The sequence below is a fragment of the Salinivibrio sp. KP-1 genome (assembly GCF_000968645.1).
In the GTDB taxonomy this organism is placed as follows: Bacteria; Pseudomonadota; Gammaproteobacteria; order Enterobacterales; family Vibrionaceae; genus Salinivibrio; species Salinivibrio siamensis.
The window spans coordinates 230687-461372 of the sequence record NZ_LAQR01000001.1 but is presented as its reverse complement, the minus strand read 5'-3'; the positions used below and the strand labels follow the sequence as shown (position 1 = coordinate 461372).

The window sequence follows — 230686 nt, the reverse complement described above, 5'->3', positions numbered from 1 at the left end:
AATGGCCAACCAACGGGCTTGGCAGTCGCCCGATTATATTGTCGACGCGTTTTATCGTATTGCGTTTAAAAGTGAGTATGTGCAAGGTGAGCAAGGCGTCCGCAAGTGGGAAGGCCCGATCCGTTATCATGTGGCGCACCCAATCAACGAGAGCCAGCTGCATGATGATCTTGTCACATATCACGTTTCACACCTCGAAACGCTAACTGGCATCGACTTTATCCCCACCGACATTCCGCAGCGCGCCAACCTCACCATCATGTTTACTAATCACGACCGCTTTTTAGATGATGCGCGCAAGCAATTTGCCAATGCGGATGTCTCCCCGTTACAAGATGCCGTTTGTGCTGCCAATTTTAGAGTCAATAAGCATGGTGCGATTCGTTATGCAGCGGTCGTTATTCCCGTTGATTTGGCGCGATCCAAGGGGAAGCTCGTGGCCTGTGTGGTGGAAGAGTTGACCCAAGTGATGGGACTGCCTAATGACGATGACCGGGTTTTTCCATCGATTTTTAATGACCGCACGCCACAGCAGCTTTTGACTGGGCTGGATGGCTTACTGCTAAGATTGTTGTATCTCGACGAGATAGAAGCAGGGCAAGATTGGCAAACGGCGCAAGCTATCATTCGGCCTGTCGTTGAAAAGTGGGCTCGTGATGGCACCATCGAGAATGCACACCGAAGTGTAAAAACCGGTGAGCTTTATCGTTTACTCGGCTGGTAGCCCACCTATAGAGCGAGCTATTTATCCATTGGTTTGCTCAATAACACAAATTGTTTAAAGTGATTTAGACATTTCGCCAACTTCGACAACACTTAAAGTACTGGACAACAGATTGTCATGACGATTAAGGGAGGCGACATGGAGTCGATCACCGTTAAAGATTATATGAATAAACGCCCGGTAACCTTTTCACCGGATATGCCGCTTTCCAGTGCACTGGAAAAACTGCTCCGCAGTCAGCAGACCGGTGGACCTGTGGTGGATGCTAATAAGCGTTTGGTTGGTTTTATTTCTGAGCAAGATATGTTGCAACAGCTATTGCGCGACAGCTATCACTGTCAAGATTCACACGCCGTGGCTGATTGCATGACCAGTAATGCCTTAGCGGTTGAATCTGAGGATAGCATTATCAAACTGGCTGAAATGATGGCGCCGACCAAACCTAAACTGTACCCCGTGGTCGACGAGGGCAAGTTGGTGGGTATTATCACCCGGCGAGATGTCTTAAGAGCCATCAGTATGCAAATGGGTGAATGTCTTACCCATCCTGTTTGAGGTTTGTTTATTGCGCACCTTACAAACGAGGTAAGGTGCGCCCATTTTAGTATTGATACCCGCGTCGCTTCTCTTGCTCTCTCCTCCTACCTTACGACTATCTCGCCGCGCTTTATCGCTGCCCAAGTACAAAAATTGAACGAATTGTGGTTGTTTTTCATTCAGTCTTATGTGCTGGTAAGTCAATTTTAATCCTGCCTATTTAAGTAGTTACTTGCTATATGACGATATATAGTTCGATTTTTGGTGCTTGTTTTGCGTTTTTCTGCTATTGTGCCGCCCGTTGGTAGCGGGCAGTTATCGCGAGGTTGAGGCGTAAAAAAGCCCAAGCGCGGCAGCAAAACGATAAGCAGGATGCTGGAGTATCGTGAAGTGTGGCTAACCCGTATTGACGTTAATGTGAACGTAAATGAGGTAAAACAAAGGTCAAATTAAACAATCAGGGAGGATGAGGTGAGAGAAACAAAGAGGTTATATGTATCAACTCAATTCAATTGGTGCGCTAGAATCATTCCTGATTGCCATCGGTGTCCTTTTTTTAGGCCATTTTGTTAATTCAAAAATCCCCGCATTGCGCAAGTTTAATATCCCAGAGCCGATTGTGGGCGGGTTAATCATTGCGTGTGTTATATCTGTATTACATTACAACGGTATCGATTTTAAGTTTAGTCTGCCACTAAAAGATACGTTCATGTTGATGTTTTTTGCTACCGTTGGTCTGGCAGCAAATTATAAACAATTGGTAAAAGGTGGTTTAAAGGTATTTTGGTTTCTTGCCATCGCATCTGTGTACATCATTATACAAAACGCCATTGGTGTCAGTTTTGCGTCGATGCTTGGCTTGGATCCTCTGATGGGACTGGTCGCTGGCTCTATTACCCTGTCCGGCGGGCATGGTACTGGCGCGGCTTGGGCACAGATATTAACCGATGAGTATGGTATTCAAAGTACCCTCGAAATTGCCATGGCGTCGGCAACACTCGGCCTCGTGATTGGCGGTATCATTGGTAGCCCAGTTGCTCAGCGTTTGATTAATAAACATCAGCTTGAGTCTGAATATGGGCGTGGCACCACAACACACGAAAAATATCCCGAGCTTGTGACTTACAATGAAAATGAAGAAGATAAAGTGACAGCGAAGAAAGTCATTGAAGTCTTATTTATTTTACTACTTTGTATTACGGGGGCTCACCATTTATCTGAGTGGGTAAACGGGTTTAATATTGAATGGCTCATGGTGCCTGACTTTGTTTATGCTTTATTCTTGGGTGTGATTGTTACGAATACGCTAGAGGTCTTTAAACTTAGAAAGCTAGAGTCAGAAACCGTGGATATGGTAGGGACCGTCTCTCTATCTTTATTTTTAGCGATGGCGCTGATGACGCTCAAGCTGTGGAACATTCTCGACCTAGCGGTGCCATTTTTAATTATTTTGGCGATTCAATCGGTGGTTATCGGTTTATTCAGTTATTACGTCACGTTCAAGCTGATGGGGAGCAATTATACAGGGGCCGTTATTGCTGGCGGGCATTGTGGTTTTGGCCTTGGCGCCACCCCGACCGCGGTAATGAATATGGGCTCAATTGTGAATCGCTTCGGCCCCGCGCCCCAAGCCTTTATGGTGGTGCCGATTGTGGGGGCTTTCTTTATCGATATTGTTAACCTCCTAATATTACAGGGCTATATTTTTATTATCCAATAGGCGCATTGCGCTCAGCCATCATGGCTGGGCGCATCTCTTTCCTGCTGTTGTGCGGCGTTTGGCAAAACAAATGAGAGTTGTTTCGATAAGCGCTTGACTCTGGAGTGGGCTCCAACCCTTATACTGACCACAAGATAATGACACAACGACCAAAGAAGGAGTCGATTATGTGTAAGCATTGTGGACATCACCACTGTCATCAGCCACATCACCAAACGGTTTCTCAGTCTGCGCAGACGGTAACGAATAGCTGCCAAGCGTCGAGCTGCTGTGCAAGTCACCAAGACGGAGAGGGTAGTGCGGGCGATGACGATCCCGACAGGCCTCACACCTCGTGTAACGATACCTGCGAGAATGCATCTTCGGCGTCATCCCCGTCATGGTCCTCTGTAACCCATGAGTGGGGGGTGACCGGTATGGATTGTCCAAGCTGTGCTGGCAAACTTGAAAAGGCGATTCATGCCACGCCGGGTGTAGAGAGCGCACAAGTGCTGTTTGCGACTGAAAAGCTACGCGTCGCTTTGACTCACGAAGCGGCAACAACCGATACTCGCTCTGCGATTCAGCAAGCCGCGAAAAAAGCCGGTTTTCCGCTGGTTCCCTTGAATCAAACCTCCACTACGCCTTCTGGCTGGCTGAAATGGCGTGATGACGCTCTGCTGTTTGGCCTAATGGGCATTATGTTGGTGGCTTGGGGACTAGATTACTGGTCCGCTTCTTTATCCGATTGGTTGTTTACTGCTGCAACTGTAGTCGGACTGGCACCCATTGTGCTTAAAGCGGCTCGGCTTGCCCGCCAAGGATCGCCATTTTCGATAGAAACCTTAATGAGCATTGCAGCCATCGGGGCCCTGTATCTGGGAGAAACCACGGAAGCGGCGATGGTACTTGTGCTGTTTCTTATTGGCGAGCGGCTAGAGGGATATGCCTCTACACGTGCCCGTGATGGTATCCAGTCACTCATGGCGTTAGTGCCAGAAACCGTGACGCGGATTGATCGTCATGGTTCGCGTGAGACAGTCGCGGCCAGTGATCTAGAGCCGGGTGATCGGATTGAAATCAGTGCCGGTGAGCGGCTCCCCGCGGATGGGCAACTGATGGAAGGTGCCGCCAGTTTCGACCAAAGTGCGCTGACAGGTGAACCTATTCCCGTCGATATCGACGCGGGTGATACCGTGATGGCGGGCAGTTTGGCAACTGATAAAACCGTACAGCTGACCGTGACATCCGCACAGGGCGAAAATGCCATTGACCGTATTTTGCGTCTCATCGAGCAGGCCGAGTCGAAAAAAGCGCCGATTGAGCGATTTATCGACAAATTCAGTCGCTGGTACACGCCGGCAATGATTGGGCTCGCCGCGCTGGTTGTGGTGATCCCACCCCTGTTCTTTGCCGCCAGCTGGCAAGAATGGTTATACCGAGGGTTAGCACTATTGTTGATCGCGTGCCCATGTGCGCTCGTGATTTCGACACCTGCGGCGATTACTTCGGGGCTTGCCACCGCGGCACGCCGTGGTGCTTTGATCAAAGGTGGAGCAGCGTTAGAGACACTCGCCAGTATCAATGCTGTCTCATTGGATAAGACAGGTACCTTGACCGAAGGTAAACCCATGGTGACCGATGTGCGCGCATGGCACGGTGATAAGAGCGCTCTGCTTCAAGCAGCGACGGCGATAGAGCGTGGCAGCCACCACCCCTTGGCGAAATCCTTGGTGTTGTATAGCGCCGAGCGTGGTCTATCGGTACCGGATGCCTCGCATATTCAAGCGAATGCTGGCCGCGGCGTGCAAGGCATGGTCGAAGGACAATCAGTCAGGTTGGTTGCATTGGATAAAGTGGCAGAGTCGACGTTAAACCACGCGCAATATCAAGAGGCCCAATCGGTGGCCGAGCGCGGGGTGACGGTTGCGGTTGTGCTCATTGACGAGCAACCACAAGGGATGATCGGCTGGCGAGATACACTGCGACATGATGCGCGAGAAGCCATCGAGCAATTGCGCGCTATGGGTATCCAGCCTGTGATGTTGACCGGCGATAACCCGACCTCAGCCGCTGAAATTGCCCGCGAACTGGATATTGATTACCGCGCGGGGCTACTGCCGGAGAACAAGGTTGAGGCGGTAGAAGCGCTGGCGGAGCAATATCGTATCGCCATGGTTGGCGATGGCATTAATGACGCACCGGCCATGAAAGCGTCTCACGTGGGTGTTGCAATGGGAAGTGGTACCGATGTGGCTTTAGAAACGGCTGAGGCGGCATTGAGTCATAACCGGCTGGTCGAGTTACCAAGAGTACTGCAACTGGCGCGAGCGACCCAAGCGAATGTACGGCAAAACATCACGATCGCATTAGGGCTTAAAGGGGTGTTTTTGGTGACAAGTGTACTCGGTATCACAGGACTTTGGGTCGCGGTGCTGGCTGACAGCGGGGCCACGGCGTTAGTCACGCTGAATGCGCTACGCTTACTTCGTGACCCGCGCTAAAAACCAGGGCAAAGGCTGTCTGCTTTTGCCTTTATAAAGTGATAACGATCTCTAAATTCTGAAATCTGTAATATTCAATATGGTAATAGGTCGATGGTGGTCACACAAAAGGCGTAAAATTTGGGTATCCTAACCACATAACCAATAACGCGTTGATGCCTGCTCACGTAGGCATCACATTGATTCTAATGCGGATGATACCATCCAGCGAGGAGACGAATGATGTCTGATACCCCTGTATTTCACCTTGGCGTAACAAAAGCGGATCTTCAAGGCGCAACCACGGCGATTATTCCTGGCGACCCTGCGCGCGTAGAAAAAATTGCTAACTTGATGGAAAAACCCACGTTTCTCGCCTCACAGCGTGAGTATACCTTGTACCTCGGTTGGCTTGATGGCAAACCTGTGGTGGTTTGCTCAACGGGTATCGGTGGCCCATCGACCTCTATTGCGGTTGAGGAGTTGGCACAACTTGGCGTTGGCACCTTCTTGCGTGTGGGCACGACGGGGGCAATTCAGCCTGACATTAATGTCGGTGACATGATTGTGACCACCGGCTCTGTACGCCTTGACGGTGCAAGTACGCACTTTGCACCAATGGAGTTCCCTGCGGTGGCCGATTTTGACGTCGCCACGGCCATGAAAGCCGCCGTTGATGAAGATGGTGCGACGGTTCACACTGGCGTGACGGCATCCAGTGATACCTTCTACCCAGGTCAAGAGCGTTACGATACCTTTAGCGGCCGTGTTGTGCGTCGTTTCCAAGGTTCAATGCAAGAATGGCAGGACATGGGTGTGCTGAACTTTGAGATGGAATCAGCCACATTGCTGACCATGTGTGCGAGCTCCGGCCTGCGAGCGGGTTGCGTGGCGGGCGTGATTATCAACCGCACACAAAAAGAGACCCCAGATCATGCAACCTTGAAAGAGACGGAAGCGCGCTCGATTAAAGTCGTGGTAGAGGCTGCACGTAAGCTTCTGTCATAAGCGAGACTTCGTTATCCTACCCAAACGCGGTGCCCTCGGGCACCGCGTTTTTTTATTGCCGACCGTTTAGCGAACCTGTCCTATTGCTTCGCGCAAGCGTCTAGCTCGTTCTTACCTCAATCGTCCCGCCCGCTGCGATAAACCAGTCATAAAGATGAGTACGCAGGTTGGCCAGTTGATCAGGGCCAATCAAGGCTAAGCCTAAATCGGTGGCACGGGTAATATCGTGATGCCTTAATGGACGGAAGCTCACCAACATCGCGCGCGCCTGAAGCCCTCCGAGCAAATCACGCAAGGACTCCAGCTTGTATAGGGTATCGTCGCCGTCGCTCGACATGCCTTTGGTTTTGCATTCAATAATATGCAGCTTGTTATTCACCACCATGGCGACATCTAATTCATTGCGCACCTCGCGCTCACCAATTTGGCGATATACCTGTAAAGAGAGGGCACTGTCTTGGATGGTGGGAAGCTCCTGTTGGATGGACGTGACAGTGTGGTGCACGTAGCTTTCTAGCCACTCCCCGTTGGCAAAACGTCGCGCTTCTTCACAGCTAAATGTCAGCACCCCTTGCTCATAACTGGCTAAGCCGGCATCCGAGAGGTCATCGAGAAGAATACCAAGCTCGCGATAACCTTGCTGCTTCTCACTAAGCGCGACGTCTAAACGTTGCTCTTTACGACACGTGGTTGCGAGGTAGTTCAAAGTGGCTAGGCCTGGACCGAGCTCATAGGCATTGCTGGCCCACTTTTCTCCCAACCGGTAAATGTCATTGGTTAAACAACCTGAGACTTGGTCATCTTGATGCTCACAGCGCGCGCCGAAAACCGTTAAATACTCAGTGAGACTAATATGGTCTTCCACTTGTTGCTGGGGGAGGCCGTCAGGGTACAGCCAACAAAGCTCGTCGCTATAGGGCTCAATTACATAGCTGGGCCACTGATAGGTACGAAAGACTTCATAAGCGGAGAGTAATTGGTGGCGCAGGCCACAGCTCGCATTAAAAAGGATGTCTTCAGAAGCGTTGCTGAGCTGTTCTGCCAGTTGTTTCACTTGGCTTTTTACTTCACGAATATTGATATCGTCCGAGATTTCAAAAAACTCGGTTTCAATCCCCTTGGGTGCCAACACACGTGTTAAACGCTCAAACTCCAGATCTTGCTCCAGTGTGCCAATGAGTATCAGCTTACTCACAGGCAATTGCTGATGTAAAACAGGGGTGACGAGACGGACGGGGTCAGAGTCGATGATTCCTACATGAATAGCCATAATTGCTCCAGGCGGGCTACGAGGCGGCATTAGGCCGCTTAATTATCAGTATAGTTGCCAGCCTCAACAGGTGGCGTAACTATTAATATCCGGCCTCGCGGTCAGGCTTTCAACCATTCGCTGCGTAAATAAGTGTAATTTTACACAGCGCTGACGTGATATCCGTCCTGTTAACTCCGCAATAACCGTGCCTTTCACGTGACAGTGCCGAGCTAATCCTGTGTAACCGTTTTTCTTCCTTCTAGGCGCGACTTTGCTTAAGTGCTTGCTGGCGCAGTGTTTCTGTCAAACTATTGAGCTCAGGCAACATGCGTCGAATTAAGTGTAGCTGTTGCAGCACCATGCTTAGCGGCGCGTTATCAACAGGCGCATACGAAGGTGATTGCGATGCGGTGGTGTCATTGGCGTGGTGATCATCAATGCCCACAGGCTCGCCTGCGGGTGTCTTGGTGCCAGTGGATGGTACTTGGGTGGGTAACTCTGCTGGCAATGCTTGACCCAAACGCTCAGTCAGTGTGTTAAGTGATTGATGAATCTCACGATGGAGTTGCGCCATTTTTTGGTGATTAACTTCATCATCCATGCGACTACGGTGCGCGCCGAGGGCCGAAATATAGCTCAACATTGCGTTGTTTAAACACAAGAACCGGAAGGTCTCTTCTATATTGGTGCGATAGCGTCCAGGCTCCACCAGCATGTTACTGATAGCGGTGGTGAGCTCGGCATCGGCATTGTGGGCGTGACGTCGAGCGATACGATAAGCCAAGTTGTCGCGCTTACCGACGCGGTATTGCGCAATCACATGAGCAAGATAGTCTCGATTGGCTTGCAAGGCTTCGGTCATGATCCCGCGCAAACGGTGTGCTTGCCAGTCGGGTAACACGTAACGGACGGCCGCGACGGCAATCAAGCTGCCAATGACGGTATCGCCAAGGCGGGGAAGAATAACAGCGAAGCCTTGGCCGAATTGGCTAAAGCACATTAATACCAACAGCGTAATAAACAAGGTTGCGAGGGTGTATTGCACGGTGCGAAACGCGAAAAAGAGCACACCGGTGATCACCATCAACGCCAGTTGACTGCTGGGATCTGGAAAGAGATAGAGCGCCGGTACGCCCAAGAGTAGACCGGCGACGGTGCCCAATACTCTCTCTTTAAGCTTACTGCGGGTGGCTGAATAGTTGGTTTGGCACACGAACTGAATGGTCATCAAAATCCAAAAACCGTGCTCTAGCGAAAGCCCTTGGATCAGGGCGTAGCCGGTCAATAACGATAAAGACAGGCGAACAGCATGACGAAACCGCAATGATTTGACCGTGAGCTGTCGACGAATGCGGTAAGCCATTTCCCCCAACGAGTGTGCATCAGGGTCGGCCAGTTCACTTTCTTGCAGATTGTCCGTGCTAGCTAAGTGGCTCAAGCTGGCGAGTTGTTGTTCCACTGTCTCCAAGTTTTTGTAGAGAAAATCGAGTTGCTGCAGCAGTGCGAGGCGAGTGCTGTTTTGCTCCTCTTGTGCCGACAAATAGGCCATCGACTGTTTGATTGCCGTGAGCGCTTGCTGGCCTGTTTTCGGATGCTGGTAGTGTGTACCGATTGACATGGCTTGAGCGACATCCCGGCAGGCTTGAGCTTGCGCGTTTAATAAGGCTTCAAAGCGAAAGAGGATATCGGAATGGAAAAAATGCGCCGCCAGATCTTGGTAACGATAATGGGATGAACTGACACGCTCGTGAATATCTTGAGCAATGAAATAGGTTTGTAGCAAGGTTTGATGGCGCTGTGTGAGTCGGCCACGCCGCGCACGTGTCAGCAATGACGCTTTTGCTTGGTTTAGCGCCGCCACCACTTGGGCATTTTGGTTAGCGGCGGCGATACGCGTCGGCTGCGGAACCAGTTCAGCCACCGGATGAAATAATCGGGATTTGGTTTCCATGTACGTCGCCGTTTGACGAAAAACCGCCGCGAGCCGATGCTGCACAGGGCGGTGAGGCCAAATGAGGATCCATACTAGCGATAGCAGCCCATACCAGAGTGCGCCTGACAGCAGCATCATAGGTTGTAACCACATATCACTGCCTTGCTCCATCCCCAGCATGGTATAAACCGCGAGAAGCAAAGAGGCAAAGGCAATGGTGCCATAGCGCTCACCGATCGCACCCAGCATGATAAAACCGAAACTCGATAGTGTGAGACCAATGGCAAATAACCAAGGCGTGTCGTAAAGCAGTTCGACAGAAAAGGCGGCGACCGTGAAGCAAACGAGTGTGACGCCAAGTGCTCGTATCCGCCCCCAAAAGTGGTCATCCACTTCTGCCAACGCCGAGGCAATCACGCCCAACACCAGCGGTGTGACAATATCCGTACGGTCTGCATACCCCGCATAAAGCGCTACCCCCATTAGGGCAATAAGGACGCGAATGCTGTCATTAATACGATGGTTCGCCCAATACTCACGCACGGCGAGCGGCAGGAAAGGTAAACGTGGCAGAGAAAGAGACATAAATAACGGTGATCGGCCAACAATGCTGGCAAGATAGCAGAAACGGGACCAGAAACTAAGCCTCAATCGGGTATTTTGTCATGGATTAAGAAAATGGTTGCGGCAGGTCAATTTCGCGTTGTCAGCGCAGTGCGTAGGCAGTGGCATCTCGCTAGTGAATTGATTTATCAAGCCTTGAGAAGTAGCATGCCAAGCATCTTTTTAGGGCACAACGCGTGCGCTATTCGCTGAATAACGTTGAGATATGAAACTTACAGCCAATCGCTGGGCACAATGGCTTGTTTACGGCGATCATTATAGCTTGCAGCTTGAAGATGATGGCTTACTGCTCGAATCTCGTCATCATCGACAATACATTCCTTTCTCGGCATGGGATGGGCAGCTAACGGTATCGCGTGGGTTGCTGTGGGGGACGATTTCGCTGACCGGTTATACCGATGAGGGCGACCCACTGCCATTCGAGGTCTTTGGCTTGCCATGGGATCATGCCCAACAGGCGGGACAAACTATCTATCGCCACTATCAAGCCTATATCGCCCGTTATCAAAAACGGCTGGCAATGATACGCCCCAGTTTACTGGCAGAGCTTGATGCACTGGTGAATGCGCCAGGTTATGCACGTGTCACACAATTACGCACCGCGCAGCAAACGGTATTGAATAAGCTGGAAGGCGAGGGGATACCCGCCTCATTCTTAGCCAATTTGGACGAAAGCCTTGCCACCACGTTAGCGCCTGTGTTGCAGGCCGATTCAAGCTGGCTGAAAGCCCGCAATCAACAGTGGCAAGCGGCGATGCTTAACCAGTGGCAAACCTGGTTTGATCAAGTTGAGTCGTCGCCTTTGAATGCGGGACAGCGCGAGGCCGTGCTTACTGATGAATCTCATACCTTGGTGGTGGCTGGGCCCGGAAGCGGTAAAACCAGCGTGTTGGTAGCACGCGCCGCTTACTTGATTGAAAGCGGTCAAGCCAAGCCTGAGCAGCTTTTGTTGATTGCCTTTGGTCGAGATGCCGCCACCGAGCTCAAAACTCGGATTAAGACCAAAACGGGCCATGAAGTGAATGTAACCACCTTCCATGGTTTTGCTCGCCAGCAACTTGCTGAACATGAAGGGAAGGCGCCGATTATTTCTCCACTCGCCAGTGATGAGACGGCGAAATCGGCATGGCTGACCCAAACACTCGCCGAACACTGGCAACAGTCCTCTACCCGTAAAGCATGGGACAAATTACATCAGCAGCACGCACTACCACTTGATGATAATGCTGAGCTCAGCGCCTGTGCCCATGAAAACCGGTTGCACACCTGGATTTGGTCGCGTCTTTCTCGAGTGATCCAAGCCAATACCACCAAGCGCGCCCTGACCGATAGATTGGCGAGCTTTGATGAGCAGAGTGCGTTAAAAAATGAACTGGCGGTGATTTGGCCGTTGTACCAAGCCTACAAACAGGCGCTAAAGGCGGAGAGCGCTGTTGACTTTGACGGCTTGATTGCAAAAGCCACCAAGTTGTTTCAGCAGCGAAAATTCGTCACGCCGATTCAGTTTGTGATGGTCGATGAGTATCAAGACATCTCCCCAGCACGATTGGCGATGCTCGAGGCACTGTGTCACGGTAAAACGGAGAGTGAAACCCAATCACCACGCGCCTCCTTGTATGCCGTGGGGGATGATTGGCAAGCCATTTATCGCTTTGCCGGTGCCGACGTCAGTTTAACCACCGAGTTTGCACAGCGTTTCGGTGACAGTGAAATTTGCTGGCTGACCACCTGTTATCGCTACCCGTCTACCTTGGGAGGTGTGGCACAACAATTCATTGGCCAAAACCCCAAACAGCTGAGCAAACAGTTGGATTACGCGCGAGACAAGGCATCGGCGAAAACACCCAAATCGATCAAGGTGATCACTGACGATAAGCTAGAAAAGACACTGACAAGCTTAGAGAAAAAGCATGCTAAGGCGGCGCAAGCTGTGAGTGTGATGATGATTGGTCGCACGCATGCCATCCGTCCTGACGCACTAGAAAGCTGGCAGAATGCGTATCCTTCATTGGCGCTTCGCTATACCACCGCACACGCCAGCAAGGGCCAAGAAGCCCACTATGTGTTTATCCTCGGCATGGATGATGGCGTATTTCCCGCCAAACCACGCTCGCTTTCACTCGATGAGGCGTTACTGGGAAAAAATGAAGAGCTGATTGAGCACGCGGAAGAACGACGACTGTTTTATGTCGCCCTGACACGCGCACAAAAACAAGTGTGGCTAGTACACCAAAAAGGCCATGCCTCACCGTTTGTAGAGGAGTTGAAAGGGTACCTTTAAAAAACGGGAACCCACACTGTTGGCCATAGACGGCGTTAGTTACAGACGGACAGTGCGGGGTAAAAGATCACAAACGCTCGTCTAAGTACGCTTGATAATCAGGGATTTGAACATCCACCTCTTGGCCAAATAGCGGCGACGTGATCAGAAAGCGTGCGGTCGAGCGATTGGTGGCAACGGGAATGTTCCAAACCGTGCTGACACGCAGTAGTGCTTTGACATCTGGGTCGTGTGGCACGGCATTGAGCGGATCCCAAAAGAAAATCATCGCATCAATTTTTTGTTCAGAAATCATCGCACCGAGTTGCTGATCGCCACCCATGGGGCCGCTGATAAGCGGAGTGATTTTTAATCCGGTTTCTCGCGCAAGAATATGCCCCGTGGTGCCAGTAGCATAAAGCTCATGCTGACTCAGTATCTCTTTATTCTCTTGTACCCACTCGCTCAAGGCGTTTTTGTAGTGATCGTGCGCCACTAACGCCACGTGTTTACGCGCAAGCATGGTGCGAGACGTTTGCTTCATACCTATCATCCCTCGTTAACAAGGTGGTTGCTATCAAACTGCGTGAAGCAGCATTTACCGAAGCCTAAATCAATCCGGCGATGAAATATATCGTACAACGGTCAAACTCCGACGGTCACTTGTCAGAATTATCACATTATCAATAAAAAAATAGCCAAGCAGATGAAATAACATCTATTTTTTCACCCACTTGTTAATCAAGCACGCAAAAGTAGCGCGACAACCCGTCCAAGTAGCAACAAAAAGGCTACAGTTAGGTAATCAGGCAATGGAAGTGCCTATTCATGCAGGAGTGTTTATGAGCAAGGAGTACGCGTATGTGGGTGACACTGGATTTTGAAGCATCCGGTTTGTCGTTAGTGTCTTACCCGATTGAGGTCGGGTACGTGTTACCAAATGGCGACAGTGATAGTTTTTTGATTGACCCTTCCACCGCCAGTGGCCATTGGCAGCACTGGGACAAAGAAGCCGAAAGCCGAATTCATGGGATCTCCCGCGAACGCCTTTTTAGTGAAGGGATGAGTGTGTTAGAAGTATGCCAGCACCTTAACCAAACCCTTGCCCCCTTTGAGCATGTATTGTGCGACAGCCAGTGGGATCTGTTTTGGATGGGGCGGCTTTATAAAGCCTGTTATATGCGCCCCTCATTCACCTTAATGGAGGTAAACCAGTGGCTAAAAAAGCACAGCGATCTCGATCGGCGCGATTTTAGTCGCGAAATGGAGGCTTTGGGGCCGACACCGCATCGAGCAGAAGAAGATGCGCGGCAAATTCGTCGCGCCCTTGATAGCTTGTTAAAATAGGGGTTCTTTCAGCACATTATCGGGATGTCATGACAGCACCTTCAAGCCTTAGGTTGGCACAATTCAACCTGTCTCTAGCCGGACGTCAAGCCGGTGACATTAAAGCACAGATGTTAGCGCCCACCCCCAGCCGACAAATTAGAAATCTCGCCGCGACCCTACAACGAGTGCGTCCTGATGTGGCGGTGCTTTGCGAGTTTGATCATCCGGGCAGCGGTGGCGACGATGGTGCGCTCGCCGCATTTTGTGAGCGGCATTTGGCTCAATCGCAACACGGTGAAATGCCGATTGATTATCCGTATCGCTATTTGCCGGCCACCAATACGGGCTTAAAATTAACGGTGCCGGTCAGTGATCACCAACGCTTAAATCGTGCCCAGCAATGCCATGGCTTTGGCGACTATCATGGTCAATTTGGCTATGTGATTTTATCGCGTTACCCCATCGAAGATGCCGCAATTCGCACTTGGCAGCACTTTGCGTGGCATCAATTGCCTCGCCATCAGCTTCCTGCGAAGTATTACACCGAACAAGCACAACAGGCGCTGCGTCTCGCCTCAAAAAACTTGGTGTCAGTGCCGATACGGGTCGGCGAACATCGAATACAAGTGGTGGCCTGTCATCCCACACCGCCCGTGTTTGATGGACCGGAAAAGCGTAACTGGCGGCGCAACAGTGATGAAATTCACCAACTAATTGGCCTTTTAGACAACGCCGATTGGCTGGTGGACGACAAGGGCGTCCGCGGCGGACTTGCTTCCGAGACGCCGTTTGTGGTGATTGGCGATTTAAATGCGGATCCGAGCTACGGCGATGGAGATAAACAAGCCATTGGCGCTTTGCTCAATCATCCGCGTGTGCATCCAGAGGTCGCTGTCGGCGCACAGGTGCCAAAAAGTGAGGCGGCACTGTCTCACGCCTTTCGCTTTATCGATGGGAAAGGGCGGGCAATCGCCACCCACAACGGCGGGCTGCGCCTTGATTATGTCCTACCTTCGCGAGAGCTCGCGGTGCAAGCCTCCGGCGTATTTTGGCCTGCGCCTAATGATGCCGACTACCCACTGATTTGTGATAAAAACGGCCAAGAAAATGCGCGGGCTCACTCCGATCATCGTCTTGTTTGGGTCGATGTGGCGCTGAGTTAGCGAAGCTGCGTGTCCAGCGCCACGCCTTCACGCTGACACGCGACTTCTGCAAGGCGCTTAGCTTGTTCGTCAGGCTTTAAAAAGCAGCAGGTTGAGCAATAACTGTGATCATCGACGGTAAAGATCCGGCAGCAGCCGCCGCGTAGACGGAAGCTATGGGTTTGCAGCACGGTTTGGGTGTCATTCGGGTCGTAGACGGTGACATCGTGGAAACCACTGCGCTTGCTATAAAGTGGGGTGCCGCGTTGATGGACGATCGATAGAGCTGCTTCACGCGCGGCTTGCTCGCAATCACGATGTTTACCCACCATCAAAAAGGCAATACAGATTGAATCGGCAACCACTTTCCAAAGTGGTCCTTCACGCATGCCACTTTGCTCCGCCACCGCGTCGACGATGGGCGAAAAATGCCGTAATAAGGCGCCATGCAAAATAGCCTGCCAATCCTTTGCCGCAGGCTGTTCCCAACCAATCAAGGCATTGAGATAAAAATGCGGCTTGTGATAAACGAGCTCTTCGCCGTTCGGTTTAGTGACACGGGTAGGCTCGTATTTAACTTGCCAGTTATCTAAGTCCAGCGAGGGAAGCTGTCCAGCCTGTAGCCAGCTTGCCAGCACCGGAAGCAAAAACTCATAGGCATAGGCGCCGATAAAAAGTGTGCCCTGGGCGCGGTTATCTGCATCGCCATAGGTGGCGTTGACGGCGGAAAAACACTGCGTCAATCCGTGCTCAGTCGTGAGCTGTTCTTGAAGTGATGTGCCCTCTACATCATCTGGTATCACAGACAAGCCTAAAGCAGCGGGGAAAGGGGACAGTGCAACCGTGGCGGGCAGTGGTAACACATCAACGCTAGGATCGGCCGCGTTCATCAACACTCCTTTATGATAGGCGCCAAAAAAGCGAAATTTAGCATGTACGGCAATCAATTGTAAGAGTGATTCGTATTTAGGCATGCGAGTGGCGACGATGGCACGAATAACACGCCAGACGTAAGCGGATGGAGCCTGAGGGAAGAGAGGCGAAAACTCGCCTCTCAACACTCACCGCCATTATGCGGTTGAAGGAGGCTGGACTTGATAGCGTCCAGGCTTGTGGTTCATGGCCAGCACGAGATTGGTGGTAATCGCCGCGGCGACAGATAAGGCTATCAGCCATGGGTCAACGATCATCAGCGACAACACCACAATCGAGCAATCCAACGCCATTTGTACTTTCCCAGCGCGAATACCAAATCGTTGCTGTAAGAACAACGCCAAGGTGTTAAATCCGCCCAAGCTGCATTGATGGCGGAACATCACCAGCATGCCCATGCCAATTAAGCCGCCGCCAAACAGCGCCGCATACACAGGATGAATGCTGTTGATAGTTAATACGGCGCTTAGATGATCCGCACCGAATGAAACGATGCTGACCGCAACCAAGGTACTGATGGTGAAGCGTTTGCCCATTTGGGTGTAGGCGAGCCAATAAAAAGGCAGGTTGATCACGAAGAAAAGCTCACCAAAGCTGAAATCGGTGATCCGTTGTAAAAAGAGTGCTAGCCCAGCGGTACCGCCGGTCAGTAACCCCACTTGATTGAAAAAGAAGATGCCGAGTGACACCAAACTACTGCCAATCAGTAGCGCTAATGCGTTTTCACGCTTGGAATGATTTCTATCCATATTTGCGTTCTATCCCTATTAAAACGACCGCTACACCATACGCCGTTGTTCGGATAGGTCGAGTCAAACGCTCGTTTGATAACAAGTGAATAACAAATCAATGCGTACATTATCATTTACGTTGTGGCTTTGATCACGATAAAAGTCGGTGTCTACAGACCAAAGTCTAATCCACATTGTCTACAATATTGTTCTATTCTGGCTTTATTGAAGTTTTTAGGCGGTGTTTATGTCTTTATTGTCGACAAATGATCAATTTCTCGATCAGAGCGTGCAAGCGGCGCAGCTTGAGTCACGAGAGCCCACCAAGTCAGCCAGTCTGACCGAGCAACTTATCGAGGCGATTGTCACCGGCACTTATCCAGCGGGCACCAAGGTATCGGAAGCGGGGTTGGCTGCTGCATTTGGCGTCAGCCGAGGGCCACTGCGTGAAGCCATGATGCGGGTCGAAGCCTTGGGTTTGGTAGAGCGCGTCCCTCATGTTGGGGCAAGGGTAGTGACTCTCACGCATCGTCAACTGGCTGAGATTTATGCGGTGCGAGAAGCGTTAGAAGGTATGGCCGCAAGACTGGCTTGCGCACACATCACCGATGCGGAAATTGAGCAGTTAAGTGCAGTGCTCGACACCCACCATGCCTATATCGAACGGGTGGAGGGGGCGGCCTACTTTCACCAACAAGGCGATTTTGATTTTCATTATTGCATCATCAAAGCCAGTCATAACCAGAAACTGATCAACCTGTTGTGCGGTGAGTTGTACCACTTGCTGCGGATGTACCGCTTTCAATCGCCCCGGGCGCATTCTCGCCCCCAGCAAGCGTTACAAGAGCACATGCAGATTTTGGCGGCAATTCGAGAGCGCGATGCCGAGTTGGCCGAAATGCTGATGCGTCGTCATATTCAGCGCAGTCGCCAACTGATTGAACAGCAAATTACCGATTAACTAATCCGCTAAGCCATGAGTTCACAAGGAGAATGCTATGAGTGCAGGTGCACGTTTTCGCCAAGCGGTGCGCAACAATATTCCGCTGCAAGTCGTCGGCACAATCAACCCCTATTGCGCCATGATGGCAGAGCGAGTGGGGCATCAAGCCATTTACCTCTCTGGAGGTGGAATTGCCAATGCCTCTTATGGCTTACCGGATTTGGGGATCACGACTCTTAACGATGTGTTGGAAGATGTCCGCCGGATCACGGCAGCAACCGACGTGCCCTTACTGGTGGATATTGATACCGGCTTTGGCGGCGCGCTCAATATTGCTCGCACCATTCGCGAAATGGAGCGGGCCGGTGCAGGCGCGGTACATATGGAAGATCAAGTGGCGCAAAAGCGCTGCGGTCATCGCCCTAACAAAGAAATTGTCAGCCAAGCTGAAATGGTCGACCGCATTAAAGCCGCGGTGGATGCGCGCACCGATCCTGAGTTTGTGATCATGGCGCGCACCGACGCCTTGGCGGTGGAAGGTATGGACAGTGCTGTCGCCCGCGCCAGAGCTTACGTAGAAGCAGGGGCGGACATGATTTTCCCCGAAGCCATGCAAACACTCGAGCAGTACCAAGCCTTTGTCGAGCAAGTAAAGGTGCCGGTGCTGGCGAATATCACCGAGTTTGGTCAAACCCCACTGTTTACCAGCCAAGAGCTGGCGGGTGTGGGGGTCAGCATGGTGCTGTATCCGCTCTCTGCGTTTCGTGCCATGAACCAAGCCGCCCTCAATGTGTATCAACACTTGCTGGATGATGGCCACCAGAAAAACGTGGTCGACACCATGCAAACCCGTGATGCGCTCTATGACTTCTTGGGGTATCACGCCTACGAACAACAATTGGATCGCTTATTTGGAAAAGAGTGATCACGGACGCACACCCTCGGTGTGAAAACGTCGGTTAAGCCACACTGGAATTATCGCCACGTTCACGGATTCATGCAGCGGTTGAATCTGATGGCATCAAAGGAAAGGAGCCAATCATGACAAATGTCGCCGTCGCACCCAAAGACAAAGCCATCTCCGGCGCAGGCCTTCGTGGCCAAAGTGCCGGCACCACCGCCTTGTGTACGGTGGGACAAACCGGTACTGGATTAACCTATCGCGGTTACGACATTACCGATTTAGCCAATCACGCCCAATTTGAGGAAGTCGCTTACCTGCTACTCAAAGGCCAACTCCCCAATCGCCAAGCGCTGGCTGACTACACAGAAACCTTGTTCGGTAAGCGGGGGTTACCTGACGCCTTAAAAGCGGTGCTGGAGCGAATTCCTGCCAATGCGCACCCCATGGATGTGATGCGTACCGGCTGCTCGATGCTGGGTAATTTGGATCAAGAAACCGACTTTAGTGAGCAAGCGGATAAAACCGATACCCTGTTGGCGATGTTGCCGGCCATTATCTGCTATTGGTACCGCTATTCACATGATGGTGTGCGAGTCGATACCTATCAGCCGGAGGTGAAAAGCATTGGCGGTTACTTCCTCAAAATGCTCACTGATGAAACCCCGTCGCCACTGCATGAATCCGTGATGCATTGCTCGCTGGTGCTGTATGCCGAGCATGAGTTCAATGCCTCGACCTTTACTGCCCGTGTGTGCGCATCCACTTTGTCCGATTTGCACTCTTGTATTACCGCCGCCATCGGCAGCTTGCGCGGCCCATTGCATGGCGGTGCCAATGAAGCGGCGATGGCGATGCTCGAGCAGTGGCGGTCGCCTGACGAAGCCGAAGCCGGGCTAATGCAAATGCTCGCCAACAAAGACAAAGTGATGGGCTTTGGCCATGCGATTTACCGTGAATCAGACCCCCGCAATGCGCTTATTAAGCACTGGTCGAAACAGCTTGCCGAAAACGCACCGGACGCTTGGCTTTATGACGTGTCTGAGCGGGTTGAGCAGGTGATGAAGCGCGAAAAAGGCTTGTTCCCCAATGCCGATTTTTATCACGCATCGGCTTATCACTTTATGGGGATCCCGACCAAATTGTTTACCCCGATTTTTGTTATGAGCCGAGTGACGGGCTGGGCGGCGCATGTGTTTGAGCAGCGCGCTAATAACCGCATTATTCGCCCCAGTGCCGATTACGACGGCCCTGAGCACCAAGATTGGCTACCTATCGATCAGCGCCCCTAATCAGCGCGTATTCACCCGATTGAAATCACAGAAGGAATTGATCATGAGCAACAACGTAGAATTGAACCAGCGCCCCGACCCCGATGCCTTATTGGTGCAAATTGCTGATTATGTCGATAGCACGCCGATTGCCTCGGCAGAAGCCTACAACACCGCCCGTAACTGTTTGATGGATACCCTTGGCTGTGGCTTACTGGCGCTACGTTTCCCTGAATGTACCAAACACCTGGGTCCACTGGTGCCGGGGACGACTGTGCGCCATGGCGCGCGTGTGCCGGGCACCTCTCACGAGCTTGATCCGGTCACTGCCGCGTTTAACATCGGCTGTACTATTCGCTGGCTCGATTTTAACGATACTTGGCTCGCCGCCGAGTGGGGCCATCCGTCCGATAACTTAGGTGGAATTTTGGCCACCGCCGATTACTTAAGTCGTGTGGCCGTGGCCGAAGGCAAACCACCACTCACTATGCGCGATGTGTTGACCGCGATGATCAAAGCGCATGAGATCCAAGGCGTGCTCGCCCTTGAGAATAGCTTTAACCGCGTCGGGCTCGATCACGTTTTATTGGTGCGCGTGGCATCAACGGCTGTGGTCACTAAAATGCTGGGCGGTAATCGGGAGCAGATCATTGATGCCGTCTCACAAGCTTGGGTAGATGGCTGTGCGCTGCGCACTTATCGCCATGCGCCGAACGCTGGTTCACGCAAATCGTGGGCGGCGGGCGATGCCACCTCCCGCGCGGTGCGGTTGGCGATGATCACCATGAAAGGTGAAATGGGTTTGCCGTCGGTACTCAGCGCACCCAAGTGGGGCTATTACGATGTGCTGTTTAACGGTAATCCCTTTAGTGTCAAACAAGATTTTGCCAGCTACGTGATGGAAAACGTGTTGTTTAAGATTTCCTTCCCAGCAGAGTTTCATGCCCAAACAGCGGTGGAAGCGGCGGTGACCCTGCATTCACAGGTGAAAGACCGCGTGGATGAGATTGAACGTATTGAAATCACCACCCATGAATCGGCCATTCGCATCATTTCTAAAGAAGGGGAGTTGGCTAACCCGGCTGACCGTGACCACTGCCTGCAATACATGGTGGCAGTGCCGCTGCTATACGGCAATCTAGTGGCCGAGCACTACGAAGACGCCTTCCATCACGCCGACCCGCGTATTGATGCGCTACGGCAAAAAATGGTGATCAAAGAAGACCCACGCTACAGCGCGGAATACCTTGAAGCCGACAAGCGCTCGATTGCTAATGCGATCCAAATCTTCTTTACCGATGGCAGCAGTACTGAACAAGTCGCGGTGGAATACCCAATTGGTCACCGCCGTCGTCGCGAAGAAGGGATCCCTGTGCTGGAGCAAAAATTCCGCACTAACTTAGCGACCCGGTTCCCGCAAGCACAGAGCGAAAAAATCGCTGCCTTGTGTAGCGACCAGGCCGCGCTGGAGAAAACCCCGGTGCACGCGTTTATGTCGCTGTTTGTGATTAACTAAGCACGTTATTAAACACGTTGCTTGCTAACTCATCGCTCGCTCATGGCGGGCGATAAGGAGCCGCTTATGCAAGAAGCCAGTTATCAACACCATGCGGATTGGGCTAGCCGCGATCCCGAGGGGTTTTGGCAGGCGCAGGCCAAACAGCTTGATTGGTTTACCTTTCCACAAACCATTCTTAGCAAAGATGACAATGGCATTGAGCGCTGGTTTGCCGATGGCACTATGAACACCGCGTATATGGCGCTTGATGCTCATGTCGAGCAAGGTCGAGGCGAACAAACTGCACTTATTTACGACTCCCCGGTCACCGACAAAAAAACCACCTACACCTATGCGGCGCTGCGTGACTACGTGGCGAAAGTTGCGGGCATGCTGGCAGGGCTAGGGGTTGAAAAGGGGGATCGCGTGGTGATTTATATGCCCATGATCCCAGAAGCGACCGTGGCGATGCTCGCTTGCGCACGGCTTGGGGCGATTCACTCGGTAGTCTTTGGTGGCTTTGCCCCGAATGAGCTGGCGGTACGGATTGAAGACGCGGAGCCCAAAGTGGTGCTCACCGCCTCATGCGGCATCGAGGGCGCGAAAACCTTGGCTTATAAGCCGATGGTCGATCAAGCCATCATGGACAGTCGCTACAAACCCGACCATGTGGTGGTCTATCAGCGTGCCATGTGTCGCGCTAATTTAGACAATCCGCGTGATGCTGATTGGGCGGCGCTGTTAGCGGAAGCCACCCCTGCGCCGCCGGTGCCCGTTAATGCTACGGATCCTTTGTATATCCTTTATACCTCCGGCACCACGGGCAAACCCAAAGGCGTAGTGCGTGACAATGGCGGCCATGCGGTAGCGATGAAGTACAGCATGAGCGCGATTTACAACGTCAAACCCGGTGAAGTGTTTTGGGCCGCTTCGGATGTCGGCTGGGTAGTGGGGCACTCGTATATTGTCTATGCCCCCTTGCTACACGGCTGCACCACGGTGATGTTTGAAGGCAAACCCGTCGGCACACCGGATGCGGGCGCCTTTTGGCGCGTGTGTGATGAGTATAACGTCAGCATCTTGTTCTCGGCGCCTACCGCCTTTCGGGCGATTAAAAAGCAAGATCCAAACGGTGAGCACCTGGCGCGTTATCCGATGACATCGTTACGCACGGTGTTTATGGCCGGCGAGCGGCTTGACCCACCGACATTGGAATGGGTAGAAGAAAAGACCCAGCGACCCGTGGTGGATCACTGGTGGCAAACTGAAACCGGCTGGGCGATTGCAGGCAATCCATTAGGGTTAACCTGCTTTGCGACCAAGCCCGGCTCAGCAACCATGCCAAGCCCGGGGTATCAGGTGTGTATTCTCGATGAAATGGGCGACCCTGCGGCGCCAAACCAGCAAGGATATATTGCCGTGAAGCGTCCTCTGCCGCCCAGCTGCCTGCCCACGGTGTGGCGCAACCATGATCGCTTTGAAGCCGGCTATCTCAGCCAGTTCCCCGGGTACTATGTCTCTGGTGATGGGGGCTACATGGACGAAGATGGCTATGTGTTTGTGATGGGACGGATTGACGATGTGATTAACGTCGCGGGTCACCGCTTATCGACCGGAGAAATGGAAGAAGTGCTAGGCAGCCATGAAGCGGTCGCCGAATGTGCGGTGGTGGGCATGCACGATGAGCTCAAAGGCCAATTGCCGCTCGGCTTGGTGGTACTGAAAGATGGTTTTGTCTCTGTGAGTGGCGAGATAGAACAGGAGTTAGTTCAGCGTGTGCGGGATCAAATTGGCGCGATCGCTTGCTTTAAAAAAGCGGTTATCGTCGATAAGTTGCCCAAAACACGGTCAGGGAAAATATTACGTCGCATTATTCGCCAAATGGCGGATGGCGAGGCTTATCACGTTCCCTCGACGATTGATGATCCGAGTAGTTTGGAGACCATCGCCTCGGCGCTTTCACACTAGATACAAAGGCTGTGAGTACTATCGACAACACGTGGCACCTTTGTGTGCCACGTTTTTTATTCGTTTACACGTCTACACTGCTTAGGGCTCATCACCGTTGTGGGCTTTTTGACGCATTTTTTGTTGATACATCTTGGTATCCGCTTCATCCAACAAGTCATCTAAACCGCGGTGCGAGGTGGCTGAGCTGGTCGCAATGCCTTGGCTAAATGAGAGGGGATACGTGTGCCGGTTGATTTGATTAAATCGTTCAACCACTCCAGCAAAACGCTCGAGGGCATTCTCCGCTTCTTGACGACCCGCACCATAGAGAAACACCACAAACTCGTCCCCACCAAAGCGGGCGAACACATCCGATTCGCGCATATTGGCGCGCAGCAAGTTGGCTAAGTGAGATAACGCGATATCCCCTTCAGCATGGCCGTAGGTATCATTAATCGCTTTAAAGTTATTTAAGTCCAAAAAAGCTAATGAATAGGGAGCATTAATTGACTGGCAATGCTGTACCGCTCGGCTTGCCAGTTGCATAAAACCGCGTCGATTAGAAATGCCTGTAATGTCGTCAGTGTAAGCGGTATGTGCCGAGGACAACTCACTCTCCGCGAGTAGCGCCAGATCTTTTAAAAAGCGCACATCTTCTTGGCTAAAACGTCTTGGCTGGGTATCAATAACACAGAGTGTGCCGATATTGGTGCCATCACTAAGAGAAAGCGGGTGCCCGGCATAAAAGCGGATATGCGGGTCACCTGTCACCAAAGGGTTATCGGCAAAACGTGGATCGGCACTGGCGTCTTGAACCACAAACGGTTGACTACCCAAAATGGCATGGCCGCAAAAAGAAATATCGCGGGAAGTTTCGCGCACAGTCAGGCCAAAGCAGGATTTAAACCACTGACGATCGTTGTCGATTAAGCTAACGAGGGCGATCGGGACATCGAACAATCGCTTAGCGAGCCGGGTGATTCGGTCAAAGCGCTCTTCGTCTTCGCTATCGAGCAGACCCGTTTCTTGCAGTCTTTTTAAACGTTGCTCTTCATCTTGTGGCTTAATGGGACTGAGCATTCATACACTCCTGTTGCTAGCTCTCTAAATGCTGACTCTCTAAATACAGTAGAGGCGCTAGACAGAAGTGTCTAGGTCAGAAGACGACATAGGTCGCCTACTGACACAAAAGTGCGATACTGCTTGCGGCTTATTGCACCAGGCAAGCAAAACCTTTCAGATAGAACCCTTCTGGGTAGGCACTGTGAGTGGGATGATCCGCCGCTTGCGCAAAGCGTTCGATAAACTGCACGTTCTTACCGGCATCTAACGCCGCGTCCGCGAGGATCTTTTGGAACAGACCCGCATCCATCAAACCCGAGCACGAATAGCTGAGCAGTACACCGCCTGGATTAAGCAGCTGCATCGCCAGCATATTAATGTCTTTATAACCGCGGCACGCGCCATTAAGTTGTGACTTCGACTCGGCAAACTTAGGTGGGTCCATCACAATCACGTCAAAGCGTTCGCCTTGCTCACGGTAGGTGCGCAGCAGCTTGAACACATCGGCATTGACAAATTCCGCGCGGGTGAGATCAAAGCCGTTTCGCGCCGCATTGGCTTTCGCTTTGTCGAGCGCAGGCTGTGACACATCGACATTAGTGACGTGTTTAGCATTGCCTTTTTGCGCATACAAGCCAAAACCGCCAGTGTAACAAAAGCAGTTCAGGACGCGCTTGCCATCCATGTATTTCACCGCTTGTTCGCGGCTATCCCGTTGATCGAGGTAAAAACCGGTTTTATGGCCGTTGGTAATATCAACCTCAATCGCCACGCCATTTTCTTCGATGATGACGGAGGCAGGCGGCTCCTCACCGTGTAACACTCCCACGCGAGGCTTGAGGCCTTCTTTTTTACGAATTGCCACATCCGAGCGCTCGTAGATATGACAATTTGGGAACTCGGTACGCAGGGCGGTGACCAGGTTATCACGCTGAGCTTCCGCGCCAGCGCTGAGCAATTGGCACACCAAGTAGTTATCGTACTTATCCACGGTAATACCGGGCACACCGTCTGACTCAGCGGCCAAGAGACGATAACCGGTGAGTCCATCACGTTTAGCGAGCATGGTACGTAGCGATTTTGCCGCACGAATACGGGCAAGGAAAAAGTCACTGTTGATGGCGGTTTTCTCAAAGCACCACATGCGTACCCGGATTTGTGACTGCGGCGAAAAGGCACCAAGGCCTAGAAACTCACCTTGATGATCACAAACCGTGACAGTGTCACCTAAGCTGGGCTTCCCTTCAATACGGGCAATACCGCGTGAGAAGATCCAAGGGTGGCGGCGTTTGATCGATTTATCGCGGCCTTTGGCAAGATACACAGTGACAGTCATGGGGTGTCCTAACGATTAATGATGGATAGGCAAAGCAAAAAAGGGCGGGTATTGTCGAGCAAGGTGAGTAACATTGCAATAAAAACGCGCCCAGAGAAGGGCGCGTGATAACAAGTGTGAGAGAGCTAGGCCAAGGAGTTAGGTGCGAAGCCCTGCCACCAAGGTTTTTAACTGATGCGCTTGGGCACCCAACTCGCTCACTTCAGTGGCGGAATCACGCAGCATTTGTGCTACCTGCGTCGATTGGCTACGTACTTGTTCGACATCTTGCGAAATCGTACCTGCGACATTGCCTTGCTGCTCAGCAGCGGCGGCAATTTCGGTACTGCGATCAGCAATGGTGCCACTGCGCTCAGCGATTTGGCTGATTTCGGTATCAATTTCTTGCACCGCCGCCTCGCTGGCGGAGGCATTTTCAACCGTGCCTTCCATCACGCGGCGCAGATCCGCGGTATGCGTTTGCAGTGATTCAATCATCGACTGAATATCAACCGTGGACTCTTGGGTACGGCTCGCCAAGGTACGCACCTCATCCGCGACGACCGCAAAGCCGCGGCCTTGCTCACCGGCACGTGCCGCTTCGATTGCGGCGTTAAGAGCCAACAAGTTGGTTTGTTCACTGATGCCATTGATGGTGGTTACCACGCTGCCAATTTGCTCAGCGTTTTTGCTCAGCTCGCTAACTTTATCTGCCGCTTGGGCAATTTCGCTGGCAAGGCCGTTAATCGCGTTCATGGTTTGTTGAACTTGCTGACGCCCCTGGTTCGCCGCTTCGGTGGCCTCTTGCGTTTGGGTTGAGGTGTCCGTGGCATGGCTGGCCACTTCGCGAATCGAGCCTGCCATTTCTTCGGTGGCACTGGCCAGCGAATCAAGATACTGACGCTGACTCTCACCCAAGGCTTCACTTTCATCGCTACGCTGCTGCAGACTGGAGGACAGACCATCCATCATCTCCGCGCTTTGCTGAATGGCTTTCACCAGGTTTTGCTCGCGCTCGAGCACTTTATCGATAGTAACGGCAATTTGGCTAAACTCATCACGAACAGGAATAAAGTTCATTCGGTAACTCAGTTCACCATCTGCTAGCTTTAATAAAGCTTGGTTCATGGTGTACATCGCACCGCCAATAAAGGTCATGATGTAGTAAATCAGTACCGCAATCACCAGCACCATACCAAGGAGCAGGCTCCAGTCGGTGGCGCTCATATGGCTAAACAGTGAGCCGTCAAGTTGATAGACAAGCTCATTGCCATTAAAGGTAAAACCGGTTTGCTGGTTATTGAGCAGGGTTTGTACCTCGCCTTTCGGGAGGTCGTATTTTTCAACCATGGCTTGAATGGCTTGGCCTTCCGCTTCCATCTTGTGTGCCACACGGGTATCCGAGGCGGCATCCAAGGTAAGCGCAATCACAACCATTGCGAGCAAGGGGAGGAAAAAGATAAGGTAAAATTTTTCTTGTAGCCGAAGGTGGATAAAGTATTTATCAATCCATCGAAACGCAACTTCTTTCATGACGCCATCCTGTCAAACGACTTGTCTCATGTAGCGTTATACAGGTGTCGTTTTGCAATGGGAATACAGCAGAGGTGACAGATGTCTCAAAAATGTGTCAAAGCCTATGTCACAGGTCACGTTCAGGGGGTTGGCTTTCGTTATCACACCGCCCATGAGGCGTTAAAGCTCTCATTAACCGGATACGCGAAGAACCTGCCGGATGGTCGCGTTGAGGTATTGGCTTGTGGACGCGAAGAGTCAGTGGACTCGTTAATGGCCTGGTTAGATAAAGGGCCACCGACGGCGGGCGTCGACCAGGTTGATAAAGAAGAGGCGGAATGGCGTGCCGTTGATGGGTTCGCCATCTTATAGCGCCTTAATAACAGGCCTTAGTAACAGAGAACCCAGTGCCAATCGTTATATGCGCCGCCATGGTGTGGTGGCGCATGATCTGTCGGCCTCGGGACTTGTCAGCTTCGGTACTTGTCTGCCTCGGTGACTAGAGGCATTTAGCGGGCTTGGGTAAGCCTGCCAGCTTGGTGGCCTGTTTGGCTGGGCCTTTTGGGAATAGCTTGAACAAGTACTTGCTGTTGCCTTTTTCTGGGCCGTATTCTTTTTCCATCGACTTAACCAACAAACGCACCGCCGGTGAGGTGTTGTACTCTTGATAGAAATGGCGGACGAAGTGAATCACTTCCCAATGGGCTTCGGTCAGCGCAATGTTTTCTTGTTCGGCAAGCAGCGGCACCAAGGCTTCGTGCCAATCGTCCACATTTTTTAAATACCCTTGCGCATCCGTCGCAATGGTTTCACCTTCATACACCAGCATAGTCTTACCTTTGTTCGTCATCTGACCGGACGTTATCGCTTTGATTAAGGCTGCAAAGCATAGCGAGCAGGGAAGGCGAGTGCAACTGGCGTTCACCGTGCGGATGTGGCGCGCCGCACTGAGTGGGTGCGCTATCTAATCACCCGCTTTTAGGCATAAAAGGGTAGCCATAAAAAAAGCCGGCGCGTGCCGGCTCTTTGTGTTTGTGACTGACTAAACCTTGGGGTTAGTCGTCGTTCATAAAGCCAAGAATGCTTAGCATGTGAACGAAGATGTTGAAGATGTTCAAGTACAGCGACACGGTGGCGCGGATGTAGTTGGTCTCGCCGCCATTAATGATGTTGCTGGTGTCATACAGAATAAAAGCTGAGAAAATCAGTACCGCGATGGTGCTGATTGCCAAGCTCAGCGCTGGGATCTGCAAGAAGATGTTCGCGACCATTGCCACCAGAAGGGCAATCACACCGGCGACCAAGAAACCACCCATGAAAGAGAAGTCTTTCTTAGAGGTAATGGCATATGCCGACAGGCCTAGGAACACCATACCTGTGGTGGCGAGCGCCTGCATCACAATCCCTGGGCCGCTAGACAGGCTCAGGTAGTAGGTCAAGGTTGGACCGAGTGAGGCACCCAGTAAGCCGGTGAACACAAAGGTCCATACAATACCGGCGGAGGAGTTCATGGTGCGAGGTAGCACAAAGAACACGATCGCCAACGCACCTAGGGTCATACCTAGCGACATCATTGGGCCGATGCCGACAGCGATAGCGATAAAGGCTGCGATAGCACTGGTGATCAGTGTCATCGATAGCAGTGCATACGTATTACGTAGCACTTTGTTTGTAGATAACGCACTCTGCTGTGACTGGCTGTGCGAAACGATACGATCGTTCATAACGTTCTCCCGGTTGGGTTAACAATCCATTTCTATATACGACAGTTATGTGGGCAGTCGTTCACTTTTTCAAGCCGCCCACGTCCTTAACCTAAACCACGACTGGCTTTTATAAAGTCAATAATACCTTATCCACGCCCAACACCGTTGCTGAAGTTGTAAAAGGATGTTAACCCAGCCCTTTAAGCGCGAACAAGGTAAACTTTGTTACATCAACCACTTCCACCAGACGAAAACGGCCAAAAAGCCGAACAAATACACCAAGCCGGTGACTGCCAATGCACGCATCGCTTTGCTCATGGTCACTTCAGGCGGTAAGCGGTGCTTGGTCACCAAAATATAGTTGAGCAATGCGAAAAAGGGCGTGGTGACAAATGCCGCCACCATCGCGAAATCAAGCATGGTCAGCAGTGCGCCGGTCCAAAATGCCACAATCGCCAGTGCCAGCACCGAGATAAGCACCATCCAGCCTTGTGCGATACCCGAGTGCGCTTCGGCTTCTGTTTGTTCACGCAACAAGCGTTGCGATTCAGACACCACTCGCGCATACCCGTCGATCACAGTAATGGTGCTGCCGAAAATACAGAAAAAGGCGACCACCGCAATCAAATAGCGGGACCATTCACCAATGGTGGCGGCATACAGGCCCACTAACTGATGCGAAAAGCCAATACCTGATTGCTTTAGTTCAACCCCGCTGCCGTGCAGAAGCAAGGCACCGAGTGATAAGAACACAATCGCCAACAGCGCGGTACCAATGTAGCCAACGTTAAAATCAAACAGCGCCGCTTTGGCGTTGATCGGCTCAGATTGCGCTTTACGCTTGAGCCACACCGAGGTGATGCTAGATATTTCAATCGGGGCAGGCATCCACCCCATGGTCACCACGATAAAGCCGATAGCGGCGACAGACCAAATCGAGGGCGCATTGAAGTTGGGTTCAACCGCAACAGGGTTCCCCACGGCAACCGTCACCGCCACCAAGGTGGCACAGGTGAGCGTCGCCATGATCACTTTCGATAAGGTATCCAGCGCTTTGTAATGCCCCGCAATCAAGATGACTAAGCAGGTGGCCACAATAATGCTCGAGAGCACCGTCAGTGAGAGATCAAACGGCACAAAATAGCTGAGCAAGCTGGCACTAAATAAGGTCAAGGCCGCGGTGTTAATCACGCCAGAGACCGCACTTAAAGCGACAAACAGCCACAAGTAAGGGCGACCTAAACGTGCATAGCCCTCGACCAAGGTTTCACCGGTTCCTGCGGTGTATTGTACGCCTGCACGAAAAAAGGGGTATTTAAACAAGTTAACGAGCAGGATCAATGCCGCAAGCTGCCAGCCATAAATGGCTCCGGCTTTGGTTGAAGCAACAAGGTGAGAGCCGCCTACAGCTGCCGCGGCCATCATTATACCTGGCCCCAATGCGCGTAGACGTTGCATCATCGACAAGCTAGATCCTGCCTGATGCGAAGAGACGGTTTGCATGTGTGTTTCCTTTATTATGGTTGCGTTGTTGTGTTTGCTTTGTTTTATGTTTTTTAGCGCTATTGCTTTTGTTTTTTCCATTGAGGCTTATTTTTAACGCCTTGCCTTCAATAATTTTGTCAATAGCCACCCATGAATATCATATGAGCCAAACGTGTCAACCAATCTTGCCAAATTTGTTAAACGTAGGCGTGATGCTGGGTGTGAATGATAGACACCACCAAGGTGACACAAAAAGAGAGGGATAAACATCCGACCATTGTCTGAGAGACAAGACACAGCCAAAACGGCCGTTTGCAACGGCTAACAATCACTGAATAAGTGTGATCGAGCGTCAAATTCTTCTGGAAATGAGAGTTTAATCACAATAGAATGCTCGCCCAACATGTGCTCTTTGCACAGTGATAGCCAAAGAGTGACTGTGTCGCGATTCGCGGCTGAAGAAAAAGCGTCCAAGGTCGGGCCCACCTTCACCGAACCCGCGGTACGATGTAACGCATGATGGAACCTCTTGCCATCCTGGCAGCGTGTCGTACTCATCCGTACCGCAAGTGCAACACAACGGCAAGGTAATCTATTTATGCAACTTCTCTATAGTGCGGCAGGTCTGGTCGCTCTGTTTCTGTGCGCGTGCGCATTTTCCACCAACCGCAAAGCGATTAACTGGCGAACAGTGCTAGGCGCGTTTGGCCTGCAAGCTGGGTTTGCTGCCCTGGTACTCTATATTCCTTTTGGTCAAGCCATGCTAGGGGCAATGAGCAATGGCGCGGCGAAGCTGCTCTCATTTGCTAACGAAGGCATCGAATTTGTGTTTGGGCCACTGGCGAACGATGGGTTTATTTTCGCTGTTAAAGTACTGCCGTTAATCATTTTTATCAGTGCGCTGATTTCTCTCCTTTATCATCTCGGCATTATGCAGTGGGTTATAAAACTCCTCGGCGGTGGCATACAGCGATTACTCGGCACCAGCCGCGCAGAATCCTTGGTCGCGACCAGCAACATCTTTCTTTCTCAGGGCGAATCTCCTTTGGTAGTTCGCCCTTTTCTTAGCAAAATGACCCGCTCTGAACTCTTCGCCGTAATGGTCGGCGGCATGGCCTCGGTGGCCGGCAGTGTGCTTGGCGGATATGCCGCGATGGGCGTGGATTTAAAATACCTGATTGCCGCGAGCTTTATGGCCGCGCCCGGTGGATTATTGATGGCCAAAATCATTGTCCCTGAGACCGAAACACCCGCCGAGCAAAGCCAGGTAGAAATCAGCGATAGCGATCAAGCCAATGCGATTGACGCCCTCGCCAGCGGCGCGATGAATGGCATGAAAGTCGCGGTCGCCGTCGGTACCATGCTGGTGGCCTTTATCAGTGTGATTGCGATGCTAAACGCCGGGCTAGGAAGCATTGGCGAGCTGCTTGAACTAGACGGCTTGAGCTTAGAAAGCCTGTTCGGCTATTTATTCTCACCCTTGGCATTGCTTACTGGGGTGCCGGTGCATGAAGTGTTTGCCGTCGGCAACCTGTTAGGCCAGAAAATCGCACTCAATGAGTTTGTCGCCTTTTTATCGTTTGCCGATATCAAAGCGAACCTTTCTGTGCAAAGCCAGGTGATTGTGACTTTTGCCTTGTGTGGCTTTGCTAATATCGGCTCGATTGCCATTCAACTTGGCTCGATTGGTGCCATGGTGCCCGAACGCCGCAAAGATGTGGCAAGCTTAGGCGTGCGCGCAGTGATTGCCGCCACCTTTGCCAACCTAATGAGTGCGGCACTGGCGGGTATTTTTATCGCGCTATAAGTACTGCGCGGTAACGTGTCTCAGTTAAAAGCAGGGCGATTGGCGGCAAGCTAATCGCCTTTTGCTAGCAATATCGCCAACCTGATCACGGCTTGAGCGAACAGGCAAAAAGCGGTAAATAAAGGGTTTACAAGCCAAAGCGAACCCAATAATATACGCCGCGTTCCGGAGAGATGGCTGAGTGGTTGAAAGCACCGGTCTTGAAAACCGGCAAGGGTTAATAGCCCTTCTAGGGTTCAAATCCCTATCTCTCCGCCACATACCGAAAAGCCGCTGCCCAGTCAGCGGCTTTTTTGCGTTTATCCCCCCACACACTCCCAAACCCTGACCGCGCCAACATTTTAGACGCCTTTGCCTAAACACACTGCCCTGCGTTTGATAATCTAGCCCCCCTAAAATTTTCGCCCATGCATGGCCTTTTGGACGCCGCCAACCAGAGGGCGGTAGCGTGGGGGTAATGTGAATCTATTGGCTCTACGGTGCCTGGCCACCTCGTTCCCACGCTCCTGCGTGGTAACGCATTGTGGGTTAGTTGGTATCGTTTCGGGGTAATGTGAACGCCTGAACCGTGATAGGCGGTATGCACGCTTTCGCAGGCGAGATGATTGCTTTAATTGTTGAAAAATAACTTAATAACAGTAACTTAGGCGATAAAAGATGCGTATAACGGTTTTGAAAAATCGAGCACGCGCACTAATACAATCTTAGCCTCTTAAGGAATCTCACGTCTTGTACAGAATAATTAATTATTTGGCATTCATAGGCTGCATTGTTTGGCTTCTTATAGATCAAAGTCCAGAGCCTGTAGTCGTACTTCTGCTTACTATTGCAGGTTTCTTTCGAGATGACATTCATGGCGTCATAGGTAAAAACGTATTTACGCTAACTCCAAAGAACCAGCTTATTCGAGACCTAGATTCGGCCAAATATTCTTTTATCAATCCGGAATTTATCAAACCCCAAATATTGGATGATTTATCTGGTTGGCTTAGTGACACTGGCGATCAAATCGTATCTATCAATGTATCTGAATCGAATCGATCAAATCGATATCATGGTGATATTAAAGTTGAAGAAACAGATGGCTATCCTCTTGTTACATCCACTGTAGAAGAGGGGTGGGTTTCTTACCAGTATATCGGTAGATCCTTTAGCGGGGTTCATATTGTTAAAACTTGGAGTAACGGCGGTGGCTCTGGTGTTTTTACAAACATTCTGCTGGTCACCCTAAGCTCTGATTCATCGCTGGAGTCAAATGGGCTTGGTTACAGTAAAAAATCCAGATATGTAATTAAGCTCATTGGTTCATTGCCTCTTGGTGATAGGTACCAAGGGCAAGTGAAATACAGGTTCGGCATTCTTTCTATACCTCCATGCGTAGGTATAAAATCACTTAGAGAGTCTGGTGCAAGAATTGTTGTACTATAAGGCTAACCATTCGTTATACGTGCTTAACAGAGTGGTCGTAAAGCTGTTTATTTTACCGTGGTAATGTGTATGCTTCAGGTTAATCAATAGGAGCATAATGATGACAATAAAATTCGAAGAAAAATTACCTAGCCCAAAAGAATTCTGTGACATGCGTGTAAAAGCCGGTCTCTCTCCAAAATCTCTTAAAGCGGCCACAATTGCTTTACCAAATAGCTTATATGGCATTTCGATAAGAAATGGCGATGATCTCATCGCAATGGGGCGTGTCGTTGGCGATGGTGCATGTAATTTTGAGGTAGTGGACGTCGCAGTTGATCCAGCTTATCAAGGTCGAGGGCTTGGCCGGAAAATTATGGAGTATATAGACAGCTATTTATCATCAGTTGCTTTAGATGGTTCGTACGTATCAATGATTGCAGATGAGCCTGTATTTTATAAGAAGTTAGGTTACAAGCTAGTCTCTCCATCCAGCGAAGGTATGACAAAAAAGTTTAAACCGCACACATAAAGAACGAATATGTCGTCAATCGTTGAATTTTGGCGAATGCTTTGTAGTTACTCACTGCATAAAGAGAAAAGTAGTGTTTGGCGAGATCAACGCCAAAAAATTGAGTAGACATGGTTACCCCCGTAATTAAAGGCCGCACCTAAGTGTGGCAGATCTTCAAGAGGGGGAATCCATGTCATTCGTTAGTGGTTTTTCTGAACTACATCATAAAAAGGAAATTTTATGAACTTAAATGCCTTGAAAGAAATAGTCGACAACCAAGTAGAAATCTTAGAGTCATCTGCGCGAGATAATGGCGCTGATGAGAATACGATTGTTGGTATTGCCAAATACGCTATCGGTAATGGATACGATAAGCTATCCAGTAATCAAAAGTACCATTTTGATAATTCTATCCGTCATTTAATTGAGAACGTTCAATGCTCAGGTTATAACCACGAGTTTGTAGAAGTTCCAAGAGAGTGCCCCAATATCTTAGATGACGATGATCTAGTAGAGTACTATCAAGATGACGGAAAATACTGTGAAAGCTGTGAAGGGCAAGCTTCCGCAGATGCTCACTCCAAAGAGTCATTTTTTCGTGACTAAGGCTGCCACCAAAAAACAAAGGCAGTGGACGCCAAAAAGTGGCGCGCTGCTTTGGGCGATATTTTCGGAGATTCTGTGAAATTAGTTGATAGTGCAGGTATAGCAGCCCTGCTCACAGCTTATTTGTATTGCGTAAGTACAGCGTTTACCCATGGCTACTTCCATACGTTGGGCTTAGATAGCGACCTTCTTGATCGAAATTTTCATCAGATCATTTATTCAGGCTTGATACAAAGCTTAAACAGCTTTATATGGTTTGCTTTAGTAGTTTTCATCTTAGTGACAATTTATACCACATGGAGAGTCTCAATTAGCTACAACGTACGCAAGGGGTATAAAACTGCACGTAAAATAGTTAGACTTAAGAAACTGTGTAGAATTCCCACAAAGAAACCAACGAAACTAGAAGTTCGTTATCAACTTCACTTTAATTCCGCAGTTGGCCTTTTCATGGCGACACTAGGGTTTGTAGCTCTACTTCTTATACATGAGAGTGAAGGGGTCAAAAGAGCAAACTTAATAATTCAGTCAGTCCAAAATGAACCCGAAACAACCTTCAAAGCTGGGAACTATGAGAATGAGTTGGTGTTTTTGTATTGTGGTGTGCGAAATTGTGCGGGCTACGATCCCAAATTAGATCGGATTGTATATGTACCACAGCAGCAGTTATCAATTCAAAGTAAAAAATATAACAAATAAGAATAAGTGTCGCGCAGCCGACACTTTATTTGGGTGTTGAACAAGCCCGTTGCTTTATTAAGTAAATAGCTCGAATGCGCCTAGGTAGACGCTGTGTCTGGCATTTTTTTCAGCGCGAGCGCAGCCTAGAAACAAGTGGATACAAAGTGGTGCTTGGCGAATATTAACGCCACACTCAAGGCTGTTAGATCCTCAAGAGGGGAATCCATGTCATTCGTTATTTTTTCAACCATAATAAAAGGAGATGTTTAATGAATAGAAGAACCAAAGGAGTCTTATTGGGAGTGGCAGGAGTTATTTTTTGGTTCATGCCTTGGGTATATGTCAATATGAGTAATTTTATGGGCGGGAAGTTTTTGGGGATGGAGATGTACCAAGCAGGCCATCATGTTGGAGGGATTGCTTACTTATTACTCCTGAGCTCTGCAGCATATGCGTATAGTTCAAGCATCTCAAATAGACAGTTTTCAATTATTTCGTCATCAATTTCATCTGCAATTTCCATATTATTTTTGTTACAAGCCGGATCAAGTGTAGCATGGGGGCTTTTGTGTTTGATCGTCATTTCAGTTATCAGCCTCGCTATGGCATTAAAAATGGAAAAAGCGACTGAGGTATCAGGATAAAACGAAGTTAGTAGATTCTGGTTTTGGTGCGTGATGGAATCGAAAAACCACTATTGGAATAAGGTTAAAAGTAGTTAATTAAAAGGGAGTGATAAGATGTTTTGGGTGATTTTAATAATTATATTAATTTGTGTTGTTGCATCGACTGCAAATAACTCAAAGCGAGCTTTGGTTGAAGTAGAGCAGCGAAAGGTGAAAAAATTACGGTCGTGTCCAGTCTGCGCCGAAAAAGTACAAATAGAAGCTATTATATGTCGTTTTTGTCGAGAGGATCTGCCATTGCTGACCGATGCTGAAAGAGAGGAGGTTGAAGAAAATTATCTCGCTGAAATAGAGGCTTTAGATCCAGACAGAATAAGCCGGGGCTCGAGTTTTGCCAGAAAAGCAAAAAATAAAAGTGATTGGAGAAAGATCTAGTAATTTAAATGGGCGCTAACTGGAGTTGTACCGCTCTATTTGACGAGTGTTTAACTGTTTAGGCAGTGAGCGTTTTCTCAACTTACTGAAGTGTTCAAAAAATAAACTATATGTCAAAAGTCATTCTAGAAGGTTTTATTCTCGTGCCAGACGCTGATCTTCAGGCTGTGACGCGAGAGCTTGTTAATCATGAAAAGTTGACGTTGGAAGAGCCGGGCTGTTTGGTCTTTAAGGTTCAGCAACATTCGGACAACCCGCTGCGATTTGATGTTTATGAAGAGTTTACTGATCGCTCAGCTTTTGATAAGCACCAAGAGAGAGTTAAATCATCCTATTGGGGAGCGGTTACGCAAAATGTCACGCGTCACTACCAGATCAGCGAATAGAGCCTGGGCTGAATACCAGCGTTGTTTATCGCGTATAGCCGCTAAAGCGTAAGGGCACACCCATGCACCTGACTTTCCGTCCCATCAATCTTGAAAAAGATTTTGCTAATTGCGTGGCTGCACGTCGGGATGCTTTTGTCTGTAGCTTTGGCTCCGATGAGGGGATTGAAGACTTTCTAACGGGCTATTATGAACGGGTGAGTGAACGCATGAATCAGCCCGAGTGGTTTTATCGGCATATTTTTGTCGATGGAGAATGGGCTGGGCAGCTTGAATTTCGCAGCACGTCGCCCGAGCCTGAGACTGGTTATGTGCATCTCATCTACCTTGCACCTGCTTTTCGTGGTCGAGGGCTGGCCCCTTTACTGCAGCGCTATATCGAAACCACCTTAACAAATGCGGGGTGCCGCCGAGCGTTGCTATCTGTAAGCCGTGATAACCATCGTGCGTTAGCCTTTTATCGCCAGCACGGCTGGGAATTTGTTCGCGCCAATCCCAAACATGCGAAGACCGATTTTTATCAGTGTTGGTTGCCAGCGTAAATACTTATTCGCGTCAATATGCGATTATGGCGCGATAGAGTGTTTCAGTAGGCGAGTGGTTTATGACACTGATATGCCAATCAAAAAGGCTCAATATCCGACAGTTTCATCTCGACGATGCGCCGTTTATTGTGGAGCTGCTTAATGATGCGTCTTTTATACGCTATATCGCGGATAAAAAGGTGCGTACTGAGCAAGACGCGATCGAGTATCTCCGTCACGGACCGCTTGCGAGCTATCAAGCATATGGCTTTGGTTTAAATCTGGTAGAACGGCGGGAAGATGGTGAGCCCATCGGTATGTGCGGTGTGCTCAAGCGCGATGAATTGGCATATCCAGATTTAGGCTACGCGTTTTTATCGCGTTATACCGGGCAGGGATATGCCACAGAAGCCGCCGAGGCGGTGCTTGAAGCAACCCTGTTAGCGAGCGGACTGACTACGGTTCAGGCGGTGACCTTACCGGACAACCAACCCTCAAACCGCTTGCTTGAAAAGCTAGGGTTTCGGCTACAACACCCAATCATGCTTTATGGGCATAGCAACAATCTGTATGAATATACTCGCGCCTGAATGCCGTTAGGTGTTACTGACACGCTCACCCTGAACGGTAACGCGGTGCAACCGTCTCGGTGTGTCGCCATAATCGGTTACTGCGTAGTGTTGGGTGGCGCGATTGTCCCATATTGCCACCGAGTGTTTTTGCCAGCGAAAACGAACGTGATATTTCGATTGGCGTGCTTGACTAAACAGTGTCGCCAGCCGTTGTTGGCTATCAGCCTCTGGCCACTCGGCAATCGCGCGAGTAAATTGCTCGTTAATAAATAGCACTTCTTGGCCGGTTTCAGGGTGGGTCTGTACCATGGCACGGCGAATGGGTGGGTAGTCTTGAGCGCGCTTCGTTACCACACTCTGGCCGTCGGCGTCTTGATGATCGTAACGGCTACCTTCAAAGGCGTGCAGTGCGTGAATGGTGTCGAGCTGGCGTAGCTCGGTTTTTTCTTCCTCGGTTAGATCGGCCCATACTGCTGCCATGTCACACCAAATCGTATCCCCGCCATGTTCTGGTACATACTGCGCGTGTAAAACCGAGCACTTGGGCGGCACCGCTTGCCATGTCATGTCGGTGTGCCAATAGCTTTGGCTGGGTGGATTACCGCGGCTGGTTTCAATCACGACCACTTGGTCGTTGTCGGGTAGGTGCGGAAAAAACGGGTGAGGTGGCTCAAGCTCGCCGAAGCGTTTTGCCAGTGCGACATGGTCGTCGGTAGATAGAGGCTGCTCGCGAAAGAAAAGCACTTTGTAGCGTAAAAATGCTTGGTACAGCGCCGCAAACTCAGCCTCGGAAAGCTGGGATAAATCGACATTATCGACTTGTGCCCCTAATGTATCGCCTAAAGGGGTTATCTTCATTTGAACCATACCTTACCGCCAATAAATTTATAGGCTGGTGTGCCTCGCACCAGGGTGTCACGCGCAAAGGGCTGTTCGCACTGAGGGCAGTGACACGGCGTGGTGGTGGCATCCTCAACAATCCTTTCTTTAAAGCACTTCACCAAAGCACCTTTGCCGCCTTTGCGGTATTTAAACAGTGGCGCATTACAGCGTTTACAGAAAATATCGATGGTTTTGGTGGGGCCTTTTTTATTCGGTTTTGCCATTTTTACTGCTCGATCTTCACCACATGCCGAAAGCTTGATAGTGACGAGTCGAGCGTAGGCTGTCAATGTCATCACATGTTTGAGACTATTATGAAAAAACGCGCCTTGATGTTTTAAGCCATACCATCAGGCGCGTCAATAAGGAGTGATTGGTCGATTAGTTTTTAGACGCGAGATCTTCGAAATACTTGTCGATTAATTGATCGTAGGCGCCACTCTCTTTCATTTTCGCTACGGTATCGTTAACCCGTTTGACGTCTTGTTCACTCATTTGTCCTTTCTTAGAAAAGGCAATATAGCTTGGGGTCGACTCCAGCGGCGGAGTTTGAATGGATATATCAGATTGCACACCCATTTGAGCTGCCACATAGCGGGCACCAAATTCATTATTGACCCAAAAATCGACGCGATTGGCCTGCAGTAACTGGACACATTGTTCAGGCTCGCTAACACGCCTCACCCCTTTAAATCGATTCTGCTCCACCATACTGTCAAGCCAGCGGCCGTAACTGACGTTATTGATCAAACAAATTTTAAATTGACCAATGTTCTCTTTATTCCATGTAGCGTCGTTGCCTTGACTACCGATAGCAACGATATTTTGGTCAAACAAGACCTCGTCGATATAGTGAGCAAATGTCTCGCGCTCTTCGGTTTTGAAGGCGGTAAAGATGCCATCAGCCTCGCCAGTTTCAACGTATTTTATCGCGCGGCCCCAAGGCAATACTTGAATTGTGATGGGCTGTTCTATTTCCTCAAAAACGCGCTCTACCAATTCGACAGCGACGCCACCGACAACCTTGTCCTCATGCGTAATATACGGTGGATACTCTAAGGTCACTAACTTGACCTGAGCGGTAGCTGCGAATGATAGGGAGAGTAAAAAAGCGGTAATAAGTGATCTCATAGGCACCCCTTTATGAGTGTTGGGTTTAACAATGACAATGACGTTTCAGCATCACTTTGCAGTATAGGCAAGGTGTTGAGGTGCTGATGGGATTTTCAGCAATGATGAGACTTGGAGTCCGAGGTTAACTTTCGTATCGGTATTGGCTTAGGAGGGGGAGCATTCCCATACAGCGCATGGGAATGTGAAAAAGACCGTTTGGTGATTGTATCTATGCTTAGTTCGCCACTTTCACGCGGATTTTGCTTTTTGCAACGCTGGAGAGGTTTAAAGCGGCCATCGCGGCTTTGGCTTGTGTCTCGTCAGGCATGGTCACAAAAGCAAAGCCTTTGGATTCGCCAGTTTCTTGGTCCAGCACCAGATTGCATTCGGTGACGTCGCCGTGTTCAGAAAACAGCTGACGGAGTTGGTGTTCGGTGGTGGTGCGTGCAAGGTTGCGAGCTAATAGTTTCATTGTTGTCCGTTAATATCGAGGTAACAGCGCCGATTGTGTCAGTAAAGAGGGCCACGACCAAGCAATAGTTTGCCTTTGTTGCCGATGCGCCTTGCGCAGGTGCCGTTTTCCGGACGGTTATGCGTCACTTTCTCCTAAGTCGTGATTAATCATATCCAGCAGCGCAATCAGGTGCTGGGCTTGCTCATCATCAATGCTGGGAAACTTGCAGCGGATTTTCTCCGGAATAGCAGCGGCTTGGTGCTGCAGCTCAATGCCTTTGCCCGTCAATGTTACCCATCGCTTTCGCTTATCGTCTTCGTCTTTCACGATGGTGAGCAAGCCTTTATCGCTCATCTTTTTCAAAATCTGCGTCATCGCACCACCATCGATCCCCGTCTTCTCGACTAACGTGGCGATCGATAGTTTATTTTCTTCCCACAGCGCCATCATCACCACATATTGCGGATAGGTGAGATCAAGCTCGCTCAACCAGGTTCGGTAGGCGCGCGAAATCCCATTAGAGGCTTTATACAAGCGGTGGCAAATTTGGCTATTGAGCTGTAATTGGGGATAGGTCATGGCTTGTCATTGTCTGTGTGTCTAATGAGTATTTTATTTTGTGCGCAAAGTATTTGCAATGCTGGGTCATGCGATCTAGTATTTTGCATGCAAAATAAATAAACCTGATGTAAGCGGCTTGATCGCATCTGTTGAGTGCGAAGCAGTGAGCCGCAAGCGGATTGAAAAACAGGAGAGTGAAATGAAAGAGCTACAAAGTGTTGCCTATACAGCAAAAGCCACCGCGACAGGAGGCCGCGAAGGGTCTGCAAAATCCGATGATGGGCGTTTAGATGTGGCGCTTTCCACGCCTAAAGGCTTGGGCGGAAACGATGGTGAAGGCACCAACCCTGAGCAGCTTTTTGCTGCCGGCTATGCGGCGTGTTTTATTGGCGCGCTTCGTTTAGTGGCGGGTAAAGCAGGCGTCACCTTGCCCGAAGACACCCACATCAACTCAGAAGTGTCGATTGGCCCCATTGATGGCGGCTTTGGCATTGCCGTGAAGTTGGCAGTGTCTGTTGGCGATCTGGATAAAGAGACTGCGCAGTCATTGGTCGAGCAAGCCCACCAAGTATGCCCGTATTCCAATGCCACGCGTGGCAATATTAAGGTCGAATTGTCAGTGACTTAACCTAACTGGCACGCTATGATAGGGAGCGCTGTGTAGCAGGGCTCCCTTTTTTATGCCTGTCTTTTAACGGAGCAGCGCGTTGTTCGGTGCTCCCTGACCTCGGGTGCACAGCATTGACCACTAAGACTAGCGCACAAGCCCTATACCAATAACAAGGATGATGAGAACTGGTATGTCAGAAACCACCACTAGTCAGCTCACCAAGATAAGCGTCGCTCCACTGACTGATGCGGACATCGACGGTGTTCGTCACGTATCCCTACACGACCAACAAGTGAAATTTGCGGGCACCGCAGACGAATTTCTTACCGAGACCAGTGAGACCATTCACCGCCATGTGATCAAGCGAGCGGGCAAGATAGTAGGCTTTTTTAAACTCGATACCGACTATGCGTCTCAGTACGACTTTTGTCCGCCAAAGATGCTGGGTCTGCGCATGTTTGTAGTGGATGCGCGGTATCAAGGGCAGGGCCTAGGCACTGGTGCGGTTAAAGCCTTGCTTAAGTATTTGCCCGTGGATTATCGTGATTTCGACTGGGTGTATTTAACGGTGAACTGTCGAAACCCGGCTGCTAAAGCCTGTTATCAAAAAGGCGGCTTTACTGATACAGGCGAGCTGTATTGGGGCGGCGCGGCAGGGCCACAGCATATTATGTATGCTGCGATTGACGCCGATAATAAGGGTAAAGCGCAATGAGGAAGAGCAGAACCACAACGTTTGGTCATACGCGACAATGGCGTAGGGCAGGCTTAGACTTGCACACGATGTGCCAACAGACAGCTCGAATCATGAGTGTGTTGTTTGTCGGGGGGCTATCAACGGGAGCTTATGCGCAAGGGTTGGATTTTCGCGTTGAAACCGGCGGGGTGACGTTTAGCAAAAATGATGTCAGCATCCCCGGAGATACTGGCACTCGCTTTGATATGACCGATTTAACCGGCCGATCCGCTACGCCCTACTTGCGTTTGTATGGCACGTATCAGTTCAACCCCCAGCACGCGGTACGCCTAACTTTTGCGCCTCTATCTGTCGATGGTCGTGGCACGCTGTCAAAAAGCATCCAGTTTCAGGATCAGCGCTTTGCCGATGGGCAAGCGATTGACGCGGATTATCAATTCAATACCTATCGTGCGACATACCGCTGGACGTTTTACGATCATGGCCCTTGGCAGTGGGGCGTTGGTGCCGCCGCCTTGGTGAGAGATGCTGAAATCACCCTCGCGCAAGGTGAAACAAAAGCAACGAAATCCAACGTTGGTGTAGTGCCCTTGCTGCATGGCTATGGGCAATATCGCCTGTCCGATCGCGCGGCGTTGATCTTGGATGTGGAAGGCGCGTGGTCACCCATGGGACGTGCGGTTGATGCGGCGCTGATGTTGGAGTATCACCTTGGTGATGGCTGGTATGGCGCTCTGGGTTATCGCACCCTAGAAGGCGGGGCGGACAACGATGAAGTTTATAACTTTTCTTGGCTTCACTATGGCCTAGCCAGCCTCCGGTACCGGTTTTAAAGGTTCAAGCCTGATTGTGGGCACGAGTGGGCTATGTCTGGTAGTTTAATGATCATGATACTGACTGAAAAGTAAGCGTGAAGGTCAGCCCGCCTTGAGAGTTAGGGGCAACCCGTATTTTACCATTTATATCCCGCACGTTATTGGCGGTGATTGCTAACCCTAACCCAAGTCCCTCACCGATTTTCTTCGAGGTGACAAACGGCTCGAACATGGTCTCTAAAGCCTCTTCTGACGCCCCGCAGCCGTTGTCACTCACCGTTAGCTCGACTGCCTTTTTGGTGGGCGTGACCACAAACACCAAAGTCGGCGCCGCGGTATTTGCCATCGCATCGCACGCGTTGGACACCAAGTTTCCCAGGATTTGTAATAGCCTTTGTCCTTCACCGAGTATCATGGGGGTGTCGTGAGGCATACGCACCCGCACATCAATATCTGCCAGCTGAGCTTGATACACACGCAAGGTTTCGTTGAGGGCATCCGGTAAAGAAACGGCATGCAGGTGGTGCGGTTTGTTGTAGGCGAAGGTTTTGAGTTGGCTGGTCATATTAGTCATACGATCAATCAGCTTTTGCACCAGCTGGTTATTGGCTTTAACTTTTTCCGTCTCGCCACGTTCAGCGAGCAAGGTATTGGTGGTAAGTAAGGTGCGAAGGCCGGTGAGTGGCTGATTAAGCTCATGAGTAATAGCACTCGACATTCTCCCTAAGGCGGCCATTTTGCTGGTCTCAATCAGTTGCGCTTGTGCTTGTTGCAGCGCTTGGGTGCGTTCTTCCACGCGCTCGGTGAGTGCTTGGTTCATCTGCTGCAGTGACTGTTCGGCTTTTTTACGTTTGCTAATGTCAATCAACGTCGCCAGGTAGTATTGCTCATCATGCCAAGGGAAACGGGTGAGTGAGAAAAGCGCAGGAAAGACGCTACCGTCGCTGCGACGGGCTATGGTTTCAACCGCATTGAGCTCGGCCAGTTCATTGTGCTTATCGAGATTTTTCAGCAAGGTGAGTGTGGTAGAGTGTGGATTGCCGGTATCAAACAACTCCCAAGCAAAAATGCGGTAATGATCGTTTTCTGGCAAACCAAATAACCGCTTGGCCATCGGGTTAAGATCATACAGCGAGCCTTGTTCGTCAATGAGCAATAAACCGACTTGGGTTTTATCAATCATTTGTTTAAGTCGGCGCTGCGACTCTTGCAATAGGCTTTGAATTCGCTGCTGGTGACGGTGTTTCTGCTGCCGTTGTTGGCCGATGATCAACAATAGAATGACGACAAGTAAGACGGCTGCCACTCCCCATGCGAACAGGTTTGCGGTGTCTTTTATCGGTTTATAGGGGGTCAGGTAACTCACTGACCATTTAAGATCGTCCAATTTTACCGTGTGGCCCAAAAACGGGGTGGCATTGAAGCGCCATTGGCTGATGGCGGTGCTGTCGTAGAGGTAGCGTGTTTGTCTCTCCACTGTTTGTTTATTGTCTGGCGTTGGTGCTTGTGACCCGTTCAGTCGGGTTGCGTTCAGTCGGGCTGCGTTCAGCTGGGCTGCATTCAGCCAGTCTGCACTGTATTGGCTGCTGCTTGAGAGGAAAAACCGCTGTTGCCGATTTTGCAGCAGAATGAGGTCATCACTGGCGATGGGTTGTTCGGTAAGGAAGCTAAGGTCAATTTGTACCACCACAATGCCAGCGATGTTGAGGTCATCAAAAACAGGGGCAGAGAGGTAATAAAGCGGCCCATAGCCTTTGGTTTTATTCACCAATGACACGCCTTCACCTTGGCGCAGCACTTGCTCGACGATTGCCAACCGGTCGGGACGGCTAAAGCGTTCATCAATCAAGCTCGACGCCAGCACATCGCCTGATGTTGAGAGCAGTGTCCAGCCTTCGGTATTGGCCGCTTTATCGAGCTGTGTCAGTTTCACTTGAAATGCGGCGGTCTCGTGGCGCTCTCCTTTCACAATTGCCAGGGTATCAGGGTGGTTGGTCAGCAAATAAGGCAGATGATAAAAGCGCCTTAAGGCACGGCGAACGTCACCGATATAGTTTAAAAGCTTGTTCTGTACCTCGGCGTGTGTTTGCACACTTAATCCCTGATAGGCTGCTTCGCGGCTGATCCCATAAAAGAAAAGCACCAACACCCCAGCGAGCAACAGCATTGCCCAGGTTCTCTTGCTGTCTTGGTGGATGCGGTGATGATTCTGCATAGTGTGCTCTGCTCTGACTTCCGCTTTAGACTGCGGTGAATAGCAAAAATGTTAAAGCAGTGTGATGAGAAAGTGAGAGCTAGCTCCTTTTCTGCTGCGTGGCTTTTGCTACCGTAATGAGTCACTTATCACGGATGGTTTCCTCATGACGGTACAAACACTCCCGCGCATTGCCTTGATTGAAGATGACGATATTGTTCGTCACACCACCTGCCAGTGGTTAGAGTTGGCAGGCTTTGAGGTTGAGTCATTCAGCACGGGCCAAACAGGGCTACAAGCTGTATTACAGTATCCGTTTGATGCCGTGGTCAGTGACGTCAAGTTACCGGATGTTGACGGCTTGTCTATTCTTACCGAGCTAGACCAGCATCAGGTCGCGACACCTGTGCTGTTTATTACAGGACACGGCGACGTGGATATGGCCGTGGGGGCGCTGCAAAACGGGGCGTTTGATTTTATTGAAAAGCCTTTTGAGCCCGAACGTTTGTCTCAGCGCGTGACCGAGGCCGTCGACAGCTATCGCCAGCATGCCTCGACACAAGAGCGCCAAGCCTATTTATCGCGTATTAGCGGATTGGAGAAGGTGCTGATTGGCCAAAGCCGAGTGATGCAACAACTTCGTGAACAGGTGGCAAAGCTCGCGCGTATCGACACCAATGTGATCATCTATGGGGAAACGGGATGCGGCAAAGAGCTGGTGGCAACCAGTTTACACAATGAAAGTGCGCGACAAGGCCAGCGTTTTGTGCCGATAAACTGCGGTGCTATCCCGGAAAACTTATTCGAAAGTGAGTTGTTTGGTCATGAGTCAGGGGCGTTTACCGGTGCCAATCAGCGTCGTATTGGTAAGTTCGAATACGCACACAAAGGCACCTTGTTTTTTGACGAAGTCGAGAGCATGCCGGCAAGTATGCAGGTGAAAGTGTTGCGCGCGCTTCAAGAGCACACCATTGAAAGAGTGGGAGGGAACCAGTCGATAGCGATCGATACGCGGGTCATTGCGGCCGCTAAAGCCGATCTCAATGACCATGAAACCTTCCGACAAGATTTGTACTACCGTTTAAATGTGGCACAAATCCACCTTCCACCCTTAAGAGAGCGTGAAGATGATGCGTTGATCTTGTTTGAGCACTTTACCCGTCAGACCAATCCGGAGACACGCCTTGCCAGTGAGGCGGATCGGCACGCCATTTTGTCTTACTCATGGCCGGGTAATATTCGTGAGCTGCGTAACGTCGCAGTGCGGTTTGCCTTGGATGATGGTATTTCAGTGATGGAAATACTGTCCAATCGCCCTTCATCGACCATGGAAGCCGTTCAATCGGACGTTCCGCTTTTAATTCAGCTACATAACTTTGAGCGCAAGGTGCTACACGAATGCTTGGTGGCGCATCAAGGGCGTATTCATGAAGTGATGTTGGCGCTCGATTTACCTCGCCGTACCTTGAACCAAAAAATGAAGAAGTTTGGGCTCAATCGCGCAGATTACACTTAGTGCGTCGGCAAAAAATTGCTCAGTACTATTTCGCCAGCAAGCGTTCCGTGATCACACTTTGTTTACGTTTTGTGACGGTCAACTGCTTATTGAAGCGGCATCATGAGCAAGATTTTGCTTACTAGCTGAGCGGGAAATAAGAAAAATCTTGCTCATTATCGATGAACTCTCCTAACAATTCCATTATTAACAATAATTTAACTATTGGCACTCTCTTTGCTTTTCATGTGTTTCTGTTAACGAACCGTTTAATTTGTGTAAACCAATAACGCAGCCCTACATGGAGAGTAACAATGAAAATCAATAAGCTATTTAAAGCACTGACGTTTGCCGTGGCCTCATTTAGCGTCGTCTCGACCGCTGTCGCAGAAGACAGAAGCTACATCCTCGCAACGGCCTCTACCGGTGGCACCTACTATCCCGTTGGTGTCGCGCTGGCGACCCTGAGTAAGGTCAAGCTTGCGCCTAAGCACCATTTTTCGCTATCGGCAATCAGCTCTGCTGGCTCCGGTGAGAATGTGAAACTGCTCAATGAAGACGAAGCGCAATTTGCGATCTTGCAGGGCTTATACGGCGCATGGGCCTGGTCCGGCGAGGGACCGTATGCAGAAAGTGGCCGCCAAGATCAACTGCGCTCTGTGTCTATGCTTTGGCAGAATGTTGAGCACTTTATTGTGCGCAGCGAGCTGGCAGAAACCGGCACCGTGAGTGATTTAAACAACCTTGCGGGTGAGAAGTTTTCTATCGGCAAGAAAAACTCAGGTACCGAAAACTCAGGTCGTCAGATAATGAAGGGACTCGGCGTGGATCCGGAATCCTTTAATTTGGCTTACATGGGTTATGGCGGCAGTGCCAGTGCACTACAAAATGGCACCATTGATGGTATGAATACGCCAGCCGGTGTACCAGTTGGCGCGGTTACCCAAGCGTTCGCGGCGCTGGGAAATGACATTTCCATCTTGTCTTTTACTGACGAGCAAATCAAAGCGGCTAACGGTAAATATAACCTTTGGACCAAGTACGAAATTCCTGCCAACACGTACCCTGAGCTAGATAAGCCGGTCACCACTATTGCGCAACCTAACTTCTTGGCCGTGCGCAAAGATCTCTCCGATGAGGATGTGTATCAGCTCACCAAGGCTATTTATGAGAATCTGTCTTTCCTTCAGGGCATTCATAAAGCCACCAAAGCCATGGCGATTGAGAAAGCCATCGCCGGTTTGCCTGTGCCGCTCCATCCAGGTGCAGCACGCTATTACCAAGAAGTGGGTATCGATATCCCGTCTGAACTGGTAATGGAATAAGGCGATAGGCGCTCCGAGATAGCTCGGAGCGCCTATCGAGATCAAATACTGCATGGAAACGCGGATACTGCTTGGAGTAAAGGGATGAGCGAGCCAAGAGAGCACGAGCCTGTTGAGCAAGGGCCTGATGAAACAGCGCTGGAGAAATTTGAATTACCCACGCGCGATGATTTTCCGTGGGTGACCACCACCATCACTGTGCTGGGCGTGGTGTTGTCTGTATTGCATATTTGGTTTAACACCTTATCAACGCTTCCGGAGTTGTGGATTTCGGCGACCCACTTTGCGGGGTTTGCGGTGATTTGTGCACTTTGGTATCCAGCCCATATCTCTTTGAAGCGGAATAAAATAGCGCTGGCGGTCGATATTTTTATCGCGTTAGGTGCAGTGGCTTGTCTGTTGTATATCCCTTATGCCGAGGACGCGTTGTACGCGCGTGGGGTAAAATTTGTCACTGCCGATTGGGTGTTCGCCAGCTTAGCGATCATCATCGTGGTGGAGCTGATTCGTCGTACCATGGGATGGTTTATTCCCATTCTGATTATGGTGTGTTTGAGCTATGTCGTCCTGTGGGGCGAGTGGGCGTCAGGGATCTTTCACTTTCCCGGCTTGAGCCTAGAAACCCTGTTATATCGCAGTTACTACTCCTCGGAGGGGATGTTTGGCGCGATCACCCGAATTAGCTGGACGTTCGTGTTTATGTTCATCTTATTTGGCGCCTTTCTTGTTCGCTCTGGGGTTGGGGATTACATCATCAATGTGGCGCGTGCGGCCGCGGGTAAGATTATTGGTGGACCGGGCTTTATTGCGGTGATTGGCTCTGGGTTAATGGGGTCGGTGTCAGGCTCGAGCGTGGCGAATACCGTATCCACCGGGGTGATCAGTATTCCTTTAATGCAAAAAGCCGGTTTTCCGTCGCGCTTTGCTGCTGGGGTCGAGGCATCAGCTTCAACTGGGGGGCAATTAATGCCACCCGTAATGGGGGCGGGGGCGTTTATTATGGCCTCGTACACCCAAATTCCTTACGTGGATATTATTGCCGTATCACTAGTACCGGCATTGATTTACTTTCTTTCAGTGGGCTTTTTTGTGCGCATTGAAGCAAAGCGCAGTGGCGTGCAAAAGATTGTCACCACCGAAGACTCCTTATTGATGGTGCTTCTCCGCGGTTGGCATAATCTAATCCCGCTTGCGGTGCTTGTCACTTTACTGATTAAAGGTTTCACACCCACCTATGCCGCCGGCATTTCGATTATTTCTGTGATTTTCGCTTCTTGGTTTTCCAAAGAGCACCGGATGGGGCCGAAAGCGATCATCGAGGCCTTGGCGCAAGGGGCAAAAAATATGGCCACCACCGCCATCTTGCTCGTGGGCATTGGTTTGGTGGTGAATGTGATCAGCACCACGGGTATCGGTAATACTTTCTCGCTGATGATTGATGGTTGGGCGAACGGTGATCTGTTTATGATGCTGGTGCTAATTGCTATCGCCTCGTTAGTGTTAGGGATGGGATTACCGGTGACTGCGGCCTATATTGTACTGGGCACCTTGTCAGCTCCCGCACTGTATAAGCTTATCGCTGAAAACCAATTGTTGGAGCTTTTAGTATCAGGCCAGCTCCCTGAGCAAGCCAAGGCGATATTTATGTTAGCTGCCCCAGACAAACTCGATCTTTTAAATGCGCCCATGACCATGGAAACCGCCAAGCAAATGGTCGCCTTAGTGCCAGCTGACTTTATGGAAACCTTGTTAGAGCAAAGCTTAGGGTTGGAGGCCGTCAGTTTGGCCCTGCTCGCCGCCCACTTGATTATTTTTTGGTTATCGCAAGACAGTAACGTGACCCCGCCGTTTTGTTTGACGGCATTCGCGGCGGCCACTATTGCCAAAACGCCACCGATGCGCACCGGGCTGATGGCGTGGAAAATTGCCAAAGGCTTGTATCTCGTGCCTTTGCTGATTGCTTATACCAGCCTGGTTAGCTGGGATATCGCCTCGGTGTTAGAGGTTGGCTTTTTTGCCATTATTGGCACGTATGCCTTAATTGGCGCGATTGAAGGATATCTTGAAGGGCCGATTAACTGGCTAAGCCGCCTTTGCTTATTAATGATTGGTGTCTTGTTAGTGTGGCACGATATTCCGTTGTGGCTTCGCTTAGTGAGCGTCGTTGGGTTTGTGGGCTTATTTATATACAGTGGGCGCAAGTATCAGTTGCAACAATCTCAGCTGCCAGTGTCATGAGGCGTGTATGAAATCTGTTTATGATTATGTAGTTGTCGGTGGTGGTATTGTTGGCGCGTCCACGGCTTGGCAGTTAAAACAGCGTCGTCCCGATTGTTCTGTGCTGCTGGTGGAAAAAGAGGTAAGTGTTGCCCAGCACCAAACCGGGCATAACAGTGGCGTGATCCACGCGGGTGTCTATTATCCACCAGGCAGTTTAAAAGCCGACTTCTGTAAACGAGGGGCGGCACTGACCATTGAGTTTTGCGCCAAACATGATATTGCGGTCGAAAACTGCGGCAAGCTATTGGTCGCCACCAACGAGCAAGAGATGGCTCGGATGCAGGCGCTCTATGAACGTTGCTTAACTAATGATATCGACGTGCGCTGGCTGGATGCGGCGGAGCTTCATTCGCAAGAGCCGAATGTTAAAGGCTTAGGTGCCATAGCGGTTCGCGCGACCAGCATTGTTGACTATCGGCGGGTGACTGAGCAAATGGTGTGTGAGTTTGAAGCGCTCGGCGGTGTCACCCAACTCAGTACAGAAGTGATTGGAGCCAGCGAAGCGGCTGAACAAGTCACTCTTCATTGCCAAGCAAGCGGGGAGCGACTGACGATTCAATGTCAATTTGTGGTGACATGCAGTGGGTTGATGGCGGATAGAATGACCCAAATGATGGGGATCCCAACCGCGTTTCAAATTATCCCTTACCGCGGTGAATACTATCAACTTTCGAGCCAGTACCAAGGCTTTGTGAATCACCTTATCTATCCGATTCCCGATCCCGACTTACCTTTTTTAGGCGTCCATCTCACGCGGATGATAGACGGCTCCATTACGGTGGGACCTAACGCAGTGCAAGGCTGGAAGCGAGAAGGCTATGGCAAGGTCAATCTCAGTCTAAAAGATACCTGGCAAATGCTAACGTTTGCGGGTTTTTGGAAAGTGACCATCAATAACTTAAAGACTGGCTTGGTCGAGCTGAAAAATTCCTGGTGGAAACCAGGCTACGTCAAACAAGTAAATAAATACTGCCCGACAATCAAAGCTAAGGATTTGAAGCCTTATCCTGCGGGGATCCGTGCTCAAGCCGTGCTAAATGACGGCACCTTGGTCCATGACTTTCTGTTTGCCGAGAGTGCGCGGAGTTTACACGTGTGTAATGCGCCATCGCCAGCCGCGACCTCTGCGATGCCGATTGGTGAATACATTTGTGACAAGGTGAGGGAAAAACAGCAGTGGCTCAGTGATGATGCTGATTAGCGTTACATATTGGAAAGCAAAAGCCAGCGCCTATTCGTGGCCGCTGGCTCTTACTTTGATTATTGGTAACCCACGGTAAATGCTTGCTGCAGATGCTTAGGTGTTTCGGCTTCATCAAGCATAGCGACCGCGAAGTCTTCCATTGAAATGCGAGACTGTCCGTCACTATCTGTCACTAAGGTGTCTGTCCCCAATGTGTACTGACCGGTTCGAGTACCAGGTGCAATCATGGCGGCAGGTGAGAGGTAGCTCCAAATCACATCTTGGCTGGCTAAACATTGCTCATATTGCACTTGGCACGCGCGTGCTATCTCAACGGCTGAGGCGGGGAGAAAGCCCTCTGCGTTTAACACGGTTTCACCGTCAGTGCCGGGAATTATCAGTCGAGCGGCACCGCCAACAATCAGAACGCGCATTTGATGGTGCGCTGCGCCTTGGACGACGGCTTGGGTTAACACGGGTAGTTGTGCTTCTTCGCCTGTCGGTGGGCGTAACGCCGTAATGGCAAGATCATGACCAGCCATTACCGATGCCACCTTGTCCGCATCGTTCAAATTGACGGCGACAGGCGTTACGCCGTCGGGTAACTTCGCAAAAGCGGCCTCGTTACGTGTGACTGCCGTGACCTTATGCCCGCGTTGCAACGCTTCTGCCACAATTCGACTGCCAATATCGCCTGTGGCACCAAATACGATTATATTCATTGTGTTAGTTTCCATGTCATGACTCCTGTGTGTCCTTGTGCCGCGCGATAACCAGTAAAAGGATGCGGCTGTCATACGGTTGTGGTTAAACCATGCTGAACTGATTAAGTTATTATTAATTATCTATCTTGATATAAAGATAAACACCATTAATCTTTACGTCAAGATAAATGTGTGGCTTTTTTAATCTAGGAAAAAACTGGGGGATCCAATGGATATAGCGATCCAGCAAGGATGGCCGCTTGAGCAAGCACAAAACGTCGCTGAGCTCTATGAGCAGGCGTTTGGGATGAAGTTCGCACGGGCAATCCCTAATCAGGCAGCGCGCGTGGCGATACTATCCCGATATTTCGTCCCAGACTTTTCGTTTGCTGCTATGCAAAACGGCAAGGTGGTGGGGTTGGCCGGGTTTCAAACCCAAGCCGGCGCTTTGACACAGGGTATGGGCGCAAAACAACTGATCGATAGCTTGGGGCTCATCAAGGGTACTTGGGCCTGTGCAGTATTGGCGCTGTTTGAGCGTAAAGCGGCACCCAATGAATTGGTGATGGATGGCATTGCTGTTGATAGCGCGGTACGCGGGCAAGGGATTGGCTCCCAATTGTTGGATACCATTATGGATTATGCCCAATCGCATGGATTTGAAAGCGTTCGGTTGGATGTGATTGATAGTAACCCCAGAGCCCGCAAGCTTTATGAAACCAAAGGCTTTGTCGCCACTAAAGAAGAGCGCTTTCCGCACCTAAAATGGTTAGTCGGCTTTTCAGGCGCCACCACCATGGTCAAGGCGCTGAGCTAAAACAACAAGAGAGACAAGGATGTTTATGATTGAAACACGTCGACTAGTGCTGCGTGACATGCAGCCAAGCGATGAAGAGGCGTTTGTTCACTTAACGCAACACCAGAAGTACCAGCGTTTTTATAGCGAAACGGACTGCCAGCCAGAGACATACCGAGACTTACACGCGCGCTTTATCGAACAAGCCAACGCAAATCCACGCGTGGCTTATCAGTTGGCGGTTATCTGCAAGCAATCAGAAAAATGTATTGGCACTGTTGGTTTAAGGCTTGAGGACAACCATCAAGCATCCATCGGGTGCGGCTTAGCTGTGGAAGCGCAAGGCGCGGGGCTAATGAGGGAGGCGGCTGTCGCGCTGGCCAATTTCGGTTTTGAGTGTCTGGGCGTGCATCGGTTATACGCTGAGACCATTTACGATAATCTCGCTGCAACCAAGCTTTGTCGTTCACTTGGCATGCGACAAGAGGCCCATTTTCATCAGCATCGTTTCTTTAAAGAACGGTGGTGGGATACGGTGGTTTACGCCATATTACGACACGAATGGGAGCAAGGATGATGAAAAAAGCACTGCTTGGCGAACTGATCGTTACACTGCAAGCGTGTACCAGTACGCCCGTTGGTAATGAAACGACCGACGCGGCAGAATGTGTCGGTAGCACGGCGTTGCCAAGCGCATGGGCAGATAAGTTTGTAGCCGTGGACGATCCAGCGCTACTGGCGGCGTCGCTGGGTCAGCCATTGGAAGGGAAGCTTTGCCAAGGCAAGGTATATCAGGCGACTGAAGGGGTAACAGTGTATCGTGCGTGGAATAGCACCAACCCGCATAGTCAGTTTGGTCACTGGTGGGCGTTATCACAACCGTCTGGCTTGGTGGCGGATTATCGCCAAGACTATGAGATTTGTTATCAATGGTCGCCGCTCGATAAATTGGTACAGTGCACCTTGCAACCAGGCGCCAAGATTGTGGTGGGTAATGGTCAAAGCGCGAAATGTTCCGAGTATTTAACCTATCCAACCTCAAGTGCCCAGCAAGTTTATCTGCAAGAGGCGGAGCAAGCGGTTCAACATTGTCAAACGTTTGATGCGGTGATGCGTTGGCAGTGATGCGCGGCAATCAACCATTCAATCACTCCTGTGTGGCGAGCAGGGCGCGCTAAGGCGGCGGATGATAGGCGGCCAATAAGTGTTTATTTTTCAATATCAATGAGATAGCCTAGTTCTATTATAGGACTTGGAACAAGCACATGGAATTAGTCGTCCCCGCACTCAATCACCAAGCAGCCTTTACACGTTTTTATGATGATTTTGTTCAGTTTGACCCCGACAATGCCGATTACTATCGGTCGGGGAAAGACGATTTCCCCACTTACGTGACGCGGTTAACGGATGAGTCATTGGGTAAAAACCTTCGTAAAGGGTATGTGCCGTGTAGTCATTTTTGGCTGCTTGATGCTGAGCAACAAATCATTGGCGCGATTCGGATCCGTCATCACATCAATACGCCATTTCTAACCCAAGAAGCTGGACACATTGGCTACGACATTGCGCCATCATATCGTGGACGCGGATGTGGCAAGCAAATGTTAGCCTTAGCACTGCCCAAGGCGAGAGAGCTGGGGATCACTCGCGCTCTAATTACCGCGAATGAAGACAATATGGCATCGCGCCAAGTAATTGAAGCCAATGGCGGCACGTTGGAAAACATCATCAATGGTGAAGTGTTCAATGAATCATTGGCTCGGTACTGGGTGGATATTAATGGATGATTCCCCGCGCGTAGACCAACTGGATAGCGATCGTCTGTTGCTGGTGGCACCCAATATGACCCATCAGCCTTTCATTTTAGAAGCCGTGTTGGAAAGTCAGCACACCCTTGCGCCTTTTATGGATTGGCTTCCGCACGCGTTGACCGAATCGAGCTCGATTGAAAACACCCAACAAGCGATTGATGACTTCGACTTGTTTATCAATGAACTACGCTACTCGATTTTTGAAAAATCGACGGGGCAATTGGTGGGTGTGATCAGCTTAATCATCCGCAACATCGCGATTCCTTATTTTGAAATAGGCTATTGGCTGCGGAGCTCCAAAGAAGGCCTTGGCTATATGAGTGAAGCGGTGCGAACGCTAGAGCAATACGCGTTTAATGACCTTAATGCCAAGCGTGTCGAAATCAAAACTGCCTACGAAAATACACGTAGCCGTGCGGTAGCCGAGCGCTGTGGTTATCATCAAGAAGCGATACTTATCAATGACCGTATCCTGCCGAGCGGTGCGATTTCTAGCACTGTGGTTTATGCAAAAGTGGCGGCATTTGAAACAGAGGAGAAATAATGATCCCTGTGAATACTTCCGTGGTCTCGGGCGTAGCGCTCTCTCGTATTGACGGGGAGACAAAAATGCTACTGATGAAGCGAGTGAAAGGTGGCTTCTGGTGCCATGTTGCGGGCTCGATTGAAGCGGGTGAGACCGGAGTGGACGCCATCGTCCGTGAGTTTAGCGAAGAAACCCAGATTGCGGTGGCTGATTTATATAACGCGCAATTTTTGGAGCAGTTTTACGAAGCATCGGTGAATGTGATCGAGCTTATCCCTGTATTTGTGGTGATGTGTGATGATAATCAAGCCATCATGCTTAATGAGGAACACACCGAGTTTCGCTGGTGCTCACTTGATGAGGCAAAAGCCTTGGCGCCGTATCCAAATCAGCATGCCGTATATGATCATGTTTGGGCTTACTTTGTTGATCAGCCCGTTAACCCGTTATATCGCGTCAACTTGCCTAACCATCAGGAATGAACCATGAGAATGGAACGCTTTTTTACTCAAGATGACATCATATTGCACGGTGACACGGTTTCCTTGATACCAGCTAAACCTTGATTATAAGCTGGCGCGCTACCGTGGTTAAATTCGCGTTTTGCAATATCGTCACGTAAAGTAGCGCTTTTATTGACGAGCGCGTGCTCGAGTTGCTGAGAACCGTTATGGATACACAACCCAATAACCCGCTGCACGGGTTAACCCTACAAACCATTTTGACCCGTTTGGTTGAACACTATGGTTGGTCAGGCCTCTACCAACATATCAATGTGAACTGTTTTTCTAATGATCCTTCGATGAAATCATCGTTGAAATTTTTGCGTAAAACGCAGTGGGCGCGCGATAAAGTCGAAGCCTTGTATATTGATACCTTTTGCTAAGGGTAAAATACGCGGATTGGCTATCGGGCGGTGTTTATTTGTAAGTTATTGATTTTAAATAGCTGTCGTTAACATGTCGGGGTGCTGTCGTGGTAATGTCGCCCCCATTTTGCATAGTGTCGATAGGGAAGAGCACAAAGGAGCAAGGATGAACGTGAAAGCACTCAGAGTTCAAAAAGGGTGGTCGCAAGACCAATTAGCACAATTTAGTGGGCTAAGTGTTCGAACGATTCAACGTATCGAACGCGGCCACAAACCCGGATTGGAGTCGCTGAAATCGTTGGCTGCTGTGTTTGATATCGACATTAGTGATTTGCAAAAGGAGACAGACATGCAGGCAGATACTTCAATGAGTCCAGAAGAAAGAGCGATTGCCAATCGCGTCCGTGCCCTCGGCGGGTTTTATTCTCATTTGACGCGCTATGTGGTCGTGATGGCGATTTTGTTTATTATCAACTGGCAAACTAGCCCAGGCTATTATTGGGCTTGGTGGGCAGCAATGGGATGGGGGATTGCAGTGGTCAGCCACGGCGTCAGTGCTCTGGGCATTGTCGATCTCTTTGGTGATAAGTGGGAAAAACGTCAGATAGAGAAGCGACTGAATGCGCGGTCAAAGCGTTAGTCGCTACCTGATAACGCCGAGCGAATGTGCCTCGGCGTTTTTGTTTTTCACCAACTAACAGACATCTTTACTGAGATGCCGCTTGTCGCTGCTGGAAGCGCGTTGCGTGCTCGACTAGGCCCTTAAACAGCGCACGCTGACAGCGAAGATAAAGCAAGAATTCTGGATGCCACTGTACTCCCAGTGTATAAGGGCGGTTGGGCGACTCAATGGCTTGTACAATGCCATCTAAATCACGTGCGCTTACCGTCAAATCCTCGCCTAACGCGTTAATCGCTTGGTTGTGTAGGCTGTTTATTTTGCGTCTGCCTTGCCCCAACCGTTGCTGTATATGGCCGTTGACATCACGCAATATACACAAGGTTTTCATCGGGAACACTGTCCAGCGATGAGAGGTTTTTTTGCGTTGCTCGCGCAAGCTTTGGTGCAAGGTGCCGCCCAAACAGATGTTGAGAAGTTGCGCACCACGGCAAATGCCCAGCAAGGGCTTTTGGCTCGCCAATGCGCTTTTGATAACTTTGCTCTCTAGCGCATCGCGTTCAGAGTCGTAGTTGGGTTTCACTTCGGGCTCGGCGGCGTACAGCACAGGCTCGACATCGTGCCCGCCAGTAATCACCACGCCTTGATAGGCGTTTGGATCCAGCGCGGTGCCGGGGTGTAACTGTAACGGTTTGCCACCATAAAGTTTGACTGCCGCGGCGACAAAAAAACGTGGCAGCCTTGCGCCTTTGCTCGGGCCGGTTATTGCGATGACGGGTTTATCCATAAATTGTGCACCTTTTCCGCCCAATTATTAACGATACGCGCCAATGGGTCGTTGAGATAGCCCAAATAGGCTTTGCAGCATGTTTCCAGTCGTGCAGGATCGGCGGCGAGTTTTTCGACTTCCACCCAATCGTTCCATGCTTCGTGAATGCCCCAATGGGGTCGGCTGACTTTACTGTCCGGCAACCGATAATGAAACGTTGGCCGCGCTTGTGTGAGCCCATCATCAATCACTTTATTCACTCGCTCAGCATCAAGGTGAGTGAACAAGGGCAGTATATCTAGCGCACGGTTGCGTGTAGGATTATCAATCAGATAGTCGTCGATTAGGGTATTGAGATCCGGCCAATAATCAGCGGCTAGCACGCGTTCAATATATGCTTTCGGGAAAGGGTCGACATAGTTGGTTAGACGCCGCGATAAATCAATATCAGCACGCTTTAAAAGCCAGTCATACAAACATAAGAATGCTTTTAAATGAGCACAAATCGTTTTGGCGGTTAAATCAGGCAGCTCTGGGTTGAGCTGCATGCCAAACGCATAAACTGGGCTGTCCTCGGTTCCTTCGGCACCTTGTTGACGCAGATGAGCAATGAGTTGGTCAACCTCTTGCAGGCGGTCAAGTGGCAGAGGCGGGCCGACAATTTCCACGGGGACAAAGGCTTTTGCCGCCCATGCCAATAGATCTTCGGCGGATTGATCCAGTCGATTGGTCACGGTGTTTTCACTACGATCGCTTTGTCCCAAGCGCTTGAGCTTGGCATAGTCGAGTTCCACTACCCAGTCTCCGGCTTTGTCTCCGCTCAAGCGGCGATCATATCGACCCCCTCGCTTGATGTGTAGGGAGAAAAAATCCGCCACTAAACGCGTAATGGTATCCAGCTCTAAGCCACTGAGCTCTATCTCAACGCCTACGCGACGCGTTTTCCCCTCAGCGTTGGTGATCTGAGGCGGTGTTTTCAGTGATGAATCTGGCGCATCCATGGTTTTTTAAGCCTCATTTTTTATCAACGATAGATAAGAGGTGGGGATAAACCTTTGACACTTAAAGGCCTGAGGGAATAAATAATAAACACCTGTTCAGTGGTGTCGAGACCACTGAACAGGTTGATGCTTAGCCATTAACAACGGCATCTGTGCTGTTTTCTATGCGTTCTTGTGCCCAGCTTTCAAACGCCATGCGCTTGATTTCATTGAGAGCTTCGCTGGGTAGAGGACTCTTTATACCAACTTGAATCGTGTCATCATGGTACAGATATAGTCGAGATAAAAATTGCTCAAAGGGTAAGGAAGCTTCCCCGTATTGCTCTCCTTTCCCTTGCGTTGACACCACCACATCGTGTCCCCAATCTTGACCACTATCGTTATTGGGGTTGTAAAAATAAACCCGCATCACGCTGTCTTGGTCAAGGGCGATACGTATCAAGGTGATCGCGTGCCAGCCGACAAATCGGCCCTGGCTGCTGGTGACTGCGATCCCAACCGGCTGGGGATGTATAACGGGAATATTGCCGTTATAAAGCGGATGATAACTGCGATAGAAGCGCTCGATAAAACTATCAAACTCTTTCAGTTGTCCTGTTTTAACGTCAACGGCAATCATGAACTCACGCCCCACGTACCAACCATGAAATTCTGGATTGATCCACTTATGGGGGTCTTCCTCTCGGTTGACACAAAGCCGGCCCATTTCGATGTAAAGTTTATCCAAATGCGGCACCAGAACGACTGACACAGGGTCAGTATCGAATGGCAGTGCGGTACTCAGCCCCTGTAAGAGGGTGTGAGAGTCTAACGACTGTCCTTCAAAATGCATGCGTAGGCTCTGATTGCAAGCAATTTGAACGATACAGTTAAGTAAGTAATCAGGGTCATTATACGCCCACATGGATATTGCACGTGCCGATTGGCAAGTCGGGTTGTTGCCTTGAGCCACACCTAGCGGCTGGCCAAGCACTGACATGACACCCGCTAACAGATGAACGCGAGCGGGGAGTTGCTCACCAAAGGCCAAGGTCAGTGTATGGGCGACGTCTGGGTGTAGGTTGAGATGAATCTGACGCCACAGACTCGGGGCGACAGGCGCATCGAACAGAACACCCCTTTCAAGCATCATTGCCAAACCATACACAGCTTGCGCGGTTTGCGGATAAATGGCTTCCTGGATCAGTGTGTGCACCAGCTGACGATAGGTCACTAGGCAGTCTAAGCCAGTATTACTTAAACCTAGCGCGGTGGGGAGTGTGTCGCTTCCCTCATTGTCCAGTAACCATCGTAAAAATATGGCGTGGTAATCAGATGCTAAACCGACATCATGCATCGCACGTGCAAATCCCAACGCCTCTTGTTGTAAAGCATTGCTGTCCATTGCATTCAGACGCTCACAGTACGCGTCCACCCCCGGATCGTCATAGCAGCCCTGGGTTGGGCCGTATAACGCACTGACAAGACGATCGATGCCGAGCTTAGCTTCACCGAGGTTAATCTGCTCCTGCGACACCAAAATAGAGATCTGATTGATCATCGCCTTAATTGGATTGACCTGAATGGGGCGCTGCGCGAGTACACGCCAAACTTCATCAACCAGTTCACTGAGAATGGTTTCATAGCCCAAGTGGCTGAGAATAAAACGATATAAAGTACTAATAGCGGGCGCCGTTGCACCGAGTCGAATACGGCTCGACTCATCGGTAAGACCCATTAAGAGTGATAAATTGAGGCTTAATACTCTGGCAAGAAATTGATGTGCTTCTTGTTGGGAAAAAGGCGGGGAAGAGAGCTTCCCCTCGACGATAGCCAGCATTCGAAGCTGGCTGAGACAATCTAGCACCACGGTGGCTTTGTCGGCATGCGCGAGTGTATCTGGCACGAGATTCGGTACGAGATACTCGGGCTGCCCCCAATCTGTTCCCTCAAAAAGGCCTGCCTCAGTGAGAGTGACAATCCGTGAGTACAGTTGATTAATGCCGTCATCCTGTGCCAATACACGCCCACAAATATCAATCACGTGAAATTGGTGGCGTGCCTTGGCGATGGAGCTTACTTGACCAAGTTGTTCAACGGCATGATCAAGCTTATTGAGTAAGCTAGACATAGAAATCAAGGTCTTCCTGTGCTTTTAATAAGTCACGCATAACATGCGGGTCGTCACCATAAAAGTGTAGCAAACCCCAGTGTGTGCCAAATGCACTTCGTTTAGGCACTTTCCCCTCCATAGGCGACTGCAGCTCATGAAACTCAAAGTACTCGTGATTCTCGGTCTCTTCAGGTATGGCTAGCTGGCTTACCACTCGGCGTCTTGGATATACCCCAAAGGTACCGGCGACGCCTTTGGCATCTTTGATAGGCGTTGGGAAGAAAGCGTTGAGTTCTTCGTCAGTTGTTTTAGGGTCAAACGCTACCACCATCGCTTGATAGCAGTTAAAGTCATAAACACGTTCAATAATTTCAAAGCCTTGGAATCCGGGTGGGCGGTAGGCTACTTCACCGAAGTACATCTGGCCATCGTTAGTAACAAAGTACTCTGGATGGATAAAGCCGAAATCAATATCAAACGCTTCGATCAGCTTCTCGATTTCCTGGGTTACTTTTTCCCGATATTTTTCCAACTCGGGGGAGGCCGGGACGAAAACAGAGTAGCCGAGGGTGACGTACTCGGAGATGTTTAAAAACTGGATTTTACGGTTTTTAATAAATGCTTCGACAGCAAACTCCCAACCATCGAGGTGGCTTTCCATCAATAGCGGGAACTCTTCATCGGAAACACGATCGAGATCATCAGGCTCACGCACCATCCAGTGGCCTTCGCAGCCTGCTTTGTCAAAGGCTTTGAGATGGATCGGGTCATTTGGGTCGCCGTCAAGTTTCAGCAAGGCTTGGTTAACCCGGCGCAGGAAACGTACCACGTCGGATTTATCTTGCGCTTCTTCAAAGATCCCAACCCGAATACCGCCGATTTGTGCACGGCGTTTCATTAAGGATTTATCGCGGAACAGAAGAGACTGTCCCATCAGCTTAGGGTTTTTGAGCAGCACGGCGTTAATGGCGCCGGCCCACTCTACGGTTTCTTCGAACAGAGGAATCGCCACATCGACCCCCATTTCTTGCAGGGTGGTGGCAATTTCAAAGGAACGGTCATTGAGGCGCTCAAAGTCCCAAGGAAGGTAGGGGATATCATGCTCTTTGGCATACTCTTCTGCCCATGTTGGGGCAACAACGACATATTTACGATCGAAACGGCTAATCGCATCAATTGCATTGAGGCTCCATCCTAGAATGGCGACGAAGCCTTTGTTTGGATCATAGTCAGCCATATTGCTTCCTTTTACGTCGAATGTGTTTTGTCACTCTCACATAGCTAGGTCTAAATAGTAACCACTTGCCCCTGTTTCTCTGCTGGAAGTGTGCGCTAGCTAGCTGGAATCAGTAAGAACAATGAATTGTTTCATTGACAAAGACTTACTTGCTTGAGCTTGTCTGACAGGGGCGGGGATGGTCGAAAAAGTGTGAGATTGATTGTTAAATACCTCTACCTGCATTGGTTAAAAGCTTGTAACTTATGTGCAAAAAGCACACAACGGCATAATGACAAGCAAAGTACACTAAAAACATAATTTCAAGTTATTCAGGGAGTGAAGTATGGCAAAGCGGGTAGTGGTATTAGGTGCAGGCATGGTAGGTGTCTCTGTGGCATGGCACCTTTTAAAGCGCGGGTATGAGGTCATCGTGGTCGATAGGGTAAGCCCCGGACAAGAAACCTCATTTGGTAATGCCGGGATTATTCAGCGCGAGGCGGTTAGACCCTACGCATTTCCCCGCGACCTTGCCACCTTATTGCGCGTATTGCCGAATCGCTCGGTCGATATTCGTTACCGTCCTACGAGCGTTATCCGAGCCGCCCATCCGTTATTACAATACTGGCATTATTCCAGTGAGAGTAAATACAAACAATTGGTGCCAGAGTACGCGGCGTTAATTATGCAGTCGTTAGACACTCATGAGGAAATGATTGCCTCCGCGAACGCAGCGTCCTTGATTCGTAAGGAAGGTTACCTCAAGCTTTTCCGCACGCAAAAAGCCTTAGATGATGAATGCACGCGTGCCGCCGCAGATCGTGCCAACTATGGCGTTGACTATGAGGTGCTAAACGCAGCACAGATCGCGGTGATGGAGCCAAATTTAACGGCTTCACTGGCGGGCGCGATCCACTGGAAACAACCTTGGACAGTCACCGACCCAGGCGCTTTGGTCAAGGCCTATGCTGACGATGTGATTGATAAAGGCGGCGAGATTAAACGCGCGAACTTGCAGGCATTGAAACAAGCAGGCGAGCAGTGGGTTATCGAAACCGATGACGGTCAGTTACATGCTGACCAAGTCGTAATGGCAATGGGTCCTTGGTCCTCTTACTGGTTGCGTCAACAAGGTCTAGAGGTCCCTTTGTTTACCAAGCGTGGTTATCACATGCATTACCAATGCGATGAGAAAAAGCCACTTAATCACTGGATTATGGATGCGGAAGTGGGGTATTTGCTGGCACCTATGCGTGCAGGTATCCGCTTGACCACGGGCGCAGAGTTAACCGCCTTGGACGCCCCCACGGATCAAAGCCAGCTGCAAGCAGCAGAGCATGAAGCGAAGGCTTTATATCCTATTGGCGCGCGTATTGATGAAACGCCGTGGAAAGGCGGACGTCCGTGTATGCCGGACATGAAACCGGTGATAGGTGAGGCGCCGCAACGTAAAGGGTTATGGCTTGCCTTTGGTCACGGCCACCAAGGGTTTACGTTAGGGCCGGTCACCGGGAAATTATTAGGGCAAATGATGGATGGGGAGGCCACGGATGTGGATATGCAACCCTATCGTGTCACCCGATTCGGCGGGTAACCCTATGATGAGGCATGAGTCGCGCGCGATGAAAACGAGTCACCGCGCGACTCATGATGCACTCAGAGGCATAATAGCGACACCGCTAAGCAGAGCGTGCAACGCGCCATTGGCGTGGGTGAGGGAGGCGTGGCAGCAACAGCCCTGCGATCACAATGACAATGCCCACCACCTGAAGTTGGCTCACGGCTTGTCCCATCAAAAATGCGGTGAGTACCGCGAACACAGGCACAAAGTTAAAAAAGAGTGCTGCATTGGCAGAGCCGAGATGGCGCACGCCGTTGAGCCAGAGTAAGTAACCAGCGACGGTACCCAGCACACCGATATAAAGGAGTTCGGAGACGGCTAATGGGGTGGCTGCGAGCACTTCGCCAAACGGATGAACGTTTGGGGTAAGTGCACACATGATGCCAATCACAGTCGCACCACTGAGCATGCCTAAAAACGTGTAGGGGATCACCGGCATCCAGCGGCCAATGCCTTGGCTGAAGAAGGTGTACGCACTCCATGCAAACATGCCAGTGAAAATCATTTGATCACCTTGGTTAAAGTTTAATTGGCTGAGCATCTGCCACTGCCCATTGGTGATCACCACGAGCACGCCCGATAAACTCACCACCAAGCTGAAAACTTGTCCCTTACGCGGCAATGCGCGAATCGCGATACAGGCGATAAGTGAAGTCACCAACGGGCTGAGCGCCATGATTAATGACCCATTGGTCGCTTGGGTATACTCGAGTCCGGTGAACAAACAGAGGTTAAGGCCGCCAATCCCCACAGCGCTGACGGTGGTTGCCCACAGCCACTGCTTGGCGCTGAGTGTGGGAACGCGGGTACGGGTGAGCTTGAGATAAAAGCCTAGACAAATCGCGGCGACGGCAAAGCGCCAAAAGACCAAGGTGAGCGCATTCACTTCATTCAGCGCATCTTTACCAATAGGAAACGTGCTGCCCCAAAAAAAGGCACATAAAATGAGAAGGGCAACGGCTTTCCACAGTGAAGCAGTAGTTGTCATAGCAAGACCTGACTTGTTGAGTGATGGGCGCTAGTGTATAAGTTTCAAAATATGAATAAACCGACAATATCAGAACGGTAGATTCCAAATATGAAACCTAGCTATTCGTTAGACGATTTGCGCTGTTTTTGTACCGTGGCGCAGTTGGGGAGTTTTAAAGCCGCGGCGCAGCAGCTTGCTATGCCGCAATCCACCCTAAGCCGTCGAATTCGCCAGCTTGAGCAGGATCTTGCCCTGCGCTTACTCAATCGCGATGCACATCGTATCTCTCTGACCCAAATTGGCCATCGCTATTTTGAACGTGCCGCAGGGTTGTTCGATGAGTTGCAGACACTGAGCGATGATTTGGTGAGCGAGAAACATCACCCCCAAGGCAAAATTCGTATCAGCGCACCCATCAATGCTGGTAAGCAGTTTTTACGCCGCGTCTTTTTCGACTTTATGCGTGAGTACCCCGAGATTCAACTGGATCTTAACTTTTCCAATAGCTTGATAGATATTGAAGCGGAAGGCATGGATGTGGTGTTTCGAGTCGGGAACCCCGTGGTCGAAAATTGGATTGCACGGCCGCTCACCGATATTCACTTCATTTTGTGCGCCAGCCCTGACAGTGACTATCACGATGTTCGCTCTCCTAATGATCTGAGTGGTAAACCGGTGGTGATTTGTCATCCAATGACGGTTTGGGAACTCACACACCATCAAACGGGGGAGGCGTTTGATTATCAAGCCACCACGGGTATACGTGCAGAAGTGGATGAAATTCAGATGTTAACCCATGCGGTGGAGGCTGGATTTGGCATCGGCTATATTCCTGATTATTCCGCGCTACCTTTGATAGAAAAGGGTGAATTACAGCGCGTGTTACCGCAATGGTGCAGTCGAGCGCGCACGCTATTTTTACTCTATCGAGACCGAGAACAAGTGCCTTTGCGTGTTCGATTGCTGGTGGAATTTGTTCTCGCGCGTTTTATGTCCTCTTAGCGCGTAACCGGATATAAAAGGCTGTTGCCCGAGACAATAGGGGCCACGTTGCAGTGGCCCCAATGGGTGCGATTTTTCGATTAGTCGCTATGATGCGTCTGCGCTGGCGATAACTCGGTGGATGCCGGCGTGATGGTTTTGGCTAAGAACAGATACATCGCAGGCACCACGAACAGGGTGAACAAGGTGCCCAGTGTCATCCCACTAGCAATCACTAGCCCCATGGCAAAACGGGCGCCAGCACCGGCTCCTGAGGCAATCAAAAGCGGGATCATGGCGAGCACTGTCGCTGCCGTGGTCATCAAGATAGGGCGTAAACGGATGGCGGTCGCTTCTTCAATCGCCTCACGTTTGGTCCGTCCTTCTTGCTGGAGCTGATTGGCGAACTCGACGATCAATATCCCGTGTTTAGCAATCAGGCCAACGAGGGTGAGCAAGCCGACTTGGGTGTAAATGTTCAAGGTAGTCAACCCTAGGCTGATAAATATCAGCGCGCCACAGACACTCATTGGCACGGTGACCAAAATAATGATCGCGTTTTTAAACGACTCAAACTGCGCCGCTAAGATCAAGAAAATCACAATCAAAGCAAAGAAGAAGGTCACGACCAGTTGCTGGCCCTCGCTCATAAACTGGCGTGACTGTCCGGCATAATCAACACTAAAGCCTGCTGGCAATTCTGTTGCCGCAATCTCTTCGAGTACACCCAGCGCTTCCCCCAAAGGCACGCCAGGGCGGGGTACACCGGAAATTTTCACCGCATTCAGCTGCTGAAAACCGCGCAATGCTTGGGGCTGCACACTCTCTTCTAAGGTCACTAACGTTGACAGCTGAATCAATTCGCCGTCTTGGTTGCGAGTGTAAAACTGGCGCAATTGTTCTGGTGTGAGGCGTTCATTACGCGCCACTTGTGGGATCACTCGGTAAGAGCGGTTTTCCAGTGAAAAGCGCCCCGCATCCGCCCCAGATAACAGTGAGCCCATATCCGCGGCGAGCTGTTGCATGCTCACGCCCATCAAAGCGGCCTTTTCACGGTCGATGTTGACCGTTTGTTTGGGGCGGTCAATGCTCAGATCGGTATCGACAAAGATAAACCGCCCCGTTTGCATCGCTTTGCCCACGATATTGTTCGCCACTTCATTAATCGCCTCAAAGGGTTGTGTTGAGCCGATAATAAATTCAACCGGCGTCCCGCCGCCCGGAGACGGCAGTGAAGGGGGCACCAAGGCAAAGCTGCTTAAGCTCGGTTGGCTGTCCATAAAGGGCTGAATTTCGTTTTCCAAGATCGCTTGAGTGCTGCGCTCTCGCTCATCCCATGGCGCGAGTACAATACCGGCTATTGCGTTATTGGTGCCGCCAGAGCCATTGATAATAAAGACGTTGTCGATTTCTGGTACATCGTCAATCAGTCGATTTAATTCGTCGGTACTGGCAGACAACGCATCCAGCGTGGTTTGACTGTCGGCTTCGAGTATGGAGAACACAAACCCTTGGTCTTCGGCGGGCTCAAGCTCAGAAGGACTGGTGATAAACAAGAAATAGCAAGACACTAAAACAATCGCGCCAAACGTGAGGATCACCGCATTGGTATTCAACAAGCTATGGAGTGTGCGTTGGTAGCGATGATGCAATCGGTCAAACTGCTTATCCAGCCAATGCTCAAGGGAGCGCTCTTGGGTCGCTTTATCCGCGTGATAGGGCTTGAGCACATAGGCACACATCATGGGCGAGAGCGTAAGCGCCACCACGCCGGACAAGATCACCGACGCAGCGAGGGTAAAGGCAAATTCAACAAACAACACCCCGGTTAAGCCACCGACAAAGCCGATGGGCAGGAACACCGCGACCAAGGTGGTCGACATGGTGATAATCGGCCACGCCAGTTCGCGCGCGCCTTCCAGCGCGGCTTGTGTTCGGCTTTTACCTTCTTCGATATGGCGGTGCACGTTTTCAAGCATGATAATCGCATCATCAACCACCACACCAATCGCCAGCACCATGGCAAGCAGTGTCAGTAGGTTGATGGAAAATCCTAACAGCCACATTAAAAAGAAGGTGCCGATGAGCGATACGGGGATCGCGACCGCAGGAATGACCACCGAGCGTAACGACCCCAAAAAGCCATAAATCACAAAGACTACGATGGCTAAGGCGAGAATAATCGATATCACTACTTCATCAATGGCATTATCAATATACTCGGTTGAGTCATAGGCGATATACGCTGACAAGCCTTGAGGCAATTGGGTGGTAATGTCGGCATCCCACACCTGATTCACCGCCTCAATCACATCCAGCGCATTGGCATCTGGCGAGACTTCGATGCCGATAAAGGTGGCATCGAGCCCGTTAAAGTTGACCGATGTTTGGTAACTTTCCGCGCCGAGCTCAACGGTCGCCACATCACTCAAACGCACAACAGATTGGCCATCACTGCTGATCACCAGATCTTCAAATTGTTTCACGTCATGAATGTCGGTGGCGGCGTTTAAATCAATCGCTACGTCTTGGCCTTTGGTGCGCCCTAGCGTCGCAAGCACATTATTGCTGCGCAGGGCGGCAATCACATCCGTACCGGTGAGATCGTACGCGGCCATTTTGACCGAGTCGAGCCAGATTCGCATGGCAAAACTACTGGCACCCAACACATCAGCACGCTGCACGCCGGGAATCGTCGACAGCTGTGGCTCGACCACCCGGACCAAGTAATCGGTAATTTGATTATCAGTGAGGACGTCAGAATAAAACGCGAGGTACATCGCTGCGACCGTTTCCCCCACCTGCAGGGTGACGACGGGCTCACGGGCATCATCAGGGAGCTCTGAGCGCACCTTATTCACCTGTGCGGCAATCTGCGTGAGTGCTTCATTCGGATCGTAATCAAGGCGTAAATAGGCTTCGATGGTGCTCACACCGGCGGTTGATGTGGAGACTAAGTAATCAATCCCTTCTGAGGCAGCGATTTCACGCTCCAGCGGCGTGGTGATAAAGCCTTGGATCAGGTCGGCATCTGCACCGATATAAGTGGTAGAGACACTGACCACTGCATTTTTGATCTCGGGGAATTGACGCACATTCATGTCGGTGATGGCGCGTAAGCCGAGTAAGATAATGAATAGGCTCACCACGGAGGCCAAGACGGGTTTCTTGATAAAGACGTCGGTAAATCGCATCGAATCGCTCCTATTGATTCACAACGTTGGGATCAAGATCTTCGCTCGGCTGAACACGCTCATTGTCACTGATCTTGATGTTGCTGCCGTTACGGAGCTTGAGGAGGCCGGAGGTAACGATACGGTCACCGGATTGAAGGCCGTCTTTAATCACAATCATGTCACCGCGGCGCGCGCCCGTTTGCACAAAGCGCTGTTGTACCGTCAATGCATCGTCTTGCTCTTGGATCACGAAGACTGCGTTGCCATACGGGTTAAATTGAATCGCGCTTTGTGGTGCTAGCAAGACATTTTGCGTTTCTTCACCTTGATCAAGGCTCACGCGTGCGAACATACCTGACCGTAAAACGGCATCTGGGTTATCAAAGGTGGCTTGAATGTCGACACTGCGACTCGATGGCGTCACAACCGGTGAAATTGCCGTCACTGTGCCGGTAAAGACCTCGTCAGGCTGTGCGCTAATCGTGGCAGAAACGGTTTGACCATTTTTCAACGTGCTGAGTTGCTGTTCCGGCAAGGTAAAGTTGAGGTGAATCGGGGTCACTGACGTGAGTGTCGCAACCGCTGTCCCCGGGGACATTAATTGGCCAAGACTGACTTCTCGGATGCCAATGATGCCGTCGAAAGGCGCGGTTAACGACTTTTGCTCAATGCGCGCTTTTTGGCTGTCGACAGCGGCAATTGCTTGTTTGGCTTCGCTTTCTTTGCGCTTTAGCTCTGACTCGGAGATGTTTTTATCTCTAAATAGCCGCTGATAACGACGCAGTTCAAGTTGTGCCAGTTCTGCCACGGACTCGAGCCGACGTAATTCTGCCTCATCAACGCTGGCATCTAGCGTGAGGAGCAATTGTCCCTTTTTCACCGATGTCGCGTTATCGAACATAATATCGTTGACAATGCCGCTTGCCTCGGTGGTTAGCTGGGTTTCATTAATGGCCGCAAAACTGCCAATAGTGGTCTGTTGTTCACGCCAAGGGTGGGTTGAGACTGTGGTGGCCGTCACGGTGACCGTAGGGGCAGGCATGTTGTCAAAGAATTGGTTCATAAAATGGTTGCCTACCGCTTTGTAAGCAAAAATTCCCCCAAAAAGGAGACCACATGCGACTAACATAATAATCAAACGTTTTATCATAAAAATCCCTGAACAGAGTTGCTATCACCACCCTTGGCTAACAAGTACAGACGAAGGCGCAAAAGGTCGATTAAACCAATAACAAATATCGAATTGACCAATACAAACCTTATCACTGTTTGGTTCATTAATTGCGAGTAAATTGATGATCTTGTGGTATGACGCAGCTTAACGTTATCTGTCAGATGGAATAAGGAGAGAGCGGATGCTATTAAATGCAAACAGTACGGTGAACGAAGCGGCGCTGCGTGCCATGGCGCATATGCCAACGCGCAGTTTGCCGGTGCTGGTGGATAACAGCTTCAGCCAAAAACTAACGGATGCGGACTTGATGCGCATTGCGGTGCTGCTAGCCCAAAAAAGCGCTGAGGAAGGAGGATGCCCCATCGGCGCGGTGATTATTGACAATGAAACACGTCATATAGTGGGCAAAGGACACAACACCTTGGTGCAAGAAAACCATCCCTACAACCACGGTGAAACGGCCGCGATACGTGATGCCGGGCGAATCGACTTCAGCCAAACAACTTTGTTTACCAGTTTAAGCCCATGCGATGTGTGCGCGGCATTGATCGCCATACGCGGTTTCTCTCGAGTGGTGGTAGGGGATATCACCAGTGCGAGCGGTAACGAGACGGTGCTGCAAGAGAAAGGGGTGATGGTTGATGTGCTGGAAGATCCACAGGGCATTGCGCTGTATCAGCAATTTAGAGCCGAGCACCCCGAACAAGAGTTGGAAGATTGGCAAGGTGTGAGTGCCGTAAACGCTCGACAAGGATGAAGCGCCGCGCAAAGGCGGCGCTAGTTACTCGACAAAATAAGATTTAGCTATTGATCACGTGAAGAAAGTGCAGATGCTTTTCGTAGTGATCCAGCATATCTTCAATCACTTGCGCTTGATTGTAGCCCGCAATATTGTATTGCTGCCCGCCTTCCCGTAAGAATACCTCTGCACGATAATGGTGTGGCGTATCCAATGTCTCATTATCCGCTAAGGTTTTTAGGTTAAACGTGTGGCTGGCATAGGCGCGGGCTCGTACTCCGTAAATAAAATCAGGGTCATTGCCGTGGTGAACTCGCAGATAGCAGCGATCGTGTTCGCGGTTGATACTGACATCCAGCGCCTGCTTCTCAAGCTCTTCGGCGACCGCACGCATCGCGGGCTCAATGGTTTTATCCAACATTACAGCGATTTCCTGCCACTCAGGTGAAGCCACCAAGGTTTGTAGGCGATTTTGCCAGTTTTCTGCGTAATGTGGACTATGGCGCGTCACATTGCCCGGTATCGTCGCCAGATGTTGGAGACTATCGCGTTTGAGAGCCTCCATTTTTAACGCTTTAAGCAAACCAAAGCCAACCGCGAGTAAAATGACCGCAAAAGGCAGTGCCGAAGTCAGAGAGGCTGCTTGCAGTGCAGATAGTACATTGCTACCGCCAGCCACGACCAACGCTGAGGCGACTAAACCTTCGGCAAGCGCCCAGAAAATACGCAATTTTACCGGCGACTCGCCATCATCCTTGGACGTTAAGGTATCGATCACTAATGAGCCCGAATCGGATGAGGTGACAAAAAAGGTGATCACCAATAAAGTTGCAATCACGGAGGAGACACCTGCCAACGGGAAACTATCCAAAAAGTGGAATAACGATGTTGAACTGTTGGCAAATACTTGGTCTACCAAGTTTGGCATGGTGTTGGTAAGAATACCGTGTAGCGCGGTATCGCCAAACACAGTGAGCCAAATAAAGGTGACACCGACAGGGACAAAAATGACGCCAAGAATGAACTCGCGGATCGTCCGGCCGCGAGATATCCTTGCGATAAACATCCCTACAAACGGTGACCAAGCGATAAACCACGCCCAGTAAAAGAGTGTCCATCCCCCTAAAAAACCATCTGTACTTTCATCACCCGTATAGGCGTAGGCATTAAATGTCATATCAACCATTGATGACAAATAGGTGCCAATATTTTGTCCTAATGTTTCGAAAATAAAGAGGGTAGGACCTACCGCCACGACAAAGAGCAGTAAGGCAATCGCTAGCCAGAGATTTAAATCAGACAATCGACGGATGCCTCCATCGAGCCCTAGTACGACTGAGATGGTGGCGAGTCCCGTCACACAAGCAATCAGTATTAACTGCACGCTGGTTGTTGTCGGAATATCAAATAAATAGTTCAAGCCTGCGTTTATCTGCATCACGCCCAAGCCCAAAGAGGTAGCAATACCAAACATGGTGCCAAAAACAGCAAATACGTCGACGGTATAACCAATTGGGCCATGAATACGTTTACCAATTAGAGGATAAAGCGCTGAGCTAATGCGGAGTGGTAAACGATGGCGAAAACTAAAATAGGCGAGGGCAAGGGCGACAATGGCATAAACGCCCCATGCGTGTAACCCCCAATGGAAAAAGGTCATGCGCATTGCTGCTTTAGCCGCTTCTGCGGTATTGCCTTCGCCAACTACTGGGGTCGCATAGTGAAATACTGGTTCGGCGACCCCGTAAAAAATTAACCCGATCCCCATGCCAGCAGAAAAAAGCATCGCAAACCATGAGTGGTAGCTGAACTCGGGCTCACTGTGATCCGGGCCCAGCTTAAATTGGCCATAGCGGCTCAGTGCAAAAATCAAGGCCAGGCCAAGGTATAGCCCCATCGCGAGTAAGTAAAACCAGCCAAAGGTGTCGATGATCCAAGCTTGCGCGCTACCAAATAGCGCGCCGGCGGTATCTGGCACGCTAATGGTAAAAATAACAAAAGCCGCGATTAAAGCGGCGGCAGGATAAAATACCGGCGGGTTAATGCCCGCGCTTATTGATGAGTGTTCGTGACGCATAATGAGTTTATTTGCCTGTGAGTGAGAAATTATCGGGTTAACGTGTTCTTTTTTTCGAGCGACCGTTAATCCAAGCCATTGGTGGCATCGCAGGCATATACAGTGCGGGAAACGAATCTCGAGATGACTGATATTGAGGCGATTTTTTCTGATTCATCGCGTCTCTCCTTATCTCTGTTTTCAGTGAATGTGTTGGTGTACTTTGGCGAAAACGCTACAATCATGAAAACGAATTTTTATAATAGGGTCATCACAAATCATGATGCGTGAGTCAGGCGCCGTGCGAGAGCTCGATCTCGTGGTTCTTAAAACCTTTGTCGCCGTGGTAGAAAAGGGTAGCTTTACCCGAGCTGGAGAGAGCTTATACCTTGCGCAATCTACCGTGAGTGCACATATGAAACGACTCGAGGCACTATTTGAAAAACCGTTGCTGCAACGAGGGCAGACTGCTGTACTGCCTACTCCTGCAGGTGAGCGGTTATTGGCGCATGCCAGACAGCTACTTAGGCAAAATGCACTCGCTTGGCAAGAGATGACCGACCAACGGCTAGACGGCGTCGTTCGTTTAGGGATCCCTGATGATTACTTAATCTATCTTCCTGAGGCGCTCTCTATGTTTGAGGCTCGTTACCCAGGAGTAGAACTTGAGGTGAGCTGTGGTTTGAGTGTCGAACTGGTACAAGAAGTAAAAGCCGGTGCGCTAGATATCGCGATAACAACACGTCAGCCTAACAGCCCGGGTGGCGAAGTATTGCGCGCCGAGCCGATGACGTGGGTCACGGGTGTGGGGCACGATACGCATCAGCGCCAACCTCTACCTTTGGCGCTGTCTAAGCAAGGGGTGTGTATTTTCCGAGAGCGTGCACTGGCGGCCTTAACATCAGCCGGTATTACCCATCGAATTGCGTATTCGAGTGCAAGTTTGTCAGGGCTTTCGTCAGCCGTTCGTGCAGGGCTGGCGATTACGGTGTTAACGCCATCGATGATGGGGGAAGGGCTTAGAGTACTTGGTGAAGAGGAAGGGTTACCGAAACTCCCCAATACTGAAATTACGTTGCATCAGCGTCAAGGTGACTTATCGGGGGCTGCGATTGCACTCATACAACAGTTGCGTGACAGTGTCATTTTCAAACCACATCAAGATGCGCTCGTCAATAAATAGAAGAGCGTGTCTCGGTTTGATGGTTGAGGGTATGACGTATCGCAAACATGGACGCTTTACTGCGCTGACATGACAATACATTCGGTTATACTGATTACGAAGTAACCAACGTGAAATGCTGCTTAATGACCAACTGGGTACGAAGGCTAACCATCGTTTGGCTGACCATGCTTTCTTTTCAAGTTTGGTCGGCAACCTCTGAGCCGCTCAATGTTTGTGTGGGGGATGGGAGTCCTTGGCCACCTTACACTTATTGGCAGGGTGAGACGCGGCAGCAAAAAGCGGACACCTTGACGGGTTATGCGACCGATCTAGTGCTTTCCGCACTAGAGCGTAACGACATTACTTATCAACTGGTATTTATGCCTTGGGCGCGCGTGCAGCATGAACTGGCAAGAGAGTCTGGCCGTTGTGACCTTACTTGGGATGCGAGTTATAAACCTGAGCGTGCGCAGTACAGTCGACTGACAACGCCCTTGTATTCTATCTCTCTCGGATATCTATATATCGGTGATCCAGCGGCCAATGTGCGGCCAAGATTGCCCGTATCGGACTCAGTGTGTGGTGTGAATGGCTACAACTACGCCGGCTTTGGCGACAACCCTAAGCCGAGGTTTGAAGCCAATACTTTGCAGCAGGCTTTGCGTATGTTGGAAGCGGGGCGGTGCCGCTTTCTTGCCAGTGAAATAGAGCCTGTATTGGGTGGCATTCGCTTGGGGCTTTATCAATTTTCACGCGATCTTGCCTATATCTCTCTACCTAACCCTAAAGCCTTTCATGCTCAGGTCAGCCGCTATGCGCCGCAAGCGAATGACTTAGTGGCGCTAATAAACACGTATATAGCGTCCGCTGCGGAACGCGGCGAGATCGAAAAACTTCGTCAACATTATTTTCAAACAGGAGCGTTATGACGGGTAATCCTCCGCTATCTAGTCAACAGGCTGCGCTGTTTCAAAGCCTCAATGCGCACGGTATTTCAGTAAATATATACCGCCATCAGCCTGTCTATACGTGTGAACAAGCAGACGCGCTCGGTTTGCATACTGATGCAAATCCGACCAAGAATTTGCTGTTGAAAGACAGAAAAGGAAAACAGTTTTTCTTGGTGGTGTTACCGGGCAAAGCCACCGTCAATTTAGCCGGATTGAGTGAAGCCTTGGGCACGTCTCGCCTATCGTTTGCGTCGTCGCAGCAACTTGAAACCTATTTACAGGCACAATCAGGCGCCGTATCGGTATTTGATGTAATGAACGATCCTGAGCATCGGGTCAGTTTGGTGATCGCGAATGCGATATGGCAAGTCCAAGCGGTGGAATGCCAGCCTTTTTGTCACGATCAAACTTGGGTTATTGCCACCCACGATCTCGCCCGCTGGTTAAGCGCTATAGGCCGAGACTATCAAACGGTGGAGCATGTCGCTTAAACGATAGCGATGGCTGTTGGCAGCCATCGCTAACTAACTGCTACAGCAGGGCGAGAATCGCCTCGGCACTGGAGACTTCAAAGCTTTTTGGCGCTTCAACGTTCAAATGCGTGACGATGCCATTATCAATCACCATCGCATAACGCTGTGAGCGAATACCCCCAAACTTCCCTGAGTCCATTTCCAGGCCCAGCGCTTGGGTAAAGCTGCCATCGCCGTCGGCCAGCATATGAATCTGATTGGCGTTTTGTGCTTCGCCCCACGCCTGCATCACAAAGGCATCGTTGACGGAGACGCAAGCAATCATATCGACGCCTTTTGCTTTAATCTCATCCGCCTTCACCACAAAACCCGGTAAGTGGGACTCGGAACAGGTTGGGGTAAAGGCACCCGGCACTGCGAACAGCACAACCTTCTTGTTGGCGAAAAGGGCAGGAATGTCGTGGGTTTGCATGCCATCTTCGGTGAGTTCACTGAGCGTCGCGCTAGGTAAAGGTTGTCCTTGCTGAATCATGATGACTCCTTTAATCGTTGTATGATTGTTCATTCTCAGCATAACATGCGTATTCATAAGCAAACATATTCGTCCCCATCCGAGTCTCTTTATCGGTATCGTCTGTTTATCATTGTGTGCTTAGAGTAAACTATCGTTCACTTCATTCTGTTAATTTACATTGCGTTTATGTCATCTTCTTACTCTTTTCCCAATGTCCATCAGGCTTACCACGCCCATGTCTACTATGAGGCTGACACCGAAGCGCAGGCGGATATTATCTATCAAGCAGCCGCTGCATCGTCACTGCCTATCGACCTTGGCCGCTTTCATCGCAAATGCGTTGGCCCACACCCAAAGTGGAGTTTTCAGATCGCTTTTGACAAAGCCGCGTTCGATGAGGTGATGACATGGCTTGAGGCGCACCGGAGCGATTTAACCGTGTTCTTGCATGGCGTGACGGGCGACGACTACATAGATCATACTGACCATGTCGGTTGGATGGGTTCGCCTGTTGAACTCAATCTGGCCATGTTTAAGCCCAAGCAATGAATACGTTTCTTGAGTATCCGGCGCTCCTGATTTGGCATGGCGATGACGAACTCTCGTTTGCATCCGATCCGGCGTCGCTTAAGGCGCTGTGCGAAAACGTGATCACAGAAGACGACCGGCTGGTGGATAGCCAAGGCGTATGCTGGTTGAGCCAAGACGGCGGTCAGCACTGGCAGCCGAGTGGGCAAATCATGCCACTTGAGCAGCTCGTGGCACATGTCCAAGCGCATTATGCGCAATTGGGTCAGTGCTGTGTGGGAAAAATTCAATTCAAAGATAGGGCCGCCGCCATCAAGAGTGTGGCGACGGTCCCTGAGAATTAACGGCTGTCAGCAATGCGACGTGACACTTTTAACGAAAAGTGCGGACCAATACGCTTGATGTTCAAGCGCTGCTTGTGGCGCAATCGAATGTGGCAAAGCTCAAGTATCAAACCAAATGCCATCGCAACATACACATAGCCTTTGTTGATATGAATGCCAGCACCTTCGGCCATCAGCAGCACGCCGAGTAGCACTAAGAACAGCAAGGTCAAGGTTTTAAACCCAGGATAACGGCTGACCAGATTATTTACGGGTTCTGCCGCGATCATCATAATGATGGCGGCGGTAATAATGGCGGCGACCATCACGGGCACATCTTGGGTAAGACCCACCGCAGTGATCACTGAGTCCATTGAAAATACCGCATCTACCGCAACGATTTGCAGCAAAATCACTGCCATACCGGTGCGCACTTGTGTCGAGTGGGTAATGGGTTCGCCATGGCCCAACCATGCCCACAGCTCTTTGGTACTTTTTAGCAGCAAAAAGCCACCACCAAACAGCATGATAAGGTCTTTACCGGTAACCGGTTCCGTACCAATCGTAAACAGTGGCGCGGTCAACGACATGACCCAAGCGATGGAGAACAACAAGCCAATCCGGCTGATCACGGCAAGACCAATACCCAAGGTACGCGCGAAGCGGCGTTTCCCTTTGGGAAGACGCTCACACAATACGGAGATAAAGACTAAGTTATCGACACCCAACACCACTTCAAGGGTCAGAAGAGTAAAAAAGACCACCCAAGTTTGGGGTTCCATAAAGAGTGTTAACATACCATTGCCTCCTCATTAAAGGAAGCGGGGGAGGGCATAACACGACATCGGTCGCTGTCCATGGATTTTTGATTACCTCTGTGACTAAAGAGCGCTTATAAAAGCACTCACTTGACACCTTGGCAAGCAGACAAATAGCGAGTTGACCAAAAATTGACAAAGCATGTAAACGATCAAACCTGTTGCTGAGTAAAACTCATCGTGTTGGATTTAAAGAGGGAATAACAATGAAAAGAGGCTGGATGATTGGGTTATTGTCCTTAATATTGTCCGGATGCTTAGGCATGCCGAAACAAGTCACTCCCGTCAACGACTTTGAGCTTAACCGCTATTTAGGCACTTGGTATGAAGTCGCGCGACTGGATCACTCTTTTGAGCGGGGTTTATCGGATGTCACCGCAACATACAGCTTACGTGAAGACGGCGGCGTCAAAGTGATTAATCGTGGCTACAGCCGTGAAGAGGGTCAATGGCAAGAGGCAGAAGGCAAGGCGTACTTCGTTGAAAACGATAAGACGGGGTACCTAAAGGTATCGTTCTTTGGTCCTTTCTATGGCTCCTATGTGGTGTTTGATTTGGATGATGATTACCAATATGCCTTTATTTCGGGTCCTGACCACGATTACCTATGGCTGTTATCGCGCACGCCAACTGTCTCGGAGTCCGTGAAGGAGCAGTTTATTGCAGCGGCGAAACAGCGAGGCTTTGCCACCGAAGAGCTGATTTTTGTCGAGCACAGCCGCACGGACCCCAAACACAAGAAAACCCAGCAGTAGAAGAGAAGCATCATGCGAAAAACAGACAAGAAGTATGACAAAGCGATTCGAGAAGCACTGACTGACGTCTGTGAGTTGACAATGGAAAAGGTCGAGGGGTTTGAATGGCTCACGCATGAGGTGAATTATCAACGCTTTCCACAAAGCTTAACCGTGCGGCTGATGTTTAAAGACAGGCAAACGCTAGCTAGCTTTGAGCAGAGTGATGACTACCAGCCCGCACTGGATGATATGCAATCTCGCCTTGCAGCTGCAGGGGTCACACTGAAAAACATTACGCGCCATGTCCAGTTAGGCACTCTGTAAGGCTGTGATTGTTCGCACACTTAGCGGTTGGCTGACACGCTACAGTGTAAAGTCGGTCATTAGGAGAGTGCTGTGTATCAACTCGATACGTCAATTTGGATAGCTGATGGCGAGGCTGTTCCCTTTTTCACGCTGCCCTACACCACACGTATGGTGGTGGTGAGGCTTGCCGATCAGTCCCTATGGATTCACAGCCCGATAAAGCTCACTGGCGCACTGCGCAGTGAACTGGCGTCGTTAGGGGCCGTTCGCTATTTAATCGCCCCTAACCAGTTGCACCACCTCTACTTAGCCGAATGGGTTGAGGCCTTTCCCGAGGCGCAACTTATTGGCACCCAACAAGTGGCGAAAAAGCGAAAAGATTTACGATTTGATTATCATTTTGAAGATCTGCTTGAGCCCGCTTGGCAAGATGACATTGCCCAGTGTTTGGTTACAGGGTCTCCAGTGATGACAGAATGCGTGTTTTTTCATCGGCAAAGCCAAACGCTGATTGTCACTGATCTTATCGAAAATTTTCGTCCAGAGGCATTTCCACCTTTTAAACGCAAAATTGCCGAGTGGTCAGGTGTGACAGCCCCCAATGGTAAGACACCACTTGATTGGCGATTAAGCTTTTGGTTTCACAAAGACGAATTAGCAACACACATTCGCACCTTGATTCATTGGGCACCACAGCGTCTTGTCATGGCACATGGCGAAATCATTGATGAGGCGGTGCCCCATTTATTGCGCGCTTTTTCATGGTTAGGGAAAGACAAACTGACCGCCCCAACGGATTAAACCAAGGAGCAATGGTATGGAAGCACGAATTAGTATCATCACATTGGGGGTTGCAGATCTCTCTCACTCTTATGATTTCTATCGCCAGTTGGGATTCCCCACGCATAGTCATCCCGAAGAGGGGATTGTGTTTTTTAGTACGGCAGGCACACGCTTGGCGCTGTACCCCATTGATGCCTTGGCTGATGACATTAAACCTGGCACAGCTGTGGCGGAGACGGGTTTTGGTGGCATTACGTTGGCGCATAATACGCGGTCCAAAGAGGAAGTGGATGAGGTGTTGGCGTTGGCAGAGCGATGTGGCGGTCGTATTGTTAAACCCGCACAAGACGTTTTTTGGGGAGGCTACAGCGGCTACTTTGCCGATCCGGATAACTACCTTTGGGAAGTCGCTTATGGCGATTGTTGGCAGTTTGATGATAACGGCAGCCTTGTCTTGGACTAGTGACAGTCATAAAGGTGAACGCGTCGCCTACTTACATGATGACTTTCGATAAAGACATGGAGAGCGCAACAAGCTATGGAAAGCAAGAACCGTCAAACGGATACACATGTTGTTTTTAATCAACCAAAGCCGTTGGAAAATTATAATGCCTTCACTGCGGACCGTATTTTACAGTATTGGGTTACACAATTTGGCGGGCAATGGGGAAAAGACCGTTTAACGTCCTTTGGTGAACGTATTGGCGGCGACCTGTTAGAGGCGGGTATGGATGCGAATCAGTTTCTGCCCACTTTCCGGCCTGTTGACCGCTTTGGCTATCGAATTGATCAGGTTGATTATCATCCTGCGTATCATCAGCTCATGGCACATGCTATCGAGCATGGCCATTGCGCCATGCCTTGGTGTGAAAAAGCCTCGGGGCGTCATGTGGTTCGTGCTGCCATGGCATTTCTTCACACCCATGCGGATCCGGGCTCTGGCTGTCCGCTCACCATGACATTTGCCAGCGTACCCGCATTACAAGCTCAAGCAGATATCGCAGAAAAATGGCTGCCTAAAATCGTGAGTGGTCGCTACGATGGACGTAACATTCCTTGGTTTGAGAAAGCGGGTGTCACTATCGGAATGGCAATGACCGAAAAGCAAGGAGGATCGGATGTACGGGCTAATACAACCTATGCAACGCCTTGTGAAGCGCCCGGAGGAGGTAAACGTTATTCACTGGTGGGGCATAAATGGTTTTGTTCCGCCCCCATGAGTGATGCCTTTCTTGTTCTCGCACAAACTGACCACGGTTTGTCCTGCTTCCTGGTTCCACGTTGGCGAGAAGACGGGAGTAAAAACCCGATTCACATTCAGCGTCTGAAAGACAAGCTAGGAAACCAATCAAATGCCAGTTCGGAAATTGAGTTTCGTGATGCGCAGGGGTGGCTGTTAGGTGAGCCAGGAAAGGGTATTAAAACCATTATTCAAATGGTGGCATTAACGCGCTATGACTGCATGATAGGCTCTAGCGCTCTTATGGCACAAGCCACCAAAGAGGCCATTTGGCATACTGCAGATCGTGAGGTATTTGGTAAACCTTTGCACCATCAGCCATTAATGCAAAATGTTTTGGCTGATCTGGCCTTAGAGTCAGAAGCCGCGCTCGCGATCTCCATGCGATTGGCTCGGGCGCTTGAACAACTGGATAACCCACATGAAGCCGCCTTGGTTAGGATTGGCACGGCTATTGGTAAATATTGGATTTGTAAGCGTGCAGTACAACATACCTATGAAGCGATGGAGTGCTTGGGTGGGGTGGGTTATGTAAACGAAAATGTCGCCAGTCGGCTTTATCGTGAGGCACCTGTTAACGCCATTTGGGAAGGATCGGGTAATGTGCAATGTTTGGATTTAATCCGAGTGCTGACTCGAGAGCCGGATACTGTATCGGTCTTCATTGCAGAATTACGCTGTGCGACAGGGGCGAATGACGCTTTTGATAGAGCGGTAGATCTGCTGGAAGGACACCTAGGTAATGCTGAGATGTTAGCTTATCGTGCTCGCCAAGTGATAGAGAAAATGGCGATACTGTGGCAAGCTGCGACACTGTTGCGTTATGGAGAACCAGACATTGCCGAGTCCTTCGTGCAAGCGCGTGTCGAAACGTCAGAATATCATCAATATGGTACGCTCCCTTCGCAAATTGATATGACCGCGATCATCTCTCGCGCGATGCCGCAGTCCAGCGGATAAGCAAGAGGCCACTTAAAGGCGTCTGGAAAGACGCCTTTTTAGTCTCTAAACCCCGTTGCCTTACGCGGCTGCTAGCGTTTGAGCTTGACGGTTTGCATGCCAGACCAAGCCAAAGCCAATAATGACCACCGCGCAGGTTGATAGCATGACCGTGGTGACGGCGATCAAGCCGGAGGCTGCAAACGCAGACACCACCGCGCTCGCCACGAAGCAGACCATCATTTGCAAGAAGTTCAATAACCCCGCAGCGGTCGCGCTACAGGATTTGAAATCTTCCAAGGCGCGATTGACGACCAGTGGGTAGATGGCACCGTTCGCCGCTGCAAGGAAACAAAACGGACCTAAAATTGCCCAGATGTTGGTGACGTCGGTGCGCCAGCTGATCAAAAAGATAACCACGACACTGATGACAAACAGCTTAAGCAGCCAAGGCAAGATACTGTGATCTTTAAGCTTGTTGAGGGCATGACGACAGGCATAACCACCGACGACAAAAGCAATGGTTTGTGGAATATAGCTCAGACCAATATCCGCTTCGGTATAACCCATGGCGGACATCACGAACGGTGACCCTGTCAGATAGGCAAAAAATGCTGCGGAACAACCCGCGAAAATGAGCATATTACCGATGAATTTTTTTGATTTAAAAACTTGTTGGTAGTCACTTTTAAGTTTATCAATAATTTTAGTGTCTTGTACTGGCTTAGCTAAGCTTTCTTTTTCACGTAGAGTAAGTGCAACGAAAACAAGTCCTAGTGCAAATAAAACCACAAAAATACTGCGCCAATCAAAATGCTGGAGTAAGTAGGCACCTAATAATGGTGCTAGAGCTGGAGATAAGGCAACTAAAGGCATGATAGTGGCGAACACTTTCTGACCCAGTTTACCCTCATAGCGATCAATGACCACCGCTTGCCAAATCACAATCGCGCTACATGCGCCCAATGCTTGAACAAGACGTGCACCGAGTAGCAGATAAATATTACTCGCGAAAAGGCATACGACAGTCGCGACAATATAAAGAAGCAAGCCGATCAATAGCGCAGGCTTACGGCCAACGCGGTCGGACAGCGGACCATAAACCAGTTGACCGCAAGCCATACCAAGCAAAAATATACTTAAGGTCAACCCAATATTTGCGGACGATGTAGCAAAATCGACTTGCATGGCTTCAAAAGCGGGCAGATACATATCAGTGGCTAAAAAGCCCAGCATACTTAGCCCTGCTAGCCAGAACAGAGTGATAAACGGCACTTGTTTGTTCATTTTTTATCTCTTGATGTAAAGAATAGTGTAACAAGCAGTTTATGACTAACAATCTATGCTGTGAAACGCTATGATTTGAACATTGCTTTCAAAAAAATTGATTTGAATGTTTTCTTACCAAGATTTTCAAGTGATTGACGTGGTCGCACGGCGAGGAAGCTTTTCCGCGGCGGCCGACGAGTTGCACAAAGTGCCGAGTGCGGTGAGCTACACGGTGCGCCAGATTGAAGACAAACTGGCGGTTACCCTGTTTGAGCGGCTTCATCGTCAGGTTCGGTTGACGGCGGCGGGGGAGTTTTTTGTCTCTCAATCGCGTGAGATGATTAAGAACATGGAAACTATTCGCCAGCAAACACAACGTGTGGCCAATGGTTGGACACAAAGTGTCGCGTTAGCGCTGGACAACGTCGTGCGCGAAGATAGCGTCAATACGCTGGTGCGGGATTTCTACGATGCGTTTCCTGATGTCGAGCTGTTACTAACCATGGAAGTGTTTAACGGCGTATGGGATGCGTTGGCGGATGATAGAGCCGATATTGCGATTGGTGCCACGGCTGCCGTGCCAGTGAGCGGCGCGTTTCGCTATCGGGAAATGGGCACCCTGCGTTGGCGGTTTGTGGTGAGCCCCTCGCATCCACTCGTCCAGTGTGCCCAGCCACTGGCTAATGATCAGCTCGCGCCGTATCCGGCGATCTGTTTGGAAGACACCTCGCGCCGCTTACCGCGCCGTACCACTTGGCTATTGGATAATCAGCGCCGCCTCACGGTACCGAATTGGCACAGTGCCATGCAATGTTTTAAGGCAGGGTTAGGCATTGGTGTGATGCCTTCACACATGGCAGAAGATGCGATTGCGAGAGGAGAGCTGGTGGAGCTTGCGCTTGAAGAGCCGCTATTAAGCAGTCCGTGCTGCATTGCATGGCGCTCGGATAAAGAATCACCACCGGTGCGCTGGCTGCTCGATTACTTAGGCGATAAAGAGCAGCTGCAGCACCAGTGGCTATAAGCTAGGAGGAGGGCGTATCGAGCGTACGCAACGTTTGGTACCCCGCCCAGACTCGTGTTGCTGCGGTAATTAAACAGGCTGCGCCAAAGATGCCGGCAATCCACGCCATGTATGTTGGGAAAAGGCACATTAACACAAAACTCGCGATGGTCTCCGTTCCTTCGGTGATCCCGCCGATGTAATACATCGACTTATTGGCGTAAACCGGGTTATCAATCTGGTGTTTGCTGGCCATAATTGCAAACGCTAAAAAACTTGCGCCAGTCCCCATAAAGCAAAACAGCAAAAAACTGGCGGCGATGGCGTTATTGGCCGGATCGGCCAGCGCAAAGCCAAAAGGAATGGCAGCGTAGAAGATAAAATCGAGGGTAATATCTAAAAAGCCCCCCGCGTCCGTGAGCCCTTGCTCGCGGGCGAGGGCACCATCAAGGCCATCGAAAAGTCGGTTGATGATAATAAACACAAGCGCCAGCCAATAGATTTGTAGCGCGAGAGCGGGCACGGCCAGCAAGCCAATCAAAAAGCCTGAGAGCGTGACGGTATCGGGTTTTACCCTCCATTTTGTAAGCTGCACCGCTGCCTGCTTCAATGGCCAGCGGATTATCGCGATGGCGTAACGATCAAGCATTCTGCATCTCCTCGTGCGGTGCGGGGTCAGTCGGGCGAGCCGGCCAATTTAAACAGCGGCTCTGATCCGCAATATCCTCGGCATCATGCGTCACAATCAACGCAGGAATGTTTCGCTGCGCAATTTGCTCAAACACAAAGGCCCGAAAATCCCGTCGCAGCGGCTTATCCAGCTTACTAAAGGGTTCATCAAGCAAGATGGTATCGGGCGCGGCGAGTAATGCACGCAACACACTGATTCGCGCACGCTGTCCGCCCGAAAGCTGGCTGGGGGCATAATCCGCAAACTCCGCTAAATTGACAGACCCTAATGTTGCGATGGCCTGATCACGTTTTTGCGCTTTGCTCATCGATGAAGGCAGGGCAAAGGCTAAGTTTTGCCAGACGTTGAGATGCGGAAAGAGCAAATCATCTTGAAACAAAATCCCAATACGGCGCTGCTCCGGCGGTAAGTGATCAAAGGGCTCACCATTTAACGTCAGTTGACCGCTGTAATGCATCGGCGGTTGGATGTGCCCCGCCAATACACTCAGCAGACTCGATTTTCCGCAGCCACTGGGTCCCATCACGGTGAGTATTTCTCCCGGAGCGACCGAAAATGACAGCTCACGCACCAAACAGTGATCAGGCGCGTTTATGGTGAGTTGGTTGACACACAGTGTCATGGTGTTGAGCTCCTGAATAAGTTGGTGTTGATTTAGGTAAAAGGCGACGTTCAGCGAGGCGGCTCAGCACAGTGGCTAAGGCGAAAACGACAAGTGGAAGCATCGCTTGCATCAGCCCATACAGGCCACTGATACGGCGATCGAGGCCGCTCGATAAGCTAACTGCCTCTGTGGTCAGGGTATTAATGCGTCCCGCGCCCAGCAATTGTGTGGGGAGGTATTGCGCTAAGCTAACGCTTGCGCCGACCGCCCATGCCAAGATAATGGCGGGCAAAAGGAGTGGCAGTTTCACTCGCCACCATGCAAGCGTGGCGCTGACACCGAGGCTTCTGGCGGTTTGCATAAGACGCATATCAAATTGCTGCCACGGCCCATCGAGTGCGAGGTACACGTAAGGAAACGCGAAAAAAATGTGAGCCCAAAGGGTTGCCGGCACGTGCCACTGGCCGGGAAGGCTATACACCGCCACCTGAATACCGAACAAGATAGAGAGTTGAGGAACCAATAACGGAATGGCGATGATCGCTCTCGGCACTGAGCGTTGCTGATTGACTGACCGTTCCAGACATCCGATGGCAAATAGCAAGGCGACACTGGCGCTGATCACCGCCAGAACAATACTGTTCCCCGCCAATGACCACACATAGCTAAGCTCTTGCTCCCAAAACCGTAAGCTATATCGGCTGGGTAGCCAATCGGGAAATGACCAGCGCAGCGCGAATGACCACATCAGCAACACAGGCATAATTGCAAGGGGAGTGATAAACACCGGCCACCAGAGTGATTTGCCGGGTAACCATGCGTGGCGGCGGCCCGTGTATTGCCAGCGATTGAGACATTGGCAACCAAGCCACGCCAAAAAGCGAAATAGCAATAAGGCCAAGCCACACAGAGCAAACAACAGCAAGGCACCGGCTGAGGCTCTAGGCAATAGCGCTAAATCAGGGTCATTAAACCACTGCCATACCAATACCGCATAGGTGGGCGGCGTATTCGGCCCAAGGATCATCGCCACATCAACCACTGAAAGGCTGTAGGCGATGACGGCAAAAATCGGGAAACGCATTTTGGTCAGCCAAAGCGGAAGAATGACTTTTAACCAGGTTGCGGTGCGGTTGTACCCGAGGCTGGTTGATACCATCGTCAGCCGAGACACATCAATTTGACGCAGCACCGACAGACTCATCAATAGTAAAAACGGGGTTTCTTTTAGCGTCAGCGCCAAGGTGAGCCCAATAACATAAGGGTCTTGTACCAGCGCCCAAGTCACGGGTTGATCGCCGAGAAGGGGACTTAACAGGCGAAACAGCCAACCCGACGGGGATAGCAGCAAAACCAGACCAATCGCAAACGCGACGTGTGGTAATGCCAGTAACGCAGGCAAGCGTGCACTGATCTTTTGCCAAATAGGCGTGTGCCAAGTAGCCTGTAAAATCATAAAGCTAAGTGCCACCGCGAGCAGGCTACTGCCTAACCCCGAGATGAGCGTTAGCTGAATAGATTGTGATAGCCCCGGCCATGCCATGACAGCTTGCCAGCCGCTAAAGTTAGCCTCCGTCAGCCCTAGTGTGGGTAAGAATGCAAAGGCGGTCGCGAATAAGCCGCCCACCCCTGGCAACAAGGGTAGGCAGCACACCGTTAGGGTAATGGCAAACAGCAAACGTGCCATATCAACCTCTTTCTATTGGCCGTAGCGTTTCAGCCAAGCGCGCTCAAGCGCGGTTTGCCAGCTTGGGTGTGGCTCGGGTTGGGTGTTAAAGCGGCTGACTTCGGCGGTGTCAGGCAGCTTCACCACGGGTGGATCGCCCCATACTTGGGTATCGGCTTTGCGCAGCTGTGCCTTTTCGCTCATTAAGAAGTTGATGGCGACCATGGCGCCGGCTTTGGCATTGGCGTTGTATGGAATCGCCATAAAGTGAATGTTAGACAGCGCGCCTTGGTCAAAGGCAAACGCACGCGCTGATGGGGCAAGTTTTCCAGAGGCCACCGCCGCTTTTGCTGCATTGGGGTTAAACGCTATCGCGACGAGAAGCTCCCCATCGTCCAACAGTTGGATAGTTTCAGCACTACCCGATGGGAACTGCGCGCCTTCGCGCCAAGCGACTTGGTGCAGTTGGTCGAGATAGCGCCACAATGGGGCGGTCACGGTGTCAAAATCCACCTCATCAACCGGCAGGTACAGGGCTTCGGGCGAACCTGTCAGCTCAAGCAGCGCCGCTTTCAGAAAACTGGTGCCGTGGAACTCAGGGGGTTTGGGATAGCTGATACGGCCAGGGAAGGCTTTAGCTAGATCTAGCAGCTCGGCAAATGATCGAGGCGGATTAGCCAAGGTTTTCTGATCATGGATAAACACCAGCTGTCCCACCCCCCAAGGCGCTTCGAGGCCATCTGTTGGTTCAGTGAAGTCTTCTTCAACCGGTAAGCTTTTATCGACAATTTCCCAATTGGGGAGCGTGCTGACAAAAGGGCCGTACAGCAAATCATTTTCCTTCATCGATTTGAAGTTTTCGCCGTTAATCCAAACCATATCGACACTGCCGCCGCTATCCTTACCGGCGGTCTTTTCGGCAAGCAGGCGATTGACGGTTTCAGCGATATCCGCCACTTTGACATGTTTCAGGGTGACACCGTAATCGCGTTGTAACTCGCGGCTTGCCCAGCGCAGGTAAGCATTGATCTCTTGATTGCCGCCCCATGCGTTAAAGTAAACAGTTTGACCTTTGGCTTGTTGCTCAATTCTTTCCCAACTGTTGTTTTCCGCGCTTGCAGAGGCAGTAAAACTGGCAGTACTCGCAATTGCCAATGTTAACGCCGCTATCCAGTGTTTCATTGTCATCTTCCTTTTCAATTAGTGACGCATCCAACGATGATATTTTTCGACCCAGTTAAGCAGCTTCTCGGGTGCATGGGCTTGTTTCCACATCCCAGCGGTATACTTCACCGCTTCACTCATGGTCGGATACGGATGGACGGTGCCCAAAATTTTATTTAGTCCTAACCCATGCCGCATGGCGAGAGTAAATTCTGCGAGCAAGTCGCCCGCATGCTCGCCAACAATAGTCACACCCAGAATGGTATCTTTTCCTTTCGGTGTCAGCACCTTAATAAAACCGTGATCATTGCCATCAGCAATCGCGCGATCCAGATCATCAATGCCGTAATAGGTCACTTCCACTTCTTGCTGATTGGCTTTGGCTTCTTTTTCATTGATACCTACGCGTGCGACTTCTGGCGAGGTGTAAGTCGCCGCCGGCATCACTGAATAATCGGCTCGGAAGCGTTTGAATTGACCGAATAGTGCATTCACGGCGGCATACCACGCTTGGTGGGCACTGGCGTGGGTGAGCTGAAACGGCCCCGCTACGTCACCCACCGCATAAATATTGGGATAGGCGGTTTGCAGATACTCGTTGACTTGAATGGTGCCACGCTCGGTCACTGGAATATCGAGCTTTTCGAGACCAAATCCTTTGGTGTTGGCACTGCGCCCTAACGCGACCAGCACCGCATCAAATGCGACGGTTTTCTCACCGTCAGGCCCATCGAGTAAGGCGATTTGCTCATTATCACTGTGTTCAAATGCTTTGACTTTGTGCTGTGTTAAAATCGCGACACCGTCACCTTCTAACGCCTGTTCAATCAGTTTGGCGGCATCTTTATCCTCACGGCTGAGAAGTTGGTCAGCCATTTCTGCGAGCGTCACTTGGCTGCCTAAGCACGAAAAGCTTTGCGCCAATTCCGCGCCAATGGGACCACCGCCTAAAACCAACAACCGTGATGGCAGCTCAGTCAGAGACCAAATCGTATCTGAGGTGTAATGCGTGACCTCTGCCAAACCAGGAATGGGGGGCAGCATGGGGCGTGCGCCGGTCGCAATCACGATGTTGCGAGTGGTCAGTCGCTCGCCGTTCACCTCAACTTCCCATGGCGAAACGATGTGCGCTTCGCCTTGCACACACTCCACGCCGAGCTTGGTGTACCGCTCGACCGAATCGTGAGGCTCAATGTGGGTAATCACTTGTTTAACCCGTGCCATCACGGCCGAAAAATCAACAGCTGGCGTTTGGGTATGAATGCCAAACGTTTTGGCCTTGCCAATCTCTCGCATGGTTTTCGCCGCGCGTATTAGCGCTTTTGAGGGAACACATCCGGTGTTTAGGCAGTCACCTCCCATCGAACCTTTTTCAACCAGTGTGACTTTTGCTTTTACCACTGCAGCGATATAACTCGATACCAAGCCGCCTGCACCGGCACCGATCACCACCATATTGCGGTCAAACTGTTGAGGCTTGTTCCAACCTTGATAGCGTTTACGACGCGTGATCCAAGCCATGACCCACTTTGCCAGCAGTGGGAAGATACCCAGTAAGGCGAGTGAACCAAGCACCGACGGAGACACCACATCGCCGAGTGCGTCGATTTGGGCCAGTTGGGTCCCTGCATTCACGTAGACTGCGGTACCCGGCAACATACCGAGCTGACTGACCCAATAGAAGGTGCGGGTTTTGAACGAGGTTAGCCCCATCACCAAGTTAATCAGAAAAAACGGGAAAATAGGGATCAGGCGGAGGGTCAACAAATACAAGCTGCCGTCTTTCTCAATGCCACGATTAATGGTATCGAGCTTATTGCCAAATTTGGCTTGGACCCAGTCGCGTAACATAAAGCGACTCACCAAGAAGGCGAGGGTGGCGCCAATCGAGCTGGCAAAGGAGACCAACACCAATGCCCACCAAAAGCCAAAGAGTGCCGCGCCCAATAGACTGGCTACCGCCGCTCCCGGCAACGACAGGGCGGTCATCACCACATAGCCGGCGAAAAACACCAAGCTCGCGGTGGTCGCGTTTTCGATAATGTAATCGTTCAATGCCGCTTGTTGCGCCTTGGCGTTTTCCAGTGTCAGCCACTGGCTGAGATCAAAACTAAACCAGAGGGTAATAAGTGCAGCAATCGCAAAGCCAAGTAAGATCTTTTTTATTGGCATACGGTATCTCGTCAGGTAGCAAATAGGATCCAGTTATAACATTAGGTGCTGTAGATTAATTAACTGGCTGATTTTTCTGTTGCATTAAGAAACTGTGCTCTTAATCGTACCTAGAATCAGACCTGATCGATCGCAGGAGACTTTCACATGGAGTGTAAAAAAAGTGTGGTTGACGCTTTTTTGAGCGAAAAGAGAGAGGCGACACCGCCCTAAGGCGGTGTTGGACGCGAACATTGCTCACAGAATAAGTAGAGTCAGAGTAGAGAGTGTTATTGTGAGGTGTTATTTCTCTAGGTGTTGTAATAACTCTTGGCGGCGTTGGGGTGGGACAACTGACCAGTGCTTGCCAGTAATCGCGCCTTCTAGTGACCATAATAGCTCCAAGCTTAGGTCTTTATCATGTGCAGAGACGAGTGCTTTGTAGGCGTTGACTGCTCCCTGTTGATGAAGGGATTCAGGCGAGTCGATCCCTGCCTTTTTCAGCATTCTTTCGGTGGCTAGTCGAAGGTTTGGGAGATCTTTCAATCGCGACGGACTGGTTTCGGTTTTTAGCGAACGATCGCGAATGGCAACATCGAGTGCACTTTTAGCTTCACTGATGAGTTTTTGGTGATTGTCCCACCAAGCATCAGGAATGGCAAAGTACTTGGTGACCACCGGGAAACCACGTTTCTTGTATACATAGGGAGCGAGGCCCTGTTGTTTAAGTAAAGCTTCGTTTTCTTTGCCGGCGCGTAGGTGAAGGGTGTTATTGACGACAAGGGCGAACATGGTGTCTTCACAAAATAAGCCAAATCCGCCGAACATGGATCGGGATTTGATATTGCCAAAATCGGCAAATAAACGCATCGCGTCTTTTAAAGCTGGTTTATCCATTAATAACAATCTCGATGAATGCAAATGCCTAAAAATGATGTGTCAGTGTAACAAGGCAAACAGGCAGGATTGTCAAGAAGTTATCAAAATATCAATAATGATACCTCATATCGCATTGACGCCGTCTTCAGCTTTATAACAACGATGCTGGCAACCCCGCTACCGTGACTGACTGATACGATTGTTCAGCGTCCGTAGGCCGGTGGCTTTGCGTCCCATGCTTTCGCCATGGTTTGCCTTGTTCAAACAGAGATAAGCATATAATAATTAGACAGTGATGTCGCCCTCACTAACCACACAAAGTGTGATTTTGGTTCAAAAAGTTTGTAATTGACAAGTTAGAGTAAAGGTTCTTTTTGGCTCAAGAGAGGGGAAGAAGCCACCATGCCCAATGACATAGCAGCTTAAAAAGTTATTATAAAACACTAATTTATCGTTTTTACAGATTCCCGACTAATGAGCTCGAGATCCATTTCAAATACTTGCTGTTGCGTATCATTATCGTTAATGCGTGCAAGCAAGAGTTTAACAGCGGTCTTACCGAGTCGCCGCTTAGGTTGGTGGACGGTCGTCAGTGGTGGTGAGTAATACTCGGTCAGATCAATATTGTCATAACCAATCACAGAAATATCTTCAGGTACCTGCAACCCCGCTTGGTTAAAGGTGCTAATTGCGGCGAGCGCCATAATATCGTTGAAGCAAAACACGCCCGTGGGACGATGAGTCATATCAATGAACTGTTGCGCAGCGACTTTGGCCTGATCTGCCTCGAAATCAGCCTCTACGATCCAGTCAGGGTTCGCTGTTATATTGGCTTCATCCAGTGCACGGTAAAATCCTGCTAGTCGTTGTTTACAGGTATTTTTATCCATTTGACCGGAAATACAGCCTATTTGGGTATGGCCATTGTCAATAAAGTGTTTGGTTGCCAGGTATCCGCCTAACTCGGCATTGTCTTCGATGCGATCGGTGTTGATATGATGACTCCCCCAATCCATTACCACCATCGGGAGATCGCGTTTCTTCTCTAACAGCAGCATGAGATCTTCATTGAGATCCGAGCACACCACAATCAAACCATCGACACGTTTTTCTGACAACATGCGTAAATAGTCACGCTGTTTTTCTAGGTTACCCTCGGTATTACATAAGATCAGGGTATAACCTTGCTCATAGCAATAATCTTCTACACCGTGAACCAGTTCAGCGAAAAAAGGGTTGGTTGATTTGGTCACCAACATACCAAGCGTGCGCGTCGTATTACACTTTAAACTACGCGCGACCGCACTTGGCGCATAATTAAGGTCTTCAACGGCTTGCCAAACCTTCTCGGTTGTTTTCTCTGCGACAAAGCGGGTCTTATTGATAACGTGTGAAACCGTGGTGGTTGAAACGCCCGCGAGACGCGCGACATCTTTAATCGTTGCCATCTTAATTCTTCTATATTGTGAAGCCTTGGGATCGTTACTCGCGACCTTACAGAAAAACGCCGCTGTAACGCAGCGGCGTTGTCTTTCACAATCCCGGCTCATCAGAGGGTTGCGAAGGTAACGAATCCGATTTCATCCATTCTCATAGTTAATCGGTTGCGGTCTCAGTTTACTTAGGTTGCTGCTCAGTCGCAATTGGTCTGATGAGCAAGCCATCACCAACAGGTGGTTTTGTGACCCAGCTATGCTCTTGCAGCGTGATCTCATTTTCTTCACAGTCGGCAAAATTGTCATTACGTCACTATCAGTGGGCAAGCATGCGTTGGGTGTGTCATTACTGTCAGTGGGTGTTGATAAATCTCAGTCATCTGGTGGTGCGTAAAGCATTGCCAAGGCGTTCCCGAGAGAACCATTTCGCCTTGTTTCATAAAATAAAGATAATCAGCGTAGCGACTGGCAAGGTTAAGATCGTGCAGTACGATGATCACTGTCATTCCTTGATCAACCAGTGCCCGGCATTGCATGAGCGTTTGGTGTTGGTGACTAATATCAAGGGCAGATGTCGGCTCATCAAGCATCATCATTGCACGAGTCGGTTCAGTGTTCGCTAATTGCATGGAAATACGCGCCATATGCACACGCTGTTTTTCACCGCCCGACAGAGTGGGGTAGGCACGATGTGCAAGATGAGATACATGCCATTGATGTAGCTGCTCTTCGGCTAACGCTCGGATTTGTTTACGGTTTGCTTTTAATGGTGTGCCGCCCATTTCGACGACGTCTTTAACCGTAAACGCAAAGGTTAACCCGCTGGTTTGCGGCAAAAAGGCAACCTGTCTCGCGAATGTATCACGAGGCCATGTCGCTCTTGACGCTGACCAAAACAATACGTCGCCTTGTTGGTGTTGCTCACTCATCAGCTGTTTGAGCAAGGTACTTTTACCCGCTCCGTTCGGACCGAGTAAGACATGTAACTGTCCACTTTGAAACGCGACATTGATGTCGCGAAGCAGTGGGCGTTGGCCAAGGGTGTAATGAAGGTGTTGAACATGAAGCGCCGTACGAGACATTAGTGCACCATCGTTTGTCGTTGCTGAATAAGAAGCCAGATAAAAAAAGGTGCGCCCATCAAAGCGGTAATAATGCCTACGGGCAACTCCGCAGGTGCGACAATCACTCGAGCAATAATATCGGCAAGCGTGAGTAAAAGTGCCCCCAATACTGCAGATAAAGGGATGAGCATACGGTGGTCGGGCCCAACGATCAGGCGGCCAATATGCGGTACCACTAAGCCAATAAACCCAATCAATCCCGCAGCACTAACGGATACGCCCATCCCGGCAGCGGTTGCAATGATCAGCAAACGTTTTAGGCGGTGAATATCTATCCCTAAATACGCGGCTTCGTTTTCACCGAGCAATAAAGCATTCACCTGATGAGCACGACAACAAGCAAACACCGTGAGAGCGACAGCCGCCACCCCAGTTAAAACGATTTGCCCCCAACTGGCACCGGTCAGTGATCCCATAGACCACAATGCGATATCGCGTAGGGTTTGATTGTCGGCCACATAGTTGATCATTCCCAGCGCCGCGCCTGATAGCGCGCTGATAGCAATACCGGCCAATAGCATGACGGTAACGGACGTGCCCATCGCGGTGGTGCCGATTCGGTATACAAATAACGTTGCGAAAAGTGCACCAAAAAAAGCAAATAGAGGCACTGATAAGTGAAACGCCATGTTTGTACTGCCAAATGACAATAACAACAGCCCCAGTGCACCGCCTAGAGACGCCCCCCCTGAGACACCAATAATCCCAGGATCCGCGAGAGGGTTACGAAATAGTCCTTGCATTAATGCACCGGAAACGGCGAGTAAAGCGCCCACAAATAAGCAAAGCAGCGTTCGGGGCAGTCTGACTTGCTGCACGATGGCTAATACATGAGGCTCAAGCTGGTCTTGCCAAGGCGTTAGACTTTGTAGACTGACGAGCCAACCTAACTGCCATTGACCGACTGCAATCGAGGTCACCGATACGGCAAGCAACAAAATGATCAGCGCGGGAAAGAGTCGCTGATAAGGATGCTGTATCTGTAATGGCATCACTGGCTAAGCTCTATTAACTGTGATTGCACACGAAGCGCCTCATCTAAGCTTTTCAGGCTCAAACCGCCAACCAACACACTGCCATCGATCGCGAGGATCTTGTTTTGCTGAAAGGCTTGGGTGTTTTCTAGCAAGGGGACGGCATTGGCAAGTCCTGTCAAGCCACCCAATTGGTCCAAAGAACGTTGCATCACCAAAATAAAATCGGGATTAAAACCGAGCAGCGCCTCGGGTGAGAGGGGTTTATAGCTGGTAACCGTATTGGCAGCCGGATTAGTCGCGCCGATAAGCTCAATGAGCGTATTGGGTGTCGTGCTCGCGCCGGCAATACTCGCGGGACGACCTTGGTGAACAAGTAAGAAAACCCCCTGCTGTGTCGACGCTAGGGCGCGACGTTTCAGTTGCGTGAGTTTTCCATCGACCGCACGAAGCAGGGGTGCCGCTTTACTTTGCTTGTCTGTGAGGTTGGCAACTTGGGTTATGCGCTGTTTCAGTGCCGCCACCGTCGGTGCACTGGGTAGCGCAACCACCTTAACCCCGGCATTGTCGAGCTTTGTTAATACAGGTTTGGGACCCATTTCCTCAGAGCCTAACAAAAGCGTGGGTGACAATGAGAGTACCCCCTCTACTGATAACTGACGGTGATAACCGATATTGGGGACATCTTTATTATTAAGCTGGCTCGTGGCATCAATCCCCACAATTTGTTTTTCTGCCCCTAGATCAATCAGTAGGTCAGTAACACTTGCCCCCGCACTCACTATGCGTGGCGATGCGTGAATTGAAAATGAAACGAGTGTCATCATGAGGGCAATCAGTCGAACAGCAGCGGTTGCCATGCTTTATCCTTATTTTTCAGTGTCAGTAGTGTCGAGTGGTTTATATGCTGGTTAGGTCGCCACACCGTGCGACATGAACGCAGACAATATATTACCCAATACAAACAAGATCAATTATCGTTTGCATTCCTGTTCTCGATCAATAGAATCACCTTCAAATGATGATAAGTCGCATTTGCAGTAAGGCATAGAGAACCGTTATGAAAACCAGAAAGGATATTTGGACAGTAAAGCATAGCCACCGTGTCGCCTTGGCAGTCGGGGCCGTGCTGAGTACGATGACTGTTGCGCCTCAGGCCGTCGCTGAGAGCGCGAGTGCCGCCAGCCAGTCTAACGAGGCTAGCCCTGTAGAGACGCTCTCTGTCTACGGAAGTCGTATGGACACGCAAAAAGCGAACGCTGGCGTGGCGGTGAGTACAGTGTCATTGGAAGAGATAGAGAAACGCCAGGGAAGTAATGTCACGGATTTGATTCGTCATTTACCCAATGTCTCCGTACTCGGAGGAGGGCGTGATGCCGCTCAGTCTGTTAGCATTCGAGGCCTTAGCAGTGACAACGGCCGCGTCATCCAGCTTGTTGATGGTGCCCGTCAGAATTTCTCGGTCGGCCATCGTTCCAGTCTATTCATCGATCCTGAATTGCTCAGTTCAGTCGAAGTGGTCCGTGGCCCTTCCAGTACGCTGTGGGGGTCTGGTGCATTAGGCGGTGTATTCGCACAAAACACCAAATCAGCCAGTGACTTTCTCTCTGGCACAGAAACCTTGGGTGGCTATGTCAAACAAGGCTTCCACAGCAACGACAACGCCTCACGTACAAGCGGTGCGGTGTTTGGTCGCACGGAGACGGTTGATTGGCTAGTACAAAGCTACTATCACGATAGCGACGATAGCCAATTAGGCAATGGCAAGACCTTGTCGTATTCTGCGGATCGAGAAAAAGGCGGGTTTGCTAAACTGGTGTTTACGCCTTCTTTGGATCACCAGTGGTCATTCATCGCGCGTCAAGGTAAACGTGACGCCATGGTTCCCTCTAATCCGACGACAGAAGAGCCGTCAACCTCGTCGCCCCTCGTGTATCGCCAAGTCGAAGACCAAAGCCTGTCGCTCACGTACAACTATAACCCTAGCCAGTCATGGGTGGATTTAGACACTCGCCTGTATTGGAACGACACCGAGGTCAATGAGTATCGGGTTGATAAAGGTGAGTTTGATAATAATCAGATGCAAACGCTGGGTTTGTCTTTATCGAACCGCTCGACGTTTAAAGCACTCACATTAACCACTGGTCTGGATGCTTATCAAGATCGCTTTGAAACCGTCCGAGATAAAAGCAATACCTCTCGCCCAGACAACCAAGATGCCGAAGCACAAAGCGTCGGCGTATTTTCCCAAGTTGATGTACCGCTGGGACAAGCATGGCACTGGCAAGCGGGTGTCCGTTTTGATGCTTATGATGCGAAAGATAAGCGACCCGAATCGACTATTGGTAACCATGATAATACGGCGTGGTCGCCTTCAACTGCATTGACTTGGAATGCGACTGAACAGTTAGCATTGACTGCCAGCTATCGCGAAGCATTTCGAGCCCCGAGTTTAGAAGAAATGTATGCCAGTGGCACACATTTTGGGATGAACCAGTTTGTGCCCAACCCAGATTTGAAACCTGAGGAAAGTGCCAACAAAGAACTCAATATTACTTATACGTTTTCATCGAGTCAGTATATTGATCAAGGTTATATTGATGCCCGAGTCTTTCGCAATGACGTCGATAATTTTATAAATCAATCGGTTAAAGACGGCTCTTGGGGGGCGTATAATGGCACCACGGTGAAGACGAACCTTCCCGAAGCTAAACTTGAAGGCATCGAGATTAGCTTGCATCACCAACTTGGTGGGTTTACCAATAATCTGAGCTACAGCCAAACCGAAGGCAAGAATAAGCATGATGGCAGCTATTTAGATAATATTCCCGCTCATAAATGGGTTGCGGAAACCGACTACGCGCTGGCGACGTTACCAGTGAGTGTTGGTGGTCGCGTCTCTCATTATGCCGATCAAGACGACACGAATAATGCCAACACCTACGACGGCTATACCCTGTGGGATCTGTATGCAAGTTATAGCCCGAATGGCGCCTGGGATGGGGTGAAGTTTGATCTCGCGATCGATAATTTAACCGATGAACAATACACCCAAGCGTGGGCGCAAACCGCGTCACCCGGGCGTGATATTAAGTTTAATGTTCGGTACCAGTTTTAACCCAAAGATAAAGGGCAGGTGAACGCCTGCCCACTCAGAGACGACACACCACAATAAGAATAGGCTGGAGTGATCAATGACAACCACTTTGAACGAGCAGGTAAACGCACTATTGGCAGATAATGCCTCTATATTGCCTGCTGATATAGCGAAAACCCTAGGCGTGAGTGAAGGCGAGGCAGTACGTGCCATGCCGGCTGAGTATCAAACGTGGGTGGACGGGCAGCATGCGGAAACCGTTTTCACCCAGGTGGCCGAATGGGGTGGCCCAGTCACAGCGATTGTGCATTCCGGTGGCTCAATTTTTGAAGTAAAAGCCCCGTTTCCGAAAGGAAAGATCGCTTATGGCTACTACAACTTAATGGGAAAGCCGGGTGAAATGCATGGCCACCTAAAATTAGAGCGCATGACCGGCATTGCCTTCGTCAGCAAGCCTTTTCGCGGTAAAACAACCCACTATATCGGCTTTTTCACCGAACAGGGGGATTCAATCTTTAAGATTTACGTGGGAAGAGACGACAAACGTCAGCTTCTTGAACATCAGGTTGAAGCCTTTAATCAACTAAAAACGCAGTTAGCGACCTCAACACCAACAGACCCGGAGCAATAATCATGGATCAAGCGACAAAACAACAACGCCTACAAAACCGCCTTGGCCCAGAAATCGAAGCCTTTCGTGCTAACTGTCGGACTTTGCAGCTAGCAACCGTCGATGCCCAGGGAAAACCCAACGTGAGTTATGCGCCATTTGCACAGTTGGAAGACGGTTTTTATATTTTAATCAGTGAAATTGCTCGTCATGCTCGGAACCTACAACAAAACCCCCAGGTTTCGCTGATGATGATCGAAGACGAAAGCGGGGCAAAACAGATTTATGCGCGCCAGCGCCTTAGTTTTGATGCCAATGCTGAATTGGTGATGCGTGATACCACTGAGTGGCAAACGGGGATTTCGGCGCTGACCCATCGCTTTGGCGATATTATCGACAGCTTAAGCGGGTTAGCTGACTTCCATTTATTCCGTCTAAAGCCGGAAAATGGTCTGTATGTCAAAGGGTTTGGTCAGGCCTTTCAGGTTGGCAGTGATGATTTTGTCGATATGGTACACCTTGACCAAGGTCATCGAAAACTTGGCGACAGCCAAGATGTTCAATCGACCGATGAGATAGCGGTTAACGACTAACCGAGTTTGCTTTCCTCAAACGGCGATGTGTGAAGCATCGCCACTCTTGTGTCGCTTCAGTCCGGGTTTACTTAGTAACAACCCAGTGATGATTATGATAAAGTTGTCGGCATCATAGAGCGTATAACCTGATTAGCATGAATTATCTCCCGTTGTCTGAATATAAAAGAAAGTGGATCTTCACCCACCAGTCTTTGCCTATTCCCGAACAGGATCTCGCTGATATTAAACCCATGGCTGAGGCACGCGCGGCGCAGTTATGGCAAGAATTTATCAGTAAAGACAGCCCAACACCGGATCATTTTGGCAAGCAAGATTGGCCGACGCATCAAAGCGTTTGGACCCAGCGACTGGTTTGGCAACAAGCCTGGGACGACGATGATGATCTTCCCGTAGAGTTTCTCGCTAACTTTCCTTGGGAAGACAATATTACGGTCTATTTTTGCTACGACAAACATAATATTGTCGAAACCCAATGGGGCGTGTTTAAACGGTATTGGAAAAACTTTCTATTCTACGATGATAAGCCTATTTTGCTTGGGCGTCGCCGCAAGGAAGTCGCTATGTTTGAGCAATCAGGCGAAGTGGTGATTGGCAAGCGTGACTGACCTCAAGTTATGAGCGGTAGTGCCGTTACCAATGGTAGCCATGCGCTAATGTGACAGCCGGGCGTGGTGACGGCGCGATGCGTCTTGATAAGTGACCAGCCATAGAGAGACGCGTTGTATTCGGTGCACAGTGTAGGAAGAAGTGATGATTAAGATAATGGCCGCAGTGTGCTTGTCGATGTTATTGGTCGGATGCTCACTGCCAAAAATGTCGGACTTATGGCGCAATTACAGCACCATTGGTCTCAATGAAGCACTGCGTGGCGCGCAACAAGATCTTGTCCATTGCCGCTATGACAAAACACTTGATACGGCTCAGCGCTACACCGTGATTGGTACGGCGCGAGAGAAAACACGTGCGTTTGAGCTAATGGGCATTGTCTACAGCGAACAAGAGAACAGTGCAGAGTTTGATCACACGCTGCAGCGGTTTTTGTTTTCAGAACCGGGACGAACGATGACGGCATCTCAGGTACAGATGCAGTGGCGTCAAGCCCAAATTGATATCGAACATCAACGCGAGGCAGTACTGAGCCAAACACATTGCTTGCAATCAACGACGTCACCAAAAGCAGGGCCGCTGAAGTAGCCCGTTTGCTGCGCAGGTCATCATTTTTTAGCGCAATAGGGCAGCCACCGTAACGGGGCTGCCTTTTTATTGCTCGAACCGCACCGACTTAGGCTTTGAGAATACTGTCAGCCAGTGTCATCAGGCGTGGGTAGGCAAACTCACTTTCTTTGGCGATTTCACCCTGCTCCGCCAACACTTCTTGCAAAATATCAGCGGTGGTGAGGGGATTGGCCAGCACGACACGGAAAACCGTGGTGGTGCGACGTTGCCATTGCTCAGGCGTGAGACGTGTACGGGAGACAAAGGTTTTGCCCGATTCGCGCTGGCGCTTTTGAATGAACTTGGTTAGGTCGTTAAGCAAATCATGCATCAACTCAATTTGCTCCTCACTTGCCACAGCCAGCGCGGTTTGTACTTTTGCGGGCACAAAGCGATAGGTGAGTAGGCACAACTCGGGTTCCGATATCAGCTCAAAATCTGGATCTGTGGTTATCATGTCGGCAAACGTCGCCGCTTTATCAATACTTTGATCGATCAATAACTCATAACCGCGGCGAGAAATGATGTTCATACAAGCAAACACCAACATTGCCATACCGCTGCGAGAGCCTTCGAGTGTGTGACTCCCCAGATCTTTTGCTCCTTTACGCAGGATGTACTCCGCATGATGTTCGATCGACGCCACGAGCGACGGATCTTTAAATAACACCATACCAGCCCCCATAGGGACATAAAGCTGTTTGTGCGCATCAATCGTGACAGAATCGGCACGTTCAATCCCAGCCAGTTTGTGGCGCTGATTATTTGACATCAAGGTCGCGCCGCCCCACGCGGCATCAACGTGGAAGTGAATGCCCTCACGTTCCGCAATATCAGCCAGTGCATTGAGAGGATCAATGCTGCCTGTCTCTGTGGTGCCCGCCACCCCCACGATAGCTATCGGTTTAATATTGTCCCGGTTAAGTGTGGCAATGGTTTCTTCGAGTGCATCAATGCAAATACGATTTTGGCTATCTGCAGGAACCGAGATCAGTTGGTCGCGGCCAATGCCGAGTACATCAGCCGCCTTACCCAATGAATAGTGGCCTCGTTCTGACACCAAGATCGCGAGGTCGCGATAGCCATAGTGACGCATCGCGCCAAACAAGCCAGCCTTGTTGATGCCAGGAAACTCTCCGTCAGGTTTGAGCACGTTATTTCGCGCGACCCACAACGCGGTGATATTCGCCACCGTCCCACCTGAGCAGAAGGCCCCTAATGAATGGTTCGCGCTGTGCATCCAACTTTGATAGAAGGCGTCGTCTTGCTGATAAATCAGGTTGTGCAACATGCCAAGCACTTGCCGCTCAAGCGGTGTAAACGCCTTAGATGTTTCAATTTTGACCGTATTTTGGTTGAGGCCAATCATGATTTTAGAGAGCGGCATCAAAAAATAAGGCAGTGCAGAGGTCATGTGGCCGATAAATCGCGGTGAAGCGGTATGTACCGATTGAGCGACGAGCTTATCGAGCAGAAACTGCGTGTGATCAGAGACAAAAGTCGGGTCTTCAGGGATGGCCGGATCGCTAAAATCGCGCTCAATATCAGCGAGCGACCGTTCGGTGGCCGTAATATGGTTTTGTAAAAACCGGTTTAGATTCTGAGAGATCGCTTGCTCAATTTGACTGAGCGTTGAATCTGGGGCTTCGGGGACAGTGAAAATCCGGTGCAAGGTTTCCGGTGTGGCGTCCGCGGCTTTATTTTGTGTTGCCATGACGTTCTTCTTATATCTGCTTGGCTGTCCAAATAGTGACTCTCTCATGCGCATTGAGAGTAGGGTCACGATCACTGACTAAAATTAGGCCTCAACATAGCAAAAAAAAGCGAGAGCATCAGGCTTTTTTTACTGATAGATGACAGCTGAAACAGCACACGCGAAAGAGAGTCGATAAAAGAGCCAGCGGTTGCCGGCTCTCAAACAGCGGCCTGTTTACTGACACTGACGTTGGTTAATGCTGTTCATTTGGTCATTGTACTGGTTAAGTGCCTTATCAATCTCTTTTGGATGACTTAGCAGATCGGCAAGTGCACTGCGAAGGGCGTAGTTCCCGTCCATGGCTTCGCCTTGGCGGAAGTTAAACACTTTTTCGGCCAGCGCAGAGGGGGGCAACGAGCTTTGTGCGAGTGTTTTTACGTCTTCTTGGCCTAGTTTTAACCAAGATTCCACAGGCGCTTCCAAATTGAGCTTGGCGCTGTCATTTTCTAAATAATAATCAAACGCTTTTGCATTGAGGTTAAAGTGATTTTTACGGCCTTGCAAAAACCACTGTGCAACCTCATCGAGCGATGCGTCTTTTTTCACCGTCATATCGACCAACGCTTGGTACCAATTGATCGATGCATCTACATAATCATGATACTTGGCCGAATAGCAGTCTGCATTTTTGACAGGCGCAGCGTTTGACATTATCGGCAATAGTGCCGCGACCAGTGCAAGGGCATAGCGTTTCATAACATTATCCTAATCGTTATCGTGTTTGCGCTTTATGATTATACGCACCAACCATGTGCGGGGCGCAAACGTTGAGGTTTGGGCATCTTTGTGAATGATAAAACGAGGATATTGTAGAACGAGCCAGCGACAAAGTTAAATAACACATTGATATAAAAAGCCCTGTAGCAGAAAAGCTGTGACGCCACACTCAGTTAGCGCGTTGACATAGCTTATGGGTTCGACAGTACCGACAGCCAGTGGTGGGTAAATTCGGCAAAACCAAACCCTCCCGGCGCATCCGTGATCCAAGTTGGCGCGGTGGCCAATGCTGGAAGGTGAGGAGCAATATTCGCGACGCCGACGCTCAGAGGAAAGTGGGCAAACATTTCGCTGTCGTTCGGTGAATCGCCAATAAACGCTGCGCGTTGCTGAGTTTGCTTTCCTGTGACACTGTAATGATCTAACCATTCTTGCGCCGCGTGTCTTTTACTGTGGTTACCTAACCAGGCGTTAATATGAATCGAACTGGCCGTTGCATTGACGCCCTGCCCATGAAGCTCGTCGAGTAATGCATTGATCTCGTCTGCGGATGCGCGTGGCGTATGCTGGCCAATATCAATCGCCACTTCACAGAGACGATAAGACTGATCGGCAGCAAGTGCGCGAGCTGGATAGCGCTGAAGTAAGCGGTTTACCCAGTCAAGTAGCGCAGCTTGCTGTTGATGGGCGGCGTGATTGATTTTCGTGAAGCGCTGACCGTTTTCTTGCCATAGGATCACGCCACCGTTTTCGCTTATCACCGTATCGACAGGCCAGGCGTTAATCATATGATCGCCCCAGCCAGCGCACGCGCCAGTAACAGGGACAACGTGAATGCCGGCTTCACGGAGATCGGCCATTGCCTTCAGTGTTTGCCAAGGGAGCTCACCTTTCCATGTCAAGGTGTCATCTACGTCGGTAAACAGCCATTGCACGTTACGCCAGCGTATGGCGTGGTCATGCATTGACGATATGGGCAAACACTGATTCGGCATAGGTATTGCGATCCTCACTAATTAAATAGCTGCCACGTGGCGATGATTCATTTGACGCAGAGTGAGCGCCAGCCGTTTTCCCTGCTCATGGTCAAACACGTGGAGGTTCTCAGGAGCAATCGCCAAGGGTAGGTTATCTCCTTCTACGACCTTACTGTGCCCCTCTAAACGCAGTGTGATGAAACTGTCAGTATCGCTTATATGGCCATAGACCAGCAAATCAGCTCCCAAAGACTCGGTTAAGGTAACTGACAGTGTGAAACAGGCCTGATCGGCCGGTACCACTTTTAAGTGCTCGGGACGTAATCCGAAGGACACGGATTGTGTGTCAATGCCCTGACACTCAGCCAATACGTGTTGACCTATCGAGAGGACGTCATTGTCGATACGACCTTCAACGATATTCATCGCTGGTGAGCCGATAAAAGTGGCCACAAACAAGCTAGCCGGGGCATCGTAGACGTCTAAAGGCGTACCAATTTGTTCAACGTTACCACCATTTAATACCACGAGGCGATCCGCCAGGGTCATTGCTTCAACTTGATCGTGGGTGACATACACAGCAGTGGTATTCAGCTTTCTCTGCAAACTTTTGATTTCCAAGCGCATTTGCACACGCAGTTTGGCATCAAGGTTGGATAACGGCTCATCGAAGAGAAACACCTTGGGACGACGCACAATGGCTCGCCCCATGGCTACGCGTTGTCGCTGTCCGCCGGACAATTGATTGGGCCGTCTGTCGAGTAGATGCTCTAGCTCGAGCATGGTCGCGACCTCGGTGACAAGCTGTTGAATGGTCGCTTTTGGTGTCCCGCGATTTTTAAGGCCATAGGCCATGTTGTCGAATACACTCATGTGTGGGTAAAGCGCATAGTTTTGAAATACCATGGCAATATCGCGCTCGCCAGGTTCAAGATCATTCACTTTTTTATCGTCAATGACTAATTGTCCGCTGGAAATCGCCTCTAGGCCGGCAATCATGCGCAGTAAGGTTGATTTGCCACAACCACTGGGGCCCACCAATACAATCATTTCGCCATCTTTCACTGATAAGTCGACGCCGTGAATGGCTTTGAACCCATTAGGGTAGGTCTTTGCCATCTGTTCTAGGGTTACCGTTGCCATTTACTTCTCCGTTTCCACTAAGCCTTTTACAAAGAGTTTTTGCATGCCGAGCACCACGATCACCGGGGGTAGCATCGCCATTAGAGTTGTTGCCATTACGCGGTTCCATTGCACCTCACCATCACCAACAGAGAGCATGCGCTGAATACTCATCACAATGGTGTAGTACTCATCATCGGTGGTGATCAAAATCGGCCAAAGGTACTGGTTCCAACCATATATAAAGGTGATCACAAACAGTGCGGCGATATTGGTGCGCGAAAGAGGCAGCAGAATGTCTTTGAAAAACTTGAACGGGCCCGCGCCATCAATTCGCGCGGCTTCAAGCATTTCACCTGGGACCGTCATAAAAAACTGACGGAATAGAAAGGTCGCCGTAGCGCTGGCGATGAGTGGAATGGTCAATCCCGACATCGAGTTGAGCATGTTCAGGTCGGCAATGACCTGGAATGTTGGCATGATGCGCACCTCCACCGGTAGCATTAGGGTCATGAAAATCACCCAAAATGCCAACATTCGACCGGGAAAGCGAAAATACACCACGGCATAGGCTGAAAGAATGGAAATCGCGAGCTTGCCAATGGCGATGCCCATTGCCATTAAAAATGAATTCCACAGCATGCCGGCCACGGAAATGTTTAACTCGCGTGATGTGCCTTCGGTTAATACCTCCTCGAACACAGATAATCCTTTGTCACCAAACCATAACGGCGTGACACCACTTACAAAGGCGCTGCTGTCATGGGTGGCGGCGGTCAACGCAAGCCACACAGGGAGCGCCACCGAGGCGACGCCTAAAATCAACACCAAATGCGAGAACACAGTAAGCCAAGGGCGACGTTCAACCATTAGTAAGCCACCTTCTTTTCAACATATTTAAACTGAATCACGGTTAATGCGCCCACGAGGATCATCAACACGACGGATTGCGCGGCGGACGATCCCATATTGAGGCCGACAAAACCGTCTGCATACACTTTATAAACCAGCGTTGTGGTGGATTGACCGGGCCCACCTTGCGTCATGGCATGAATCACCCCAAAGGTTTCGAAAAAGGCGTAGACCAAGTTCACAACCAGCAGGAAAAAAGAGGTCGGAGAGAGCAGTGGAAAAATGATGGTCAAAAAGCGTTTTACTGGGCCTGCGCCGTCAATAGCTGCCGCTTCAACCAATGAACGTGGGATAGATTGCAGCCCGGCGAGGAAGAACAGAAAGTTGTAGCTAATCTGCTTCCATGTAGCGGCAATGATCACCATGGTCATGGCATCGCCAGAATGGATAAACGGATTCCAGTCTAAACCAATGGCTTTTAGCGCGTGGGCCAATACACCGACAGTGGGATTGAACATGAATAACCACAACACCCCTGCGACAGCGGGAGCGACCGCGTAGGGCCACACCAAGAGTGTTTTATAGCCTGTCGCCCCTTTAATGACACGGTCAGCCATCACCGCGAGCACAAGCGCCGATAGAAGCGCGATGCCTGCAACAGAAAAACTAAAGAATAAGGTGGTCAAAAAAGAGCGATAATAGCTGGTGTCTCCCAATAACTCGGTGAAGTTTTCGCCACCGACAAACTCGGTACTAAGACCGAAAGGGTCTTCCAACAAGGTGGATTGCCATACAGCCTGCGCCGCGGGCCAGATAAAAAAGATAAAGGTGATCAGCAATTGAGGCGCGAGCAATAAAATGGGAAACGCACAATGATTAAATGTGGGTTTATTGGACATAGGCTTTCTCAAAAAGTGGAGCGGCAGTCTATACCGCTCCGTCATACAACATGGTTTTTACTGAATGGAACTAAATCGCTTATTGATTGGCTTTAGCAAACTTTGAAAGCAAGCCATTGGCGCGCTCAACTGCTTCATCCAGCGCTTCTTGAGCCGATTGATCGCCGGACCATACGGTCTCAAGCTCTTCGTTAATCACATCACGGATTTGAACGAAATTACCTAAGCGGATCCCTTTAGAGGCAGGCGTTGGCTCGACCTCGGTCATTTGTTTAATCGCGACGTCTGTGCCTGGGTTTTGAGCATAAAAGCCTTGCTTCTTGCTTAGCTCATAGGCTTCGTGGGTAATGGGCAAGTAACCGGTGAACTGGTGCCAGTCCGCTTGGATTTCAGGTTGAGACAAGAAGGAGAAGAACTGGGCGACGCCCTTGTACTCTTCTGACTCGTGGCCTTGTAGAACCCAAAGCGTGGCCCCGCCGATGATGGTATTTCTTGGCTGCTCAACGGCTTTATCCCAGTAAGGCAGCTTGGCAACGCCAAACTCGAAATCTTTTACGCTTTCGCGCACACCAGCGTAAGACGCTGAAGAGTTCATGTACATGGCACATTCACCACTGTAAAACAGCGGCGCACTGTCAGAGCGGCGGCCTCCATATTCAAAAATGCCAGCCTGTTGCCAATCCGCCATTTTGGCAATGTGATCCACAAATGGAGACTGGTTAATTAGCATCTTGTTATCGACACTGCCAAAGCCATTGTCATTGGTGGCAATGGGCGCATTGTGGCGAGCACCGAGGTTTTCAATTTGTACCCAAGACTGCCAGCCAGTCGTGAAGCCGCACTGAGCGCCATTGGCAAGCAGTTTCTCAGACACTTGCTCAACTTCTTCCCAGGTTTTGGGAGGGTTAACGCCAGCTTTAGCAAACAGATCTTTGTTGTAATACAGCACGGGCGTTGAGCTATTAAATGGCATCGACAGCATATTCCCGTCTTCGTCTGAATAATAACCCGTCACAGAAGAGAGGTAGTCAGATTGGTCAAACGGGACGTTCGCGTTTTCCATTAGCTCATAAACCGGGTATACCGCCCCTTTTGCTGACATCATTGTCGCGGTGCCTACTTCAAACACCTGGACGATATGAGGTTGCTTGTTGGCGCGGAATGCCGACACAGCGCCTGTCATGGTTTCGGTGTAGTTACCCTTGTAGACGGGTTTGACGGAATAGTCATCCTGACTGGCATTAAACTTCTCAGCAATTTCATTCACTTTTTCGCCAAGGTTTCCGCCCATTGCGTGCCACCATTCAATTTCGGTTGTCGCGTTGGCAGAAAAAGAGGCCAGCAACAGGGCCGAAGAAAGCGCGGTTAAGCGTTGGGTTTTCATGCGTCACTCCTTTTGAGGATGGGGTAATGTTCATTCGGCAACTTAATGAACAAAAATGAACATAATATGAACCCAAACGAAAAGGGAGATGACAATTGTATGACTTTTGACCGCGGTCGCATGGTATGTGAAAAAATTGTTAATTAGAGCGTGTTTTGATGATGAAAATCCTGCAAGCGCAAAGATTTACTCGTAAACACTCTGTCATATTTACACGAGACAATGCGGCTCGCGCTGTCCTACAATACCCAAATAACTGATTGAGATGAGACTGTTCAAATGAAAATCGCGCCACAGCAATTATGTGGGCATCGAGGTGTCGCTGCTCATGCTCCTGAGAACACGTTAACGTCTATTGCAAAGGTGCGAGAGATGGGGTTAAGTTGGGTCGAGGTCGATGTGCAACTGACCCAAGACGGTGTTCCCGTGGTGTTTCATGACCATAGCTTACAACGGTGCACCAATGGTGCAGGGGCGTTAAAAGACACCGCCTTGGCCGATTTACAGCAGCTCGATGCAGGTGGGCACTTTTCGCCAAAGTTTGGGTATGAAAGGGTACCCACGCTCATGGCCGTTTTAGCCCAAGCGCACCGCGATGCGCTTCATATCAACCTTGAGATCAAAACTTACCCGGATAGCGATATACCTGCCTTGTGCCGCGCGATATTTGCTTGCTTGTCGGCAAGCCCTATCAGCACCGAGAAGGTATTAGTCTCATCTTTTTCTCTTGAGGCACTCGCGATTGTTCGTGATGAAATGCCTGAGTTAGCGCGGGCGATTCTATGGGAAACGATCCCTGATAATTGGCGTGATTTCCGGGACTTAGCCACGTTTAGCATTCACTGCAACTATCGCCACCTCACCCAAGAGAAAGCCAAAGCCGTTAAAGATTCAGGTTTAGCGCTTAAGTGTTATACCCCTAATAAGCCTGTTGAGGTCGAAGCCTTGTGGGGTTGGGGCGTAGACATGATGATCACCGACGACCCAAGTAAATACTTAGCACACCCTTACTGACACGGAGTCAACCGAATCGTTAGGTGAGCGGTCGATAATGTCATACAACAAGGAGCTTATGTGTCACAAGAGGCAGAGTTAAATTGGCGCCAGCGCGAAATATTAGCGCAATTAGCAAAAACAGAGCACCTAGAAACGGATGATTTGGCCACGCAGTTTTCGGTCACGACGCAGACTATTCGTCGTGATATTAATCAGCTTTGTGCGCTTGGCTTAGCTCGGCGTCACCATGGCGGCATTAATATGCCCTCTGCGCATGTCAATAGCGATTACCAACGTCGTTTGCAAAGGCACAGTGGCGTTAAAACGGCGATTGCACGCGCGGTGGCCGAGCACATTCCTGAGGGGGCGACCGTGATGCTCGGGATAGGGACCACGGTTTCTGCGATTGCTGAGCAGCTATTAACAAGACGCGACCTTCGCGTAATCACCAATAACGTTCAGATCGCGCATATTCTGGGGGCTAATCCCGACCTCGATATTTGGCTGGCAGGAGGGAAGCTGCGCGCCAATGACCAAGATATGGTTGGACACTCGGTGCTTCAGTTCCTGTCGCGTTTCCAACCGGATATCGCCATTATCGGCTGTGCGGCAGTCAATGAAGAGGGATGGGTGTGTGAGTTTTCCCCCGACGAAGCGGATGTCAGTGACACCATGCTTAGTGCAGCGAGTGCAAGATGGTTGGTGGCAGATGGGTCAAAGTGGCAGCGCAGTGCGCCGGTGAAAGTGACAACGTTAAGTCAGTTTGATTATGTGTTCACCAACGATGTATTGAGCAACTACTCGACGCTGCCGGCAGATATTGCTTTTATTCCTTGTGACTCGCGCGATCTCGGCTCCACGCAAGCGCCAACTGCCAACTGAGAAGGGTTGGCTAAGTTTGTGTGATGAAAAAGCCTGCATGACGACCGTCAAGCTTGCGCGGATAAAATAGCGCGATACAGTGCCTCGGTGGCTTCACGCGGCGTTTGCTCAGGGTTGTAGAAGAACTCATTAATCACGTCGAACACCGCGCTTTGTACATAACGTGTGGTGGAAAGGCCGTGTGACATGCTGGGGCTTAAGGTGCCATTCTCTTGCGCGTAGGTAAACGCATCACGTGATTGTTGTGCGCACCGGTCTCCCTTGGGGAGGGGCACATCAAATCGGATAGGTAACGAGCCTTTGTAACGGTTAAAGTCACGCTGGAACTGTGGTGTGAGGAGGTACGAGGCCATGTCTGTTTGGCTTTGTCGCTCACTTTGGCTATTGGGCTTGAAAAATACAAAGCTGTCGACATTGTAACTAAAGGCTTTTTTCGTCCCAGGGAAGGCGACACAGGTAAAGGCTTTGCCTTCTTGCTGGTTGGCGGCAAAAAACTCCCCTTTGGCCCAATCACCCATCACTTGCATCCCCGCCTGATTATCAATGAGTAGACGAGTGGTATCGCTCCAGTTGCGTCCTTGACCCGAGTCATCCACATATTGGCGCATCTTCGCCAGCAGGGTAAAGGCTTTGACCACATCGTCACTAAGGAGTGCTTGGCGATCAAAGTCTAAAAAGGCACGTTGGTAATCTTGTGGCCCCAGTACTGATAGCGCCAGACTGTCGAAAAGCGTCGCGACTTGCCATGGCTCTCCTCCCAACGCGAGTGGGATATAGCCTGCTTGCTGCAATTTATCGGCGGCAGCAAAAAAGCTATCAAAGTCGGTAGGGATGTCGGCATTGGCTGCTTCAAAGGCGCGTAAGTTGACCCACAGCCAATTTACGCGGTGAATATTGATGGGCGCCGCCACATAGTTACCTTGGTACTGCATGACATCACGTAACGGGGCGGGGATTTTATCTTCCCAGTTTTCCGCTTCAGCAATCTCATTGAGGTTGCGTAAAAAGCCTAAACGGGCCCATTCGGTGATCTCCGGCCCTTTGATTTGTGCCGCAAGGGGCGGGTTACCACTGATGGCACGGATCCTCAAGGTGTTCATCGCGCTTATCCCTGCGCGGCCACCGACCGCGAAGTCTTGCCATTGATGGCCTTGTTGCTCAATGCCTTCTCGCAAGACAGAGGCGGCTTTGGCTTCACCTGCTGATGTCCACCAGTGTAAAACTTCAACATCACTTGCGGACACTGCAAGGCTATAGGTGGCGAGCATGCCACCGATGATCCATTGAGAGAGGTATCTATTTAAGCGTGTTAAACGTGCCATTATTCTTCTACCCGAGGAAAACTGATATCAACTTGCAGGCCGCCTTCACTGCGGTTACTGAGCACCATATCCCCGCCATGCGCGTGGATGATATCGCGCGCAATCCCTAAACCGAGCCCCGAACCGTCGTTATCATCATGTAAGCGTACATAAGGGTCAAACACCGAGTCGAGCTCTTGCTCAGGAATACCTGGCCCCTCGTCAATCAGGGTAATATCTAACGTGTGTTTTGCGTCCATCACATAAATCGTCACTTTATCGCCGTATTTCACACCATTATCAATTAAATTGGATAAGCAGCGTTTGAAGGCGAGTGGCTTACACGTAAACGGAGGTACTGCGTCGCTTTCAATACTGACTCGAATACGGTTTTGGTTGTGTGGTTCGACAATCATCGCTAAGAAATCAATGACATCAATAGCCGCCATGTTCTCATGGATATCGGTGTCTCTGACCGTTTGTACGGCACCTTTAACCATAATTTCAAGATCATCTAAATCTTTATTGAGCTTCGCGGCTTGCAGGTCGTCATCAATTAATTCGGCCCGTAAACGTAAGCGGGTGATAGGCGTTTTTAAATCATGCGACATGGAGCGGAATAAGGTTTCGCGCTCACGTAGGTGACGTTGTAGGCGACGCTGCATACGGTTAAACGCCCGTGTCACAATGGCGATTTCTGCCGCGCCTTCCTCCTTCAGGGGAGGTTGCTCAATGTCGGTGCTAAACAAGTTCGCTGCTTTGGCCAGACGTTTTAAGGGGCGTGCTTGCTGACGAATCAAGGTGTAAGTAAAGAACAGTAATAGCGCAGTGATCACCACGATAAAGACCACTTGATCGGCGGTAATCAAGGTATCATCGAGCGTGACATAGGGCGCGGGTAACAATGCAGCGATATAGATCCACTCATCTTTTTTCAGCTCCATTTGTACCACCAAAATGGGGGGATTTAATGGCTCTAAACTTAACGTGTGATGTGCCCAAGATTTGGGCAAGTCTTGCAATAAAATGTCGTTGTTGAGCACGCGTAAGGTTTCAGGGCGCGAAAAGTCAACATCAATGGTATTCAATGACGGGAGCTGCTCGTGGAGAATGCCCGATACGGTACGGGTGGCGACCTTTTTCGCCTGTGTCTCTTCAATAGGCGTGATTTGGATTTTTTCTTTGTTAAAGGAGACAAAAAACCGTGTCCCGCCCATGTTACGTAATTGATTAAGCGCCACATGCCGATAAGCAACGGGCAACGATTGAAAGAAGGTGGTGGTTGAGGCAAACATGTTAGCTAAACTCGCCGACGCCGCCTCTAGCCCCGCAAGTTGGGTTCGTTTTGATTGGGTATACCAAATTGAGGTGGCAATGCCCTGCGCCAATACCACGGATAACAAGGTCAGCAGCAAGGTGCGTGATAGCAAAGAGCGAGGGATCAGCTTTTCTAGCCATTCATGATTCATATTGGATCTCAGCGACAAACATATAACCCGCACCTCGCACAGTTTTAATCAAGTTCGCTTTGCCTGTGTCACGTAAGCGCTGGCGCAAGCGGCTGACTTGTACATCGATGCCACGTTCTTGTGCCTGTGCATCGCGGCCGCGCGTCGCTTGGCTAATCGCATTACGATCGAGCAACTGGTGTGGGTGATCGATAAACAGCATCAGCAGGGCATAATCAGACGCCGACAACTCTATCTCCATGCCGGTGACAACCTGGTGCAATTGCTGGGTGGCAGGCTCTAGACGCCACTGGCCAAACCGAATCGCTTTGGGTCGGGACAGCGTGGTCTCCTGCAATTGCTGGGTGCGACGTAATAATGCACGAATACGGGCGATCAATTGGCGCGGACTAAAGGGCTTGGCGATATAATCATCGGCGCCTAGCTCTAGCCCAACAATTTGATCCGTTTCGTCTGATACAGCGGTGAGCATGATGATAGGCACGCTCGAATCTTTACGAATACTTTTGCATAGCGTAAAGCCATCATCCCCTGGGAGCATCACGTCGAGTAAAATTAAATCCGGGTATTGGACAGCCAGCTTAGTTTGCATCTCATGACCGTTTTGCGCGGTCATCACTTCGTAACCGGCTTTGGTGAGATAAGCTTGGAGAAGCTCACGGATTTCGACATCGTCGTCGACCACTAAGATGCGTTTGGCTGAAGCCATATCGCCATTGTCCTCGTTGCTAAAGTCAGTTCCTCCATTATCGGTGCTTTATCGTTGAGATGCTACAAACAAAGCCGCACTTTGTGTAATTAATCAGCGACTTGTTGATAACCGTTTTGGTGATGATGTCAGAGCAGACACCCAGGAGGGGGAAAGGTATAAAAAGGCAGATAGTTCATCGCTTGACGACGCGAGATCGTGAAAAAGACAAAGCCCTCCATTAAGAGGGCTTTGGTTGACATCACAGTGTGTTATGAACCGTGACGAGCTATTCGCTATTCGCTATTCGCTATTGCTGTGCATCGCTTTGCGAATACACAAGGCCGCGCCACCCCAAGTGACGGCAAAGCCGATAAGCATCATGATGATTGCGCCTGTTGTCATGCGTCTGTCTCCATATCGCGAGCAGGGGTCGTGGTGCTATTAACGATAATACCAACCACCAGCATGGCAGCGACCAAGCCCCAACCCAGGGTCAGTAATTCGAATTGTGCGTAACCGCCGTAGCCTTCGTTGAAGGTGTCAATCAGGTTTTTCACCAAGATCACCGCCAGCATAATGGGGCTGATAAAGCGGATACAAATTTCCATCCACTGACCCACGCTGAATTCAGAGACACGGTTAACATACTGACGGATGTCTGACAGTTTAACTAGCCAGCCGACCAGCAGCAGCTCAAGCAAACAGCTTGTGAGCAGTGCAACGTTGTTAACAAAGTAATCAACCAAGTCAAGCAGCAATAGACCGCCGTTGGTAGCGAACGCCATTGATACGACAAAGCCCACACCACATACGGCTGTCGCCGCTTTTTGACGAGTCACATTGAGCTTATCCATAATTGACGACGTCACGGCTTCAATGATGGAAATGTGCGAACTCAAGCCAGCAACAACCAATGCGAGGAAGAACAATGGACCAAGAATATAAGGGATAGGGAGCAAATTAATCGCGGCAGGTAGCGTGACGAACGCTAGGCCAACGCCCCCGCTGACGACATCGGTGATCCCCTTGCTTTGTTCCGCCGCCATATAGCCAAGAATCGAGAAGATCAGCACGCCGGCAACAATTGAGAAGCCACAGTTGATCAATACCGTCATCAAAGCATTGTTGTTGACGTCGGACTTTTCTGGCAAGTAGCTAGAATAAGCAAGCATGATGGCGAAGCCTACCGACAGCGTGAAGAAGATCTGCCCATAAGCGGCGGACCACACACTGGCATCGGCCAATTTGCTAAAGTCAGGCGAGAACAGATAGTTCAAACCATCCAGTGCCCCTGGCAACATCACCACACGGCCAATGAGTAACAACACCATGATAAACAGCAAAGGCATCATGATTTTGCTGGCTTTTTCGATGCCGCCTTTTACGCCACGGAAAACGGCTGCATAGGTGATGGCCCAAGCAATGATCATTGGAATCGCGATGTGCCACTGCCAATCACCCAAGCTGGTGGGAGAGTTTTCCCCCAATTTTAGGTAATCGGAGAAGAAGAAGGCGTTGGTGTCTGTGCCCCAATCTTGGCCAAACGAAAAGCCAAAGTATGAAATGGCCCAGCCAATAACGGCGACGTAATAAATCCCGATGGTTGCCGCGATTAAAACTTGAAACCACCCCAGCCATTCAAATTTGGTATTGAGCTTAGAAAACACCACGGGCGATGAGCCGCGCAGTTTTTTCCCTAGCCCAAATTCCATAATCATAAATGGAATACCCGCGGTGAGCATGGCGAAAAGGTATGGAATAAAAAAGGCACCGCCACCGTTCTCATAGGCCATGTAAGGGAAGCGCCAAATATTCCCTAGGCCGACTGCTGACCCCACGGCAGCCAGGATAAACCCAGCGCGTGAGCCCCATTGTTCTCTTTTCATATCTACTTACTCCTTTGCGAATCGCCTTTCTTTACGCCCATCCAAATATGCAGTGTTGTGAGGCTGCGTTTTTTGGCCGATATGAAAGAAATAGCACATTCCCGCAATATTGATTTTTAACTTCCTGTTGCCCGAATGTTGAATTTTTTATCTAAAGCGGGCAGTCATTGCACATTAAGCACAGCGTGAGGCTAAATCAATAGCCTTAAAACCAACAAGTTAGCAAAAAAATGGGGGTTAACCTGCTATTGGTAGAGTGAGGTAGATATAAATCATGTTTTGTTAACCTTATATAGTGATAAAAACTATCATAATTATCAATAAGTGGTGATTAATGGTTATTTTTGTTCGCTCGTCAATTGATGAAAAAAACAACGCCAAGACGTGTTGAGCGCGTGCCACAGCGCCAGAAAACATGATCTCATTAGCAGAATTTTAGACAACAAAGACGCACACTAAATGTGGTTTATACTTGTTATAGCAGCGTTATCACCTAGGAGGACATCATGAATACGACACTCACTTATGCACTGGTCACGACAGCCTGCGCACTCGGCCTTATTTTTACGTTTGCCGCCGTGGCGGTAATGGCATAGACAACACTTGGTTCGGTGGCTTCCGGTTTGATGACGATGCCACGGCACGGTAGCGCTAGCACAGTGTCACACGACGCGTTAAACTGTGGGACTTAGCTAATTAAAAATAGTCAATAAAACATAAGCATAACGCTAAATGTGATGGTAAGGGGCGAACGTGGTAGAAACCAATCAAGCCGTGCAGCCCACGGTGTTGACCGACAACGCGCTGACCGCTGGCGCACAGAGCGGGACTCACGCGCGGCCGCAGCGCATAGCCCTTGTGCTTCAAGGGGGCGGACAACGAGGTATTTTTACTGCAGGTGTGCTGGATGCGTTTTTAACCCACCGATTTGACCCCTTTGAGCTTTATTTTGGTACATCGGCGGGGGCGCTCAATATGAGTGCCTATGTCTGCCAACAGTACCAATATGGTTACCGCTTTATTACCCAACTCACCACGCAGGAGCGCTTCTTCCATTTAATGAAGTATGTTCGCCGGCAGCATTACATGGACTTGGATTGGGCGTTAGACACGGCGTTACCAGGTAAAGAAACGGCTCTGGATATGGAAGCGGCGCGGCACCATCTGCAAAACCGTTATGCTTATGCATGCGCGACTGACATAGATACGCTGCAACCAGCCTTCTTCTCACTGACAGAAGACACCTGGCCAGATGCCCTGAAAGCGACCTGTGCGATTCCGCTACTTTATCCGCATCCGGTGAACATCGGTGAGCACCGTTATGTGGACGGTGGGGTAACAGCGGCGATCCCGGCAAAAGAAGCGTTTGCGCGCGGGGCGGATATTATCGTCGTGGTTCGCACTGAGCCAGTGGTTGAACAAGATAAACGTGATGATGAGAACCGGCGCTTTCTTGAAACACTACGCGAACGCTTTGAGGCGAAGAGGCCGCAATTTAAGCTCTCCGATTATTTATCAAACTTTGAGTCCAAATATCGACTTGCACGCTTTGAAACCTTCCAGAAAGAGCTCAGTAAGCAAATCGGTGAACTGTCAGATCGCTATAAGTCCAGCCGCGAGCAATTGGTTAATCGTGTGCGCGACAGTATGAAAGAGAAAGCGATGCAAAATGGTGGTCGTTGGCTTTTTGGTGGCGACACGATTTATCGGCTCCAGTCTTTATCCGGCAAGCCGCTAAACACCGAAATGCTTAAGATGCTGACGACGCATTATCAAAGCTACCAAAGTGAACTGCAGTTTTTGGCGTCACCGCCTGCGCGTGCTCAGATAGTGCAAATTGCGCCGAGCGCTCCGTTGCAAAGTAGTGCCTTACTGAGTAAGCCGGAGGCATTGGAAGCCGATTATCAGCTAGGGGTCTCGCTGGGGAACCAATTCTTACGTGAATACGGTGACTCGCTGGTTTCTATGTCGACTGTAGATAACCCTAGCTTTGAGTCAACGTCAGTAAGAATGCCGCATCAAGGGTAGAGCTGATGACAGAATTTGAAAAAATGCAACGTGGCTTGCCTTATTGTCCCGCGGATGAAGAGCTGACTTTGTTTCGATATGCCGCGCGCCGACTTTGCCAACAGTTTAACCGGCTCGATCCTGAAGATGCGGCCAGTTTAGCGGTGGTAACCACCAAGCTATTCGCCCGTATTGGCGATAACGTTGAAATCGACGCGCCTTTCTTTTGCCATTATGGGATGAATATTCATCTTGGCAACAATGTTAGCGTCGGTCCAAATTGCACCATTTTAGACGGGGCGCATGTCAGTATTGGCGATAACGTGAGTATTGGCCCCAACGTTGGGATCTATACCACGCGTCATCGCGTATTACCGCTAGACATTGCCCGCGGTGAATGTGAGTCCTCTCAGGATGTCATCATCGGTAATAACGTTATCATCGAGGGAAATACCGTGATAAAAGCAGGCACGGCAATCGGTGAAGGGGTAGTGATTGAAGCCGGATCAGTGGTTGATACGGATATCGAACCTTTTTCTATTGTGGCTGGCAATCCGGCTGCGGTGGTACGGCGTTTGCAGTGATGAGGATAGAGACAAGGTGACAGATACCTCCCAATACGATTTTATCGCATCCTCCCGATAAATGTTATATTATAACATTTTTGAATTGGCATACTGATGTGGGTGTAGTAATGTTAGCGCCCTCAATCGGGTATCAGCAGTAAGAGATAGACGCAGAATGGTTAAAGTTAGGGCCCGAGTGCCGTTGAAAGTCGGGGTGGGAAGCCAGATCCCAGCAGAGATCCTTTCCTTCCATGGTTTAGAGTCTGAGCAAGAGCACGTCGCGCTAATTTTCCAACAAGCCGATAAGAAAGCCGATCCGCCTTTGGTTCGCATGCATTCCGAGTGTTTAACCGGTGATGTTTTCCATTCCTCTCGATGCGATTGTGGCGAGCAGCTTGAAGAGACCATCCAAAAGATGGGTGAAGATGGCGGTATTATTCTTTATTTGCGCCAAGAAGGGCGCGGGATAGGGCTGTATAACAAGCTGGATGCCTACAAGTTACAAAGCGAAGGGATGACGACGTATGAAGCGAACAACCATTTGGGATTTGCGGATGATTTGCGTGATTTTGCCGAAGCGGCGCAGATGCTAAAAGCGTTAGACGCTCACTGTATTCGCTTGATCACCAATAACCCCAAAAAGATTGAAGAGCTCCAAGCGGCAGGGGTTACCCTCAAAGAAGTGATTGGCACCAAAGCCCACCTTAAAGACGGCAACCGTAACTATCTTAAGGCAAAGATTGAGCATGGTAAGCACCGTCTCAATATTGAGCAAGATTAAACATTCGTCGCTAAAAATTGGCTAATTTGCCAGCTAGGCAGTGACAATCACTGTCTATATTCGCTACATTATTGCCATTATATCAGTCATTGCTCAAGGACGAGTCATGCGTGTGCAAACATGGCATTATCTCTTTCCCCCATTGCCTCCCGTGGCGATGCTCATTGCGATTGCAATTGGCTTATCACTGAGCCATTTCTTTCCTTTTTCGCTGGTGCTGGGTGCCCCGATGTGGGCTGCCTTGCCTCTGGGGTTAGCCGTGGGGTTATTAGCCGCCGCTAAATGGGCGTTTCATCGCCATCACACCACGCTTGATCCGCTGCAAATGCCCTCAGCGCTGGTGACGACTGGGATCTATCGCTATACCCGCAACCCTATGTATCTGGCGTTGGTACTCATTATCGCCGCAGCTGGGCTTTATTTTAATGCGCTATGGTGCTGGGGGATGATTCCCGCTTTTATGGCCTACCTATCCGCCACATTTATTCCTGCTGAAGAAGCCCGTTTATCACGCCAATGGCCAGATGATTTTGACGCTTATGTAGCTCGTGTCCGACGCTGGCTTTAGGATTAGAAAAACTAATCTTTAATATAATAAAGAATCGGGATCGTTATTCTCAACTCTGATTGCGACACTCTCTCTTAAAGCCTATCATTCGCCTGTCTATCATTAGGTGGCTAGGTGGGCTAGGCCTTTACCCTCAACCTCGATACCTATTTCTTACTTATTTTCGCATAATTATTTTTAGGAGTGCTGGTATGTCCTCGGCAATGCCTATGGGCAAGCTATTGCTATTGATCGTTCTATTGGCGGCGGTTGGGCAAATGACCCAAACCATGTATGTACCATCCATCGGTGTAATGGCAGACGACTTCGCTGTATCACCCGCTTGGTTACAAGCGGTGATGGCTTGTTATCTTATTCCTTATGGTTTATCGCAGTTTTTTTATGGCCCTGTCTCCGATCGCATCGGTCGTAAGCCGGTTATTTTGTTTGGGTTGGCATTGTTTTTAGTCGGGACGGCTATCACCTTGTTGGCCACCTCCTTTGCGATATTTTTACTGGGCAGTATGGTTCAAGGCGCGGGCATTGGCTGCGGCGGCGCCATGGCGCGCACCTTAACCCGAGATTGTTTTTCCGGGGCCAAACTGCACCGCGCCAATAGCCTAGTTAGTATGGGACTGATCTTTTCTCCCTTAGTGGCTCCGCTTCTAGGAGGAGGGTTAACCGAGGCCCTACATTGGCGTGCCAGCTACTTCTTTTTATTGTTACTCGGTGTCTTGGTTTATACAGTCATGGCTTGGCGGTTTAGCGAGACTTTGCCTGCCGATTTACGCCAACCTGGTCATTTTGGTGCGCGCTATCGTCATGTTATGCGATCACATCAATTTAAAGGGTATTTGCTGTGCCTAATTACCGTTTTTTCCGGTGTATCTTTATTCGAGGCGGCGGCAGGTGTGATCATGTCAGATGCGTTAGCGTTGTCTCCGAGTGTGATCAGTTTGCTGTTTGTTGTCCCTCTGCCGGCATACTTAGTCGGGTCAGGGTTGTCGAGCCGGCTTTCCGAAAGTATGGGGTATTATCCCACCCTGACATTGGGCAGTGTCTTAGCGTTGTTGGGGGCAGGCATCATAGGATTGCCCGGTATGCTCGGTGATGTTTCACTCTATGCGTTAGTGGGTGGCGGCTGTGTCTATTTTGCTGGTGCAGGTATTCTCTTTCCGGCAGCCAGTACAGGAGCGATTAGTCCTTTTCCTTACCATGCTGGCACGGCAGGGGCAATTCTTGGCGGCGCGCAAAATCTATTGGCAGGGCTGGTAACACTCGTTGCCAGTAGTTTCGGTGTGGCTAGCCAATTATCATTAGGGGTAATCATGCTGACATTGGCGACGCTGGCAAGCTTGGGACTGGTCATCAGTTATCGCGCTCACGCCCATGATGACGCGGACTCAGTGACCGTACTGTAATCATTCAACCGGTATTATCCTATGAAGTCAGCGCCAGTTCGCATCCACAACGGCAGCACCTATCGCTGCCGTTATTCTGTGGGGCAGGGCTAGTGGATCTGTGTTGGGCTGCGCTTCCACAATAAATGACAGAATTTATTATCTGGGTCTCGGCTGATGAGCATACGAACAAAGACTTCATCTAACACCTCAGCGCCAGCTATACCCATTTGCACCTCGGCACACTGAGATAAGTCAACATCTGCTCCCACATGCTCTGGCCAATCATTGTTTACTTCAACCACCACAGCGCCCCCTTCTTCTTCAAAGCGTGACTCATAGAGCATTAAATCGTCAAACTCCAAGTTGTCTGGGGCCGTTTCGGCAAAAATCTCGAACGCGATCTCTAGCACGGTCTCCAAGCTGAGTTGATTCTCTTGCGTCATGGTAAGCTCTCGTTGTCTGTATGTATGCGCACTATACCATGCTGTAAGGGGTATCTCAGCCGCACCGTATCGGTTGACCTGCACAAAGAGGTATCTAAAGTGTATCCGCGTTTGTCCTCTCAACCGACGGCTCTCATGGTCAAATAGACAACCTCTGGCTAAAATAAAAGCAGACCCACAGTTAGAGCGTTGATTTGTTTATGCAGATGACCAACAATAGCGCGCGTACTCAAACCTGTGTGAAAGTCGTGACTCAGTTGCAATCCAGAAACGCTTATTTACCGGAGCCCGACCGGCGTACCCCGTTTCAATCTGAATTTATCCCCGTGATGATTAAAGCGGTGAAGCAACTACGTGGCTTGCTCGGCAAGCGGCTTCACAGCGTTTACGTGAGTGGAGATATTGTTTGGCGGCGAGCCGTGGTGAGAGACAGCGTGCTATCGCTGACTGTGGTGTGCCAACACGCCCTGACGCTTGATCAATCGAACGCATTAAACACCTTGCTATGGCGATTAAAAACCAGTCATAGCAAGGTGATCAGTGATTGCCATATCGATATCGTGACCGTGTCACATGTTAGAGATCTCTCACAAGTCTTTCACTGGGGATTCTTTTTTAAACACAGAGCCATTTGCCTCTATGGCCAAGACTTATCGGTCAGTTTTGGTTTGTTTGAAGCCAGCTGGGAAGTGGCGAAGGCGATGAATCCAGATATCCCTGACAAACTCGCGCGTGCCAAACAAAAAATCACCGCCGCTACCACATGGAACACTCAGCTAAATACCGCACAAGCGATTGCAGACACACTGATACGCGGTGCGTTTGGTTTGGTACTTCATAAAGAAGCGCAGTGGAGTGAATCACTCAACGAGTGTGCGGATGCTTTTATTAAACACTACCCGGATAAAAAAATGGCGATTGAGCGACTTTTTATCCTGCTAGAGCGCAAACCGGTAAAAAAACGTGCTGTCATGACCCTCCTCAATGACTTTGGCGATTGGTTGATCAAAGAATATGCGCGCATTGACTTTAAAATTGGTTAACTAGCGTTTGGCAACGATGCTGGCGTTGGGCGCTTGAACATTAAGCGTATTCTGTGAGCTAACCCGCCTCATTCCCTACAAGTGAGTAACAGAATCTGATCTTGGTCAATAAAACGGTGTAACAAACTTTTCACAAAAGATGGTTTGTTGAACTATAAAACCACCAGTAGGCATGTGTAATCTGCTTTTAGGGTGTATTTATTCAGTATTTATGACTAAATAGTTATTTACATCCTGTGTATGATTCGATAATCTGCATGCCAGTTAGTCACAGTGAGTGAATAATTAATCAGCAAAGGCGTTGATGCTCGCGGTGAGATAAATAAAAATTCAGGATTCAGACGTATGCAAAAAACTGACACTCTCTCTACGAAGTCACCTTCGATGAGAAATATTCTGATGTTCGCAATCCCATCATTATTGGGGTTGTTCCTTTTTATGACGCCAGTCAGTTTCGGTGACAGCGTCACCATCCCGATTGCGGTAATGGCGAGCAGTGTCTTGGACTTACTAGGTAACAGTGCAACAGCGGTCGTCACTGCCTTAGTGGTGTTGAGTGCCGTCGTTTCAGTGTTGGTTACGCTGACCAAGCCTGCCGTTATCATGCGAAATGGCTTTCTTAATGGTTTGTTTAATGTCTCTCCGGTGTGGCTTGTCACCCGTGTTTTCGGTGCCGCCTTCATCGTAATGGCGTTTTATGGTTTTGGCTCGCCAGTCATCATGGGTGAAACAACGGGGGCCTTTGTGCTCAATGAGCTATTGCCTACCTTGTTATCCGTGTTTATTTTCGCTGGTCTATTACTGCCGCTACTGACAAGTTTCGGCTTGCTCGAGCTGCTTGGTGCTATTTTCACCAAGGTAATGCGTCCGTTATTCGGTCTGCCGGGGCGCTCTGCGGTCGACTGTGCCGCCTCTTGGTTGGGCGATGGCAGCGTCGGTATCTTGATGACCAGTAAACAATATGAGCAAGGTTTTTATACCCAGCGTGAAGCGGCAGTGGTTGGCACGACGTTCTCTGCGGTTTCAATCAGCTTTAGTTTGGTGGTGATAGCGCAAGTCGACTTGATGCACATGTTTGCTTGGTTCTATCTCACCGTCTGTTTAGCTGGGATTGCGGCGGCGATCATCGTTCCTCGTCTTCCTCCTCTGAGCTGGAAAAAAGATGCGCTTATCGATAACTCTGAGCGTGAAACCAATGATGAAGTCCTACCGGCTGGCCACAATACGCTGAGCTATGGACTGCACTGTGCACTGACACGTGCCGAGAAAATTCGCTCGGTAAGCAGTGTGCTAAAAGAAGGCGTACAAAACGCCGTCGATATGGTGTTAGGTGTGTTGCCAGTTGTGATGGCAATTGGTACGGCGGCGTTGATGGTCGCTGAGTACACCGATGTGTTTAGCATCCTAGGGGCGCCCTTTGTGCCACTGCTTGAACTATTGCATATCCCTGATGCGGTGAAAGCCTCTGAGACCATGGTGATTGGTTTTGCAGACATGTTTATTCCTGCCATTTTAGCCGCAGAAATCGACAGTGAAATGACCCGTTTTGTGATTGCTACGGTATCGGTGACCCAGCTGATTTATATCTCGGAAGTGGGTGCCTTATTACTGGGAAGCAAAATCCCAGTCAAGCTGTGGGAGCTGTTCGTGATCTTTATTTTACGTACGCTAGTCACTCTGCCTGTTATCGCAGGGATTGCTCACCTGATTTTCTAATTAGGCGCTACGCATAAGCCGCTATGCGCGTCCTCCTTACATCATCAACGCCTCACTTTTTGTGGGGCGTTTTTTTGTTAACGCGTCCTCGTTGTTGTGATGCAAGCCCTCGGTTGTATCAACCACCTATGGGCAGAAAGGGACATATATTGGTATGCTGAACGCAGCGGCTAATGGGAGGCGGGATGAAAATAGTCACTCTTCATGGGTTATACATGCACGGTGTTTTTTTGATTCCGCTGTGCGAGCGCTTAGAAAAACATGGGCACCAGGTGCTGAATGTTTCGTATAATACGCTCAATCCGGACCTAGAGGGTATCACCGCCAAAATCGATGCGTTTGTTGGCGACCAGCCAGCGATCTTGATTGGCCATTCGATGGGCGGACTCATTATTCGCCGTTACTTGGAACAGAGCACAAAGCGGTGTGATAGACCGCCTCTCGATGTTCGCGCGGTGATCACTTTGGGCACGCCGCATCAAGGCGCTAAGTTAGCAAGTATTTTTGGCGATCTGGGGTGGGGCGGCTGGTTGTTTCAACGTAGCGAAGGCATGCTTATCCCTGACAAGGTCAGGCCTTGGAAGAATCTTCCGCCGTTACATAGCCTTGCCGGCGATTGCCCCTGGGGACCCGCGGCGCTGTTGTTAAAAAACCAAGTCTGCGATGGCACCGTGCTGGTCGAAGAAACCAAAATCGAGGGCATGACCAGTCACGATCTGTACTCGGTGACCCACATTGCATTACTGTTTTCAAGGCGGGTCAGTGAGCGTGTGATTCAGTTAGTCGCTCAATATGAGCCGACGGCTGTGCCAGCCGCCGAGGGCTAAAGTGATGGTTTGATAAGGTCACTTTAGTTCGGATGATTCGTGTGTTCCCACCCAAGTATTAACAAACGTCCCATCGGGGTCATATTGCGCGGCTTGTTTGTCGAGGTTAAACCGGCGGCTGCCGCGCGGATCGGCACCAACGCCTGCTAAGTATTGCCAATTGCCATAATTAGCCGCTACATCAAAATCAATCAGTTGCTGCTCAAAGTATGCTGCGCCATAGCGCCAATCAACACCTAACTCATGGACTAAGCAGCTGGCCACCAATTGACGACTGCGATTCGAGAGCCATCCGGTTTGTTTAAGCTGGCGCATCGCCGCATTGACAATAGGAAAGGACGTCGTGCCTTCACGCCATGCCATAAAGGCTTCGGCATAAAAAGTGGTGAGTGGCCGTTTGTTGGCAATGCCTTTGAATGCAAAAAAGCGGGCACCATAGTGATACAGCATCCATTGGAAATATTCGCGCCACAACAGCTCAAAGTATAGCCAATAGGTTGACTCGTTTTTTTCAACATTGCGCTCATATCGATCGAGCTCTGCGGCGACCCAGCGTACGGACAAACTGCCGTTTGCGAGCCAAGCCGATAAGCGTGACGAGAAATCCCAACCATCAAGGCCGTTGCGCGTTTCTTTATAGCGCTGAATACGATGGGTATCCCATAAGTAATGATTCAGTTGCGCACGCCCGGCGATTTCACCGCCTTGATAAGGGGCTATTCGGCGATCAGATAGGGGCGCTGGGTCGGACTTAATCGCTGTGATGGGGGCTGGCAATGACTCAGGTACTGGTAACGGCAAGCGTGGTTTGATCCCGCGCTTTTCCACCGCTTTACGGAATTGAGTAAAGGTCGTCGGGATCTCAGGTAAGTCAAACGGCAGCTGATGCTGGGTAAACAAGGTGTGAGCATCCGAGACAACCACCCGCTGCGGAAAGCGCTCAACCAGCGTATCAACCTGGTGACGCTCACGTGTCCCTGGGTGGTCGGTGACGCCAATAAGGTCAAACTCATGATCCATACACAGATTTGCCACCACCTCTAGCGGCTTGCCGGTGCGAATAATCAATTTTTGCCCCATCGCATCCAGGGCGCGATGCAGTTCGGTTAGGCTTTGCCACAAAAACGCTTCCCGCGGGGCACCGAGGTGCTTACTTTGAAAGTGATCCGCACGATACCAGCTCGGGTCAATCACAAACACGCAGGTCAGCTGATCGCAGCTCGAGGCTAAATTGGCGAGTGCAGGGTTATCATGTATTCGAAGATCGTGGCGAAACCACATTAATCCGCGTTGCATACCTATCTCCTTTTTCCCTCCAATACGCTCACAGGCTGCGGGTGGATTGCTTGATTGGATCAACTGGGTGACTATTCGCCAACCACGAGCATGAATGCGGGCTCTCACATCCGCCTAAGTGCGCGCTGGGGGTGTGAATGAGTGTTATGGACGAAGACTAGATCTGTCGCTGGCGTTGCGCCCACATTCCAATAAAAACAAAGGTTGCGACCAAACCGGCAAAGAGCCAATGATCTGGCCATCCGCGCATTTGTCGCGCCAGCCACGGAGAGACGGTAATGATAAAAGCGCCGTAACCAAAGGCATTGATCGCCACAAATACCAGAGTGCGAACGATAAAATGATGACCGGTCAATAAACGGCGTAGCGTCCGATTAATATCATTGCCAAATACCACCAACAGTGACGCCACAATTGCCACTGCAATATCACTGAGCCATGGCGTTAACCACGCACCCGCCTGAGAAAACCAAGAGATTAAAATATTCATAACGATTTACACTGTGTAGAATGCGGCTAGAGTACTGATTTCTGCTGGCGACTTCCAGCGCGGACTTAGCCCGCGGGAGCGCACGATGTAAGGAGAAGGCATGAAAATCGCATCGATCGGGTTAGGGGACATTGCGCAAAAAGCCTACTTGCCATTGATGGTCAATTGGCCAGGGCTCGAATGGGTATTGTGCAGCCGTGATGACGCTAAGCTGGCGACGCTCGCCACGCAATACCGAGTGAGTGAGACCGCAAGTGATATTCAACAATGCTTAGCATTAGGGGTGGATGGAGTGATGATCCACAGCGCCACCGACTCGCATGCGGCCTTGATTCGTACCTGCTTGCAAGCAGGTGTGCCGGTGTTTGTCGATAAACCTGTCGCCCCATCAGGCGCGGAGGTTGAAGCCTTATTCAACTTGGCAGAACAACAGCAAACCCCCTTGTTTGCAGGCTTTAACCGGCGTTATTTGCCTTTGCTCAACACCCATCTCAATGGCCAGCGCCCCGAAGACGAACTGGGCACACCCCTTTTATCGCTGCGTTGGGAAAAACACCGTCATGCGCTGCCCGATGCACCGCGTCGTTTTATTTTTGATGATTTCATTCATCCACTCGACAGTATAAACGTTCATGGTGACATCAATATTGATGATTTGGACGTGTTTGCTCAATTTAGCGAAGGCTTGCTAGGCCGCTTAGACGTGCGTTGGCACCGCGACAATAGCTTGTTTGAGGCCAGCATGAACCGCCAGTATGGGGTCACCAAAGAAACCATTGCGGCGGCCTATCGTAACGAGTGCTATTTCTTTGATGGCTTTACCCGCGGTGCGCGCATGCAAGACAACGTCACCACACAGCTTACCTTGCCAGATTGGACGGGTATGCAAGCGAGCAAAGGTTTTGCGGCTATGCTCAGCCATTGGTTTGAGGTGGTCAGCGAAGGGCGGGTTGATGCTGCTCTCACCGCTCGTAATGTGGCGAGCCACTGGGCCGCGGAAGATTTGGTCGCCTATTGTGAAGCGCTGCGCGATAGCCCCTAGTCCCACGCGCAGCACGCTGTGGCTGTTTACGCTTCGACCGGATTATCCGTATGCGAGTGGATTAAATAGGGCAATAACAACTGGCGGACATTAAAGCTCACGTTTAACTTGGCCGCCAGCAAATATAACCCCGCAATTTTACGATGTAAAAACAGTGCATCCGCCGGTGGCGTGTGCCAATAGCCTTGTTCCATACTCAGCGCCATCCCACGGTTACGTAAACGCGTTGCCAAATCGGCGTCGCCAAAGTTAAATGGCGCATCCGTCGCAATCGGTTCACAAGCCGTGTTCACAAGCTCCAGCACACTGGCTTTTTGCTCTGGCAAGATGTGCTCGGCAAAAAAGCCAATTTGGGTTAGTGCCACCTCAATCCCTGCGTTGTCTTTTTCAATCGCCGCTAAAAATAGTTTGCGATAGCCATCGGTAAACGTCGGGGCATACTGACGGGTGGCGCCAAAATCGAGCAACACGACGCGTCCGGTATCGGGCTGATACAAATAGTTGGCAAAGTTAGGATCGGTTTGGACCTCGCCAAACACAAAGACTTCCTCAAACAGCAACTGGAATAAACGACTGATCACGCGGTGACGAATCGTCTCTGAAGCCTTGTTGAGTTGCTCAATCGGCTCTCCTGCCATATAGCTCATGGTGAGAATGCGATCTGAGGTAAGGGCTGAGTGAACCCTTGGCACCACCAAACCGTTGGCATTTTTCAAATGGTCGCCAAACCGAGTCAATGCTTGTGCCTCTTTGCCGTAATCGGCTTCATCATGTAGTTGTTGCTTGGCTTCATCGAGTAAGGCTTGGTAATTCGCTTCTTTGGGGATCAGGCCACTTAAGCGCAGTAGGGTGATCACATTATCCACATCGCTATCAATGCTGTCTTTGATGCGCGGGTATTGCACCTTTACCGCTACTTTTTCACCGGCATCGGTATAGGCCTCGTGCACTTGGCCTATCGACGCTGACGCGATGGGCGAAAAACGAAAGTGGGTGAACTCAGCCTGCCAATTGTCGCCCAGCTCTTCATTAAGCACCGCTTTGAGCTGCGCCGGTGGCATGGGAGTGGCATTATTACGCAAACGGGCGAGCAGATCGCTGAGCTCTGGCGGAATCAAATCCCCCGCATCCATTGACAACAATTGACCGACCTTCATCGCCGCTCCACGTAAGTCCGCCAGTTTGTCCGCCACGTGGGCAATATTGGCCGGCGACATCACCAAATCCTTACGACTCGGCCGATTGCCCTGGGCAAACTGTTTGGTACCTTCCCACGCCACATTCGACGCCACACGCCCCGCCAACGAAGCCAGTGCACCAAAGCGAGAAAACTTACCATGCGGCACTTTACGATTTTTCATAGCCACCTCCTGAATCCTCCTAAGAATACGCGACGAACAGCGGAATGGTTTGGTGGGACGAGTTGCTCGCGCTCACAAAGATGCGAGTTAACGAGCCAAATCCACACCACGATATGGCAAAGACCTTTCCATTTACATGACATTCCAACCCGGGTCACAGCCTCGGGGGTGAAATCGCGTTTAGATCAAATAAAACAGCAGTTTATATTTTTGACTGTCTAGTTAAGTAGTAGCATTTGCTTACAAAGTTAGTCTGTAGGGTAATTGCCAATGAAGCTGATGTTTAAAACGAAAATACTGCTACTTGCCATCGTGCCACTGATCGCCTCAATGCTGATTATGAGTGCGGTCACGGCCTATAACGAACAGGCGTTAATAGAAGAAAACATTGCCACGTTTCGGGAGAAGTTGGTCAACGAGCGTAAAAAACAACTCAAAGAAGTGACTCAGGTAGCGGAGAACATCGTTAAGCGTCTTAACCCAGGCACCAGTGAGGCTCGCTTGGCTGAGGTGAAAACGGCGCTTACTGATGTGCAGTTTGGCGAGACGGGTTACTTTTTTATTTACAACAAACAGGGGATCAATGTGTTTCACCCTGTTAAACCGGCGCTTGAAGGAAAAAACCTGATTGATTTTACCGATCCTAAAGGCAATAAGGTGATTCAAGGGTTACTCGAGGCGGCACAACGTGGCGATGGCTACTTTAATTTTATGTTTGATAAGCCGGGTACCGATGCGCTGATTGATAAAATCGGCTATGCGGTAATGGTGAATAATGGTCAATGGCTATTAGGCACTGGCGCCTACACCGATGACATTGAGCAAGAGGTTGCTGCCTATCGCACCGACGCAGAGCAAACCCTGGATGCACAAATTTTCCGTTTAACCCTGTTGGGGATAAGCACAGTGATTATCACGGTGTTGCTGGTGAGCTGGTTTGCGCAGCGTATTGGTGAGCCGGTGAAAAACATGCTTGATAAGCTTAATGATATTGCTAGCGGTGAGGGCGATCTCACTCAGCGTTTGCACGTACATGGCTATGATGAAATCGCCCAACTCGGTCATGCCTTTAATCGCTTTGTAGAGAAGCTGCAGCACACCATTCAGCGCGTCGCGCAAGTCACGGCGCAAGTAAACAGCACCGCCTGTGATATGGCTCAGCAAACATCCGCAGTGGCTGAAAAACTACAAACCCATGATAACGAGACCGAGCAAGTGGTCACCGCGGTGACAGAGATGAGCTCTGCTGCGCAAGAAGTGGCACAAAACACGACACAGGTGGCTGATGCCGCCACCTCTGCCACCCAAGATGCGCAAAATGCTCAGGCGCAAGTGCGTGAATCAGAGGCATCGGTCGAGAAGTTGGTAGCGAAAATGAGCGAGTCGAGCGGGCAGGTGGATCAACTTAAAGCTCAGTCGGATAAAATTACCTCGGTACTGTCCGTGATTGGTGAGATTGCTGAGCAAACCAATCTATTGGCGCTGAACGCGGCGATTGAAGCCGCTCGCGCGGGTGAGCAGGGGAGAGGCTTTGCGGTGGTGGCCGATGAAGTGCGCACCTTGGCCAGTCGCACTCAAACCAGTACCCATGAGATCCGTGACATGCTTGATGGTCTACACGTGCATGTGGATAGTGCCGTGAAAACCATTGCCGACAGCGATCAAGAGTGCCAAAGCATGGCAACGATTTCAGCGCAAATTGGCGAGCGAATCACCTCGGTGAGTGCGGCGTTTTCGCAAGTGAACGATATGACCTCGCAAATTGCCAGTGCGGCGTCAGAGCAAACCACGGTCACGGAAGATATTCATCGTAATCTGGTATCGATTCGTGACATTGTCGCTAGCTTATTGAACTCGAGTGAGGCATCGTCACACGCGGCGGAAGAGCTGAGCTCACTGGGTCAAGATCTCGATACCTTGGTGGGGCAATTTAAAGTCGCCTAAGCCAATAGCATGATCACTATTCTCGGCACATGGGATAAAAAGTCATAAAGGACGCTTACCGCAAGCGTCCTTTCGCTTTACAATAGCAATTTTAGCGGTATTATGCTGACGCAAACGTTTGCCTAGAACATATTGTGCGCTATTGAGAGGGTTTCATGCTGCCTGATGTCGAGATCTGTCGTAACACCACACTCGCCCCCATTTCCACCATAGCCAAGCAAGTTGGCCTCCTTGACTCAGAGTTTAAAACGCAAGGTAGCCATAAAGCCAAAATCTCTCTCGATTGCTTAAAGCGTCTTGCGCCCAACCCAACCGGAAAGTTAGTACTGGTCACCGCCATTACTCCCACGCCCTTGGGTGAAGGCAAAACCGTCACCACCATTGGTCTGGCGCAAGGCTTGGCCAAGCTGAATCATTCTGTAACGGCGTGTATTCGTCAGCCTTCGATGGGGCCCGTATTTGGTGTGAAAGGTGGCGCAGCTGGCGGTGGTTATTCGCAAGTGGCTCCGATGGAGGAGCTAAACCTCCACCTGACGGGAGATATTCATGCGGTGACCGCGGCGCACAACTTGGCTGCTGCGGCCATTGATGCGCGAATTTATCACGAGCAACGTCGAGGCTATGACGATTTTGAAGCGCGGAGTGGCTTAAAAGCGTTAAAAATTGACCCAAGTCGCGTGGTGTGGAAGCGGGTGATGGATCACAACGATCGCGCCTTGCGTATGGTGACTGTGGGTAAAAACGAGCCGGGTAAAACCATCAACGGCTACGAGCGTGAGGGCGGGTTTGATATCTCGGCGGCCTCTGAGCTAATGGCGATTCTGGCGTTGGCGAGCGATCTTCGCGATTTGCGTCAGCGCATCGGCCGCATAGTGTTGGCTTATAGCCATACCGGTGAGCCGATCACCACCGAAGATTTGCAAGTGGCCGGCGCGATGACGGTCAGTATGAAAGAAGCGATTGAACCCACCTTGATGCAAACCCTAGAAGGCGTGCCTACACTGATTCACGCTGGTCCGTTTGCCAATATTGCTCATGGCAATTCGTCGATTATCGCCGATAACATTGCGCTTAAGCTAGGCGATTATACCGTCACGGAAGGCGGTTTTGGCTCGGACATGGGGTTTGAAAAAGCCTGCAATATCAAAGCGCAAGCATCCGGTAAAACGCCAGACTGTGCGGTGATTGTGGCGACATTGCGCGGCTTAAAAGCCAACTCGGGTCACTACAACTTACAGCCCGGTCAGTCTATGCCCGACGCGCTCTTTGCGGATGATGATGAAGCATTGGTAGCAGGGTTTGAAAACCTCAAGTGGCATATCAATAACGTGACTCAATATGGTGTGCCGGCGGTAGTGGCGATTAACCGCTTTCCACAAGACAGTGATGCTGAGCTAGCGACACTCAAGGCGATGATTGAAGCGCTGCCCAACAAAGTAAGAGTAGCGATCAGTGAAGGCTTTGCCCAAGGTGGCGAGGGTACGCGTAAACTGGCGGAACAAGTGGTCGCGCAATGTGAAACCAATGCATCATTCTCGCCCTTGTATCATGCCCAGCAAAGCTTGGAAGAAAAACTGATGGCGGTTACAGAAGTTGGTTATGGCGCGGGAAGTGTGACGTTAAGTGAAACCGCGAAACAGCAGCTACAACAATTTAAAGCGCAAGGGTATGACGGTTTGGCGGTCTGTTTGGCGAAAACGCCGCTGTCTATTTCAACCGATGGTGCGATAAAAGGTGCTCCCAAAGGCTTTGATGTACCGATCCGCGAGTTAAAACTGTGCGCGGGTGCTGGGTTTATCTATGCCTTATGCGGCAACGTGATGACTATGCCCGGGCTACCGGAAAAACCGGCGTTTATGAACCTCGACCTCGATGGTGAGGGCAATATTGTTGGATTGAGTTAATGATACTAATCCTCGAGAGAGCCGCTGTTGTCAGTGGCTTTTTTGTTTGTGCTAGATGCGGCCACGCTCGTCATTGTCTTCACGGTCGCGTGATGTGGTATCCTCTTTGGCTTCAACTCTCCCACCGACTGTGAGCCTGACTTGAAAAAAATCGCGGTTTTTGTCGACGTTCAAAATATCTACTACACCACACGCCAAGCTTACGGGCGTCAGTTTAACTATCGCCAGTTGTGGCAAACCCTCAATGATATGGGTGAGGTGGTAACCGCGTATGCCTATGCCATTCGCCGCGATGACGATCAGCAAATCAAATTTCAAGATGCCCTGCGCCACATTGGCTTTACCGTCAAGCTAAAACCCTATATTCAACGCGCTGATGGTAGCACCAAAGGCGATTGGGATGTGGGGATTGCCATTGATGTGATGGAAACAGCCCCCGAGGTTGATACCGTGGTGCTGTTATCCGGTGACGGGGATTTTGACTTGCTGATGAACAAAATCCGCGCGCGCTATCACACTGAAGCGATAGTGCTTGGTGTGCCTTCCCTAACGGCTAATTCCTTGGTGAACAGTGTCGATCGCTTTATTGCGATTGAAGACGATATGTTGTTGTAGGCACGGCGTTTATTTTGCAGTTCTGGGACAGTTTCTGATTTTATTTTGATGTTGAAGTGAGTAAACGATGTACAAATTAATCGCCCTAGATATGGACGGCACCTTGTTAAACAGCGAGAAAGCAATATCTGCTGAGAATAAACAAGCCATTACCCGCGCGCGTGAGAAAGGCGTGACTGTGGTATTGGCGTCTGGTCGGCCGCTTGAGGGCATGCAGCCTAAGCTAGACGAACTGGGAATCGGCTCGGATAAAGACTTTGTGCTGTATTACAACGGCTCAATGGTAAAAAACCTAGGTACTGATGAAGTTATCTTGCAAAAAGGGCTTGACGGAAAAGCCGCCAAAGCGCTGGCTCAGCATGCCGAGGCACTGGGTGCTTATGTGCATGCATTTAGTACTGAGCACGGTTTGATTACACCAGCACAGAATCCGTATACCGAGATTGAAGGCAAGATCAACGGGCTGGATATTACCGTGATGGATTTCGAGACCCTAAGCGATGATCATCCGATTATCAAAGTGTTGATGGTGGCAGAGCCAAGCAAATTAAACGAAGTGATCAGTGCGTTACCATCCGCGCTACGCGAGGAATTTACGGTAGTGCAAAGTGCGCCTTTCTTCCTCGAGTTTTTAAACCCTGCGAGTAATAAAGGGGCGGGGGTAGCTGCCATTGCAGCGCATCTAGGCATTCAACCTGATGAAGTGATTTGCATGGGCGATGCTGAAAACGATCACGCAATGTTGGAATACGCAGGCCTTGGCATTGCGATGGCGAATGCGATGGAAGCAACCAAGCAAATCGCGGATTACACTACCGAGAGCAATGATGAGCACGGTGTGGCCAAAGCGATTGAAAAGTTTGTGTTAGCAGCGGATAGCGCCGTAGCCTAAAACGAACAAGCATGAACAAATGGGGTGGGTGTTTGTGCCTGCCTCGCTTTAAGGAACGAGTAGCGGTCTTTCTTTGCGTAAAACAAAAAAGCCTGCTTTTAAGCAGGCCCTCTGGAAATGGTGCGTCCGGGCAGACTCGAACTGCCGACCCCCGCCATGTCAAGGCGGTACTCTAACCAACTGAGCTACGGACGCAAATTTCAAAATGTGGTGCGTCTGAGTGGACTCGAACCACCGACTTCCACCATGTCAAGGTGACACTCTAACCAACTGAGTTACAGACGCATAATTTAGTGTTTCAAGCAAAGTGGTGCGTCCGAGTGGACTCGAACCACCGACCCCCGCCATGTCAAGGCGATACTCTAACCAGCTGAGCTACGGACGCACAGTGCTTGAAAGCGGGATGAATAGTAGCGAGTTCATCTTTGTCACGCAAGCGCTTAAGCGCATATTTTTGCGCAGAAACGACTGTTTGGCGATTTGATCGTCAATATGGCGGTATTTTCACTATTCATCTTGCTTATATCGCTAAGCGATTGCACTGACTTACTGATTTTTGGTGCTTTATTGCCCAAGCTTAACCTCACAGCGCTGGAACAATTGCTGCCAGACATCAGCATGATGCTTAATCGCCGCTTTATACGCCTGATACGCTTCTCCCTTCCAGTAGGCTTTTTTGTAATCGTTAAACGTATCAGGAGTGTTTAAGCTCGCGAGGCGCGAAAGCGCGGGGGCGAGATCACGATAAAGTCCGTCTACCCGAGCAAGGTATGGCTGCACATCACCCACATAAAACTTGTAAAAGACAGTCTGCAGGCGTTTTAAACGTGTGGTATCGAAATTACCGCCGCAACGCACTGTCTGTTGATGATTAGCGATCAGTTCACTGGTTTGGTTAAGCCACGCGGTGTGATAGCTCAAGCTCACAAACAAATCGCCTAAGATGGGTTGTTTCTCGATACTTTCTTGCCAAGTCGTAACAGGCTCGGTGGGCGCTTGGGTTGAGGGTATCAATTGGCTAAACTGCTCAATAGTGTTAACCGCATTACTGTGTGCCGGCAGTTCGATGGGAAGTGTAAAGGCGGGTAAGCTGAGTTGTTTGCGCCAGGCGTCACTATCAATCAACGTATTCCAGATCACTTTCTCCCGTTGCTGGCGTTTAAGTGTTAGTGCCTGTTTCAACTCAGCTTGAATGCTCGGATCCTTCACTTGCGGCAAACACTGCGCCGCGGTGTCGATGAATTTGAGCTCGTAGTCAAGTTGGCGAAAGCGATCCGCGACTTTACCCAAGGATGAGTTACGTTCTGCAATAAGGTTGAATAAGCCACACTGGCGAAGCTCATAGGCATCGAGCACCCCCATTCGCAGTTCATCAAGCGGCTGAACCAGATCGCGTTTACGTGGCAATGCTGGCAGTTCGGGGGAAGTGAAATCGGGGGTGGGTGCATCCAATACATTGCCAAGTCGCTGGTAATAGTCGGCCATCATATCCTTGGCCGGATCATCTGATTGGCAACCTGTTAATGCTGCTAACGATATCACGAGTATTGCGGTTTGTATTCGGCGCATGATGTCGTTTTTATCCTTTGGCTTTCGATACTCACTTTCTGATGTTACGCGAGCGATCTAACCCGCGATCGCTCTGCGTAATGTTAGTTTATCCGTATTGCTGGGGCTATGTGAGACGCTTACCGCTCTGCCATAGCCAGTTGGAACTCAGGAGATTGCTGGCGCATCCAGCGTAAGCGTAGGCCCAACAATACCGCGGCACTGGATAGACCGATAATAATGCCAACCCAAAAACCGTGCGCGCCCATGGCCGGTACCAGCCAGTCTGTCATGCCAAGCACATAGCCGAGAGGCAAGCCCAGCCCCCAGTAGGCGATCAGGGTGCGTTGGAAAATGGCGCGCATGTCTTTGTAGCCACGCAGAGCACCGGCAGCAACCACTTGAATCGCATCGGTGATCTGATAGACAGCTGCTAATAACATCAATGATGATGCCAGCGTGGCGACATCGGGATTATCAGAATACAGGGCGATAATTGGGTCGCGTAGCCACACGGTGAGTAAGGCGGTTACCACGGCGGTGCTGACACCCAGCCAAATACCGATTTTGGCGGAATTAGCCGCCCCTTCGGTGGTGCGTTTGCCCAATAGGTGGCCGACACGAATGCTGACCGCTACGCCAAGGCTCATCGGCAACATAAAGATCATGGTGGAGAAGTTGATCGCCACTTGGTGCGCGGCCACGGTGATCGGCCCAAGTGGGGCGATTAAAATAGCAATGGCCGCAAACAGCGTTACCTCGAAGAACAGTGAGGCCGCCACGGGGAAGCCGAGTTTAAATAAGCGGATTTGCTCTTTAATAATCGGCGTGTAGAGCGTTGCAAATAGGTGTAGGCCACTGAGCTTTTTGCTGATCATGACATACACGCCCATCAGTCCCGCCATTAACCAGTAAACCAGCGCGGTGGCAACGCCACATCCCACGCCGCCAAGTTCTGGCGCCCCTAGCTTACCGTAGACAAACATCCAGTTAAGCGGCACATTGGCGGCTAGGCCGATAAAGCCAATCACCATCGCTGGGACGGTCAACGACATCCCCTCGCATAGGTTGCGAATCGCCTGAAAAAGCAAAAAGGCTGGCACTGCCCAAATCACCGCATGCAAGTAACCAATGGTTTTAAGTGTGAGTGCCGCTTCGACATCCATCAAGTCAATAATAAAGCCGGCTTTATACAAGATGAGCCCAATCGGCACGCTTAATAGCAGTGCCATGTATACACCTTGCTGAAATTGAAAGGGGATCTGGTTTTCTTTGCCAGCCCCGTTGAGCTGGGCAATCACCGGGACCATCGCCATTAACAAGCCGATGCCAAATAAAATGGCGGGCATCCATATGCTTGAGGCAACCGCCACGGCAGCCATATCAGTGGCACTGTAGCCACCTGCCATTACGGTATCGACAAACCCCATTGAGGTTTGAGCTATTTGGGCAATAAAAACAGGCACACTGAGCCGAATAATGGCTCTTGCTTCATCATGGTATTGCTGCACGTCGGCCTCAATAGTTTGTGATTGAACGGAAGGGGAATGGAATCGCGCGCAATTATACGTGCTAGGGGAAGAGAAAGGAAAGCGAAAGCACTATCAATTTCGCACCCTCGGCGATGCAAAGTCCTTAGAACAGGCGCGTTGCGGCGGCATCGCGCTTAACGGTTAGAAAATTTGCTCATCATCCGCATCAATAAACAAATGAATGGTTCGATGAGATTCATCGATCTGCATATCGTAATGAATGGCATTGCAACAGTTTGGGCAGTCTTCATAAAACTCCTGGTTGCCACCACTTAGATCCAATGTGATATCAAAGCGATGACCACAGTGCGGGCAATTTACGATCCGGTCAGTCATATCATCCATGGTTACACACCTCTTTTTGATTCTCTGTACTCAAAATCAGTATAGATGAGGATGCTGAGGGGATAAACGTAGGGGATAATATGATCGATAAACTGGGCTATGCGTCGCGACAAATGGCATATCACCTTGATGCCGGTGAATGCCATTTATATTGCTATCATGATGTCGACGGCTAGAGCGATTCGAGATTATCTGCGCTAAATGCACGAAGGCTCGCAAGCTTTTGGTCGGCTATCACAAAGCGAGGATCCTCCCACTCATGGGCTGCTGGCACGACGATGGTTTTCATCGAGGCCGCTTTGGCAGCAAGTAGGCCAGTAAATGAATCTTCAAAAGCTACACAGTGATCGGGCTCCACACCCAAGGCATTGGCGGCGTTAAGATAGACCTCTGGGTGAGGTTTGCCGTGTTTAAGTGCACCGGCTGACTCCACGATGGCAAATTGATCACTGAGTCCCAATGCATCCAAAGTGGGATGGATAAGCGTGAGTGGCGATGACGATGCCAAGCCCACTTTTAGTCCTGCTTGATGGCAAATTGCTAACGCGTCTTTAACGCCTGGCATCATCGGCTTTTCGTCTTTCACTAACTCAACCACGCGGTCGACGATTCGCGCCTGCACATCCGCATTGGAGGGACCTTGCCAGGGCTGAGTGCGTGCGTAGTATTTGACTATCTCGTCAATTCGAACGCCTGTGGTGTCACGCGTATCTTGTAAACTGATGGAAACACCCAGCTCGCTTAAGACGTCAATTTGTGCACGTTGCCAAAACGGCTCTGAGTCAACCAACAGGCCGTCCATATCAAATATTGCGGCAGATAACATCGCCAACCTCATTCTCAGTTTGTGTGCACCGCATCCTACACCGTGAGTGTGAGTTTTGTCAGCAATTGTTCTGCTTGTGTGAGGTATGGCCCGCCGAATAAGTTGACATGGTTAAGCACGTGATAAAGGTTGTAAATGTCTTTTCGATTTTGATAACCCTCATCTAACGGCCACTCGGCTTGATAGCCGTTGTAAAAGCTTGATGGAAAACCACCAAAGAGCTCTGTCATCGCGATATCGGCTTCTCGATCGCCCCAATAACAGGCAGGGTCAAACACCACCGGACCATTGACCGACAGGCCCATATTGCCAGACCAAAGATCCCCATGCAGTAACGAAGGTTTGGGCGTGTGGCCGACAAGTTGGGCTTTAACATTCTCGATAATGGTATCGATGTCGCCAAAATGCAGCGAGCGCTCAGCCGCCAATTGCAATTGCCAACCAATGCGTTGTTCGGCAAAAAAACGACACCATTTGCGGTGCCAACAGTTTCTCTGCTCCGTGGTGCCGATGAAATTATCGTCATCGAAGCCGTACTCTGCTTGCTCTCCCCAGCGATGATGACGCGCTAAATGTTGCCCCAACAAATAAGCCTGCGTGTCATCTATCGGTTTGATGGGCAGGTAGTTGAGCACCAAGACAGCACTGTCTTTCACGGGGCCAATAAAATACACCCGAGGAACATGAATATGGCCGCTCATCGCGAGTTGACGCAACCCTTCCGCCTCGGCTTCAAAGGCGGGGAGTAGTGCACGCTCGTTTACCTTGACGAAAAAGCGCTGATCACCGCCATCGCTAATGCAATAGGCATCATGGATATCGCCACCACTGATAGCGTGTTTTTCGGTGATCTCGAAATCAATCCCGAGTTGTTCGGATAGGTGTACAGACAGGGCATGCCACATAAGCGACTCCGTTACATCGAGGTAAAGAGGGAAGTAACAGCAACTGGTTATATATTAGCCTATGATGTCGCCCAATATCTGTGGATATGACGACAGTTTAGATAAAAAACGGCTCATAAAGAGCCGTTTAACTGTCAAGTTTGGAACGCGTTACCGATGTTAGGAGACGGATGTCAAACTTGGCAAGATACCGTTTGGCATTAAGCGGTTATAGGTCCCGGTTTTGAGTAGTGCGTTGGCCTTTTCAATATCAGGGGCAAAGTAGCGGTCTTTATCATAAAACGGCACCACGCCACGCAATTCTGCTTTGGCTTGCTCCAGTCGTTCCGAGGTTTTATCGGGCGCGCGAAAGTCAATGCCTTGACTGGCCGACAGCAGTTCGACGGCTAAGATACCGCGTGTATTGCTGCTCATATCATGCAAGCGACGAGCGGCAAAGGTGGCCATGGAGACATGATCCTCTTGGTTTGCTGAGGTGGGTAGGCTGTCAATTGACGCTGGGTGAGCCAGGGTTTTGTTTTCACTTGCCAACGCGGCAGCAGTGACCTGTGCGATCATAAACCCAGAGTTAACGCCACCGTTGTTAACCAAAAACGCCGGGAGTTTGCTGAGGTTGCTATCGATGAGCAGTGCCATGCGGCGTTCCGATAAGCTGCCAATTTCTGCAATCGCCAATGCCAGGTTATCCGCGGCCATGGCAACGGGCTCGGCGTGGAAATTCCCCCCAGATATGATGTCGCCATCTTCTGGGAACACCAAGGGGTTATCCGACACTGCATTGGCTTCAGTGGTAAGCACGTCGGCTGCTTGGCGAATTTGCTGTAAGCAGGCGCCCATCACCTGTGGCTGGCAGCGCAGTGAGTAAGGGTCTTGCACTTTTTCACAGTTTTGGTGGCTGTCACCAATTTCACTGGATTCATTCAACAGATGCCGATAAGCGGCAGCGGCATCCATTTGGGTTTGGTGGCCGCGCACTGCGTGAATGCGTGGATCGAAGGGGCGGCGACTGCCGAGTGCCGCTTCCACTGATAATGCACCACAAACCGTGGCGGCGGCATACAAGTCTTCGGCCTCAAATAAGCCTTCGAGCGCAAAGGCCGTTGACGCCTGGGTGCCGTTAAGAAGCGCAAGCCCTTCTTTTGGCCCCAGCGTGATAGGAGACAGCCCCGCGATTTTTAACGCGGCTTCACCGGAGATCACTTCGCCTTTATAACGCGCTTGGCCTTCTCCCAGTAAAACCGTGCTCATATGAGCCAGCGGGGCAAGATCGCCTGAAGCGCCAACGGAGCCTTTTTTAGGAATACAGGGATACACCTCGCGGTTGACCAATTCTGCCAGTGCTTTGACAACCTCAAAGCGGATCCCTGAATAGCCTCGCGCTAAGCTCGCAATTTTGAGCACCATCATCAAGCGCACGGTGGCATCGTCCATAAACTCACCAATGCCCGCCGCGTGAGACAGTACAATCGAGCGCTGGAGCGTTTCGAGATCGTCAAGCTCAATGCGGGTATTGGCTAATAAGCCAAAGCCAGTATTGATTCCATACACCACCCGTCCTTGTTCAAGGATATCGGTGACGGTGTCGGTGCTGGTTTTCATGGTGGCTTCAATGCCGTCAGCAAACGCCAGTTGAACGGGCTCTCGGCTAACTTGTCGCAGTTGATCCAGGGTGAGCTCACCAGGTTGTAGCGTTAATGTGTACATCTTGCTCTCCTTAGCGCAGCGGTTGGTTAGGTAAGTCCAACAGCGGCAGATCGAGTTGTTCTTCTTTGGCACAATCAATGGCAATGTCATAGCCGGCATCGGCGTGGCGCATGACGCCGGTCGCGGGGTCGTTGCGCAGCACGCGTGCCACACGTTGGTGTGCATCGTCGGTACCGTCACACACTATGACAACGCCAGAGTGTTGTGAAAAGCCCATACCAACACCGCCACCGTGGTGCAAAGATACCCAGGTGGCCCCTGATGCTGTGTTTAGCATCGCGTTGAGCAATGGCCAATCTGACACCGCATCTGAGCCATCAAGCATGCCTTCGGTTTCACGGTTCGGGCTCGCCACTGAGCCTGAGTCTAAGTGGTCACGGCCAATCACAACGGGCGCTTTGAGTTCGCCATTCTTCACCATTTCGTTAAAGGCAAGGGCCAAGCGGGCACGGTCTTTGACACCCACCCAACAAATACGTGCCGGTAAGCCTTGGAATTGAATGCGCTCTTTGGCCATATCAAGCCAGTTGTGCAGGTGTGGGTCGTCCGGGATCAGCTCTTTGACTTTTTGGTCGGTTTTATAGATATCTTCCGGATCGCCCGACAGGGCCGCCCAGCGGAACGGACCAATTCCTTGGCAGAATAACGGACGAATATAGGCAGGGACAAATCCTGGGAAATCAAAGGCATTGTTAACCCCCACTTCGAGTGCCATTTGGCGAATGTTATTGCCGTAATCCAAGGTCGCCGCGCCGCGCGTTTGCAAATCAAGCATCGCTTTTACTTGTACGGCCATTGACGCTTTCGCCGCTTTCACGACCTCTGCTTCGCTTTCTTTGCGCTGAGCAGCGGCTTGTTCCATGGTCCAGCCCTGCGGTAGGTAACCGTTAAGGGGATCGTGGGCTGAGGTTTGGTCGGTGACCACATCAGGGGTGATATTGCGCTTCACCAGCTCTGGGAAAATATCAGCCGCATTGGCCAGTAACCCAATGGAAACGGGCTTACCAGCTTGATTAGCTTGCTCAATCATCTCCAGGGCTTCGTCAAGCGAGGTGGCTTTACGATCGACATAGCCGGTGCGCAAGCGATAATCGATGCGGCTTTCATCACACTCAACCGCAATCATTGAAAAGCCAGCCATGGTGGCTGCTAGCGGCTGTGCGCCACCCATGCCACCTAGACCACCGGTCAAGATCCAACGTCCCTTGGCTTCACCATCGAAATGCTTCTTAGCGACGGCAACAAAGGTTTCGTAAGTGCCTTGAACAATGCCCTGTGAGCCGATATAAATCCAGCTCCCCGCGGTCATTTGGCCATACATCATTAACCCTTGCTTATCGAGCTCATTGAAATGTTCCCAGTTTGCCCAGTGCGGCACCAAGTTTGAGTTGGCAATAAGCACACGGGGCGCATCTTTGTGGGTCGGGAATACCCCGACAGGCTTACCGGATTGCACCAACAAGGTTTGGTCGTCATCAAGACGTTTAAGCACCTCGACAATTTTATCGAAACATTGCCAATTACGGGCGGCCCGACCAATACCTCCATAGACAACTAAGCCATTAGGGTGTTCGGCCACGTCTGGATGTAGGTTATTCATTAGCATGCGAAGGGGGGCTTCGGTTAGCCAGCTTTTAGTATTTAGCTCTGGCCCGGTTGGGGCTTTAACCGTGCGTGAATCAAAACGTGGATCCGTCATGGTTACTCTCCTTGTTGGTGAATATGGTGCGACGCCGCGTGTAGCATGGTCCAAGCCATGCGAGCCGCTAATCGACTGGTTTGCTGGTCGCGATCGTAGTGAGGATTAACTTCAGTGATGTCGCACACGGGAACACGAACGCGCTGCCGGTCGGCTTCACTAAAAATGGATTGAATCAGTGGTTCAATGACTTGCACTGGGACGCCGATTGCCGCTGGTGCGCTCACACCTGGCGCGGCACTGGCGGGAAAAACATCCATATCGAGCGTGAGGTATAAGTAATCACATCCTTGGATGAATTCGCTTAATTTCGCTTTGAGTGCCGGTAGCGCAGCCACCTGCATGTCGATATCTTCTTCTACCCAGCACCCAAGTTGTGCGGCTTTATCAAAGAGTGCCTGGGTGTTGCTGGTTCGGCTTACGCCTAGGCAGGCATAGTGAAATGGCCAGCCTTTTTGCTGACAAAGCTGGGCGATCTGCGCAAAGGGTGTCCCTGAGCTACCGGCTTCGCTGATCCCTTGTGGCGTGCGCAAGTCAAAGTGCGCATCAAAATTAATGATACCGATTGTTGGTGCGTGTGTTGGTGACGTGTGGCGAGAAACATAACTGGATAAGCCTTGAAAGCTTGCCCACGCCGTTTCGTGCCCGCCCCCCAGCACCAAGACATTATGCTGTGATAGTGTTTGGTGAATGTGTTGACTTAGCCCTTGCTGTGCAAGGATGAGGTCGGTGTCATCACAGACAATGTTGCCGCCATCATAGAGGGCAGGGGCGTTGTGCCAAGCTAAATTCGCCAATGCCTGCCGGATTGTATTCGGTGCCAGAGCTGCCCCCTGACGACCTTTGTTACGAGCGACACCTTCATCACAAGCAAAGCCGTAGATCACCACGCCGCCTTGTTCACACGATGGCGTGTACGAGGTAACCGTTTGGTGCAAGCGCAGTCCGCGCTCGCCGTCCTCTGGGTCAACGCGCCCTTGCCACACACTCATGTCTGCAGGTAGATGTTTCATCCTCGTACCCCTTGATTGTCGTACCATGTTCCGCCAACGATGCGCCCGGCAAGTGGTGCGGTGCCCACCATGTAGCTAAGCTCAGCCGGTGAGTCGCAGTGCCAAACAGCAAAGTCCGCGTCAAAGCCAGGTGCTATTTGGCCTTTTTGGGTCAACCCCATCGCTTGCGCGGCATGGCGGGTTACGCCGTAAAGGTTCTCTTTGGGCGTCAAGCTAAAAAAGGTGGAGGCCATATTCATCATCAGGGTTAAAGACGCAAACGGTGATGTGCCCGGATTAAAATCGGTGGCGATCGCCATTGGCACATGATGATCACGAAGTGCTTGAATCGGTGGTTTCTGGGTTTCTCTCAAAAAGTAAAACGCGCCAGGAAGCAAGGTTGCAACCGTGCTGAACGCGGCCAAAAGCTGAGCATCAGCTTCTGACAAGTATTCAATATGATCAACGGACAAGGCGCCTGCCTTTGCGGCTGCCACACTGCCGCCAAGGTCACTGAGCTGCTCGGTGTGGGCTTTAATGTTTAAGCCATAGGCATTGGCCGCGGCATACACCTTTTCTGCTTGGTCGACGCTAAAGGCTATTTTTTCACAAAAGACGTCTACGGCGTCAGCCAGTTGCTGTTCTGCCGCGGCGGGGATCACCGAGTGACAAACATAATCAATATAATGGTCGGCATCGTGTTGATACTCAGGCGGTAATGCATGCGCCGCTAACAAAGTCGTTGAGATATTGATAGGCAAGTGCTGTTCAATGGCTCTTGCTACACGCAACATTTTGAGCTCGTCTTCGAGGGTAAGCCCATAGCCTGATTTGATTTCGATTGTTGTGACACCGTCACGCATTAACGCCTCTGCCCGAGGGAGAGCAAGCGCCAGTAATGTCTCTTCGCTGGCCGCACGGGTAGCATTCACGGTCGATAAAATCCCCCCACCTTGTTTTGCAATGGTTTGATAGGGCACACCGTTGAGGCGCTGCTCGAATTCACCGGCGCGGTTACCTGCAAACACGAGGTGGGTATGACTGTCGATCAGTCCCGGGGTGACGAGACACCCTTTTAACGACTGCGTAGGCCAATCGAGCTGCTTGGCTTGCTGTCCTACCGCAACAATTTTGCTGTTCTCGACGGCAATCGCTGTATTGGGTTGGCATTGGTAGCCAGTACTCTCACGAATATCGCTCGCCATACTGACCACATTTGCGTCGGTAAATACCTTCTTCATGGCGAATCCCTTGCTGCTTCATAAATGTCTATACAAATGTATATACAAATAAGGGCGCGAGCACAAGAGGGGTTGTAAAGGTTTTGTGATCGGCTCGATCGTTTTGGCGAGATTAGAGAGATTAATGGCGCGGAAAGCGAACCGCTAGTCGTAAGCGCCGTTTTCAAAATCCGTGATCAGTTCATCGTAGCGTCCGGATTGATGCAAGCGCTCTAGCCCTTGATTGAACGCGGAGATGTACTCATCCGTCTGTTCGATTTCTCGACTGATCAGTACATGCAATGAGGTGACACGAAAAGGGCGTGAATGACGAACGATGTTACCACGCGCTTGTTCGTCGAAATGCTTTCTGAGTATTCGCTCGGCAATGAGGCGGTTACTGATGACAATATCGACCCGGCCTCCAATGAGGGCACGAAAGTTTTGTAGTTCGGTGGTCGTGGCTTGATAGTTAATTTGCAATCCGCGTTTTTGCATTTGCTGCAGCATGTATTCGTCAAGGTAACCACGGTTAACACCAAGCTTTATACCTTCCAGATCCGCTTCTTCTTGCCAGTCAAATGCATAGTGCTTTCGGTGATAAAGGTAAACATGCTCAGGAAAGATGGGCGCCGAGTAGGCAAAGTATTTCTCACGTTCCTCTGTGTAGCCCCAAGCCACAGAGCCATCCCAGTAGCCACTTTTTGCCATCACATAGGCGCGTTTCCACGGGAAAAAACCATAGTGAACGCGATAACCACTTAGCGCCGCCGCTTCTTCAACAATATGACTGATAAGGCCTCTGTGTTTGATTTTCACTGACATTAGCGGGGCGAATTCACCGCTAGTAAGGCGGATGATTTTGTCTGTGGCGCCAGCGGTGGGAGTGATCAGCGTCAAAACGATCACGATGAATAGACAATGGCGGCTGAATAGCGTTAACACACGCGCAAACATCTCTTTACCCCGATACACGACCTTTCAACAAGCATAGCCTACCGACGCAGGTCGGCTATCTGTCTGTACGTGATGTTAGCTTATAACGTGAACCAGGATGGTAGAGTAATGCGGCGCTGACCAGCGTTTGCTGACTCCAGGTGCGGCGGTGGAGTAAAAGGCAGGGCTCATCAGACTTCATCGCCAATGCCTCTTTGACTGCTGCTGATGGATTAATCGCTTCGACACTATGCTCAATGGTGTTAACTGGGCACACTGAAGACAAGTACTCATTGGGGGTGGTCTGGTTGAAGTCTTGTTCCAGATAGGCAGGCGCAAGCGCCGGGTTCACCCAGCGCTGCTCGAGCTGGAGCGGTATCTCATCACCGTAGTGGACAATTTCGCTGTAGTAGACGTCGGTGCCTAACATCACACCCAAGCGCATTGCCACATCAACGGGCGCAGAGAGGCGTTTCAATGCATGGATGACGCTGTGATAGTGCTGACCGCGTGCAGTGACTTCATCGGCAATATTGCGAATGTCCATCAACGGTGATTCCGCTTTGGGTTCAGTAACAAACGTGCCTAGCCGCGGCGTGCGTTCGAGTAGCCCATCAGTCACCAAGTCACGAACCGCCTTATTGACCGTCATCCGGCTAACGTTGAATAGATCGCACAGCTCGTATTCGGTGGGGATACGCGTACCAACCGGCCAAACCCGTGTCTCAATTTTTTCTTCAATGTAGGCTTTGATTTGTTGATAACGAGGCGCGTTGGCCATACGGTTTCCTTGTCAAAATTGTGTATACAAATCAGGATTGATGAAGTCTCGCGTAAAATCAAGTGAATGATAGAAAACTTGATTGTTTATCACGCTGATTCTCGCGCAGAAATTATTGTTGGGATGACTTGCATCACAAATGCGGGATCTTCATAATCGTCATTCTACTCGCACTGTGCGGTTACTTACTAATCGCCAAAATACACTTCATGTGCCACTTGGTGTGTGGCACCACTGAGAAGGATTGTTATCAATGCCTCTAATTACTCTCCCTGACGGCAGTCAGCGTGCTTTTGACCATCCGGTTTCTACTTACGATGTCGCCAACGATATTGGTCCAGGCCTTGCTAAAGCTTGCATTGCCGGCCGTGTAAATGGTGAACGTGTTGACGCGTGTGATCTTATCGAGCAAGACGCCCAACTGGAAATCATCACTGCGAAAGACGAAGACGGGTTAGAAATCATTCGCCACTCATGTGCGCATCTTTTAGGTCATGCGATTAAGCAGCTTTTCCCTGACACTAAGATGGCGATTGGCCCAACCATCGACAACGGTTTCTATTACGACATAGACATGGATCGCTCGCTCACCCAGGATGACCTGGACGCCATTGAAAAGCGTATGAAAGAGTTGGCGAAAACTAAATATCAAGTCGTGAAGAAAAACGTGAGCTGGCAAGAGGCGCGCGACACGTTTGAAGCGCGTGGTGAGTCATACAAGATAGAAATCTTGGATGAGAATGTATCACGTGACGACCGTCCGGGCTTGTACCACCACGAAGAATACATTGATATGTGTCGTGGCCCACACGTGCCAAACATGAGCTTTTGTCAGAACTTCAAAGTCCTGAATGTGGCTGGCGCTTACTGGCGTGGGAATAGCGACAACAAAATGCTACAGCGTATCTACGGCACAGCATTTGCTGATAAAAAACAACTTAAAGCACACCTGGTGCGCTTGGAAGAGGCTGCCAAACGTGACCATCGTAAACTGGGTAAGCAACTTGACCTGTATCATATGCAGCAAGAAGCGCCGGGTATGGTCTTCTGGCATCACAACGGCTGGACGATTTTCCGTGAGCTAGAGCAGTTTATTCGTGACAAACTGGCTGAGTATGATTACCAGGAAGTCAAAGGGCCGCTCATTATGGATCGCGTGCTTTGGGAGCGCTCAGGCCATTGGGACAAGTATGCGGATTACATGTTCACGACGAATTCTGAGAACCGTGAATACGCACTCAAGCCAATGAACTGCCCCGGTCATGTCCAGATCTTTAACCAAGGCCTTAAGTCGTACCGTGACCTGCCGTTACGTATGGCTGAGTTCGGCAGTTGTCACCGTAACGAACCATCAGGCGCATTGCATGGTCTGATGCGTGTTCGTGGCTTTACCCAAGATGACGCGCACATTTTCTGTACCCCAGAACAGGTGCAGCAAGAAGTCAGTGCGTGTATCGAGATGGTCTATGAGACCTATCAGACCTTTGGCTTTAACAACATTGAAGTCAAGCTGTCGACACGCCCTGAAACACGTGTTGGCTCCGATGAAATGTGGGATAAAGCCGAGCAAGCCTTGAATGAAGCGTTAACGGCAATGGACATTCCGTTTGAAATTCAAGAAGGTGAGGGCGCATTCTACGGACCTAAGATTGAATTTACCTTGCATGATTGTCTCGATCGTGCATGGCAATGTGGTACAGTGCAGCTTGACTTTGCGTTGCCCGAGCGCCTAAGCGCGACCTATGTAGGGGAAGATAATGAGCGGCACACACCGGTCATGATCCACCGTGCTATCTTGGGCTCACTAGAACGTTTCATCGGTATTCTTATCGAAGAATACGCAGGACATTTCCCCGCGTGGTTATCACCACAACAAGCCGTTGTGATGAATATCACGGATAAACAAGCAGATTACGCGCAAGAGATTGCGAAAAAACTGCAAAAAGCTGGATTTAGAGCCTCTGCGGACTTGAGAAACGAGAAGATTGGCTTTAAAATCCGCGAACACACTTTGAAGCGTGTTCCGTATATGTTGGTTTGTGGTGACCAGGAAATGGAAGCTGGCGAAGTCGCAATACGGACCCGTAAAGGTAAAGATTTGGGTAAAATGAAGATTGATGACTTCTTAGCGCAGTTGCAGCAAGAAGTGCAAGATCGAACACTCAATATTGTGGAGGAATAAGGTATTAAAGGCGCAAGAAAAGCCCCGGCAAAGAAGAACGCTCATCGTCTAAACAACGAAATTCGTGGTGTTAAGGAAGTACGTCTGACTGACGCCGACGGTGAACAAGTGGGTATTGTCCCATTTGATGAAGCACTCGCCAAAGCAGAAGAGGCGACTCTTGACTTGGTAGAGATCAGTCCGAACGCTGAGCCGCCGGTTTGTCGTATTATGGATTACGGCAAATTCCTTTACGAGAAGAGTAAAGCTGCGAAAGAGCAGAAGAAAAAACAAAAGACTATTCAGGTTAAGGAAGTCAAATTCCGTCCTGGCACAGATGTAGGCGACTACCAGGTAAAACTACGCAACCTGGTTCGCTTCATTGAAGAGGGCAATAAGGTCAAGGTCACTATCCGATTCCGCGGTCGCGAAATGGCGCACCAAAGCATCGGTGTTGACGTGCTGAACCGCTTGAAAGAAGACACTGCTGAAATTGCTTCAGTAGAAAGCTTCCCTTCACGCATCGAAGGCCGTCAGATGATCATGGTTCTGGCCCCAAAGAAGAAGTAATTCTGGCTTCCAAGTAACATGCGGCTGCGCCCGTTGGGTGCAGCCGCTTTGTTCGCCAAATTGCTATGTTATTAATACAATGCGGAGTTATTCATCATGTCTAAGATGAAATCCAACAAAGGTGCTGCTAAGCGTTTCAAAAAAACAGCTGGTGGCTTCAAGTACAAGCGTGCAACCAAGCGTCATATCCTGACTAAACGTACTACTAAGAACAAGCGTCAGCTTCGTCCAAATGCGGTTCTTCCTGCGTGCGAAAACGCGCAAGTAGCTCGCATGCTGCCATACGCATAAGTTTTTAGTTTTATTATTTAGTTTAGGAGAGAGACAATGGCTCGCGTAAAACGTGGTGTACAAGCTCGTGCACGTCACAAGAGTGTAATGAAGCAAGCGAAAGGTTACTATGGTGCGCGTTCACGCGTATACCGCGTAGCTTTTCAGGCGGTAACGAAAGCTGGTCAATATGCTTACCGTGACCGTCGCAACAAGAAACGCCAATTCCGTCAACTGTGGATCGCACGTATCAACGCTGCGGCTCGCCAAAACGGTATGTCATACAGCCGTCTGATTAACGGTCTTAAAAAGGCATCTATCGAAATCGATCGTAAGATCCTTGCCGATATCGCGGTATATGACAAAGCAGCATTCTCTGTGCTGGTAGAAAAAGCGAAAGCTTCACTGTAATTTTTACAGTAAAGAATTGCTGAGAAAGGAGAGCTTCGGCTCTCCTTTTTTATTATTTATCACTGCCTAAGTAATTTAACTCTGAGCATGCAAAAGTATTCACTGCTAACGCCTACCCATTACTCGTATCATGATATAGTGTCTGAAAATACCATTAGGGGCATAACGATGAACCAATACGTCTTCTTTTGTCAGCCTAACCACTGTGACCAGTTTACTTACTTGGTCAAGGAAGCCCCCAGCTACCTTGTTGAAAAAGGCACATTGTTAGAGCAGGGAATGATCATTGAAGGGGATGTGATTGTTGCTGATTGTGCGGAGACCGCGATTGAAAAATTTCGCCAGATTAATCTCAATGCGATTGAAGATTACATTCAGCACGATCCTACCGTTGGCTTTACGACCTTTATTATGGAAATGTATCATTCGCTGCGTCGTCGTCTTGGAGCTAAATGATGATTGTCGATATCTATCAAGTTGATGCCTTTAGCGCGTCATTGTTTCAGGGAAACCCGGCAGGGGTGTGTATCTCGGCGTCCATGTTGGATGAAGCAACCATGTTGGCCATTGCCGAGGAAATGGCGGTCTCTGAAAACGCATTTCTTGCTTTAGATACCATGTCCTTACGCTGGTTTACACCGAAAGTTGAAGTCGCACTCTGCGGTCATGGCACACTCGCCACAGCTCATATTTTAGCTGAGCGTGGTGACGTCAAGATAGGTGACAATGTCACTTTTCATACGCAGTCTGGGCCTCTTGATGTGACGATTCAACGCGAGGGTATAGCCATGGCCTTTCCTGTTCCTGAGCTGACAGAAATAACGCCAAATCCACCGCGGCTAGAAGGTTTAGGTTTACGTGGCTCTGATATCCGCACGAGTTATTCTTTTGGCGAAAAAGAGCTATTGGTGGTTGATTCTGAAGACGATGTAAAAGCGCTGTCTCCGGATTTTGCCGCGTTAAATACGCACCCTGGACGTGGCGTGGTGGTGACTGCGGCAAGCTCTGATAATACGGTCGATATTGTCTCTCGCTACTTCGCTCCTTGGGTGGGGGTGAATGAAGATCCCGTGACGGGTTCGGCGCATTGCGCGCTGGCAGTGTATTGGTCACAAGCGTTGAGTAAAAAGCAGCTTATCGGTTATCAAGCATCCGCACGCGGTGGGTGTATCAAGATGACGCTTAGCGAAGACCATGTGTTGCTACAAGGCCAAGCAGTAACCGTATTTAGCGGAACGCTGGATTTAAGTAAGACCTAGCAATAATCAGCGCAACTAAAAAAAGAGGCCAAACGGCCTCTTTTTCAGTGGTGAAGTGGGCGTGTTAAGCCACTTGCACTTGTTGTTGTTCGATTTCTTCACTTGGTGTGGCGCCGGACTCAGCGCCATGCATCCAACGAATCAGCGTGCCGGATAGCGCGAGTAAGATCACACCGGAAATCGCAGCGGTTGCCGCGATACCGCCGAAGATGGCCATAGCGCCATAATCACCCACATGCGAGCCTATGATACCCGCCACATAGTTGGCAATCGCGTTAAAGCCGAACCAAGCACCCATCATCAATGAAGCCAAGCGTAGCGGCGCGAGCTTAGTGACCAAGGATAAACCGATAGGCGAGAGACAAAGTTCGCCTAACGTGTGGAAGAAGAACGCGCCCACCAGCCAAAACATTGACGTTTTCACTGTGGTATCGCCACCTTGCTCTAACACCGCGCCAATCATGCACACAAACCCCAGTGCCAACATAAATAGCGCCATCGCGAACTTCACGGGCGAACTGGGCTCTTTAGGGCCTAGGCGTACCCACAGTGAGGCTGCGATGGGTGCACAGACAATGATGAAGAAAGGATTAAGTGATTGGAACCAAGCCGCCGGTATCTCAAACCCACCAACCATACGGTCCGTATACTCTTGGGTATAAATATTCATCAAGCCACCGGCTTGTTCAAAGCCAGCCCAGAAAATAATGACAAACAAACCCATTAATAAGATGACTTTAAGGCGATCGATTTCTTGCTTCGTCAATGGAGCGTTGGTCTTGGAGTGATTGGCGTCTCGCGCTTGCTGTGCGGCTGGGACTCGACCTATTTCACCTAACCAAGAGTTGGCCATGGTTAGCTGGATCAGCAGGCTGATCACCATACCTACACCGGCGGCGAAAAAGCCATATTGCCAGCCGTAAGCGCTGGTCACAGAGCCCGAGACGAAGCCTGCTAACAATGAGCCAATGTTGATGCCCATATAAAAGATGGTAAACGCACCATCACGACGATGATCGCCTTCATCATAAAGGTCACCAACCATCGTCGAAATGTTGGGTTTTAGCAGGCCACAACCGGTGATGAGCAACGCGAGACCGGCGTATAACGTATGAACAATGTCCAAACCGTATTGTTGAGCAGGAAAAGCTAAGGTGAATTGTCCAATCGCCATCAGTGCACCACCAACGACGACAGCGCGACGTTGGCCAATGAAGTTATCGGCAATCCACCCACCAATCAGCGGCGTGATATAGACGAGGCCAGTGTAGTAGCCATAAAGTTCGAGTGCGTCTTTGGTTGACCAGCCTAAACCACCGTTGATGGTTTGATCGGTCAAATAAAGGACGAGGATGGCACGCATTGCGTAGTAGGAAAAGCGCTCCCAAAGCTCAGTGCCAAAAAGTAAGAACAGTCCCCGAGGGTGACCAAGTATTGTTTTTTGGTTTTCCATAACTATCTAATTATTCGTTGAATGATTGTTGGGTCTGCATGGGGCTAGCCGGGTGCAGGGTGTTGGCGTTAACGCCTTTGTAAAATGGCCTCCTGTATTTTGTAACAAAATATGTAAAACTAGCGTAATGGTTTTTTACCAAAATTAAAAACTATTATTCAAGCCAAATTAGCGTGGATAATAACAGTCTGTCTATTACATGTGGGATATATGACCAGAGCATGCCTGTCACCTATAGTGACGTGACAGGCGTTTGCGTCTTTGCGTGGGATCAAAGGAGAGGGGATTATGTGATAAAGGTCACTCTAGCCGTGTTCAGCGATCAGGCGATGGCTTGACGTAACCACAGGGCAATATCTTCGTACATCACTTGATGACTTTGGTCTGCGTCGGCCCAGCTCATCACAAAGTGGTAAAGTTTTTCCGGGTGGTAGGCTTGTCCGACCAATTGATTAGCCAGGGTTTCTAGCGGGCCTGGCGTTAAACTATCAGTGAATAACTGGCAATCGATGATTTCTCCATGTTTCACATCCAAGTGCAGCTCAACGCCTCCCCATTCAAAACGCTCATCAAAGGTATGCATGAACTGCGGGCTGTTACCGAAATTCCACGCCCAACTGCACTGTTTTTCATAAATCGCGTCAAACCCCTCGACATCGGGCTTGGCGTCGGGAGAAATATACTCAATCTCAGTGGTATGGCCATAATGGCGGAAAAAGGCGGTTTTAATCGCGTCACACACGCGTTGGTGATCAACGTCTGGGACAAAGTCAGCGATATTGGCCACGCGGGCACGTACAGATGAAATCCCCTTGGCTTGTAGCTTTTTAGGATCAGGGTTGAGGTAGTCACCCAGTCGCGACAAGTTGGCATTAATCAAGAGCGTACCATGGTGAAAGCCGCGATCTTTGGCCTCTTTGTAGGCTGAGCCCGATACTTTTCTTGGGCCGTCGGGTGTATCCATGGTGAGGTCATTTCGGCCACTGGCTGAGGCACTGATCCCGAGCGTTTTCAGGGCATCGAGTACAATTTGCGTTGATACTGATTTATCATAACCTGGTTTACCCGCCATAAAGGTAAAATTGGTGTTGCCCAAATCGTGAAACACCGCGCCACCGCCGCTTTGTCTCCTCGCCAACACTACGGCATCTTGTTCCATTTTGCGCGTATTACACTCGCGCCATGGGTTCTGTCCGCGTCCAATGACCACCGTATTGTCATTACGCCAGAGGAACAGGACGTTCTGCTGCGAGGACATGGTTCGAAATATGGTGTCCTCCACGGCGAGGTTGAACCAAGGGTGAGTCGACGTCGAAACAAACACACGTAAGGGACGACTGGTGTCTTGCATACTGGCTCCAATTGTTCGGGAAACAAGTTATTAGGGAAACGCGGTCGGAGGCCAAGTAGAGAGTGGCCACACAAGCTTGTTTGGCAATATAGGCGCTAGAATACCAAACAATGCTTAGCGAGTTATTCGATCAACGCCCATATGCTCGATTTTTACTGGATTGAAGCGCTGAATGACCAATCTACCACCAAAATGACGCCCCTTGTGACCGGATGGCAAGGAAAAATCGCGTAAATGCTGTTTAGCGTTTGGCATTAGTCGTGGCATTAATTAGTATGTAAGGTCAATTTATTACCTGTTCTCTCAGTCAATTGGCATTGAGGCGTATTATTGAGGCGACTCTGTCAGTTTGCTTAGACAATGGGTGAAACCATGATGTCAGCAGGTATTGTCACGCACCTACCTGATTTGGACTGCCCAACGGGTCGACGAGGAAACAATGCAACAATTAGAAGAAATTCTTGCGAATGCAACCAGTGCGGTGGCCGATGCCGCCTCTGTGGCTGCATTGGATGAAGTCCGGGTTAAATTCCTAGGAAAGAAAGGCGAGCTAACCGCACAATTACAGGCGTTGGGCAAACTGCCACCGGAAGAGCGCCGCGAAGCGGGTCAAAAGATTAACCAAGCGAAGCAAACCGTACAACAAGCGATTGCTGAGCGTAAAAATGCGCTTGAGCGCGCCGAGTTGGAAGCGAAGCTTGCCGCAGAAACCATTGATGTAAGCTTGCCGGGCCGTCGTATTGAAAACGGTGGTATTCACCCCGTGACGCGTACCATTGAACGTATTGAGCAATTTTTCGGTGAATTGGGCTTCTCTGTCGCTTCTGGGCCAGAGGTTGAAGACGGTTTTCATAACTTTGATGCGCTGAATATCGCCCCAGATCATCCTGCACGTACCGATCACGATACTTTCTTCTTTAACCCTGATTTGATGTTGCGTACGCATACCTCTGGCGTACAAATTCGTACCATGGAAGCGGGTAAACCTCCATTCCGTATTATTGCCCCCGGTCGCGTTTATCGTAATGACTACGACCAAACGCATACCCCGATGTTCCACCAAGTGGAAGGGTTATTGGTCGATAAAGACATCACCTTCGCTGATCTCAAAGGGATCCTCAACGACTTCTTACGTAACTTTTTCGAGGAAGATCTGGAAGTGCGTTTCCGCCCCTCTTACTTCCCGTTCACAGAGCCCTCTGCTGAAGTTGATGTACGCCGCAAAGGCGGAAAATGGCTCGAGATCTTAGGCTGCGGCATGGTTCACCCGAATGTACTACGTGCGGTGAATATCGATCCAGAGGAATATCAAGGCTTTGCCTTTGGTATTGGCGTAGAGCGCCTAACCATGCTGCGTTATGGCGTGAATGATCTCCGTGCGTTCTTTGAGAACGATTTGCGCTTTTTGAAACAATTTAAGTAATCAGTGGGGCAAGGTAATAATGAAATTCAGTGAATCTTGGTTGAGAGAGTGGGTAAACCCAGCAAACGACACCGACGCGCTTGCCCATCAGATCACCATGGCCGGCCTCGAAGTCGATGAAATTGCACCCGTTGCTGGCGACTTTAGTGGTGTGGTTGTGGGCGAAGTGGTTGAGTGTGGCCAGCATCCAGATGCAGACAAGCTGCGTGTCACCAAAATCAATGTCGGCGAAGATGAATTGCTTGATATCGTTTGTGGTGCACCAAACTGTCGTCAAGGCCTGAAAGTCGCGGTCGCAATGGTTGGTGCGGTATTGCCAGGTGACTTCAAAATAAAAAAAGCGAAGCTGCGTGGTCAACCGTCTTTCGGCATGCTGTGCTCATTTACTGAGCTAGGGATTGATGTCGAATCTGACGGCATTATCGAGCTGCCTGCCGATGCACCGATTGGTGCTGATATCCGTGACTACCTCGCACTAAACGATGTAACCATCGATGTCGACTTAACCCCGAACCGTGCTGATTGCTTGAGCCTGCGTGGTTTGGCGCGTGAAGTCGGCGTATTGAACCGCACTGATGTCACCGAGCCGACCATCACTCCGGTCGCTGCCAGCATTGAAGATAAGGTATCCGTGCGTATTGATGCACCACAAGCGTGCCCACGTTATTTAGGGCGTGTGGTAAAAAATGTGGATCTTAATGCCCAGACCCCGCTGTGGATGCAAGAGAAACTGCGCCGCAGTGGCATTCGCGCTATCGACCCTGTGGTGGATGTCACTAACTATGTGATGCTTGAGCAAGGTCAGCCGATGCATGCCTTTGATCTTAGCAAGCTTGAGGGTGGCATTGTGGTGCGTATGGCAAAAGAGGGCGAAACGCTCACATTGCTCGATGGCAACGAAGCAACACTCAATGCGCAAACCTTGGTCATTGCCGATGAGAAAAAAGCCTTGGCGATGGCCGGAATTTTTGGCGGGCAAGACTCTGGCGTCACCACAGACACGCAAGATATCTTACTCGAATCGGCGTTTTTTGCCCCTGATGTGATCCGCGGCCGTGCACGTAGCTATGGGCTACACACAGACTCCTCTCACCGTTTTGAGCGTGGTGTCGACCCAGCTTTACAAGCAGCGGCGATGGAGCGGGCGACTGAACTGCTATTGGCGATTTGTGGTGGTGAAGCGGGAGATATTGTTACCGCTGAGTCGGCAGAAACACTCCCCACTCGTGACACCGTCACTCTCCGTCGAGAGAAGTTAGATGGCCTATTGGGTCATTCTATCGATAACAGTGATGTACAAGCCATTTTGTCTCGCCTTGGCTGTGCGGTAACGGAAACCGAGAAAGGGTGGCAAGCAACGGCACCTAGCTGGCGTTTTGATATTGCCATTGAGCAGGATTTGATTGAGGAAGTCGGGCGTATTTACGGCTACGACAACATTCCAACCCGTGCGCCTAAAGCGGCACTGACGATGCGCGAATACAAAGAAGCAGCGATGCCACTGAAACGTGTCCGCGATTTGTTGGTTGACCGTGGCTTCCACGAGGCGATTACCTACAGCTTTGTTGAACCTAAACAGCAAGCGCTGATTGTTCCGGATGTTGAGCCGCTGATCCTGCCAAGCCCAATCTCTGCAGATATGTCAGCCATGCGCCTGAGCTTGCTTCCTGGGCTTTTAAACACGGTTGCCTATAACCAAAAGCGTCAGCAGCCTCGGGTGCGTCTGTTTGAATTTGGTTTACGCTTTACCCCGGAAAGCGAGGTCGGTGGTGCCGTTCGTCAATCGAGCATTCGCCAAGAAAGCATGCTTGCGGGGGTGATTGCAGGTCCTGGCAGTGAAGAGCATTGGGATCTGGCGAGCGCGACCGTTGACTTTTTTGATTTGAAAGGCGACCTAGAAGCGGTACTGGAACTCACAGGCAAGTTGAAAGACTTCCGTTTCGTGTCAGCCTCTCATCCTGCCATGCACCCAGGTCAAACCGCCGCGATAGCGTTTGACGGCAAAGTGGTGGGTCACATTGGTACCCTGCACCCTGAACTTGAGCGTGAGTTTGGCTTAAATGGCCGAACGGTGGTGTTTGAGCTAGAGTGGCAGGCCATTGACGAACGCTTTATTCCCGAAGCGGCAGGACTGTCTAAATTCCCTGCTAACCGCCGGGATATCGCGGTGATTGCTGATCAATCGCTTGCTTCTGGCGATGTGGTGGACGCATGTTTGCAAAGCGGCAACCCCTTGCTTAAGGACGCACAGCTTTTCGACCTTTACACCGGCAAAGGTGTGGAAGAGGGCAAGAAGAGCTTGGCGATCGCACTGACCTTGCAATCTGATTCGCGCACGCTTGAGGAAGCCGATATCAGTGAAGCCGTGTCTGGTGTTGTCAGCTATTTATCAGAGAAATTAGGCGTTACCTTGCGTGACTAACCTAACGTCATCCCAAAAAGCAGCGGAAACGCTGCTTTTTTTATGCCTAAATGGCCTAACATCTATCCATTTGAAAAACTGAATAAATTCACTATATTTGATGAGAAAGCGTTCAGATATTGATAAAAAAGCCTAATATTAAGCAGCTTAGCCGTCTATTGACTATGCTGGTTGAGAAAACCCTTGTAACATCTTGGTTTGAAAGGTCAATTTTTTGGACATTGTTCGTGCTTTTTTAATGTAAAAAAGTTGGCGCAAATCAGCCAGTTGGCATACACTTGTTTTGAGCTGGCCTTCAAATATCCCTAAAATACAAGGGCTAAAGGCGTATGGGCCAAGTGTAGAATGGTGGTGTCGATACTGCGGTATTGCATATGTGTTCAACAATTCTTGAGGGAAAAACCTATGGCGCTCACTAAGGCCGATTTGGCTGAGAACCTGTTTGAAAATATCGGGATTAGCAAACGGGACGCCAAGGAGACAGTCGAAGCGTTTTTCGAAGAGGTTCGGAAGGCGCTCGAAAGTGGCGAACAGGTCAAGTTATCAGGGTTTGGTAACTTCGACTTGCGAGACAAGAATGAACGTCCCGGTCGAAATCCTAAAACAGGGGAAGATATTCCGATCACGGCGCGCCGCGTGGTGACATTTAGACCGGGCCAAAAACTCAAAGCGCGAGTTGAAAACGCAGACGTTGAAGAATAACGCTGTGTGACCCCGATAGTGGTGACGACACCACACTAGAAAGCCGTGTGCCGATGCGCCACGGCTTTTTAATTTGTCTATACATGATCACATTGTGAGGGGAAAATCCTGGGTTTATTGGTTATCTCGCTGTAACGTTTTGTTGTCTAGTTGTAATAAAAGGAAGCATTATGCTGACAGCACGCCCAGGTGCCTTTATTGATGCCGCATTGACTGCACCTCATGCTTTTACCCCAGACTCATGGCGAGTAGGCTCGCTTACCTTCAATCACAGTGCCCCCGGTATTATTTCGATACAGCCCGATGTCGCCAAGGTTTCGCGTTGCGTCGTATTGTCTTCAGGTATTCACGGTGACGAAACCGCGCCCATTGAGCTCATTGACAGTCTTCTTGCCGATATAATGTCAGAGACATTTACCCCCAATGTGCCGCTATTACTGATTATTGGCCATGCCGAAGCGATTAAAGCGCACACTCGTTTTATTGAAGATAACCTCAACCGCTTATTCGGAGGCTGGAATGAGGAAAAAAACGAAGAGCACTACCTAGCCAATCAGTTGCAACAAGCGGTAAACGATTTCTTTTCTGCTCAACCGGACAGTATGACTCGTTGGCATCTTGACTTACACAGTGCCATTCGCGAGTCCTATCATTATATGTTTGGCGTGATCCCAACGACGCCAACCCAAAAGGATGTACGTTCATTGGCGGCATTACTCAATGACGCCAAAATGGATGCGACTATTCTGTCTCAATCACCATCACCGACTTTCAGTTGGTATAGTGCCAACCACCATGATGCACTGGCTGCAACCTTAGAAATGGGCCGTGTCGCGCCTTTGTTTGAAAATGATATGCGAGAGTACGAGCCACTTGATCGCACCTTACGAGGCTTACTCAAAGCCGCTACGTTGCCGACTGAATTAGCGCCGATGCGCTTTTATCGTGTGACCCGAACCTTGACCAAGCACACGGAGCAATTTGCCCTCACGTTCCCTTCATCAGCTAAAAACTTCACACCGTTCGAGAAGGGGGCATTATTGGCCACCGACAAGGGACAAGAAATCTATGCCGAGCATGAGGGGGAAGTGGTGATCTTTCCCAATGCCAATGTCCACCTAGGTCATCGGGCTGGATTACTCGCCACGCCCTTTGACCCTAATGTCAATCAGCCACTCTTTGTGCACGCACCACAAAAAGCCTCGGCGTAGCGCTTTTCAAGCTGGCAATCAGTCGGTAAAGTGCGTCACAGTATTGGTTTAATGGATGACGCATGCGAGTGTCAGAACTCACCGCCCGCCAACAGAGCCGTTGGCGGCGCGCGTTACTTACTTTCTCGGCTTTACTGCTGTTGGTGTGTGGGCTTGCGCTGAGTGTGGGCGAGATATGGATCAATCCGTTCGCGCCTGACTCAATATTAGAGCAGCAGTTACTCTTACAGCTTCGCCTCCCTCGTGTACTGGTCAGTGTGATGATAGGGGCCTCACTGGCAATGGCCGGGGCAAGCCTACAAGTGCTATTGGGTAACCCACTCGCGGAGCCCGGTGTCTTAGGCATTTCCGGTGGCGCAAGCATTGCTGTGGTCTTACTGTTATTACTCGCACCAGCTTGGGCGTCGAGTGGCAGTATGGCGGTCACTGCCATGCTGGGCGCGAGCTTGTTTACCTTTATATTAGTGATATTAGCCCGTCGCGCTCTAGCGACGGCACGCATTTTATTGGTCGGTGTTGCTCTGAGCATTTTGGCGGGGGCAGGCGTTACCTTGGCCTTTTATTTCAGTACTGACTTTAATTTGCGCCAGTTAATGGTCTGGTTAATGGGATCACTGTCCGGCATGCGATTGGAGCATGTGGGTATACTGACAATGACCTTACCTTGCATTGCGGTATTGTGGCGATACGGACATAAGCTTGACCAGCTTATGCTAGGAGAGTCTCAGGCGCAGCAGTTAGGGCTAGATACACATCAACTACGTTGGCAATTGATCGCCTTAATTAGCGTTTTGGTCGGGGTATCTGTGGCTGTTGCGGGTGTTATTGGCTTTATTGGCCTCATTGTTCCGCATTACTTACGCCTGTGGCTTGGTAGCCGCAACCGTACCTTGTTGCCCATGTCTGCGTTGGCAGGGGCGCTATTATTGGTCAGCGCCGACACCGTTGGTCGACTTATCCTTCCCTCAGCGGAACTTCCGGTGGGGGTGGTCACCAGTGTGCTTGGTGCCCCATTATTTATTTGGATGTTGGTGAGGGCGGGATGATCGTTCACGCTAAAGATTTGAGCTTATCGCCACGTTTACTACCGATGTCCTTATCGGTTGATGCCGGGCAAGTGGTACACCTTATCGGTCCCAACGGAAGTGGCAAAAGCACCTTACTGGAACTCTTGTCGGGCTTGGAAGTGCCGCAATCGGGGAGTGTTTGGCTGCAAGGCCAACCCGTATCAGGACAAACCCGATACGATTTGGCGCAAGTGCGGGGATACCTAATGCAACAACAGCGCCCTGCGTTTGTCATGGCGGTATTTGAATACCTCAATCTCGTGCTCGATAGTGTGCAATTGGCAACCGGTGAGATTCGAGACAAGACGGTCGCGGACGTGGTGTCTCGTTTGGCCATCAGCGACAAGCTCCACCGAAGAATAGACAGCTTATCGGGCGGAGAGTGGCAACGGGTGCGATTGGCGGGCGTCATGTTGCAAGTTTCAAAGGCGTTAAATCCACATGCGCGTTTGCTTTTGCTTGACGAGCCGTCAACCGGACTTGATGTCGCGCAACAGGAAGTGATTTACCAAGAAATGACCGCCTTGGCGCGAGAGCAGGAAATCGCAGTTATCATGGCGAATCACGACTTAAACCGCACCCTAGAGCACGCGGATACGGTTGTGGTGCTTAAACAAGGTCGTGTTGTGTCACTAGGCCCACCGAAAGCGGTATTGACGGATCAGCTGCTCTCAGATGTTTTTGCCACGCCACTGGAACAGGTATCAACCGCCAATGGCCCAGTGATCATGCGCGCGTCCTCGGCATGAGTTTGAACGTTTTGACCTAACTTTCGCTGTCGTCGTTCTCAATCACGTTAAGCTTGGCGCGAATAAACTCGGCATGATCGACATAAAGCAGCTCGGCGGTTTTACGGATCACCGCTTCCTCGAGCGGATCAATGTTCTCATCGGCATACGCGACTGACCACATCGCCTCGATTAACGCTATCCGGGCTTTTGGGTCAAGGTCGCGTAATTTATCCGTATATTCATACAGCGAGGTCGCATGCTCGCTGTGTTGTCTCGCCTCCTCAAGTAATTGCTCGGCTTGTGTCACGTCGAGTGATAGCAACTGGCAAATACGGTTGCGTTTGGTTGTTCTCTCTCGCTCATCAATATCGTGATCGGCCATCGCCACTTCACTTAATAGCCCCGCCATCGCTTGGTGAAGGGATAGCCCGGATTGCTTACCGTGTTGACCGGTTTCAGCGGCGAGGGCGGATTCGAGTTTTTTAAAAAGCTGTTTTAGCATGGCTGCTCTCCCAAACTGCGGGGTTTGTTGGCCGTCATTATGCGTTTATACGCGACGAACGGCCAATGCGTTTACTTTACGCTGCCACGTTGGTGGTGAGCGCGTGGCTGGCGCGACTTTGATTCTTTTTACTTTGTGATAGGATGCGACACCAATCAACCTTATTTATCGGCTGTGACACTGATAAACGCCTTAAAAGATTAAGCAGTAAGCAGGAATCGCCTTGAGTTCACGTCATCACAACACGCCAGAGACACTGTTTGCAGCGCTAAACGATTGTATGCTGCAAGACCGTTTTCGTTTTAAAAAGCGCATCCATGGCGCGCAAAAAATCAAAAAAGACGACGCCAAACAGGCAGTGTACGATCAAATTGCCGCTGAAATGGCGCAGAGTATGCAGCGTTTGTTATCGCGGCAAGCCAGTACGCCAACCGTTCGCTATCCAGAAGAATTGCCAGTTAGTCAGAAGAAAGATGACATTGCCGAGGCAATCGCGAATAACCAAGTCGTGATCATTGCGGGGGAAACAGGCTCAGGCAAAACCACTCAGCTGCCCAAAATCTGTATGGAGCTTGGGCTAGGCGTCGCCGGTACCATAGGCCACACTCAGCCACGTCGCTTGGCTGCGCGCTCGGTCGCCTCACGGATTGCTGAAGAGCTTGACGTCGAGTTAGGCAGTAGCGTCGGCTATAAAGTACGTTTTAATGACAAAGTCTCAGAGGCGACGCAAGTCAAACTGATGACGGACGGGATCTTGTTGGCCGAAATCCAGCACGATCGGTATCTGAATCAGTACGATTGCATCATTATCGATGAAGCGCACGAGCGCAGCTTGAATATCGACTTTATTCTCGGCTATTTGCGCGAGTTATTGCCCAAGCGCCCCGATCTCAAAGTCATCATTACCTCGGCAACCATCGATCCTGAACGTTTTTCTAAGCATTTCAATAATGCCCCCATGATTGAGGTGTCTGGCCGTACTTATCCGGTGGAAGTGCGCTACCGCCCCTTGGTGGAAGAGGACGATAGCGATCGTGACCAGCTGGAAGCGATCAGCGATGCGGTCGATGAGCTGTGCCTTGAAGGGCCGGGTGATATCCTGATTTTCATGAACGGTGAGCGTGAAATCCGCGACACCGCCGATTACCTTCAGCGCCGTCAACTGCGCGATACCGAAATTTTACCCTTATACGCGCGGCTTTCTGCAGGCGAGCAAAATCGTGTATTTCAATCTCACTCGGGGCGCCGGATTGTACTGGCCACCAACGTCGCCGAGACCTCGCTAACCGTTCCGGGTATTAAGTATGTGATTGACCCTGGTACGGCGCGGATTTCTCGCTATAGCTACCGGACCAAGGTGCAGCGACTGCCGATTGAGCCTATTTCACAGGCGAGTGCTAACCAGCGTAAAGGGCGCTGTGGCCGTGTGTCGGAAGGCATTTGTGTGCGTCTGTATAGCGAAGAGGACTTTTTAGGCCGTCCTGAATTTACCGATCCAGAAATTCTGCGGACAAATCTGGCCTCAGTGATCCTGCAAATGACGGCATTAGGGCTCGGAGATATTCAAGCTTTCCCGTTCGTTCAGCCGCCTGATAGCCGTCATATCAAAGATGGTGTCCGTTTGCTCGAAGAGCTGGGGGCGATCAAGCCCGGCCAAGCCACCGATAAACGCAAGCTGACCGCGATTGGTAAAACCTTGGCCAAACTGCCGATTGACCCGCGTTTGGCTCGTATGGTGATTGAGGCGCCCAAGCATGGTGCCTTAAATGAGGTGATGGTAATTGCCGCGGCCTTGGCAATCCAAGATCCGCGTGAGCGTCCAGCGGATAAGCAGCAACAAGCGGATGAAAAACATCGTCGTTTTGCCGATAAAGAATCGGACTTTTTGGCCTATGTAAACCTTTGGGATTACGTCAAAGAGCAGCAAAAAGCGCTATCGAATAACCAGTTCCGTAAACAGTGTAAAAAAGACTATCTCAATTACTTGCGCGTGCGAGAGTGGCAAGATGTTCACTATCAAATCACCCAAGTGATGAAAGAGCAGAATGCGCAATTCAATCAAGAGCCTGCCAGTTATCAGGCGATTCACATGGCGCTGCTCGCCGGGCTATTAAGTCACATTGGGCTGAAAGACCAAGAAAAAAATGAATACCAAGGCGCACGAAATGCACGGTTCCATATTTTCCCTGGATCTGGTCTTTTCAAAAAGCAGCCTAAATGGGTGATGGTTGCCGAACTGGTTGAAACCTCGAAACTCTGGGGGCGAATTGTCGCGCGTATCCAGCCTGAATGGGTGGAGCCACTGGCGCAGCATTTGATTAAGCGCAGCTACAGTGAGCCACATTGGTCACGCAAGCAAGCGGCTGTCATGGCCAGTGAGAAGGTCACGCTATACGGGATCCCGATTGTCGCGAGTCGTAAAGTCAATTATAGCACCATCGATCCGGTGCTTAGCCGTGAGCTGTTTATCCGTTCGGCATTGGTTGAAGGGGATTGGCAAACCAAGCATGCCTTTTTCCGCCAAAACCAAAAGCTGTTGGCGGAAGTGGAGGAGCTTGAGCTCAAATCTCGCCGGCGCGATATTTTGGCAGACGACGATACCTTGTTCGACTTTTACGATCAGCGCCTCGATCACAGTGTGGTCAGTGGGCGTCACTTCGATACCTGGTGGAAAAAGGCACGTCAAGACAATCCCGACCTGCTCAACTTTGAAAAAGCCATGCTATTGCAAGGGGACGCCAGCCATGTCACAGAACTGGATTACCCTAACTTTTGGTATCAAGGCAACTTGAAGCTCAAGCTGAGCTACCAATTCGAACCGGGCCAAGACCATGATGGGGTAACGGTGCACATCCCGTTGCCGATCCTTAATCAGGTGTCAGAAGAAGGCTTTGATTGGCACGTCCCCGGGCTACGTCACGAGCTAATTGTCGCGCTGATTAAATCGCTGCCTAAACCGTTACGACGTAACTTTGTTCCAGCGCCAAACTATGCCGATGCAATTTTACAGCGGGTCACGCCCATGGAAGCGCCCTTGCTCGATAGCATGGAGAAAGCCCTAAAGCAGATGTCCGGTGTCACCATTGATCGTGATAGTTGGAACTTCAGTCAGCTTCCCGAGCATTTGCGTATCCAGTTCCGTGTAGTCGATGATAAAAATCGCATTTTGGCCGAAAGCGAAGACTTAAATGCGCTTAAAGTCTCACTGAAAGACAAAGTACAAGCGACCTTATCGGATGTAGCAGATGATGACATTGAGCAGCAAGGGCTTACCCAATGGAGCTTTGGGGCATTGCCTCAGCGTTATCAGCAGAAAAAGCATGGCTTTGAAGTCAAAGCCTATCCTGCCTTGGTGGATGAAAAAGACAGTGTTGCCATTCGTCTGTTCGAAACCGAAGATCAACAACATAAAGCCATGCAAGCGGGGCAGCGTCGGCTTATCTTGCTCAATGTGCCATCACCGATTAAATATCTGCATGCACACTTGCCCAACAAGTCCAAATTGGGACTCTATTTCAATCCGTATGGTCGCGTGTTGGATTTAATTGATGATTGCATCGCTTGCGGGATCGATAAGCTTATCGAGCAACACGGTGGCTTAACCTGGGAGGCGCAGGCATTCGAATCGCTTAAAGAGACGGTGCGTGCTGAGCTAGGCGATACCGTGGTGGAGATAGCGCAACAGGTCGAGCAAATATTGACGCACGCGTTCAATATCAACAAAAAGCTCAAAGGCAAAGTGGATCTTTCCATGGCGTTTGCGATGTCGGATATCAAAGCCCAACTAGAAGGGCTTATCTACAAAGGCTTTGCCACCGAATCAGGTTGGCAGCGGCTGCCTGATATTCTTCGCTACATGAAAGCGATCGAGCGACGATTGGAAAAGCTGCCTGTGGATCCAACCCGCGATCGCAACCACATGCTCAAAATTGAATCTGTGATGAATGAGTACAAGGCGTTGCTGAACAAGCTGCCTAAAGGAAAGCCTGTGCCTGATGAGGTGAAAGCGATTCGTTGGATGATTGAAGAGCTTCGAGTGAGCTACTTTGCGCAACAACTCGGCACGCCTTACCCTGTTTCGGATAAGCGGATTAAAAACGCCATTGCGGCGGTTTAAATGCGGCAAGCTTATGCCGCTACGGATTAGATGAAGACGGGTAAAACGTCGATGTGAGATAATTTATATAAATATCAATAAATAATCAAAACCGTGTCACATGGCACGGTTTTTGTTTTTGTCAATACGAACGACAGACAGCTCGGTGGTGCGTGTTGCCGTGGCAAGAAAGGAGCAAAAAATGAAACAAGCAGATGTGGCCCCTTGGTATCGGGTGGTTTTGTATGTATTGGCGGTAAGCATGCCAACCTCGGTTTGGGCCAGTTTTAAAGATGAGGTCAGTGGATTATATCAATCACTCAATCTCGCTGGGGAGGTGTCGTACCAAGCCTTTTCTGATGCGTATCGCCATTTTAAGCACAACCCAAGTAGCAAGCCGGTGATGACACTGATTGATTACGGAAAACCGTCGTCAGAAAAGCGGTTTTGGGTGATCAATGTGAAAAAACGCCAAATGCTATTTCGCTCTTATGTCTCTCATGGCAAAAATAGCGGCGCTTTATATGCAAAGCAGTTTTCTAACAGAATCAACTCGCTAAAAACATCATTGGGGGTCTATCGCGCGGCTGAAACCTACCATGGCAAACATGGCTATTCATTACGCCTCGATGGTTTGTCAAAGGGGCTAAATGACAATGCACGTGAAAGAGCGATTGTTATTCACGGTGCCGATTATGCCCATCCGAACGTGATCAAACAAAGTGGCCAACTCGGTCGAAGTTGGGGCTGCCCAGCGTTACCTAGCTATTTATCGGCCCGGGTGATTGATGCGATAAAAAACGGCACTTTTATCTATGCGTTTGCCAGCCAAGCTTGATGATCAAAGATTTCATAGCGGACGGGCTTTCACGAGTCATTTCACGGTGGACGATGTAACACCTGCCCATTGTTCACCGTGAACACGCGTTCTCTACCAATAAAAAATAAAGGCATGTTGATACGCCTTCTATCGCGCTAGCGTATGCTCCTTACCACTAAGGAGGAATGCCATGGCACGCCTAAATCCTTTTACTCTATGCTTACTCTCCGCCTTTACCCTGTTTCCTACCAGTGATGCTGATGCTGCACCGTCGGCGCCAGCGTTGATGCATGGTATTGACGGACAGATTGCCGAACAAGACTATCGTGGTTATTGGGCCAGTGAAAAGCTCGATGGGATCCGTGCTTACTGGACAGGATCTCGATTATTGACGCGGCAAGGCAATCCTATTCATGCCCCTGAAGCGTTTATCCAATCGCTTCCCCAGACACCTTTAGATGGCGAGTTATGGGCAGGACGAGGAGAGTTTCAAGCCGTACTACGCACTGTGCTTGATGATACGCCGAATGAAGATGCGTGGCAGCGTATTCGCTTTTATGCGTTTGATATGCCCGATCATCCAGGCCAATTCTCAACACGCTATACAGCGTTAAAACAGATCGTATCTAAGACAGCATCGCCGCACTTAGCGTATGTCCCACAGAAGCCTGTGACGAGCAATGAAGCACTTAAGGAGAGGTTGGCTACCATCGATGAAGCAGGCGGTGAGGGCTTGATGCTGCATCACCCTGATAGTGTGTATGTGGGTCAGCGGGTAGAAAGCGTCGTTAAGTTGAAAACCTACCAAGAAAAAGACGTGACTGTGGTAGGGATGAACCCTGGCAAAGGGCGGTTACAAGGTTTGATGGGCTCTCTGGTGGTACGCCTGGCTGACGGCACCGAGTTTAGCGTGGGATCTGGCTTTAGTGATGCGCAGCGGGCTGATCCGCCACAGGTTGGTAGTACTATCTTGGTGCGCCATAACGGTGTCACCCAAAAAGGCATTCCACGTTTTGCGCGTTTTATTCGCGAGAAGCCGTCCCTGTAATGAAACCTCCGCCAACGGAGAGTGATACCTCACCGTTGGCGGTGTTGCCGCTCCCCGTTAACGATTAGCGCTCACGAATGCGCCTGAGTGACGGAAGAGGAGGAAGCACCTGTCTGTTGGCGCAATTGATGGTCCAGGCACTGGCAATCAGCGCTGTATTTTTGTTTCCCCGTTTTACCGATCCCTGGGTTAAAACTATTGGTAGGATCTAACTGGTGATAAAAGTTAGCTAAGTCCGGCTCCGCCGCATAGAGGTGACCTACGTTATGCTCGGCAGGATACTTAGCGCCTCGTTCATTGAGCAGCGCCAGCATTTTCGCCTTAATCGCACTCACATCCGCACCTTTTCTCACCACATAGTCTTGATGGAAGACGTGGCAGAAAAAGTGCCCGTAATAAAGCTTGGCGACCATCTCTTGTTCTATCTCGATGGGCAGGTGCTCTTCCCACTCGGTCTCGTTGCGCTTAAGCGCGATATCTAACGCGAGAATGTCTTCCACATCACGGCTGTGCATGGTGTGGTAGCGAATCGCCGCACCGGCTGCCGCAAAGCGGTGAAGCATGGCTTTTTTCGCTTCATCCTCACTACAGGCAAAATAATCACTGTCTGCGTGTTCGGTGAAAAAGCGGCTCAGAAACGCCGAGGCTTCTTCTATCCCTTCATCTGAGGCTTTGAATATTAGATGGTGTTCAAACTTATCGCGAAATGCGAGCATTCGTTTGGGCAAGTGCTGTGGAAAAAGCTGACTGGCGTATTGCATCACTTTATCGGGTAATGCTTTAGGCAGTAGGGGAACACTGTCTAGCCAGGCGGTTATTTTTGCTTTCAAGGCAAACATTTTCGGGATTGCATCTGTTCCCAGTCGACCAATCGCTAAAAACACATCTTTTCCGTAACGCTCGGCGATATCAAAGGCATCACGATGCATATACTCAGCCACCTCTGGCAGGTGAGAGAGTTCGCTCAGAACACGGCGGCGCAGGGTATTAAGCACATCTGGGTTGTTGGTGCCAATGTAAAAAACTTGCTCGCGCTCAGGGATCGGGTAAGTATCAAGACGCACGGCAAATACGGCAAGTTTCCCCGCACAGCCGCTCACTTCATGTAAGCGGTGTTTGTCGGCGTTATAGCGCGCGGGGCTGTCAGCATCGACATCACGCAAGATCTGCTCGTAGTCATCAGCAGACGCCTTGCGCTCGTCATAGGTAATATCATCGGCGGTGTAATCACCATGCTCAACGCGCGAGAGAATAGCTTCTGGGTCATCACCTAGGGCTATGCCCAAATGATTAACCAGCGTCAGTTCACCATTTTGGTTCAACTGTGCGAACAAAGAATACTCGGTATAAGCTGGGCCGCGTTTGACCAATGCACCACCGGAATTATTGGCCACACCACCGACAATCGATGCGCCAATGCACGACGAACCGATGACCGAATGCGGCGCGCGCTTAAGAAGCCTGAGCGTCTGCTCTAACTGGTGCAATGTTGTTCCGGGAAAACTCAGTACCTGCTTGCCGTTATCGAGAAGCTGTAATCCGTCTAGGCGTGTAGTGTTGATAATTACCACATCACGGTCGTAGTCGCTGCCTTTGGGGGTTGAGCCTTCGGTTAAGCCCGTATTCGCGGCTTGCATGATCATCACCACATCCGCGTCGACACATGCTTGGAGCACTCGCCATTGCATCACCAAAGAGGTGGGGAAAATAACCGCCAGCGCAGGGCCGCCTCCCGAGCGAAAGCCTGTACGATAATGCTGGGTCTGGCTTGTCTCAGTGAGTACGTTGTTTTCGCCCACGATGTCGGTCAAGGTCGAAATAAATGCTTGTTGCTGTGATGACGACAAACGTGATGGGGTATTCATAAGCGTTCCTTTCCTTTACGTTACGACAAAGGCTGGGGTCAGCCTAGCTGGCCCGCTTGTGGAGAGAAAGGCCGAGAGGTAGCTCGGCCAATAACATGTAAGATTACGCCCCGGAGAGGACATCGGCAAATTGCAATACATTGATTAACACCAAGCCAATAACCGCCGCTGCAATCAGATAGTAAATGGTGGGTAAGACGGTTTTCCGTAGCGTCACGCCCTCACGGCCGAGTAAGCCTACCGTCGCGGATGCTGCGACCACATTATGGATGGCGATCATGTTGCCAGCTGCGGCACCAACGGCTTGCAGGGCAATTACCACCACGGTCGATGCGCCTAACGTTTGTGCCACTTCAAACTGAAACTGGCTAAACATCATATTGGACACCGTATTGGAGCCAGCAATAAAAGCGCCCAACGCCCCAATGGTGGCGCTTAACGCTGGGAAGCCATTCCCCACTAAATCGGCCGCAAAGCGTGCGGTCATGACTGGCATACTCACCAAATCAGCACCATTAACGCCTGAGTTAATAAAAATCCGTACCATGGGAATGGTAAACACCAAGACAAATCCTGCGCCAATCAGTGTTTTACTCGATTCACGCGCAGCCGTTACCAGCGGTGACAATTGACGCGCTTGCAGCAACACGGCTAATAAAGCCACGAACGCAAGGATACCGCCCGGTAGATAAAGTGGCTGAATGGCGGCGTTGACCCCTGTTTCACCAAACAAAGAGGAGAAACCGAGGCTGACATCGGTCAGTGCCGTCTTGACCGTCGGGCTAACGCGGCTGATCACCAAGAAAACCGCCAACAAAATATAAGGGGTCCAGGCCATGGCCATGCTCATCGGCTTTTCTTGAACCTTAAGATCCATCTTCAGCGAGCCCAGCCAATGGGTCGGCCACGTCGACTCATCATCAAAGTCCCACTGGTTTTTCGGCACTAAAAAGCCTTTACGTGCCGCGGTGGTGACAAGCACAATCCCTGCTAGACCTCCGAGTAATGAAGGGAATTCAGGTCCTAACAACCAGCCGGTGAGGGCATAAGGAACGGTGAATGCTAACCCGGCGAAAATCGCAAATGGCGCCACCTCTAAGCCTTCTTTCCAGCTCTTGTTCTTACCGAAAAATCGGGTCAACATCATTGCCATTAGCAAAGGCATCAGTGTGCCAATCACCGCGTGAATAAATGACACTTGCGTGGTAATAGACTGCAGGTAGGTTGCCCAATCACTGCCATTGACGGTGAGTGTTTGTCCAATTGCATGGCTGTCTAACCCTTTGTTTACGCCCACGATAATAGGTGTGCCCACTGCGCCGAAGGAGACAGGCGTAGATTGAATCATCATCCCCACCACAACCGCGGCGAGAGCAGGGAAGCCAATGGCGACCAATAACGGCGCCGCAATGGCAGCGGGGGTGCCGAAGCCTGATGCCCCTTCAATGAACGAGCCAAAGCACCATGCAATGATGATGGCCTGAATACGTCTATCATCGGAGATGGTGGTAAAGCCGTTGCGAATTACGGTAATCGCGCCAGTGTGCTTTAAGGTGTTGAGCAAAAGGATGGCACCAAACACGATCCAAAGTACGGCTGCTGTAATGATTAAACCTTGTGCGATGGAGGCCGATACGCGTGCCGCACTCATCTGCCACTGGAAGAGTGCGATTAAGACTGTCATGATAAAGGCAACGGGCATCGCCTTCTTGGCTGGCCAATTTAAGCCGACCAGTAAGATAGCCGCGACCACGATGGGTGAGAACGCGACGAGGGCGTATAGGGTATCTGTCATAAGGGTTCCTTATTAGGTGTCTCTTCCGTTGAATCACGTTGAATAAACAAGTCACCAATGTGTTGTTATTTTGCTGACAGCTCGGTGACTCGATGTTAACCGTATGTGACATTACGCGTTTGCATTTTTCTGATATATGGAAATAATGAAAATAATTACTTCCATAATTGACATAATATGCCGAAAACAGATGATCTTGTCCTCTTTGCTCAAGTCGCCGAATTAGGCTCTTTTAGCAAGGTAGCGGAAATAAATTCCCTGACAAATTCCGTAGTTAGCAAGCGGATTAAAAAGCTCGAAGAGGGGTTGGGAGTGCAGCTTTTGTATCGCACCACGCGTAAGCTGACACTGACTGATGCCGGACGTACCTTGTATCAAGGTGCAAAAAATGTGAAGCAGGCCGCTGATGAAGCCTTTGATGCGGTCGCAGGGTTTGGGGAGGCGATAACGGGCCAAATAAAAATTTCAGTGCCGACCATTTCTGGGGAACTGTTGTTGGCCGAAGCGGTGGCGGCGTTTTGTGGGCAATACCCTGGTCTCAATATCGATATGTCGTTGGACAATCGCTTTGTTGATTTAATTGATGAGGGGTTTGATCTGGTTATCCGCACCGGCTACCTCGAGGACTCTAGCTTAATTGCTCGCCATATTATCGACTCACAATGGGTGGTATGTGCGGCGCCCAGCTATATTGCGCGTCATGGGCGGCCGCAACATCCTATCGAGTTAAAACAGCATAATTGTCTGCAATATGCCTACCAAACCACGGGAGCCAGTGACTGGGAGTTTAAAGGCGAGCATAAAAACCAAGTGATTAAAGTGGCCGGCAACTTTTCGACCGATAACCCCATCGCCCTGCGACAAGGTGCGCTAAGTGGCCATGGCATCGCGTATGTACCGCGTTGTTTGGTGTATGACGATTTGATGCAGGGCGTATTGGTTGATCTTTTTCCTGACCAAGTGGGCAAAAAACTCGGGATTTATGCGGTGTATCCATTCACTCGCCAGCCACCTAAAAAAGTACGTTTGCTGATAGAGCACATCCGCAATAAATACCTTGCGATTCAGCATTGCTTTTAGAAAGCACCACGTGGTTCATATACTGCGCCCACGTGGTGATAGAGACGCCATTGTTATTTAAGCATTCTGGCCATTTCACGCCCTGATCCAATGACATCGTCGATATTAGCGACCACGGTTTTAGGCAAACCGAGAATGTTGTACTCGAGCTGCTGGTCGAGCCAATCAAGCTTAGAGTCGGTGGTAACAAACTCGCCCCAAGCGGCGTCAATTTTGTTGGCTAAGCGAAGTATGCCCGCCAATGGCGAAAACTGCTCATCGTGTACGGGCGAAAACTGATAACGAATTGCATCGCTTAAGCGCTGGGGAAAGTTCCAAGTTTGTGCGAGCTCTCCACCTAACTCGGCGCTGGTGATCCCCAAAATAAGCTGCTGGGCTTCTTGCTTGGGCTTACCCGCCTCCATGTGCAGATTGATACGGTCCAGCTTGTCGTAAGCGGTGGTCATGATCAGCAGCTCACCGAGATTATGGAGCATGCCGGCGGTAAATGCTTCGTTACCGTCCATTCTTAATGCGTTTGCTAAGGCTTTACTCAAGGTTGCAATTTCGAAAGTGTGTTGCCAAAACGCATCCATATCCACTTCGTCATCGACGTCAAAGGCACTCATCAGTGCACTAGACACCACCAGAGTTCTCACAGGGCCTAGACCTAGCCGGATAACGGCCTCGTTGACAGAGCCTACGTTTCGGGCGCGGCCAAAATAGGCTGAATTAGACAAGCGAAGCACTCGCGCGGAAATGACCTGGTCGTAGGCGATTTTTTCGGCGATTTGATTAAGCTCAGCGTCATGGCTGTTGACCAACTCAATCAACTCTTGCACGACTTTGGGGATTTTCGGGAGACGATCGATAAGCTCGACCAAGCTATTGGATTCCATAACAACTTCCTTCAGCGTTGGCTCTGATTTAACTATAGATCAGAGCCAAAGGCTTCTGGGAAGAAAATTACTCCGTGGCGGGCGTAGCGCAGTAGGCCTGTTTTCTGGCATTAAAACGCTCTACTAGGTTTTGAATGGCCTCTTCGCAGTAGGGGCGCAAACCACTGGCAACCATCGTTTTGCATCCGTGTCCCACACGCCGCCCATCGACAATAAAATCAAAAGCAAGATCGACTTTTCCGCGTTTGCCGCTCACTTGCATCACCGAATCCGATAAAGCGACATCGGCAGAGTTGATTGAGAGATCATCAAACGCCAAGCTCATTTTCTCGTACATGACGAGTGGACGTTCAGTGTTAATCATCATTTGTTGCTCCCGCATTAGCGGCACCATGATATGCGGGAAGTTCTTACCGGAAAACTGCACGTAGTGCTCGGCGATCTCTGTTGCTAATGCTTTATCGTGACGTGTTTGTCCATGGCGTGTCATGGTGAGATAAAGCTTTTGATTATCGTCGACGACGGTAACGCCATCGTCTGTTTCGATAATCGACAAGGGCGTATTGGCACTGATCATGCCATTGAACTGAATCTCGATTTGCTCGCTGATCCCTGTTTTGGCCAATAAGATAGAAAGCAGCAAATCCCCGGGCACACAGAACCGTGAAGCGTCTGTGTCATGAATCGGGTTAAAGTCGCCAGCGATACGTTTAGCAAAGTCACTTGCTTGCTGGCGAGTAAAAATCAGTTTGCCATCTTGTTCAGTGTAATAATGTTCTAATTTCATAATGGATAACAGATGCGAGAAGTAAGCCGACATTGTAACCCAAGCGAAGCGCGGCATTGGTCTAGCCAGTCGTTGCATTATCTTTTTGTGATTAGAGTCAACGACTAAGGTCTAAACCCTTACTACTTCAATGGTAAGCGTGAGAGTGTTATAAAATAAATAAACAGGTCACTTGCATAGGAACGGCGTATGGCATTCCCTTATCGACACATCGTAGTTTTGACAGGCGCGGGAATATCTGCAGAGTCAGGGATTAGAACCTTTCGAGATCAAGATGGCCTTTGGGAAGAGCATCATATTGAAGACGTTGCAACGCCTGAGGGCTTTGAGAGAAACCCGACCCTTGTTCAACAGTTTTATAATGATCGTCGGCGGCAGTTACAAGGAGAGATCATACCCAATCCGGCCCATGAGGCACTGGCACGCCTAGAGCAGGAAACCGAGGCCAGTGTGCTCGTTGTGACCCAAAACATTGATAATCTCCACGAGCGCGCCGGCACGCACAATATCATTCATATGCATGGTGAGCTGTTAAAGGCGCGTTGTAGCCACTCGCAGCAAACCATCGATTGGACGGGTGATATCCAGGTGTCCGATCACTGCCATTGTTGCCAGATGCCCGCACCGTTGAGGCCACACGTGGTGTGGTTCGGAGAGATGCCTCTGGGAATGGGGCAAATTCATGATGCACTCAATCAAGCGGATCTGTTTGTTTCTATTGGCACCTCTGGGGCGGTGTATCCAGCGGCGGGGTTTGTGCACGAAGCGGCGATGCATGGTGCGCACACTATTGAAATAAACTTGGAGCCCAGCGCTGTGGAAAGTGAATTTAATGAACGGCGTTACGGGAAGGCGAGCACGCTCGTGCCGAAGCTGGTGGAGGAGATTCTGGCTCTGGAGCAGTAACGCAAGAGGATACAGATAGAAAAAAGGGCTGCTGGTGGAATAGCAGCCCTAGCGCAAGGGTTACTTTAACCTGTCTTTCGCGAGCCATTGCGAGCACATGACCAACACTAACGACACCAATAACATGATAGTGGCAAGTGCATTCACTTCGGGTGATACGCCCACTTTAACCATCGAATAAATCTTTAAGGGCAAAATTTCATAGCTTGGCCCGGTCACAAATGAGCTAACGATAACGTCGTCCAGCGAGAGGGTAAAACTCAGTAGCCAACCTGCACCGACCGCAGGAGCCGCCAGTGGCAAAATAATCTTGGTGAGGATCACCCATTCGCTCGCGCCTAAATCACGCGCGGCTTCAAGCATTTTAACGTCAAAGCCATTTAAGCGACTGTATACCGTGACGACCACGAATGGTAGGCAGAAAGTAATATGAGAGAGCAGTAGGGTTAAAAATCCCAGTTGCGCGCCCATCAACACAAATAGCGCCAATAACGAAATAGCCATCACAATGTCCGGGGACATCATCACTACAAAAAGCATGCCATTGACAAACTGTTTACCGCGAAAGCGGTAGCGAAAGAGGGCAACGGCAGTCAAGCTACCAATAATGGCGGCAGCACTAGCAGAAAAGACCGCAATGGTTAATGAGTTACCCGCCGCTTGCATCAGGCTATGATTATTGACCAGCTGCCCATACCACTCCCAAGTAAAGCCTTTCCAACTCATGCCAAATTTGCTGGCATTGAACGAGTTAACGATCAACACCAGAATTGGGATGTAAAGGAAGGCGTAAACCAAGGAGAGAAAACTATTCCTTAGCCACCGGATCATGATAAGGCCTCCTTGCGATTCATCCACTTACCCACACGCCAATATGCAAACAGCAACAGGCCCATTAACACCGTCAGAGAGATACTGGCGGCTGAGCCAAATGGCCAATCACGAACGTTCAAAATCTGGCTCTTAATCACATTGCCGATCAGTAGGTTTTTCGCTCCCCCCAGCAAATCCGAGACGTAGAACATGCCTAGAGCGGGAAGAATGACCAGCAAACTGCCAGCAATAATACCGGGTGTGGTCAATGGCAGGATCACACGCATAAAACACTGGAATTTGTTGGCGCCTAAATCACGCGCCGCTTCAAGGTAGCTGCGATCGAGTTTCTCGATGCTCGAGTACAAAGGCAGGATCATAAATGGCAGCAAAATATAGACAAGGCCAACCATAACCGCATACTCGGTGTACATGATGCGAACGGGGCGTTCTATCAAGCCAAGCCACATCATGCTTTCATTGAGTAGCCCACGGGTACCAAGAAATATTTTTAGCCCGTACGTACGGATCAAAGAATTGGTCCAAAACGGAACAATCACTAAAAACAGCATCAAAGGACGTGTATTTTTAGGCATTTTGGCAATGATAAACGCAAATGGATAGCCAATGAGTAGGCAGATCAGGGTTGCCAAGGCCGCCATGTAGAAAGAGTGCCAGACTACTTTCGCATAAAGAGGATCGAGCAGTTTCGCATAATTGCTCAGCGTGAAGGTCATCTCGACAAGATCGGCGTCATCGCGCGTTAAAAAACTGGTCGCGATAATCATTAGGTTGGGTAAAAAAACAAAGATCAGCAACCAACCTACGACCAAACCCACGATGGCGGTTTGCAGATTAAGCTTTTTCATCGGCCAGCACCACCTCCCAGCTTTCTACCCACGTCAGAGCCACTTTCTGATCGATGGAGTGATCGACGTCAGGGTCATCTTCATTGAAGAACTCGCTCACCATCACGGTTTGCCCTGATGGCAACTCGAGGACCGAGTCGAGGGTCATGCCTTTGTAATTTCGCTCGCGTACATAGCCCACAATACCATTGGGCTTAGCATTACCATGAATTTCTTCCAAGCGGATGTCTTCAGGGCGAAGCAATACCTTGATAGCGTCACCTGGATGGACATCGAGCTTGCAATAGACCTCACACTCACGTGATTCGACTCGGGCCCAAATACGTTTGTCATCGATGCGTTTAATCACATTGGCATCAAAGACATTGATTTCACCAATAAAGCGTGCCACGAACAAATTCTTAGGCTCTTCATATATCTCACGCGGTGAGCCGTCTTGCTCGATTTCGCCATCACGCATAACGATAATGCGATCGGACATCGACAGGGCTTCTTCTTGGTCGTGGGTAACGAAGATAAACGTAATCCCCAGTTTGCGTTGCAGCTGTTTCAGCTCCATCTGCATTTGTTTACGCAGTTTGTAATCGAGTGCAGAGAGGGATTCATCCAGCAAGAGCACGCTCGGTTTATTGACCACGGCGCGTGCAATCGCGATACGTTGCTGCTGTCCGCCAGACAATTGATGAGGTTTACGAGAGGCATAATGGTCAAGCTGTACCATTCGCAGCGCTTCCATCACCCGAGGTTCAATATGGTGATGATTCACGCCCTGCATGCGCAGGCCAAATGCGACGTTTTCAAACACTGTCATATGTGGGAAAAGCGCATAGCTTTGAAAGACAGTGTTTACATTGCGTTTTTCTGCTGGGAGGGTCGTGACATCTTTGCCATCAATAACGACAGCACCACTGTCGGCATCTTCCAGCCCCGCAATCAAACGCAGTACGGTTGTTTTGCCACAGCCTGAAGGGCCAAGGATCGTTAGGAATTCTCCGTTATTGACCGTTAGGTTGAAACGGGAGATGATTTCTTTGCCGTCGAAACTTTTGGTTAGTGACGCGAGCTCGACAACCGGTTTGTGAGATACATTTGCGTGCTTCAATGGTTCGTTCTCTCTCTACCTGGCAAATTGTCTTGTACATTCGTACCCATAAAACAGACGGCGCATAATAGACGCGTGTCAGTCGAAGTTAAAGCAGTTTTTCGCTCGTTTTGGCACTTTGGTGTCTGTTGTTCGATAAGGTGTCCAGCCTAAACCAGACCATTGTCAACGCAAAGCTGATCTGGTTATTTTTCCTTATTTGTCAGAATGATTTTTGGCTATGGGTTACAGTCAGATATACTGGGTGCATTAGTCATGATAGATAACGATTATGAGTCAACAAGAATACAACAATGCTTTACATATCGGTGGGTCGGTAGAAACAGCGCTAAACGGTCGCTACCGGCTCGATCCTTTTGAGATAATCAAAGAAGCCTTCTCTCAGACCTTCAAGCACTTTTGGTCGTTTTTGCCCGCCACCTTGTGCCTATTCGCGACTCAAATAGGTATCTTAATGCTGATGCTGACGTTGTTGTTGGGGGCGCCGTCGCATTTATTTGAGGCATTGGTCGGTCAACGTGAGCTCACCACAGATATGATTTCATCCGTGTGGTTAGCGAATTTTACTTCCGAGGTTCTGATTGCGCCATTATATGCGGGGGCGAGCTTAATGGGCTTGAGTCACGCTATAGGCTTTCGCTCTAAACCACGCCATCTACTAAAAGGGCTCGTGTTTGCTTTACCCGTGACGGTCGTGATCTGCCTGTCGGCGACATTGCAAAGTGTGGCGAGCATGATTTTTCCATTACTGAGCCTTTATGTTGCGATGGCGTTTTCCATGTCGCCGTTATTGATTTGTGAAAAACGCCTCACGCCGGTTAAAGCTCTCACCGTATCCTTCCGGGCGGTAAACAAGAAATTGTTCCAAATGGCAACCATTTATGCCGTTGTCGGCGTGCTATTTCTCATTTCTTTTGCCACCGCTGGCTTTGCCTTGGTTTGGGCGTTACCCTTTCTCTTCAATGTTAAAGGTGTGATTTACCGAGAAATGTTTGGCGTTGGTGTGGAGGTGACAGTGTCACAAAATGAGAATGAAGAAAGAGCGTCGAATAGTACGACTCCGTCGTCATCTGACCAAGACACCTTTGACGCTTGATACGCTTTGAGCCTGCAACTGGAGTTCTGATGAAAAAACTAGCCAGTGTACTGGTTTTGCTGGGAATGGTGAGTGTCCCGGCCAGTGCCGATACATACCGTTTTAGCTATAGCAAGCTATTTACTCAGCTTAAACATAACGTGGAAGAAGGGCACCCTGATATTGGTGTGGCGTATTTTATGGTCTCGGCCGAGTCGGGAGAGGTTTGCCCGATTTCTCGCGCATGGATGAGCAAGGAAGAGCATTATGAAGCCTTTGATATTCCAGCCTCTCAAGCGCTGCCGCTTCCTCTCGATAACCAGCTCCGCAAAGTGAATCCGGATATCTTTGTTGAAACGCCCGCCGATCGTAACTGCGATATTTCGTTCCAGGTATTGGTTGATCAGCCAGTAGGAAAGAAATTAACCAGCCAGCAGATTCAGGGCTGGTTGCCTCAGATGGATACGATGATGGAAAATTTAGGCGGGATGTTTGCTTCTTGGTTTATGCCGAAGACACAGGGAGTCGTCTTGCATTTTGCGCCCTCGGTGACTGGTGCGGTGACTAGCAGTGAGGGAACAAAATACCCAATCGATGCTCACCAAGCCATTATAGATGTCAATCATCTTGGCGATAGCGCCACGTTAACGCTGCCAGACGCTCCCATCAAGGTGTCGCCTTGGTTGCCGAAAAACGGATAAACGGATAAAGACTTTAAGTCTGCACTGAGCTTCAAAGACATAATGCGCATGATGTGAAGGCTGAAACGGCAAAAAACGCCCACTGTTTAAAGTGGGCGTTTTTATTAGCAGGCCATTTAGGGCCAACGACAATTCTGTCATGCTTCAAACACTATGTGCCGACATTGACCACGTCGAGTGATAAGTTGGGGTCAACCTCGACAGGGCTCTCTGAAACGGGCGCCGGATCGGTAAAGTTTTCCTTATCGAATGCGGTATCACCATCCCCCTCAAACGCCATACCCGCTGCGACGGATTTAAAATCAAACAGCTCGGTATCGGCCATATGCGAGGGGACGATATTTTGCATTGCTCGGAACATCGTCTCAATGCGGCCTGGGTAGCGCTTGTCCCAATCTCGGAGCATATCTTTGATCACTTGGCGTTGTAGGTTGGGCTGTGAGCCACAAAGGTTACACGGAATGATCGGGAAGGCTTTTTGCTCTGAATAACGCTCAATGTCTTTTTCTCGGCAATAGGCCAGTGGACGGATCACCACATGTTCGCCGTTATCAGAGACGAGCTTCGGTGGCATGCCTTTCATCTTGCCGCCATAGAACATGTTCAAGAACAAGGTCTCTAGTATGTCATCTCGGTGATGGCCCAATGCAATTTTGGTGGCACCCAGCTCTTTTGCTGTGCGATATAAGATACCGCGGCGAAGTCGCGAGCATAGTGAACAGGTTGTCTTGCCCTCAGGCACTTTCTCTTTGACGATAGAGTAAGTGTCTTCTTCAACAATTTTGTACTCGACGCCCAAGCCCTCTAAATACTCTGGCAAAATGTGCTCAGGAAACCCAGGTTGCTTTTGATCTAAGTTGACCGCAATGAGTTGGAATGAAACTGGCGCGCTCTTTTGCAGGCTTTGCAACATATCAAGCAAGGTATAGCTATCTTTGCCGCCTGATAAGCAAACCATGATGCGGTCGCCATCTTCGATCATATTAAAGTCGGCAATCGCTTGTCCGGTGTTGCGACGAATGCGCTTTTGTAGTTTATTAAATCCGTATTTTTGTGCTTTGCTCAGCTCTTCGGTGCTCATAAGTACTATCGCGTTGTCAGGCAAGGTAAACGCATTACACTGCCAGTGTGCATGAATGGCGGGTATGATACGGATTTTGACCACAAATGCCAGTCACCCGCAGGCAGTGAATGCCACTGCCTGCTGTATGATGGAATGAGAAAGGTTAATCGTTAGCGCGAGGGTCGAGTGGGCTAATGTAACCATCAGGTTTGATGGCAAGTAAGTCACAGTCGAGTTGATCAATCATATGCTCTGCGGTATTCCCAATGAACACCGCGGATAAGCCAGTGCGCCCTGTGGTCCCGAGAATGACAAGCTCTGCATCCAGCTCCCGGGCAATGTTAGGGATAACATCTTCCGGCAATCCTTCTTGGACATGCGTGCGTGTTTCTTCGATGTGATGGCGCTGACGCAGGGCTTTCATTGCGGTGAGGTGATGGCCTCGTACCGCATCGGTATACGATGTTGGATCAAAGTCAGGCAGCTCGATAGTAATATTCACCGGCGTAGCAGGGTAGGCGTTAGCCAGGTGCAACTCAGCCCCTAGCATGGCACTCATGATATTCCCTTCATCGACCAATTTGTCGTTGAGCTCAGCGTGAGTTTCGGTTTCAGATGCCACATGAACAGAGGCGACTATCTTGCCTTTATCTGGCCAACCATGATCTTTAACTAATAACACTGAACTTGGGCATTTGCGTAACAAGTGCCAATCGGTGGGCGTAAAGATGACAGAGCCTAGTGTGTCGTGCTGGTGTGTCGCTTTAACCACCAAATCGTGGTGGTGGCTCAGCACGCGTTCGACAATCGCTTCGTAAGGGCGGTTATGCCATACCACGACTTTTTCGATCTCACATTCTTGAGCTTGGTGCGTTTGAATAACCTCATTCATCCATTCTTCACGCTGGTGCATCACACCTTGGCGCATTGCTTGCCGCTCATCTGATGAGAGCATAGATGTCATTTCGTATGAAAAGTCATAAATGGCAAGAAAGAGGGTGAGCTTAACCTTTGCATCACTTCGCTGGCTAAGCGTGACCGCACGTGAAAGTGCAGGTTGTTGTTCTTGGGAAGGATCAATGACGACGAGCAGGTTCGTGTACCTAGACATATCTGCCTCCTTTGCACAGATGCATCGGTTAATTTCACTTTAACCTACTTAGTCCGTTCACGCGAAAGAAATTGTTCACCATTGAGCAAAAAAGAGAAATGGCGCATAAAGCGCCATTTATTAACAACTTATTTACTTTTATTCGCTAAACGAAGCACTCTTCATCCGCAAGACGTGCAAGCTCTTCTAAGTCTAGAACCGTGATGTATTTACCTTTGACGGCCAATATTTCTGACTTTTGGAAGCGGCCTAATAAGCGACTGATAGTTTCAACGGTGAGACCCAGGTAGTTACCAATATCACCTCGTGTCATGGTAAGGCGGAACTCTCGAGGAGAGAATCCACGCTGAGCAAAGCGCTTCGAGAGGCTATAAAGGAAAGCGGCCAGACGTTCTTCAGCTGTTTTCTTCGATAACAGCAAAATCATATCCTGATCACCTTTTATCTCATTGCTCATTAGTCGCATGATTTGTTGGCGAAGCTTGGGCATTTTCCCAGAGAGGTCATCAAGTGTGTCGTAGGGGATCTCACAAATCATTGACGTTTCTAGCGCTTGAGCAAAGCTGGGGTGCTCACTATCGTTAATAGCGTCAAAGCCTACCAAATCGCCGGCGAGATGAAAGGCAGTTATCTGCTCATCACCTTGTTCTGTGATTGTGTAGGTCTTAACCGTACCTGAACGAATCGCATACAGCGCTCGTAGATTATCACCGGCTTTGAACAGTTCTTGGCCTTTCTGAATAGGTTTTTTTCGCTCAATGATGCTATCCAGTTGATCCAACTCTTGCTCATTTAACGTAAAGGGAATACACAGTTGGCTAATACTGCAATCTTGACAATGAATTGCGCAGCCGCCTGACTGAACCCGCCGAGTGATGATCTTATTCGACACCATACACCTGCCTAAAATTGATAAACGTCAATATACATATTACACCATGATTGTGTGCCAGGTCGACCTTATATCAGGAGTTTGAGGGCGGAGTAAGCCGTATAAAAACCATAAAGCGCCAACATTGTGGCACATATCAAACGCAGTGCGTGGTTGTTAAGAATGGGCTTTATCCGCTCGGCAAGGGCACCAACGGTTAACATCGCCGGTAGCGTCCCTAATCCAAACCCAAGCATCACAAGGCCGCCCCCGGATGCGCTGCCAGCAACGGCGGCCCAACTCAGCGCGGAGTAAACGAGCCCACAGGGGAGCCAGCCCCACACAAGGCCAAAAGGATAGGCATATAATGGCGAACGCAGTGGCATTAGCTTGGACGTTAGCGGAGAAATAAATCGCCAGAGTTTGCTACCCAGCCGTTCAATATAGCTAAGGCCATTCCATACTTGAGCCATATAGGCTGCCAATAGCAACATCATAATGGCCGCAAACAGCCGCAATACCGCAAGATGCTGTGTTAAATCAGACAAAGCAAGCAATGAAGCCACGGTACCACCGATCATTGCGCCGGCAAGGGTATACGAGCTGATACGCCCCAAGTTATACAAGACAAGATACGGCCACTTGGCTTTTTGTGGCGGAATGCCAAGCGACATAGCCGCTGCGACCCCACCACACATCCCTAGGCAGTGGCCCGCCCCCAACAAGCCAATGACGAGGGCACCAATAAAATCAATGTTTGTCATCTTGCGTCGACGCGTGAGGTTCGGTTGGTTGGCTTGATTGTGAGCCGGCGTCTTTCTCCGGTTCTTCTTCATCAAAAAGGATCGAAGAGCCTTGTCGTTCTAGATCCTCGAATTGATCGGATTTGACGGCCCAGATAAACACGACGGCCGCCACGCAAACCAGCATAATGGCGATGGGGATCAAAATATACAAACTAGCCATAACGCTAATCCTCTTTTTTGTTAAGTAGGCGCAGCGAGTTAGACACGACAATGATTGAGCTTGCTGACATACCTACCACCGCTATGTAAGGGGCGACATAGCCCATAACCGCCAAAGGCAGAATGGTGATGTTGTAGCCTAAAGCCCAAATTAAGTTTTCGCGGATAATACGGCGAGTTTGCTGGGCAAGCTGCCTGGCGGTCAGTAGTTTTTCCAAATCGTCACTCAGCAACACCATATCGGCGGACGATTTAGCGATATCAGTGCCTCCTCCCATCGCAACCGACAAGTGGGCACCGGCTAAAACGGGGGCATCATTGACGCCATCACCCACCATCAGGGTCACGGTATCATCATCAAGGCTTTGAAGGTACGCCAATTTTCCTTGAGGAGATACCCCTGAAATCACAGAATCAATGCCGAGCTGGTTAGCGACCTGTTCAACATTTCGCGATTGATCACCGGTTAGCATGGTGGTTTGGATCCCAGCTTGTTTAAATGCGGCTATCAAGCGTGCGCTACTGGGACGAATCGGATCGGTCAGTGAAAACGCGGCCACCGCTTGCCCCTCGCAACTGAGCACGACGGGATAGGAATCATAGTGCGTTTTAGGCGAGGATAGAGCAAACGCCGCCTTGCCAATACGCCAATGCTGGCCATTGATCTCGCCGCTTACCCCTTGACCAATATGGTTGTCCGCCGCTTTGACTGTCAGAGACTCAGTCGCTTTTGATTGGAACGCGTTGGCGATGGGATGATTGGCAAACCCTTCTAAGCTGGCCGCAATGTTCAAGGCCGATTGTTCGCTAATGTCAGCAGCAAATACGTGGACTGAATCAATTTTCACCTCACCCTCGGTCAGTGTACCTGTTTTATCAACCACCAATCGATTCACCTTGGTTAAGGTTTCTAAGACGTGACCTCGGCGTAACATGATGCCGAGCTGGCCAAAGGTCGATGTTGAGCAAGTCAGGGCCGTGGGGGTGGCGAGTGATAATGCGCAAGGGCAGGTCGCAACAAGCACGGATAGCATGATCCAAAAGGCATCGTCAGGTTGAACAAAATGCCAATAGAGCCAAGTCGATGCGGAAATAATTAAGATGGCGGCGACAAAGTAACGCGCGATATGGTCTGCCAACACTGCCACCTTGGGTTTTGCCATTTGAGCTTCATCTTGCAAACGCACAATATGAGCCACGAGAGACTCTTTGTGATTACTCGTAACACAAATATCGACATTCCCTTCCACATTCATGGTGCCGGCATAAACGGCATCACCCACTTGCTTAGTCTGAGGTAGTGACTCGCCTGTCAGCATGGCTTCATCGACAGAGGTTGTGCCAGACAATATTTGTCCATCGGCAGGGAAGGGCTCACCGGGCAATACGCGAATGTTATCGTCTATTTTAAGACTGTTAGCTGGCACGGCTTCACCGTTAAGGCGGCGCGCCATTTTGGGAACCAGTTTTAACAAGTTGGCGCTGGCTGCTGCTGCCGTGCGGCGTGCGCGCATTTCCAGAAAACGCCCGAGTAATAAGAAGAAGGTAAACATTGCCACCGATTCAAAAAAGACTTCGCCCTTTCCAGTGACAGTCGCGTACAGGCTTGAGAAGTAGGCAAATAATAGGGCAATAGAAACGGGGACATCCATTCCCAGTGTGCGTGCCTTAAGGTTCCGCCAAGCATTGGTGTAAAAGGGCAACGCAGAGTAAAGCAAGACAGGCGTCGCGAAGATTAAACTTATCCAACGGAAGTAATTCCGAAAGGTTTCGTCCATATCGCCAAACACTTCGAAGTACATCGCCACGGCTAACATCATGACCTGCATGGTGGCCAAGCCAGCAATCCCCAATCGGTATAAGTACTGCTTCATGTTGCGATGGTATTGTTGCTCTTGTCTGTCAGCCTCAAAAGGTGCCGCTTTATAACCTAGGTGATGAATGTGTGTGAGTATTGTACTCAGGGAAGTTTCACTCTCATCCCAACGCACCTGGGCGCGGTTAGTAGTGGTGTTGACCTGAATATGTGTGACGCCTGTTGTGCGTTGTAACTGCTTTTCAATCAGCCACGCACACGCAGCGCAGGAGACACCGTCAAGTGACAACGTCACCTCTTTTTGGTCTGCCACATCGCGGACAAACTCTTGTTGTACATCTTGATTATCGTATAGCGTCAGTGATTTGAGCTCTTCGGGGACGAGGTCGGCCTTATCGGCGTTCTCTGTACGATACTGATAATAAGAACTCAAACCACTGTCTACGATCGTGGTTGCCACGGCTTGGCAGCCAGGGCAACACATAAGGCGGGGTTTATCGAAAATCACTACTTGGTAGGTGTCTCCTGTTAGTACAGGATCACCACAGTGATAACAAGGCGTGGTCATGGTTACTGCTTACCGGTTAACGTCAGGGGAGTTGAGACAGGGAAATTGATACGACCGTGCACTTTCCATTGCTTATCGAATGAAGTGATTTCGATAAACCAGGGGCCGGATATTGGCTCAGCAAGATCGATATGATAAATCCCCGCTTGGTTTGGGTTTACCATGACGTTCACATCTTTTCGCTCGAGCGTACGGTGCTGAATATGCACCTTGAGCGCAGGAAATGACGCGAGATCGCCCTTATCTAGTGCTATCGCGATTGCCTGGTTGTTTGACGACAATTGCGCTGAAACACCCAGCTGGGCCGCGACTTTCAGTTTGGATAGGTCAACATTTATCGCCTTGCCTTTCTTGTAATAGTCCTCTGCCACCAGAGACACGGAATTCATCGAAAAGACGGTCACAGTTAACAAACTCGCGACGACAACAGAAGCGGGAAGGGCAATCAGGAACCAAGGCCAAAACTGCTTGTACCAGGGTGTTACCATCAGAAGCTCCTCGGTTTGAGCATTTACATTTAAGAAGCCCCTGCAAGCAGGGGCTGTATCACACCTAAGTGCTTATTCTACCTCAGGATTACTCAAGCGCCATACATAGGCAGAGAGTATCTGGATTTTTTCTTCGCCAAGGTGAGCTTCCCACGCGGGCATCACGCCTTGACGGCCACCACGAATGGTTTGCTCAACGGCGCGGCGAGAGCCACCATATAGCCAGATATTGTCAGTTAAATCCGGCGCACCAAAGGCAGGGTTACCTTTGCCGTCCGTGCCGTGACATGCGGCACATACAACAAAGCGAGATTTACCCTTAGCAGCCATTTGCGGATCGACTTTACGACCTGACAAGCTCAGTGCATAAGCGGCGACTTCTTTAACGCCTTCTTCACCCATGGTATCTAACCAAGCCGGCATGTTGCCTTTTCGGCCATGGAGAAGGGTGGCTTTAATGGTTTCAGGCTCACCACCATACAACCACGCATCGTCCGTAAGGTTCGGGAAACCAGCCTGACCGCGCGCATCCGACCCATGGCAGGCCGCGCAGTTTTGGCTAAACAAACGTTGACCCACTTTCAAGGCTTCTTCATTACGCGCGATTTGGGTAATCGGACGCAATGATTTGCCATCTTCTTGGTACGCCAGTTTGCGGAATGCTTCACCAAACACCTTGTCAGCTGCCTCGAGCTCCATCGCATATTGGTTAATATGCTGCGCTTCTTGCGCTTTTGCCATTAACTCACGCGACTCCTCGACACTGCTTACGTCTTGGTACGAACTTTTCCAACCTAATACGCCAGCAAAGTTACCCAGCCCCGGATAGAGGATGAGGTACCCCAAACCAAACACCAAGGTCGCCCAAAACATGTACGACCACCACTTAGGCAGTGGGTTGTTGAGTTCACGAATACCATCATACTCGTGACCCATGTCATCGCCTTCTGCGACGCCCATTTTATCTTTGGTTGTCCAAATGATAAGAGCAGCACAGCCAGCAATCGTGCCGAGTACGATGACTGTTACGAAGATACTCCAAAACGTACTCATTAGCGATTATCTCCTGTCTTGTTATTGGACTTATCCTGATTGTTCTCCTCATCGTCGAAAATCAGGTTAGCCGCTTCATCAAAGTGCTTTTTGCGACGTTTGCTATAAGCCCAAACAACGATCCCAATGAAGCTCACAAATAGGACAACTGTCCAGATACTATGAAAGGTGCCGATATCCATAGGCCCTCCTTATTACTTCATTGCGTGACCTAGTGACTGAAGATAAGCAATCAACGCTTCTATCTCCGTTTTACCTTCAACCGCCGCCTTGGCATTCTCGATGTCCTCATCGGTGTATGGCACACCAAATTGGTCACGGAATACTTTCAGCTTCGCGGCCGTTGTTTCCCCATCCAGCTTGTTCTCTGCTAACCAAGGGAAACCAGGCATGTTCGATTCAGGTACTACGTCACGTGGATTAATTAAGTGAACGCGGTGCCATTCGTCAGAGTAACGATCCCCAACTCGGGCGAGGTCAGGACCGGTACGTTTAGAGCCCCATAAGAAGGGGTGCTCCCAAACACTTTCCCCTGCGACGGCATAGTGGCCGTAACGCTCGGTTTCAGCACGGAATGGACGAACCATTTGACTGTGACACACGTTGCATCCTTCACGGATGTAGATGTCACGTCCTTCCATTTCTAACGCTGTATACGGACGAAGGTTATCTACCGGTTCAGTGGTTTGCTTTTGGTAAATCAATGGCGTTATCTCCACCAATGCACCAAAGCTGATTGCAACGATGATCAAAATCGCTAGCAAACCTGTGTTTTTTTCTACTATCTCGTGGCGATTTGAACTCATTTAATCGTCCTCCTTACACCGCAGGCTCAAGCGACTTCAAGCTAGCTTCAGGCGCACGAATCGTTTTATATGCGTTGTAAGCCATCAAGAACATGCCTGATAGGAAAATCGCACCGCCGATAAAGCGGACGAAGTAGAACGGATAGGAGGCTTCCAATGACTCCACAAAGCTGTATGTCAACGTACCGTCAGTGTTGACGGCGCGCCACATCAGACCCTGCATCACACCAGAAATCCACATAGCAACGATGTAAAGCACGGTACCAATCGTGGCAAGCCAGAAGTGTACGTTCACCAAAGACACTGAGTACATACGCTCTTGACCAAACAGTTTAGGAATCAAGTGGTAGATAGAGCCGATAGAGACCATTGCGACCCAACCGAGTGCACCAGAATGAACGTGACCGATTGTCCAATCGGTATAATGCGACAAGGCGTTAACTGTCTTGATCGACATCATTGGGCCTTCAAACGTAGACATGCCATAGAATGACAAAGACACGATCAGGAAGCGCAAGATGGGATCATAGCGAAGTTTATGCCACGCACCTGACAACGTCATAATACCGTTAATCATCCCGCCCCACGAAGGTGCAAACAAGATTAACGACATCACCATCCCCAGTGACTGTGTCCAATCGGGCAGAGCCGTGTAATGAAGGTGGTGAGGACCCGCCCAGATATAGAGCGAAATCAATGCCCAGAAGTGGACGATGGAGAGTCGATACGAGTAAACAGGGCGACCCGCTTGTTTGGGAACGAAGTAGTACATCATACCCAAAAAGCCTGCTGTCAGCAGGAAGCCAACCGCGTTGTGTCCATACCACCACTGCACCATCGCATCAACTGCGCCAGCATAGATGGAGTAAGACTTCATCGGTGAAACAGGGATTGCCATGCTGTTGACGATGTGCAACACCGCGATGGTCAGAATAAAGGCACCGAAGAACCAGTTGGCCACATAAATATGTGACGTTTTACGCTTGATAAGCGTGCCAAAGAACACGATAGCGTATGCGACCCATACCACCGCGATGGCGATATCAATTGGCCACTCTAGTTCAGCGTACTCTTTAGAGGTGGTGTATCCCATTGGCAGCGAGATGGCTGCAGAAAGGATGATGGCTTGCCAACCCCAGAAGGTGAACTCTGCTAACTTCCCTCCGAACAACCGTGTTTGACAAGTTCGCTGCGCAACATAATAAGAGGTTGCAAACAACGCACTGGTACCGAAAGCGAAAATCACTGCGTTGGTGTGCAGTGGACGCAGACGGCTATACGTCAAATACGGAATATCAAAGTTCAGTGCAGGCCACACTAATTGAGCGGCAATAAGTACACCTACAGCCATGCCCACAATACCCCACAAAATGGTTGTTAGGGTAAATAAGCGGACAACGCGGTAGTTGTAGTCTTGTTCAAGCTGCTTAACTTGGCTCATATTGCATGCTTCCACTTTTAGTTAACTACACTCACGTTTGATACGGACGAAGCCTCCGCTTCGCCTGTTAACATACCATTTTTAAGAAAACGCCCCGTTGCGTATGGTTTTTAACCACTTTGCACACTCCGTTGCTATTTCTTTGTAAAAATGGCATTTTCGACCAGAATCATACTGTAGATACTGGTTAAAAAACAGGGTCTAACCCACACACTTAGTGCGGCTTACCTACCTTTCTTATAAAACTTTGACCTCTGTAACACGGAGAAAGCGACTCATGGCAGCAGAAAAACTCACTCGAGGACGACTCGCGCAAATCATCGTTATGCTTACACTTTTGGTGGTTGCTTTCTTCTGGAGGACGCTGGTCTATACACCTGGATTGACCATTATAGACTGTGAAGGGGAACGTGGATTTTGTGGCACGTCACAATCTCAGCAGCTCATAGAGTTCGCCTGGAGTAAAGAACAAGATAATGTAATTTTTTCAGTGGTTTCAGACAAAAAGCCACATTCGGCTTATTGGGGAGAAGAAGGAAGTAAGCAGATCGAAATTAGCGATCAGCTAGACCGAAATGGGGAGAAGATCACGCTAACTTGGCAGTGGAAAACCCAAGATTTACCTCGCAATCCGATGAGGTTTAACCTTGTCTTTGATCGATATCAATTTAAATTTAATTACCCCAAAAGCGAGTGATAAACTGCGGTTTAAATCTTATTTATTCTATTTTGTAGTCATTATAAAAGGAAATGCTTATTTATGAATGTTTCTTTTTTTTACTTTTCATATATTCATCTTAAATTCTTGATTATTAATGCCATTTGACTCATCACTTAAAAGAAAACATACCAATGGAGATAAAACTTCGCTCTTTTTACGCGACGGTAATGTTTCCACATCAGTGTTAATATTGTGATCCGACCAGAAACTTATACTGTTAATCCGTTGCAGGCGATTTGTAGCCAGCTTGTCATTTAGTAGGGGGGCGTTGCTCAGATGGCTGTTCGTATGAATAACGACACAACGAGCCCCCATCTGACAAAATGCATCCAGCCCACCACCCCCTAGTGATTGTATATAGGCATGCCCCTGCTCAGACACGACAACAGCACCGACAAAAGGGGAGAGTTGCGCGGTGCACTGATCAAGCGTGGCTTGGAGGGTACCGGGCGTGAATACAGGTGCTTCTTTAAACCTGACTCTGGGATCATGAGCGACGATATCGAGCGCTGCCGTTCGATTGTGATCAATAATAATTGGCGTATAGCCTTTCGCGGCCAATTGGTAGGCGATAGTGGCACCCAAGGCGCAGGCTCCACCGAATAACGCAACGGGTCGACAATCCATGTTGAGCACTCTAGCGATATAAATGGGAAATAGGATACGTGATTTTAACCACTATTTCAGCCGACTAGCGCAATGATTTGATCGCCTGATGCAGGTATCATTAAAATCGTGATAAATCGCGAGCACAATAACGCACATTAAGATGAAAATAGCCACGGCATGCACACAAAATCCAGACGCAGTAGACGCCGCGCAAACACTGGCGCGCACTTTATTGGGCCGTCTAAAGGCACCTAAGCTTTTAATGCTCTACTGCACGGAACAATACGATGTTGATGCACTTCAGCGAGCAATGGTTGCGCTTTTCCCTGGCGTGCCATTGATAGGGTGTACGACCTGCTGCGGTGTCATGACGCAAGCCGGTTATATCGAAGGGCCGACAGCCGCCGTCTGGGCTTGCAGTGATGAAAAGGGGAGTTACGGCACATCCCTCGTGCCACACCAAGCCCATCGTCCTATACGCGATTCAGCGCGCATTGCGCTTAATCAAGCGATAGAAGAGAGCGGCCGTTGTGGCGAGCTCCCCAAACTCATCGCTTTACACAGTACACCGGGTGATGAGGAAACGACGTTAGCCGCCATTCGAGAAGAGTTGGGCGTATCGGTCCCAGTGATAGGTGGCTCCGCTGCGGCCGACACCGTCGGCGGACGATGGGCCATTTTCGATAATGAGCAAACCGCGCAATCTGGCATCGCAATCAGTGTTTTTTATCCAACCGCACGGGTGAGTTATTCATTCCACTCTGGTTATGCGGCCACCACCAAGAAGGCCGTCGTCACAGAGGTACGTGGTCGTACCTTAGTGAGTTTGGACCATAAACCCGCATCGGCGGTATATAAAGACTGGTACGAAGAAGAAACCGGGCAAACGCTAGATTTAGGCGACTCGCTGTTCGCACGATCAACCTTGTATCCGCTCGGGACACAAACGGGCAAGATACACGGCTTACCTTATTACACCTTGTCACACCCCATGTTTGTTAACCAAGAAGGGCACATGGAACTCTTCTCGCAAATAGCCGTAGGGCAAACCGCGCACTTTATGACAGGCACCAGTGAAGGGTTGATTGCCCGTGCAAGTCGAGTCGTGGAATCGGCAAACGATCATGCGCTGCGAACGCCTCAACCTCTCGGTGGACTGGCGATTTATTGTGCGGGGTGTATGCTTCATGTCAAAGATCGCCTTGACCAAGTCGCCGACAATATCAACACGGCCTTATACACTGCGCCGTTTGTCTGCCCGTTTACCTTTGGTGAACAAGGCTTGTTTAAAGGTGGGGAACTGTCCCATGGTAATTTAATGATCTCGGCTGTGTTATTTCATAAGGATTAATCATGACGTCGAAACGCGTATCGGCCTCTGAACGTTCAGACTCTGAATCTTTACAAGAAACCTTATTTGAACTCAGTCGTGTTGAAGCAAGAGAAAAGCGTTTAAGGGAAGAAAACGACGCGATTTTGTCGGCAATCTCAGCCATGACGGAAGCGACGTCAAAAACTGATATTTTTGCTTCCTTACTTGATGTGATCCGCCGGTATGTCAGCTTTGATAGCGCCGTGGCGCTAAGCCGCAACCGAGAAACAGAAGATGCGTTTCGCTGTCTCGTATCGACTGAAAGCTTACTGGAAACAGTCACTTGGCAAACAGGCGATGTGTTCCGCCGCTGTGTAAGTGGTGAAACGGTTGCTATCTATAAACCTGGCATGGTGAAAGAGATGCATTGCTTAACGCATCAATACGCCAGTTATTTACAAGGTACTGCGCTGATTAGCGGGTTAACGGTAAATGACAGCGAAGTCATGCTTATTTTGCTGTCACACCGCCGCGATGCATTTAATAACGAAGCCCAGCAAGTCATCGACCGATTTCGCCCCTTGATTGAACGCACCATTATGGATATCGACTACCGTCACCGTCTACATGCATTAGTGGGGAGTCGCACTCAGGAACTTAATGCTAGCCGGCAACGCTTTCAAGACTTTGCCCAAACAGCCAGTGACTGGTTTTGGGAGCTCGACAACCAATTTCAACTGACTTACCTGTCATCACCCAATACTGATACCGACATCGATGCTGAAGCCCTGCTGGCAAAGCTCAAATCAGACGCCGAATTAAAAACGAAATTAGAAGAGTACATATACACAGAAGAAGCCTTTAGCGATATTGAATGGCATATAGAATCTCGTCACCATGACTACTGGGTAAGCCTCTCAGGCCGTCCTTGCTATAATAAGCGCGGTGAGCTCGCCGGTTATCGAGGGACGGCTAAAGATATCACTGCGACCAAGCGTCGTGTTGTCGAATTGCAACAGGCTCGTCAGCAAGCTGAGTTAGCCAATAATGCCAAATCGCAGTTTCTTGCCGTGATGAGCCACGAAATCCGCACGCCGCTCAATGCTGTTTTAGGATTGATCGATGCATTGCAACACTCTTCATTAACGCAAGAACAAAAGCAGTGGGTAGGGCAAATGGATAAATCTGCTCAGCTATTGCTAACATTGATCAGCGATGTTCTCGATCTATCTAAAATTGAGTCCAACCGTTTTTCGCTATCTCCCTCATTGATGAAGCCCAGCGATAGCGTATCGAATGTCTATCAACAATTGATTGAGCGGGCCGATAAAAAGCGCATTAACCTCTCTGTTAGTGTCTCTTCTTCTGTGCCCAACACCTTGTTTATGGATGAGAACCGCTTTACGCAGATACTCCTTAACTTGGTGGCCAATGCCTTAAAATTCACGGAACGCGGCGGGGTGACAGTGTCACTTGACGCTCATGATGATGTACTCGAGTTATGGGTGAAAGATTCAGGAATCGGCATCGACGAAAAACAGATTGGTCGAATCTTTGAGCCTTTTACTCAAGCGGATGGCAGCATTACTCGCCGCTTTGGCGGTACTGGCCTTGGATTATCCATTTGTAAAAAGCTGGTAGAGATGATGGGAGGCAGTATTCATGTGGAAAGTGAGCCTTACCAGGGAACTGACTTCTGCGTTCGTTTGCCGATTGTCGAAACACCTCAAGATGCACAAAAACACCAAGCACAACCAAACGTCTCGGCCGACGCCGTGCAGGCTATGTCGATATTGGTCGCCGAAGATAGCCGTGCTAATCAAATGGTGGTTAGGTTAATGCTGGAAAAACAGGGTCATACCGTCGTATTAGCATCCAATGGTGAAGAAGCACTGGCACAGGTTAAACAAACAGAATTTGATCTTGTGCTGATGGATATGTCGATGCCTGTCATGGACGGCATTGCTGCTACCAAAGCGCTGCGTGCTTCAGGGTTTAAACGACCGATCATTGCGCTGACCGCCAATGCAATGGATGAGGATAAACAGCGCTGTGTCCGTGCCGGCATGGATGACTTTGTTACCAAGCCGATTAGGGCGGCAAGCCTTAACGCCGTACTGCATGCTCATCAGCCATTAGATCTTTCCACTAATTACCGCTGACTTGAATCGACTTAGGTCAAGCGACTCTTGGGGTAATGACGATTAAAGGAAGTAGTAATTAGCTATTTTATGGTAAATAGCTAATTACGTTTAATGACAAAAAAGGAAGAGTGCTGGACGAGCAGAAGCAGTATCCAACGTCAGACCTCAAACCTTTATTTAACATAATATATATAATGCGCACTGATGGGTACGAGTCAATATAGGAGCGATATGGCTTTTCTCGCTTATCATATCGCTCCTTGTCCAGCATGGCTTGTAATCTGATGCTATTTGAATGACTGATGTGGGAATACGTTTTTGATGCGTTGTTGAATGCGGTTATCAATGCTACGCGACATCACCACCTTCGCGGGTTTAAAGCGGTTGCTATACACTTTCACTGTGCCCGTGAACGGATGACGCTTCGCAATGTCTTGGCAGTCATGTAAGAAACCTTTCGGCACTTTTCCTTTGTGACGCACTAGCTGGCCATCTTTAAACGCAATCACGATCAGTGGCCGGTCAATCAACATAAATGCGAGAAAAATGGCAAAAGAGATAAGTAAAAAATAGCCCATACTGCGATGCTCGCTTATCGGTCAAACGGTTCTACATACCCAGCAAGTTACTCAGATCTTGCTTTAAGGTGTCTACCTGCTTATTGGCACTCTCTGAGCGATTAGCCTCAGACAGTAAATATTCAATGGTATCTGACAAGGTCGCGTCAAGCTCGTGTGCTTTTTGCGAGAGCTTCTCCCACACACGATAATCCAAATCGATAGATTTTTTCCGCGTTTGCTCTTGCTCGGCATTAAAGTGACGCTTGCGCTTGGCACGAATTGCTTGTTTTAGTTTTTTCTCCAATGAAGGTGACATGTGCTTTTCAATCCATTGATGTACACGCGTTGGTTCATGCTCCAGCGCTAACAAGGCGTCAACGGCCGTCTGAGCCTCATCGCTATCAATGTATTTTGTGACAGCGTCACCGTCTTTCCACTTTTTCACTAGGTAGGCCCATTTCCAGCCTGCCTCAAGGTTCTCGAGTTGTTGATATTTCATATGCCAAGCTTCAGTCACGCCAAGTAGTGACAGCGTAACACTAACTCGCTGTCTGTTCAATTATCGCACACCTCAAAGATACCGCGTACGCCAGTGGACGATCCAATGGCCGCACTATCCTATTACCACAGTGTGTTATCCTTTATACTCTGTCCATTCTAATCTTAGTCAGTAATCATAGACATGCATGAAGTTGATTGGCGTGATGCCAAACCACATTATTCTCAGTTTTCTCTCGACATTGCACAATTCGCGCATTTAGAGGCGGCCTCACTGTTATCACTGCAATCGCGCTTAAAAAAGGCACTGACTTGGTTAATGTCACCTTCGTGTCCAACGGCTTGTCTTACCGTGATGTCAGCTGACTTACCTCAATATCTTAATGCCTATCAAGCAGAATTAGTTGCACAGTACCCAGAGATGCCGGTTGTGATCGGTGACGCATTTACCGAATCAACACTGTTTGGCTTTGCTTATGATGCGAATAAAAATGTGACAGCGTCACAAAAGAAGTACGGTTTACTGCATCAAGCTCACGATGGCGTATTGATTTTAAAAGTGGCGGATGTACTGCAGCAGCCACGCGTCTGGGTGCGCCTCAAGCAGTTTTTATCATCAGGCAAACTCGCCTGGCAAACCGCCCGTGCCGATCAAGTAACGGATTTGCCCGATGAGGCACTGAACGTACGTTTGGTGTTAGTCGGCGACAGACAGTGGCTGGCCGACTTTGAAACCAATGAGCCTGATCTCTACGAAGGTCTGTCAGCTTATGCCGAATATGAGCAAGATATTGCGCTCGACTCGGCCACCATTGTGCCCTACTTTGCTTGGCTTAAAGGCTTGGTCACCGCTCAAACGCATTTACCCATGACAGAATCAGGCTTAGTGCGTTTATTACAAGCAGGGGCACGAGAAAGCGAAGATCAATGGCGGATGCCCTTGTGTCCAGTTTGGTATCAGCAACTACTGGCTGAGTCTGTCATAACGGCGTCGGATGCGCTCGACAAAGCCGCCATTGATGCCGCTATCTCTCAGCGTTACCAACGTGCTGCCTATCTCCCTGAGCGTGCGATTGAAGATATCCACAAAGGACAGGTTTTTATTGATACCCGTGGCGAGCATATCGGCCAAATCAACGGTTTAACTGTGATCGAAGTGCCTGGCCATCCGATGAGTTATGGTGAGCCAGCGAGAATTTCTTGTGTTGTTCACTCCGGTGATGGCGATATTGCTGATGTGGAGCGCAAAGCCGAGCTTGCAGGCAACATTCACGCCAAAGGCATGATGATTATGCAAGCCTTTGTGAGCGTGGCGCTAAATCTTGATGACCCTTTACCCTATTCGGCCTCTATTGTATTCGAACAATCGTATAGTGAAGTGGATGGTGACAGTGCATCCTTGGCCGAGTTGTGTGCCTTTGTGAGCGCGCTATCTCAACAACCGATTAATCAAGCCATTGCCATCACTGGTGCAGTTGACCAATTTGGTCGCGTACAAGCGGTAGGCGGGATTAATGAAAAAATTGAAGGTTATTATCAAGTTTGCGCGCATCGAGGATTAACGGGCCAACAAGGTGTCGTGTTACCTAAAACGAACCTCTCATCCTTGTGTCTACGGAACGACGTTGTTGAAGCGATTAAAGCCGGTCAATTTCATATTTGGGCGGTGGATGATGTCGAACAAGCCTTGCCGCTTGTGACAGGTCTCCCATTCTCCGGAGACGATGAGGAGACATTGCTAAGAAAAATATCTAATCGAATAAATCATTTTCATACTGATGAAAAACAAAGCTGCAACAGTTTGTTTAAACGCTTAAAAAACTGGTTTGGCCAGTACTGATCCGAGTTGTTTGGCGTACACGTGTACGCTAACCTGCTCGCAATTGAATAAGGAGCAGTTTAGATATAATGAAACGCCAAAATTCCTATAACCGCGACGATTTACTCGCATCTAGCCAAGGTGAGCTCTTTGGCCCGGGACGCCCACAGCTTCCGGCACCAAACATGCTGATGATGGACCGTATCACCAACATTACCGATCAAGGTGGTGACTTTGATAAAGGCGTGATTGTCGCTGAGTTGGATATCAACCCAGATTTATGGTTTTTCGACTGCCATTTCCCAGGTGATCCAGTGATGCCAGGTTGCCTTGGCTTAGATGCTATGTGGCAGCTAGTTGGCTTTTTCCTCGGCTGGGTTGGCGGCGAAGGCAAAGGCCGTGCCCTGGGTGTTGGTGAAGTGAAGTTTACCGGACAAGTATTGCCAACGGCTAAGCGTGTTCGTTATGAAATTCACATGAAACGCGTGATTAACCGTAAACTCGTTATGGGTGTCGGTGATGGCCGCGTCTACGTTGATGATAAAGAGATTTACGTCGCTAAAGATCTGAAAGTGGGTCTTTTCCAAGACACATCCGCATTCTAATCCTCTCTGTCGAGCCGGTGAGACGACCATCGCCGGCTTCTATTACCCCTCCCTTCCTACTTATCAAGTACTTCTCCGCTTTTGGATAACTAAGAAGGAAATTTTTAGTGATTGGATAAATTGATTGCTGTACTTATGTTTGTTTAGTGGCAAACATATAAAGTTATAGTGCATTAAGATGTATTTAAAAAGGCCTTACCAAAACGATAAGGCCGTGAAATATAAAAAGAGGTTACTTCATCATTTCCGATTTACTGGTTCTGCCTTCGCGCCATCCGCCAAGCCAGCTACTTCTCGCATCCGTTTGTTGGTAAGGACATAGTTCAGACGATCGACCGTTTATCCCAGCTTGAAAGCCCTTTGACTGTGCGCGTTCCAAACGATCTCGCTTCTGTCTTTTCATAGGGTCGCCCTCTTTATTCCATTTTGTTCAATGCTGCTTGCCATTTGCAAGGATACTTCCGTCTATGACGTTTTTATGAAGCATCCTCTACAGCTTCGATCATGATTGTTTTTTAAGCAAGCACTATCGAGCAACGACTAAACAAAATGTGAGTCATATCCCTCTATATGTGACAACGTCACTAACGAGATTATTGCATAGCCTCTAATTCTTCCCAGCGTTCAAAGGCTTGCTCTAAAGCTTGTTCAGCCTCAGCTAATCGGGTCAGTTTAGGTTGAGTAATGTCCTGACTTTTCGAGAAAAAATCAGGATCGTTCATTTCTGATTGTAACGCTTCAATCTCTTCTTCTAACGCCTCAAGCCGCGCCGGCAGGGCTTCTAGCTCACGTTGCAGTTTATAAGATAGCTTGCGTGGCTTACTCTTAGGTTTTGCCGTCTTTTGTTCCGTATCACCCTCACCACTCATTGAATGGGTACGGCTATTGGGTGTGATGGCTTTGAGATACTGCTCACGCTGTTGTTGGGCATCGTGATACCCCCCAACAAATTTATTAATGGTGCCGTCGCCTTCAAATATCCAGCTGTGCGTCACTGTGTTGTCGACAAACTGACGGTCGTGGCTGACCAATAACAAGGTTCCCTGGAACTGTGAAAGTAAGTCTTCCAACAACTCGAGCGTTTCGATATCAAGATCGTTGGTCGGCTCGTCAAGTACCAGTAAGTTGGCAGGCTTGAGGAAAAGCTTGGCCAGCAATAGGCGGTTTTTCTCTCCTCCTGATAGCGCTTTCACCGGGGTTTGCGCACGGCGTGGATGAAACAAGAAGTCTTGCAGATAACCCATGACATGACGTTTTCGGCCACCTACTTCAACTTCTGTTTTGCCCCCTGCCAGGTTGTCGATCACCGTTTTTTCTGGGTCCAATTTCTCACGATATTGGTCAAAATAGGCCACGTCGAGCTTGGTCCCCACGTGCAAGTGCCCGCTGTCTGGGGTGAGTTTTTCAAGCATCAGCTTCAACAGTGTACTCTTACCGCATCCGTTGGGGCCAATTAGTGCAATGCGATCGCCGCGCATCACCGTAAAGCTAAATGGCTTAATCAGTGGCTGATCTTGATAGGTAAAGGCAACGTTTTCGGCTTCAAACACAATTTTCCCCGAACGGTTGGCGTCATCGAGCTGCAGGTTTGCGTTACCCTGTAACTCAACACGACTCGCACGCTCTTGCCGTAGCGCTTTCAATGCGCGTACACGTCCTTCATTGCGGGTGCGACGCGCTTTGATACCTTGACGAATCCAGGCCTCTTCTTGGGCAAGTTTTTTATCAAACTCGGCATTTTGCTCCGCTTCTACACGCAGAGCTTCTTCTTTACCGTCCAGATAGGTTTGATAATCACCTGGCCATGAGGTCAACTTGCCGCGGTCAAGATCCACGATACGCGTGGCCATTGCCCCGATAAACGAACGGTCATGCGAGATAAAGACGATCGCGCCTTTAAAGTCTTTCAAGAACTGCTCCAACCACAGAATCGTCGAAACATCCAGATGGTTAGTTGGCTCATCAAGAAGCAACACATCCGGCTCGCAGACAAGTGCCCGCGCTAAGGCGGCTTTGCGTTGCCAGCCACCCGATAGGGCTTTAAGCGCGGTGTTACCTTCCAGTCCTAATGCCCCTAATACCACCATTATTTGATTGTCAAAGCGCCAAGCGTCAGCATGGTCCAGTGCTTCTTGCACTTTGGCCAACTCGGCTATGTTGCGATCGCTAGGATCTGATTCGATCTTCGCGATCAGTTGGTGATACTGCTTTAGCTTGTCCCCTGCCTCAGCGAGACCTTCGGCCACATAGTCAAATACACTTCCTTGACTATCTCGTGGTGGATCTTGCTCAAGCCGAGAGACTTTAAGTTCAGATTGGCTTTGAATACTGCCATCATCGAGCTGTACCTGACCATCAAGGACTTTCATCAGCGTCGACTTGCCCGCACCATTGCGTCCAACAAGACACACGCGCTCACCTGGCTGAAGAATAAAGTCTGTTTTGTCCAGTAATGGGTTGTCGCCATACGCCAACTGGGCGGAGGTTATTTTAATCAATGCCATGTTGCGTTAACCAAGCTTGTAATTGTGTGTGATCAAACGGCCATCCTAATTCAGCCCTCACCTTTCCAGACTGATCGCAGATTGCAATCACAGGGATTGTGACACCGTAACGCTCAAAGAGCGCATCGTCAAAGGCAATGTCTTGACTGTTGAGTGGCGTTTGATAACCGAGAGATTGATAGAGTACCCACGCTTGTTCACAAAGGTGGCACCCTTCCGTGCTAAACAATACGAGTGTCATGCTGATACTGCCTGATGACGGATTATCCAGCAATTATGGATATGTGGGTTGCGGGCAAAATCTTCAGGAATCGAACTCTTGCTAATATTCTCCGCACGTAAGCCGGCCGCGGCTAATCCCTCACTATCCATCTTAAAGTGCCGTTTGTTGTTGGAAAAAATAATTTCCCCATCGGGACGCAAACGATCTTTCAGCGCTAAAAGTACATCAAGGTGATCACGTTGAACATCAAAAGTGCTCTGCATTCTTTTCGAATTAGAGAATGTCGGCGGATCGATAAAGATCAAATCAAATTGCTGGTTAGACTGGCGAATCCATTGTAGACAGTCTGCCTGCTCAAAACGGTGCTGACGTCCGACAATGCCATTGAGCGCCATATTGCGTTCAGCCCACGCTATATAGGTTTTTGACATGTCGACAGTCGTTGTAGACCGTGCACCACCTGCCGCAGCATGAACGGACGCGCTGCCCGTGTAGGCAAAGAGATTAAGGAAATCTTTCCCGTGTGCTTTCTCACCAATTAGACGACGGGTATAGCGATGGTCGAGAAATAACCCTGTATCCAGGTAATCATAGAGATTAACTTCAAGCGCCACGCCATATTCATCGACCGTCATCGTTCTAGATGCGCCGGCGAGTTTTTGATATTGGTTATTGCCCTTTTGCTTTTCGCGCGTTTTTAGCACCACTTTATTGGCATCCACACCGGTCACCGCGATGGCTGCGCGCACCATATCCAGCAAGCGACGACGTGCTTTTTCTGGCTCAATGGTTTTCGGTGCCGCATATTCTTGGATGACCAAAAAGTCGCGATACCGATCAATCGCGGCTTTATAGTCCGGTAAGTCAGCATCATAGAGTCGATAACACTCTAGCCCTTGTTTCTTTGCCCATTTATCCAGTTTGGTCATGTTCTTGCGCAAGCGATTAGCAAAATCTGGGGCGACGTCCGCCTTTGCCGCCTCACTCTCCGATTTTTCACCACGCGCGGTGATCGCATAGGTTTTCATCACACAATCTAACGCACCGTTGCGTAGATTAAATTTGTCATCCGCACGCATCCGCAAGCAACTAAGCAACTCTTCCGAACCTGAATACAAAGAAACCGTGTTCCCCGCAAATGCCTCTTTAAGGTGATCACCGAGCTGCGTGTAGAGGGCTATCAAGCCAGGCGTGGTTCCCAAGCGCTCCCCATACGGCGGATTAGAAAGAATATGTCCCCCTGAGAATCCCTCAGGCGGCGTCACTTGCGTGGCATCACCCGTTTCAAAGTCAATCAATTCACCAACGCCAGCACGTCGTGCATTCGCACGTGCTGTCTCAATGATACGGGCATCGTTATCAGTGCCATAAAAACGTGTCTGGCACTTACTTACACCTCGTTTCGCCTTGACACTCGCTTCAGCTTTGATCGCTTTAAAGGCTTCATCATCAAAGCCCAACAATGATTCAAAGCCCCAACGCTTGCGCTTTAATCCAGGCGCAATTTTCGCTGCCATCATCGCCGCTTCTATCAGCAAGGTGCCCGAGCCACACATGATGTCCATCAAAGGCTGATCGGGCTTCCAGCCACTCCGTAACACCAAAGCCGCAGCATGGGTTTCTCGTAATGGTGCCGCGCCAGCCTGGGTACGATAGCCACGCTGATGCAGGCCGCTCCCCACCATATCAATCCCAAGCAGGCCTTGATCTTTCGATAACCGCATATGGATACGTAAATCAGGCTGCTCGCGGTCGACGCTTGGACGGGGCAAATTCGACTTTTCAAATTTGTCTACAATCGCATCTTTGACCTTCAACGCCCCGTACTGGCTGTTACGTATCTCGCGATTGGTACCATTAAAGTCCACCGCAATCCGCTGACTGGCGTGAAAATAATCTGGCCAGTTAATGGCCGTTGCACCGAGGTAGAGATCCATATCATCGCGCACCGCAAACTCGCCCAGCACCAAGACGAACCGTGACGCAATCCGACTCCATAAACAGCATTGATACAGTGTTGAATCGTCGGCTTTAAATTTAACCCCTGCATGGACTTGTTTGAGGCTAGATACGCCAAGTTGTTCAAGCTCTTGAGCTAGCATGTGCTCGAGACCTCGAGCGGTTATTGCGAGATAGTGTTTCATTCAGTCTCTACACCCTTTGGGCGTCGTTGTCATCATGGCGGCGATTATACATCAATCTTACGCCTATCGTTGACCCAAGCGGCGACAATCTCATTGAGTGATGAATAAATCGCCGGATTGTTGTTTCCACTAAGAAACAGATATCTAGATGCCTTTGTTTCCAATGAGAATCAATCACCCCAACTAGATGCGCATACCTGTTTCCCTCAGGAAACCACCTTGCTTTGTCACTCATCTCACCTCGCCAAATCCGTTTTGAGCTGAACGCGTGTAAGCATTCACTGTGACTATTACGCACATTATGTCTGATAGTATTAAAACGAAAATGGCTTATCTTTCCCCTTGGGAACGAATCGCAAATTGCGCAAACTGGACTATACCAGGATGGGTTTATTCAAGCATTTTAACGGCTAAAATAGGAAGAAAGACGTCATTCATTGGCCTTATAAGGGTGAAAACACCCCAAAATCAATGAAAAAATGCGCAGGCATGTGCACACTTTTCGCTCATAAAATGAACTGATATCACATTTTTTATGCACATCTGTTTGGTATAAGAAACGTCAAGATACAGCTATAGCGCTGTAGTCTGTACAAGAAACACGAAAAGTGAGGGAAGAAAGGAGGCGTGGGCTGAGTGAAAACCACTCAGCCCACTAACGCAAAGCGACCTTTTTGGCTATTTGTTTGAAGTATTGGTTGCGATAGCCGGTCGTTCATTACTTTAATCGCACCACAAAACGCCATTGTTTTATTCGCGCTCAGTTCAAAATCAGCCTCACGTGCGAGCATGCAGAGCGAGGCAGAACCGGCGTTCTCTATGATAATAAACGGCGCCCTATCCCCTGTTTGGCTGGTGAGCTCGACTATTTGCCCCCACTCAGGGGTGGCGATAGTGTCTTGTTGTGGCTCGAAAAACCAGCTTTTAGGTAAGACAGGTTTGTGGAAGCGATAGGCTGCCACTGCGTTCAAAGCGAGTTCGGCCTGACGAGGGCCGGAAAGAGAGAGGTTTGACAGGGGATCGGTCAAACGTTGAAAGAGTGATGCATCCTCAACAGAAAATGGGGATGATGAGAACGCATCGGGGATGAGATGTTTGGCGTTGACCGCCACGCGAAAAACCATGTCGTCGCCTAAATCCAGCATTAGTGAATTCGACGTATTATCGAAATACCATCTCCATGCATTGTTAGGTTTTAACATACTTCAGCTCCCGCGATGACTCACTAACTGGGTGTCTGGCTATACCAAAACTGCCATTGCCTGAAGTGTAATGGGCTGAAGCGAAAAAAAAAGGGGAAGAAAACGCCCCCTTTTATACCTTAAGACTTTATTTCCTAACTTAAATATGACGCACGATTTGTTTTATGAGCCCAGGGCCTTGGTAAATCAACCCAGAGTAGACTTGCACCAAATCCGCCCCTGCCTCCAACTTTTCACGCGCCGCCGTGACTGAATCAATTCCCCCTACACCGATGATGGGCATCGCCCCATCGAGCGCACGATGTAGTTGACGAATAACCTCGGTGCTTTTTAGTTGAACAGGACGGCCACTTAGCCCACCCGCTTCACGATAATGAGGCATACCATCTACCAATGAGCGCTCAAGCGTGGTGTTGGTCGCAATCACACCATCGATCTGGTGACGAATCAGTGCTTGCGCCACTTGTTGAATTTCTTCTTCACTCAAATCTGGGGCAATCTTAACCGTCAGAGGCACGTATTTATCGTGAGTGTCTGCCAACTGTGCCTGTTCGGCTTTCAGTGTGCTCAGGAGTTCGTCGAACATCTCGCCATATTGCAACGTCCGTAATCCTGGCGTATTGGGCGACGAGATATTAACCGCGATATAGTCGGCATATGGGTACACTTTTCGCATACAGACGACATAGTCATCGGTGCCCTGCTCGATGGGTGTATCTTTGTTCTTGCCAATATTAATACCCAACACACCATCGAAGTTTTTCGCACGCTTGACGTTTTCTACCAACGCATCAACCCCCAGGTTATTGAACCCCATACGGTTGATGATCCCCTCGGCGGCTTTAATACGAAAAAGTCGAGGTTTGTCGTTTCCCGGTTGTGGCCGGGGTGTCACTGTCCCCACTTCCACAAAACCAAAACCCATCGCACCAAAGGCTTCTATGCACTCGCCGTTTTTGTCCAATCCTGCCGCTAGACCAACGGGATTATTAAAGTTGAGTCCCATTACGGTAACTGGACGAGGAGGAAGCTGTTGGGAATAGAGAAAACGAAGCGGGGTGTGATGGAATCGAGAAAGGGTGTTGATGGTTAGATCATGTGCTTTTTCTGGATCTAACTGAAAGATAGCCGGTCTGGCGAGGCGGTAAAGCATTATCCCTCCTAATAAAAAAGCCCCGTATAAACGGGGCTAGATTATTGCGTTATTGGCGCTTTAATTCAATTTAAATTTAACAGCGACAATTCGCGTAACGCGACGGAGAACTTGGCAAACTCATGTACTGAGCCCACTTTGAACTCATCAACAATGCTCTGCCAACGCCCGAGAATGACTACGTGCTCATCCATCCACTGGGCTAATCCCGTCTCAGCATCTTGATCGGTTGCCATTTCGGACACGATACGGGCGGTGAGTAATCGTTGCTGCCAATCCAGATCTTCGCGGAAAGACGCACGCGCCAACGCTTGCCAGTGGTTATCCACCGGTTGGTTGTTGATTTGTTTCAAGAACCAGTGCAGTGACAAGCTATCCCCTAGCACATAGTACAAGCGTGCCACCAGCTCGAACGGTTTATTCAGCTGCTCTGACACCTGTGCTAAGTCCAATCCAGAGAACACGCTGGTTAGACGACAGACTCTATTCGCCAGTGCATCCGGCACCCCAGCTTGTCGTAGCGTCTCCGCTTGTTGATCATGCTCTTTGATTTCACTCTCAACCAGATAGTCATCCAAGTGCTCGACCAAGTTTTGCAGCGCCGGACGATAAAAGGCCACTTGTGCCTCGATACTTTCCCCTTTGCGTTTGTTACGTAGCATCCATCGGGTTGCTCGGCGTAGCATCCGGCGACAACGGAACAAGATATCGTATTGCACCTTGGCGCTGACCTGATTATCTAGCGCTCGCACATCGTCAAACAGTTGTTCAAAACCAAACACATCACGGGCAATCGCATACGATTTGGCAATATCACTGACACTTGCTCCCGTTTCATCTTGCATACGCGTAATGAAATTGAAGCCCATGTCGTTCGACATCTGGTTCGCCAAGGCGGTAGCAATGATCTCGCCTCTCAATGGATGGGATTCCATTTCTTTGCGATAGTGACGCTGTAACTCTTTCGGGAAATAACTGGGGAGTAGCTGGCCAAAGTGTGCATCTTGCGTCACTTCATCAACCACCAGTTGCTCTTTGAGCACCATCTTCCCGTACGCCACCAGCACAGCAATTTCTGGGCGAGTTAGGCCCGTGCCACGTAAGTTACGCTCAGACAAGGTCTCATCATCCGGCAAATATTCAAGTGCACGATCCAGCTTGCCCTCTTTTTCAAGATAATGAATAAAGCGGATCTGCTCTTTTAATAACGCCGCTTGCTGATTGTGGGTTACGGAAATTGACTCGCTCTGACTGTACGCATCTTCAAGCACGATATCAGACACTTCATCTTCCATCCGCTCCAAAAGCTCGTTGCGTTTTTTCATGGTCAAGTCACCGGCAGCGACCAGCCCATTGAGCAAGATCTTGATATTAACTTCGTTATCTGAGCAATCTACCCCGCCGACATTGTCAATGAAGTCGGTATTGACGCGGCCACCTTTGAGCGCATACTCAATACGCCCCAGTTGTGTCATCCCTAAGTTACCGCCTTCACCGATAATGCGCGCACCGACTTCATTGCCGTTAACACGTAACCCATCATTGGCGCGATCGCCAACAGAGGTATGGGTTTCATCGGACGATTTAACATAGGTGCCAATCCCACCATTCCATAGCAGATCGACTTTGGCTTTTAAGATCTGTTTGATCAGATCGTTCGGCGCCATGGATTGCTTGCGTGTACCAAGCAGTTTTTGTATTTCTGGCGTTAAGTTAATCGACTTCGCTCGACGAGAGAATATCCCCCCGCCTTTGGAAATCAACTCGCTGTCATAATCTTCCCAGCTTGAGCGCGGCAGGTTGAAAAGGCGTTGGCGCTCTTTCCAGCTTTTCGCGGCATCAGGTTCAGGGTCAATGAAGATATGCATGTGGTTAAAGGCTGCCACTAAGCGAATATGTTTAGAGAGCAACATGCCATTACCAAACACGTCGCCTCCCATATCGCCAATCCCCACACAGGTAAAGTCTGTGGTTTGACAATTGATATCCACTTCGCGGAAATGACGCTTCACCGATTCCCAAGCACCCGCTGCGGTGATCCCCATTTTTTTGTGGTCATAACCGTTGGAGCCACCAGACGCGAAAGCATCGCCCAGCCAGAAGTTATATTGCGCTGAGACACTGTTAGCAAGGTCGGAGAAGGTCGCGGTACCTTTATCTGCAGCTACCACGAGATAGGCATCATCTTCGTCATGACGCACAACGTGTTGCGGCGGTGTCAGGGTGCCTTCAACGATATTATCGGTAATATCGAGCAACCCTTGGATGAAGATCCGATAGCAGCGCTTCCCTTCTGCAAAAATTGCATCTCGGCCCGAGAGCTGGTGCTGTCGCTTGCATACAAACCCACCTTTGGCTCCGACGGGCACAATCACCGTGTTTTTCACTTGCTGGGCTTTAACCAACCCCAGCACTTCGGTGCGGAAGTCTTCTTGCCGATCGGACCACCGTAAGCCACCACGTGCGACTTTGCCGCCGCGTAAATGCACCCCTTCTACATCCGGTGAATACACGAAGATCTCGAATGCAGGAACAGGTTTAGGCATATCCGGGATCTCAGAGGCCTCGAGTTTTAACGACAAGTAAGGCTTGTCTTGGCCATTGTCCGGATCTTTTTGGAAAAAGTTCGTTCGCGTGGTCGCCAACATGATTTCCATGTAGCGGCGAATAATACGGTCATCATCAAGACTCTCGACATTATCGAGGGCTTCTTCAATATCATTGATGATGATGTCTTGTGCCCGCTTCGTTTGTTTACCAACCGGGTCAAAACGCGTATTGAATAGTTTTACCAAGAAACTGGCAAGTTGAGAGTGTGACGCTAGCGTCTCTTCAATATAGGCTTGGCTAAATGGAAAGCCAATTTGACGCATATAACGCGCATACGCACGTAAAATCGTCACTTCGCGCCCCGACAAACCGGCATTAAGCACCAAGCGGTTGAAGCCATCGTTATCCAGGCGGCCATGCCAGATATCCGCAAAGGCATGCTGAAAACGATCCCGGGCATTACCAAGATCAAACGCCGATCCAGCACTGTGCAACATCGAAAAGTCGAGGATCCAGTATACATCCCCTTGACTGGTTTCTACTTCATAAGGTGATTCACCAATCACGCGTAAGCCAAGGTTTTCTAGCATTGGCATCACATCAGACAAGTGAATAGGTTCGCCTTTTTGGAAGAGTTTCAGGCTGATCGCGTTCGATTGATGGCTTACCTCTTGGGGGCGATAAAGCAGCATATCGAGCTTGTTATCATCACTGAGTCCCTCAAGGCGCTCAATATCCGCCACCGCTGATCCAGGCAGCATGGCCTCTTTGTACGAACGTGGAAACGCCCGCAGGTAACGCTTGGCGATCGGTGTGCCTCGGTTTTCACCAAAGTTTGCGATCACAGCCTCTTGCAGACGATCGTCCCAAGACGAAGCCGCTTCTGTTAGATTGTGTTCGATCTTCTTCACATCAATATCGAAATTGTTGTTTTCTACTCGGACGATATAGTGCGTCCGCGCCAAGGGGCTTTCCGAGAAGAAAGTGGTAAATTCTACCGTCTGATCAGAGCCAAAGTACTGCTGAAGAATACGTTGGGTTTGACGACGGAACTCGGTGTTGTAGCGCTCACGGGTGATGTACACCATGCACGAGAAAAACCGCCCGAATGGATCGCGACGAACAAACACGCGCAGCATGTCACGATCTTGCATTTGCACCACGCCCATCCCAACGTCGCGCATTTCTTCTTCGGTCGCCTGAAAAAGCTCATCACGGGGATAGTTTTCCAAAATATTCGCCAGTGCTTTCCACGAGTGTGATTCACGATAAAAGCCACTGTTATCAAGAATGCGACGCACTTTGTTACGCAAGACGGGAATACTGGCGGTGGATTGGTTATACGCTGAAGATGCATAAAGACCGGTGAAACGGTGCTCACCAATCACATTGCCATCTTGATCAAATTTTTTGATCCCGATGTAATCCACATAAGCCGGACGATGGACACGAGATTTGGCATTGCTTTTCGTCAACACCAGTAATTCTTTTTTCAGCGCCTCGGCGCGCGCTGACTCTGGCATGTCTGATAGGCTAAGGACGGCGGGCGATTTATGCTTTTTGGCTAAGCCGAGTGCATTGCAATCTGCGCTAGCACGAAGCTCGTAATCCCCTTCCACCGCGACTAAGTCAAAACACTTATACCCCATAAAGGTAAAGTTGTTATCGGTAATCCAGCTCAAAAACTCGATCGCTTCTTGGCGACGTTCATCATCAATGGGTAACGGTGTATCTTTCAGCTCCGATACCAGCGCAAGCATTTGCTCACGCATCGGCTTCCAGTCGTTTACCACCATCACCACATCCATCAAGGTTTCAGACAATTCCGCCTCTAATGCAGCCATCTCTGACTCATCGGACATTTTGTCGATTTCGATGTGGAACGTACTTTGGAACTGCCCGTTGTCACCGCCAATCGCAATCACGTTACCCTGATCATTTTTTTGTGATTTTATCGGGGTATTAAGCATTAGGTGGGTCGTGATCCCCAAACGGTTGAGGGCCATGCGCACCGAGTCGACCAGGAAGGGGGCATCTGGTGCTAAGATCTCGACAATGGTGTGGGTGGACTGCCAGCCATTGCCACTGAGGCTCGGGTTAAAGACTTTTACAAACACTTTGTCTTGTTCGAAGGTGTTTAGATGGTGCCACAAACTCATCACAGCACCATAGAGATCTGACTCATTGCGTTCCTGCAAGTCATCATCAGAGATTTGACCCAATATCCTTTTGGCTAATGCATCGACAAGTGGTTGTTGAGTATCATCCAGTTTATCGGCAATCAGCTGATAAACCTTCTCAAGTAACACAGGTACTATAGGGTCACGCGAGGTCATTCTGGAGCTCCGTTGTCCTTTTTAGAACATTATCGTTGTGAGTATTCAGAGGTAAACATTGCGTTAACAAACGCACTGTCTAGTGTAAGGCTTGGCAGGTAAAAACGTTATAGGTAAACGGCTGGATTTACGCGAATTTCGCCAGAATGTGACTGATGTGGCTATTTAAACAGAAGAATTGGCGAGGCATCACTCGCGCCCCACTAGGCAACCCGCATTAACGACTGGAACTTATGGTTGGCGTCGGTCACCAGTTTAAAACGCCCGCGTATACCGAGTTGCGATAGGAAAGGACGAAAACGCGAAGCCGGGATCTGAAGACGCAGACCCTGATCGGTCGTCACCACCACATTGGCCGCGGCACCACTGTAGTAGTGTTGATACTCTGAGTAAGCAATGTAAACGTTAAAATAATACTCCATCTCTTCCGCTCAACCTATCACCGTGACACCGCAAACCAATCAACCACCGAAAACAAAAAGCCGCCCAAGGTGGACGGCTTTTCACACTTGTTAACGCTTGGCTGATTTTATCCCAAATCGTTTCTTACTGCTCAAGTGTTTTTTCTACTTTTTCATAGAGATCCGCAGCTAAGTTATCCATATCTGCCAACTCTTGCAGTACCTGTCGCATTTGCTGCTGGCGATGGTGATCGTAATAGGCCAGTTTGAGCATAGGATCAATCAATCGTGATGCCACCTGTGGATTCGACTGATTCAAGGTCACCAAGATCTCTTTTAAAAAGCGGTAGCCGCTACCATCTTGGGCATGAAAACGAGCCGGATTACGATTACAAAATGCCCCGACCAAACTGCGTACACGGTTGGGGTTTTTGAGCGTAAAGGCAGGGTGCGCCATCTGCGCTTTCACCTGCTCTAAGGCAGTCTCGGAAGGGTTCGCACCTTGGAGCATGAACCATTTGTCCATCACCAGTCCATCATGCTGCCATTTATCACTGAAATCTTTCATCAGTGGTTCACGACACGGTAATTGCGCATTGTTAGCGGCATTCAATGCTGCCATGGTGTCAGTCATATTGTTCGCGGCTTGGTAGTGACGCTCTACATGCGTGTTGCCGTTTTCCGTGTGCGCGAGATAGCTCAAACAGGCATTACGTAAAGCGCGTTCACCGATCGCTTTGTGGGTGATCTGATATTCAGGTTGCGCATACTGACGGTATACCGCGTCAAACTCATCAACCATATGATCGGCAAATTGTTGCTTGAACGCCGCCATGACTTGATGAATCGCATCAACGTCGACAATATCAAACCAGCCAGCCACTTCCGTCTCGGTCGGTAAGTTGATCACTTCCGCAATCAATGCCGGATCCGTGTTGTCGCTGAGCAATACGCCACGAAATGCATCAATCACTGACAAGGGCACATCAATAGGCTGTTCGTTTTGTACCCGTGCGACGTTCTCCTTAATATGCTTGGCCAGTAGACTCTGACCCGCATCCCACCGCGCGAAATCATTGCGCGCATGTTGCAGTAAGAATGCCAATTCATCGTCTTGATAGTCATGCTCAAGCTTCACTGGCGCGGAGAACTCCCTGAGCAGGGAAAGCACAGGTTGCTCATCCACCCCATCGAAAATAAAGGTCTGCTCAGCATCTGTCACCGCCAGGACGTTTGAGACCGACTCACCGTGACGTTGTAACTCAATCACACTGCCGTCGCGACGATAGAGTGCAATATCCAGTGGAATATATAGCGGCAACTTCTCTTGCTGATCCGCTGTTGGCGGCGTGTGCTGCGTGACATGTAACGCCAACTGTTTGCTATCGGGGTCATAGGTCGATGATACATTCAACACCGGCGTCCCAGATTGGCTGTACCAACGGCGGAACTGAGTCAGATCGACCCCAGACGCATCTTCCATTGCTTGAACAAAATCATCACAAGTGGCTGCTGTACCGTCATGACGTTCAAAGTAGAGTTTGACCCCTTTTTGAAACCCGGTTTCACCCAAAATGGTATGCATCATACGAATAACTTCACTGCCCTTTTCGTACACCGTCAGGGTGTAAAAGTTATTCATTTCGATCACTTTTTCTGGCCGGATCGGATGAGACATAGGGCTGGCATCTTCAGCAAACTGGGGGCCACGCATAATACGCGCATTGCTGATACGGTTGACAGAGCGCGAGCCTAAGTCCGAGGAGAACTCTTGATCGCGAAAAACAGTTAACCCTTCTTTCAGGCTAAGTTGGAACCAATCACGGCATGTCACTCGGTTCCCCGTCCAGTTATGGAAGTACTCATGACCAATGACCGCTTCGATGCCGAGATAATCGGTGTCGGTGGCGGTTTCGGCGTTTGCCAATACATACTTGGAGTTAAAGATGTTTAAGCCTTTATTCTCCATGGCGCCCATGTTGAAGAAGTCAACGGCGACGATCATGTAGATATCAAGATCGTATTCAAGATCAAACCGCTCTTCATCCCATTTCATTGCGTTCTTCAATGAAGTCATCGCATGATCGGCACGATCTAAATTCCCTTTATCAACAAAGATTTCCAGTGCCACATCACGTCCAGAGCGGGTCACAAACGTATCACGTAACACATCAAAATCGCCGCCGACCAGTGCAAATAGGTAACTGGGTTTCGCGTACGGGTCATGCCATTCTACCCAGTGGCGGCCACCTTCTAACTCACCCGACGCAATCTTATTGCCGTTACTGAGTAAGTATGGGTATGTAGATTTATCCGCAATCACCTTGGTGGTAAAGCGAGCTAACACATCGGGACGGTCGAGATAATAAGTGATCCGGCGAAATCCTTCCGCCTCACACTGAGTACAATAAGCCCCGCCCGAAATATATAGCCCCTCGAGAGCGGTATTGTTTTCAGGATCGAGCTGAGTTTGGATGGTTAAAGTAAATGCGGCTGGGACGTCTCGGACAATCAATTTGCCCGCCTCTTCACTATAGGCTGTCCAGGGGTCGCCGTTGATATCAAGGCGCACTAACGTGAGCGCGTCCCCGTCTAACACCAGATCGGTGGCGTGATCATTCAGGCGTTTCACCTGGCTAACCGCCGTGACTAGGGTGTTGTTCGGATCAAGATCAAATTCAAGGTTGATATCCGTAATGGTAAAGTCCGGCGCACGGTAATCATCACGGTATTTGGCGGTGGGTTGTTGAGACATGTCGTTTCCTTTTTATCGAGTGTACCTCAGCCAACGAACTGTATTCATTCGCCCAAGGGCGATTTTGCATGCCATACCATACCGCGGCTCGGCATTAATGACTATAGATTTAACAGTTTGTTATCAAATGTTTGCGTTTACATCCAATAAGCGCAGTATAATGTCAACGCAGCCTGCCAATCCCGACTGAAATATAATGTGACGACGGTTAAATTTTCTAAAAATTGCGGTACTATGACGCTCATTTCGTTTTGTAACCCGTAAGGCGTTCACCACGCATGCACAATCCGATCATTACATCACTCTTGGATACTGATGCTTATAAAATCAACATGCAGCAGGCCGTATTTCATCATTATCCTGATGTCCATGTTACCGCTGACTTTTACTGCCGCAGTGATGAAAACCTCTCCTACCTACGTGAACAGGTGGTGGAGCATGTCAATCATCTCGCGACGTTGCGGTTTCGTGCAGACGAGCTCAACTACCTCGACTCACTCGGCCTTTATCAAGCGGACTTTCTCGCCTTTTTGTCAGGTTTTCAGTTCGATCCTGACCAAGTCACTGTCGGTGTCGAAGACGGTCAATTAGCAATTCATATCGCCGGCCCTTGGCAAGAGGTGATTCTATGGGAAGTGCCACTACTGGCGATTATTTGTGAGCTTAGAAACCGCGCTTGTTATGCTCAACTAAGTGTCGATGACGCGATTGCACGTCTGGGTGATAAGTTAGCCCACCTCCCTAAAGAGGGGTTTGCCGATGGGTTCCAGCTCGTTGACTTTGGCACGCGGCGTCGTTTTTCTCGTGAGGTCCATCAGGCGATAGTGACACGTCTGCACGCGGTCTATCCGCCTTTAAAAGGCACCTCTAACGTATGGTTAGCCAAACAGTTAGGGCTTGTGCCTGTCGGCACCCAAGCGCATGAGTGGTTTCAAGCCCATCAACAGCTTGCAGGTCAGCTTGCTGACTCCCAGCAGCTTGCGTTACAAATGTGGTTGCAAGAGTATCCCGATAGCCTAGGGATAGCGTTAACCGACTGTATCAACATGGATGCCTTTTTACAGGATTTTGATCGTTCGCTCTGTCACGCCTTTAGCGGATTGCGTCATGACAGTGGTGACCCGATTGCATGGGGTGAGAAGGCGATCGCGCATTATCGGTATCATGGTATTGACCCCAAAGATAAGACACTTGTCTTTTCCGATAGCCTCACGCTGGCGAAAGCCGTGCACATCTATCAATACTTTGCCGACAAAGCCACGACCTCATTCGGTATTGGCACGCAGCTAACCTGTGATCTCCCTAATGTGAAAACCCTCAATGTGGTGATCAAATTAACCAGCTGCCAAGGGAAACCTGTTGCCAAAATTTCTGATGAGCCTAACAAAGCCATTTGTAAAGATGAAGCGCACCTCTCTGCACTAAAAGCCGCGTTCAAGTTGTCAGACTAAACGCTTCCCCAATAGAAAAGGGCCAGTTTATTTATCACCGGCCCTTTTCATCAATGTTTTATTGATGCGTTTTTATGATAACACGCTCTGTCATTGCTCACCGTTGCCGTTGTAACACCGCCTCCATACCAAATACCTCATTGGTCAAGCGCAAGGTATCTGAGGCAAGTTGGTACTGGGATGAATGGCGTCCTTCTTCATAAATAAGCATCAGGTTGTCACCTTCCACCAAGTAAACGCCTCGGTGAGTAATTGAACGGCCGTTGTTGCCGCGAACTTGCATCGCAAAAAGAAAGTCTGGGCGAAGCTTCAGCGAGACACCATCCACCTCTTCACTTACATCTTCCCCTTCTATGCTGTTTGAACGCCACACCCCGGAGAGATCGTCAGGTAGCAGTTTAGTAAACACGGCTCCCTGAAGCTGCAATTGATTATGATTTAACTGGTAGGCATGCACTTGATCCGCCCCCTGCCCATCGTACAACCGCAATGCTTGATGATTCACCGCATAACTGCCTGCAGCCGTCTCGAGCTGCCCATCACGACGTAGCATATCAATACGGAACTCATAGTGAGAGTTAAACGAAAGATTAATCGCTTTATACGGATGGCTCGCCTCTGACTCTTCCTCAGCACTAAACCAATACCATTGACCAAGCAGTAACGGGACATCAAATCGTGCTAAATCGTCACCGCGCACTGGCAAGGCCATCACTAAGGCCAGAAAAACACCCAATAAGCAACGCATACCTTCCCCCTCATTGGCAGTGATGCCTTAACGATAAGGTTAGACTGACTTATCAGTTTTATGCAGTTTTTTGAGCAAGATCTCGTTTCATGTAGGTTGAATCCGCCTAGTCGTCACCATAACGTCATAAAAAAAGCCTAGGCGAATTGCCTAGGCTTGGGGTGCGCTAACGTGCTAAAAGACCGTATGCCGACCTGACATTTAACGGTTGGCTGAAAGAAGGTTAGCCAAATCTTTTGTGATGCTCGCGGCTTCATCTAAGTATGCATCTGGCTCTTCATAGTCTTTAGGCACATCATCGAGCGTTTTGAAGGGCGGTTCACCCAACGCCTTCTGACGTACATTTAATCGCGCCAAGCGCTCTTGATCTTCTCGCTCCATTTCCTTGCGCCGTGCGTCTTCATTCAAGGAGATTGTGTTTTTATCTTTCTCTTCTTGATAGCGCGCAATGTCTTGACGGATGAAATCAAACTCTCGATCATCTTTGATCCGCGCTTTGTGCTTTTCACTTATCGTATTAAGCACCGAATCAGGCAAGGATCTAGGCTGATAATCCGCTTTCTCAATTCGATCCCATGGCAAGGCATTTTCTTCCACACTCTCACCTGTTTCATCCGGTGAAACGGGAGAAGGGAAGACAATATCTGGCACCACACCCTTATTTTGGGTACTGCCACCGCTAATCCGATAAAACTTTTGGATCGTGTACTGCACATAACCTAACGGCTTATCAAATAAATCGTAGATATGATTCAAAGAGCGGTGCTGCTGTACGGTCCCTTTACCAAAAGATTGTTCGCCAATCACCACCGCACGCTCATAATCTTGCATGGCGGCCGCGAAAATCTCCGAAGCGGAGGCACTGTAGCGATTAATCAACACCGTCATCGGGCCATCATAGAAACGTTTACCGTCCGTATCACTGTTGACTTTCACTCGCCCATAGCTGTCTCTGACTTGTACAATGGGGCCTTGGTCAATAAACAACCCACTGAGCGCGGTTGCTTCACTCAGTGCCCCCCCTCCGTTATTTCGCAAGTCCACGACGATACCGCTAATGCCCTTTTCTTTCAGACTCGCGATCTCTTTTTTGGTGTCATCGGCCAGCCCAACATAGAATCCGGGGACCGTCAGTACGCCAACTTTTTCGTCACCGCGCTCAATCACTTCAGATTTTACTGCGCGATCTTCCAAGCGAATCTTGTCACGGGTTAGCGTGACATTGTAACTTTTAGCATTCGCCCCTTCGGGTAAGATTTTCAGTTTAACTTCACTGCCTTTCGGGCCTTTAATCAGCTCGACCACATCGTCCAGTCGCCAGCCAATCACATCGACAATCGCTTCGTCTTCTTGGCCCACACCAATAATTCGATCACCGGGTGACAACTGTTTGGACTTGGATGCAGGGCCACCCGCAACGAGAGAACGAATCACTGTGTATTCATTTTTTATCTGCAATACCGCCCCTATCCCTTCGAGGGATAAATTCATTTCCGACTGGAATTGCTCAGCATTGCGTGGTGATAGGTAGCTAGTATGTGGGTCAACTTCACGCGCGAAGGCGTTCATGTAGACCTGGAACACATCTTCGCTATGGCTTTGCGTTAAACGCTTTAACGCGCTGTTATAACGCTTGCCCAAAGTCTCTCGGATTTCTTCATCCTCTTTCCCCGTTAAGCGCAGGTTTAAGGCATCATTTTTTACCCGCTTATCCCAGATAGCATCCAGTTCGGCCTCGTTAGCCGCCCATGGCAGCTCAGTACGATCCAGCACCATGCTTTCGTCAGCAGAGAAATCAAAGCGTTTATCCAACACGTGCAGCGCGTACTGATAACGCTCAAAGCGTTTTTTCAGCACACGGTTGTAAATCGCATAGGCCGCTTGTGTCTCACCTTCTTTGAGCTGATCATCTAAACGCGTTTTCCAACGAGATAGACGTTCGACATCATCTTGGGTTAAAAACACACGATTATAATCCAGTGTTTCCAAGTAACGATCAAAAATCGCCGCCGAGAAGGCATCGTCGAGCGCGAACTGCTTATAGTGGGATCGAGTGAAACGAGAAGTTACACGCTTGGAAGCGGTTTCGTGTTGGGGTTCAGCGGACAGTGAAGGTAGTTCACTGAGTTGAAAATTGGCTTCTACGGCCTGGGCAGAGGCTGCCAGCATCAAGCTGGCAGCGATAGCCGAAACGCGGCGTCGACAAAACATGCGTCGAGGAGTCTCCTTTAGGCGCTGAGGTGCTCCGCTTTTACTAACATGGTTAACCCGTTAGTCAGGCGAACACGCACCTCATCCTTATTAATTTCAACAATGGTCGCTGGCAGATTACCGTTGCCCATGTTCACATTCACGTCTTTACCTACGACAACATCGTTGGCGTTGAGTTCGCGACGTGGCTCACTCTCTTTCTTAGTCATTTTAGCGGGCTTTGGTTTACTCGTACGGCCTTTCGCTGATTGCGCAGCCGCCTTCTTGCCTTTTGGTGCAGTCTTACCCGCACTTTTCGCCTGGCCTTCTGACTTTTTCGCTTGTTGCTGCTTACGACGCTCTGCCGCACGCGCTTTGCTTTCTGACAAGGTCTGCGCAGCATGGTCGATATGCTCTTGCTCAAGCTCGCCACACGCATTGCCATCAAGGTCAACACGTGACGCCCCTGGTTTCACGCTGTGCAGATAACGCCAGGAAGACGTGTACTGACGAAGCGCGGCGCGCAATTGGGTCTTGCTTACCTTGGGATCGCCTTCAAGACGTGTCGCAAGATCTTGAAAAATACCAATTTTTAATGGCTTGGCTTCGCCTTCAACAGTAAAACATTTAGGGAAACGTTCAGCAATGTAGGCAATGACTTCTTTGCTGTTCGCGAGCTTTTCAGTATTTTCCATGTTTTTTCCTGGCCTGCTGCGAGAAACCACAGCAGCGTATCTACGTGTATTTAAGTATGAAAGTGGTGCGTATTATAGATACCTGATATGAAAAAACTACCAAGATTGGCGAAATCACAAGTGTTTTTGCATTTCTTTGACCAAGGTAGCGAGTCCATGTTCATCTTCTTGGTCAAAGCGACCGATACTTGGACTATCAATATCCAGTACTGCCTGCAATTGATTATTGACCCGAACAGGCACCACAATTTCCGAGTTACTCGCCGCATCACACGCAATATGTCCTTCAAAGGCGTGCACATCTTCTACTCGCATTACGGTATCTTGACGATAGGCGGCCCCACATACCCCTTTATCATAGGGGATGCGTACACAGGCTGGTTGACCTTGAAACGGGCCAAGGACTAACTCTTCTCCCTCGTCGAGATAGAAACCCACCCAGTTAATATCTTCAAGCTGGCTATTGAGTAACGCACTTATATTGGCCAGTTTTGCAATAAGGTTGGGTTCCCCTTCGCACAACGCAACCGCTTGTTGGGTTAACAAGCGGTAAAAATCAGCTTTGTTTTCCATAAATCACTGCATCTCAAACAACAAGACCATTACAATAGAAATAATCCAAAGACTTTTCAATTGAGTATCCCTATTTATGATCACCTGGCGCTGGCTTCTTGACCAAGCTCGACCCCATCGCACCCGGCTCATTTGGGCTAACGTGGTAGCCATTGCCGCCACCTTGGTCAGTGTGCCTATCCCGTTACTCATGCCGTTATTGGTCGATGAGGTGCTATTGGATAAGCCAGACTGGGGACTTGCGGTACTCAACACCCTCCTGCCTATAAGCTGGCAACAGGCGGGCGTTTACATTGCCGCTGTGCTGATCATTGTCGTTATCATGCGCATCGTCAGCCAAGGACTTAACATTCTACAAAGCCGCCAATTTACCCTGGTTGGTAAGGCAATCACCTACAAAATCCGCCAACACTTGATCGCCAAACTTGGGCGGATCAGTATGCGTGAGTACGAATTACGTGGGAGTGGCGGCCTCACCTCTCACCTTGTCACCGATGTCGAAACCATCGATAAGTTTATTGGTACCACACTAAGCAAGTTTATTATTGGTCTGTTGACGGTCACCGGCACCGCGGTCGTCTTACTTTGGATTGATTGGCGACTCGGCTTGTTCATCTTACTGATTAACCCTATTGTCGTGGCGTTAAGCCGCACCCTTGGCCAACGAGTTAAGCACCTTAAAACACAAGAGAATCAATCTTTTGAGCGCTTCCAGCAACGTCTCGTGGATACGTTAGACGGTTTGTATCAACTTCGTGCTGCCAATCGAGAACGTGAGTATTTGCGTCAGCTTGACCACAGTGCCAGTGAGATTAAAGACAGTGCTGACAAGTATGCCTGGCAGTCAGAAGCCGCGGGACGCTTATCATTTTTAATGTTCTTGATCGGCTTCGAGCTCTTTCGCGCTGTAGCAATGGGAATGGTCTTTTTCAGTGATTTGTCGATTGGTCTGATGTTCGCGGTGTTTGGTTATCTGTGGTTTATGCTAGGCCCAGTGCAAGAGCTGCTCGGGATTCAATTTGCTTGGTATAGTGCTAAAGCCGCGATGACGCGTATTAATGAGGTTTTACAACTGGCCGAAGAGCCGCGTCGGCCCGCGGGCATTGACCCAAGTCGTATCGCCGCCCACACACAGGCCTCGGGCTTAACGGTCGAGATTGATAATCTATGTTTCTCCTACGATGAGGATAAGTCGGTACTCAATGGTTTAAGCATGCATATCCCTGCCGGCCAGCGTGTGGCATTGGTTGGTGCCAGTGGCGGCGGAAAATCAACCCTTATTCAGTTGCTGTTAGGACTGTATCCGGTAGAACAAGGTGATATACGCTTTAACGGCCACTCAATTAACCATGTCGACATGGATGCTCTCCGTCATCAAATTGCCGTGGTATTGCAACAGCCAGTGCTGTTTAATGATACGTTGAGAAATAACTTATGCTTAGGCCGTCACCTTGCCGACACCGCGCTTTGGCAAGCTATCGAGCACGCCCAATTGGGGGATGTGGTGACACAACTCACCGACGGGCTAGATACACCGCTTGGACGACAAGGGATCCGTTTATCTGGCGGTCAGCGACAACGTGTGGCGATTGCACGAATGCTCCTGAGTGACCCTAAACTGGTTATTTTGGATGAAGCCACGTCCGCCCTAGACACGGCCACTGAGCGCGCGCTACATCAAGCAATGCAAACATTTTTGGCGGGACGGACGACCCTTATCGTGGCTCACCGCCTCTCTGCGGTTAAAGAAGCCGATGTGATTTATGTGTTGGATGAAGGACAAGTGACCCAACAAGGCACGCACACAGAGTTAGTCAATGCGCCCGGGGTATATCAAACCTTGTATGGGCAAATACAACAGGCGGCGGGAAAGTAGACCATGACACAGTCACCAGACAAACCGTTTGCGGCGTCCCCACCTTTAACGAGGTGCTCGGGGTGCGATCTGGTGTTACAACCGTGCCAAACTGACTCCGATCACCTTGCTATCTGCCCACGTTGCGCGACCAAGCTCGCGCACGGACGACGGCTGTCTTTTAATGGAGAGATAGCCTTGGCACTCACGATTTTGGTGCTGTTTCTTCCCGCTCACCTTCTGCCGCTCCTTTCCATCGATTTGTTGGGAAAAACCATCACCACATCCGTGCTTACCGGCGCCAAGATTCTCTGGTCTTCATTCCCGTTTGTCGCCAGCCTCGTCGTATTCTGTGCTTCATTTGCGCCGCTTTTGTTCACCTGTGCGTTATTGGTGATGCACCTGTCTCGACGCCAACAATCCATCCGCTGGTTTCGCCCAGCGGTACGCGTGATTGCGCACAGCCGCCACTGGGTGATGGCGGATGTTTTAATGGTCAGCTTAGCCATCGCCTGTTTTAAAATTCAAGACTACGCCACCTTACACTTTTCCGTGGGGCTTGCCTGCTATGCGACGATACAAATCCTACTATCGATTTTACTGGTGCGGGTAAACACGCAAAGATACTGGGATGCCTTTACTCGCCCAGCACCACAATCCGAGCCGTCCCCTCTTATCCGGTGCAGCCACTGCGGCTTAACACAAGGGCACCAGAAAAGCGCTCACTGTCGTCGGTGTCATTTACCGCTTCACCGCCGAATGATTCGAAGCGAGCAAAAGACTTGGGCCTGTTTAATTACCGCTACCATTTTTCTGTTTCCGGCCAACCTGTTCCCAATCTCCATTTTGTTCTCCAACGGCATTCGACTTGAAGACACCATTTTTTCGGGCGTCGCGAGTCTGATTAATAATGGGATGCCAGGCATCGCTGCGATCATTTTTACTGCCAGCATCGTCGTGCCCGTAGCAAAGATACTAGGGCTAGGTTTGATATTAATAAGCTTACGGTGCACCACCGCCATCACACCACGTCAACATATGTGGCTATACCGAGGGGTGAAATGGATTGGAAAGTGGTCGATGATGGACTTATTTGTGATTGCGTTTATGGTCGCCTTAGTCGATCGTGGTCGCATTATGGACTTTATGCCTGGACCGGGTGCCATTGCATTCGGCTTGGTCGTGGTATTAACCATGCTTGCCACTGAATTTCTTGATACGCGTTTGATATGGGATCATCATGAGCGACAAACAAGACATACCCTCACCGATCGTTAAAAGCAGCTATGGCTTGTCTCCCCTATGGATACTGCCTGTATTGGCCTTGCTGATGGCCGCTTGGCTCCTGTTTCAATCTATCAGTGAAGCGGGGCAACGGATTCAAATTGTGTTTAGCGATGCGCAAGGCTTGGAGGCTGGCCAAACCACGATCCGTTACCAAGGGTTGGAAGTGGGTAAGGTGCGAAATATTACACTCGCGGATGACTTGGACGGCATTTATGTTGACGCCAATATCTATCCAGAGGCGACGCAACTGCTCACAAGTGGCACCGAGTTTTGGCTTGTGAAACCACGCGCCTCGATCACTGGGATCAGCGGCCTCGAAACCTTGGTCTCAGGCAACTATATTGCCTTACAACCGGGTAGCGGCGACCCCAGCCTATCCTTCGTCGCGCGTGACGAACCACCGACAGATATCGCAGAAAAAGCCGGCACAACCGTCAAGCTACACGCACCGACATTAGGCTCACTGAATGTCGGTTCGCCGATTTACTATCGGAAAATTCGTGTCGGCGAAATTTACAGTTACCGGCTTGATCAAGATTCGCAAGGGGTGACGCTCTCCGCGTTAATTGAGCCGCAATTCTCGCATTTACTCAAACAAGACTCACGCTTTTGGTCGATCAGCGGTGTAAAAGCCAATGTTGATGTGTCGGGTGTTGATGTGCAGCTCGAGAGTGTGGCGAGCTTGATTGCCGGTGGCATTGCATTCGACTCCCCGAAAGCAAGCCCAACACTTGAGGACAATCGCCCTTTTCAGCTTTACCAAAGCCTTTCGCAGGCCGCACGCGGTCAATCGATACAAATAGCGCTCCCTGAACAACATGGGCTGCCCGGCGCGGGGACGAAGATCACCTATCAAGGATTAGAAGTCGGTGAAATTACCCACATAGACGTCGCGGCACAGCAACAACGCCCAGTCGCAACCGCACACATTGACCCGAGCATGACCTGGCTGCTCAACCAAGACACCTACTTTCAGATAGAGCAGCCCCAAATTGGTTTTGATGGACTAAAGAACCTGGGTAATTTAGTCCTCGGCAACTACTTGACGATCCAACCTGGCTCGGCAGATGCTGATCCCGCGATGCCCGACAAAGTGTTTACCGCCCGAACCTGGCACCAACAGCAAAAGCAACTGACCGGTGCCCTCACAGTAACCTTAACCGCAGACGATGCATACGGCTTAACCCCCCACACCAAAGTATTGCATCGCGGCATTCAAGTGGGCTTTATCGACCGTGTCGCGCTCAATGAAAGTGACACCGTCACTTTAAAGCTATTGATTTATCCAGAATACCGCCACTTGGTGAAACAACAATCGCAGTTTTTTATTCTCGGTGGGATCACGGGCGAGCTCAGTGGTGACGGTCTCAATGTGGTCGTGCCAGCGATGGAACAAATCGCCGACCCGGCTTTAAGCTTTACCAGCGAAGGGGCGAAAGGCGTCAATGAGACGTATCCACTTTACACCTCCCCTATTCAAGCGAAGCACGCCAAGCAAGATGCACGCGGTGAAACACGCTTTACCTTAGTGGCGAGTCGTATGCCTGGTGTGAGTGAAGGCAGTCCCGTGATGTACCGCAATTTTGTGGTCGGCCAAGTGGAAGGATATCAGCTTAACGGCAACACTGTGTCCATCGCCATTGCAGTGAGTAATCGCTATAAGCATCTGATTAATCCACAAACCGTATTTTGGAATCAATCTGGGCTGGATATCAAAGCCAACCTCAGCGGCGTCGAAATTAATACAGGCTCGTTGCGCTCACTGGTTAACGGCGGTATCGCGTTCGGCACCATGCCTGGTATTAGTAATAAACGAAACGGAGATTGGAAGCTTTACCCCTCAAAGCAAGAAGCCGCTCAATACGGCGTAGATATTAGGCTAACGGTTGACCAGGCCAACGGGGTAAAAGTGGGCAGCGCGATCCGTTATCAAGGAGTCGATGTTGGCGAAGTGATCACCCTAAGCCCCGACTTCGACCACGAAAACGTGACCATTCAGGCTCGTCTCTACCCTGAATACAAAAATGCGCTTGCACGCACCGGCAGCTATTTCTGGCTCACTCAACCCGTCCTCAGTCTGACCAAAACAGAGAACTTGGACTCACTATTTGGCACCTATATCTCGGTGGTCCCCGGCGAGGGTGACTTCACCCAACAGTTCACCCTCCATGACTCACCCAAATACCCAAAAGGGCTGACACTCATCCTGGAGAGCGACGCTCGCCACTCTATCGCCCCTGGCACACCGGTATTACATCGCGATATCGAAGTGGGTATTGTCTCTAGCGTTAGATTAGGCGAGCTGTCTGACCGAGTCATTTTCGAACTACAAATCGCGCCGCAATATGCACACCTGGTTCGTGAAAACACGGTCTTTTGGAACGAGTCCGGGGTCGATGTCTCCATTGGGCTAACGGGTGCAGATCTCAAAAGCGGCACGATTGATAGTTTGCTGAAAGGCGGTATTGCTTTCTCAACCCCGGACGATCAACCTTTGCAGCCAGTGGCCAATGATCATCGTCACTTCTTGCTGCACAGTGAGAGTAAAAAAGTATGGCAAGAATGGCGAACGGCTATTCCAACACCGTAAGCTGCTTGTACTAAGCGACCCTCGATATGCTCGCTAAAAAATCAGGGACCTCAACGCGCTCGCTAGGTCCCTGATAATACTTATCCTTTAACAAAATTGTGTCACAAACTGGCATGTCGTTATTGATAGACTACACTTTAGTAATCACAACCTAAATATTGGCATATGGCTCCTTGAGCCTTTTCCCTGAACCCGGAACAGGACGTTCCGGGTCTTTTTTTATCGGGAATTTGTGACACCGTCACTTGTTCAGGTAAATGCCGTCCTGTTCAATACGAATTTTACGTTGCTTATAAAGCCCACCCAGTGTTTTCTTAAAGGTCGCCTTACTGGTACGAAAGAGAGAAAAAATAGCGTCAGGTGAGCTTTTATCATTAAGTGGTAAAAAGCCCCCTTTGCTCTCTAGCATCTTAATCACTTTGTCACTGAGATCGTCAACCCGCGCTTTACCATGTTTTTGTAATGCCAGATCAACTTTGCCATCCTCACGAACGGTTTTTACATAGGCACTGAGTTTTTTGCCGATAAACAGCTTACCGAACGCTTCAGCGCGATAGATAAGCCCCCAATGCTGGTTATTCACCACGCACTTAAAGCCAAGGTCGGTGATGTCAGTAATGATCACCGAGACCTTATCGCCGACTTTTACCTGAGGCGGCTCCTCACTGATAAACTTATTGAACTTGCGGCTAGCAACAATACGCCCGGATGCCTTGTCGGTATAAACCCGCACCACATAGGGTTTTCCCTCCTCCATGCGCGTACGTTGCTCGCTAAAGGGCACCAACAAATCTTTGCTTAACCCCCAGTCGACAAACGCCCCGACCGTATTGACGCCAACACAGCGCAATGATGCAAACTCACCCACTTGCGCATAGGGCGTTTCAGTCGTGGCAATAATCTCATCTTCGGAGTCAAAGTAGATGAACACATTGAGCGTATCACCAACACGGGTATTCTCAGGGACGTAACGGGTCGGCAGCAAAATATTGCCAAAGTCATCGCCATCAAGGAACACGCCAAAGTCTGCCTGTTTCACCACTGATAGTTTGTTGTATTGCCCTAGTTTAATCATTGTCTCAGCGCTGTAGAAAATAATGCCCGTGAGTATACGCAATTTGTCCTTGAGATGTGGAAGAAATACGGTTCGGGTGAGGAAAAAAACACCAACCCATGTCAACCAATACCCCTACATTCTATCCCTTGTTAGCGGCTGCCAGGCTGTTAGGCTTAAATGATTAACCTAAAGGGGGATGCATGGCAGTATTTGATGGTGAACATATTCGGTTTAGCTTTAGCCAATTAGGAAACGCACTGGGTAAAGCAGTGACCCCTACGCCTTTGGACAACGGCCGGCTTCTAACATACAACGCCGCGCTAGCTGATGAACTCGGCTTAACAACGGCAGACATTCACAGTGAACGCTTTCGTGCAATTCTGTCTGCGGAGGCGCCGCTTGCGGGCCGCAAACCCTTTGCAATGAAATACACAGGGCACCAATTCGGCCAATACAACCCTGAGCTCGGTGATGGTCGTGGGGTGTTATTGGGAGAGTGGCGTGATGATAATGGCACACTCTGGGACTGGCATTTAAAAGGGGCGGGAAAAACCCCCTATAGCCGCCACGGCGACGGGCGTGCGGTGTTACGTTCCACCCTCCGTGAGTATCTCGCGAGCGCAGCAATGAAGGGACTCAACATCCCTACCACGCAGGCATTAGCCATGGCCACCAGCGATACCCCGGTGATGCGCGAGCGCATCGAGACGGCCGCAACCTTACTTCGGGTCTCGGAAAGCCACGTGCGTTTCGGCCATTTTGAGTACTTGTTTTACAGCCAACAGCACGATGCACTGGGTACGCTGGCCGACTATGTCATTGCACGCCATTTTCCTGAGCTTGCCGAGGCCGAGAAACCTTATGCCGCATTGCTACAAGAAATTGTCGAGCGCACGGCAGAAATGATTGCCAAGTGGCAAGCGGTTGGTTTTAACCATGGTGTCATGAATACCGACAATATGTCGATTTTAGGCCAGACCTTCGATTATGGCCCCTATGCTTTTTTGGATGATTTCAACCCGAGCAATATTTGTAACCACACTGATTACACGGGGCGATATGCCTTTAATCAGCAGCCTGCTATCGCGCTATGGAACCTCTCTGCGCTTGGCTACGCCTTTACCCCACTGCTTGAAAGTGACGTGATTAACGACATTCTCGGCGGTTATGAACACCATCTCCAGGTGGCTTACAGCAAAGCCATGCGCGACAAACTAGGGTTGTCCGATGCACAGCGAGGGGACACTGATTTGTTCAACGCGCTTTTTTCATTGCTCGAATCTCAACAAGTCGACTACACCCTTTTCTTTCGCAGGCTCAGTGACATCAAGCAAGAGGCGCTATTAAGTGCAAAGACACTCAGCCAGTTTAACGACCTCGTATCAGATGCCGATGCCTTAACGGCTTGGTTAAGCGAATACCACCAACGGGTGGCAGATCATGACGACAACACTCGACTCGCTGGCATGCAGGCAACCAATCCTAAGTTTATTTTACGTAATTATTTGGCCCAGCAGGCGATAGAGGCGGCAGAACAAGGTGACATGCAGCCAACTCACAATTTGATGACAGTACTGGCTTCCCCGTTTGCGTCACATTCCGCGCTTGACTCCCTCGCTCGGCGTCCCGCCGATGAAGAGAAAGATATGACCCTTAGCTGCTCCTCGTAACCTAAACGTGCGCCTGAGTCATGTGCCACTGAGGCGCTCATCATCAATTCACTAAAATACGCCTCGGTGATCACCGCTCTGACAAGAAAAATCCAACAGATGTCACATTGATGCTTTCATAGGCGGCGTTTTTTGCTATCTTACTGGCTTCGCAACAGAATAAGATGTGAGGAAGGCTGTCCTCTATGCCACTGAAAACCGATGAGCTTCGAACACGTGTGGTTGATACCATGCCTACGCCTGCAGAGGTGGAAGCTGCCCACCCCATCAACGACAATGTTGCTCACCATATTACCGCCGCACGACAGGCGATCAGTCGTATTCTCAATGGCGACGATACGAGGCTGCTAGCGATTGTTGGTCCCTGCTCTGTTCATGATCCCGACGCGGCCCGTGATTACGCAGCCAAGCTTAAACCGCTCGCCGATAAGTACAGCGACCAATTATTGGTGGTGATGCGCACGTATTTTGAAAAGCCACGTACGGTTGTCGGTTGGAAAGGCCTTATCAATGACCCGCACCTTGACGGAAGCGGTGATATTCGTGCAGGCCTGTTTACGGCGCGTGAGCTCCTACTCGATATCAACAAAATGGGACTGCCGACCGCTACCGAGTTTCTCGACATGATCACGGGTCAGTATATCGCTGACTTGATCAGCTGGGGAGCGATTGGCGCCCGCACGACAGAATCACAAATTCATCGTGAAATGGCCTCTGCACTCTCCAGCCCTGTCGGCTTTAAAAATGGCACAGACGGCAATATCCGTATTGCCGTCGATGCCATTCGCGCCAGCAGAGAGTCTCACCTTTTCTGCTCACCCGACAAAAATGGCAGCATGACCATTTATCGAACCGCAGGCAACCCAGATGGGCATGTCATTTTACGCGGCGGTCATCAGCCGAACTATTACGCCGACGATGTGAAAGCCGCCGCGCAAACGCTAAGCGATTTCAAATTGCCTGGTAAGCTTGTGGTAGACTTCAGCCACGGTAATTGCCAAAAGCAGCATCGCCGCCAGCTTGATGTATGCGCGAATGTTGCTGATCAGATCCGCCATGGCGAGCAAGCGATTGCCGGTATCATGGCTGAGAGCTTCTTACAAGAAGGCAATCAAACCATGGGTGACGAGCAATCACGCGTTTATGGCCAGTCGATCACTGACCCCTGTCTGGGATGGGCCGATACCGAGCGCTTGCTCGAGCAACTGGCTGATGCCGTCGCGGCGCGCAACACCCCATAATGACTGACGATTTATCGGCGTGACTGGCTCACGCCCCAATTAGGAAAAGACTATGCCTTCATTTGATATTGTCTCTGAAATTGACAACGTTGAGCTAAAAAACGCAGTGGACAACGCCAATCGAGAGCTTGCAACTCGCTTTGATTTTCGTGGTGTTGAGGCCAGCTTCGAACTCGATAAAGAAACCGTGAAAGTAACGGCTGAAGCGGATTTTCAGGTTAACCAAATGATGGACATGTTGCGCAGTAACCTCGCCAAGCGTGGTGTTGATGCACGCGCAATGGATATCCAAGACATGGTTCACTCTGGCAAAACCTTTTATCAACAGGTGAAATTTAAAAACGGTATTGAAACGCCTGTCGCGAAGAAGATCACCAAAGCGATTAAAGATGCCAAGATGAAAGTGCAAACCCAGATTCAGGGCGAGCAAGTACGTGTCACCGGAAAAAAACGGGATGATTTGCAGGCAGTGATTCAATTAATCAAGGAAAGTGACTTTGAGCAGCCTTTCCAATTTGAAAACTTTCGCGACTAGCCCCGAGCACTTGTTATCAATAGCATAAAAAAACGGGCCTGTTAGACTTAGGCCCGTTTTATTCGGCAGCGCGTGTCAGTCGCTAAGCGCTTTTTCGTGACAACACTCGCGTCATACTACTTGTACTTGCTTTTGATTTCCTCAAGCGTGCCATCGGCGGTCGCTTGATCAATGCCCGCTTGTAGCTTTTCAACATAGCTATCTGGCGTGTTGTTACTAAAGCTATAGTAGAGCTGAGACTCATCCAAGACATGAACCACTTCAAACTGGCTAGTGTCAATATTGTTTTGGCTCATAATGAAGGCACTGACGTTTTCCTCGTACGCCCACATATCAACACGGCCCGCCGCCAATTGTTTGGCGAGTAAATCCGCTTTTGGCGAGAGGCGTAGCGCGCCTTCATCGACACCCATTGAGCGTAACAAGTGCTCACCGACGTCATCGCGTACAACGCCGACTTTATAGTTGGCAAAGTCACTCGCATTGTCGATAGTGATCCCTTTGCTTTTAGGGGCCCAGACAACAATTTTTGTGTCTGTAATCGGCCCTACCCATTTAAACTTATCTTCCCGTTCATCCGTCCGTGTGGTTGAAAACAATACGGTATTGGGCTCAGACAGTGCCGTGGCATAGCCACGTGCCCATGGCTGAATCTTCACTTGATCTCGGCTTACCGGATCACCTGCTGCTTCTGTTGCAGCTTCGAGAAAATCAACCGCAATTCCCTTTAACTCACCGCGCTCTTCATAGTTAAACGGCGGATACACCTCAGTGATATAATCAAGATCGCCTAAGTTTGCAGCGAGTGTGGTGGTTGAGAAAACCAGCAAGCTGGCGGCAATGAGTGACTTCATTGGACTACCTCTTTTAACCTTCCATTAAATGTGCTCAGCCAACATTATTATTATTAGCTCATACCAAATTGGGGAAGCTGAATAGGATAAGGCGTGGCCTTGTCACTATTCGCTCACCACCTCTAGTGTAGTCAGCTTCCATGTCCCGTGCGCAGTTTTGCCGGAGGTTGTGATCTAACTTCCGTTTTTTCTATGTACAAACGTTTGAATAATCAGACAAAAATGAGCAGTTCAGCGCTGATAACAAATTTAAACGCTCTCTCATATCCCTCTGCCGATCCCGCACAATCAAGTAAAAAAGTTGAATTAGGTCACCATTCATGCCTAAACTTTGTCCCCAATTACAGCGTAATTATGGGCTATCGCAGACTGACGCCTTTAAAGCGTTTCGCAAGGGATCATTTTTGCCACGAAGGCACCAGATAACGCCCAGTACTCATCATCGACCTAATTAAAAGACAACATCGAGTCTGATCATTCATGAATAACCAAAAACGTCCTCTCTATATTCCCTATGCGGGACCAGCCTTGCTAGAAACGCCATTGTTGAATAAAGGAAGCGCATTCAGCGTCGAAGAGCGTAAGTTTTTTAACCTCGAGGGCTTATTGCCTGACGCCATCGAAACGATTGAAGAACAAACTGAGCGTGCCTACCAACAGTATCAGCGCTTCGAGAACGATATCGACAAGCATATTTATCTACGCAACATCCAAG

At 49.9% G+C, this 230686-nt stretch carries 209 protein-coding genes, 4 tRNA genes, 1 pseudogene and 1 riboswitch (2 of these 215 cut by a window edge); of the genes and pseudogenes, 106 read left to right on the top strand and 108 right to left on the bottom strand.

What is annotated here, in order from left to right:
• The 5 genes from WN56_RS02070 to udp all read left to right on the top strand — a co-directional run.
• Positions 1-724 carry the 3' portion of a DUF2927 domain-containing protein gene (locus tag WN56_RS02070; RefSeq protein WP_158010008.1) on the top strand. 71 nt of this gene lie to the left of the window's left edge, so the window shows 724 of its 795 coding nt (coding positions 72-795); its start codon lies beyond the left edge, outside the window; its stop codon occupies positions 722-724.
• Between the two features lie 138 nt (positions 725-862).
• On the top strand, positions 863-1279 hold the full coding sequence (locus WN56_RS02065) for a CBS domain-containing protein (RefSeq protein WP_046073384.1): 417 nt from the start codon (positions 863-865) through the stop codon (positions 1277-1279).
• Positions 1280-1754: 475 nt separating this feature from the next.
• The gene (gltS, locus tag WN56_RS02060; protein ID WP_046073383.1) at positions 1755-2981 is read left to right on the top strand and encodes a sodium/glutamate symporter; all 1227 of its coding nucleotides are present in this window, start codon (positions 1755-1757) and stop codon (positions 2979-2981) included.
• 167 nt (positions 2982-3148) lie between these two features.
• Entirely contained in the window at positions 3149-5464 is a 2316-nt protein-coding gene (locus WN56_RS02055; RefSeq protein WP_046073382.1) for a zinc/cadmium/mercury/lead-transporting ATPase, read from the top strand.
• 222 nt (positions 5465-5686) lie between these two features.
• On the top strand, positions 5687-6451 hold the full coding sequence (gene udp, locus WN56_RS02050; protein WP_046073381.1) for a uridine phosphorylase: 765 nt from the start codon (positions 5687-5689) through the stop codon (positions 6449-6451).
• A gap of 100 nt (positions 6452-6551) precedes the next feature.
• Here the strand turns inward: udp and WN56_RS02045 are convergent, their stop codons facing one another.
• Both WN56_RS02045 and yccS read right to left on the bottom strand, forming a co-directional pair.
• Positions 6552-7721 carry a Card1-like endonuclease domain-containing protein gene (locus tag WN56_RS02045; RefSeq protein WP_046073380.1) on the bottom strand — a complete coding sequence of 390 codons (1170 nt, stop codon included), beginning with the start codon at positions 7719-7721 and terminating at the stop codon, positions 6552-6554.
• Between the two features lie 241 nt (positions 7722-7962).
• On the bottom strand, positions 7963-10221 hold the full coding sequence (yccS, locus tag WN56_RS02040) for a YccS family putative transporter (RefSeq protein WP_046073379.1): 2259 nt from the start codon (positions 10219-10221) through the stop codon (positions 7963-7965).
• A gap of 244 nt (positions 10222-10465) precedes the next feature.
• Between yccS and helD the strand changes: the two genes are divergently transcribed.
• Positions 10466-12541 (top strand): DNA helicase IV, encoded by a 2076-nt coding sequence (gene helD / locus WN56_RS02035; protein WP_046073378.1) that lies wholly within the window; start codon positions 10466-10468, stop codon positions 12539-12541.
• Positions 12542-12608: 67 nt separating this feature from the next.
• Here helD and WN56_RS02030 read toward each other — a convergent pair whose 3' ends face one another.
• A complete protein-coding gene (locus WN56_RS02030; RefSeq protein ID WP_046073377.1) occupies positions 12609-13064 on the bottom strand; it encodes a methylglyoxal synthase in 456 nt (151 codons plus the stop codon).
• Between the two features lie 317 nt (positions 13065-13381).
• On the opposite strand from WN56_RS02030, the gene WN56_RS02025 reads away from it, so the two are divergent.
• Both WN56_RS02025 and WN56_RS02020 read left to right on the top strand, forming a co-directional pair.
• Positions 13382-13867, top strand: coding sequence for a hypothetical protein (locus WN56_RS02025; RefSeq protein ID WP_046073376.1), 486 nt, complete (start codon positions 13382-13384; stop codon positions 13865-13867).
• A gap of 29 nt (positions 13868-13896) precedes the next feature.
• Positions 13897-15012: an endonuclease/exonuclease/phosphatase family protein gene (locus tag WN56_RS02020; RefSeq protein WP_046073375.1), complete on the top strand. Its 1116-nt coding sequence runs from the start codon at positions 13897-13899 to the stop codon at positions 15010-15012.
• On the opposite strand, the gene WN56_RS02015 is transcribed toward WN56_RS02020, so the two are convergent.
• Both WN56_RS02015 and WN56_RS02010 read right to left on the bottom strand, forming a co-directional pair.
• On the bottom strand, positions 15009-15881 hold the full coding sequence (locus WN56_RS02015) for a ferric iron reductase (RefSeq protein ID WP_158020584.1): 873 nt from the start codon (positions 15879-15881) through the stop codon (positions 15009-15011). The genes WN56_RS02020 and WN56_RS02015 overlap by 4 nt on opposite strands.
• 180 nt (positions 15882-16061) lie before the next feature.
• Positions 16062-16673, bottom strand: a complete 612-nt coding sequence (locus tag WN56_RS02010) for a YitT family protein (RefSeq protein ID WP_046073373.1) — start codon at positions 16671-16673, stop codon at positions 16062-16064.
• A gap of 229 nt (positions 16674-16902) precedes the next feature.
• Here WN56_RS02010 and WN56_RS02005 point away from each other — a divergent pair, with 229 nt between their 5' ends.
• The 5 genes from WN56_RS02005 (at position 16903) to WN56_RS01985 (ending at position 23236) form a co-directional block, all read left to right on the top strand.
• Positions 16903-17616: a GntR family transcriptional regulator gene (locus tag WN56_RS02005; RefSeq protein WP_046073372.1), complete on the top strand. Its 714-nt coding sequence runs from the start codon at positions 16903-16905 to the stop codon at positions 17614-17616.
• 37 nt (positions 17617-17653) lie between these two features.
• Positions 17654-18523 carry a methylisocitrate lyase gene (gene prpB / locus WN56_RS02000; RefSeq protein ID WP_046073371.1) on the top strand — a complete coding sequence of 290 codons (870 nt, stop codon included), beginning with the start codon at positions 17654-17656 and terminating at the stop codon, positions 18521-18523.
• Between the two features lie 116 nt (positions 18524-18639).
• Positions 18640-19791 (top strand): 2-methylcitrate synthase, encoded by a 1152-nt coding sequence (gene prpC / locus WN56_RS01995; protein ID WP_046073370.1) that lies wholly within the window; start codon positions 18640-18642, stop codon positions 19789-19791.
• Positions 19792-19834: 43 nt separating this feature from the next.
• Complete coding sequence (locus WN56_RS01990; protein WP_046073369.1) at positions 19835-21286, top strand: bifunctional 2-methylcitrate dehydratase/aconitate hydratase; 1452 nt, start codon at positions 19835-19837, stop codon at positions 21284-21286.
• Between the two features lie 66 nt (positions 21287-21352).
• Positions 21353-23236 carry a propionyl-CoA synthetase gene (locus tag WN56_RS01985; RefSeq protein ID WP_046073368.1) on the top strand — a complete coding sequence of 628 codons (1884 nt, stop codon included), beginning with the start codon at positions 21353-21355 and terminating at the stop codon, positions 23234-23236.
• Positions 23237-23317: 81 nt separating this feature from the next.
• Here WN56_RS01985 and WN56_RS01980 read toward each other — a convergent pair whose 3' ends face one another.
• The 3 genes from WN56_RS01980 to WN56_RS01970 all read right to left on the bottom strand — a co-directional run bounded on the left by WN56_RS01980 (position 23318) and on the right by WN56_RS01970 (position 27128).
• Positions 23318-24298, bottom strand: a complete 981-nt coding sequence (locus WN56_RS01980) for a diguanylate cyclase (RefSeq protein ID WP_046073367.1) — start codon at positions 24296-24298, stop codon at positions 23318-23320.
• A gap of 130 nt (positions 24299-24428) precedes the next feature.
• The gene (locus tag WN56_RS01975) at positions 24429-25616 is read right to left on the bottom strand and encodes a class I SAM-dependent methyltransferase (protein WP_046073366.1); all 1188 of its coding nucleotides are present in this window, start codon (positions 25614-25616) and stop codon (positions 24429-24431) included.
• 138 nt (positions 25617-25754) lie between these two features.
• Positions 25755-27128 (bottom strand): methyl-accepting chemotaxis protein, encoded by a 1374-nt coding sequence (locus tag WN56_RS01970; protein WP_046073365.1) that lies wholly within the window; start codon positions 27126-27128, stop codon positions 25755-25757.
• An 81-nt stretch (positions 27129-27209) separates the two neighbouring features.
• Between WN56_RS01970 and yccX the strand changes: the two genes are divergently transcribed.
• The gene (gene yccX / locus WN56_RS01965; protein ID WP_046073364.1) at positions 27210-27482 is read left to right on the top strand and encodes an acylphosphatase; all 273 of its coding nucleotides are present in this window, start codon (positions 27210-27212) and stop codon (positions 27480-27482) included.
• A gap of 127 nt (positions 27483-27609) precedes the next feature.
• Here the strand turns inward: yccX and WN56_RS01960 are convergent, their stop codons facing one another.
• From WN56_RS01960 to WN56_RS01950, 3 genes are all read right to left on the bottom strand, one after another.
• Positions 27610-27939 carry a TusE/DsrC/DsvC family sulfur relay protein gene (locus WN56_RS01960; RefSeq protein WP_025672953.1) on the bottom strand — a complete coding sequence of 110 codons (330 nt, stop codon included), beginning with the start codon at positions 27937-27939 and terminating at the stop codon, positions 27610-27612.
• 226 nt (positions 27940-28165) lie between these two features.
• A complete protein-coding gene (locus tag WN56_RS01955) occupies positions 28166-28834 on the bottom strand; it encodes a Bax inhibitor-1/YccA family protein (RefSeq protein WP_046073363.1) in 669 nt (222 codons plus the stop codon).
• Positions 28835-29041: 207 nt separating this feature from the next.
• A complete protein-coding gene (locus tag WN56_RS01950) occupies positions 29042-30319 on the bottom strand; it encodes an NRAMP family divalent metal transporter (protein WP_046073362.1) in 1278 nt (425 codons plus the stop codon).
• Between the two features lie 580 nt (positions 30320-30899).
• Between WN56_RS01950 and WN56_RS01945 the strand changes: the two genes are divergently transcribed.
• From WN56_RS01945 to WN56_RS01895, 11 genes are all read left to right on the top strand, one after another.
• Positions 30900-32108 carry a NupC/NupG family nucleoside CNT transporter gene (locus WN56_RS01945; RefSeq protein ID WP_046073361.1) on the top strand — a complete coding sequence of 403 codons (1209 nt, stop codon included), beginning with the start codon at positions 30900-30902 and terminating at the stop codon, positions 32106-32108.
• Positions 32109-32275: 167 nt separating this feature from the next.
• A tRNA-Ser gene (locus WN56_RS01940) sits at positions 32276-32366 on the top strand.
• A 471-nt stretch (positions 32367-32837) separates the two neighbouring features.
• The gene (locus WN56_RS01935) at positions 32838-33536 is read left to right on the top strand and encodes a hypothetical protein (RefSeq protein WP_052707994.1); all 699 of its coding nucleotides are present in this window, start codon (positions 32838-32840) and stop codon (positions 33534-33536) included.
• A gap of 100 nt (positions 33537-33636) precedes the next feature.
• Entirely contained in the window at positions 33637-34047 is a 411-nt protein-coding gene (locus tag WN56_RS01930) for a GNAT family N-acetyltransferase (protein ID WP_046073360.1), read from the top strand.
• 222 nt (positions 34048-34269) lie between these two features.
• Positions 34270-34635 carry a hypothetical protein gene (locus WN56_RS01925; RefSeq protein WP_046073359.1) on the top strand — a complete coding sequence of 122 codons (366 nt, stop codon included), beginning with the start codon at positions 34270-34272 and terminating at the stop codon, positions 34633-34635.
• 24 nt (positions 34636-34659) lie between these two features.
• A complete protein-coding gene (locus tag WN56_RS01920) occupies positions 34660-35334 on the top strand; it encodes a hypothetical protein (RefSeq protein ID WP_046073358.1) in 675 nt (224 codons plus the stop codon).
• 251 nt (positions 35335-35585) lie between these two features.
• Positions 35586-35960: a hypothetical protein gene (locus WN56_RS01915; RefSeq protein WP_046073357.1), complete on the top strand. Its 375-nt coding sequence runs from the start codon at positions 35586-35588 to the stop codon at positions 35958-35960.
• 96 nt (positions 35961-36056) lie between these two features.
• On the top strand, positions 36057-36377 hold the full coding sequence (locus WN56_RS01910; protein ID WP_046073356.1) for a hypothetical protein: 321 nt from the start codon (positions 36057-36059) through the stop codon (positions 36375-36377).
• 110 nt (positions 36378-36487) lie between these two features.
• On the top strand, positions 36488-36763 hold the full coding sequence (locus WN56_RS01905) for a putative quinol monooxygenase (protein WP_046073355.1): 276 nt from the start codon (positions 36488-36490) through the stop codon (positions 36761-36763).
• A 62-nt stretch (positions 36764-36825) separates the two neighbouring features.
• Positions 36826-37305 carry a GNAT family N-acetyltransferase gene (locus WN56_RS01900; protein WP_046073354.1) on the top strand — a complete coding sequence of 160 codons (480 nt, stop codon included), beginning with the start codon at positions 36826-36828 and terminating at the stop codon, positions 37303-37305.
• Positions 37306-37367: 62 nt separating this feature from the next.
• On the top strand, positions 37368-37877 hold the full coding sequence (locus tag WN56_RS01895; RefSeq protein WP_046073353.1) for a GNAT family N-acetyltransferase: 510 nt from the start codon (positions 37368-37370) through the stop codon (positions 37875-37877).
• A 6-nt stretch (positions 37878-37883) separates the two neighbouring features.
• Here the strand turns inward: WN56_RS01895 and WN56_RS01890 are convergent, their stop codons facing one another.
• The 5 genes from WN56_RS01890 to WN56_RS01870 form a co-directional block, all read right to left on the bottom strand.
• Positions 37884-38717, bottom strand: coding sequence for a TauD/TfdA family dioxygenase (locus tag WN56_RS01890; RefSeq protein WP_046073352.1), 834 nt, complete (start codon positions 38715-38717; stop codon positions 37884-37886).
• Positions 38714-38965 carry a hypothetical protein gene (locus WN56_RS01885; RefSeq protein WP_025739952.1) on the bottom strand — a complete coding sequence of 84 codons (252 nt, stop codon included), beginning with the start codon at positions 38963-38965 and terminating at the stop codon, positions 38714-38716. The genes WN56_RS01890 and WN56_RS01885 overlap by 4 nt, the downstream gene beginning before the upstream one ends.
• 157 nt (positions 38966-39122) lie before the next feature.
• Positions 39123-39872 carry an ABC transporter substrate-binding protein gene (locus WN56_RS01880; RefSeq protein WP_046073351.1) on the bottom strand — a complete coding sequence of 250 codons (750 nt, stop codon included), beginning with the start codon at positions 39870-39872 and terminating at the stop codon, positions 39123-39125.
• Between the two features lie 217 nt (positions 39873-40089).
• Complete coding sequence (locus tag WN56_RS01875; RefSeq protein ID WP_046073350.1) at positions 40090-40326, bottom strand: RNA recognition motif containing protein; 237 nt, start codon at positions 40324-40326, stop codon at positions 40090-40092.
• Positions 40327-40443: 117 nt separating this feature from the next.
• Positions 40444-40887 (bottom strand): MarR family winged helix-turn-helix transcriptional regulator, encoded by a 444-nt coding sequence (locus tag WN56_RS01870; protein WP_046073349.1) that lies wholly within the window; start codon positions 40885-40887, stop codon positions 40444-40446.
• Between the two features lie 181 nt (positions 40888-41068).
• On the opposite strand from WN56_RS01870, the gene WN56_RS01865 reads away from it, so the two are divergent.
• From WN56_RS01865 to WN56_RS01855, 3 genes are all read left to right on the top strand, one after another.
• Positions 41069-41497, top strand: coding sequence for an organic hydroperoxide resistance protein (locus WN56_RS01865; RefSeq protein ID WP_046073348.1), 429 nt, complete (start codon positions 41069-41071; stop codon positions 41495-41497).
• Positions 41498-41669: 172 nt separating this feature from the next.
• Positions 41670-42194 (top strand): GNAT family N-acetyltransferase, encoded by a 525-nt coding sequence (locus tag WN56_RS01860; RefSeq protein ID WP_046073347.1) that lies wholly within the window; start codon positions 41670-41672, stop codon positions 42192-42194.
• Positions 42195-42286: 92 nt separating this feature from the next.
• Positions 42287-43009: a hypothetical protein gene (locus WN56_RS01855; protein ID WP_046073346.1), complete on the top strand. Its 723-nt coding sequence runs from the start codon at positions 42287-42289 to the stop codon at positions 43007-43009.
• Positions 43010-43061: 52 nt separating this feature from the next.
• Here the strand turns inward: WN56_RS01855 and WN56_RS01850 are convergent, their stop codons facing one another.
• The gene (locus WN56_RS01850) at positions 43062-45158 is read right to left on the bottom strand and encodes a sensor histidine kinase (RefSeq protein WP_369795684.1); all 2097 of its coding nucleotides are present in this window, start codon (positions 45156-45158) and stop codon (positions 43062-43064) included.
• Positions 45159-45351: 193 nt separating this feature from the next.
• Between WN56_RS01850 and WN56_RS01845 the strand changes: the two genes are divergently transcribed.
• The 4 genes from WN56_RS01845 to lhgO all read left to right on the top strand — a co-directional run bounded on the left by WN56_RS01845 (position 45352) and on the right by lhgO (position 51486).
• Positions 45352-46701, top strand: coding sequence for a sigma-54 dependent transcriptional regulator (locus WN56_RS01845; protein WP_046073344.1), 1350 nt, complete (start codon positions 45352-45354; stop codon positions 46699-46701).
• A gap of 293 nt (positions 46702-46994) precedes the next feature.
• Positions 46995-48005: a TAXI family TRAP transporter solute-binding subunit gene (locus WN56_RS01840; protein WP_046073343.1), complete on the top strand. Its 1011-nt coding sequence runs from the start codon at positions 46995-46997 to the stop codon at positions 48003-48005.
• An 84-nt stretch (positions 48006-48089) separates the two neighbouring features.
• Positions 48090-50243 (top strand): TRAP transporter permease, encoded by a 2154-nt coding sequence (locus WN56_RS01835; RefSeq protein WP_046073342.1) that lies wholly within the window; start codon positions 48090-48092, stop codon positions 50241-50243.
• Between the two features lie 7 nt (positions 50244-50250).
• The gene (lhgO, locus tag WN56_RS01830) at positions 50251-51486 is read left to right on the top strand and encodes an L-2-hydroxyglutarate oxidase (protein WP_046073341.1); all 1236 of its coding nucleotides are present in this window, start codon (positions 50251-50253) and stop codon (positions 51484-51486) included.
• 59 nt (positions 51487-51545) lie between these two features.
• Here the strand turns inward: lhgO and WN56_RS01825 are convergent, their stop codons facing one another.
• On the bottom strand, positions 51546-52190 hold the full coding sequence (locus tag WN56_RS01825) for an NAD(P)-dependent oxidoreductase (RefSeq protein WP_046073822.1): 645 nt from the start codon (positions 52188-52190) through the stop codon (positions 51546-51548).
• A 211-nt stretch (positions 52191-52401) separates the two neighbouring features.
• On the opposite strand from WN56_RS01825, the gene WN56_RS01820 reads away from it, so the two are divergent.
• From WN56_RS01820 to WN56_RS01785, 8 genes are all read left to right on the top strand, one after another.
• On the top strand, positions 52402-52989 hold the full coding sequence (locus WN56_RS01820; RefSeq protein WP_046073340.1) for an N-acetyltransferase: 588 nt from the start codon (positions 52402-52404) through the stop codon (positions 52987-52989).
• Positions 52990-53008: 19 nt separating this feature from the next.
• On the top strand, positions 53009-53545 hold the full coding sequence (locus WN56_RS01815; protein ID WP_046073339.1) for a GNAT family N-acetyltransferase: 537 nt from the start codon (positions 53009-53011) through the stop codon (positions 53543-53545).
• Positions 53545-54093 carry a hypothetical protein gene (locus WN56_RS01810; RefSeq protein WP_046073821.1) on the top strand — a complete coding sequence of 183 codons (549 nt, stop codon included), beginning with the start codon at positions 53545-53547 and terminating at the stop codon, positions 54091-54093. The genes WN56_RS01815 and WN56_RS01810 overlap by 1 nt, the downstream gene beginning before the upstream one ends.
• 140 nt (positions 54094-54233) lie before the next feature.
• The gene (locus WN56_RS01805; RefSeq protein ID WP_046073338.1) at positions 54234-54755 is read left to right on the top strand and encodes a GNAT family N-acetyltransferase; all 522 of its coding nucleotides are present in this window, start codon (positions 54234-54236) and stop codon (positions 54753-54755) included.
• Entirely contained in the window at positions 54748-55323 is a 576-nt protein-coding gene (locus WN56_RS01800; protein WP_231637382.1) for a GNAT family N-acetyltransferase, read from the top strand. Before WN56_RS01805 ends, WN56_RS01800 begins: the two co-directional genes overlap by 8 nt.
• Positions 55323-55787 carry an NUDIX pyrophosphatase gene (locus WN56_RS01795; RefSeq protein WP_046073337.1) on the top strand — a complete coding sequence of 155 codons (465 nt, stop codon included), beginning with the start codon at positions 55323-55325 and terminating at the stop codon, positions 55785-55787. The genes WN56_RS01800 and WN56_RS01795 overlap by 1 nt, the downstream gene beginning before the upstream one ends.
• 188 nt (positions 55788-55975) lie before the next feature.
• Complete coding sequence (locus tag WN56_RS01790; protein ID WP_046073336.1) at positions 55976-56191, top strand: VF530 family DNA-binding protein; 216 nt, start codon at positions 55976-55978, stop codon at positions 56189-56191.
• 148 nt (positions 56192-56339) lie between these two features.
• Entirely contained in the window at positions 56340-56813 is a 474-nt protein-coding gene (locus tag WN56_RS01785) for a 2TM domain-containing protein (protein ID WP_046073335.1), read from the top strand.
• A gap of 67 nt (positions 56814-56880) precedes the next feature.
• On the opposite strand, the gene WN56_RS01780 is transcribed toward WN56_RS01785, so the two are convergent.
• From WN56_RS01780 to WN56_RS01765, 4 genes are all read right to left on the bottom strand, one after another.
• Positions 56881-57579, bottom strand: coding sequence for a gamma-glutamyl-gamma-aminobutyrate hydrolase family protein (locus WN56_RS01780; protein WP_046073819.1), 699 nt, complete (start codon positions 57577-57579; stop codon positions 56881-56883).
• A complete protein-coding gene (locus WN56_RS01775; RefSeq protein WP_046073334.1) occupies positions 57555-58562 on the bottom strand; it encodes an amidoligase family protein in 1008 nt (335 codons plus the stop codon). The genes WN56_RS01780 and WN56_RS01775 overlap by 25 nt, the downstream gene beginning before the upstream one ends.
• 130 nt (positions 58563-58692) lie before the next feature.
• Positions 58693-60672, bottom strand: coding sequence for a hypothetical protein (locus WN56_RS01770; RefSeq protein ID WP_046073333.1), 1980 nt, complete (start codon positions 60670-60672; stop codon positions 58693-58695).
• The gene (locus WN56_RS01765; protein WP_046073332.1) at positions 60665-61891 is read right to left on the bottom strand and encodes an acetyl-CoA carboxylase biotin carboxylase subunit family protein; all 1227 of its coding nucleotides are present in this window, start codon (positions 61889-61891) and stop codon (positions 60665-60667) included. Before WN56_RS01765 ends, WN56_RS01770 begins: the two co-directional genes overlap by 8 nt.
• 325 nt (positions 61892-62216) lie before the next feature.
• Here WN56_RS01765 and WN56_RS01760 point away from each other — a divergent pair, with 325 nt between their 5' ends.
• Positions 62217-63464 carry an FAD-binding oxidoreductase gene (locus WN56_RS01760; protein ID WP_046073331.1) on the top strand — a complete coding sequence of 416 codons (1248 nt, stop codon included), beginning with the start codon at positions 62217-62219 and terminating at the stop codon, positions 63462-63464.
• Positions 63465-63549: 85 nt separating this feature from the next.
• Here the strand turns inward: WN56_RS01760 and WN56_RS01755 are convergent, their stop codons facing one another.
• Positions 63550-64479: a DMT family transporter gene (locus tag WN56_RS01755; RefSeq protein WP_046073330.1), complete on the bottom strand. Its 930-nt coding sequence runs from the start codon at positions 64477-64479 to the stop codon at positions 63550-63552.
• A 90-nt stretch (positions 64480-64569) separates the two neighbouring features.
• On the opposite strand from WN56_RS01755, the gene WN56_RS01750 reads away from it, so the two are divergent.
• The gene (locus tag WN56_RS01750) at positions 64570-65463 is read left to right on the top strand and encodes a LysR family transcriptional regulator (protein WP_046073329.1); all 894 of its coding nucleotides are present in this window, start codon (positions 64570-64572) and stop codon (positions 65461-65463) included.
• An 80-nt stretch (positions 65464-65543) separates the two neighbouring features.
• Here the strand turns inward: WN56_RS01750 and WN56_RS01745 are convergent, their stop codons facing one another.
• Both WN56_RS01745 and WN56_RS01740 read right to left on the bottom strand, forming a co-directional pair.
• Positions 65544-68636 carry an efflux RND transporter permease subunit gene (locus tag WN56_RS01745; protein WP_046073328.1) on the bottom strand — a complete coding sequence of 1031 codons (3093 nt, stop codon included), beginning with the start codon at positions 68634-68636 and terminating at the stop codon, positions 65544-65546.
• A 10-nt stretch (positions 68637-68646) separates the two neighbouring features.
• Positions 68647-69681, bottom strand: coding sequence for an efflux RND transporter periplasmic adaptor subunit (locus WN56_RS01740; RefSeq protein ID WP_231637380.1), 1035 nt, complete (start codon positions 69679-69681; stop codon positions 68647-68649).
• Between the two features lie 292 nt (positions 69682-69973).
• Here WN56_RS01740 and WN56_RS01735 point away from each other — a divergent pair, with 292 nt between their 5' ends.
• Positions 69974-70549, top strand: coding sequence for a nucleoside deaminase (locus WN56_RS01735; RefSeq protein ID WP_046073326.1), 576 nt, complete (start codon positions 69974-69976; stop codon positions 70547-70549).
• A 43-nt stretch (positions 70550-70592) separates the two neighbouring features.
• Here WN56_RS01735 and WN56_RS01730 read toward each other — a convergent pair whose 3' ends face one another.
• Positions 70593-72608, bottom strand: coding sequence for a choline BCCT transporter BetT (locus WN56_RS01730; RefSeq protein WP_046073325.1), 2016 nt, complete (start codon positions 72606-72608; stop codon positions 70593-70595).
• 259 nt (positions 72609-72867) lie between these two features.
• Between WN56_RS01730 and WN56_RS01725 the strand changes: the two genes are divergently transcribed.
• The 3 genes from WN56_RS01725 to WN56_RS01715 all read left to right on the top strand — a co-directional run bounded on the left by WN56_RS01725 (position 72868) and on the right by WN56_RS01715 (position 75193).
• The gene (locus WN56_RS01725; protein ID WP_197075722.1) at positions 72868-73770 is read left to right on the top strand and encodes a LysR substrate-binding domain-containing protein; all 903 of its coding nucleotides are present in this window, start codon (positions 72868-72870) and stop codon (positions 73768-73770) included.
• 125 nt (positions 73771-73895) lie between these two features.
• Positions 73896-74681: an ABC transporter substrate-binding protein gene (locus WN56_RS01720; RefSeq protein ID WP_052707993.1), complete on the top strand. Its 786-nt coding sequence runs from the start codon at positions 73896-73898 to the stop codon at positions 74679-74681.
• Entirely contained in the window at positions 74678-75193 is a 516-nt protein-coding gene (locus WN56_RS01715; protein ID WP_052707992.1) for a prolyl-tRNA synthetase associated domain-containing protein, read from the top strand. Before WN56_RS01720 ends, WN56_RS01715 begins: the two co-directional genes overlap by 4 nt.
• Before the next feature lie 40 nt (positions 75194-75233).
• Here WN56_RS01715 and WN56_RS01710 read toward each other — a convergent pair whose 3' ends face one another.
• Positions 75234-75707, bottom strand: a complete 474-nt coding sequence (locus WN56_RS01710; protein ID WP_046073324.1) for a peroxiredoxin — start codon at positions 75705-75707, stop codon at positions 75234-75236.
• Between the two features lie 168 nt (positions 75708-75875).
• Between WN56_RS01710 and WN56_RS01705 the strand changes: the two genes are divergently transcribed.
• Together WN56_RS01705 and WN56_RS01700 are read left to right on the top strand one after the other, a co-directional pair.
• Entirely contained in the window at positions 75876-76238 is a 363-nt protein-coding gene (locus tag WN56_RS01705) for a DOPA 4,5-dioxygenase family protein (RefSeq protein ID WP_046073323.1), read from the top strand.
• Positions 76235-76561, top strand: coding sequence for a DUF4144 family protein (locus tag WN56_RS01700; RefSeq protein ID WP_046073322.1), 327 nt, complete (start codon positions 76235-76237; stop codon positions 76559-76561). Before WN56_RS01705 ends, WN56_RS01700 begins: the two co-directional genes overlap by 4 nt.
• Here the strand turns inward: WN56_RS01700 and WN56_RS01695 are convergent.
• The gene (locus tag WN56_RS01695) at positions 76558-77337 is read right to left on the bottom strand and encodes a TerC family protein (protein ID WP_046073321.1); all 780 of its coding nucleotides are present in this window, start codon (positions 77335-77337) and stop codon (positions 76558-76560) included. The two genes, WN56_RS01700 and WN56_RS01695, sit on opposite strands and share 4 nt — an antisense overlap.
• 227 nt (positions 77338-77564) lie before the next feature.
• Between WN56_RS01695 and WN56_RS01690 the strand changes: the two genes are divergently transcribed.
• The 5 genes from WN56_RS01690 (at position 77565) to WN56_RS01670 (ending at position 81384) form a co-directional block, all read left to right on the top strand.
• A complete protein-coding gene (locus WN56_RS01690) occupies positions 77565-78113 on the top strand; it encodes a lipocalin family protein (RefSeq protein ID WP_046073320.1) in 549 nt (182 codons plus the stop codon).
• Positions 78114-78125: 12 nt separating this feature from the next.
• On the top strand, positions 78126-78419 hold the full coding sequence (locus WN56_RS01685) for a hypothetical protein (RefSeq protein WP_046073319.1): 294 nt from the start codon (positions 78126-78128) through the stop codon (positions 78417-78419).
• Between the two features lie 72 nt (positions 78420-78491).
• Positions 78492-79202 carry a DUF4336 domain-containing protein gene (locus WN56_RS01680; RefSeq protein WP_046073318.1) on the top strand — a complete coding sequence of 237 codons (711 nt, stop codon included), beginning with the start codon at positions 78492-78494 and terminating at the stop codon, positions 79200-79202.
• A 16-nt stretch (positions 79203-79218) separates the two neighbouring features.
• Positions 79219-79647, top strand: coding sequence for a VOC family protein (locus WN56_RS01675; RefSeq protein ID WP_046073317.1), 429 nt, complete (start codon positions 79219-79221; stop codon positions 79645-79647).
• Between the two features lie 75 nt (positions 79648-79722).
• Positions 79723-81384 (top strand): acyl-CoA dehydrogenase family protein, encoded by a 1662-nt coding sequence (locus tag WN56_RS01670; RefSeq protein WP_046073316.1) that lies wholly within the window; start codon positions 79723-79725, stop codon positions 81382-81384.
• Positions 81385-81444: 60 nt separating this feature from the next.
• On the opposite strand, the gene punC is transcribed toward WN56_RS01670, so the two are convergent.
• On the bottom strand, positions 81445-82650 hold the full coding sequence (punC, locus tag WN56_RS01665; RefSeq protein WP_046073315.1) for a purine nucleoside transporter PunC: 1206 nt from the start codon (positions 82648-82650) through the stop codon (positions 81445-81447).
• A gap of 106 nt (positions 82651-82756) precedes the next feature.
• Here punC and punR point away from each other — a divergent pair, with 106 nt between their 5' ends.
• The gene (gene punR, locus WN56_RS01660) at positions 82757-83656 is read left to right on the top strand and encodes a DNA-binding transcriptional activator PunR (protein ID WP_046073314.1); all 900 of its coding nucleotides are present in this window, start codon (positions 82757-82759) and stop codon (positions 83654-83656) included.
• Between the two features lies 1 nt (position 83657).
• Here the strand turns inward: punR and WN56_RS01655 are convergent, their stop codons facing one another.
• From WN56_RS01655 to WN56_RS01610, 10 genes are all read right to left on the bottom strand, one after another.
• Entirely contained in the window at positions 83658-84284 is a 627-nt protein-coding gene (locus WN56_RS01655) for a CDP-alcohol phosphatidyltransferase family protein (RefSeq protein WP_046073313.1), read from the bottom strand.
• Positions 84277-84948, bottom strand: a complete 672-nt coding sequence (locus WN56_RS01650) for an ATP-binding cassette domain-containing protein (RefSeq protein WP_046073312.1) — start codon at positions 84946-84948, stop codon at positions 84277-84279. The genes WN56_RS01655 and WN56_RS01650 overlap by 8 nt, the downstream gene beginning before the upstream one ends.
• Entirely contained in the window at positions 84908-86617 is a 1710-nt protein-coding gene (locus tag WN56_RS01645) for an ABC transporter permease (RefSeq protein WP_046073311.1), read from the bottom strand. The genes WN56_RS01650 and WN56_RS01645 overlap by 41 nt, the downstream gene beginning before the upstream one ends.
• A gap of 12 nt (positions 86618-86629) precedes the next feature.
• Positions 86630-87784 (bottom strand): ABC transporter substrate-binding protein, encoded by a 1155-nt coding sequence (locus tag WN56_RS01640; protein WP_046073310.1) that lies wholly within the window; start codon positions 87782-87784, stop codon positions 86630-86632.
• Between the two features lie 12 nt (positions 87785-87796).
• Entirely contained in the window at positions 87797-89932 is a 2136-nt protein-coding gene (gene lpdA, locus WN56_RS01635) for a dihydrolipoyl dehydrogenase (RefSeq protein ID WP_046073309.1), read from the bottom strand.
• A 282-nt stretch (positions 89933-90214) separates the two neighbouring features.
• A complete protein-coding gene (locus WN56_RS01630; RefSeq protein WP_046073308.1) occupies positions 90215-90808 on the bottom strand; it encodes a TfoX/Sxy family DNA transformation protein in 594 nt (197 codons plus the stop codon).
• Between the two features lie 146 nt (positions 90809-90954).
• Positions 90955-91056: riboswitch (cyclic di-GMP riboswitch) on the bottom strand.
• A gap of 177 nt (positions 91057-91233) precedes the next feature.
• On the bottom strand, positions 91234-92238 hold the full coding sequence (locus tag WN56_RS01625) for a substrate-binding domain-containing protein (protein WP_046073307.1): 1005 nt from the start codon (positions 92236-92238) through the stop codon (positions 91234-91236).
• Positions 92239-92531: 293 nt separating this feature from the next.
• Complete coding sequence (locus WN56_RS01620; RefSeq protein ID WP_046073306.1) at positions 92532-93308, bottom strand: heme ABC transporter ATP-binding protein; 777 nt, start codon at positions 93306-93308, stop codon at positions 92532-92534.
• Positions 93308-94342, bottom strand: a complete 1035-nt coding sequence (locus WN56_RS01615) for an iron ABC transporter permease (protein WP_046073305.1) — start codon at positions 94340-94342, stop codon at positions 93308-93310. The genes WN56_RS01620 and WN56_RS01615 overlap by 1 nt, the downstream gene beginning before the upstream one ends.
• The gene (locus tag WN56_RS01610) at positions 94342-95184 is read right to left on the bottom strand and encodes a hemin ABC transporter substrate-binding protein (RefSeq protein WP_046073304.1); all 843 of its coding nucleotides are present in this window, start codon (positions 95182-95184) and stop codon (positions 94342-94344) included. The genes WN56_RS01615 and WN56_RS01610 overlap by 1 nt, the downstream gene beginning before the upstream one ends.
• A gap of 200 nt (positions 95185-95384) precedes the next feature.
• On the opposite strand from WN56_RS01610, the gene WN56_RS01605 reads away from it, so the two are divergent.
• From WN56_RS01605 to WN56_RS01585, 5 genes are all read left to right on the top strand, one after another.
• Entirely contained in the window at positions 95385-97442 is a 2058-nt protein-coding gene (locus WN56_RS01605; RefSeq protein WP_052707991.1) for a TonB-dependent hemoglobin/transferrin/lactoferrin family receptor, read from the top strand.
• A gap of 76 nt (positions 97443-97518) precedes the next feature.
• A complete protein-coding gene (gene hutX, locus WN56_RS01600) occupies positions 97519-98052 on the top strand; it encodes a heme utilization cystosolic carrier protein HutX (protein WP_046073303.1) in 534 nt (177 codons plus the stop codon).
• Between the two features lie 2 nt (positions 98053-98054).
• A complete protein-coding gene (gene hutZ / locus WN56_RS01595) occupies positions 98055-98624 on the top strand; it encodes a heme utilization protein HutZ (protein WP_046073302.1) in 570 nt (189 codons plus the stop codon).
• A 137-nt stretch (positions 98625-98761) separates the two neighbouring features.
• Positions 98762-99232, top strand: coding sequence for a DUF2947 domain-containing protein (locus tag WN56_RS01590; protein WP_046073301.1), 471 nt, complete (start codon positions 98762-98764; stop codon positions 99230-99232).
• A 145-nt stretch (positions 99233-99377) separates the two neighbouring features.
• The gene (locus WN56_RS01585) at positions 99378-99821 is read left to right on the top strand and encodes a hypothetical protein (protein WP_046073300.1); all 444 of its coding nucleotides are present in this window, start codon (positions 99378-99380) and stop codon (positions 99819-99821) included.
• Between the two features lie 88 nt (positions 99822-99909).
• Here WN56_RS01585 and panP read toward each other — a convergent pair whose 3' ends face one another.
• The 7 genes from panP to ugpB form a co-directional block, all read right to left on the bottom strand.
• Positions 99910-101556 (bottom strand): pyridoxal-dependent aspartate 1-decarboxylase PanP, encoded by a 1647-nt coding sequence (gene panP / locus WN56_RS01580; RefSeq protein WP_046073299.1) that lies wholly within the window; start codon positions 101554-101556, stop codon positions 99910-99912.
• A 216-nt stretch (positions 101557-101772) separates the two neighbouring features.
• Complete coding sequence (locus tag WN56_RS01575) at positions 101773-102294, bottom strand: hypothetical protein (protein WP_046073298.1); 522 nt, start codon at positions 102292-102294, stop codon at positions 101773-101775.
• A gap of 212 nt (positions 102295-102506) precedes the next feature.
• Positions 102507-103310, bottom strand: a complete 804-nt coding sequence (locus tag WN56_RS01570) for an HAD family hydrolase (protein ID WP_052707990.1) — start codon at positions 103308-103310, stop codon at positions 102507-102509.
• Between the two features lie 21 nt (positions 103311-103331).
• On the bottom strand, positions 103332-104435 hold the full coding sequence (locus WN56_RS01565) for a sn-glycerol-3-phosphate import ATP-binding protein UgpC (RefSeq protein WP_046073297.1): 1104 nt from the start codon (positions 104433-104435) through the stop codon (positions 103332-103334).
• On the bottom strand, positions 104436-105284 hold the full coding sequence (gene ugpE / locus WN56_RS01560) for a sn-glycerol-3-phosphate ABC transporter permease UgpE (RefSeq protein ID WP_046073296.1): 849 nt from the start codon (positions 105282-105284) through the stop codon (positions 104436-104438).
• Positions 105284-106165 (bottom strand): sn-glycerol-3-phosphate ABC transporter permease UgpA, encoded by an 882-nt coding sequence (ugpA, locus tag WN56_RS01555; protein ID WP_046073295.1) that lies wholly within the window; start codon positions 106163-106165, stop codon positions 105284-105286. The genes ugpE and ugpA overlap by 1 nt, the downstream gene beginning before the upstream one ends.
• 79 nt (positions 106166-106244) lie before the next feature.
• Positions 106245-107549, bottom strand: coding sequence for a sn-glycerol-3-phosphate ABC transporter substrate-binding protein UgpB (gene ugpB / locus WN56_RS01550; protein WP_046073294.1), 1305 nt, complete (start codon positions 107547-107549; stop codon positions 106245-106247).
• A gap of 279 nt (positions 107550-107828) precedes the next feature.
• On the opposite strand from ugpB, the gene WN56_RS01545 reads away from it, so the two are divergent.
• Positions 107829-108563: a glycerophosphodiester phosphodiesterase family protein gene (locus WN56_RS01545; protein WP_046073293.1), complete on the top strand. Its 735-nt coding sequence runs from the start codon at positions 107829-107831 to the stop codon at positions 108561-108563.
• A gap of 60 nt (positions 108564-108623) precedes the next feature.
• Entirely contained in the window at positions 108624-109427 is an 804-nt protein-coding gene (locus tag WN56_RS01540) for a DeoR/GlpR family DNA-binding transcription regulator (RefSeq protein ID WP_046073292.1), read from the top strand.
• Between the two features lie 47 nt (positions 109428-109474).
• On the opposite strand, the gene WN56_RS01535 is transcribed toward WN56_RS01540, so the two are convergent.
• The 5 genes from WN56_RS01535 to WN56_RS01520 all read right to left on the bottom strand — a co-directional run bounded on the left by WN56_RS01535 (position 109475) and on the right by WN56_RS01520 (position 114774).
• On the bottom strand, positions 109475-110749 hold the full coding sequence (locus tag WN56_RS01535) for an ABC transporter substrate-binding protein (RefSeq protein ID WP_231637378.1): 1275 nt from the start codon (positions 110747-110749) through the stop codon (positions 109475-109477).
• The gene (locus WN56_RS01530) at positions 110749-112197 is read right to left on the bottom strand and encodes an ATP-binding protein (protein WP_046073290.1); all 1449 of its coding nucleotides are present in this window, start codon (positions 112195-112197) and stop codon (positions 110749-110751) included. The genes WN56_RS01535 and WN56_RS01530 overlap by 1 nt, the downstream gene beginning before the upstream one ends.
• Positions 112187-112906, bottom strand: a complete 720-nt coding sequence (locus WN56_RS01525; protein WP_046073289.1) for a response regulator — start codon at positions 112904-112906, stop codon at positions 112187-112189. The genes WN56_RS01530 and WN56_RS01525 overlap by 11 nt, the downstream gene beginning before the upstream one ends.
• Positions 112907-113188: 282 nt before the next feature.
• Positions 113189-113290, bottom strand: a complete 102-nt coding sequence (locus WN56_RS16830; protein WP_100297978.1) for a MetS family NSS transporter small subunit — start codon at positions 113288-113290, stop codon at positions 113189-113191.
• A complete protein-coding gene (locus WN56_RS01520) occupies positions 113287-114774 on the bottom strand; it encodes a sodium-dependent transporter (RefSeq protein ID WP_046073288.1) in 1488 nt (495 codons plus the stop codon). Before WN56_RS01520 ends, WN56_RS16830 begins: the two co-directional genes overlap by 4 nt.
• Positions 114775-115527: 753 nt before the next feature.
• Between WN56_RS01520 and WN56_RS01515 the strand changes: the two genes are divergently transcribed.
• The 5 genes from WN56_RS01515 (at position 115528) to emrD (ending at position 120096) form a co-directional block, all read left to right on the top strand.
• Entirely contained in the window at positions 115528-116802 is a 1275-nt protein-coding gene (locus WN56_RS01515) for a patatin family protein (protein ID WP_231637376.1), read from the top strand.
• Between the two features lie 5 nt (positions 116803-116807).
• Positions 116808-117365 (top strand): sugar O-acetyltransferase, encoded by a 558-nt coding sequence (locus tag WN56_RS01510; protein ID WP_046073287.1) that lies wholly within the window; start codon positions 116808-116810, stop codon positions 117363-117365.
• Positions 117366-117522: 157 nt separating this feature from the next.
• On the top strand, positions 117523-118128 hold the full coding sequence (gene ribA / locus WN56_RS01505) for a GTP cyclohydrolase II (RefSeq protein ID WP_046073286.1): 606 nt from the start codon (positions 117523-117525) through the stop codon (positions 118126-118128).
• A gap of 106 nt (positions 118129-118234) precedes the next feature.
• Positions 118235-118696, top strand: a complete 462-nt coding sequence (locus WN56_RS01500) for an isoprenylcysteine carboxylmethyltransferase family protein (RefSeq protein WP_046073285.1) — start codon at positions 118235-118237, stop codon at positions 118694-118696.
• A 191-nt stretch (positions 118697-118887) separates the two neighbouring features.
• The gene (gene emrD, locus WN56_RS01495; RefSeq protein ID WP_046073284.1) at positions 118888-120096 is read left to right on the top strand and encodes a multidrug efflux MFS transporter EmrD; all 1209 of its coding nucleotides are present in this window, start codon (positions 118888-118890) and stop codon (positions 120094-120096) included.
• A gap of 89 nt (positions 120097-120185) precedes the next feature.
• Here emrD and WN56_RS01490 read toward each other — a convergent pair whose 3' ends face one another.
• Positions 120186-120521 (bottom strand): DUF440 family protein, encoded by a 336-nt coding sequence (locus tag WN56_RS01490; RefSeq protein WP_046073283.1) that lies wholly within the window; start codon positions 120519-120521, stop codon positions 120186-120188.
• 200 nt (positions 120522-120721) lie between these two features.
• On the opposite strand from WN56_RS01490, the gene WN56_RS01485 reads away from it, so the two are divergent.
• The 3 genes from WN56_RS01485 to WN56_RS01475 all read left to right on the top strand — a co-directional run bounded on the left by WN56_RS01485 (position 120722) and on the right by WN56_RS01475 (position 124107).
• Complete coding sequence (locus tag WN56_RS01485; RefSeq protein WP_052707988.1) at positions 120722-121564, top strand: hypothetical protein; 843 nt, start codon at positions 120722-120724, stop codon at positions 121562-121564.
• 345 nt (positions 121565-121909) lie between these two features.
• Positions 121910-123280, top strand: a complete 1371-nt coding sequence (locus WN56_RS01480) for a YjiH family protein (protein ID WP_227486463.1) — start codon at positions 121910-121912, stop codon at positions 123278-123280.
• A gap of 185 nt (positions 123281-123465) precedes the next feature.
• Positions 123466-124107 carry a triacylglycerol lipase gene (locus WN56_RS01475; protein ID WP_046073281.1) on the top strand — a complete coding sequence of 214 codons (642 nt, stop codon included), beginning with the start codon at positions 123466-123468 and terminating at the stop codon, positions 124105-124107.
• A gap of 18 nt (positions 124108-124125) precedes the next feature.
• Here WN56_RS01475 and WN56_RS01470 read toward each other — a convergent pair whose 3' ends face one another.
• Positions 124126-125403, bottom strand: a complete 1278-nt coding sequence (locus tag WN56_RS01470) for a DASH family cryptochrome (RefSeq protein ID WP_046073280.1) — start codon at positions 125401-125403, stop codon at positions 124126-124128.
• A gap of 157 nt (positions 125404-125560) precedes the next feature.
• On the bottom strand, positions 125561-125893 hold the full coding sequence (locus WN56_RS01465) for a DUF3392 domain-containing protein (protein ID WP_046073279.1): 333 nt from the start codon (positions 125891-125893) through the stop codon (positions 125561-125563).
• A gap of 100 nt (positions 125894-125993) precedes the next feature.
• Here WN56_RS01465 and WN56_RS01460 point away from each other — a divergent pair, with 100 nt between their 5' ends.
• Complete coding sequence (locus tag WN56_RS01460) at positions 125994-126935, top strand: Gfo/Idh/MocA family protein (protein WP_046073278.1); 942 nt, start codon at positions 125994-125996, stop codon at positions 126933-126935.
• A 26-nt stretch (positions 126936-126961) separates the two neighbouring features.
• Here WN56_RS01460 and WN56_RS01455 read toward each other — a convergent pair whose 3' ends face one another.
• Positions 126962-128302 carry an AarF/ABC1/UbiB kinase family protein gene (locus tag WN56_RS01455; RefSeq protein WP_197075720.1) on the bottom strand — a complete coding sequence of 447 codons (1341 nt, stop codon included), beginning with the start codon at positions 128300-128302 and terminating at the stop codon, positions 126962-126964.
• 273 nt (positions 128303-128575) lie between these two features.
• Between WN56_RS01455 and WN56_RS01450 the strand changes: the two genes are divergently transcribed.
• From WN56_RS01450 to WN56_RS01435, 4 genes are all read left to right on the top strand, one after another.
• Positions 128576-130240 carry a methyl-accepting chemotaxis protein gene (locus tag WN56_RS01450; protein ID WP_197075719.1) on the top strand — a complete coding sequence of 555 codons (1665 nt, stop codon included), beginning with the start codon at positions 128576-128578 and terminating at the stop codon, positions 130238-130240.
• Positions 130241-130395: 155 nt separating this feature from the next.
• Positions 130396-132144, top strand: coding sequence for a formate--tetrahydrofolate ligase (locus WN56_RS01445; RefSeq protein ID WP_046073275.1), 1749 nt, complete (start codon positions 130396-130398; stop codon positions 132142-132144).
• Between the two features lie 141 nt (positions 132145-132285).
• Entirely contained in the window at positions 132286-132759 is a 474-nt protein-coding gene (locus WN56_RS01440) for an NYN domain-containing protein (protein ID WP_046073274.1), read from the top strand.
• A 67-nt stretch (positions 132760-132826) separates the two neighbouring features.
• Positions 132827-133651, top strand: a complete 825-nt coding sequence (locus tag WN56_RS01435) for a Cof-type HAD-IIB family hydrolase (protein WP_046073273.1) — start codon at positions 132827-132829, stop codon at positions 133649-133651.
• 118 nt (positions 133652-133769) lie between these two features.
• On the opposite strand, the gene WN56_RS01430 is transcribed toward WN56_RS01435, so the two are convergent.
• The 14 genes from WN56_RS01430 to hutC all read right to left on the bottom strand — a co-directional run bounded on the left by WN56_RS01430 (position 133770) and on the right by hutC (position 146139).
• Positions 133770-133846: transfer RNA gene (locus WN56_RS01430), tRNA-Val, on the bottom strand.
• Between the two features lie 13 nt (positions 133847-133859).
• Positions 133860-133936 (bottom strand) — tRNA-Val (locus tag WN56_RS01425).
• 23 nt (positions 133937-133959) lie between these two features.
• Positions 133960-134036 (bottom strand) — tRNA-Val (locus WN56_RS01420).
• A gap of 179 nt (positions 134037-134215) precedes the next feature.
• Entirely contained in the window at positions 134216-135220 is a 1005-nt protein-coding gene (locus tag WN56_RS01415; protein ID WP_046073272.1) for a DUF3080 domain-containing protein, read from the bottom strand.
• Positions 135221-135339: 119 nt separating this feature from the next.
• Positions 135340-136710, bottom strand: coding sequence for an MATE family efflux transporter (locus WN56_RS01410; RefSeq protein WP_046073271.1), 1371 nt, complete (start codon positions 136708-136710; stop codon positions 135340-135342).
• A gap of 162 nt (positions 136711-136872) precedes the next feature.
• Positions 136873-137076: a CPXCG motif-containing cysteine-rich protein gene (locus tag WN56_RS01405; RefSeq protein WP_046073270.1), complete on the bottom strand. Its 204-nt coding sequence runs from the start codon at positions 137074-137076 to the stop codon at positions 136873-136875.
• A gap of 172 nt (positions 137077-137248) precedes the next feature.
• Positions 137249-137902: a hexitol phosphatase HxpB gene (gene hxpB, locus WN56_RS01400; RefSeq protein ID WP_046073269.1), complete on the bottom strand. Its 654-nt coding sequence runs from the start codon at positions 137900-137902 to the stop codon at positions 137249-137251.
• 35 nt (positions 137903-137937) lie between these two features.
• Positions 137938-138807 carry a fructosamine kinase family protein gene (locus WN56_RS01395; RefSeq protein ID WP_046073268.1) on the bottom strand — a complete coding sequence of 290 codons (870 nt, stop codon included), beginning with the start codon at positions 138805-138807 and terminating at the stop codon, positions 137938-137940.
• 159 nt (positions 138808-138966) lie between these two features.
• Positions 138967-140511 (bottom strand): histidine ammonia-lyase, encoded by a 1545-nt coding sequence (gene hutH / locus WN56_RS01390; RefSeq protein ID WP_046073267.1) that lies wholly within the window; start codon positions 140509-140511, stop codon positions 138967-138969.
• Positions 140512-140521: 10 nt separating this feature from the next.
• Positions 140522-142210, bottom strand: a complete 1689-nt coding sequence (gene hutU / locus WN56_RS01385; RefSeq protein ID WP_046073266.1) for a urocanate hydratase — start codon at positions 142208-142210, stop codon at positions 140522-140524.
• A gap of 2 nt (positions 142211-142212) precedes the next feature.
• Entirely contained in the window at positions 142213-143223 is a 1011-nt protein-coding gene (gene hutG / locus WN56_RS01380) for a formimidoylglutamase (protein WP_046073265.1), read from the bottom strand.
• On the bottom strand, positions 143220-144443 hold the full coding sequence (gene hutI, locus WN56_RS01375) for an imidazolonepropionase (RefSeq protein WP_046073264.1): 1224 nt from the start codon (positions 144441-144443) through the stop codon (positions 143220-143222). The genes hutG and hutI overlap by 4 nt, the downstream gene beginning before the upstream one ends.
• A 144-nt stretch (positions 144444-144587) precedes the next feature.
• Positions 144588-145379, bottom strand: coding sequence for an ABC transporter substrate-binding protein (locus WN56_RS01370; protein WP_046073263.1), 792 nt, complete (start codon positions 145377-145379; stop codon positions 144588-144590).
• Between the two features lie 55 nt (positions 145380-145434).
• Positions 145435-146139 carry a histidine utilization repressor gene (hutC, locus tag WN56_RS01365; protein ID WP_046073262.1) on the bottom strand — a complete coding sequence of 235 codons (705 nt, stop codon included), beginning with the start codon at positions 146137-146139 and terminating at the stop codon, positions 145435-145437.
• 253 nt (positions 146140-146392) lie between these two features.
• Between hutC and thrS the strand changes: the two genes are divergently transcribed.
• The 6 genes from thrS (at position 146393) to WN56_RS01335 (ending at position 150810) form a co-directional block, all read left to right on the top strand.
• Positions 146393-148321, top strand: coding sequence for a threonine--tRNA ligase (gene thrS, locus WN56_RS01360; RefSeq protein ID WP_046073261.1), 1929 nt, complete (start codon positions 146393-146395; stop codon positions 148319-148321).
• Between the two features lie 3 nt (positions 148322-148324).
• Positions 148325-148870, top strand: a complete 546-nt coding sequence (infC, locus tag WN56_RS01355) for a translation initiation factor IF-3 (RefSeq protein WP_077459463.1) — start codon at positions 148325-148327, stop codon at positions 148868-148870.
• 96 nt (positions 148871-148966) lie between these two features.
• On the top strand, positions 148967-149161 hold the full coding sequence (gene rpmI / locus WN56_RS01350; protein ID WP_025673304.1) for a 50S ribosomal protein L35: 195 nt from the start codon (positions 148967-148969) through the stop codon (positions 149159-149161).
• 36 nt (positions 149162-149197) lie between these two features.
• Positions 149198-149551 (top strand): 50S ribosomal protein L20, encoded by a 354-nt coding sequence (gene rplT, locus WN56_RS01345; protein WP_025673305.1) that lies wholly within the window; start codon positions 149198-149200, stop codon positions 149549-149551.
• 168 nt (positions 149552-149719) lie between these two features.
• Positions 149720-150007: a hypothetical protein gene (locus WN56_RS01340; RefSeq protein WP_046073259.1), complete on the top strand. Its 288-nt coding sequence runs from the start codon at positions 149720-149722 to the stop codon at positions 150005-150007.
• Positions 150007-150810, top strand: a complete 804-nt coding sequence (locus tag WN56_RS01335) for a PhzF family phenazine biosynthesis protein (RefSeq protein WP_046073258.1) — start codon at positions 150007-150009, stop codon at positions 150808-150810. Before WN56_RS01340 ends, WN56_RS01335 begins: the two co-directional genes overlap by 1 nt.
• Positions 150811-150874: 64 nt before the next feature.
• On the opposite strand, the gene WN56_RS01330 is transcribed toward WN56_RS01335, so the two are convergent.
• Positions 150875-152263: a peptide MFS transporter gene (locus tag WN56_RS01330; RefSeq protein WP_046073257.1), complete on the bottom strand. Its 1389-nt coding sequence runs from the start codon at positions 152261-152263 to the stop codon at positions 150875-150877.
• 322 nt (positions 152264-152585) lie between these two features.
• The gene (locus WN56_RS01325) at positions 152586-153614 is read right to left on the bottom strand and encodes a lipoate--protein ligase (protein ID WP_046073256.1); all 1029 of its coding nucleotides are present in this window, start codon (positions 153612-153614) and stop codon (positions 152586-152588) included.
• Between the two features lie 439 nt (positions 153615-154053).
• Between WN56_RS01325 and pheS the strand changes: the two genes are divergently transcribed.
• The 6 genes from pheS to btuD all read left to right on the top strand — a co-directional run bounded on the left by pheS (position 154054) and on the right by btuD (position 161188).
• Positions 154054-155037, top strand: coding sequence for a phenylalanine--tRNA ligase subunit alpha (gene pheS / locus WN56_RS01320; RefSeq protein WP_046073255.1), 984 nt, complete (start codon positions 154054-154056; stop codon positions 155035-155037).
• Between the two features lie 19 nt (positions 155038-155056).
• Positions 155057-157459: a phenylalanine--tRNA ligase subunit beta gene (gene pheT / locus WN56_RS01315; RefSeq protein WP_046073254.1), complete on the top strand. Its 2403-nt coding sequence runs from the start codon at positions 155057-155059 to the stop codon at positions 157457-157459.
• Between the two features lie 405 nt (positions 157460-157864).
• Complete coding sequence (gene ihfA / locus WN56_RS01310; protein WP_046073253.1) at positions 157865-158161, top strand: integration host factor subunit alpha; 297 nt, start codon at positions 157865-157867, stop codon at positions 158159-158161.
• A 170-nt stretch (positions 158162-158331) separates the two neighbouring features.
• Entirely contained in the window at positions 158332-159372 is a 1041-nt protein-coding gene (locus WN56_RS01305; protein WP_046073252.1) for a succinylglutamate desuccinylase, read from the top strand.
• A 62-nt stretch (positions 159373-159434) separates the two neighbouring features.
• A complete protein-coding gene (btuC, locus tag WN56_RS01300; RefSeq protein ID WP_046073251.1) occupies positions 159435-160418 on the top strand; it encodes a vitamin B12 ABC transporter permease BtuC in 984 nt (327 codons plus the stop codon).
• Positions 160415-161188, top strand: a complete 774-nt coding sequence (btuD, locus tag WN56_RS01295) for a vitamin B12 ABC transporter ATP-binding protein BtuD (protein WP_052707987.1) — start codon at positions 160415-160417, stop codon at positions 161186-161188. Before btuC ends, btuD begins: the two co-directional genes overlap by 4 nt.
• Before the next feature lie 16 nt (positions 161189-161204).
• Here btuD and WN56_RS01290 read toward each other — a convergent pair whose 3' ends face one another.
• Positions 161205-161672 carry a TerB family tellurite resistance protein gene (locus WN56_RS01290; RefSeq protein ID WP_046073250.1) on the bottom strand — a complete coding sequence of 156 codons (468 nt, stop codon included), beginning with the start codon at positions 161670-161672 and terminating at the stop codon, positions 161205-161207.
• A 280-nt stretch (positions 161673-161952) separates the two neighbouring features.
• On the opposite strand from WN56_RS01290, the gene hrpA reads away from it, so the two are divergent.
• The 3 genes from hrpA (at position 161953) to WN56_RS01275 (ending at position 167636) form a co-directional block, all read left to right on the top strand.
• Positions 161953-165789: an ATP-dependent RNA helicase HrpA gene (gene hrpA, locus WN56_RS01285; protein ID WP_046073810.1), complete on the top strand. Its 3837-nt coding sequence runs from the start codon at positions 161953-161955 to the stop codon at positions 165787-165789.
• Positions 165790-165970: 181 nt separating this feature from the next.
• A complete protein-coding gene (locus WN56_RS01280; RefSeq protein ID WP_046073249.1) occupies positions 165971-166606 on the top strand; it encodes a murein L,D-transpeptidase catalytic domain family protein in 636 nt (211 codons plus the stop codon).
• A gap of 172 nt (positions 166607-166778) precedes the next feature.
• Complete coding sequence (locus WN56_RS01275) at positions 166779-167636, top strand: DNA ligase (RefSeq protein ID WP_052707986.1); 858 nt, start codon at positions 166779-166781, stop codon at positions 167634-167636.
• Positions 167637-167707: 71 nt separating this feature from the next.
• On the opposite strand, the gene dld is transcribed toward WN56_RS01275, so the two are convergent.
• Together dld and WN56_RS01265 are read right to left on the bottom strand one after the other, a co-directional pair.
• A complete protein-coding gene (gene dld, locus WN56_RS01270) occupies positions 167708-169501 on the bottom strand; it encodes a D-lactate dehydrogenase (RefSeq protein ID WP_077638471.1) in 1794 nt (597 codons plus the stop codon).
• A 103-nt stretch (positions 169502-169604) separates the two neighbouring features.
• Positions 169605-171296 (bottom strand): L-lactate permease, encoded by a 1692-nt coding sequence (locus WN56_RS01265; RefSeq protein WP_046073248.1) that lies wholly within the window; start codon positions 171294-171296, stop codon positions 169605-169607.
• Positions 171297-171473: 177 nt separating this feature from the next.
• On the opposite strand from WN56_RS01265, the gene WN56_RS01260 reads away from it, so the two are divergent.
• On the top strand, positions 171474-172376 hold the full coding sequence (locus tag WN56_RS01260) for a LysR family transcriptional regulator (protein WP_046073247.1): 903 nt from the start codon (positions 171474-171476) through the stop codon (positions 172374-172376).
• Between the two features lie 53 nt (positions 172377-172429).
• Here WN56_RS01260 and WN56_RS01255 read toward each other — a convergent pair whose 3' ends face one another.
• Both WN56_RS01255 and WN56_RS01250 read right to left on the bottom strand, forming a co-directional pair.
• Complete coding sequence (locus WN56_RS01255; protein WP_046073246.1) at positions 172430-173254, bottom strand: HDOD domain-containing protein; 825 nt, start codon at positions 173252-173254, stop codon at positions 172430-172432.
• A 67-nt stretch (positions 173255-173321) separates the two neighbouring features.
• The gene (locus tag WN56_RS01250) at positions 173322-174041 is read right to left on the bottom strand and encodes a DUF3581 family protein (protein ID WP_046073807.1); all 720 of its coding nucleotides are present in this window, start codon (positions 174039-174041) and stop codon (positions 173322-173324) included.
• A gap of 189 nt (positions 174042-174230) precedes the next feature.
• Between WN56_RS01250 and cobB the strand changes: the two genes are divergently transcribed.
• Entirely contained in the window at positions 174231-174947 is a 717-nt protein-coding gene (gene cobB, locus WN56_RS01245) for a Sir2 family NAD+-dependent deacetylase (protein ID WP_046073245.1), read from the top strand.
• Positions 174948-175007: 60 nt separating this feature from the next.
• Here the strand turns inward: cobB and potC are convergent, their stop codons facing one another.
• The 3 genes from potC to potA are packed head-to-tail and all read right to left on the bottom strand — an operon-like array spanning position 175008 to position 177731.
• Positions 175008-175778 carry a spermidine/putrescine ABC transporter permease PotC gene (potC, locus tag WN56_RS01240; RefSeq protein WP_046073244.1) on the bottom strand — a complete coding sequence of 257 codons (771 nt, stop codon included), beginning with the start codon at positions 175776-175778 and terminating at the stop codon, positions 175008-175010.
• A complete protein-coding gene (gene potB, locus WN56_RS01235) occupies positions 175775-176629 on the bottom strand; it encodes a spermidine/putrescine ABC transporter permease PotB (RefSeq protein ID WP_046073243.1) in 855 nt (284 codons plus the stop codon). The genes potC and potB overlap by 4 nt, the downstream gene beginning before the upstream one ends.
• Complete coding sequence (potA, locus tag WN56_RS01230) at positions 176616-177731, bottom strand: spermidine/putrescine ABC transporter ATP-binding protein PotA (RefSeq protein WP_046073242.1); 1116 nt, start codon at positions 177729-177731, stop codon at positions 176616-176618. The genes potB and potA overlap by 14 nt, the downstream gene beginning before the upstream one ends.
• Before the next feature lie 271 nt (positions 177732-178002).
• Here potA and WN56_RS01225 point away from each other — a divergent pair, with 271 nt between their 5' ends.
• Entirely contained in the window at positions 178003-178827 is an 825-nt protein-coding gene (locus WN56_RS01225; protein WP_046073241.1) for a membrane protein, read from the top strand.
• Positions 178828-178856: 29 nt separating this feature from the next.
• Positions 178857-179507, top strand: coding sequence for a DUF2987 domain-containing protein (locus tag WN56_RS01220; protein WP_046073240.1), 651 nt, complete (start codon positions 178857-178859; stop codon positions 179505-179507).
• Between the two features lie 151 nt (positions 179508-179658).
• Here the strand turns inward: WN56_RS01220 and ttcA are convergent, their stop codons facing one another.
• The 11 genes from ttcA to ccoN all read right to left on the bottom strand — a co-directional run bounded on the left by ttcA (position 179659) and on the right by ccoN (position 189689).
• Positions 179659-180588 carry a tRNA 2-thiocytidine(32) synthetase TtcA gene (gene ttcA, locus WN56_RS01215; RefSeq protein WP_046073239.1) on the bottom strand — a complete coding sequence of 310 codons (930 nt, stop codon included), beginning with the start codon at positions 180586-180588 and terminating at the stop codon, positions 179659-179661.
• 145 nt (positions 180589-180733) lie between these two features.
• Positions 180734-181681: a universal stress protein UspE gene (gene uspE, locus WN56_RS01210; protein WP_046073238.1), complete on the bottom strand. Its 948-nt coding sequence runs from the start codon at positions 181679-181681 to the stop codon at positions 180734-180736.
• Positions 181682-181826: 145 nt separating this feature from the next.
• Positions 181827-182576 (bottom strand): FNR family transcription factor, encoded by a 750-nt coding sequence (locus WN56_RS01205; RefSeq protein WP_046073237.1) that lies wholly within the window; start codon positions 182574-182576, stop codon positions 181827-181829.
• A 65-nt stretch (positions 182577-182641) separates the two neighbouring features.
• Positions 182642-183316 carry a sulfite exporter TauE/SafE family protein gene (locus tag WN56_RS01200; protein ID WP_046073236.1) on the bottom strand — a complete coding sequence of 225 codons (675 nt, stop codon included), beginning with the start codon at positions 183314-183316 and terminating at the stop codon, positions 182642-182644.
• On the bottom strand, positions 183303-183518 hold the full coding sequence (gene ccoS, locus WN56_RS01195; protein WP_046073235.1) for a cbb3-type cytochrome oxidase assembly protein CcoS: 216 nt from the start codon (positions 183516-183518) through the stop codon (positions 183303-183305). Before ccoS ends, WN56_RS01200 begins: the two co-directional genes overlap by 14 nt.
• A gap of 4 nt (positions 183519-183522) precedes the next feature.
• Positions 183523-185901 (bottom strand): heavy metal translocating P-type ATPase, encoded by a 2379-nt coding sequence (locus WN56_RS01190; RefSeq protein WP_046073234.1) that lies wholly within the window; start codon positions 185899-185901, stop codon positions 183523-183525.
• 2 nt (positions 185902-185903) lie between these two features.
• The gene (locus WN56_RS01185; RefSeq protein ID WP_046073233.1) at positions 185904-186389 is read right to left on the bottom strand and encodes a FixH family protein; all 486 of its coding nucleotides are present in this window, start codon (positions 186387-186389) and stop codon (positions 185904-185906) included.
• Positions 186390-186461: 72 nt separating this feature from the next.
• Positions 186462-187442, bottom strand: a complete 981-nt coding sequence (gene ccoP, locus WN56_RS01180; protein WP_046073232.1) for a cytochrome-c oxidase, cbb3-type subunit III — start codon at positions 187440-187442, stop codon at positions 186462-186464.
• Positions 187442-187624, bottom strand: a complete 183-nt coding sequence (locus WN56_RS01175; protein WP_046073231.1) for a CcoQ/FixQ family Cbb3-type cytochrome c oxidase assembly chaperone — start codon at positions 187622-187624, stop codon at positions 187442-187444. Before WN56_RS01175 ends, ccoP begins: the two co-directional genes overlap by 1 nt.
• A gap of 12 nt (positions 187625-187636) precedes the next feature.
• Positions 187637-188248 (bottom strand): cytochrome-c oxidase, cbb3-type subunit II, encoded by a 612-nt coding sequence (gene ccoO / locus WN56_RS01170; protein ID WP_046073230.1) that lies wholly within the window; start codon positions 188246-188248, stop codon positions 187637-187639.
• A 13-nt stretch (positions 188249-188261) separates the two neighbouring features.
• Entirely contained in the window at positions 188262-189689 is a 1428-nt protein-coding gene (gene ccoN, locus WN56_RS01165; RefSeq protein ID WP_046073229.1) for a cytochrome-c oxidase, cbb3-type subunit I, read from the bottom strand.
• Between the two features lie 277 nt (positions 189690-189966).
• Between ccoN and WN56_RS01160 the strand changes: the two genes are divergently transcribed.
• Complete coding sequence (locus WN56_RS01160) at positions 189967-190386, top strand: hypothetical protein (protein ID WP_046073228.1); 420 nt, start codon at positions 189967-189969, stop codon at positions 190384-190386.
• Positions 190387-190473: 87 nt separating this feature from the next.
• On the opposite strand, the gene WN56_RS01155 is transcribed toward WN56_RS01160, so the two are convergent.
• Positions 190474-191037 (bottom strand): hypothetical protein, encoded by a 564-nt coding sequence (locus WN56_RS01155; protein ID WP_046073227.1) that lies wholly within the window; start codon positions 191035-191037, stop codon positions 190474-190476.
• Positions 191038-191179: 142 nt separating this feature from the next.
• Here WN56_RS01155 and WN56_RS01150 point away from each other — a divergent pair, with 142 nt between their 5' ends.
• Positions 191180-192370 (top strand): FIST signal transduction protein, encoded by a 1191-nt coding sequence (locus WN56_RS01150; protein WP_046073226.1) that lies wholly within the window; start codon positions 191180-191182, stop codon positions 192368-192370.
• A gap of 2 nt (positions 192371-192372) precedes the next feature.
• Entirely contained in the window at positions 192373-194493 is a 2121-nt protein-coding gene (locus WN56_RS01145; protein WP_046073225.1) for an ATP-binding protein, read from the top strand.
• 269 nt (positions 194494-194762) lie between these two features.
• Here WN56_RS01145 and WN56_RS01140 read toward each other — a convergent pair whose 3' ends face one another.
• Both WN56_RS01140 and matP read right to left on the bottom strand, forming a co-directional pair.
• Complete coding sequence (locus WN56_RS01140; protein ID WP_046073224.1) at positions 194763-195053, bottom strand: DUF3634 family protein; 291 nt, start codon at positions 195051-195053, stop codon at positions 194763-194765.
• Between the two features lie 31 nt (positions 195054-195084).
• Entirely contained in the window at positions 195085-195534 is a 450-nt protein-coding gene (matP, locus tag WN56_RS01135; RefSeq protein ID WP_046073223.1) for a macrodomain Ter protein MatP, read from the bottom strand.
• A gap of 183 nt (positions 195535-195717) precedes the next feature.
• Between matP and WN56_RS01130 the strand changes: the two genes are divergently transcribed.
• A complete protein-coding gene (locus WN56_RS01130; protein ID WP_046073222.1) occupies positions 195718-197373 on the top strand; it encodes a Lon protease family protein in 1656 nt (551 codons plus the stop codon).
• A 68-nt stretch (positions 197374-197441) separates the two neighbouring features.
• Positions 197442-197957, top strand: a complete 516-nt coding sequence (gene fabA, locus WN56_RS01125; RefSeq protein ID WP_046073221.1) for a bifunctional 3-hydroxydecanoyl-ACP dehydratase/trans-2-decenoyl-ACP isomerase — start codon at positions 197442-197444, stop codon at positions 197955-197957.
• A gap of 232 nt (positions 197958-198189) precedes the next feature.
• On the opposite strand, the gene rmf is transcribed toward fabA, so the two are convergent.
• The 9 genes from rmf to pepN all read right to left on the bottom strand — a co-directional run bounded on the left by rmf (position 198190) and on the right by pepN (position 213225).
• Positions 198190-198360 (bottom strand): ribosome modulation factor, encoded by a 171-nt coding sequence (gene rmf / locus WN56_RS16695; protein ID WP_077458712.1) that lies wholly within the window; start codon positions 198358-198360, stop codon positions 198190-198192.
• A gap of 190 nt (positions 198361-198550) precedes the next feature.
• Entirely contained in the window at positions 198551-200461 is a 1911-nt protein-coding gene (locus WN56_RS01120; RefSeq protein WP_046073220.1) for an ABC transporter ATP-binding protein, read from the bottom strand.
• Positions 200448-200702, bottom strand: coding sequence for a glutaredoxin family protein (locus WN56_RS01115; protein ID WP_046073219.1), 255 nt, complete (start codon positions 200700-200702; stop codon positions 200448-200450). Before WN56_RS01115 ends, WN56_RS01120 begins: the two co-directional genes overlap by 14 nt.
• Positions 200699-202828, bottom strand: a complete 2130-nt coding sequence (rlmKL, locus tag WN56_RS01110) for a bifunctional 23S rRNA (guanine(2069)-N(7))-methyltransferase RlmK/23S rRNA (guanine(2445)-N(2))-methyltransferase RlmL (protein WP_046073218.1) — start codon at positions 202826-202828, stop codon at positions 200699-200701. The genes WN56_RS01115 and rlmKL overlap by 4 nt, the downstream gene beginning before the upstream one ends.
• A 647-nt stretch (positions 202829-203475) precedes the next feature.
• Positions 203476-204030: a cell division protein ZapC gene (locus tag WN56_RS01105; protein WP_046073217.1), complete on the bottom strand. Its 555-nt coding sequence runs from the start codon at positions 204028-204030 to the stop codon at positions 203476-203478.
• 139 nt (positions 204031-204169) lie between these two features.
• Positions 204170-205183, bottom strand: a complete 1014-nt coding sequence (gene pyrD / locus WN56_RS01100) for a quinone-dependent dihydroorotate dehydrogenase (RefSeq protein ID WP_046073216.1) — start codon at positions 205181-205183, stop codon at positions 204170-204172.
• A 65-nt stretch (positions 205184-205248) separates the two neighbouring features.
• Positions 205249-210069: an NAD-glutamate dehydrogenase gene (locus WN56_RS01095; protein WP_046073215.1), complete on the bottom strand. Its 4821-nt coding sequence runs from the start codon at positions 210067-210069 to the stop codon at positions 205249-205251.
• A gap of 203 nt (positions 210070-210272) precedes the next feature.
• Complete coding sequence (locus WN56_RS01090; RefSeq protein WP_046073214.1) at positions 210273-210491, bottom strand: DUF2835 domain-containing protein; 219 nt, start codon at positions 210489-210491, stop codon at positions 210273-210275.
• Between the two features lie 124 nt (positions 210492-210615).
• The gene (gene pepN, locus WN56_RS01085) at positions 210616-213225 is read right to left on the bottom strand and encodes an aminopeptidase N (RefSeq protein ID WP_046073213.1); all 2610 of its coding nucleotides are present in this window, start codon (positions 213223-213225) and stop codon (positions 210616-210618) included.
• A gap of 278 nt (positions 213226-213503) precedes the next feature.
• Between pepN and pncB the strand changes: the two genes are divergently transcribed.
• Positions 213504-214676 (top strand): nicotinate phosphoribosyltransferase, encoded by a 1173-nt coding sequence (gene pncB / locus WN56_RS01080; protein ID WP_046073212.1) that lies wholly within the window; start codon positions 213504-213506, stop codon positions 214674-214676.
• A 97-nt stretch (positions 214677-214773) separates the two neighbouring features.
• Here pncB and WN56_RS01075 read toward each other — a convergent pair whose 3' ends face one another.
• From WN56_RS01075 to WN56_RS01060, 4 genes are all read right to left on the bottom strand, one after another.
• Entirely contained in the window at positions 214774-215424 is a 651-nt protein-coding gene (locus tag WN56_RS01075) for a hypothetical protein (RefSeq protein WP_046073211.1), read from the bottom strand.
• 201 nt (positions 215425-215625) lie between these two features.
• Positions 215626-217635, bottom strand: coding sequence for a carboxy terminal-processing peptidase (gene prc, locus WN56_RS01070; protein ID WP_046073210.1), 2010 nt, complete (start codon positions 217633-217635; stop codon positions 215626-215628).
• 17 nt (positions 217636-217652) lie between these two features.
• A complete protein-coding gene (gene proQ / locus WN56_RS01065) occupies positions 217653-218309 on the bottom strand; it encodes an RNA chaperone ProQ (RefSeq protein ID WP_046073209.1) in 657 nt (218 codons plus the stop codon).
• Positions 218310-218423: 114 nt separating this feature from the next.
• Complete coding sequence (locus WN56_RS01060) at positions 218424-218882, bottom strand: GAF domain-containing protein (RefSeq protein ID WP_046073208.1); 459 nt, start codon at positions 218880-218882, stop codon at positions 218424-218426.
• Between the two features lie 76 nt (positions 218883-218958).
• Between WN56_RS01060 and WN56_RS01055 the strand changes: the two genes are divergently transcribed.
• The 3 genes from WN56_RS01055 to WN56_RS01045 are packed head-to-tail and all read left to right on the top strand — an operon-like array spanning position 218959 to position 224614.
• Positions 218959-220758 (top strand): ABC transporter ATP-binding protein, encoded by a 1800-nt coding sequence (locus WN56_RS01055; RefSeq protein ID WP_046073207.1) that lies wholly within the window; start codon positions 218959-218961, stop codon positions 220756-220758.
• A gap of 3 nt (positions 220759-220761) precedes the next feature.
• Positions 220762-222015, top strand: a complete 1254-nt coding sequence (locus WN56_RS01050; RefSeq protein WP_046073206.1) for a paraquat-inducible protein A — start codon at positions 220762-220764, stop codon at positions 222013-222015.
• Positions 221978-224614 carry a PqiB family protein gene (locus WN56_RS01045; RefSeq protein ID WP_046073205.1) on the top strand — a complete coding sequence of 879 codons (2637 nt, stop codon included), beginning with the start codon at positions 221978-221980 and terminating at the stop codon, positions 224612-224614. The genes WN56_RS01050 and WN56_RS01045 overlap by 38 nt, the downstream gene beginning before the upstream one ends.
• Positions 224615-224855: 241 nt before the next feature.
• On the opposite strand, the gene WN56_RS01040 is transcribed toward WN56_RS01045, so the two are convergent.
• Positions 224856-225689 carry a S1 RNA-binding domain-containing protein gene (locus tag WN56_RS01040; RefSeq protein WP_046073204.1) on the bottom strand — a complete coding sequence of 278 codons (834 nt, stop codon included), beginning with the start codon at positions 225687-225689 and terminating at the stop codon, positions 224856-224858.
• Between the two features lie 182 nt (positions 225690-225871).
• Here WN56_RS01040 and WN56_RS01035 point away from each other — a divergent pair, with 182 nt between their 5' ends.
• The 3 genes from WN56_RS01035 to WN56_RS01025 all read left to right on the top strand — a co-directional run bounded on the left by WN56_RS01035 (position 225872) and on the right by WN56_RS01025 (position 229117).
• On the top strand, positions 225872-227341 hold the full coding sequence (locus WN56_RS01035; protein WP_046073203.1) for a YdiU family protein: 1470 nt from the start codon (positions 225872-225874) through the stop codon (positions 227339-227341).
• A gap of 185 nt (positions 227342-227526) precedes the next feature.
• Positions 227527-228582, top strand: a complete 1056-nt coding sequence (locus WN56_RS01030) for a 3-deoxy-7-phosphoheptulonate synthase (protein WP_046073202.1) — start codon at positions 227527-227529, stop codon at positions 228580-228582.
• 52 nt (positions 228583-228634) lie between these two features.
• Positions 228635-229117: a YajQ family cyclic di-GMP-binding protein gene (locus tag WN56_RS01025; protein WP_046073201.1), complete on the top strand. Its 483-nt coding sequence runs from the start codon at positions 228635-228637 to the stop codon at positions 229115-229117.
• Between the two features lie 116 nt (positions 229118-229233).
• On the opposite strand, the gene WN56_RS01020 is transcribed toward WN56_RS01025, so the two are convergent.
• Complete coding sequence (locus WN56_RS01020) at positions 229234-229971, bottom strand: ABC transporter substrate-binding protein (protein ID WP_046073200.1); 738 nt, start codon at positions 229969-229971, stop codon at positions 229234-229236.
• 480 nt (positions 229972-230451) lie between these two features.
• Between WN56_RS01020 and WN56_RS01015 the strand changes: the two are divergent.
• Positions 230452-230686: pseudogene (locus WN56_RS01015) on the top strand (NAD-dependent malic enzyme) (its annotated part continues 1301 nt past the right edge of the window); the annotation flags it as partial.

Excerpts from the sequence above, each read along its gene's own strand:
- WN56_RS02065 (WP_046073384.1), top strand. The coding sequence starts at position 863 with ATGGAGTCGATCACCGTTAAAGATTATATGAATAAACGCCCGGTAACC.
- gltS (WP_046073383.1), top strand. The coding sequence starts at position 1,755 with ATGTATCAACTCAATTCAATTGGTGCGCTAGAATCATTCCTGATTGCC.
- WN56_RS02055 (WP_046073382.1), top strand. The coding sequence starts at position 3,149 with ATGTGTAAGCATTGTGGACATCACCACTGTCATCAGCCACATCACCAA.
- udp (WP_046073381.1), top strand. The coding sequence starts at position 5,687 with ATGTCTGATACCCCTGTATTTCACCTTGGCGTAACAAAAGCGGATCTT.
- WN56_RS02045 (WP_046073380.1), bottom strand. The coding sequence starts at position 7,721 with ATGGCTATTCATGTAGGAATCATCGACTCTGACCCCGTCCGTCTCGTC.
- yccS (WP_046073379.1), bottom strand. The coding sequence starts at position 10,221 with ATGTCTCTTTCTCTGCCACGTTTACCTTTCCTGCCGCTCGCCGTGCGT.
- helD (WP_046073378.1), top strand. The coding sequence starts at position 10,466 with ATGAAACTTACAGCCAATCGCTGGGCACAATGGCTTGTTTACGGCGAT.
- WN56_RS02030 (WP_046073377.1), bottom strand. The coding sequence starts at position 13,064 with ATGAAGCAAACGTCTCGCACCATGCTTGCGCGTAAACACGTGGCGTTA.
- WN56_RS02025 (WP_046073376.1), top strand. The coding sequence starts at position 13,382 with ATGTGGGTGACACTGGATTTTGAAGCATCCGGTTTGTCGTTAGTGTCT.
- WN56_RS02020 (WP_046073375.1), top strand. The coding sequence starts at position 13,897 with ATGACAGCACCTTCAAGCCTTAGGTTGGCACAATTCAACCTGTCTCTA.
- WN56_RS02015 (WP_158020584.1), bottom strand. The coding sequence starts at position 15,881 with ATGAACGCGGCCGATCCTAGCGTTGATGTGTTACCACTGCCCGCCACG.
- WN56_RS02010 (WP_046073373.1), bottom strand. The coding sequence starts at position 16,673 with ATGGATAGAAATCATTCCAAGCGTGAAAACGCATTAGCGCTACTGATT.
- WN56_RS02005 (WP_046073372.1), top strand. The coding sequence starts at position 16,903 with ATGTCTTTATTGTCGACAAATGATCAATTTCTCGATCAGAGCGTGCAA.
- prpB (WP_046073371.1), top strand. The coding sequence starts at position 17,654 with ATGAGTGCAGGTGCACGTTTTCGCCAAGCGGTGCGCAACAATATTCCG.
- prpC (WP_046073370.1), top strand. The coding sequence starts at position 18,640 with ATGACAAATGTCGCCGTCGCACCCAAAGACAAAGCCATCTCCGGCGCA.
- WN56_RS01990 (WP_046073369.1), top strand. The coding sequence starts at position 19,835 with ATGAGCAACAACGTAGAATTGAACCAGCGCCCCGACCCCGATGCCTTA.
- WN56_RS01985 (WP_046073368.1), top strand. The coding sequence starts at position 21,353 with ATGCAAGAAGCCAGTTATCAACACCATGCGGATTGGGCTAGCCGCGAT.
- WN56_RS01980 (WP_046073367.1), bottom strand. The coding sequence starts at position 24,298 with ATGCTCAGTCCCATTAAGCCACAAGATGAAGAGCAACGTTTAAAAAGA.
- WN56_RS01975 (WP_046073366.1), bottom strand. The coding sequence starts at position 25,616 with ATGACTGTCACTGTGTATCTTGCCAAAGGCCGCGATAAATCGATCAAA.
- WN56_RS01970 (WP_046073365.1), bottom strand. The coding sequence starts at position 27,128 with ATGAAAGAAGTTGCGTTTCGATGGATTGATAAATACTTTATCCACCTT.
- yccX (WP_046073364.1), top strand. The coding sequence starts at position 27,210 with ATGTCTCAAAAATGTGTCAAAGCCTATGTCACAGGTCACGTTCAGGGG.
- WN56_RS01960 (WP_025672953.1), bottom strand. The coding sequence starts at position 27,939 with ATGCTGGTGTATGAAGGTGAAACCATTGCGACGGATGCGCAAGGGTAT.
- WN56_RS01955 (WP_046073363.1), bottom strand. The coding sequence starts at position 28,834 with ATGAACGATCGTATCGTTTCGCACAGCCAGTCACAGCAGAGTGCGTTA.
- WN56_RS01950 (WP_046073362.1), bottom strand. The coding sequence starts at position 30,319 with ATGCAAACCGTCTCTTCGCATCAGGCAGGATCTAGCTTGTCGATGATG.
- WN56_RS01945 (WP_046073361.1), top strand. The coding sequence starts at position 30,900 with ATGCAACTTCTCTATAGTGCGGCAGGTCTGGTCGCTCTGTTTCTGTGC.
- WN56_RS01930 (WP_046073360.1), top strand. The coding sequence starts at position 33,637 with ATGACAATAAAATTCGAAGAAAAATTACCTAGCCCAAAAGAATTCTGT.
- WN56_RS01925 (WP_046073359.1), top strand. The coding sequence starts at position 34,270 with ATGAACTTAAATGCCTTGAAAGAAATAGTCGACAACCAAGTAGAAATC.
- WN56_RS01915 (WP_046073357.1), top strand. The coding sequence starts at position 35,586 with ATGAATAGAAGAACCAAAGGAGTCTTATTGGGAGTGGCAGGAGTTATT.
- WN56_RS01910 (WP_046073356.1), top strand. The coding sequence starts at position 36,057 with ATGTTTTGGGTGATTTTAATAATTATATTAATTTGTGTTGTTGCATCG.
- WN56_RS01905 (WP_046073355.1), top strand. The coding sequence starts at position 36,488 with ATGTCAAAAGTCATTCTAGAAGGTTTTATTCTCGTGCCAGACGCTGAT.
- WN56_RS01900 (WP_046073354.1), top strand. The coding sequence starts at position 36,826 with ATGCACCTGACTTTCCGTCCCATCAATCTTGAAAAAGATTTTGCTAAT.
- WN56_RS01895 (WP_046073353.1), top strand. The coding sequence starts at position 37,368 with ATGACACTGATATGCCAATCAAAAAGGCTCAATATCCGACAGTTTCAT.
- WN56_RS01890 (WP_046073352.1), bottom strand. The coding sequence starts at position 38,717 with ATGAAGATAACCCCTTTAGGCGATACATTAGGGGCACAAGTCGATAAT.
- WN56_RS01885 (WP_025739952.1), bottom strand. The coding sequence starts at position 38,965 with ATGGCAAAACCGAATAAAAAAGGCCCCACCAAAACCATCGATATTTTC.
- WN56_RS01880 (WP_046073351.1), bottom strand. The coding sequence starts at position 39,872 with ATGAGATCACTTATTACCGCTTTTTTACTCTCCCTATCATTCGCAGCT.
- WN56_RS01875 (WP_046073350.1), bottom strand. The coding sequence starts at position 40,326 with ATGAAACTATTAGCTCGCAACCTTGCACGCACCACCACCGAACACCAA.
- WN56_RS01870 (WP_046073349.1), bottom strand. The coding sequence starts at position 40,887 with ATGACCTATCCCCAATTACAGCTCAATAGCCAAATTTGCCACCGCTTG.
- WN56_RS01865 (WP_046073348.1), top strand. The coding sequence starts at position 41,069 with ATGAAAGAGCTACAAAGTGTTGCCTATACAGCAAAAGCCACCGCGACA.
- WN56_RS01860 (WP_046073347.1), top strand. The coding sequence starts at position 41,670 with ATGTCAGAAACCACCACTAGTCAGCTCACCAAGATAAGCGTCGCTCCA.
- WN56_RS01855 (WP_046073346.1), top strand. The coding sequence starts at position 42,287 with ATGAGTGTGTTGTTTGTCGGGGGGCTATCAACGGGAGCTTATGCGCAA.
- WN56_RS01850 (WP_369795684.1), bottom strand. The coding sequence starts at position 45,158 with ATGCTGTTGCTCGCTGGGGTGTTGGTGCTTTTCTTTTATGGGATCAGC.
- WN56_RS01845 (WP_046073344.1), top strand. The coding sequence starts at position 45,352 with ATGACGGTACAAACACTCCCGCGCATTGCCTTGATTGAAGATGACGAT.
- WN56_RS01840 (WP_046073343.1), top strand. The coding sequence starts at position 46,995 with ATGAAAATCAATAAGCTATTTAAAGCACTGACGTTTGCCGTGGCCTCA.
- WN56_RS01835 (WP_046073342.1), top strand. The coding sequence starts at position 48,090 with ATGAGCGAGCCAAGAGAGCACGAGCCTGTTGAGCAAGGGCCTGATGAA.
- lhgO (WP_046073341.1), top strand. The coding sequence starts at position 50,251 with ATGAAATCTGTTTATGATTATGTAGTTGTCGGTGGTGGTATTGTTGGC.
- WN56_RS01825 (WP_046073822.1), bottom strand. The coding sequence starts at position 52,190 with ATGAATATAATCGTATTTGGTGCCACAGGCGATATTGGCAGTCGAATT.
- WN56_RS01820 (WP_046073340.1), top strand. The coding sequence starts at position 52,402 with ATGGATATAGCGATCCAGCAAGGATGGCCGCTTGAGCAAGCACAAAAC.
- WN56_RS01815 (WP_046073339.1), top strand. The coding sequence starts at position 53,009 with ATGTTTATGATTGAAACACGTCGACTAGTGCTGCGTGACATGCAGCCA.
- WN56_RS01810 (WP_046073821.1), top strand. The coding sequence starts at position 53,545 with ATGAAAAAAGCACTGCTTGGCGAACTGATCGTTACACTGCAAGCGTGT.
- WN56_RS01805 (WP_046073338.1), top strand. The coding sequence starts at position 54,234 with ATGGAATTAGTCGTCCCCGCACTCAATCACCAAGCAGCCTTTACACGT.
- WN56_RS01800 (WP_231637382.1), top strand. The coding sequence starts at position 54,748 with ATGGATGATTCCCCGCGCGTAGACCAACTGGATAGCGATCGTCTGTTG.
- WN56_RS01795 (WP_046073337.1), top strand. The coding sequence starts at position 55,323 with ATGATCCCTGTGAATACTTCCGTGGTCTCGGGCGTAGCGCTCTCTCGT.
- WN56_RS01790 (WP_046073336.1), top strand. The coding sequence starts at position 55,976 with ATGGATACACAACCCAATAACCCGCTGCACGGGTTAACCCTACAAACC.
- WN56_RS01785 (WP_046073335.1), top strand. The coding sequence starts at position 56,340 with ATGAACGTGAAAGCACTCAGAGTTCAAAAAGGGTGGTCGCAAGACCAA.
- WN56_RS01780 (WP_046073819.1), bottom strand. The coding sequence starts at position 57,579 with ATGGATAAACCCGTCATCGCAATAACCGGCCCGAGCAAAGGCGCAAGG.
- WN56_RS01775 (WP_046073334.1), bottom strand. The coding sequence starts at position 58,562 with ATGGATGCGCCAGATTCATCACTGAAAACACCGCCTCAGATCACCAAC.
- WN56_RS01770 (WP_046073333.1), bottom strand. The coding sequence starts at position 60,672 with ATGTCTAGCTTACTCAATAAGCTTGATCATGCCGTTGAACAACTTGGT.
- WN56_RS01765 (WP_046073332.1), bottom strand. The coding sequence starts at position 61,891 with ATGGCTGACTATGATCCAAACAAAGGCTTCGTCGCCATTCTAGGATGG.
- WN56_RS01760 (WP_046073331.1), top strand. The coding sequence starts at position 62,217 with ATGGCAAAGCGGGTAGTGGTATTAGGTGCAGGCATGGTAGGTGTCTCT.
- WN56_RS01755 (WP_046073330.1), bottom strand. The coding sequence starts at position 64,479 with ATGACAACTACTGCTTCACTGTGGAAAGCCGTTGCCCTTCTCATTTTA.
- WN56_RS01750 (WP_046073329.1), top strand. The coding sequence starts at position 64,570 with ATGAAACCTAGCTATTCGTTAGACGATTTGCGCTGTTTTTGTACCGTG.
- WN56_RS01745 (WP_046073328.1), bottom strand. The coding sequence starts at position 68,636 with ATGCGATTTACCGACGTCTTTATCAAGAAACCCGTCTTGGCCTCCGTG.
- WN56_RS01740 (WP_231637380.1), bottom strand. The coding sequence starts at position 69,681 with ATGAACCAATTCTTTGACAACATGCCTGCCCCTACGGTCACCGTGACG.
- WN56_RS01735 (WP_046073326.1), top strand. The coding sequence starts at position 69,974 with ATGCTATTAAATGCAAACAGTACGGTGAACGAAGCGGCGCTGCGTGCC.
- WN56_RS01730 (WP_046073325.1), bottom strand. The coding sequence starts at position 72,608 with ATGCGTCACGAACACTCATCAATAAGCGCGGGCATTAACCCGCCGGTA.
- WN56_RS01725 (WP_197075722.1), top strand. The coding sequence starts at position 72,868 with ATGATGCGTGAGTCAGGCGCCGTGCGAGAGCTCGATCTCGTGGTTCTT.
- WN56_RS01720 (WP_052707993.1), top strand. The coding sequence starts at position 73,896 with ATGACCAACTGGGTACGAAGGCTAACCATCGTTTGGCTGACCATGCTT.
- WN56_RS01715 (WP_052707992.1), top strand. The coding sequence starts at position 74,678 with ATGACGGGTAATCCTCCGCTATCTAGTCAACAGGCTGCGCTGTTTCAA.
- WN56_RS01710 (WP_046073324.1), bottom strand. The coding sequence starts at position 75,707 with ATGATTCAGCAAGGACAACCTTTACCTAGCGCGACGCTCAGTGAACTC.
- WN56_RS01705 (WP_046073323.1), top strand. The coding sequence starts at position 75,876 with ATGTCATCTTCTTACTCTTTTCCCAATGTCCATCAGGCTTACCACGCC.
- WN56_RS01700 (WP_046073322.1), top strand. The coding sequence starts at position 76,235 with ATGAATACGTTTCTTGAGTATCCGGCGCTCCTGATTTGGCATGGCGAT.
- WN56_RS01695 (WP_046073321.1), bottom strand. The coding sequence starts at position 77,337 with ATGTTAACACTCTTTATGGAACCCCAAACTTGGGTGGTCTTTTTTACT.
- WN56_RS01690 (WP_046073320.1), top strand. The coding sequence starts at position 77,565 with ATGAAAAGAGGCTGGATGATTGGGTTATTGTCCTTAATATTGTCCGGA.
- WN56_RS01685 (WP_046073319.1), top strand. The coding sequence starts at position 78,126 with ATGCGAAAAACAGACAAGAAGTATGACAAAGCGATTCGAGAAGCACTG.
- WN56_RS01675 (WP_046073317.1), top strand. The coding sequence starts at position 79,219 with ATGGAAGCACGAATTAGTATCATCACATTGGGGGTTGCAGATCTCTCT.
- WN56_RS01670 (WP_046073316.1), top strand. The coding sequence starts at position 79,723 with ATGGAAAGCAAGAACCGTCAAACGGATACACATGTTGTTTTTAATCAA.
- punC (WP_046073315.1), bottom strand. The coding sequence starts at position 82,650 with ATGAACAAACAAGTGCCGTTTATCACTCTGTTCTGGCTAGCAGGGCTA.
- punR (WP_046073314.1), top strand. The coding sequence starts at position 82,757 with ATGTTTTCTTACCAAGATTTTCAAGTGATTGACGTGGTCGCACGGCGA.
- WN56_RS01655 (WP_046073313.1), bottom strand. The coding sequence starts at position 84,284 with ATGCTTGATCGTTACGCCATCGCGATAATCCGCTGGCCATTGAAGCAG.
- WN56_RS01650 (WP_046073312.1), bottom strand. The coding sequence starts at position 84,948 with ATGACACTGTGTGTCAACCAACTCACCATAAACGCGCCTGATCACTGT.
- WN56_RS01645 (WP_046073311.1), bottom strand. The coding sequence starts at position 86,617 with ATGGCACGTTTGCTGTTTGCCATTACCCTAACGGTGTGCTGCCTACCC.
- WN56_RS01640 (WP_046073310.1), bottom strand. The coding sequence starts at position 87,784 with ATGACAATGAAACACTGGATAGCGGCGTTAACATTGGCAATTGCGAGT.
- lpdA (WP_046073309.1), bottom strand. The coding sequence starts at position 89,932 with ATGCCAATAAAAAAGATCTTACTTGGCTTTGCGATTGCTGCACTTATT.
- WN56_RS01630 (WP_046073308.1), bottom strand. The coding sequence starts at position 90,808 with ATGGATAAACCAGCTTTAAAAGACGCGATGCGTTTATTTGCCGATTTT.
- WN56_RS01625 (WP_046073307.1), bottom strand. The coding sequence starts at position 92,238 with ATGGCAACGATTAAAGATGTCGCGCGTCTCGCGGGCGTTTCAACCACC.
- WN56_RS01620 (WP_046073306.1), bottom strand. The coding sequence starts at position 93,308 with ATGTCTCGTACGGCGCTTCATGTTCAACACCTTCATTACACCCTTGGC.
- WN56_RS01615 (WP_046073305.1), bottom strand. The coding sequence starts at position 94,342 with ATGCCATTACAGATACAGCATCCTTATCAGCGACTCTTTCCCGCGCTG.
- WN56_RS01610 (WP_046073304.1), bottom strand. The coding sequence starts at position 95,184 with ATGGCAACCGCTGCTGTTCGACTGATTGCCCTCATGATGACACTCGTT.
- WN56_RS01605 (WP_052707991.1), top strand. The coding sequence starts at position 95,385 with ATGAAAACCAGAAAGGATATTTGGACAGTAAAGCATAGCCACCGTGTC.
- hutX (WP_046073303.1), top strand. The coding sequence starts at position 97,519 with ATGACAACCACTTTGAACGAGCAGGTAAACGCACTATTGGCAGATAAT.
- hutZ (WP_046073302.1), top strand. The coding sequence starts at position 98,055 with ATGGATCAAGCGACAAAACAACAACGCCTACAAAACCGCCTTGGCCCA.
- WN56_RS01590 (WP_046073301.1), top strand. The coding sequence starts at position 98,762 with ATGAATTATCTCCCGTTGTCTGAATATAAAAGAAAGTGGATCTTCACC.
- WN56_RS01585 (WP_046073300.1), top strand. The coding sequence starts at position 99,378 with ATGATTAAGATAATGGCCGCAGTGTGCTTGTCGATGTTATTGGTCGGA.
- panP (WP_046073299.1), bottom strand. The coding sequence starts at position 101,556 with ATGGCAACACAAAATAAAGCCGCGGACGCCACACCGGAAACCTTGCAC.
- WN56_RS01575 (WP_046073298.1), bottom strand. The coding sequence starts at position 102,294 with ATGAAACGCTATGCCCTTGCACTGGTCGCGGCACTATTGCCGATAATG.
- WN56_RS01570 (WP_052707990.1), bottom strand. The coding sequence starts at position 103,310 with ATGCCGAATCAGTGTTTGCCCATATCGTCAATGCATGACCACGCCATA.
- WN56_RS01565 (WP_046073297.1), bottom strand. The coding sequence starts at position 104,435 with ATGGCAACGGTAACCCTAGAACAGATGGCAAAGACCTACCCTAATGGG.
- ugpE (WP_046073296.1), bottom strand. The coding sequence starts at position 105,284 with ATGGTTGAACGTCGCCCTTGGCTTACTGTGTTCTCGCATTTGGTGTTG.
- ugpA (WP_046073295.1), bottom strand. The coding sequence starts at position 106,165 with ATGTCCAATAAACCCACATTTAATCATTGTGCGTTTCCCATTTTATTG.
- ugpB (WP_046073294.1), bottom strand. The coding sequence starts at position 107,549 with ATGAAAACCCAACGCTTAACCGCGCTTTCTTCGGCCCTGTTGCTGGCC.
- WN56_RS01545 (WP_046073293.1), top strand. The coding sequence starts at position 107,829 with ATGAAAATCGCGCCACAGCAATTATGTGGGCATCGAGGTGTCGCTGCT.
- WN56_RS01535 (WP_231637378.1), bottom strand. The coding sequence starts at position 110,749 with ATGGCACGTTTAACACGCTTAAATAGATACCTCTCTCAATGGATCATC.
- WN56_RS01530 (WP_046073290.1), bottom strand. The coding sequence starts at position 112,197 with ATGAATCATGAATGGCTAGAAAAGCTGATCCCTCGCTCTTTGCTATCA.
- WN56_RS01525 (WP_046073289.1), bottom strand. The coding sequence starts at position 112,906 with ATGGCTTCAGCCAAACGCATCTTAGTGGTCGACGACGATGTCGAAATC.
- WN56_RS16830 (WP_100297978.1), bottom strand. The coding sequence starts at position 113,290 with ATGACAACAGGCGCAATCATCATGATGCTTATCGGCTTTGCCGTCACT.
- WN56_RS01520 (WP_046073288.1), bottom strand. The coding sequence starts at position 114,774 with ATGAAAAGAGAACAATGGGGCTCACGCGCTGGGTTTATCCTGGCTGCC.
- WN56_RS01510 (WP_046073287.1), top strand. The coding sequence starts at position 116,808 with ATGACAGAATTTGAAAAAATGCAACGTGGCTTGCCTTATTGTCCCGCG.
- ribA (WP_046073286.1), top strand. The coding sequence starts at position 117,523 with ATGGTTAAAGTTAGGGCCCGAGTGCCGTTGAAAGTCGGGGTGGGAAGC.
- WN56_RS01500 (WP_046073285.1), top strand. The coding sequence starts at position 118,235 with ATGCGTGTGCAAACATGGCATTATCTCTTTCCCCCATTGCCTCCCGTG.
- emrD (WP_046073284.1), top strand. The coding sequence starts at position 118,888 with ATGTCCTCGGCAATGCCTATGGGCAAGCTATTGCTATTGATCGTTCTA.
- WN56_RS01490 (WP_046073283.1), bottom strand. The coding sequence starts at position 120,521 with ATGACGCAAGAGAATCAACTCAGCTTGGAGACCGTGCTAGAGATCGCG.
- WN56_RS01485 (WP_052707988.1), top strand. The coding sequence starts at position 120,722 with ATGCAGATGACCAACAATAGCGCGCGTACTCAAACCTGTGTGAAAGTC.
- WN56_RS01480 (WP_227486463.1), top strand. The coding sequence starts at position 121,910 with ATGCAAAAAACTGACACTCTCTCTACGAAGTCACCTTCGATGAGAAAT.
- WN56_RS01475 (WP_046073281.1), top strand. The coding sequence starts at position 123,466 with ATGAAAATAGTCACTCTTCATGGGTTATACATGCACGGTGTTTTTTTG.
- WN56_RS01470 (WP_046073280.1), bottom strand. The coding sequence starts at position 125,403 with ATGCAACGCGGATTAATGTGGTTTCGCCACGATCTTCGAATACATGAT.
- WN56_RS01465 (WP_046073279.1), bottom strand. The coding sequence starts at position 125,893 with ATGAATATTTTAATCTCTTGGTTTTCTCAGGCGGGTGCGTGGTTAACG.
- WN56_RS01460 (WP_046073278.1), top strand. The coding sequence starts at position 125,994 with ATGAAAATCGCATCGATCGGGTTAGGGGACATTGCGCAAAAAGCCTAC.
- WN56_RS01450 (WP_197075719.1), top strand. The coding sequence starts at position 128,576 with ATGTTTAAAACGAAAATACTGCTACTTGCCATCGTGCCACTGATCGCC.
- WN56_RS01445 (WP_046073275.1), top strand. The coding sequence starts at position 130,396 with ATGCTGCCTGATGTCGAGATCTGTCGTAACACCACACTCGCCCCCATT.
- WN56_RS01435 (WP_046073273.1), top strand. The coding sequence starts at position 132,827 with ATGTACAAATTAATCGCCCTAGATATGGACGGCACCTTGTTAAACAGC.
- WN56_RS01415 (WP_046073272.1), bottom strand. The coding sequence starts at position 135,220 with ATGCGCCGAATACAAACCGCAATACTCGTGATATCGTTAGCAGCATTA.
- WN56_RS01405 (WP_046073270.1), bottom strand. The coding sequence starts at position 137,076 with ATGGATGATATGACTGACCGGATCGTAAATTGCCCGCACTGTGGTCAT.
- hxpB (WP_046073269.1), bottom strand. The coding sequence starts at position 137,902 with ATGTTATCTGCCGCAATATTTGATATGGACGGCCTGTTGGTTGACTCA.
- WN56_RS01395 (WP_046073268.1), bottom strand. The coding sequence starts at position 138,807 with ATGTGGCATGCCCTGTCTGTACACCTATCCGAACAACTCGGGATTGAT.
- hutH (WP_046073267.1), bottom strand. The coding sequence starts at position 140,511 with ATGTACACATTAACGCTACAACCTGGTGAGCTCACCCTGGATCAACTG.
- hutU (WP_046073266.1), bottom strand. The coding sequence starts at position 142,210 with ATGACGGATCCACGTTTTGATTCACGCACGGTTAAAGCCCCAACCGGG.
- hutG (WP_046073265.1), bottom strand. The coding sequence starts at position 143,223 with ATGAAACATCTACCTGCAGACATGAGTGTGTGGCAAGGGCGCGTTGAC.
- hutI (WP_046073264.1), bottom strand. The coding sequence starts at position 144,443 with ATGAAGAAGGTATTTACCGACGCAAATGTGGTCAGTATGGCGAGCGAT.
- WN56_RS01370 (WP_046073263.1), bottom strand. The coding sequence starts at position 145,379 with ATGTTTGCGCGTGTGTTAACGCTATTCAGCCGCCATTGTCTATTCATC.
- hutC (WP_046073262.1), bottom strand. The coding sequence starts at position 146,139 with ATGGCCAACGCGCCTCGTTATCAACAAATCAAAGCCTACATTGAAGAA.
- thrS (WP_046073261.1), top strand. The coding sequence starts at position 146,393 with ATGCCTCTAATTACTCTCCCTGACGGCAGTCAGCGTGCTTTTGACCAT.
- rpmI (WP_025673304.1), top strand. The coding sequence starts at position 148,967 with ATGTCTAAGATGAAATCCAACAAAGGTGCTGCTAAGCGTTTCAAAAAA.
- rplT (WP_025673305.1), top strand. The coding sequence starts at position 149,198 with ATGGCTCGCGTAAAACGTGGTGTACAAGCTCGTGCACGTCACAAGAGT.
- WN56_RS01340 (WP_046073259.1), top strand. The coding sequence starts at position 149,720 with ATGAACCAATACGTCTTCTTTTGTCAGCCTAACCACTGTGACCAGTTT.
- WN56_RS01335 (WP_046073258.1), top strand. The coding sequence starts at position 150,007 with ATGATTGTCGATATCTATCAAGTTGATGCCTTTAGCGCGTCATTGTTT.
- WN56_RS01330 (WP_046073257.1), bottom strand. The coding sequence starts at position 152,263 with ATGGAAAACCAAAAAACAATACTTGGTCACCCTCGGGGACTGTTCTTA.
- WN56_RS01325 (WP_046073256.1), bottom strand. The coding sequence starts at position 153,614 with ATGCAAGACACCAGTCGTCCCTTACGTGTGTTTGTTTCGACGTCGACT.
- pheS (WP_046073255.1), top strand. The coding sequence starts at position 154,054 with ATGCAACAATTAGAAGAAATTCTTGCGAATGCAACCAGTGCGGTGGCC.
- pheT (WP_046073254.1), top strand. The coding sequence starts at position 155,057 with ATGAAATTCAGTGAATCTTGGTTGAGAGAGTGGGTAAACCCAGCAAAC.
- ihfA (WP_046073253.1), top strand. The coding sequence starts at position 157,865 with ATGGCGCTCACTAAGGCCGATTTGGCTGAGAACCTGTTTGAAAATATC.
- WN56_RS01305 (WP_046073252.1), top strand. The coding sequence starts at position 158,332 with ATGCTGACAGCACGCCCAGGTGCCTTTATTGATGCCGCATTGACTGCA.
- btuC (WP_046073251.1), top strand. The coding sequence starts at position 159,435 with ATGCGAGTGTCAGAACTCACCGCCCGCCAACAGAGCCGTTGGCGGCGC.
- btuD (WP_052707987.1), top strand. The coding sequence starts at position 160,415 with ATGATCGTTCACGCTAAAGATTTGAGCTTATCGCCACGTTTACTACCG.
- WN56_RS01290 (WP_046073250.1), bottom strand. The coding sequence starts at position 161,672 with ATGCTAAAACAGCTTTTTAAAAAACTCGAATCCGCCCTCGCCGCTGAA.
- hrpA (WP_046073810.1), top strand. The coding sequence starts at position 161,953 with ATGCTGCAAGACCGTTTTCGTTTTAAAAAGCGCATCCATGGCGCGCAA.
- WN56_RS01280 (WP_046073249.1), top strand. The coding sequence starts at position 165,971 with ATGAAACAAGCAGATGTGGCCCCTTGGTATCGGGTGGTTTTGTATGTA.
- WN56_RS01275 (WP_052707986.1), top strand. The coding sequence starts at position 166,779 with ATGGCACGCCTAAATCCTTTTACTCTATGCTTACTCTCCGCCTTTACC.
- dld (WP_077638471.1), bottom strand. The coding sequence starts at position 169,501 with ATGAATACCCCATCACGTTTGTCGTCATCACAGCAACAAGCATTTATT.
- WN56_RS01265 (WP_046073248.1), bottom strand. The coding sequence starts at position 171,296 with ATGACAGATACCCTATACGCCCTCGTCGCGTTCTCACCCATCGTGGTC.
- WN56_RS01260 (WP_046073247.1), top strand. The coding sequence starts at position 171,474 with ATGCCGAAAACAGATGATCTTGTCCTCTTTGCTCAAGTCGCCGAATTA.
- WN56_RS01255 (WP_046073246.1), bottom strand. The coding sequence starts at position 173,254 with ATGGAATCCAATAGCTTGGTCGAGCTTATCGATCGTCTCCCGAAAATC.
- WN56_RS01250 (WP_046073807.1), bottom strand. The coding sequence starts at position 174,041 with ATGAAATTAGAACATTATTACACTGAACAAGATGGCAAACTGATTTTT.
- cobB (WP_046073245.1), top strand. The coding sequence starts at position 174,231 with ATGGCATTCCCTTATCGACACATCGTAGTTTTGACAGGCGCGGGAATA.
- potC (WP_046073244.1), bottom strand. The coding sequence starts at position 175,778 with ATGATCCGGTGGCTAAGGAATAGTTTTCTCTCCTTGGTTTACGCCTTC.
- potB (WP_046073243.1), bottom strand. The coding sequence starts at position 176,629 with ATGAAAAAGCTTAATCTGCAAACCGCCATCGTGGGTTTGGTCGTAGGT.
- WN56_RS01225 (WP_046073241.1), top strand. The coding sequence starts at position 178,003 with ATGAGTCAACAAGAATACAACAATGCTTTACATATCGGTGGGTCGGTA.
- WN56_RS01220 (WP_046073240.1), top strand. The coding sequence starts at position 178,857 with ATGAAAAAACTAGCCAGTGTACTGGTTTTGCTGGGAATGGTGAGTGTC.
- ttcA (WP_046073239.1), bottom strand. The coding sequence starts at position 180,588 with ATGAGCACCGAAGAGCTGAGCAAAGCACAAAAATACGGATTTAATAAA.
- uspE (WP_046073238.1), bottom strand. The coding sequence starts at position 181,681 with ATGTCTAGGTACACGAACCTGCTCGTCGTCATTGATCCTTCCCAAGAA.
- WN56_RS01205 (WP_046073237.1), bottom strand. The coding sequence starts at position 182,576 with ATGGTGTCGAATAAGATCATCACTCGGCGGGTTCAGTCAGGCGGCTGC.
- WN56_RS01200 (WP_046073236.1), bottom strand. The coding sequence starts at position 183,316 with ATGACAAACATTGATTTTATTGGTGCCCTCGTCATTGGCTTGTTGGGG.
- ccoS (WP_046073235.1), bottom strand. The coding sequence starts at position 183,518 with ATGGCTAGTTTGTATATTTTGATCCCCATCGCCATTATGCTGGTTTGC.
- WN56_RS01190 (WP_046073234.1), bottom strand. The coding sequence starts at position 185,901 with ATGACCACGCCTTGTTATCACTGTGGTGATCCTGTACTAACAGGAGAC.
- WN56_RS01185 (WP_046073233.1), bottom strand. The coding sequence starts at position 186,389 with ATGGTAACACCCTGGTACAAGCAGTTTTGGCCTTGGTTCCTGATTGCC.
- ccoP (WP_046073232.1), bottom strand. The coding sequence starts at position 187,442 with ATGAGTACGTTTTGGAGTATCTTCGTAACAGTCATCGTACTCGGCACG.
- WN56_RS01175 (WP_046073231.1), bottom strand. The coding sequence starts at position 187,624 with ATGGATATCGGCACCTTTCATAGTATCTGGACAGTTGTCCTATTTGTG.
- ccoO (WP_046073230.1), bottom strand. The coding sequence starts at position 188,248 with ATGAGTTCAAATCGCCACGAGATAGTAGAAAAAAACACAGGTTTGCTA.
- ccoN (WP_046073229.1), bottom strand. The coding sequence starts at position 189,689 with ATGAGCCAAGTTAAGCAGCTTGAACAAGACTACAACTACCGCGTTGTC.
- WN56_RS01160 (WP_046073228.1), top strand. The coding sequence starts at position 189,967 with ATGGCAGCAGAAAAACTCACTCGAGGACGACTCGCGCAAATCATCGTT.
- WN56_RS01155 (WP_046073227.1), bottom strand. The coding sequence starts at position 191,037 with ATGGATTGTCGACCCGTTGCGTTATTCGGTGGAGCCTGCGCCTTGGGT.
- WN56_RS01150 (WP_046073226.1), top strand. The coding sequence starts at position 191,180 with ATGAAAATAGCCACGGCATGCACACAAAATCCAGACGCAGTAGACGCC.
- WN56_RS01145 (WP_046073225.1), top strand. The coding sequence starts at position 192,373 with ATGACGTCGAAACGCGTATCGGCCTCTGAACGTTCAGACTCTGAATCT.
- WN56_RS01140 (WP_046073224.1), bottom strand. The coding sequence starts at position 195,053 with ATGGGCTATTTTTTACTTATCTCTTTTGCCATTTTTCTCGCATTTATG.
- matP (WP_046073223.1), bottom strand. The coding sequence starts at position 195,534 with ATGAAATATCAACAACTCGAGAACCTTGAGGCAGGCTGGAAATGGGCC.
- WN56_RS01130 (WP_046073222.1), top strand. The coding sequence starts at position 195,718 with ATGCATGAAGTTGATTGGCGTGATGCCAAACCACATTATTCTCAGTTT.
- fabA (WP_046073221.1), top strand. The coding sequence starts at position 197,442 with ATGAAACGCCAAAATTCCTATAACCGCGACGATTTACTCGCATCTAGC.
- rmf (WP_077458712.1), bottom strand. The coding sequence starts at position 198,360 with ATGAAAAGACAGAAGCGAGATCGTTTGGAACGCGCACAGTCAAAGGGC.
- WN56_RS01120 (WP_046073220.1), bottom strand. The coding sequence starts at position 200,461 with ATGGCATTGATTAAAATAACCTCCGCCCAGTTGGCGTATGGCGACAAC.
- WN56_RS01115 (WP_046073219.1), bottom strand. The coding sequence starts at position 200,702 with ATGACACTCGTATTGTTTAGCACGGAAGGGTGCCACCTTTGTGAACAA.
- rlmKL (WP_046073218.1), bottom strand. The coding sequence starts at position 202,828 with ATGAAACACTATCTCGCAATAACCGCTCGAGGTCTCGAGCACATGCTA.
- WN56_RS01105 (WP_046073217.1), bottom strand. The coding sequence starts at position 204,030 with ATGTTAAAACCTAACAATGCATGGAGATGGTATTTCGATAATACGTCG.
- pyrD (WP_046073216.1), bottom strand. The coding sequence starts at position 205,183 with ATGCTTTACCGCCTCGCCAGACCGGCTATCTTTCAGTTAGATCCAGAA.
- WN56_RS01095 (WP_046073215.1), bottom strand. The coding sequence starts at position 210,069 with ATGACCTCGCGTGACCCTATAGTACCTGTGTTACTTGAGAAGGTTTAT.
- WN56_RS01090 (WP_046073214.1), bottom strand. The coding sequence starts at position 210,491 with ATGGAGTATTATTTTAACGTTTACATTGCTTACTCAGAGTATCAACAC.
- pepN (WP_046073213.1), bottom strand. The coding sequence starts at position 213,225 with ATGTCTCAACAACCCACCGCCAAATACCGTGATGATTACCGTGCGCCG.
- pncB (WP_046073212.1), top strand. The coding sequence starts at position 213,504 with ATGCACAATCCGATCATTACATCACTCTTGGATACTGATGCTTATAAA.
- WN56_RS01075 (WP_046073211.1), bottom strand. The coding sequence starts at position 215,424 with ATGCGTTGCTTATTGGGTGTTTTTCTGGCCTTAGTGATGGCCTTGCCA.
- prc (WP_046073210.1), bottom strand. The coding sequence starts at position 217,635 with ATGTTTTGTCGACGCCGCGTTTCGGCTATCGCTGCCAGCTTGATGCTG.
- proQ (WP_046073209.1), bottom strand. The coding sequence starts at position 218,309 with ATGGAAAATACTGAAAAGCTCGCGAACAGCAAAGAAGTCATTGCCTAC.
- WN56_RS01060 (WP_046073208.1), bottom strand. The coding sequence starts at position 218,882 with ATGGAAAACAAAGCTGATTTTTACCGCTTGTTAACCCAACAAGCGGTT.
- WN56_RS01055 (WP_046073207.1), top strand. The coding sequence starts at position 218,959 with ATGATCACCTGGCGCTGGCTTCTTGACCAAGCTCGACCCCATCGCACC.
- WN56_RS01050 (WP_046073206.1), top strand. The coding sequence starts at position 220,762 with ATGACACAGTCACCAGACAAACCGTTTGCGGCGTCCCCACCTTTAACG.
- WN56_RS01045 (WP_046073205.1), top strand. The coding sequence starts at position 221,978 with ATGAGCGACAAACAAGACATACCCTCACCGATCGTTAAAAGCAGCTAT.
- WN56_RS01040 (WP_046073204.1), bottom strand. The coding sequence starts at position 225,689 with ATGATTAAACTAGGGCAATACAACAAACTATCAGTGGTGAAACAGGCA.
- WN56_RS01035 (WP_046073203.1), top strand. The coding sequence starts at position 225,872 with ATGGCAGTATTTGATGGTGAACATATTCGGTTTAGCTTTAGCCAATTA.
- WN56_RS01030 (WP_046073202.1), top strand. The coding sequence starts at position 227,527 with ATGCCACTGAAAACCGATGAGCTTCGAACACGTGTGGTTGATACCATG.
- WN56_RS01025 (WP_046073201.1), top strand. The coding sequence starts at position 228,635 with ATGCCTTCATTTGATATTGTCTCTGAAATTGACAACGTTGAGCTAAAA.
- WN56_RS01020 (WP_046073200.1), bottom strand. The coding sequence starts at position 229,971 with ATGAAGTCACTCATTGCCGCCAGCTTGCTGGTTTTCTCAACCACCACA.